General features: G+C 71.6%; 204 protein-coding genes and 3 pseudogenes (2 of these 207 only partly in view). 113 read left to right on the top strand and 94 right to left on the bottom strand.

Annotated features, from left to right (window positions below; all coding sequences use genetic code 11):
* From OG252_RS12310 to OG252_RS12300, 3 genes are all read right to left on the bottom strand, one after another.
* Nucleotides 1-955, bottom strand: the 5' portion of a protein-coding gene (locus OG252_RS12310) for a family 43 glycosylhydrolase (protein WP_266449730.1). It extends 497 nt beyond the left edge of the window; 955 of the gene's 1,452 nt are visible here — the first part of the coding sequence; it begins with the start codon at nt 953-955; its stop codon lies beyond the left edge, outside the window.
* A 65-nt stretch (nt 956-1,020) separates the two neighbouring features.
* Entirely contained in the window at nt 1,021-2,529 is a 1,509-nt protein-coding gene (locus OG252_RS12305; protein ID WP_266449733.1) for a family 43 glycosylhydrolase, read from the bottom strand.
* A gap of 88 nt (nt 2,530-2,617) precedes the next feature.
* Nucleotides 2,618-3,511 carry an EamA family transporter gene (locus OG252_RS12300; RefSeq protein WP_443068402.1) on the bottom strand — a complete coding sequence of 298 codons (894 nt, stop codon included), beginning with the start codon at nt 3,509-3,511 and terminating at the stop codon, nt 2,618-2,620.
* Between the two features lie 68 nt (nt 3,512-3,579).
* Here OG252_RS12300 and OG252_RS12295 point away from each other — a divergent pair, with 68 nt between their 5' ends.
* Nucleotides 3,580-4,434 carry a LysR family transcriptional regulator gene (locus OG252_RS12295; protein ID WP_329335878.1) on the top strand — a complete coding sequence of 285 codons (855 nt, stop codon included), beginning with the start codon at nt 3,580-3,582 and terminating at the stop codon, nt 4,432-4,434.
* A gap of 12 nt (nt 4,435-4,446) precedes the next feature.
* Here OG252_RS12295 and OG252_RS12290 read toward each other — a convergent pair whose 3' ends face one another.
* Complete coding sequence (locus OG252_RS12290) at nt 4,447-5,205, bottom strand: SDR family NAD(P)-dependent oxidoreductase (RefSeq protein ID WP_329335876.1); 759 nt, start codon at nt 5,203-5,205, stop codon at nt 4,447-4,449.
* A 3-nt stretch (nt 5,206-5,208) separates the two neighbouring features.
* Complete coding sequence (locus OG252_RS12285) at nt 5,209-6,741, bottom strand: acyl-CoA synthetase (protein WP_329335873.1); 1,533 nt, start codon at nt 6,739-6,741, stop codon at nt 5,209-5,211.
* Nucleotides 6,742-6,909: 168 nt separating this feature from the next.
* Between OG252_RS12285 and OG252_RS12280 the strand changes: the two genes are divergently transcribed.
* From OG252_RS12280 to OG252_RS12270, 3 genes are all read left to right on the top strand, one after another.
* Entirely contained in the window at nt 6,910-7,686 is a 777-nt protein-coding gene (locus OG252_RS12280; RefSeq protein ID WP_443068401.1) for an enoyl-CoA hydratase/isomerase family protein, read from the top strand.
* A gap of 92 nt (nt 7,687-7,778) precedes the next feature.
* Nucleotides 7,779-8,837 carry an alcohol dehydrogenase catalytic domain-containing protein gene (locus tag OG252_RS12275; RefSeq protein WP_329335871.1) on the top strand — a complete coding sequence of 353 codons (1,059 nt, stop codon included), beginning with the start codon at nt 7,779-7,781 and terminating at the stop codon, nt 8,835-8,837.
* A gap of 1 nt (nt 8,838) precedes the next feature.
* Nucleotides 8,839-9,993, top strand: a complete 1,155-nt coding sequence (locus tag OG252_RS12270) for an acyl-CoA dehydrogenase family protein (RefSeq protein ID WP_329335869.1) — start codon at nt 8,839-8,841, stop codon at nt 9,991-9,993.
* A gap of 58 nt (nt 9,994-10,051) precedes the next feature.
* Here the strand turns inward: OG252_RS12270 and OG252_RS12265 are convergent, their stop codons facing one another.
* Nucleotides 10,052-10,759 carry a TetR/AcrR family transcriptional regulator gene (locus OG252_RS12265; RefSeq protein WP_266449752.1) on the bottom strand — a complete coding sequence of 236 codons (708 nt, stop codon included), beginning with the start codon at nt 10,757-10,759 and terminating at the stop codon, nt 10,052-10,054.
* 104 nt (nt 10,760-10,863) lie between these two features.
* Between OG252_RS12265 and OG252_RS12260 the strand changes: the two genes are divergently transcribed.
* Entirely contained in the window at nt 10,864-12,873 is a 2,010-nt protein-coding gene (locus OG252_RS12260; RefSeq protein ID WP_329335867.1) for an alpha-ketoacid dehydrogenase subunit alpha/beta, read from the top strand.
* Nucleotides 12,874-12,946: 73 nt separating this feature from the next.
* Here OG252_RS12260 and OG252_RS12255 read toward each other — a convergent pair whose 3' ends face one another.
* Nucleotides 12,947-14,005: a cyclase family protein gene (locus OG252_RS12255; protein ID WP_266449758.1), complete on the bottom strand. Its 1,059-nt coding sequence runs from the start codon at nt 14,003-14,005 to the stop codon at nt 12,947-12,949.
* A gap of 189 nt (nt 14,006-14,194) precedes the next feature.
* Between OG252_RS12255 and OG252_RS12250 the strand changes: the two genes are divergently transcribed.
* Both OG252_RS12250 and OG252_RS12245 read left to right on the top strand, forming a co-directional pair.
* Nucleotides 14,195-14,593 carry a YybH family protein gene (locus OG252_RS12250; RefSeq protein WP_266449761.1) on the top strand — a complete coding sequence of 133 codons (399 nt, stop codon included), beginning with the start codon at nt 14,195-14,197 and terminating at the stop codon, nt 14,591-14,593.
* Nucleotides 14,594-14,602: 9 nt separating this feature from the next.
* On the top strand, nt 14,603-15,010 hold the full coding sequence (locus OG252_RS12245) for a nuclear transport factor 2 family protein (protein ID WP_329335864.1): 408 nt from the start codon (nt 14,603-14,605) through the stop codon (nt 15,008-15,010).
* 73 nt (nt 15,011-15,083) lie between these two features.
* Here OG252_RS12245 and OG252_RS12240 read toward each other — a convergent pair whose 3' ends face one another.
* Complete coding sequence (locus OG252_RS12240; RefSeq protein WP_329335862.1) at nt 15,084-16,796, bottom strand: flavin-containing monooxygenase; 1,713 nt, start codon at nt 16,794-16,796, stop codon at nt 15,084-15,086.
* Between the two features lie 217 nt (nt 16,797-17,013).
* Between OG252_RS12240 and OG252_RS12235 the strand changes: the two genes are divergently transcribed.
* From OG252_RS12235 to OG252_RS12210, 6 genes are all read left to right on the top strand, one after another.
* Nucleotides 17,014-17,406, top strand: coding sequence for a carboxymuconolactone decarboxylase family protein (locus OG252_RS12235; protein ID WP_266449769.1), 393 nt, complete (start codon nt 17,014-17,016; stop codon nt 17,404-17,406).
* Nucleotides 17,407-17,474: 68 nt separating this feature from the next.
* Complete coding sequence (locus OG252_RS12230; protein WP_266449771.1) at nt 17,475-18,227, top strand: SDR family NAD(P)-dependent oxidoreductase; 753 nt, start codon at nt 17,475-17,477, stop codon at nt 18,225-18,227.
* A gap of 147 nt (nt 18,228-18,374) precedes the next feature.
* Entirely contained in the window at nt 18,375-19,568 is a 1,194-nt protein-coding gene (locus OG252_RS12225; RefSeq protein ID WP_329335860.1) for an NAD(P)/FAD-dependent oxidoreductase, read from the top strand.
* Nucleotides 19,569-19,591: 23 nt separating this feature from the next.
* The gene (locus OG252_RS12220; RefSeq protein ID WP_266449777.1) at nt 19,592-19,786 is read left to right on the top strand and encodes a ferredoxin; all 195 of its coding nucleotides are present in this window, start codon (nt 19,592-19,594) and stop codon (nt 19,784-19,786) included.
* Nucleotides 19,787-19,888: 102 nt separating this feature from the next.
* Nucleotides 19,889-21,127: a cytochrome P450 gene (locus OG252_RS12215; protein ID WP_266449780.1), complete on the top strand. Its 1,239-nt coding sequence runs from the start codon at nt 19,889-19,891 to the stop codon at nt 21,125-21,127.
* A 79-nt stretch (nt 21,128-21,206) separates the two neighbouring features.
* Entirely contained in the window at nt 21,207-22,124 is a 918-nt protein-coding gene (locus tag OG252_RS12210; RefSeq protein WP_266449782.1) for an SDR family NAD(P)-dependent oxidoreductase, read from the top strand.
* Between the two features lie 54 nt (nt 22,125-22,178).
* Here OG252_RS12210 and OG252_RS12205 read toward each other — a convergent pair whose 3' ends face one another.
* Nucleotides 22,179-22,691, bottom strand: a complete 513-nt coding sequence (locus OG252_RS12205; protein ID WP_329335856.1) for a MarR family winged helix-turn-helix transcriptional regulator — start codon at nt 22,689-22,691, stop codon at nt 22,179-22,181.
* Between the two features lie 98 nt (nt 22,692-22,789).
* Between OG252_RS12205 and OG252_RS12200 the strand changes: the two genes are divergently transcribed.
* From OG252_RS12200 to OG252_RS12160, 9 genes are all read left to right on the top strand, one after another.
* Entirely contained in the window at nt 22,790-24,268 is a 1,479-nt protein-coding gene (locus tag OG252_RS12200; protein ID WP_329335854.1) for an MFS transporter, read from the top strand.
* Between the two features lie 25 nt (nt 24,269-24,293).
* Nucleotides 24,294-25,739 carry a cytochrome ubiquinol oxidase subunit I gene (locus tag OG252_RS12195; RefSeq protein WP_329335852.1) on the top strand — a complete coding sequence of 482 codons (1,446 nt, stop codon included), beginning with the start codon at nt 24,294-24,296 and terminating at the stop codon, nt 25,737-25,739.
* Nucleotides 25,736-26,782: a cytochrome d ubiquinol oxidase subunit II gene (locus OG252_RS12190; RefSeq protein ID WP_329335850.1), complete on the top strand. Its 1,047-nt coding sequence runs from the start codon at nt 25,736-25,738 to the stop codon at nt 26,780-26,782. Before OG252_RS12195 ends, OG252_RS12190 begins: the two co-directional genes overlap by 4 nt.
* The gene (locus tag OG252_RS12185; protein ID WP_266449799.1) at nt 26,779-27,009 is read left to right on the top strand and encodes a hypothetical protein; all 231 of its coding nucleotides are present in this window, start codon (nt 26,779-26,781) and stop codon (nt 27,007-27,009) included. Before OG252_RS12190 ends, OG252_RS12185 begins: the two co-directional genes overlap by 4 nt.
* Nucleotides 26,996-28,762, top strand: a complete 1,767-nt coding sequence (locus OG252_RS12180; protein WP_329335848.1) for an ABC transporter ATP-binding protein/permease — start codon at nt 26,996-26,998, stop codon at nt 28,760-28,762. The genes OG252_RS12185 and OG252_RS12180 overlap by 14 nt, the downstream gene beginning before the upstream one ends.
* The gene (locus OG252_RS12175; protein ID WP_329335846.1) at nt 28,759-30,336 is read left to right on the top strand and encodes an ATP-binding cassette domain-containing protein; all 1,578 of its coding nucleotides are present in this window, start codon (nt 28,759-28,761) and stop codon (nt 30,334-30,336) included. The genes OG252_RS12180 and OG252_RS12175 overlap by 4 nt, the downstream gene beginning before the upstream one ends.
* Nucleotides 30,337-30,353: 17 nt before the next feature.
* Entirely contained in the window at nt 30,354-31,007 is a 654-nt protein-coding gene (locus OG252_RS12170) for a sigma-70 family RNA polymerase sigma factor (protein WP_329335844.1), read from the top strand.
* A gap of 204 nt (nt 31,008-31,211) precedes the next feature.
* Nucleotides 31,212-32,021: a VOC family protein gene (locus tag OG252_RS12165; RefSeq protein WP_266449809.1), complete on the top strand. Its 810-nt coding sequence runs from the start codon at nt 31,212-31,214 to the stop codon at nt 32,019-32,021.
* Between the two features lie 157 nt (nt 32,022-32,178).
* Nucleotides 32,179-32,313, top strand: coding sequence for a hypothetical protein (locus tag OG252_RS12160; RefSeq protein ID WP_329335842.1), 135 nt, complete (start codon nt 32,179-32,181; stop codon nt 32,311-32,313).
* On the opposite strand, the gene OG252_RS12155 is transcribed toward OG252_RS12160, so the two are convergent.
* Nucleotides 32,310-33,467 carry a magnesium and cobalt transport protein CorA gene (locus OG252_RS12155; protein WP_329335840.1) on the bottom strand — a complete coding sequence of 386 codons (1,158 nt, stop codon included), beginning with the start codon at nt 33,465-33,467 and terminating at the stop codon, nt 32,310-32,312. The two genes, OG252_RS12160 and OG252_RS12155, sit on opposite strands and share 4 nt — an antisense overlap.
* Before the next feature lie 117 nt (nt 33,468-33,584).
* On the opposite strand from OG252_RS12155, the gene OG252_RS12150 reads away from it, so the two are divergent.
* A complete protein-coding gene (locus tag OG252_RS12150) occupies nt 33,585-34,691 on the top strand; it encodes a winged helix DNA-binding domain-containing protein (protein WP_266449822.1) in 1,107 nt (368 codons plus the stop codon).
* Nucleotides 34,692-34,799: 108 nt separating this feature from the next.
* Here OG252_RS12150 and OG252_RS12145 read toward each other — a convergent pair whose 3' ends face one another.
* The 3 genes from OG252_RS12145 to OG252_RS12135 all read right to left on the bottom strand — a co-directional run bounded on the left by OG252_RS12145 (nt 34,800) and on the right by OG252_RS12135 (nt 39,639).
* Nucleotides 34,800-35,588, bottom strand: coding sequence for a S1 family peptidase (locus OG252_RS12145; protein ID WP_329335838.1), 789 nt, complete (start codon nt 35,586-35,588; stop codon nt 34,800-34,802).
* Between the two features lie 253 nt (nt 35,589-35,841).
* Nucleotides 35,842-38,652, bottom strand: coding sequence for an ATP-binding protein (locus OG252_RS12140; RefSeq protein WP_329335836.1), 2,811 nt, complete (start codon nt 38,650-38,652; stop codon nt 35,842-35,844).
* Between the two features lie 141 nt (nt 38,653-38,793).
* Complete coding sequence (locus tag OG252_RS12135; RefSeq protein WP_443068400.1) at nt 38,794-39,639, bottom strand: response regulator transcription factor; 846 nt, start codon at nt 39,637-39,639, stop codon at nt 38,794-38,796.
* A gap of 109 nt (nt 39,640-39,748) precedes the next feature.
* Between OG252_RS12135 and OG252_RS12130 the strand changes: the two genes are divergently transcribed.
* From OG252_RS12130 to OG252_RS12120, 3 genes are read left to right on the top strand one after another with little or no spacing between them, the layout of a single operon-like run.
* Nucleotides 39,749-41,419, top strand: a complete 1,671-nt coding sequence (locus tag OG252_RS12130; RefSeq protein WP_329335833.1) for an AMP-binding protein — start codon at nt 39,749-39,751, stop codon at nt 41,417-41,419.
* On the top strand, nt 41,416-43,011 hold the full coding sequence (locus OG252_RS12125; RefSeq protein WP_329335831.1) for an AMP-binding protein: 1,596 nt from the start codon (nt 41,416-41,418) through the stop codon (nt 43,009-43,011). The genes OG252_RS12130 and OG252_RS12125 overlap by 4 nt, the downstream gene beginning before the upstream one ends.
* Nucleotides 43,012-43,032: 21 nt before the next feature.
* On the top strand, nt 43,033-44,169 hold the full coding sequence (locus tag OG252_RS12120) for an NADAR family protein (RefSeq protein WP_329335829.1): 1,137 nt from the start codon (nt 43,033-43,035) through the stop codon (nt 44,167-44,169).
* Between the two features lie 157 nt (nt 44,170-44,326).
* Here OG252_RS12120 and OG252_RS12115 read toward each other — a convergent pair whose 3' ends face one another.
* The gene (locus OG252_RS12115) at nt 44,327-45,016 is read right to left on the bottom strand and encodes a hypothetical protein (RefSeq protein ID WP_329335826.1); all 690 of its coding nucleotides are present in this window, start codon (nt 45,014-45,016) and stop codon (nt 44,327-44,329) included.
* A 185-nt stretch (nt 45,017-45,201) separates the two neighbouring features.
* On the opposite strand from OG252_RS12115, the gene gcl reads away from it, so the two are divergent.
* Entirely contained in the window at nt 45,202-46,986 is a 1,785-nt protein-coding gene (gcl, locus tag OG252_RS12110; RefSeq protein ID WP_329335825.1) for a glyoxylate carboligase, read from the top strand.
* A gap of 297 nt (nt 46,987-47,283) precedes the next feature.
* On the opposite strand, the gene OG252_RS12105 is transcribed toward gcl, so the two are convergent.
* The 17 genes from OG252_RS12105 to OG252_RS12025 all read right to left on the bottom strand — a co-directional run bounded on the left by OG252_RS12105 (nt 47,284) and on the right by OG252_RS12025 (nt 63,707).
* On the bottom strand, nt 47,284-47,877 hold the full coding sequence (locus OG252_RS12105; protein WP_329335823.1) for a TIGR04222 domain-containing membrane protein: 594 nt from the start codon (nt 47,875-47,877) through the stop codon (nt 47,284-47,286).
* Between the two features lie 169 nt (nt 47,878-48,046).
* On the bottom strand, nt 48,047-48,292 hold the full coding sequence (locus OG252_RS12100; protein ID WP_266449834.1) for a hypothetical protein: 246 nt from the start codon (nt 48,290-48,292) through the stop codon (nt 48,047-48,049).
* A gap of 352 nt (nt 48,293-48,644) precedes the next feature.
* Nucleotides 48,645-49,538, bottom strand: coding sequence for a 2-hydroxy-3-oxopropionate reductase (locus OG252_RS12095; protein WP_329335821.1), 894 nt, complete (start codon nt 49,536-49,538; stop codon nt 48,645-48,647).
* A 44-nt stretch (nt 49,539-49,582) separates the two neighbouring features.
* Nucleotides 49,583-50,440, bottom strand: coding sequence for a TIM barrel protein (locus tag OG252_RS12090; RefSeq protein ID WP_266449836.1), 858 nt, complete (start codon nt 50,438-50,440; stop codon nt 49,583-49,585).
* Between the two features lie 153 nt (nt 50,441-50,593).
* Nucleotides 50,594-51,328 (bottom strand): hypothetical protein, encoded by a 735-nt coding sequence (locus OG252_RS12085; RefSeq protein ID WP_329335819.1) that lies wholly within the window; start codon nt 51,326-51,328, stop codon nt 50,594-50,596.
* 27 nt (nt 51,329-51,355) lie between these two features.
* On the bottom strand, nt 51,356-51,856 hold the full coding sequence (locus OG252_RS12080; protein WP_266449838.1) for a hypothetical protein: 501 nt from the start codon (nt 51,854-51,856) through the stop codon (nt 51,356-51,358).
* On the bottom strand, nt 51,829-53,106 hold the full coding sequence (locus OG252_RS12075) for an MCE family protein (RefSeq protein ID WP_266449839.1): 1,278 nt from the start codon (nt 53,104-53,106) through the stop codon (nt 51,829-51,831). The genes OG252_RS12080 and OG252_RS12075 overlap by 28 nt, the downstream gene beginning before the upstream one ends.
* The gene (locus OG252_RS12070) at nt 53,103-54,392 is read right to left on the bottom strand and encodes an MCE family protein (protein ID WP_329335817.1); all 1,290 of its coding nucleotides are present in this window, start codon (nt 54,390-54,392) and stop codon (nt 53,103-53,105) included. The genes OG252_RS12075 and OG252_RS12070 overlap by 4 nt, the downstream gene beginning before the upstream one ends.
* Nucleotides 54,389-55,501, bottom strand: a complete 1,113-nt coding sequence (locus tag OG252_RS12065) for an MCE family protein (RefSeq protein ID WP_329335815.1) — start codon at nt 55,499-55,501, stop codon at nt 54,389-54,391. The genes OG252_RS12070 and OG252_RS12065 overlap by 4 nt, the downstream gene beginning before the upstream one ends.
* Nucleotides 55,498-56,478: an MCE family protein gene (locus OG252_RS12060; RefSeq protein WP_329345126.1), complete on the bottom strand. Its 981-nt coding sequence runs from the start codon at nt 56,476-56,478 to the stop codon at nt 55,498-55,500. The genes OG252_RS12065 and OG252_RS12060 overlap by 4 nt, the downstream gene beginning before the upstream one ends.
* Nucleotides 56,479-56,555: 77 nt before the next feature.
* A complete protein-coding gene (locus tag OG252_RS12055; protein WP_329335813.1) occupies nt 56,556-57,623 on the bottom strand; it encodes an MlaD family protein in 1,068 nt (355 codons plus the stop codon).
* Nucleotides 57,620-58,855, bottom strand: coding sequence for an MCE family protein (locus OG252_RS12050; protein ID WP_329335810.1), 1,236 nt, complete (start codon nt 58,853-58,855; stop codon nt 57,620-57,622). Before OG252_RS12050 ends, OG252_RS12055 begins: the two co-directional genes overlap by 4 nt.
* Before the next feature lie 5 nt (nt 58,856-58,860).
* On the bottom strand, nt 58,861-59,664 hold the full coding sequence (locus OG252_RS12045; protein ID WP_266449844.1) for an MlaE family ABC transporter permease: 804 nt from the start codon (nt 59,662-59,664) through the stop codon (nt 58,861-58,863).
* Nucleotides 59,665-59,667: 3 nt separating this feature from the next.
* The gene (locus OG252_RS12040) at nt 59,668-60,438 is read right to left on the bottom strand and encodes an MlaE family ABC transporter permease (protein WP_266449845.1); all 771 of its coding nucleotides are present in this window, start codon (nt 60,436-60,438) and stop codon (nt 59,668-59,670) included.
* Nucleotides 60,435-61,364, bottom strand: coding sequence for an ABC transporter ATP-binding protein (locus OG252_RS12035; protein ID WP_266449846.1), 930 nt, complete (start codon nt 61,362-61,364; stop codon nt 60,435-60,437). Before OG252_RS12035 ends, OG252_RS12040 begins: the two co-directional genes overlap by 4 nt.
* A gap of 108 nt (nt 61,365-61,472) precedes the next feature.
* A complete protein-coding gene (locus tag OG252_RS12030; protein WP_329335808.1) occupies nt 61,473-62,549 on the bottom strand; it encodes an RNA polymerase sigma factor in 1,077 nt (358 codons plus the stop codon).
* Between the two features lie 129 nt (nt 62,550-62,678).
* Nucleotides 62,679-63,707, bottom strand: coding sequence for a lytic transglycosylase domain-containing protein (locus OG252_RS12025; RefSeq protein WP_329335806.1), 1,029 nt, complete (start codon nt 63,705-63,707; stop codon nt 62,679-62,681).
* Between the two features lie 130 nt (nt 63,708-63,837).
* Between OG252_RS12025 and OG252_RS12020 the strand changes: the two genes are divergently transcribed.
* The 7 genes from OG252_RS12020 to OG252_RS11990 all read left to right on the top strand — a co-directional run bounded on the left by OG252_RS12020 (nt 63,838) and on the right by OG252_RS11990 (nt 69,587).
* Nucleotides 63,838-64,125, top strand: coding sequence for a hypothetical protein (locus OG252_RS12020; protein WP_329335804.1), 288 nt, complete (start codon nt 63,838-63,840; stop codon nt 64,123-64,125).
* Nucleotides 64,122-64,490 carry a helix-turn-helix domain-containing protein gene (locus OG252_RS12015; RefSeq protein ID WP_266449850.1) on the top strand — a complete coding sequence of 123 codons (369 nt, stop codon included), beginning with the start codon at nt 64,122-64,124 and terminating at the stop codon, nt 64,488-64,490. The genes OG252_RS12020 and OG252_RS12015 overlap by 4 nt, the downstream gene beginning before the upstream one ends.
* 133 nt (nt 64,491-64,623) lie before the next feature.
* Nucleotides 64,624-65,133 (top strand): 2-oxo-4-hydroxy-4-carboxy-5-ureidoimidazoline decarboxylase, encoded by a 510-nt coding sequence (gene uraD, locus OG252_RS12010; RefSeq protein WP_329335802.1) that lies wholly within the window; start codon nt 64,624-64,626, stop codon nt 65,131-65,133.
* 15 nt (nt 65,134-65,148) lie between these two features.
* Nucleotides 65,149-65,547 carry a hydroxyisourate hydrolase gene (gene uraH, locus OG252_RS12005; protein WP_329335801.1) on the top strand — a complete coding sequence of 133 codons (399 nt, stop codon included), beginning with the start codon at nt 65,149-65,151 and terminating at the stop codon, nt 65,545-65,547.
* Nucleotides 65,548-65,553: 6 nt separating this feature from the next.
* The gene (pucL, locus tag OG252_RS12000; protein WP_329335799.1) at nt 65,554-66,450 is read left to right on the top strand and encodes a factor-independent urate hydroxylase; all 897 of its coding nucleotides are present in this window, start codon (nt 65,554-65,556) and stop codon (nt 66,448-66,450) included.
* A 150-nt stretch (nt 66,451-66,600) separates the two neighbouring features.
* Nucleotides 66,601-67,980 carry an 8-oxoguanine deaminase gene (locus OG252_RS11995; RefSeq protein ID WP_266449854.1) on the top strand — a complete coding sequence of 460 codons (1,380 nt, stop codon included), beginning with the start codon at nt 66,601-66,603 and terminating at the stop codon, nt 67,978-67,980.
* A gap of 224 nt (nt 67,981-68,204) precedes the next feature.
* The gene (locus tag OG252_RS11990; protein WP_329335798.1) at nt 68,205-69,587 is read left to right on the top strand and encodes a nucleobase:cation symporter-2 family protein; all 1,383 of its coding nucleotides are present in this window, start codon (nt 68,205-68,207) and stop codon (nt 69,585-69,587) included.
* 6 nt (nt 69,588-69,593) lie between these two features.
* Here the strand turns inward: OG252_RS11990 and OG252_RS11985 are convergent, their stop codons facing one another.
* On the bottom strand, nt 69,594-70,391 hold the full coding sequence (locus OG252_RS11985) for a helix-turn-helix domain-containing protein (RefSeq protein ID WP_329335797.1): 798 nt from the start codon (nt 70,389-70,391) through the stop codon (nt 69,594-69,596).
* A 96-nt stretch (nt 70,392-70,487) separates the two neighbouring features.
* On the opposite strand from OG252_RS11985, the gene OG252_RS11980 reads away from it, so the two are divergent.
* A complete protein-coding gene (locus tag OG252_RS11980; RefSeq protein WP_329335795.1) occupies nt 70,488-71,342 on the top strand; it encodes an NAD(P)H-binding protein in 855 nt (284 codons plus the stop codon).
* Nucleotides 71,343-71,426: 84 nt separating this feature from the next.
* On the opposite strand, the gene OG252_RS11975 is transcribed toward OG252_RS11980, so the two are convergent.
* From OG252_RS11975 to OG252_RS11950, 6 genes are all read right to left on the bottom strand, one after another.
* Nucleotides 71,427-71,849: an acyl-CoA thioesterase gene (locus tag OG252_RS11975; RefSeq protein ID WP_266449858.1), complete on the bottom strand. Its 423-nt coding sequence runs from the start codon at nt 71,847-71,849 to the stop codon at nt 71,427-71,429.
* 65 nt (nt 71,850-71,914) lie between these two features.
* Entirely contained in the window at nt 71,915-72,547 is a 633-nt protein-coding gene (locus OG252_RS11970; RefSeq protein ID WP_329335792.1) for a hypothetical protein, read from the bottom strand.
* A gap of 82 nt (nt 72,548-72,629) precedes the next feature.
* A complete protein-coding gene (locus tag OG252_RS11965; RefSeq protein WP_329335790.1) occupies nt 72,630-73,229 on the bottom strand; it encodes a histidine phosphatase family protein in 600 nt (199 codons plus the stop codon).
* A gap of 42 nt (nt 73,230-73,271) precedes the next feature.
* Nucleotides 73,272-75,476, bottom strand: a complete 2,205-nt coding sequence (gene helR / locus OG252_RS11960) for an RNA polymerase recycling motor ATPase HelR (RefSeq protein ID WP_329335788.1) — start codon at nt 75,474-75,476, stop codon at nt 73,272-73,274.
* Between the two features lie 67 nt (nt 75,477-75,543).
* Nucleotides 75,544-76,779 carry a glycosyltransferase gene (locus OG252_RS11955; protein ID WP_329335786.1) on the bottom strand — a complete coding sequence of 412 codons (1,236 nt, stop codon included), beginning with the start codon at nt 76,777-76,779 and terminating at the stop codon, nt 75,544-75,546.
* 197 nt (nt 76,780-76,976) lie between these two features.
* Entirely contained in the window at nt 76,977-78,185 is a 1,209-nt protein-coding gene (locus OG252_RS11950; RefSeq protein ID WP_266449863.1) for a pyridoxal phosphate-dependent aminotransferase, read from the bottom strand.
* An 86-nt stretch (nt 78,186-78,271) separates the two neighbouring features.
* Between OG252_RS11950 and OG252_RS11945 the strand changes: the two genes are divergently transcribed.
* Nucleotides 78,272-78,898 carry a winged helix-turn-helix transcriptional regulator gene (locus OG252_RS11945; RefSeq protein WP_266449864.1) on the top strand — a complete coding sequence of 209 codons (627 nt, stop codon included), beginning with the start codon at nt 78,272-78,274 and terminating at the stop codon, nt 78,896-78,898.
* A 50-nt stretch (nt 78,899-78,948) separates the two neighbouring features.
* On the opposite strand, the gene OG252_RS11940 is transcribed toward OG252_RS11945, so the two are convergent.
* The 3 genes from OG252_RS11940 to OG252_RS11930 are packed head-to-tail and all read right to left on the bottom strand — an operon-like array spanning nt 78,949 to nt 82,583.
* Complete coding sequence (locus OG252_RS11940; protein ID WP_266449865.1) at nt 78,949-79,770, bottom strand: hypothetical protein; 822 nt, start codon at nt 79,768-79,770, stop codon at nt 78,949-78,951.
* Complete coding sequence (locus OG252_RS11935; RefSeq protein ID WP_266449866.1) at nt 79,770-81,038, bottom strand: VWA domain-containing protein; 1,269 nt, start codon at nt 81,036-81,038, stop codon at nt 79,770-79,772. The genes OG252_RS11940 and OG252_RS11935 overlap by 1 nt, the downstream gene beginning before the upstream one ends.
* Nucleotides 81,039-81,083: 45 nt before the next feature.
* On the bottom strand, nt 81,084-82,583 hold the full coding sequence (locus tag OG252_RS11930; protein WP_266449867.1) for an IucA/IucC family protein: 1,500 nt from the start codon (nt 82,581-82,583) through the stop codon (nt 81,084-81,086).
* 103 nt (nt 82,584-82,686) lie between these two features.
* On the opposite strand from OG252_RS11930, the gene OG252_RS11925 reads away from it, so the two are divergent.
* Genes OG252_RS11925 through OG252_RS11915 form a run of 3 tightly spaced genes read left to right on the top strand, consistent with a single transcriptional unit; the run spans nt 82,687 to nt 85,428 of the window.
* Nucleotides 82,687-84,225: an IucA/IucC family protein gene (locus OG252_RS11925; protein ID WP_443068399.1), complete on the top strand. Its 1,539-nt coding sequence runs from the start codon at nt 82,687-82,689 to the stop codon at nt 84,223-84,225.
* A 22-nt stretch (nt 84,226-84,247) separates the two neighbouring features.
* Nucleotides 84,248-85,162, top strand: a complete 915-nt coding sequence (locus OG252_RS11920; protein WP_266449869.1) for a HipA family kinase — start codon at nt 84,248-84,250, stop codon at nt 85,160-85,162.
* Nucleotides 85,159-85,428 (top strand): SelT/SelW/SelH family protein, encoded by a 270-nt coding sequence (locus tag OG252_RS11915; protein ID WP_266449870.1) that lies wholly within the window; start codon nt 85,159-85,161, stop codon nt 85,426-85,428. The genes OG252_RS11920 and OG252_RS11915 overlap by 4 nt, the downstream gene beginning before the upstream one ends.
* Nucleotides 85,429-85,443: 15 nt before the next feature.
* On the opposite strand, the gene aceB is transcribed toward OG252_RS11915, so the two are convergent.
* Nucleotides 85,444-87,075: a malate synthase A gene (aceB, locus tag OG252_RS11910; RefSeq protein WP_266449871.1), complete on the bottom strand. Its 1,632-nt coding sequence runs from the start codon at nt 87,073-87,075 to the stop codon at nt 85,444-85,446.
* Between the two features lie 188 nt (nt 87,076-87,263).
* Entirely contained in the window at nt 87,264-87,863 is a 600-nt protein-coding gene (locus OG252_RS11905; protein ID WP_266449872.1) for a nucleotidyltransferase family protein, read from the bottom strand.
* Between the two features lie 216 nt (nt 87,864-88,079).
* Here OG252_RS11905 and OG252_RS11900 point away from each other — a divergent pair, with 216 nt between their 5' ends.
* Entirely contained in the window at nt 88,080-88,382 is a 303-nt protein-coding gene (locus OG252_RS11900) for a DUF5955 family protein (protein WP_266449873.1), read from the top strand.
* Here the strand turns inward: OG252_RS11900 and OG252_RS11895 are convergent.
* The 3 genes and pseudogenes from OG252_RS11895 to OG252_RS11885 all read right to left on the bottom strand — a co-directional run bounded on the left by OG252_RS11895 (nt 88,379) and on the right by OG252_RS11885 (nt 89,881).
* The gene (locus tag OG252_RS11895; RefSeq protein WP_266449874.1) at nt 88,379-88,540 is read right to left on the bottom strand and encodes a hypothetical protein; all 162 of its coding nucleotides are present in this window, start codon (nt 88,538-88,540) and stop codon (nt 88,379-88,381) included. The two genes, OG252_RS11900 and OG252_RS11895, sit on opposite strands and share 4 nt — an antisense overlap.
* Before the next feature lie 136 nt (nt 88,541-88,676).
* Nucleotides 88,677-89,090, bottom strand: a pseudogene (locus tag OG252_RS11890) (DUF6304 family protein); the annotation flags it as partial.
* Nucleotides 89,087-89,881, bottom strand: coding sequence for an IclR family transcriptional regulator (locus tag OG252_RS11885; protein ID WP_266449875.1), 795 nt, complete (start codon nt 89,879-89,881; stop codon nt 89,087-89,089). The gene OG252_RS11885 and the pseudogene OG252_RS11890, both read right to left, overlap by 4 nt.
* Before the next feature lie 281 nt (nt 89,882-90,162).
* Here OG252_RS11885 and allB point away from each other — a divergent pair, with 281 nt between their 5' ends.
* A complete protein-coding gene (gene allB / locus OG252_RS11880; RefSeq protein WP_329335778.1) occupies nt 90,163-91,500 on the top strand; it encodes an allantoinase AllB in 1,338 nt (445 codons plus the stop codon).
* 66 nt (nt 91,501-91,566) lie between these two features.
* A complete protein-coding gene (gene alc, locus OG252_RS11875; protein WP_266449877.1) occupies nt 91,567-92,697 on the top strand; it encodes an allantoicase in 1,131 nt (376 codons plus the stop codon).
* Nucleotides 92,698-93,448: 751 nt separating this feature from the next.
* Here alc and OG252_RS11870 read toward each other — a convergent pair.
* Nucleotides 93,449-94,219: an SDR family oxidoreductase gene (locus OG252_RS11870; RefSeq protein WP_329335776.1), complete on the bottom strand. Its 771-nt coding sequence runs from the start codon at nt 94,217-94,219 to the stop codon at nt 93,449-93,451.
* A 149-nt stretch (nt 94,220-94,368) separates the two neighbouring features.
* Here OG252_RS11870 and OG252_RS11865 point away from each other — a divergent pair, with 149 nt between their 5' ends.
* Nucleotides 94,369-94,992, top strand: a complete 624-nt coding sequence (locus OG252_RS11865; protein WP_266449879.1) for a dihydrofolate reductase family protein — start codon at nt 94,369-94,371, stop codon at nt 94,990-94,992.
* A gap of 85 nt (nt 94,993-95,077) precedes the next feature.
* Entirely contained in the window at nt 95,078-95,473 is a 396-nt protein-coding gene (locus OG252_RS11860; protein ID WP_266449880.1) for a ribonuclease domain-containing protein, read from the top strand.
* Between the two features lie 7 nt (nt 95,474-95,480).
* On the opposite strand, the gene OG252_RS11855 is transcribed toward OG252_RS11860, so the two are convergent.
* Complete coding sequence (locus OG252_RS11855; protein WP_266449881.1) at nt 95,481-95,675, bottom strand: hypothetical protein; 195 nt, start codon at nt 95,673-95,675, stop codon at nt 95,481-95,483.
* Nucleotides 95,676-95,844: 169 nt separating this feature from the next.
* On the opposite strand from OG252_RS11855, the gene OG252_RS11850 reads away from it, so the two are divergent.
* Together OG252_RS11850 and OG252_RS11845 are read left to right on the top strand one after the other, a co-directional pair.
* Nucleotides 95,845-97,104 (top strand): sensor histidine kinase, encoded by a 1,260-nt coding sequence (locus OG252_RS11850; RefSeq protein ID WP_329335773.1) that lies wholly within the window; start codon nt 95,845-95,847, stop codon nt 97,102-97,104.
* A gap of 92 nt (nt 97,105-97,196) precedes the next feature.
* On the top strand, nt 97,197-97,886 hold the full coding sequence (locus OG252_RS11845) for a response regulator transcription factor (protein ID WP_266449883.1): 690 nt from the start codon (nt 97,197-97,199) through the stop codon (nt 97,884-97,886).
* Between the two features lie 28 nt (nt 97,887-97,914).
* Here the strand turns inward: OG252_RS11845 and OG252_RS11840 are convergent, their stop codons facing one another.
* Nucleotides 97,915-98,937: a Gfo/Idh/MocA family protein gene (locus OG252_RS11840; RefSeq protein WP_266449884.1), complete on the bottom strand. Its 1,023-nt coding sequence runs from the start codon at nt 98,935-98,937 to the stop codon at nt 97,915-97,917.
* Nucleotides 98,938-99,066: 129 nt separating this feature from the next.
* On the opposite strand from OG252_RS11840, the gene OG252_RS11835 reads away from it, so the two are divergent.
* The 8 genes from OG252_RS11835 (at nt 99,067) to OG252_RS11800 (ending at nt 110,580) form a co-directional block, all read left to right on the top strand.
* Nucleotides 99,067-99,804 (top strand): GntR family transcriptional regulator, encoded by a 738-nt coding sequence (locus tag OG252_RS11835; protein ID WP_329345125.1) that lies wholly within the window; start codon nt 99,067-99,069, stop codon nt 99,802-99,804.
* Between the two features lie 161 nt (nt 99,805-99,965).
* A complete protein-coding gene (locus tag OG252_RS11830; RefSeq protein WP_266449885.1) occupies nt 99,966-101,114 on the top strand; it encodes an ROK family glucokinase in 1,149 nt (382 codons plus the stop codon).
* Nucleotides 101,111-101,689, top strand: a complete 579-nt coding sequence (locus OG252_RS11825; protein ID WP_266449886.1) for a sugar kinase — start codon at nt 101,111-101,113, stop codon at nt 101,687-101,689. Before OG252_RS11830 ends, OG252_RS11825 begins: the two co-directional genes overlap by 4 nt.
* A 383-nt stretch (nt 101,690-102,072) precedes the next feature.
* Complete coding sequence (locus tag OG252_RS11820) at nt 102,073-104,931, top strand: DEAD/DEAH box helicase (protein ID WP_443068398.1); 2,859 nt, start codon at nt 102,073-102,075, stop codon at nt 104,929-104,931.
* A gap of 1,010 nt (nt 104,932-105,941) precedes the next feature.
* The gene (locus OG252_RS11815) at nt 105,942-107,618 is read left to right on the top strand and encodes an SWIM zinc finger family protein (protein WP_329335770.1); all 1,677 of its coding nucleotides are present in this window, start codon (nt 105,942-105,944) and stop codon (nt 107,616-107,618) included.
* Nucleotides 107,619-107,758: 140 nt separating this feature from the next.
* Nucleotides 107,759-109,063, top strand: coding sequence for a bifunctional 3-oxoadipate enol-lactonase/4-carboxymuconolactone decarboxylase PcaDC (gene pcaDC / locus OG252_RS11810; protein ID WP_266449888.1), 1,305 nt, complete (start codon nt 107,759-107,761; stop codon nt 109,061-109,063).
* 34 nt (nt 109,064-109,097) lie between these two features.
* On the top strand, nt 109,098-109,733 hold the full coding sequence (locus OG252_RS11805; RefSeq protein WP_329335768.1) for an MBL fold metallo-hydrolase: 636 nt from the start codon (nt 109,098-109,100) through the stop codon (nt 109,731-109,733).
* A gap of 67 nt (nt 109,734-109,800) precedes the next feature.
* On the top strand, nt 109,801-110,580 hold the full coding sequence (locus OG252_RS11800; RefSeq protein WP_266449890.1) for an exodeoxyribonuclease III: 780 nt from the start codon (nt 109,801-109,803) through the stop codon (nt 110,578-110,580).
* On the opposite strand, the gene OG252_RS11795 is transcribed toward OG252_RS11800, so the two are convergent.
* Nucleotides 110,581-112,350 (bottom strand): SGNH/GDSL hydrolase family protein, encoded by a 1,770-nt coding sequence (locus OG252_RS11795; RefSeq protein ID WP_266449891.1) that lies wholly within the window; start codon nt 112,348-112,350, stop codon nt 110,581-110,583.
* A gap of 172 nt (nt 112,351-112,522) precedes the next feature.
* Between OG252_RS11795 and OG252_RS11790 the strand changes: the two genes are divergently transcribed.
* Both OG252_RS11790 and OG252_RS11785 read left to right on the top strand, forming a co-directional pair.
* The gene (locus OG252_RS11790) at nt 112,523-112,930 is read left to right on the top strand and encodes a DUF6278 family protein (RefSeq protein WP_329335765.1); all 408 of its coding nucleotides are present in this window, start codon (nt 112,523-112,525) and stop codon (nt 112,928-112,930) included.
* Between the two features lie 126 nt (nt 112,931-113,056).
* Nucleotides 113,057-113,800 (top strand): amino acid ABC transporter ATP-binding protein, encoded by a 744-nt coding sequence (locus OG252_RS11785; protein ID WP_266449893.1) that lies wholly within the window; start codon nt 113,057-113,059, stop codon nt 113,798-113,800.
* A 154-nt stretch (nt 113,801-113,954) separates the two neighbouring features.
* On the opposite strand, the gene OG252_RS11780 is transcribed toward OG252_RS11785, so the two are convergent.
* Entirely contained in the window at nt 113,955-115,520 is a 1,566-nt protein-coding gene (locus OG252_RS11780) for a CocE/NonD family hydrolase (RefSeq protein WP_266449894.1), read from the bottom strand.
* A 124-nt stretch (nt 115,521-115,644) separates the two neighbouring features.
* Nucleotides 115,645-116,403 carry a hypothetical protein gene (locus OG252_RS11775; RefSeq protein WP_266449895.1) on the bottom strand — a complete coding sequence of 253 codons (759 nt, stop codon included), beginning with the start codon at nt 116,401-116,403 and terminating at the stop codon, nt 115,645-115,647.
* Between the two features lie 119 nt (nt 116,404-116,522).
* Here OG252_RS11775 and ggt point away from each other — a divergent pair, with 119 nt between their 5' ends.
* On the top strand, nt 116,523-118,322 hold the full coding sequence (gene ggt / locus OG252_RS11770) for a gamma-glutamyltransferase (protein WP_266449896.1): 1,800 nt from the start codon (nt 116,523-116,525) through the stop codon (nt 118,320-118,322).
* Between the two features lie 3 nt (nt 118,323-118,325).
* Here the strand turns inward: ggt and OG252_RS11765 are convergent, their stop codons facing one another.
* Nucleotides 118,326-120,872 (bottom strand): ATP-dependent Clp protease ATP-binding subunit, encoded by a 2,547-nt coding sequence (locus OG252_RS11765; protein ID WP_266449897.1) that lies wholly within the window; start codon nt 120,870-120,872, stop codon nt 118,326-118,328.
* A gap of 186 nt (nt 120,873-121,058) precedes the next feature.
* Nucleotides 121,059-121,826, bottom strand: a complete 768-nt coding sequence (map, locus tag OG252_RS11760) for a type I methionyl aminopeptidase (RefSeq protein ID WP_266449898.1) — start codon at nt 121,824-121,826, stop codon at nt 121,059-121,061.
* Nucleotides 121,827-121,858: 32 nt separating this feature from the next.
* On the opposite strand from map, the gene OG252_RS11755 reads away from it, so the two are divergent.
* The 9 genes from OG252_RS11755 (at nt 121,859) to OG252_RS11715 (ending at nt 133,508) form a co-directional block, all read left to right on the top strand.
* A complete protein-coding gene (locus OG252_RS11755; protein WP_266449899.1) occupies nt 121,859-122,110 on the top strand; it encodes a helix-turn-helix domain-containing protein in 252 nt (83 codons plus the stop codon).
* A 156-nt stretch (nt 122,111-122,266) separates the two neighbouring features.
* Nucleotides 122,267-124,417 carry a hypothetical protein gene (locus OG252_RS11750; RefSeq protein ID WP_266449900.1) on the top strand — a complete coding sequence of 717 codons (2,151 nt, stop codon included), beginning with the start codon at nt 122,267-122,269 and terminating at the stop codon, nt 124,415-124,417.
* A gap of 180 nt (nt 124,418-124,597) precedes the next feature.
* Entirely contained in the window at nt 124,598-125,440 is an 843-nt protein-coding gene (locus OG252_RS11745; protein ID WP_329335760.1) for a nitrilase-related carbon-nitrogen hydrolase, read from the top strand.
* Nucleotides 125,437-126,723 carry an aspartate aminotransferase family protein gene (locus OG252_RS11740; RefSeq protein WP_266449902.1) on the top strand — a complete coding sequence of 429 codons (1,287 nt, stop codon included), beginning with the start codon at nt 125,437-125,439 and terminating at the stop codon, nt 126,721-126,723. The genes OG252_RS11745 and OG252_RS11740 overlap by 4 nt, the downstream gene beginning before the upstream one ends.
* 28 nt (nt 126,724-126,751) lie before the next feature.
* A complete protein-coding gene (locus OG252_RS11735) occupies nt 126,752-128,326 on the top strand; it encodes a PucR family transcriptional regulator (protein ID WP_329335758.1) in 1,575 nt (524 codons plus the stop codon).
* A gap of 155 nt (nt 128,327-128,481) precedes the next feature.
* Nucleotides 128,482-129,324 (top strand): nitrilase-related carbon-nitrogen hydrolase, encoded by an 843-nt coding sequence (locus tag OG252_RS11730; protein WP_266449904.1) that lies wholly within the window; start codon nt 128,482-128,484, stop codon nt 129,322-129,324.
* Nucleotides 129,325-129,424: 100 nt separating this feature from the next.
* Entirely contained in the window at nt 129,425-130,828 is a 1,404-nt protein-coding gene (gene hydA / locus OG252_RS11725; RefSeq protein ID WP_329335756.1) for a dihydropyrimidinase, read from the top strand.
* Between the two features lie 11 nt (nt 130,829-130,839).
* Nucleotides 130,840-131,859 carry a TIGR03842 family LLM class F420-dependent oxidoreductase gene (locus OG252_RS11720; RefSeq protein WP_266449906.1) on the top strand — a complete coding sequence of 340 codons (1,020 nt, stop codon included), beginning with the start codon at nt 130,840-130,842 and terminating at the stop codon, nt 131,857-131,859.
* Between the two features lie 122 nt (nt 131,860-131,981).
* Entirely contained in the window at nt 131,982-133,508 is a 1,527-nt protein-coding gene (locus tag OG252_RS11715; RefSeq protein WP_266449907.1) for an NCS1 family nucleobase:cation symporter-1, read from the top strand.
* 39 nt (nt 133,509-133,547) lie between these two features.
* Here the strand turns inward: OG252_RS11715 and OG252_RS11710 are convergent, their stop codons facing one another.
* Together OG252_RS11710 and OG252_RS11705 are read right to left on the bottom strand one after the other, a co-directional pair.
* Nucleotides 133,548-134,222 (bottom strand): hypothetical protein, encoded by a 675-nt coding sequence (locus OG252_RS11710; RefSeq protein ID WP_329335753.1) that lies wholly within the window; start codon nt 134,220-134,222, stop codon nt 133,548-133,550.
* Between the two features lie 148 nt (nt 134,223-134,370).
* Entirely contained in the window at nt 134,371-135,372 is a 1,002-nt protein-coding gene (locus tag OG252_RS11705; protein ID WP_266449909.1) for a carboxymuconolactone decarboxylase family protein, read from the bottom strand.
* A 167-nt stretch (nt 135,373-135,539) separates the two neighbouring features.
* Between OG252_RS11705 and OG252_RS11700 the strand changes: the two genes are divergently transcribed.
* From OG252_RS11700 to OG252_RS11655, 10 genes are all read left to right on the top strand, one after another.
* Nucleotides 135,540-136,643: a sensor histidine kinase gene (locus tag OG252_RS11700; RefSeq protein ID WP_329335749.1), complete on the top strand. Its 1,104-nt coding sequence runs from the start codon at nt 135,540-135,542 to the stop codon at nt 136,641-136,643.
* Nucleotides 136,640-137,302: a response regulator gene (locus OG252_RS11695; RefSeq protein ID WP_266449911.1), complete on the top strand. Its 663-nt coding sequence runs from the start codon at nt 136,640-136,642 to the stop codon at nt 137,300-137,302. The genes OG252_RS11700 and OG252_RS11695 overlap by 4 nt, the downstream gene beginning before the upstream one ends.
* A gap of 54 nt (nt 137,303-137,356) precedes the next feature.
* The gene (locus OG252_RS11690) at nt 137,357-138,190 is read left to right on the top strand and encodes a class I SAM-dependent methyltransferase (protein ID WP_329335747.1); all 834 of its coding nucleotides are present in this window, start codon (nt 137,357-137,359) and stop codon (nt 138,188-138,190) included.
* Nucleotides 138,191-138,234: 44 nt separating this feature from the next.
* Nucleotides 138,235-140,061 (top strand): gamma-glutamyltransferase family protein, encoded by a 1,827-nt coding sequence (locus tag OG252_RS11685; protein WP_329335745.1) that lies wholly within the window; start codon nt 138,235-138,237, stop codon nt 140,059-140,061.
* Between the two features lie 222 nt (nt 140,062-140,283).
* Nucleotides 140,284-141,126, top strand: a complete 843-nt coding sequence (locus OG252_RS11680; RefSeq protein WP_266449946.1) for an inositol monophosphatase family protein — start codon at nt 140,284-140,286, stop codon at nt 141,124-141,126.
* A gap of 98 nt (nt 141,127-141,224) precedes the next feature.
* Complete coding sequence (locus tag OG252_RS11675) at nt 141,225-142,634, top strand: phytoene desaturase family protein (protein ID WP_329335742.1); 1,410 nt, start codon at nt 141,225-141,227, stop codon at nt 142,632-142,634.
* A gap of 72 nt (nt 142,635-142,706) precedes the next feature.
* Nucleotides 142,707-143,252, top strand: a complete 546-nt coding sequence (locus OG252_RS11670) for an O-acetyl-ADP-ribose deacetylase (RefSeq protein WP_329335740.1) — start codon at nt 142,707-142,709, stop codon at nt 143,250-143,252.
* A gap of 190 nt (nt 143,253-143,442) precedes the next feature.
* A complete protein-coding gene (locus OG252_RS11665) occupies nt 143,443-147,378 on the top strand; it encodes a glycoside hydrolase family 2 TIM barrel-domain containing protein (RefSeq protein WP_329335738.1) in 3,936 nt (1,311 codons plus the stop codon).
* A 392-nt stretch (nt 147,379-147,770) separates the two neighbouring features.
* Nucleotides 147,771-149,288 carry an AlkA N-terminal domain-containing protein gene (locus OG252_RS11660; protein ID WP_329345123.1) on the top strand — a complete coding sequence of 506 codons (1,518 nt, stop codon included), beginning with the start codon at nt 147,771-147,773 and terminating at the stop codon, nt 149,286-149,288.
* Nucleotides 149,289-149,325: 37 nt separating this feature from the next.
* A complete protein-coding gene (locus tag OG252_RS11655) occupies nt 149,326-149,811 on the top strand; it encodes a methylated-DNA--[protein]-cysteine S-methyltransferase (protein ID WP_329335735.1) in 486 nt (161 codons plus the stop codon).
* A 9-nt stretch (nt 149,812-149,820) separates the two neighbouring features.
* Here the strand turns inward: OG252_RS11655 and OG252_RS11650 are convergent, their stop codons facing one another.
* The 8 genes from OG252_RS11650 to OG252_RS11615 form a co-directional block, all read right to left on the bottom strand.
* On the bottom strand, nt 149,821-151,080 hold the full coding sequence (locus OG252_RS11650) for a toll/interleukin-1 receptor domain-containing protein (protein ID WP_329335733.1): 1,260 nt from the start codon (nt 151,078-151,080) through the stop codon (nt 149,821-149,823).
* A 5-nt stretch (nt 151,081-151,085) separates the two neighbouring features.
* Complete coding sequence (locus OG252_RS11645) at nt 151,086-153,980, bottom strand: alpha-glucosidase C-terminal domain-containing protein (protein ID WP_329335731.1); 2,895 nt, start codon at nt 153,978-153,980, stop codon at nt 151,086-151,088.
* A 26-nt stretch (nt 153,981-154,006) separates the two neighbouring features.
* The gene (locus OG252_RS11640; protein ID WP_329335729.1) at nt 154,007-155,101 is read right to left on the bottom strand and encodes a hypothetical protein; all 1,095 of its coding nucleotides are present in this window, start codon (nt 155,099-155,101) and stop codon (nt 154,007-154,009) included.
* Nucleotides 155,098-156,021 (bottom strand): AAA family ATPase, encoded by a 924-nt coding sequence (locus tag OG252_RS11635; RefSeq protein ID WP_329335728.1) that lies wholly within the window; start codon nt 156,019-156,021, stop codon nt 155,098-155,100. The genes OG252_RS11640 and OG252_RS11635 overlap by 4 nt, the downstream gene beginning before the upstream one ends.
* Before the next feature lie 56 nt (nt 156,022-156,077).
* Nucleotides 156,078-158,303 (bottom strand): NACHT domain-containing protein, encoded by a 2,226-nt coding sequence (locus OG252_RS11630; protein ID WP_329335727.1) that lies wholly within the window; start codon nt 158,301-158,303, stop codon nt 156,078-156,080.
* A gap of 76 nt (nt 158,304-158,379) precedes the next feature.
* Nucleotides 158,380-159,114 carry an SIR2 family NAD-dependent protein deacylase gene (locus tag OG252_RS11625; RefSeq protein WP_329335726.1) on the bottom strand — a complete coding sequence of 245 codons (735 nt, stop codon included), beginning with the start codon at nt 159,112-159,114 and terminating at the stop codon, nt 158,380-158,382.
* Between the two features lie 176 nt (nt 159,115-159,290).
* Nucleotides 159,291-159,785 carry an NUDIX domain-containing protein gene (locus OG252_RS11620; RefSeq protein ID WP_266449953.1) on the bottom strand — a complete coding sequence of 165 codons (495 nt, stop codon included), beginning with the start codon at nt 159,783-159,785 and terminating at the stop codon, nt 159,291-159,293.
* 46 nt (nt 159,786-159,831) lie between these two features.
* On the bottom strand, nt 159,832-160,908 hold the full coding sequence (locus OG252_RS11615; RefSeq protein WP_266449954.1) for an ADP-ribosylglycohydrolase family protein: 1,077 nt from the start codon (nt 160,906-160,908) through the stop codon (nt 159,832-159,834).
* 224 nt (nt 160,909-161,132) lie between these two features.
* Here OG252_RS11615 and OG252_RS11610 point away from each other — a divergent pair, with 224 nt between their 5' ends.
* Nucleotides 161,133-162,251 (top strand): glycerate kinase, encoded by a 1,119-nt coding sequence (locus tag OG252_RS11610; protein WP_266453017.1) that lies wholly within the window; start codon nt 161,133-161,135, stop codon nt 162,249-162,251.
* A 73-nt stretch (nt 162,252-162,324) separates the two neighbouring features.
* Here OG252_RS11610 and pssA read toward each other — a convergent pair whose 3' ends face one another.
* From pssA to OG252_RS11565, 9 genes are all read right to left on the bottom strand, one after another.
* On the bottom strand, nt 162,325-163,143 hold the full coding sequence (pssA, locus tag OG252_RS11605) for a CDP-diacylglycerol--serine O-phosphatidyltransferase (protein ID WP_266453019.1): 819 nt from the start codon (nt 163,141-163,143) through the stop codon (nt 162,325-162,327).
* Nucleotides 163,144-163,165: 22 nt separating this feature from the next.
* Nucleotides 163,166-163,822, bottom strand: coding sequence for a phosphatidylserine decarboxylase (locus tag OG252_RS11600; RefSeq protein WP_266449955.1), 657 nt, complete (start codon nt 163,820-163,822; stop codon nt 163,166-163,168).
* Between the two features lie 170 nt (nt 163,823-163,992).
* Nucleotides 163,993-165,198 carry an acyl-CoA dehydrogenase family protein gene (locus OG252_RS11595; protein WP_266449956.1) on the bottom strand — a complete coding sequence of 402 codons (1,206 nt, stop codon included), beginning with the start codon at nt 165,196-165,198 and terminating at the stop codon, nt 163,993-163,995.
* Between the two features lie 2 nt (nt 165,199-165,200).
* A complete protein-coding gene (locus OG252_RS11590) occupies nt 165,201-165,713 on the bottom strand; it encodes a MaoC family dehydratase (RefSeq protein ID WP_067442528.1) in 513 nt (170 codons plus the stop codon).
* A gap of 5 nt (nt 165,714-165,718) precedes the next feature.
* Entirely contained in the window at nt 165,719-166,678 is a 960-nt protein-coding gene (locus OG252_RS11585) for an HpcH/HpaI aldolase/citrate lyase family protein (RefSeq protein ID WP_266449957.1), read from the bottom strand.
* On the bottom strand, nt 166,675-168,702 hold the full coding sequence (locus tag OG252_RS11580) for a protein meaA (RefSeq protein WP_266449959.1): 2,028 nt from the start codon (nt 168,700-168,702) through the stop codon (nt 166,675-166,677). The genes OG252_RS11585 and OG252_RS11580 overlap by 4 nt, the downstream gene beginning before the upstream one ends.
* Before the next feature lie 9 nt (nt 168,703-168,711).
* Nucleotides 168,712-170,049: a crotonyl-CoA carboxylase/reductase gene (ccrA, locus tag OG252_RS11575; RefSeq protein WP_266453021.1), complete on the bottom strand. Its 1,338-nt coding sequence runs from the start codon at nt 170,047-170,049 to the stop codon at nt 168,712-168,714.
* A gap of 414 nt (nt 170,050-170,463) precedes the next feature.
* Nucleotides 170,464-171,273 carry a TetR family transcriptional regulator gene (locus OG252_RS11570; RefSeq protein WP_266449960.1) on the bottom strand — a complete coding sequence of 270 codons (810 nt, stop codon included), beginning with the start codon at nt 171,271-171,273 and terminating at the stop codon, nt 170,464-170,466.
* A 184-nt stretch (nt 171,274-171,457) separates the two neighbouring features.
* Nucleotides 171,458-173,263, bottom strand: a complete 1,806-nt coding sequence (locus OG252_RS11565) for a 3-hydroxyacyl-CoA dehydrogenase family protein (RefSeq protein ID WP_266449961.1) — start codon at nt 173,261-173,263, stop codon at nt 171,458-171,460.
* 395 nt (nt 173,264-173,658) lie between these two features.
* Between OG252_RS11565 and OG252_RS11560 the strand changes: the two genes are divergently transcribed.
* On the top strand, nt 173,659-174,234 hold the full coding sequence (locus OG252_RS11560) for an adenylosuccinate lyase (RefSeq protein WP_266449964.1): 576 nt from the start codon (nt 173,659-173,661) through the stop codon (nt 174,232-174,234).
* Between the two features lie 4 nt (nt 174,235-174,238).
* Here OG252_RS11560 and OG252_RS11555 read toward each other — a convergent pair whose 3' ends face one another.
* The 4 genes from OG252_RS11555 to OG252_RS11540 form a co-directional block, all read right to left on the bottom strand.
* Nucleotides 174,239-174,742 carry a GNAT family N-acetyltransferase gene (locus OG252_RS11555; RefSeq protein WP_266453023.1) on the bottom strand — a complete coding sequence of 168 codons (504 nt, stop codon included), beginning with the start codon at nt 174,740-174,742 and terminating at the stop codon, nt 174,239-174,241.
* A gap of 20 nt (nt 174,743-174,762) precedes the next feature.
* On the bottom strand, nt 174,763-175,161 hold the full coding sequence (locus OG252_RS11550) for a RidA family protein (protein ID WP_266449966.1): 399 nt from the start codon (nt 175,159-175,161) through the stop codon (nt 174,763-174,765).
* Between the two features lie 71 nt (nt 175,162-175,232).
* Nucleotides 175,233-176,810 carry an alpha/beta hydrolase gene (locus tag OG252_RS11545; protein ID WP_329335717.1) on the bottom strand — a complete coding sequence of 526 codons (1,578 nt, stop codon included), beginning with the start codon at nt 176,808-176,810 and terminating at the stop codon, nt 175,233-175,235.
* A gap of 135 nt (nt 176,811-176,945) precedes the next feature.
* Nucleotides 176,946-177,983, bottom strand: a complete 1,038-nt coding sequence (locus OG252_RS11540; protein ID WP_266449969.1) for an Rv2578c family radical SAM protein — start codon at nt 177,981-177,983, stop codon at nt 176,946-176,948.
* A gap of 181 nt (nt 177,984-178,164) precedes the next feature.
* Between OG252_RS11540 and OG252_RS11535 the strand changes: the two genes are divergently transcribed.
* The 5 genes from OG252_RS11535 to OG252_RS11515 all read left to right on the top strand — a co-directional run bounded on the left by OG252_RS11535 (nt 178,165) and on the right by OG252_RS11515 (nt 185,750).
* Complete coding sequence (locus OG252_RS11535) at nt 178,165-178,608, top strand: SRPBCC family protein (protein WP_329335714.1); 444 nt, start codon at nt 178,165-178,167, stop codon at nt 178,606-178,608.
* A 152-nt stretch (nt 178,609-178,760) separates the two neighbouring features.
* On the top strand, nt 178,761-181,154 hold the full coding sequence (locus OG252_RS11530) for an MFS transporter (protein ID WP_329335713.1): 2,394 nt from the start codon (nt 178,761-178,763) through the stop codon (nt 181,152-181,154).
* A gap of 185 nt (nt 181,155-181,339) precedes the next feature.
* On the top strand, nt 181,340-183,799 hold the full coding sequence (locus OG252_RS11525) for a SpoIIE family protein phosphatase (RefSeq protein WP_329335711.1): 2,460 nt from the start codon (nt 181,340-181,342) through the stop codon (nt 183,797-183,799).
* Nucleotides 183,800-183,956: 157 nt separating this feature from the next.
* Nucleotides 183,957-184,682 carry a class I SAM-dependent methyltransferase gene (locus OG252_RS11520; RefSeq protein WP_329335709.1) on the top strand — a complete coding sequence of 242 codons (726 nt, stop codon included), beginning with the start codon at nt 183,957-183,959 and terminating at the stop codon, nt 184,680-184,682.
* A gap of 123 nt (nt 184,683-184,805) precedes the next feature.
* The gene (locus OG252_RS11515) at nt 184,806-185,750 is read left to right on the top strand and encodes a superoxide dismutase (protein ID WP_329335707.1); all 945 of its coding nucleotides are present in this window, start codon (nt 184,806-184,808) and stop codon (nt 185,748-185,750) included.
* 69 nt (nt 185,751-185,819) lie between these two features.
* Here OG252_RS11515 and OG252_RS11510 read toward each other — a convergent pair whose 3' ends face one another.
* From OG252_RS11510 to OG252_RS11495, 4 genes are all read right to left on the bottom strand, one after another.
* Complete coding sequence (locus OG252_RS11510; RefSeq protein ID WP_329335705.1) at nt 185,820-188,414, bottom strand: immunoglobulin domain-containing protein; 2,595 nt, start codon at nt 188,412-188,414, stop codon at nt 185,820-185,822.
* Between the two features lie 88 nt (nt 188,415-188,502).
* Nucleotides 188,503-189,042 (bottom strand): hypothetical protein, encoded by a 540-nt coding sequence (locus tag OG252_RS11505; protein WP_329335704.1) that lies wholly within the window; start codon nt 189,040-189,042, stop codon nt 188,503-188,505.
* Nucleotides 189,043-189,242: 200 nt separating this feature from the next.
* The gene (locus tag OG252_RS11500) at nt 189,243-190,199 is read right to left on the bottom strand and encodes an HtaA domain-containing protein (protein ID WP_329335702.1); all 957 of its coding nucleotides are present in this window, start codon (nt 190,197-190,199) and stop codon (nt 189,243-189,245) included.
* Nucleotides 190,200-190,261: 62 nt separating this feature from the next.
* Nucleotides 190,262-191,056, bottom strand: a complete 795-nt coding sequence (locus tag OG252_RS11495) for a hypothetical protein (protein WP_266449984.1) — start codon at nt 191,054-191,056, stop codon at nt 190,262-190,264.
* Between the two features lie 90 nt (nt 191,057-191,146).
* Here OG252_RS11495 and OG252_RS11490 point away from each other — a divergent pair, with 90 nt between their 5' ends.
* The 8 genes from OG252_RS11490 to OG252_RS11455 all read left to right on the top strand — a co-directional run bounded on the left by OG252_RS11490 (nt 191,147) and on the right by OG252_RS11455 (nt 200,808).
* Complete coding sequence (locus tag OG252_RS11490; protein ID WP_266449986.1) at nt 191,147-192,205, top strand: heme/hemin ABC transporter substrate-binding protein; 1,059 nt, start codon at nt 191,147-191,149, stop codon at nt 192,203-192,205.
* A gap of 73 nt (nt 192,206-192,278) precedes the next feature.
* Complete coding sequence (locus OG252_RS11485) at nt 192,279-193,112, top strand: M55 family metallopeptidase (protein ID WP_329335698.1); 834 nt, start codon at nt 192,279-192,281, stop codon at nt 193,110-193,112.
* A complete protein-coding gene (locus tag OG252_RS11480) occupies nt 193,105-194,418 on the top strand; it encodes a M20/M25/M40 family metallo-hydrolase (protein ID WP_329335696.1) in 1,314 nt (437 codons plus the stop codon). The genes OG252_RS11485 and OG252_RS11480 overlap by 8 nt, the downstream gene beginning before the upstream one ends.
* Nucleotides 194,419-194,424: 6 nt before the next feature.
* Nucleotides 194,425-196,434 carry a dipeptidyl-peptidase 5 gene (locus OG252_RS11475; protein ID WP_329335695.1) on the top strand — a complete coding sequence of 670 codons (2,010 nt, stop codon included), beginning with the start codon at nt 194,425-194,427 and terminating at the stop codon, nt 196,432-196,434.
* A complete protein-coding gene (locus OG252_RS11470) occupies nt 196,431-197,354 on the top strand; it encodes a S66 peptidase family protein (protein WP_329335694.1) in 924 nt (307 codons plus the stop codon). Before OG252_RS11475 ends, OG252_RS11470 begins: the two co-directional genes overlap by 4 nt.
* Nucleotides 197,355-197,532: 178 nt before the next feature.
* Complete coding sequence (locus OG252_RS11465) at nt 197,533-199,305, top strand: CocE/NonD family hydrolase (RefSeq protein ID WP_329335693.1); 1,773 nt, start codon at nt 197,533-197,535, stop codon at nt 199,303-199,305.
* Between the two features lie 19 nt (nt 199,306-199,324).
* Nucleotides 199,325-199,900, top strand: a complete 576-nt coding sequence (locus OG252_RS11460) for a GNAT family N-acetyltransferase (RefSeq protein ID WP_266449998.1) — start codon at nt 199,325-199,327, stop codon at nt 199,898-199,900.
* Nucleotides 199,901-199,905: 5 nt separating this feature from the next.
* Nucleotides 199,906-200,808, top strand: a complete 903-nt coding sequence (locus OG252_RS11455; RefSeq protein ID WP_329335691.1) for an arginase family protein — start codon at nt 199,906-199,908, stop codon at nt 200,806-200,808.
* 1 nt (nt 200,809) lies between these two features.
* On the opposite strand, the gene OG252_RS11450 is transcribed toward OG252_RS11455, so the two are convergent.
* On the bottom strand, nt 200,810-201,160 hold the full coding sequence (locus OG252_RS11450) for a VOC family protein (RefSeq protein ID WP_266450000.1): 351 nt from the start codon (nt 201,158-201,160) through the stop codon (nt 200,810-200,812).
* A gap of 159 nt (nt 201,161-201,319) precedes the next feature.
* On the opposite strand from OG252_RS11450, the gene OG252_RS11445 reads away from it, so the two are divergent.
* Both OG252_RS11445 and OG252_RS11440 read left to right on the top strand, forming a co-directional pair.
* The gene (locus OG252_RS11445; protein ID WP_329335689.1) at nt 201,320-201,865 is read left to right on the top strand and encodes a phage holin family protein; all 546 of its coding nucleotides are present in this window, start codon (nt 201,320-201,322) and stop codon (nt 201,863-201,865) included.
* A 6-nt stretch (nt 201,866-201,871) separates the two neighbouring features.
* Nucleotides 201,872-202,927 (top strand): SDR family oxidoreductase, encoded by a 1,056-nt coding sequence (locus OG252_RS11440; protein WP_329345122.1) that lies wholly within the window; start codon nt 201,872-201,874, stop codon nt 202,925-202,927.
* Between the two features lie 24 nt (nt 202,928-202,951).
* Here the strand turns inward: OG252_RS11440 and OG252_RS11435 are convergent.
* Nucleotides 202,952-203,083: pseudogene (locus OG252_RS11435) on the bottom strand (enolase C-terminal domain-like protein); the annotation flags it as partial.
* A 36-nt stretch (nt 203,084-203,119) separates the two neighbouring features.
* The gene (locus OG252_RS11430) at nt 203,120-204,082 is read right to left on the bottom strand and encodes an LLM class F420-dependent oxidoreductase (protein WP_266450003.1); all 963 of its coding nucleotides are present in this window, start codon (nt 204,080-204,082) and stop codon (nt 203,120-203,122) included.
* A gap of 173 nt (nt 204,083-204,255) precedes the next feature.
* Here OG252_RS11430 and OG252_RS11425 point away from each other — a divergent pair, with 173 nt between their 5' ends.
* The 13 genes from OG252_RS11425 to OG252_RS11365 all read left to right on the top strand — a co-directional run bounded on the left by OG252_RS11425 (nt 204,256) and on the right by OG252_RS11365 (nt 214,091).
* Nucleotides 204,256-205,821 (top strand): NAD(P)/FAD-dependent oxidoreductase, encoded by a 1,566-nt coding sequence (locus tag OG252_RS11425; protein ID WP_329335686.1) that lies wholly within the window; start codon nt 204,256-204,258, stop codon nt 205,819-205,821.
* A complete protein-coding gene (locus OG252_RS11420) occupies nt 205,818-207,665 on the top strand; it encodes a transketolase (RefSeq protein ID WP_329335684.1) in 1,848 nt (615 codons plus the stop codon). Before OG252_RS11425 ends, OG252_RS11420 begins: the two co-directional genes overlap by 4 nt.
* Nucleotides 207,662-208,594 carry a non-homologous end-joining DNA ligase gene (gene ligD, locus OG252_RS11415; protein ID WP_329335682.1) on the top strand — a complete coding sequence of 311 codons (933 nt, stop codon included), beginning with the start codon at nt 207,662-207,664 and terminating at the stop codon, nt 208,592-208,594. Before OG252_RS11420 ends, ligD begins: the two co-directional genes overlap by 4 nt.
* Before the next feature lie 104 nt (nt 208,595-208,698).
* Nucleotides 208,699-209,064, top strand: a complete 366-nt coding sequence (locus tag OG252_RS11410) for a gas vesicle protein GvpO (protein WP_266450008.1) — start codon at nt 208,699-208,701, stop codon at nt 209,062-209,064.
* Nucleotides 209,065-209,123: 59 nt separating this feature from the next.
* Nucleotides 209,124-209,555 carry a gas vesicle structural protein GvpA gene (locus OG252_RS11405; RefSeq protein ID WP_053747226.1) on the top strand — a complete coding sequence of 144 codons (432 nt, stop codon included), beginning with the start codon at nt 209,124-209,126 and terminating at the stop codon, nt 209,553-209,555.
* On the top strand, nt 209,552-210,319 hold the full coding sequence (locus OG252_RS11400; RefSeq protein ID WP_266450012.1) for a GvpL/GvpF family gas vesicle protein: 768 nt from the start codon (nt 209,552-209,554) through the stop codon (nt 210,317-210,319). Before OG252_RS11405 ends, OG252_RS11400 begins: the two co-directional genes overlap by 4 nt.
* A 7-nt stretch (nt 210,320-210,326) precedes the next feature.
* A complete protein-coding gene (locus OG252_RS11395; protein WP_266450013.1) occupies nt 210,327-210,590 on the top strand; it encodes a gas vesicle protein GvpG in 264 nt (87 codons plus the stop codon).
* Complete coding sequence (locus tag OG252_RS11390) at nt 210,587-211,300, top strand: DNA primase (protein ID WP_329335678.1); 714 nt, start codon at nt 210,587-210,589, stop codon at nt 211,298-211,300. Before OG252_RS11395 ends, OG252_RS11390 begins: the two co-directional genes overlap by 4 nt.
* Nucleotides 211,297-212,433 (top strand): SRPBCC family protein, encoded by a 1,137-nt coding sequence (locus tag OG252_RS11385; RefSeq protein WP_266450016.1) that lies wholly within the window; start codon nt 211,297-211,299, stop codon nt 212,431-212,433. The genes OG252_RS11390 and OG252_RS11385 overlap by 4 nt, the downstream gene beginning before the upstream one ends.
* Entirely contained in the window at nt 212,430-212,774 is a 345-nt protein-coding gene (locus OG252_RS11380) for a gas vesicle protein (protein ID WP_266450018.1), read from the top strand. Before OG252_RS11385 ends, OG252_RS11380 begins: the two co-directional genes overlap by 4 nt.
* A complete protein-coding gene (locus OG252_RS11375) occupies nt 212,771-213,562 on the top strand; it encodes a GvpL/GvpF family gas vesicle protein (protein WP_266450019.1) in 792 nt (263 codons plus the stop codon). Before OG252_RS11380 ends, OG252_RS11375 begins: the two co-directional genes overlap by 4 nt.
* Nucleotides 213,559-213,744 (top strand): gas vesicle protein, encoded by a 186-nt coding sequence (locus OG252_RS11370; RefSeq protein WP_266450021.1) that lies wholly within the window; start codon nt 213,559-213,561, stop codon nt 213,742-213,744. Before OG252_RS11375 ends, OG252_RS11370 begins: the two co-directional genes overlap by 4 nt.
* Nucleotides 213,745-213,827: 83 nt before the next feature.
* Entirely contained in the window at nt 213,828-214,091 is a 264-nt protein-coding gene (locus OG252_RS11365) for a gas vesicle protein K (protein WP_266453027.1), read from the top strand.
* Nucleotides 214,092-214,126: 35 nt separating this feature from the next.
* On the opposite strand, the gene OG252_RS11360 is transcribed toward OG252_RS11365, so the two are convergent.
* The 3 genes from OG252_RS11360 to OG252_RS11350 all read right to left on the bottom strand — a co-directional run bounded on the left by OG252_RS11360 (nt 214,127) and on the right by OG252_RS11350 (nt 216,755).
* Entirely contained in the window at nt 214,127-214,297 is a 171-nt protein-coding gene (locus OG252_RS11360; protein WP_266450022.1) for a hydrophobic protein, read from the bottom strand.
* A 42-nt stretch (nt 214,298-214,339) separates the two neighbouring features.
* Entirely contained in the window at nt 214,340-215,161 is an 822-nt protein-coding gene (locus OG252_RS11355) for a class I SAM-dependent methyltransferase (RefSeq protein WP_329335674.1), read from the bottom strand.
* A gap of 100 nt (nt 215,162-215,261) precedes the next feature.
* Nucleotides 215,262-216,755 (bottom strand): bifunctional phosphatase PAP2/diacylglycerol kinase family protein, encoded by a 1,494-nt coding sequence (locus OG252_RS11350; RefSeq protein ID WP_329335672.1) that lies wholly within the window; start codon nt 216,753-216,755, stop codon nt 215,262-215,264.
* 62 nt (nt 216,756-216,817) lie between these two features.
* Here OG252_RS11350 and OG252_RS11345 point away from each other — a divergent pair, with 62 nt between their 5' ends.
* Nucleotides 216,818-217,471: a histidine phosphatase family protein gene (locus OG252_RS11345; protein ID WP_329335670.1), complete on the top strand. Its 654-nt coding sequence runs from the start codon at nt 216,818-216,820 to the stop codon at nt 217,469-217,471.
* Between the two features lie 50 nt (nt 217,472-217,521).
* On the top strand, nt 217,522-219,141 hold the full coding sequence (locus OG252_RS11340; RefSeq protein ID WP_329335668.1) for an ABC-F family ATP-binding cassette domain-containing protein: 1,620 nt from the start codon (nt 217,522-217,524) through the stop codon (nt 219,139-219,141).
* A 46-nt stretch (nt 219,142-219,187) separates the two neighbouring features.
* On the opposite strand, the gene OG252_RS11335 is transcribed toward OG252_RS11340, so the two are convergent.
* Nucleotides 219,188-220,336 (bottom strand): baeRF2 domain-containing protein, encoded by a 1,149-nt coding sequence (locus OG252_RS11335; protein ID WP_329335666.1) that lies wholly within the window; start codon nt 220,334-220,336, stop codon nt 219,188-219,190.
* 57 nt (nt 220,337-220,393) lie between these two features.
* Here OG252_RS11335 and OG252_RS11330 point away from each other — a divergent pair, with 57 nt between their 5' ends.
* Entirely contained in the window at nt 220,394-220,672 is a 279-nt protein-coding gene (locus OG252_RS11330) for a DUF6158 family protein (protein ID WP_053747239.1), read from the top strand.
* Between the two features lie 54 nt (nt 220,673-220,726).
* Here OG252_RS11330 and OG252_RS11325 read toward each other — a convergent pair.
* From OG252_RS11325 to OG252_RS11305, 5 genes and pseudogenes are all read right to left on the bottom strand, one after another.
* A pseudogene (locus OG252_RS11325) lies at nt 220,727-222,864 on the bottom strand (catalase).
* Nucleotides 222,864-223,406, bottom strand: coding sequence for a type 1 glutamine amidotransferase domain-containing protein (locus OG252_RS11320; protein WP_329335662.1), 543 nt, complete (start codon nt 223,404-223,406; stop codon nt 222,864-222,866). The pseudogene OG252_RS11325 and the gene OG252_RS11320 overlap by 1 nt, the downstream one beginning before the upstream one ends.
* Nucleotides 223,407-223,412: 6 nt before the next feature.
* Complete coding sequence (locus OG252_RS11315) at nt 223,413-224,096, bottom strand: diguanylate cyclase (RefSeq protein ID WP_329335660.1); 684 nt, start codon at nt 224,094-224,096, stop codon at nt 223,413-223,415.
* Nucleotides 224,093-224,518, bottom strand: a complete 426-nt coding sequence (locus OG252_RS11310) for a CBS domain-containing protein (RefSeq protein ID WP_406499161.1) — start codon at nt 224,516-224,518, stop codon at nt 224,093-224,095. Before OG252_RS11310 ends, OG252_RS11315 begins: the two co-directional genes overlap by 4 nt.
* Before the next feature lie 26 nt (nt 224,519-224,544).
* Nucleotides 224,545-224,922 carry a DUF2795 domain-containing protein gene (locus tag OG252_RS11305; protein WP_329335655.1) on the bottom strand — a complete coding sequence of 126 codons (378 nt, stop codon included), beginning with the start codon at nt 224,920-224,922 and terminating at the stop codon, nt 224,545-224,547.
* Nucleotides 224,923-225,051: 129 nt separating this feature from the next.
* Between OG252_RS11305 and OG252_RS11300 the strand changes: the two genes are divergently transcribed.
* Nucleotides 225,052-225,237, top strand: a complete 186-nt coding sequence (locus tag OG252_RS11300; RefSeq protein WP_329335653.1) for a hypothetical protein — start codon at nt 225,052-225,054, stop codon at nt 225,235-225,237.
* Here OG252_RS11300 and OG252_RS11295 read toward each other — a convergent pair.
* Nucleotides 225,191-226,987, bottom strand: a complete 1,797-nt coding sequence (locus OG252_RS11295; RefSeq protein ID WP_329335651.1) for a thiamine pyrophosphate-requiring protein — start codon at nt 226,985-226,987, stop codon at nt 225,191-225,193. The two genes, OG252_RS11300 and OG252_RS11295, sit on opposite strands and share 47 nt — an antisense overlap.
* Before the next feature lie 255 nt (nt 226,988-227,242).
* On the opposite strand from OG252_RS11295, the gene OG252_RS11290 reads away from it, so the two are divergent.
* From OG252_RS11290 to OG252_RS11280, 3 genes are all read left to right on the top strand, one after another.
* Nucleotides 227,243-228,040 carry an RNA polymerase sigma factor SigF gene (locus OG252_RS11290; RefSeq protein WP_266450040.1) on the top strand — a complete coding sequence of 266 codons (798 nt, stop codon included), beginning with the start codon at nt 227,243-227,245 and terminating at the stop codon, nt 228,038-228,040.
* A 155-nt stretch (nt 228,041-228,195) separates the two neighbouring features.
* Nucleotides 228,196-228,876 (top strand): hypothetical protein, encoded by a 681-nt coding sequence (locus OG252_RS11285; RefSeq protein ID WP_266450041.1) that lies wholly within the window; start codon nt 228,196-228,198, stop codon nt 228,874-228,876.
* Between the two features lie 253 nt (nt 228,877-229,129).
* Nucleotides 229,130-229,896, top strand: the 5' portion of a protein-coding gene (locus OG252_RS11280; RefSeq protein WP_266450042.1) for an aminotransferase class I/II-fold pyridoxal phosphate-dependent enzyme. The gene runs 481 nt beyond the window's last position; only the first 767 of its 1,248 coding nucleotides appear in the window; its start codon is at nt 229,130-229,132; its stop codon lies off the right edge, out of view.

The following is a 229,896-nucleotide window of genomic DNA, read 5'->3' as shown; positions in this document are numbered from 1 at the left end:
TCAGCGGGTCGCCGGTGATGTCCTTGTAGCTGCGGTCGTGGTAGACGAGGATGTCGGACTTGCCGTCCTCGGAGACGGTGAAGGAGTTGTGGCCGGGCCCGTACTGCGAGGTCGCGTCGCTCGACTTGAACACCGGCTGGGAACCCTTGGCCCAGGACGCCGGGTTGGTCAGGTCGGCCGTCGCGGAGGCGGTCAGCATGCCGAGGCAGTAGTTCGCGTCGGTCGCGCTGGCCGAGTAGGTCATGAAGACCTTGCCGCCCCGCTGGATCACCGCGGGGCCTTCGTTGACCTTGAAGCCGATCGTCTCCCAGGACAGCGTCGGCTGGGATATCTCGGCCGCGGTGCCGGTGATCGTCCAGGGGTTGGCCATCTTCGCGATGAACAGGCTGGTGTTGTTGTCCTCGGCCGGGTTGCGCTGGGCCCAGGAGAGGTACCGGACGCCGCCCACGACGAAGGTGGTGGCGTCGAGCGAGAAGCTCTCCCACGTCGTCCTGATCTGGCCCTTCTCGGCCCAGGCCGCGGTGAGCGGGTTGGCTCCGGTGCCCTCCAGGACGTACATCCGGATCGCCCACTTGTCAGTGGTGGAGCCGGCGGCGAAGTACACGTACCACTTGCCGTCGATGTAGTGGATCTCCGGTGCCCAGATGTTGGCGCCCATCACGCCGCTGGCGTGCTTGGTCCAGATCGTCGTCTCGGGCGCGGTCTTCAGGCCCTGGATGGTGGTCGCCCGGCGCAGCACGATGCGGTCGTACGCGGGCACGGTGGCGGTGAAGTAGTAGTAGCCGTCGGTGTGCTTGAAGATGTGCGGGTCGGCGCGCTGTTCGGCGATCGGGTTGGTGTACGTCACGGCAGGGGAGTCGGGCACGGCCGCGTGGGCGATGGTGCCGGGCCCGGCGAGGCAGCCCACCAGGGCGAAGAGGACGGCCATGAGCAGCCGTACGGCGTTGCGTCTCAAGGGGTTTCTCCAGATCACGGAGTGCGGGGAGGGGTCAGGAGGGGAGAAAGGGGAGGGGATGCAGGTCAGGTCGTGGGCACGATCCGCCACTGCTGGCAGTTGTTGTTCAGCCACGTCCACAGCCGTACGTCGGCCCCGTTCGCGGCGGAGCAGTTCGCCACGTCGGCGACCTTGCCGCTGTTCTCGTTCACGATCCGCACGTAGTCGCCGGTGGCCGTGTGGACCAGACGGAACTTCTGGCAGTTGTTGTTCAGCCAGGACCACTGCTTGATGTCCGTGCCGTCGGCCGTCGCGCAGCTCGTGGTGTCCATGACCTTGCCGGTCGCGACGTTGACCAGCCGGCTGGTGTCGTTGCCGAGATCCTCGACGCGCCACTTCTGGTTGGCGCCGCCGGTGCAGCTCCACTGGAAGATGTTCGTGCCGTCCGCGGTGTTGCCGCCCTCGACGTCCAGGCACTTGCCGCTGTTGCGGTTCACCAGGGTGTACGCGGTCGGCGTCGCCGCGGTCTCGCCCGCGGGGCCGGGCAGCGTCGTGCCGAGCGCCACCGGGGTGCCGAAGTTCGGCGTGCCGTCCGCGTTCCAGGTGAACTTCTGCGCCCGCGTCGTACGGCCGTTGCCGCAGCCGCCGTTCGCGGTGTCGTTGGCGTGGTAGACGATCCAGTTCTCGGTGCCGTCCGGCGAGCTGAAGAAGCCGTTGTGGCCGGGGCCGTAGACGCTCGCCGCGTCATTGCGCTGGAAGACCGGCGTGGACTTCTTCGTCCAGGAGGCTGGGTTCAGCGGGTTGGTGCCGGTCAGTTCCAGCTGGCCCAGTTTGTAGTCCGCGGTCTGGCAGTGGCTGGCGGAGAAGGTGAGGAAGGTGCGGCCGTCGTGGTAGAGCGGCTCGGGTCCCTCGTTGACCGCGCCGCCCGAGGTCTCCCAGCTCGCGGTGGGGCTGGAGATGATGGTGAAGGTGCTGCTGGCCAGCGTGTACGGGTTGCTCATCGGCGCGATGACCAGGCTCTGCGTGCTGCCGTTGATGAAGCCGCTGCCGACCAGGTACAGGCTGTTGTTCGCCTTCAGGACGGTGGCGTCGATGAGCCAGCCGCCGGGGGTGAGGTTGGAGCCGCTGAGCTGGTTCTTGTAGGTGTACGGGCCCATCGGGTCGGTGCCCGCGCTCTCCAGCACATGGGTGCGCTGGGAGTCGCAGCAGGCGACGCCGCTCTGCCCCGCGGAGTAGTACAGGTACCAGCGGCCGTCGAGGAAGTGCAGCTCGGGCGCCCAGATGTTGGTGTTGCGGGTGGCGGTGGTGTCGCTGAAGACCTGCACGCTGGGGGCGGTGGAGAGCCCGGCGAGAGTCGGCGACTTCCGCATGGTCAGCACGCCGGTGAAGGACGTGGTGACCAGGTAGTAGTTGCCGTTGTAGTACTCGAGCCAGGGGTCGGCCCCCTTGGTCGACTTGATCGCGTTGGTGTACGGGCGGCCCTCGGCGGCGGCGGCCGGGGTCGTCGCCGACACCATGGCGATCAGGACGGCGAGCACGCACAGGAGCAGGGATCTGTGGCGTCTGGCGGGGGGCTGCTCTGACATCTTCGGCATGCGGGACCGTCCCTGTCCGTAATTTCGAACGTCGTTCGTAAATTCGGTCAGAAGATAAGCGGGGGCCATACTTCCGTCAACGGTTTCGTCACCCGTGCTTTACACGCGCGACGCTCAGCGTGTTCGCGGCGACGATCCCGCCGATGCCCGCCCACTCCGCCCAGCCCAGGTGCTGGCCGAGCCCGATCCACCCCACGACGGCGGCGAGAACGGGGTTGACGCTCATGAACAACCCGAAGGCCCGAGCCGGGACGTGGCGCAAGGTGAACAGATCCGCGAGGTACGGCACTGCCGAGGACAGCACACCCGCCGCGACCGCGTACCCGACGGCCGCCGCGCCCGGTGGTTGCCGCAGCGCGAGCACGACACCGACCGGCAGGAACAGCAGCGCGGACACCCCGGCGGCCGCGGCGGCCCCCTGGGCGCCGGGGGTGCGCCGGCCGACCGTGCGGTTGAGCAGGATGTACGACGCCCAGCAGGCGGCGGCCAGCAGGCCCAGGCCCATCCCGACGTAGTCCGCCGAGGGCCGCGGGCGCATCAGCGTGACCACGCCCGCCACCGCGATCAGCGCCAGGCACAGGTCGAGGCGGCGGCGGGTCGCGGCCAGGGCGACGGTGAGCGGGCCGAGGAACTCCAGGGTCACCGCGAGGCCCAGGCCGATCCGGTCGATGGCGCTGTACAGGGACAGGTTCATCGTCCCGAACACCACGGCGAGCAACAGCACCGGCCACCACTGCCGCCAGGTGAAGGCCCGCAGCCGCGGCCGTCCGACGGCCAGCAGGACGAGCGCCGCTACGTACTGGCGCACCGCGACGACACCGACCGGCCCGAGCACCGGGAAGGCGAGGGAACCGATCGCGGCGCCGGTCTGGTTGGACAGCCCGCTGCCGACCATCGTGGCGACGCCGGCGAGCCGGCCGCGTACGGGCGCCGGGACGTTGGCGCTCATGGGCGCGGTCGCTGAGGCGGGTGCGGGTCGCATGCGCCGATCGTGCGGCCGCAGGGCACATACGCAAAATGCGTCTGTTCCCGGATCTATACGCTGGACGCATGGATGTGGAGCTCCGCCAGTTGCGCTGTCTCGTCGCGATCGTCGACGAGGGCAGCTTCACCGACGCGGCCATCGCGCTCGGCGTCTCCCAGGCGGCCGTGTCCCGCGCGCTGGCCTCGCTCGAACGGGCGCTGGGCGTACGGCTGTTGCGCCGCACCTCCCGCGAGGTGACGCCGACCGCGACCGGCCTGCGGGCGGTGGCGCAGGCCCGGCGGGTGCTCGGCGAGGTCGACGACCTGGTGCGTGAGGCGACCTCGGGGCACACCCGGCTGCGGATCGGCTACGCCTGGTCGGCGCTCGGCCGCCACACCCCCGCTTTCCAGCGCCGCTGGGCCCAGGCCCGTCCCGACACCGACCTGCACCTGGTCCGCGTCAACTCCGCCACCGCCGGTCTCGCGGAGGGCGCCTGCGATCTCGCGGTGGTGCGCAGGCCCTTGGACGACCGGCGCTTCGACTCCGCCCTCGTCGGGCTGGAGCGACGGCTGTGCGCGCTGGCCGCCGACGACCCGCTGGCCGGGCGCCGCTCCGTCCGGCTCGCCGACCTCGCCCGGCGCACCCTGCTCATCGACCGGCGCACCGGCACCACGACCGCCGCGCTGTGGCCGCCGGACGCCCGCCCCGAGACCGAGGAGACCCACGACATCGACGACTGGCTCACCGAGATCGCCACGGGCCGGGGCGTCGGCGTGACCGCGGAGTCCACCGCCCACCAGTACCCGCGCCCCGGGATCGTCTACCGACCGGTCCGCGACGCCGAGCCCATCGCCGTACGCCTGGCCTGGTGGCGCGGCGACGCCCACCCCGCCACCCAGGCCGTGATCGAACTGCTCACCGCCCTCTACCGCACCGGCTGACCGGGCTCTTCGTCACCGGGCCGTCCATCCGCCGTCCACGGTGAGCGTCGTCCCGGTGACGAACCGGGAGGCGTCCGAGGCCAGGAACACCGCCGCGCCGCCGAGCTCCTCGACATCGCCCACCCGGCCGAGCGGAGTGCTCCCTACGATCCGCTCGCCCCACTTACTGGCCAGCAGCCCGGAGCTGAGGTCGGTGTGGAAGTAGCCGGGCGCGAGGGCGTTGACGCGTACCCCGCGGTCGGCCCATTCGACGGCGAGTGACTTGGTGAGCGCCTCGACACCGCCCTTGCTGGCGGCGTACGCGGCGATCCGCTCGAAGCCGGTGCTGGCGTGCACCGAGGAGACGTTGACGATCGAGCCGGAGCCCTGCTCCAGCATCACCTTGCCGGCCTCGCGGCAGCAGTAGAAGGTGCCCGCGAGGTTGATGTCGAGGACGTGCCGCCAGTCCCCGTCGGTGACGAACTCGCTGCGGGTGAAGTGCGGGCTGACACCGGCGCAGTTGACCACCGCGTCCAGCCGGCCCGTCCAGTCGGTGATCTTCTCGACCATGGCAAGTACGGCGGCGGAGTCGGCGACCGAGCCGGGCAGCACCAGCACCTTGCCGCCGTGTCCGGCCAGTTCGGACTCCAGCTGATCCAGGTCGGAGGCGGTCCGTGCCGTCACCGCCACGTTCGCGCCGGCCTCGGACAGGGCGACCGCGATGGCGCGTCCCAGGCCCTTTCCGGCGCCCGTCACCCAGGCGGTCCTGTCGTCCAGACGCATGTCCGTCATGGTTCAGCCCTCCGCCGGGATGTCGCGCAACGTCCGCTTGAGAACCTTGCCCGAGGGGGTACGGGGCAGTTCGTCGACGACGTCGAAGCGGACCGGCACCTTGAACTTGGCCAGCCGGGTCCGGCAGAAGTCCCGCAGTTCCTCCGGCCCGGCGCCGGTCCCCGGCCGGAACACCACGAAGGCGCGCGGGACTTCGCCCCAGCGGGGGTGCTGGAGCCCCACCACGGCGGCTTCGAGTACGGCCGGGTGCTCGTACAGCACCCGCTCGACCTCGGGCGTGGCGATGTTCTCGCCGCCCGAGACGATCATGTCCTTCTTGCGGTCGTCGATGAAGAGGAAGCCGTCCTCGTCGACGTGCCCGATGTCGCCGGTGTGGAACCAGCCGTCCTTGAGGGCGGCGGCCGTGGCCTTCTCGTCACGCCAGTAGCCGGCGAAGACCTTCGGGCCGCGCAGGGTGATCTCGCCGAGCTCGCCCGCCGGGACCTCCTCACCGGTGTCGTCGACGATCCGGACCCGGGTGTGCGGGACCGGGCGCCCGACCGAGCCCAGCTTGGACAGCGCGTGCTCGCGGTCGAGGAAGGTGTCGCCGGAGACCGTCTCGGTCAGGCCGTAGGCGTCGGCGAACCAGGCGTTCGGGAACGCGGTCATGATCCGCCGCAGCACCGGCTCGGGCGTCTTCTCGCCGCCGCCCAGGATGAAGCGGACCGAGGTGGTGTCGTAGCTGTCGCGGTCCGGGACCTCCAGGACCGCGTTGACCATGGCGGGCGCCAGCCACACGTTGGTGACCCGGTGCTTCTGGATCGCCTGCAGCGCGCCCTCCGGGTCGAACCTGCGTTGCAGGACCACGCCGCCGCCCGCGTACAGGGTCGCGAGGGCCGGCATGTCCAGGCCGCCGACGTGGTAGAGCGGGCCGCACACCAGCGTGGTGTCCGCCGCTGTCAGGCCGAAGTGGACGATGTGAGCCAGGTTCTTGGCCTGCAGGTTTCCGTAGGTGATGCGCACGCCCTTGGGGCGTGAGGTGGTGCCGGAGGTGTACATCAGGCGCTGCAGATCATCGAGGCCGACGTCCACGGGCTCGACCTGGGCGTCCTTGTGGCGGGCCAGCAACTCCTCGTAACCGGCCCAGGGAGCCGGGGTGATGTCGGCGCCGAGCAGGACGCGGTGCTCCAGGTCGGTCAGACAGCCGGCGCTCCGCTCGATCGCGGGCACGAACTCCGGCTCGGTGATGATCGCCCTGGCCTGGGCGTGGCCCAGGATGTACTGCCATTCCTCCTCGGACAGGCGGTAGTTCAGCGGGAGGAGAACCGCGCCGATCCGGCTCGTCGCGTAGACGAGTTCCAGGAACTCCGGCCGGTTGTAGAGGAGCAGTCCGACGACGTCCCCGCGCCGGATGCCCAGTTCGGTCAGTCCGGCGGCCAACCGGTCGACCCGTTCGTGCAGTTGACGCACCGTCAGCTGCTCTTCCTCCTGGGCGACGGCAACGGCGTCGGGCCGCTGGGCCAGGTGGTAATCGAGGATGCTCGCGAAATTGTGCACGGCGACTCTCCGGCTCGGCGGCCGGGAGTGTCCCGACCGGTCGGTTGCCCGCTCTCAAGATTTAGTGTACCCATTGGTCTATAAAACGTAGCCGCACTTTACGACGGAGCGCACCGGCCGACAACCGTCCGCGCACCGTGATGTCGCTTTCGCAGCGAGGAGGGCCTCGTGCCACGCATTCGCCTCGACACCGACGGGCCTGTCGTCACGGTCCGCATCGACCACCCGCCGATGAACGCCTTCGACTCCGCCCAGCGGACGGAGCTCGCCGCCCGCGTGCGGGAGCTGGCCGACGCCCGTGACGTACGGGCCGTGGTGCTCTACGGAGGGGAGCGGCTTTTCGCCGCCGGCGCGGACATCAAGGCGCTGGCGGCCATGGGACCCGAGGAGGTGCGGGGCTGGAACCGGGCCCTGCAGCGGACCTTCGACGAGGTGGCCCGGCTGCCGATGCCGGTCGTCGCGGCGATCACCGGGTACGCGCTCGGCGGCGGGATGGAGCTGGCCCTCGCCGCCGACCACCGGGTGGCGGCCGAGGACGCCGTCCTCGGCCAGCCCGAGGTCCAGCTGGGCATCATGCCGGGTTCCGGCGGCACCCAGCGGCTCGTGCGGCTGATCGGTCCTTCGCGGGCGAAGAACCTGCTGATGACCGGCCGCCGGGTGGGCGCCGAGGAGGCACTGGGCCTCGGGCTCGTGGACGAGGTCGTCCCCGCCGGGACGGTCCACAAGGCCGCGCTGCGCTACGCCCGGCAGCTCGCCGAGGGCCCTGCGGCCGCCCTGGAGGCGATCAAGGAAGCGGTGGACCACGGCGCCGACATCGGTGTCGAGGCCGGACTCGCCCTCGAACGCGCCCTGTTCACGGGGGTGTTCGGCACCCGGGACGCCACCACGGGCATCCGCTCCTTCATCGAGGAAGGGCCCGGAAAGGCGCGCTTCGGCGACGACTAGACCACTGGGCGCGGTGCAGGGGCCGTGCGAGAGGCCGTACGAGAGGACGAGGCACGGCGCAGGGGCCGTACGACACGAGAGGGGTGGAGAGCATGAAGGCACTGCGCTGGCACGGTGCCCGCGATCTGCGGCTGGAGGAGGTGCCCGAACCGCCGGAGCCGGGGCCGCACGAGGCGGTCGTCGAGGTGGCCTGGTGCGGGGTGTGCGGCACGGACCTGCACGAGTTCCTCGAAGGCCCGCACATGATCCGGGAGGGCCCGCATCCGCTCACCGGCGCCGCTCCACCGCTCGCCCTCGGCCACGAACTGAGCGGCACGGTCCTCGCGCTCGGCGCCGAGGTGCCCGGCGTCGCGGTCGGCGACCGGGTGACCGCCGACCCCGTCTGGCGGTGCGGCGTCTGCTTCTGGTGCGCGCGGGGCGAGTACCACATCTGTCCCAGGAGCGGCTCGGTCGGCCTCGCCTCGCCCGGTGCCTTCGCCGAGCGCGTCACGGTGCCGCTCGCCGGGCTGACCCGGCTGCCCGACAACGTCAGCGACGAGATGGCGGCCGCGGCCGAACCCCTGGCCGTCGGCCTGCACGCCGTCACCCGGGCCGGCGTACGGCCGGGCGACAACGTTCTCGTCGTGGGCGGCGGCCCCATCGGCGTCGCCGTGGTCCTCGCGGCCCGCATCGCCGGCGCGGCCGGACTGTACGTGAGCGAACCCCTCGCGGGCCGCCGGGAGATGCTTCTCGGCCTCGGCGTCACCGAGGCCTTCGACCCGCGCGAGAGCGACGTACGCCGTGAGGTGTTCCTGCGCACCGGCCGGATCGGCCCGGACGTCGTCATCGACGCGACCGGCGTGGCCGCCCTCGCGGCCCAGGCCGTCGCCACCGTCCGTCGCGGCGGACGGGTCGTGCTCGCGGGTGTCGGGCACGGCAGCGTCGAGTTCGACATGGGACAGCTCGTCTTCTACGAGCGTTCCGTGCTCGGCACGCTCGGCTACAACCACGACATCCCCCGGGTGATCGACCTGATGAGCACCGGGCGCCTGGACGCCTCCGCCCTGATCACCGGACGTTTCTCGCTCTCGGACGGAGCCGGCGTCTTCGCCGACCTGGCCGCCGACCGCGCCCGGCACCTCAAGGTGCTGCTGACCCCGAAGGGACTGTGACATGGATTTCGACCTGCCGGAGGAGACCCGGGCGCTTAAGGACATGGTCCGCGAGTTCGCCGCCAAGGAGATCAGTCCGAACGCGGCCGAGTGGTCCGAGAACGAGCACTTCCCGACCGAGGTCTTCACCAAGCTGGGCGAACTCGGCCTGATGGGCATGCTGGTCCCCGAGGAGTACGGCGGCGCGGGCTCCGACACCGTCACCTACGTGGCCGTGATGGAGGAACTCGGCGCCGCCGACCAGTCGGTGGCCTCCTCCTGGAACGCGCACTCCACCATCGCCACCCTGCCCCTGCTGGCCTACGGCACCGAGGAGCAGAAGCAGCGCTGGCTCGCCCCGCTGGCCCGCGGCGAGGCCATCGGCGCCTTCGGACTGACCGAGCCGGAGGCCGGCTCCGACGCGGCCGGCATCGCCACCACCGCCCGCCGGGCCGACGGCGGCTGGATCATCAACGGCACCAAGATGTTCATCACCAACGCCGGCACCGAGATCAGCCAGGGCGTGACCCTGCTCGCGGTCACCGGCAAGGACGACGACGGACGCAAGCGCTTCGCGACCTTCTACGTCCCGACCGGCACCCCCGGCTACACCGTCGGCCACAAGCTGAAGAAGCTCGGCTGGCACGCCATGGACACCCGGGAACTGGTCTTCGACGACTGCTGGATCCCCGACGACCACCTGATCGGCGACGAGGGCGGCGGACTGCGCCAGTTCCTGTCCGTCCTCGACAAGGGGCGCATCAGCGTCGCCGCGCTGGGCCTGTCCCTGGCCAAGGCGGCGCTCGCCCTCGCCGTCAAACACGCCACGGAACGCCACCAGTTCGGCCGCCCGCTGTCCGACTTCCAGGCGATCGCGCACAAGATCGCCGACATGGGCACGGAGTTCGAGGCCGCCCGCTGCCTGGTGTACCGCGCCGCCTGGCTGGCCGACCAGGGCCGCCCGCACAGCAAGGCGGCCGCCATGGCCAAGCTGTACGCCTCCGAGGTCGCCAACCGCGCCGCCTCCCAGGCGGTCCAGATCCACGGCGGCTACGGCTACGTCCGCGAGTCGGAGATCTCCCGCTTCTACGCCGACGCCAAGATCCTGGAGATCGGCGAGGGCACGAACGAGATCCAGCGCAATGTCATCGCCCGGGCGCTGGTCCGGGAGGCGTGACGTGCGTGAGGGCCCGCAGCGCACCGCGGGCCCTCCTTCGTCGGCCTGTCACCGAAAATCAGCTCGCCAGCGAGGCCGGCTCCCAGACCGCCTCGGGGTCGAGCGGCAGGTCGGTCCGGTCGCGCTTGAACCGCGCGGCCTGCTCCTCGACGTCCGGCAGGGCCGCGCCGGGGGCCGCGAACCCGCGGAACAGGGTCGAGCAGTACTCCCGCGACAGGTCCGCGGCGCTCCAGCGGCCCTCCGGCTTGACCCACTGGTAGGTGTGGTTGTGCAGGTTGAGGAACTGCAGGGTGGCCAGGCGCGGGTGCACCGGGCGGAAGGTGCCCTCCTCGATGGCCTCCGTGAGCAGGCCCGTGACCAGCTGCTCGAAGTCGGAGCGCTGGCGCAGCAGGGTCTGCAGGTAGTCGCCGGTGAGGCTGCGGTAGTCGTGTTCGTAGACCCAGATGTGGTCGAGCCGGCGGTAGATGATCGTCAGCAGCGACTCCGACAGCAGCCGCAGCCGCAGCAGCGGCTCCTCGTCGAGGCCCGCGATCTGCCGGGCCCGGGCGAGGAGCGGCGCCATCACCCGGGACTGGATCTCGATCAGCAGGTTCTCCTTGGAGCCGATGTAGTAGTACAGCGCTCCCTTGGCGAGCCCGACCGCGCGGCCCAGGTCGTTGACGGAGGTCGCCGCGTAGCCCTGGCGGGCGAACAGCTCGGCGGCCGTGTCGATGATCTTCTGGCGCCTGACCTCGAAATCCGGCCCGTGGCCCGGCGGTCGTGGCATGGCTTCTCTCCCCGCTGACGTCACGAAGTTTGCTAGACCAAACGGTACATTAAAAAGACGGACGCGGGCGGCACGCCGCCCGCGCGAGCATAGCGAGGACGCTCATGACTCAGGCACCGCAGTACACCGGCACCGGCCCCGGAACCGGCTTCGTCGACGCGGAGCAACTCCTGGAAATGTACCGCCGTATGCGCCGCATCCGCCGGTTCGAGGAGCGGGCGTCCGAGCTCTACAAGGCCACCGAGATCCCCGGATTCCTGCACCTGTCGATCGGTCAGGAGGCCAGTGCCGTCGGCGCCTGCTGGCCGCTCGGCGCCCGGGACGGCATCACCTCCACCCATCGCGGCCACGGCCATGTCCTCGCCAAGGGCCTGGACACCGCGTCGATGATGGCCGAGCTGATGGGCAAGGAAGCGGGCACCTGTCACGGCCGCGGCGGCTCCATGCACATCGCCGACCCGGGCCTCGGCATCTACGGCGCCAACGGCATCGTCGGCGCCGGGCTGCCCATCGCCGCAGGCGTGGCGACCGCGGCCAAGCTGCGCGCCGCCGGTGACGTGGTGGTGGCGTTCTTCGGCGACGGGGCGGTCGCCCAGGGCATGTTCCACGAGGCCGTCAACCTGGCCGCCGTATGGGACCTGCCCGTCGTCTTCCTCTGCGAGAACAACCACTACTCCGAGTTCTCGCCCGCCGCCGACCAGCACCGTGCCCCGCTCTCCGCCCGCGCCGCCGGGTACGGCATCGGCTACGAGCACGTCGACGGCAACGACGTCCTCGAAGTGGCCCGGACCATGACCGACCAGGTCGAGCGGCTGCGGCAGGGCGGCGGACCCGTCCTGGTCGAGGCCGAGACCTACCGCTGGCACGGCCACTACGAGGGCGACCCCGAGCGCTACCGCCCCGCCGAGGAGGTCGCCGCGGCCAAGGAGCGCGACCCGCTGCTGGTGGCCCGCCGGCACCTGGCGGCGGCGGGGGTGCCGGTGGCGCTGGCCGACGGGGTCGACGAGGAGATCGACAAGGAGATCGAGGCGGCCGTCGAGTGGGCCAGGAGCCTGCCCGAGCCCGCCCCGGAGACCCTGTACGACTACGTCTCGGCCCCGCGTGCGGCCGTGGCCGAACCCGCCCCGTTCCCGGCCGAGGCGGAGATCTTCCGGTCCATGGACGCCGTACGCCTCGCGCTGGAGCACGAACTGACCGCCGACCCCTCGGTGTTCGTGGCGGGAATCGACGTCGGCGCAGGCGGCAACGTCTTCGGCCTCACCCGGGGCCTCGCGCAGGCCTTCCCGGGGCGGGTCCGGGACACGCCGATCAGTGAGAGCGCCATCGTCGGTACGGCGGTGGGGGCGGCCATGGCCGGGATGAAGCCCGTGGTCGAGGTCATGTACATGGACTTCATCGGCGTCTGCCTCGACATGCTGCTCAACCAGGCCGCCAAACTGCGCTTCATGACCGGCGGCCGGGCCTCCATGCCGCTCGTGGTGCGCACCCAGTTCGGCGCCGGACGCTCCTCCGGCAGCCAGCACTCGCAGAGCCTGGAGGCACTGCTCGCCCACGTCCCCGGGCTGACGGTCGTGATGCCGTCCAACCCGGCCGACACCTACGGCCTGCTGCGCGCCGCCATCCAGGACCCCAACCCGGTGGTCTTCGTCGAGAACCGGCTCCAGTACGGCCTCAAGGGCCCGCGTCCGCCGGCCGGTCACCTGATCCCCCTGGGCAAGGCCAAGGTCGTCCGCGAGGGCGCCGACATCACCCTGGTCTCCTGGTCGCGGATGGTCCAGGACTGCCTGGCCGCCGCCGAGACGCTCGCCGCGGAGGGCGTGAGCGTCGAGGTGATCGACCTGCGGACCATCGCCCCGCTGGACCGGGAGACCGTCCTCGCCTCCCTCGCCAAGACGAACCGTCTGGTCATCGCGCACGAGGCGGTACGGGACTTCGGCGTCGGCGCCGAACTGTCCGCCCTCGCCGTCGACGAGGGGTTCTGGCACCTGGACGCCCCGGTCACGCGGGTGGCCCCGCCCGCCGTGCCCGCGCCCTACGCGCCCTCGCTGGAGCGGGCGTGGCTGCCGTCCAAGGACACGATCGCGGACACCGTGCGGCGGATCGCGGCGGTGTAGTCCGACGTAGTCGGGCGTAGTCGGACATGGAGAAGGGCCCCCAGACACTGGGGGCCCTTCTCCACGCCAGGCGTCAGACGGTCGCGATCGGCGTCAGCGGACTGCCCTGCGTCCCCGGCAGGTTCAGCGGGGGAGCGGTGAGCAGGAACCGGCTGCGGTCGTGCTCGCGCAGCCAGGCCGCGAGCTTGTCCAGGTACCACAGCTCGCCCAGCGGGACGCCGAGCTTGAAGAGGCACAGGTTGTGGATCGGGAGCAGCGTGTGCGGAGTCATGTCCGTCTGCGGCGGCATGCCCGGCCCCACTCCCTCGACGGCGTAGTTGTCCGCCACCAGCGCCGAGATCTGCGACTCGGCGATCCAGTCCAGCAGCGCCGGGTCGTGGGCGTCGAGGTAGGAGCCGGTGGTGTGGATCGCCTCCGGGTCCGGGTCCTTGTTCCAGGCGAGGACCTGGGTGGCCATGCCGGTGTGCAGGAGGAGGACGTCACCGGGTTCGACGACCACGTTGTCCGCGGCCATGATCTCCTGGAGCGTCTTCAGGTTCACCGGCTGGAACTTCGTGCCCAGGTGGTGGGCGAGGTCGACGAGGACGCCCCGGCCCTGGACCCCGTGCTCCGCCATGTGCTCCATGCCGAGGTGGCGGGCGAAGCTGAGGCTGCCGCTGCCGTCCCCCTTGGCGTCTTCCTGGGGGCCGACGATGTCGACGCCGGGCCGGTACCCGTTGTAGTAGACCGGCTCGGCGACCCCGTCGCCGTCGGCGTCGAACTGCTCGCCCTGGTGGGAGAGCGAGTCCCACTGCGTCGAGTACTGGAGCCAGAGGGTCACCACGTCGTCGGACCACACGTCCGTGAAGATCGGCGCGATCTGCTCGCTGGCCACGACGTTGTAGAAGACGTCCTGCTTGTGCTCCAGGTCCTCGGTCGGCCTGAGAATCGGCGGGTACCGCCGCTGGTTCAGGGCCGTACCACCGGGATAGTCGAGCGGCAGACTCAGGCTGAAGGTGATCCCGTGCTCGACCTCCCGCACCCCCTGGAGGACCTTCTCGCGGGTGATCAGGTTGATGCGGCCGAGCTCGTCGTCCTCACCCCAGTCGCCCCACGTCGAGCCCGGCGGACGCTGCTTCCAACGCTTCGTCACGATAACGCCTCCTTGTGCGACAGTCCCCGTCGACAGTCGTCCCGCATGTTATTGAGATTGTACCGCCCGGTCAACAAATCGGGCGCACCGCACTCCCTTTTTCATCCTCCCGGCAATAGACTGAGTGGTCGAAACATGTGGGAGGATGCCGCGGCCGCGGCACGGACCCATTCGACTTGGGAGCGAAAATTGAGCGAATCCACACAGGCGTGGGTCGCGGCGGGCGTGCGGGCCGTGCTCGGCGCGCACACCCAGGCGCAGGACGCCGGCCGCACCGACGACGTCGTCGCGCTGTACACACCCGACGGGGTGCTCGAACTGCCGGGCATGGACCCGATCGAGGGGCATGACGCGCTCCGTGACGCCTTCAAGGGGTGGGCGCCGACGCAGCCTCAGCTGCACCTGGTGACCAACACCGTCGTCACCTCCACGACCGAGGGCGAGGCGCGGGCCGTGAGCGACGTGGCCTTCCTCCAACGCGGCGAGACGGGCTGGACGGTGCAGGTCGTCGGGCACTACGACGACACGCTGCGCCGGCAGGACGGCGCATGGCGGCTGCACCACCGGACCACGACCTACCAGGCCTAGGAGCGCGTCATGACCACCACTTCCCCCGACGTCGAGGCATCGGTCGCGGCCGGCGTGCAGGCGGCCATCGCCGCGTACGCGCAGGCGCTGGACACCAACCGGGTCGACGACCTCGCCGAACTGTTCACGCCTGACGGTGTGTCCGAGATCGCCGGCATGGCGACCTTCGAGGGCCGGGACGCCATACGGCAGGGCTACGCCGGCTTCGCGCCGACGCAGCCGCAGTTGCACCTGGTGGCCAACACCGTCGTCACCTCGTGTACCGAGGACGAGGCGACGGCTGTCAGCAACCTGGCGTTCTTCCAGCGCGGCGACTCGGGCTGGGCGGTGCAGCTCGTCGGGCGCTACGACGACGTCCTGCGCCGGCGGGACGGCGTATGGCGCTTCCACAAGCGGGTCACGACCTTCCTGCCGTAGGAGGACGACGGACAGCCGTGACGGCGGTGCCGCCCGGATCCTACGGGCGGCACCGCCGTGTGCGTCGGTGTCGTCAGGCGTCGGCGGGCTCCGCGGCCTCGGCCGTCTCGGCCGTCTCGGCCGCCGTGGTGCCCTCGGTGGTCTTGGCGAAGGAGAACGCCGGGAAGCCGCCTGCCACGGACTCGTTGATCAGCTCCTGGAGTTTCCACCGGCCGGCCGGGTTCAGCAACTGCTTGACCGCCTTGCCGGGGATGTTGGCCCCGTAGAAGTAGCTGCTCTTCAGGAAGGAGATCTGCCCGGAGTTGTCGTTGACCAGGGCCGTCCACTCGTCGTCCGCGGCCTTCGTCACCTCGATGACGTCGTGGCCGTGCTCGCGCGCGTGGACGAGCACGTCCGTGACGTAGTCCACCTGGTCGCCGGAGTAGCGCGGGTTGTTGCCGGTCGCGCCGTGCGGACCGCCCGGGAAGAAGAAGTTCGGGAAGCCGGCCGCCGCGACCCCGAGGTAGGTGTGCGGGCCGTCCGCCCAGGACTCCTCCAGCGGCAGCCCCTGACGGCCGCGCACGCCGAGGCGGTTGAGTGCGCCGGTGCCGAAGTCGTAGCCGGTCGCCCAGATGATGATGTCGTACTCCTCGACACCATCGGACGTTTCGATGCCCGTCTCGGTGATGCGGACGATCGGCGTCTCGTTGATGTCGACGAGCGTGACGTTCGGCTTGTTGTACGTCTCGTAGTAGCGCGTCCCGAAGGGGGGCCTGCGCCCGCCGTAGCCGTGGCCCTTGGGGATCAGCTTCTCGGCCGTGGCCGGGTCCTTGACGATGCCGCGGATCTTCTCGGCGATGAACTCGCACCACTCCTGGTTGACGACGGGGTTCGTCGTCATGTCGTAGTAGTGCTCGGACAGCTTGGTGAAGCCGGGGCCGTTCCAGCGCGTCTCGTAGAACTCCTGCCGCTGCTCCGGGGTGTCCTCCAGGCCGGACCGCATGGTGATCTGGTGCAGGAACCCGCTCGGCGAGGTGTGCAGCGTCTCGCGGATGGAGTCGAAGTTCTTCTTCAGCTCCGCCTGCTCCTCGGGCCTGATCGGCGCGTTGTTGAGCGGGGTCAGCCAGTCCGCCACCTTCTGATAGACCGTCAGCTGGGCCACCTCGTCGGCGATCGCGGGGACGATCTGCACCCCGCTGGAGCCGGTGCCGATCTGGGCCACGCGCTTGCCCGCGAAGTCGACGGGCGTCTTGGGCCAGCGGCCGGTGTGGTGCTGCTCGCCGCGGAAGTCCGCGCGCCCCGGGATGTCGGGGATGAACGGCACCGACAGGATGCCGGTCGCCGCGACCACGACACGCGCCCGGTGGACGGAGCCGTCCTCGGCCCGCACGGTCCACATGCCGGACGGCTCGTCCCACACGACCGAGGTCACCTTGGCGCCGAACCGCATGTCGCGCCGCAGGTCGAACCGGTCGACCACGTAGTTGAAGTAGCGCTCGATCTCCGGCTGGCCCGCGAACCGCTCGGACCACTCCCACTCCTCCCACAGCTCCTTGGAGAACAGGTAGCCGTAGGTGTAGCTCTCGGAGTCGAAGCGCGCCTCGGGGTAGCGGTTCCAGTACCAGGTACCGCCCACGCCGGTGCCGGCCTCGAGCAGCCGTGCCGAGAACCCGGCCTCACGGGCGCGGTACAGCTGGTAGATGCCGGTGACGCCGGCACCGACGACCAGCACGTCCACCTGGTCCTGGCCCTGGTTTCGGTCCTGGTCCGCCGGGCCCGTCTCCGGTGCCTTCGTCGATTCGCTCATGTGCCCTCCAACGTGACAGGGGCGGGTGCTCCGAGTGAGCCTGATTCATATTTCGACCGGTCGATCGAATATTCAGCCCGAGCGTAGATGAGGCCGTGGGCCCGGGCAATGGGGAGGTTGCGAATGCGTTGTTGTGCTGTTTCCATTGATTGTACCGACCGCCTGGTCTAACTTTCGCTCAAGCGATGGACGCGAGTCGTACACCGGGAGATCCGCCATGAGTGTCAATGACGTCACCGACCCCACCGACCTGCGCGGCGCGGGCATGAAGGCCATGCGCGAGGCGCTGCCCGGAGTGTTTCCCGAGGGCGACATCGACCTCAGGGACGGCCGCCTCGGCGAGGACCTCGTCGAGATCGGCCTCACCAGCGTCTGGGGCGCCCTGTGGGCCCGCGAGGGGCTCGGCGGCCGCGACCGCAGTCTGGTCACGCTCGGCATCCTGATCGCGCTGGGCGCAGAGGCCGAGCTGAAGACACACGTCCGGATCGCGCTCACCAACGGACTGACCAAGGACGAGATCGCCGAGGTCATCTACCACGCCGCCGGTTACGCCGGCTTCCCCCGCGCGACAGCGGCCCGCACCGCTGCCCGAGAGGCGCTGGGCGAGTGAGCGGTCCCGCCCGCCGGCTCCCGCACGGCGCCGGTCCTGACACCACGCACGAAGCGCAAAGGAGCGCCATGTCCGGTTACTTGTCACTGGAAGGAAAGGTCGCCGTCGTCACCGGCGGCGCCCGTGGGATCGGGCAGGCGGTCGCGACCGTGCTCGCGGCCCGGGGTGCCGCGGTCTCGGTCTGGGACCTCAACCTCGAAGGAGCGGAGAAGACCGTCGCCGAGATCCAGGAGGCGGGCGGCAGGGCGATCGCCGTGGGCGGCGACGCGGCCGAGGCCACCGCCGTGGCCGCGGCGGCCGCCCGTACCCGCGAGGAACTCGGGCCCGTCGCGGTCCTCGTGAACAACGCGGGGATCACCGCCTACGAGCCCTTCCTGAACATCAGCGAGGCGTCCTGGGACCGCATGATGGGAGTCAACCTCAAGGGTCCGTTCCTGGTGACCCAGGCGCTGCTGCCCGACATGCTCGCGGCCGGCTGGGGCCGGATCGTCAACATCTCCTCGTCCTCCGCGCAGACCGGTGCGCCCGCCATGGCCCACTACGCGTCCTCCAAGGGCGGCGTCATCAGCCTCACCCGGGCCCTGGCGGTCGAGTACGCCGACAAGGGGATCACCGTCAACCACGTGCCGCCCGGCTTCATCGACACCCCGCTGGTACGCGAGGGGCCGGTCGACGTGGAGAAGGCCGCGGTCATGATGCCGATGAAGCGGGCCGGGCAGCCGGCGGACGTCGCCCATGCCGTGGCCTACCTCGCTTCGGAGGAGGCCGCCTATGTCACCGGCCAGACCTTCAGTGTGAACGGCGGGCGCTACCTCGCCTGAGCCGGTCCCGCCTGTTCCCGAGCGGGAGTTGAGTGTACCGACCGCTAGGTCTATTTTTCGGAGGAGACCTGGCACCGACGCAGCTACGGAGCCGCGCATGAGCACCAAGGACCGCACCCCGCAGTACAGCACCGGCGAGGTGTCCCGATGACGGCCCCGGACCGCGTCCTCGTGGTCGGCGCGTCCGCGTCCGGCCTGACCACCGCGGAGGCGCTGCGCCGCAAGGGGTACACCGGCACGATCACGGTGCTCGGCGACGAGCCGCACGCACCCTACGACCGGCCGCCCCTGTCCAAGCAGGTCCTGTCCGGCACGTGGGAACCGGAGCGGGCCGCGCTGCGGACCGGGGAGGCACTCACCGCCCTGGACGCCGAGTTCCTGCTCGGTGATCCGGCCCTCGCGCTGGACCCGGTGGCCCGGACCGTGCGCACGGAGTCCGGGCGGGCACTCACGGCCGACGCGATCGTGATCGCCACCGGCGTGCGGGCGCGGACCCTGCCCGGCCAGGACGGCCTGACCGGCGTCCATGTGCTGCGCTCCCTCGACCACGCCCTGGCCCTGCGCAAGGATCTGCTCACCTGCACCCGGCTGGTGGTCGTCGGTGAAGGCGTCCTCGGTTCCGAGATCGCGGCCACCGCGCGGACCCTGGGCCTGGACGTGACCCTGACCGGTCCGCTGGCGGCACCGATGGCCTTGCAGGTGGGCCCGCTGGTGTCGGGGCTGCTGGCGGACCTGCACACCGCGCGGGGGGTACGGCTGCGGCTGGGCACCGGCGTGGTGGGGCTGACCGGCGAGGAGGGCCGGGTCGCCGGTGTGCGGCTCGGGACCGGCGAGGTGCTGCCGGCCGACGTGGTGGTCGTCGCGATCGGCGCCTCCCCGGCGACGGACTGGCTGGCGGACAGCGGGCTCGCCCTCGACAACGGCGTGGTCTGCGACTCCCGCTGCCGGGCCGCCGAGGGCGTCTACGCCGTCGGCGACGTGGCCCGCTGGCACCACGAGCGGCTCGGCCGCCCGATCCGCCTGGAGAACCGGACCAACGCCACCGAGCAGGCGATGGCGGTCGCCGGGGCGATCCTCGGCGAGGACACGGCGTACGCGCCGGTGCCGTACTTCTGGACCGACCAGTTCGACGCGAAGCTCATGGTCCACGGCTTCCTCCCCGCCGACGCCGAAGTGGACGTCGTCGAGGGCGACCTGACGGCCCGTCGCTTCGTCGCCCGCTACCGCAGCCAGGGCCGGGTCACCGGCGTCCTCGGCTGGAACATGCCCAAGCAGACCCGGCTGCGCCGCCAGGAGGTCGTCGACGCCCTCCGGGCCCCTGCCGCCGCCCCCACCCACTGACACCGAACGCTCAGGAGAGACCCATGAAGGTTGTCGTCGACGAGGAGAAGTGCGTCGCCGCCGGACAGTGCGTGTCCGCCGCCATGGACGTGTTCGACCAGCGCGAGGAGGACGGCATCGTCGTCGTGCTGGACGAGAACCCGCCCGCCGAGCTGGCCGACGACGTCCGCAACGCGGCCGCGGTCTGCCCCGCGCTGGCCATCCGCATCGAGGAATAGCCGCGGGAACAGCGGCAGGAACAGCCGCTCCCCAACCCCGACTTCCCCGCTCCCCGCCCCCGAACCTCCCCGTTCCCCCCCCACACAACTGGAGGAAAGACCATGGCCGAGGCAGACACCGAACTCGCCCCCGACGCGAAGATCTACGAATACCAGGACGACCGGGACGCCAAGTGCCCCTTCGCCCCGCCGCCCGGGCTGCGCGCCCTGAACGAGAAGGCACCCGTGACCCGGGGCCGGATCTGGGACGGCAGCACCCCGTGGCTCGTCACCGGACACGCCGCGCAGCGCGCGATCCTGTCCGACCCCCGGGTCAGCTCGGACGACAAGCAGCCCGGGTTCCCCTACCCGAACCAGGCCATGGCGGAGACCGCCCACCACCACCCGCTCACGATCTTCAACGCCGACGGCGCCGACCACACGCGGATCCGCCGCATGATGACGCGCCCCTTCACCCGCCCCCGGATGGAGGCGCTGCGGCCGCAGATCCAGGAGTTCACCGACGACCTCATCGACAAGATGCTCGCGGGCCCGAACCCGACGGACCTGGTCACCGCGCTGTCGCTGCCGCTGCCCTCGCTGATGATCTGCGCGCTGCTCGGGGTGCCGTACTCGGACCACGACTTCTTCCAGAAGCACGCCTCCCTCGCCACCAGGAGCGACAAGACCGCCGAGGACGACCGGGGGGCGATGGCGGCGCTGGGTGGATACCTGGCCAACCTGATCCAGGCCAAGATGGAGGAGCCGGCCGAGGACGTCCTCTCGGACTTCGCCGCGCGCGTCAAGGCGGAGGACCTCACCCTGCCCGAGGCCACCATGCTGGCCATGATCCTGCTGATCGCCGGTCACGAGACCAGCGCGACCATGATCACGCTGGGCACTGCCCTCCTCCTGGAGAACCCCGAGCAGTTGGCGCGGCTGCGCGAGATCGACGACACGAAGGCCGTCGCGGGCGCCGTCGAGGAGATCCTTCGCTACCTGACCGTCGCGCAGTTCGGGCAGCGGCGGATCGCCGGTGAGGACTTCGAGTTCGAGGGCGTGGACATCAAGGCCGGGGACGGCATCGTCGTCCCGCTGCCCGCCGGCAACTGGGACCCGCAGGCCTTCCCCGAGCCGGAGAAGCTCGACCTCACCCGGGACGCCCGCCACCACCACGCCTTCGGCTGGGGCATCCACCAGTGCCTCGGCCAGCAGCTCGCCCGGATCGAGCTCCAGGTCGTCTACGGCACGCTCTACCGGCGCGTCCCGACGCTGCGCCTCGCGGTCGACCGCGACGAACTGGTGTTCCGCCCGAGCGACTCGCTCGCCGCGGGCATCCGCGAACTGCCGGTCACCTGGTAACCGGGGGTCCGGCAGCCGGTGGTCCGGTAACCGGTCCCCTGTCAATGGCACCCGCCCCGCACCTCAACAGGAGTCACCCATGAGCGAGTTCAGCTTCGACGGACGCGTCGCGGTCGTCACCGGCGCCGGCCGCGGCATCGGCCGGGCACACGCCCGCCTCCTGGCGGAGCGCGGGGCGCAGGTCGTCGTCAACGACCTGGGCGGATCGATGGAGGGCGAGGGCGCCGACGCCGGCCCCGCGCAGAAGGTCGTCGACGAGATCCGCGCCGCCGGCGGCACCGCCGTGGCCGACACCCACGACGTGTCCACACAGGCCGGCGGCGAGGCGATCATCGGCTGCGCGCTCGAGAACTTCGGCCGCATCGACATCGTGGTCAACAACGCCGGGATCATCCGGTGGGCCGGCCTGCCCGAGGTCGACGTCGAGAACCTCGAACGGCACCTCGCCGTCCACCTCATCGGCTCCTTCAACACGATGCGCGCCGCCTGGCCGCACTTCGTGGAGCAGCAGTACGGCCGGGTCGTCCTGACCACCTCCAGCGGCATGTTCGGCCTCGACAACAACCTGTCGTACGCGGCCGCGAAGGCAGGCACGGTCGGCCTCGCCCGCAGCGCGAAACTGGCCGGTGAGCCGCACGGCATCAAGGTCAACCTGATCGCGCCCGCGGCGATGACGCGCATGGGCGGCGGGAGCGCCGAGGACGAGGACACCGGGCCGACGCCGGGAATGCCGTACATGCCCTCGGACGCGGTGGCGCCGATGGTCGCGTTCCTCGCCCACGAGAGCTGCCCGGTCAGCGGGGAGATCTACACGGCCGGCGCCGGCCGCTTCGCCCGCCTCTTCCTCGCCTCGACCGAGGGGTACGTCCATCAGGACGGCGCCGCCGGCATCGAGGACGTGGCCCGCAACTGGGACGCGATCAACGACGAGAAGGGCTATTACGTGCCGTCGGACCTGATGGCATGGTCCGGCGCGTTCCTCAAGCACCAGTTCTAGATGTGCTGTCCCGGCGCGGCCGCCGGGCGGCGATTCCGGTGAGGTGACCGGCGTTCAGGTCCCGGCCGCCGGACGCGTGGCGCGATTGCGCGGGCGCGTCCTGGCCAGGCCGGACTCCACGGCGGCGAGCAGGGTCAGGGCCGCGTCGAGGTGGTCGGTGTCGTGGTCGGCGGCCGCGGAGACGGCGGCGGCCCATTCCTGGCGCACCAGGCGGTAGTTGCCGCGTCCGCGTTCGGTGGTGTGGACGGTCACCCCGCGGCCGTCGCCCGGGTCGGCGCGTCGCTCGACGAGGCCCTTGCGCTCCAGTCCGCCCAGGACGGTGGAGAGGTTGGTGCGCTGCAGCCCGGTCGCCTCGGCGATGCGGCTGGGCGGGGCGGCGGGCTCGCGGTGCAGGTAGCGCATCACCATGCCCTCGGACGGGGACAGCGGGACGGCCCGCTCGTCGGTGTATCCGCGGAACTGGATCTCCCGGCTGATGATCAGCACGAGGTCGGCCAGCTCGGCCCACCGCCGGCCGTCGTCCGGTGCGGTCGTCGGGCTCGTCGGTTCTGCTCGCTCCTCCGTCACGGCTCCAGGGTACGGGCTTGCCCCGAAGTAGTTATGGGCGCATACTGCTTATGGCTTCATAGTTATGAGGTCATAACATCTGTCTCCTGGGAGCTGTCATGACGACAACCACCTCCTCCCGGCATGCGGGCGCGCCGACGCTCTCGCCCCACGCCACGGCCCGCGCGGGCGGGCTGCACCCGGTCGGGGTGTTCATCCTGCTGGCCGGCGCCTTCCTGCCGATCATGGACTTCTTCATCACCAACGTGGCCCTGCCCAGCATCGACGCCTCGCTGCACGCCTCGGCGTCCGCGCTGGAGCTGGTCATCGCCGGGTACGGCGTCGCGTACGCGACCCTGCTCGTCCTCGGCGGCCGGCTCGGCGACCGGTTCGGCCGCCGCCGGATCTTCCTCGGCGCGCTCGTCGGCTTCGTGCTGGCCTCGCTGGCCTGCGGCGTCGCCCCGACGGTGGGTGCGCTGATCGCGGCCCGCATCGTCCAGGGCGCCACCGCCGCCCTCCTCGTCCCCCAGGTGCTGGCGACCTTCCACCACGTCCTGGAAGGAGAGCGCAAGTCCCGGGCCGTGGCCCTGTACGGGGCGACCTCCGGGATAGCCGCCGTGGTCGGGCAGCTGGTGGGCGGCCTGCTGGTCAGCGCCGATGTGGCCGGCACTTCCTGGCGGCCGATCTTCCTGGTCAACGTGCCCATCGGCGTCGTCGTGCTCCTGGTGGCGGCCCGGATCGTGCCGGACACCCGCTCGCACCACCCGGTCGGCATCGACCTGCCCGGCACCGTGCTGTTCGCCGCCACCCTGACCGCCCTGCTGGTGCCGCTGACCGAGGGGCACTCACTGGGCTGGCCCTTGTGGACCTGGCTGATGCTCGCCGCCGCGGCCGTCCTCGGCGCCGCCACCTACGTCGTGGAGAGGCGCACCGAGCGGCGCGGCGCGGTCCCGCTGCTGCCGCCGTCCCTGCTGCGCCTGCCGTCGATGTCCCGTGGCCTGATCATGGTGTTCGCCTTCAGCATCGGCTTCGGCGCGTTCATGTTCGTCTTCGCCCTCACCGTCCAGAACGGCCTGCACGTCGACGCCCTGCACAGCGGCCTGGCGATCCTGCCGATGGCCCTGCTCTTCTTCGCCGGGTCACTGGTCGCGCCCCGCCTGATCACCCGGTTCGGCAGGGCGGCCCTGTCGGCCGGCGCCGTCGTCCAACTCGCCGGACTGGTCGCCCTGGTGACGATCCTGCTCGAGAACTGGCCGCACGTCAGCCTGTGGGCGACTGCCCTGCCGCTCGCCCTGGTCGGCGCCGGGCAGTCGATGCTGTTCGCCGGCCTGTTCCGCAGCGTCCTGGCCGATGTCCCCACGCACCTGGCGGGCATCGGCAGCGGCGTACTGATCACCCTGCAGCAGAGCGGTCTCGCCCTCGGCGTGGCCACCCTCGGCACCCTCTACCTGGTCCTGGCGCCGCACGGGGTCGTCCACGCCTTCGCCGGTGTCGAGTACGCGCAGATGGGCATCGTCGCCCTGCTCGCCGTCGCAGCCGCCGCCCTGCCGCGCTTCAACAAGGCCGCGCCGCCCGCCACTTCGGTCGTCGAGGTCTGAACCCGCCCCAGATAGGGAGCACCTGATGAGTCTCCTCGACTTGTCGCGATGGCAGTTCGCCGTCACCGTCCTGTTCCACATGACCTTCCCGGCGATCACCGTCGGACTCTCGATCTTCCTGTCGGTCGTCTACGGCCTGTACTGGCGTACCGGCAGGGCGGTCTACCTGCAGATGTTCCGGTTCTGGCGGCGTATCTTCGCCGTCGGCTTCGCGATCGGCGTGGTCGCCGGCGCCGTCATCACCTTCGAGATGGGGCTCAACTGGGGTGTGTACGGCGCGCGGACGGGCCCGGTCATCGGGCCGATCATCGGCATGGAGGTCGTGACCGCCTTCTTCGTCGAGGCCGGATTCATCGGCGTCCTGCTCTACGGGGACGGCCGGGTGCGCAAGGGCACGATGCTCGTGTCCACCGTGATGGTGTCGGTGGGTACCGTCCTGTCCTCCACCTGGATCATCGCGGCGAACTCGTGGATGCAGACGCCCGCCGGATTCAGGGTCGTCCACGGCCGGTTCGAGCCCACGGACTGGATGCGCGTCATCTTCAACCCGTCGTTCGTCTGGCGCTGGCCGCACATGCTGGCCGCCGTCCTGATCTCGGCGAGCTTCTTCGTCGCCGGCATCTCGGCCTGGTACCTGGTCAAGGGACGCGCGAAGGGCTTCGCCCGCCGCTCGATGTCGATCGCGCTCGGTATCGCCGCGCTGCTGATGCCCGTCCAGCTCTACCTCGGCGACAACGTTGCCGGGCGCGAACTGCCGTATCAGCTCTCGAAGCTGGAGGCGATCGAAGGCAACTGGAACAACGGTGACACCGGCTTCGTCCTGTTCTCCATACCGGACCAGCAGGCCGCGCGGAACATCGCCGAGCTCGACATTCCCTGCCTCGGCAGCTACATCGCCAAGGACCTCACCTGCAAGACGGCCATGCCCGGCCTGAAGCTCACCCCGGCGGCCGACCGGCCGGACATGGCCGCGACCTTCTGGGGCTTCCGCGTCATGTTCCTGGCGGCCGTGCTGATGTTCGGCACCACGTTCGCGGCCACGGTCCTGCGCCTGCGCAACCGCCTGTGGACCGCGCGCCGCTTCCACCGGTTCGTCCTGTGGACCACGCCGGTGGGGATCCTGGCCATCCTCGGCGGCTGGGTCACCGCCGAAGCGGGACGGCAACCGTGGATCGTGTTCGGGCAACTGCGCACCTCGGACGCGGTGTCCCGGCTGGCGCCCGGCGAAGTCCTGTTCTCGGTCGTCGGCTTCTCCGCGCTCTACCTGATCATGCTGGTGGCGTACGTCGCCTACATCGTCCGCACCATGCGCATCGGCCCGGAACGCGACGACCCGGGGCAGGAACCTCCACCGGAGGACCTGCCGGACACCGGCCTCGCCGAGGACGGCGTACCGCTGGAGCCCGTCCCGTCACAACCCGTGCCGCTCGTGCCCGTGCCGCTCGGTTCCCGGGAGGTGGCGGCCCGATGACCACCACCCTCTGGTCGGCGACCGTACTCGTCTGCCTCCTGATGTACGTGGTGCTGGACGGCTACGACCTCGGCATCGGCGTGGCCACCCTCTTCGAACGCGACCCCGCACACCGGCGCCACCTGCTGGAGTCCGTCGCGGTGGGCTGGGACGGCAACGAGACCTGGCTCATCCTGCTCGGGGTCGCGCTCTGGGCGGGTTTTCCCCTGGCCTTCGGCACGATCCTGCCGCACGCCTACCTGCCGATGATCGTTCTGCTGTTCTCCCTCATCGTGCGGGGCGTGAGCGTCGAGATGGCGTCCCAGGCGCCCCCGGCTCCCCGCTGGACCACCGCCTTCGGTGTGGCGTCGCTGCTGGCCTCGTTCGCGCAGGGCTTCGCCCTCGGGACGCTGACCTCGGCCGTGCGTCTGCGGGGTGACGTCTACACCGGGTCGGCCTTCGGGGCCTTCAGCTGGTACTGCGTGCTGTCGGGGCTCACCGTCACGGCCGCGTACACCGCGCTCGGCTACGCCTACACCAAGCACAAGTCAGCCGGGCCGCTGCGGGATTCGGCGGCACGACGCGGCGCGGTCGCCACGGCGGTCGCGGGAGTGCTGCTGGTCGCCGTCCTCGTCGCGGTCGGCTCCACGGCGGCGCCGTTGAACCTCGGCACTCCTGGGCGTGCCGTCGCGTTCACCGTCCTGCTGCTGTTCGCCGCCGGGGGAGGAGGCGCCGCGCTCGTCGGGTTCGCGTGGAGGCGGACCTCCCGAGCCGCGGACGCCCTGCCGCTCGGCGGACTCGTGGTCGCGACGGTGTCCGTGTTCCTCGCCCTGGGCGTGGCCCGTTACCCGGTGCTCCTGCCGCCGGACCTCACCCTCGGCAGCGCGGCCGGCCCGCACTCCACGATGGTCTTCATCCTCGTCGGCATCGGACTGAACATGCCGCTCGTGCTCGCCTACAACGTGTTCGCCCACCGGGCCTTCGCCGGAAAGTTCACCACCCGAGCCGCAGGCCACGAACCCCCGCCCACCCAAGGCCCCCTTGCCGCAGGAGCACGCCCATGACCACCCGGAGCCCACTGCCCGCACCGGTCCGAGTCGTCGGGCGCCTGCTCGCCGCGATCGTCTGGACCGTGCTGGGACTGCTCGCCTACTTCGTCTGCCAGGGGATGTTCGGTGGCTACCGGCAGATCCATTCACAGCAGCTGACCACCCTGGGCATGATCGCCATCGCGCTGGCCGGTGGCCTCGCCTGGATCATCGACGAGCGGCGCCCCCATGACGACGAATAAGGCGAATAAGGCGAATGAGAGGAAAGCGCGGGACGCGAGGAACGAGACGAGCGGGCCGGGCAGCGCCGCACAGCGGCGGGACGACGACGCATGGCTCACCGCGTGCGCCGCGCCGGGACGGCGCTGGTTCGGCCTCGCGGGCACCCTCCAGGCGCTGGAGACGATGGTCACGATCACCCGCTGGGGTGCCCTGGCATGGCTCGCCCAGGGGGTGTTGGAGAGGGCCGTGACACAGGAGACCCGGGGCCTCGCGGTCTTCGCCGTCGCGAGTGCGCTGGCCGTGGGCGCAGGCTGGGCGGCCGGCGCGCTCGCCGAACGGGGTGCGCGTGCCGTCGCCACCGACCTGCGCCGGCGGTTGACGGGCGCTCTGCTGCCGGCCGCCGGGCGGACCAGCGAGACCGGACCGGCCGAGGCGGCATGGGCGATGGTCGATCTGGCCGACGACGTCGCCGACCACCACGCACAGGCCGCACCCCTGCACCGCTCGGCACCGCTGTCCATGCTCGCCGTACCGGCGGTCACCGCCGCGGTGCACTGGCCGGCCGCGCTCGTCCTCGTCCTGACCACCGCACTGCTTCCCCTCAACATGCGCCTGGCGGGGCTGTTCGCCCAGCACGGCGCGGACCGGCAACTGGGCGCCACCCGGCACCTGAACGCCGTCGTCCTCGACAGCTTCCGCGGCATGCGGACACTGCGCGAGCTCGGCGCGGCCGGCCGGCGCGGGCGAACCGTGACGACGGCCGCCGAGCGGCTGAACAAGGCGACGATGAGCGTGCTGCGCCGCGCCTTCCTGTCCGGGATGATCATGGACGTCGTCATCACGTTCTCCCTCGCGGTCAACGCCACCTACGTCGGCCTGTCCCTGCTCGGCTATGTGCGGGTGCCGCACGCCCCCCAACTCACGCTGTTCAGCGGCCTGCTGGTGCTGCTCATCTGCCCGGTGCACTTCGCCCCGATGCGCGCCCGGGCCGCCGCCTTCCATGAGCGGGAACGCGCCACGACCGCGGCACGCGCCATCCGCGACATCGTGACGGACACCCCCGCCGGGACACCCCGCCCGGCCGCCCGGCCGGGGCTGTCCGAGCCGGTCGGCGTGTCCCTGGCGGCAGTCCGGTTCCGTTACGGCGGCGCGGACCACGACACCATCCGCGCCGACGCCGAGTTGGACCCCGGGACCTGGACCGCGCTCACCGGTCCCTCCGGTTCCGGCAAGAGCACGCTGCTCTCGCTGATCGCCGGTCTGCGCCGGCCGACGGGCGGAGAGGTCCGGTGGCAGACCCTGTCCGTACGGCAGCCCCCGGCCCTCGGCGGATGCGCCTGGGTCGGACAGCAGACGGTGCTGCTCGACGCGACCGTCCGCGACAACATCCGCCTCGGCCGTCCGGACGCCACCGAGCGGCACATCCGGCGGGCGGTCGACGCCGCCGGGCTGGACGCCGTGATCGAGCGCCTGCCCGAAGGGCTGAACACGCGGCTGGGGGAGGGGGGTTGGGGTGTGTCGACCGGCGAGGCCCGCCGGATCGCCATCGCCCGCGCCTTTCTGCGCGGAGCCCGGCTCTGGCTGCTCGACGAGCCGACCGCCCACCTCGACGCGGACAGTGAGCGCGCCGTCGTCGCGGCCCTGCGGCGGGCCACCGAGGGCTGCACCGTCGTCGTCGCCACCCATTCCTTCCCGCTGGCCGCCGCGGCCGACACCGTGCTCGTCATCGAGGACGGCCGCCTGCACGCCGTGGGGTCGGTGAACGCGCCATGACCCAGGTCCGCCGTGGCCGAGCGCCGCGTTCCCTCGCGGCCGCCGGGCTGGTGCTCGCCGTCGTCGCCGAACTGTCCTCCGCAGGGCTGCTCGGCCTGTCGGGCTGGTTCATCAGCGCCTGCGCCGTGGCCGGCGCGGCCGCCTTCAGCTCCTTCTCCTACGTCGCCCCCAGCGGCGGGGTGCGCGCCTTCGCCCTGGCCCGCGTGGCCGGCAACTACGGCAAGCGTCTGGTGCTGCACGCGGCCGCCCTGCGCCGGGTCGCCGCCGCTCGCTCCGACCTCTTCGACCGTGCCGCCGCCACCGACCCGGCCCAGCCGGACCGCCTGTGGTCGGGCGACCTGCTCGACCGCAGCATGGCCGACGCCGAGAGCGCGGGGATGGCGCTGATCGAGTCCACGGCACCCGTCGCCGTCACCGCCGCGACGACCGCCGGCGCCGTCATCGCCGTCGCACTGGCCACGTCCGCCCTGCCGGCGGCCGTACTCGCGGCCGGCGTCGTGATCACGGCGGCGATCGCCCACCGCACGGCCGGTACCGCCCGCGAGACAGAGCAGTCCACCCGCAAGGCACTGCGCACCGAACTCGTCGGCGCGGTCGACGCATGGGCGGAGATGGCGTCGCTCGGCGCGGCCGGGGAACTCGCGGCACGGACGACGACCAGACTCACGCGGCTCGCCGCGGCGCGGGAAGCGGCCGGCCGGCGCAGACTCCGGACCGCGCTGACCACCGGCCTGGTCGGCACCGCCACCCTCGTCGCCACGCTCGCCTGCGTCCTGGACAGCGCACCGGACCCCGCCACGTTCGTGTTCGTCGCCCTGCTGGCCCTCGGTGTGCCGGTCCAGGCCGGGCACCTGGCACACGCCGCCGAAGCCCGGGGTACCGCGAGGGCCGCACACCGCAGACTGACCGAGAGCGCGCCGCCGCACGCACCGAGCGACACCACCGTCCCGGCAATCCGGTCCTGGTCCACCGCACAGGGCATCGGCTTCGCCGACTACGGCCTACCGCCGACGGCCCTCCGGCCGGGCCGCGTCCTCGGCGCCACCGTCGACCGCGGTGCGACGCTCGTCGTCACCGGCCGCTCCGGCAGCGGCAAGAGCACCCTGCTCCGCGCCCTCGCCCGGTCGCTGCGGCAGTCGACCGAGGACCACGACCACCGGCCCGCCGCCCTGGTCGTCGCGGCCGACGACTACCTCTTCACCGGAACACTCGGATCCAACTGGCGCCTCGCCGACCCCGCCCTGACCGACAGTGAGGTCGACACCCGGCTGGCCGAGCTGTGGCTGAACGGCACCGGACTGACCGCCACCACACCCGTCGGCCCCGGCGGCAGACAGCTCTCGGGCGGCGAACTCCGCCGGGTCTGTCTGGGCCGCGCCCTGGCCCGCCACCCCCACGTACTCATCGTCGACGAACCGACCACGGGTCTGGACGACCGCACCGCCCGACACGTCCTCGGCATCCTCGCGGACCTGCCCGACACCACCCTCGTCCTCGCCCTGCACGACGTACCGGCGTGGCTCGAACGTGCCGCGCACGTGGTCGAGCTGCCGCTCGACCAGAAGGAACCGTGAATTCGTCAGGAGGCACCATGAGCACCACCCATCCCCGCTCCGGAACCGCCCGGGACGCACTGCGCGGGCAGCGGGAGCGGCAGCACCGGCAGGACGCACGGCGTCGCGAGGCGGACCTCCAGGCCCGCTTCGAACCGGCCCTGACGTTCCTCGACCCGCTCTACTCGGCCGCCCTGCGCCTGACCTGCCATCCGGCCGACGCCGAGGACCTCGTCCAGGAGACGTACGCCAGGGCCTACACCTCCTTCCACCAGTTCCGCGAGGGCACGAACCTCAAGGCGTGGCTGTACCGCATTCTCACCACCACCTACCTCAACTCCCGCCGCAGCCAAAGGCGTCGGCCGCAGTACGACGGCACGGCGGAGCCGGCGGACTGGCAGCTGGCCCGTGCCGAGTCGCACATGTCCACGGGCCTGCGTACGACCGAGTCCGAGGCGCTCGACCACCTGCCCGACGCGGACGTCAAAGCGGCGCTGCAGGCCATCCGCGAGGACTTCCGGATCGTCGTGTACCTCTTCGACGTCGAGGGCTTCACCGTCCGGGAGATCGCCGACATCATGCGGACCCCCGTCGGCACGGTCCTCTCCCGGCTGCACCGCGGTCGCGGGCAGTTGCGCTCACTGCTGGAGGGCTACGCCCGCGAACACCGGCTCACCCCGGCGGCCCAATAGTCATGGGTCTACCCCGGCCACGCGATGTGCCGCCGCGCGGACCTGCGATGGCCGCCTGTTCTCGTAGTGCCGGGCGACGCAGAGGCAGTCACTCGAGCACGCGGAGTGACTGCTCCGACGCGCGATTGTCAGTGCCGGGTGTCACGCTGATGTCACTGTGCCGGCTGACCGGCTGATGTCGATGCACTCCGAAAGGGAATCGCCGTGATCACCACTGACCTCACCCCCGGCTCCCCCTGTTGGCTCGACCTCGGCGCCCCCGACGTCCCGGCCGCCGCGGCCTTCTACGGCGCGGTGCTCGGCTGGGAGTACGAGTCCATGGGCGCGGGGGAGGACATGGAAGAGGGCATGGAAGGCGGGATGTTCCAGAAGGACGGCAAGACCGTCGCCGGGCTCGGCAAGCTCACCGAGGAGGGCGCGCGCCCGGCCTGGATGATCTATTACCGCGTCACCGACGCGGACGCCACAACCCAGGCCGTGGAGCGCGCGGGCGGCACGGTGCGGGTGGCGCCGAGGGACCTCGACGACTGGGGCCGGATGGCGCAGTACAGCGATCCGTCGGGGGGCCAGTTCGCCGTCTGGCAGCCGGGGACGAACGCCGGCTTCGAGCTGGCGGACGAGCCGGGCTCGCTGTCCTGGACCGAGCTGTACACGAGCGACGCCCCGGCCGCGAAGGAGTTCTACGGCGCTGTCTTCGACTGGCAGTTCAGCGGCATGGAGCTGCCGGGCGGCGGAGGCACGTACACCCTCATCACCCCCGCCGGGCTTCCCGAGGAGCGCATGCAAGGCGGTCTCATGGAGCTCCCCAAGGAGAACCTCGCCCTGGCCGGCGGGCGGCCGTACTGGCACCCGGTCTTCAACGTCACCGACTGCGACGCCGCGGTCGCCAGGGTCACCGAGAACGGCGGCAGCGTGCAGATGGGACCGGAGGACGCGGAGGGCGTGGGCCGTCTGGCCGTCTGCCTCGACCCCGCGAACGCGGACTTCGTGCTGCTCACCCCGGCCCCGAGCTGAGCCCGCGGCGGCCGGAGAGTGTGGCTCGGTCCTGGGCTGCAGGGCCCCAGTCGCCTGCGCAGTCAGCTGTGCCGCGGTAGTTCCCGCGCCTTGGCCCGTCGCGTCACGATGGCCGTGAGGCGCCCGGCCAGTGCGCCGAGGTCGGTTCTCGTCAGCGGTGGCTCCCGCTCACCGTGCGCGGGACCCGCACGGCTTCGGATCGACCGAGGAGGACTGTGCGGACGTCGGCCGGCAGGAGAGTCTCGCCGACCGCCCCGTCCTGCGGCGCAAGCAGCTCACCGGCCTGTCCTAGAGCCAGTCCCGCCGCTTGAAGATCACGTACAGGCTCACGCAGACCACACCCATCAGGCCGATCGCGAAGGGATATCCGAAGCTCCATCCCAACTCCGGCATGTGCTCGAAGTTCATGCCGTAAATCGTTCCAACCAGCGTCGGAGCAAACAGAATCGCCGCCCAGGCCGAGATCTTCTTGATCTCCTCGTTCTGCTCGAACCCCGCCTCCGCCAACGCTCGCATCTCCGCGTTCTGTTGCTGCGTGACGAGGGTCGCGTTCACCGTGAGGATGTCGGCGAGGGCCTGGCGGAAGCCGTCCACGCGTTCGCTGGTGTGGGTGACGTGGTCGGCCACGTCCCGCAGGTAGCGCTGGAGTTCCTCGTCCGTGCCGTACTTGGTGAAGCCGGCCATCAGGGCGTGCAGCATGCCGACCAGGGGGCGGGTGGCGCGCTGGAACTCGACCATCTCGCGGGAGAGTTCGTAGATGCGGCGGGAGACTTCCGGGTCGCCGCGGAAGACTTCCGTCTCGATCTCGTCGATGTCGTTCTGCACGCCGGCGACCACCGGCACATAGCCGTCGACCACCGCGTCCAGGATCGCGTACAGCACCGCCTCCGGCCCCAGGCTCAGCAGTTCCGGCGCCTCCTCCATGCGGTGGCGGACCGCCGACAGGTCCGGGGCGGCGCCGTGGCGGACCGTGATGACGAAGTCGGGACCGACGAAGAGGTGCAGTTCGCCGAAGTCGACCTCCTCCGGGGCGTCGAGGTAGCGGGCGGCGCGCAGGACGACGAAGAGCGTGTCGCCGTAGCGCTCCAGCTTCGGGCGTTGGTGGGCCTCCATCGCGTCCTCGACCGAGAGCGGATGCAGGTCGAACTCCGCGGCCAGCGAGAGGAGTTCACTCTCGGTGGGGCGGGCGAGGCCGATCCACGCCATGCCGGAGGACTGTTCGCGCAGTTCGCGGTAGGTGTCGGCGAGGGTGGCGGGGGAGGAGACCCGCACGCCGTCCCGGTAGAGGGCCGCCTGGACGATGCTCGCCGGTTCCGGCTCCGGGGCGGGTGGGTCGGCGGGGGCCGCCGGCCGCCGGTCCGGGTGCGCGGGCGGCGGGGTCAGAGCGCGCCGCCACGCGGACTTCCTGGAGTTCTTGGAGGCCGGACGGTCGCGTCGCTCGGGCATCGCGGCTGCCTCTCGGGTCGAGCCAACGTCTGCGTGATCACAGGGCAGGATATACGGGGCATACGGCGTCGGCCTCGCGGACAGAAGGTGTCCGCAAGTCTGGCTACCGTACGCAGCATGACGAAGTCGACGACCAGGACGGCCCCCGTGCTCGCCACCCGCGCCCTCAACCGCGCCACCCTCGACCGGCAGCTGCTCCTGCGCCCGGCGTCGCTGTCCGCCGAGGAGGCCGTCGCACACCTTCTCGGCCTGCAGGCGCAGAACGTGAAGCCGCCGTACTACGCGCTCGCCGCCCGCCTCGACGGCTTCGCCCCCGGGGAGCTGTCCGGGCTGATGGCCGAGCGCGAGGTCGTCCGTATCGTCAGCATGCGCTCGACGATCCACACCCACACCGCCGACGACTGCCTCACCCTGCGGCCGCTGGTGCAGCCCGCCCGGGACCGCGAACTCACCATTTTCCGCAAGGGGCTTCAGGGCGTCGACCTCGACCGCCTCGCCGCTCTCGCCCGCGAGCTCGTCGAGGCCGAGCCGCGCACCATGAAACAGTTGCGGGAGGCCCTGCTCGTCGAGTGGCCGGACGCCGACCCGCAGGCCCTCGCGATCGCCGCCCGCTGCAAGCTCCCGCTGGTGCAGGTGACCCCGAGAGGGCTGTGGGGTCGTAGCGGCCAGGTCGCCCTGACCACCGCCGAGCACTGGCTGGGGCGGCCCGCCGAACCCACGCCCGCCCCCGACGCCACCGTCCTGCGCTACCTCGCCGCCTTCGGCCCGGCCTCCGTCAAGGACATGCAGACCTGGGCCGGCCTGACCCGGCTGCGCGACGCCTTCGAACGCCTCCGCCCGGACCTCGTCACCTTCCGCGACGAGAACGGCGTCGAGCTCTTCGACCTCCCGGACGCGCCCCGCCCCGACGCGGACACCCCGGCCCCGCCGCGCTTCCTGCCCGAGTTCGACAACCTGCTGCTCTCCCACGCCGACCGCACCCGGGTCGTACCGCCCGCACACTGGGGCCGCGCCTGGCAGGGCAACCAGGCCCACTGCACACTCCTGGTCGACGGCTTCCTGGCGGGTGTGTGGAGGCTGGAGGCGGACGCGCTGGTCATCGAGCCCTTCGGCCGGCTCACCAAGGAACAGCGCGACGAGGTGCGCACGGAGGGGGAGCGGATGCTGACGGTGATGCACCCGGAGTCGTCGTACGACATCCGTTTCGGGACGGTACTGCGGTGACGGGTCACCTGTCCGGGGACATGGAGAGGGGGCGCTGCGGGCCGCTCGTGGAGGCCCGCAACGCCCCCTGGTATTTCACCTGAGGGGTACTCAGGAGAACCTTCTGGGTTACGAGTTGACCTGCGTGGTCACCAGGCTGGAGAAGGTGGTCAGACGGGTGTAGACACCCGGGTAACCGGCCTCCGCACAGCCCTCGCCCCAGGAAGTGATCCCTGCCAGGACGCCCCCGATGAGCAGGGGACCGCCGCTGTCGCCCTGGCAGGTGTCGACGCCGCCGGAGGTGTACCCGGCGCAGACCATGTCGCTCGCGATGAAGTCGGAGCCGTAGGAGCTGGAGCAGCTGGAGTTGGAGACCGTCGGCACGGTCGCGGTGCGCAGCTGGTTGGAGGAGCTGCCGCCCGCGGAGGTGGTGCCCCAGCCGACGATGCGGGCGGTGGTGCCGGCCGCGTACACGCCCGTCTGGGAGGAGGTGACGTACGACGCCGTGGTGTACGGCATCGACGTCGACAGGGTCAGGACGGCCACGTCGTCGCCGTTGGTGGCGTCCGTGTAGTCCGGGTGGATCCAGATCTTGCTGACCCGGGCGACCGTGCCGTTGGTGCCGTTGAGATAGGTGCGGCCGCCGACGACTCTGACGCTGCTGGTGGTCTCGCCGACCATACAGTGGGCCGCGGTGACGACCTTGGTGGCCGAGACCAGGGTGCCGCCGCAGAACTGGTTCTGCGAGGCGTCCGTGATCTGCATCATGAACGGGTACGCGGTCGTCGTGGTCGTCGTACCGCCGACGATCGGCTGGGGGGCGGCGACGGCGGCCGGTGCGCTGATGAGCGCGGTCGCGGCGGCGGCGGTGGCCGCGAGGGCGGCGGCGGTCTTCTTGGCGCGGTTGAGCCCGAACATGAGTCTCCTCATTGGGGATGACCGGTGGGGGGTCGCCGGGTGTGGGGGGTGGGGGGAGATGGGGGTGTGGGGGGTGGGGGTGGTGCACGGGGGTCGCGGGACCGACCCCCGTATGCCCGGGCCGGCGGCACGCCCCTAAGCTAGAACCCGGAACAGCCTCTTCCCAATGAGGGAACCCCCTAAGGGAGTTGGGCAGGGAAAACCCTCGGTCGGCCCTCGCCGAACCAACTCGGCCGGTGCACCCGCGCGGTGCTCACTTCGTACGACGGCCCGCCGCGAGTCTGACGATGTCGACCCGCGAACGGATCCCCAGCTTGCGGTAGACCCGGGTCAGGGTCGCCTCGACCGTCTTGACGCTGATGAACAGCCGCGCGGCTATCTCCCGGTTGGTCGCGCCCTCCATGACGAGCGCGGCGACCTGACGTTCCATCGAGGCGAGCCCGTCCAGCGCGTCCAGCGTCGGGGCGGGGGCCGCCACCGGCTCGGGCGGCGGCGTCACCGCGGCCGCCTCCACCTGGCGCAGCCAGGGCAGTGCCCGGCAGCGCCGGAACAGCCGCGCCGCCTCGTCGTACGACGTCGGTCCCGGCCGGCGGGTGCGCAGCGAGGCCAGTGCGAAGGCGGCCCGGGCCTCCTCCAGGCCGTAGCCCAGCTTGCCGAGCCGGTCCTGCACCGACGTCAACTGGCCCAGCGCCGCCTCGTGTTCGCCGCGCCTGGCCCGCACCAGCGCCTCCGCCCGGTCGACCACGGCGAGCACACTCTCCCGGCCGAGCCGCAGCGCCTGCTCGCGGGTCACGTCGATGACGTCCTGCGCCTCGGCGAGTTCACCGATCCGCACGAGGGCCTCCGCGAGGTCGCCGTGCCAGCGGCCGCGCGCCGGGTCGGTGATGCCGAGCCCGTGCTCCAGCTCCCGCACCCGGCGCAGCGAACGCACCGTCCCCTGGGTGTCCCCGGCCACCAACTGGGCGTGGCCGAGGGCGGCCAGGGCGCGGGAGACGTACATCTGGTCGCCGATCCCCTCGGCGTGCTCCTCCGCCTCCCGGGCCAGGGCCAGCGCCCGGTCCACGTCCCCGCCGGCCGCCTCCGCGAACGAGGTCAGCAGCGCGGAGGCCACCTCGCCGATGCCGGAGTCCCGGGCCAGCCTGAGGCTCTCCCGGGCCAGGTCGAGGGCCCGGCCGCAGTGCCCGGAGCGCAGTTCGGTCTCGGCGAGCAGCCGCAGGAAGTGCACCTCGCTCTCGACCATGCCGCGCCGCCGCACCTCGCGCAGCAGCGCGGTGACGGTGGTACGGGCCTCCGCCAGCTGGTCGCTCATCTGCAGCCAGCGGAACCGGGCGAGGCCAGGGCCGTTGTGGTGGCAGGCGACCTGCGGATCCTGGGGCTCCTTCAGCGCCTGCTTGATGGTCGCGGGGGCGTTCGGGTGCCCCATCAGGGTCTCGGTCTGCGCCTGGAAGGCGAGCGCGAGGAGCTCGGTGCGCCGGTCGCCGGCCCGGGCCGCCAGTTCCGCCGAGTGCGCGGCCTTCTCCCGGCCCTCCGCGAAGTCCCCTTCCACGATCAGCCCGCGCCAGGCCAGTTGGTAGTGGACGAGGGCGAGCAGCCCGGGGTCCTCGCCGGCGTCGGCCAGCGCCTGCGGGAAGACGGAGTCGACGTCGCCGAGGGTGTGCCCGGCCGACTCGATCACCACGATCCAGGCCCGCACCCGTTCCGCGGGCACGGTGGCCCGGGTCAGCACCTCGTGGGCGATGTCCCGCGCGAGGTCCATCTCGCCGGCGGTGATCGCGTCCGTGGCGGCCTGCAGCCGCCGCTCGTCCGCGCCCGGCACGCTGTCAGCCGGGGTGTGCCGGGCCGCGAGAAGCCCCATCGAGGCGGCCACCGAGGGTGCGCCGCGGTCCCGGGCCTGGGCCGCGGCCTCGGCGAGCCGGGCCGCCACCTCCGGATCGGTGCCGCTGCTGGCGAGGGCCAGGTGCCGGGCCCGCTCGATGGGGTCGGAGGCGGCCGTGGACAGCGCGGCGTGCGCGGCCCGCCGCTCCTGCGCGGGCGCCTCCGCGTAGAGCGCGGCCGAGATCAGCGGATGCGCGAACCGTACGGCGGGACCCTCGGGTTCCGTCGCGAGCAGTCCGAGGGCGGCCGCCTGGGCGGTCTCCGCCTCGGCGTTCTCCCGGCCGGCCGCGTGCAGCAGGGCCAGCGTGGGACGCGCGCCGGCGCTGGCCACCAGCAGGGTGCGGCGGGCCTCGTCCGAGAGCATGCCCAGGCGGTTGAGCACCAGGGCCCGCAGCGAGGTGGGCACGTGCAGCGGCTCGCCGGGCCGGGGCGGGGTGGGATCCTCGGCGAGCGCGCGGCCCAGTTCCAGGGCGAAGAGCGGGTTGCCGGCGCTGGTGCGGTGGATGTCGCGGACCGTGGAGCGGGGCAGGCCGGTGTAGCCGCGGTGGTCCAGGAGCGCGGAGACCTGGGTGCGGGAGAGCGGGTTGAGGCGGACCGCGAGCGAGTCCGGCGGCAACGCGCGTAGATGGCGGTCGTACTCCTGTCCCTCGGTCCGCACCGCGCACAGCAGCTGGACCGGGGTGTCGCCGAGGCGGCGGGCGGCGAAGCCGAGGAGCTCCGCGCTCGCCGGGTCCAGCCACTGCAGGTCGTCCGCGACGACCAGGACCGGGCCCTCGGTGGCGAGCGCGCGCAGCACCGACAGGACGGCGAGCCGCAGCGCCAGCCCGTCGCGCTGGAGGGTGGACTCGCCGCGTCCGGTGAGCGCGGACTCCAGGGCGGTGCGCTGGGCGCCGGGCAGCCGGTCGGCCACCTCGTCCACGACCAGACCGAGCAGGTCGGCCAGGGCCAGGAACGGCAGATGGGATTCGGACTCCGTCGCCGAGCAGCGCAACACGGTCCGGGTCGCGCCGGCGTTATCCGCGGCCAATGCCCGCAGCACGGTCGACTTTCCTATTCCGGCCGGACCGTGGAGCAGCACGCTGCCGCCGCCGGCCAGCTGTTCACGCGCTCCCGCGAGCAGCTCCTCCCTGCCGATCACCAGGTCGGGGCGGCATCTGGCAGGCTCCTCGAAGTCCCGTCGCACGGTCACCGCTCCCCTCCGTGTGTCGTGTCCTGGCCAATATTAGGCAACGGGCTTTGGAATTCGGCCGGGCCACGTCGTGAGGGAAATAACAACGGCCGGCATAGACAAATTCACGGGATCGGCGCATGAATGAGCCGCCGACGGAAATCAGGGCAGCAACCCCGCCCGACGCGCCGCGACGACCGCCTCCCCACGGGTCCGGGCCCCGAGCTTCCGCATGGCCGAACGGAGGTATCCCTTGACCGTCTCGGCGGTCACTCCGAGCCGCTCGGCGGCCACCGCGTTCGTCGCCCCGGCGGCGACGCACGCCAGTACGTCCACCTCACGCGGCGCCAGACTCACCCCCTCCAGGGGCGGGACGTCCGGGGTCAACAGCCCGCACACGTCCAGCAGTTCGGCGCGCAGCGCCTCGTCGGCGATCCTCGGCGCGAGCGCCCGCAACGCCGCGTGCGCCTCCCGCACCTGCTCCCACGCGGAGCCGCCCGCCCGCGGTGCCCGGGCCGGCTCCACCCGCGCCGCCGCCATCAGCGCCCGCGCCTCCTCCCGCAGCACCAGCGCCTGCTCCACGTCCCGCGCGGCCTCCACCGCCGCCGTCAGCGTCCGGTCGCCCAGGGGCCGCACGTCGCGCAGGGCGCCGTACAGCACACCGCGGACCCGGCGCCGTACGACGACCGGCACCGCCACCACCGCGCGCAGTCCCTCCGCGGCGACCGCCAGGTCGTACTCGTGGCTGATCTGCCGCGAGGCGGAGTAGTCGGTGACGGCGCACGGGCGGGCGAGGGCCGCGGCCTTGCCGCCGAGACCGTTGCCCGAGGTCACCGCGAGGGCGCTCAGGGCGGGGGTGGCGGTGCCGTTCAGTTCGCTGATGCGGATCCGCGGTCTGCCCGACTCCACCAGCCCGCCGAAGGCGACCGGGAGCCCGGTCGTGCGCCGCAGCCGTACCAGCGCGCGCCGGATCTCCACCGACGCCGACCCGTCTGCTGTCACGAACATGTCCCTTCGCCGCGGCACACACCCCCGTTCGGGGGTAGTGAGACCCGCATCACGCATTACACGATGGCAGAGAGCCGCCCGGCAATGGTGCCGGTACCGAGGAGGACAGATGACGACCGCGACGGAGCTCTTCCGCAGCGCGCGGGACTTCCTGCTGGAACACCGCGAGGACTACGCCACGGCGTACGAGGGTTTCGACTGGCCCCGCCCGCAGCACTTCAACTGGGCACTGGACTGGTTCGACGTCATCGCGGACGGCAACGACCGCACCGCCCTGCACATCGTCGAGGAGGACGGCTCCGAGATCCGGCTCTCCTTCGCCGACCTGTCCGAGCGGTCCAACCGCGTCGCCAACCTGCTGCGCGAGCGCGGGGTCGGTGCCGAGGACCGGATCCTGGTCATGCTGGGCAACCAGGCCGAGCTGTGGGAGGTGGCGCTGGCGGCGATGAAGCTGCGGGCCGTCGTCATCCCGGCGACCCCGCTGCTCGGCCCCGCCGACCTGCGCGACCGGGTCGAACGCGGGCGCGTGCGACACGTCCTGGTCCGGGCCGAGGACACCGCCAAGTTCGACGACGTGCCCGGCGACTACACCCGCACCGCCGTCGGCGGCCTGCCGGAGGGCTGGCAGCCGTACGAGGACGCCCACACCGCCTCCGCCGAGTTCCTGCCCGACGGGCCGACCCTCGCCGACGACCCGCTGATGCTGTACTTCACCTCCGGTACGACGGCCCGCCCCAAGCTGGTCGAGCACACCCACGCCTCCTACCCGATCGGGCATCTGGCGACCATGTACTGGATCGGCCTGAAGCCCGGCGACGTGCACCTGAACATCTCCTCGCCGGGCTGGGCCAAGCACGCCTGGTCCAACCTGTTCGCACCGTGGAACGCGCAGGCCACGGTCTTCCTCTACAACTACACGCGCTTCGACGCGTCCCGGCTGATGGCCGAGATGGACCGGGCGGGCGTCACCACCTTCTGCGCCCCGCCCACCGTGTGGCGCATGCTCATCCAGGCCGACCTCACCCAGCTGCGCACCCCGCCGCGCGAGGCCGTGGCGGCCGGCGAACCCCTCAACCCCGAGGTCATCGAACAGGTCCGCCGGGCCTGGGGCGTCACCATCCGGGACGGCTTCGGCCAGACCGAGACCGCCGTCCAGGTCTCCAACAGCCCCGGACAGCCGCTGAAGACCGGTTCCATGGGCCGTCCCAGCCCCGGATACCGGGTGGAACTGCTCGACCCGGTGTCCGGGGCGCCCGGTGCGGCGGAGGGAGAGATCGCCCTCGACCTCTCGACGCATCCCGTCGGCCTGATGACCGGCTACCACGGCGACCCCGACCGCACGGCGGAGGCGATGGCGGGCGGCTACTACCGGACCGGGGACATCGGCGCGCGTGACGCCGACGGCTACATCACCTACGTCGGACGGGCCGACGACGTCTTCAAGGCCTCCGACTACAAGATCAGCCCCTTCGAGCTGGAGAGCGCGCTGATCGAGCACGAGGCGGTCGCGGAGGCGGCCGTGGTACCCGCCCCCGACGAACTGCGCCTGGCCGTGCCCAAGGCGTACGTCGTCCTCGCGGAGGGCTGGGAACCCGGCCCCGACACCGCGAAGGTGCTGTTCGAGCACTCCCGCGAAGCACTCGCGCCCTACAAGCGCATCCGCCGCCTGGAGTTCGCGCCCCTGCCCAAGACCGTCTCCGGCAAGATCCGCCGCATCGAACTGCGCGAGGCCACGGCCGCCGGCTCGGACGCCGAGTACCGCGAGGAGGACTTCCGGTGAGCGAGCTCTCGTACACGCACGGAACGAGCGGGACGACCCTGCTCGGCGACACGATCGGGGCCAACCTGGACCGGGCGGTGGCCACTTGGCCGGACCGCGAGGCCCTCGTCGACGTGCCCTCCGGACGGCGCTGGACGTACGCCCGGTTCGGCGCGGACATCGAGAAGCTGGCGCACGCCCTGCTGGCCGCCGGGGTCGCCAAGGGCGACCGGGTGGGCATCTGGGCGGTCAACTGCCCCGAGTGGGTGCTCGTCCAGTACGCCACCGCCCGCGTCGGCGCGATCATGGTGAACATCAACCCGGCCTACCGCACGCACGAGGTCGAGTACGTCCTCAAGCAGGCCGGTATCTCCCTGCTGTTCGCCTCCGTCAGCCACAAGACGAGCGACTACCGGGCCATGGTCGACCAAGTGCGCGGCAAGTGCGGTGAGTTGCGCGAGGTCGTGTACATCGGCGACCCGAGCTGGGACGCGCTGCTCGCACGCGCGGTCCCCGACGCCCGGTACGAGGACCTGTCCTGCGACGACCCGATCAACATCCAGTACACCTCGGGCACGACGGGCTTCCCCAAGGGGGCCACGCTCTCGCACCACAGCATCCTCAACAACGGTTACTTCGTGGGGGAGTTGATCGCCTACAGCGAGCAGGACCGGGTCTGCATCCCGGTGCCCTTCTACCACTGCTTCGGCATGGTGATGGGCAATCTCGCCGCGACCTCGCACGGCGCCTGCATGGTCATCCCGGCCCCGTCCTTCGACCCGGCGGCGACCCTGCGCGCGGTCCAGGACGAACACTGCACGTCCCTCTACGGCGTTCCGACCATGTTCATCGCGGAGCTGAACCTCCCCGACTTCGCGACCTACGACCTGTCCTCCCTGCGCACCGGCATCATGGCGGGCTCGCCCTGCCCGGTGGAGGTGATGAAACGGGTCGTCGCCGAGATGCACATGGCGGAGGTCTCCATCTGCTACGGCATGACCGAGACCTCCCCGGTGTCCCTGCAGACCCGCCGGGACGACGACCTGGAACACCGCACCGGCACGGTCGGCCGCGTCCTGCCGCACATCGAGGTCAAGGTCGTCGACCCGGCGACCGGCGTCACCCAACCCCGGGGCACCGCAGGCGAGTTGTGCACCCGCGGCTACAGCGTGATGCTCGGCTACTGGGAGGAACCCGAGAAGACCGCGGAGGCCGTCGACCCCGGCCGCTGGATGCACACCGGCGACCTGGCCGTGATGCGCGAGGACGGCTATGTCGAGATCGTCGGCCGCATCAAGGACATGATCATCCGGGGCGGCGAGAACATCTACCCCCGTGAGATCGAGGAGTTCCTCCACGCCCACCCGAAGATCGCGGACGTCCAGGTCGTCGGCGTACCCCACGAGCGGTACGGCGAGGAGGTCCTCGCCTGTGTCATCGCGCGGGACCCGGCCGACCCGCCGACGCTGGAGGAGCTGCGCGGCTTCTGCGAGGGGCGGTTGGCGCACTACAAGATCCCGAGCCGGCTCCAGCTCCTGGACTCCTTCCCGATGACGGTGTCCGGGAAGGTGCGCAAGATCGAGCTGCGGGAAAATCACGCGGCGCGCGGCTGAGCCGTCCGTCAGACTGTCGCGATGATCGGCAGACGCACCACCCACCGCATGGCGGACGGCATACGAGTACCCGGGACCTGGCGGCCCGTCTTCATCCGCAACGGCGACTACCACCTCACCGACCTGTTCATCTACGCGGACGGGCTCATCGACTGCTGGGAACTGGTCACGCTGGAGCAGTTCGAGGAGAAGCTGCGGTGCGGATGGGTCGCCACCGAGTTGCCGGACGGTGCCAGGGCGTCCGGCCATGAGCTGGCCGCCTGGAAGTTCAGCGAGCCGCACACCTGGCTAACGCCCGAGTTGCTGCTCGCCGAGGTGCGCGACACCGTGGACCAGCTCAACGGGCGGCCGGACTCGACGGACCGGTGCCTGGACGCCGTCGACGCGTTTCTCGCCGACCGGACGGAGGAGAAGCGGGCCGTGGCCCGTGCCGCCTACCTCGCCATCCCCGAGACGCAGCGCCACTACGCGCTCGGTGACATGGACCGCAAGGACTGGCCGCTTCAGGTGCTGGTCGCCGGACCCGGCGCACGCACGGAGTCCCGGCCGTACGGCGGCGACGATCCGGTCACGCAGGAGGAGTACGACGAGGCGGTCGACTACTTCGAGGACCGGGCCCAGTGGATCGCCCAGCGGTCCTCACAGGTCCCGGCGGACGGACCGGTGACTCCTCTCGCCCCCGCGATCCAGCTCTACGAGAGCTATCCGCTGAAGACGTCCGACGACCCGGACACGAGGGCCCTGCGCAACAACTACCCGGCACCCGTCGACGTCGACGGCGTCACCTACCCCTCCGTCGCCCACGCCTACTGGGCCCTGTCGACTGACGACCGCGAGGTCAGGGCCGGAATCGCCGAGGCGGACACCGCGGCCGCCGCCCGGAACCTGGCCGTCGGCGCCCCCCGACGCGAGGGCTGGGAACAGGCGCGTACGGCGGTCATGACCCGCCTGCTGCGGGCCAAGTTCGCCCAGCACCCCGCCCTGGCGCGGGTCCTCCTGGACACGGACGACGCGACGATCGTCTACGACGACGGCGACTCCCGCTTCTGGGGCGACAACGCCGGCCGCGGCCGCAACTGGACCGGCCGCCTCCTTGAACTCGTCCGCTCGGAGCTGCATGCCGAGCGCGCGGGCATCGGACCGACGGCGACCGCCTGAGCGCTCCGCTGGAAGTGTGACCTCTGAACCGACCGAGTCGGGTGGTGGGTGGGCGAGGCCGGGGTCCAGGGGGCGGAGCCCCCTGGGACGGGGTCGAAGGGGCAGCGCCCCTGGAGGATGGGACGGGTAGGGGCGGCGGGGGCGGATGACGCGCACCTCACGCCCCGTCGGCATCCAGGTCGTCCGCGTGACTGTTCACCGCCTGCGGCGTGCCCGTGAGGTCGAGGACGAACAGCGGAATCCCCAGCACGTCGGCGCGGGTGCGGGCGTCGGGGGAGAAGCCGGCGAGGGAGAAGTAGACGCAGGGCGTGGACTCCGTCATGGCCGTCAGCCACAGGCACTCCACGTCGCGCAGGGTCGCCGGGCGTACGGTCGGGTCGACCTGGACCAGCAGGCCGCGCGCGGCGAGGCCGATGCCGGACGGGGGCCGCTGGTCGGCCCGGCGGATGTCCCGGTAGCCGAGCCAGCGCAGATAGAGGGCGGCCGCGGTGACCGCGTCGCGGGCGGTGCGGATCGCGACGGGCTGGAAGACGCGACGCCGGGCCGGGGCGGCGGCCCGGGGGCTCGCGGCGGCCGACGGCCCGGCCACCGGAATGCGCAGCACCGTCCCGCACCCGCAGCCCAGCTCCGGGTACGGCCACTGGGTGCGGCGGCCGCAGGCCTCGCACCGCACGACGACCCAGTCCTCGTCCCAGGCACGATGGGCGACCGCGGTGACCGCCCCGTGCTCGTCGAGCGCCGGGGCGACGGGCACCCCGCACACGCAGGGATACGACGATGCCTCGTAGACGTGCTCGCGTCTGCAGGCCGGGCAGCGCACCGACACGCTCTCGGACATGGCCCCCATCGTCCTCCAGGCGACCCCCGCTTGTCCCTCTCTTGACTGCCTTCGCCCGCCCACTTACATTGCTTCCAGATAGTAGAAAATACTTTCCGCATTACGGAATTCGTTGTGGAGAGAGAAGACACGGGAAGTGCTCACCGCGGGGCGCGACGGGAGTGCGGATCCGACAGCCGAAGCAGGAGTACTCGATGGCTCGAATGACCGCTGCCCGCGCGGCAGTTGAGATTCTCAGGCGTGAAGGCGTCACCGACGCGTTCGGTGTCCCGGGCGCGGCGATCAATCCCTTCTACGCGGCGCTCAAGGCCTCCGGCGGCATCCACCACACCCTCGCCCGGCACGTGGAGGGCGCCTCGCACATGGCCGAGGGCTACACCCGCACCCACCCGGGCAACATCGGCGTCTGCATCGGCACCTCCGGACCGGCCGGCACCGACATGATCACCGGCCTGTACTCGGCCCTCGGCGACTCCGTCCCGATCCTGTGCATCACGGGCCAGGCCCCGACCGCCGTGATCCACAAGGAGGACTTCCAGGCCGTCGACATCGCCTCCATCGCCAAACCGGTGACGAAGATGGCGGTCACGGTGCTGGAGGCCGCGCAGGTCCCCGGCGTCTTCCAGCAGGCCTTCCACCTCATGCGCTCCGGCCGCCCGGGCCCGGTGCTGATCGACCTGCCGATCGACGTCCAGCTGACGGAGATCGAGTTCGACCCCGAGACGTACGAGCCGCTGTCGGTCTACAAGCCGGCCGCGACCCGCGCCCAGGTCGAGAAGGCGATCGGCATGCTCAACGCCTCCGAGCGCCCGCTGATCGTCGCCGGCGGCGGTGTGATCAACGCCGACGCCGCCGAACTGCTGGTGGAGTTCGCCGAGTTGACCGGCGTCCCGGTCGTCCCCACCCTCATGGGCTGGGGAGTGCTCCCCGACGACCACGAGCTGAACGCCGGCATGGTCGGCCTCCAGACCTCGCACCGCTACGGCAACGCCACCTTCCTGGAGTCCGACTTCGTCCTCGGCATCGGCAACCGCTGGGCCAACCGCCACACCGGCAGGCTCGACGTCTACACGGCCGGCCGGACCTTCGTCCACGTCGACGTGGAGCCGACCCAGATCGGCAAGATCTTCGCCCCGGACTACGGCATCGCCTCCGACGCGAAGGCCGCGCTGCAGCTGTTCGTCCAGGTGGCAGGGGAGTTGAAGGCCTCGGGCCGCCTGCCCGACCGCTCCGTGTGGGCGGCTGCCGCACAGGAGAAGAAGGCCACGCTCCAGCGCCGGACACACTTCGACGACATCCCGATCAAGCCGCAGCGCGTCTACGAGGAGATGAACAAGGCCTTCGGCCCGGAGACCCGGTACGTCTCCACGATCGGCCTCTCGCAGATCGCCGGCGCCCAGATGCTGCACGTCTACCGGCCCCGCCACTGGATCAACTGCGGCCAGGCGGGGCCCCTCGGCTGGACGATCCCGGCCGCGCTCGGCGTCGCTAAGGCCGACCCCGAGGCACAGGTCGTCGCCCTCTCCGGCGACTACGACTTCCAGTTCATGATCGAGGAGCTGGCGGTCGGGGCGCAGCACAAGATCCCGTACGTCCATGTCCTCGTCAACAACGCCTACCTGGGCCTGATCCGCCAGGCGCAGCTCGGCCTGGACATCGACTTCCAGGTCAACCTGGAGTTTGAGAACATCAACTCCCCAGAGCTCGGGGTGTACGGCGTCGACCACATCAAGGTCGTCGAGGGCCTCGGCTGCAAGGCGCTCCGCGTGACCGACCCGGCCGAACTGGGCGCCGCCTTCGAGCAGGCCAAGAAGCTCGCCGCCGAGTTCCAGGTGCCGGTCGTCGTCGAGGCCATCCTGGAACGCGTCACCAACATCGCGATGTCCAAGACCAACGACATCAGCAACGTCGTCGAGTTCGAGGAACTCGCCACCGAGCCGGGCCACGCCCCGACCTCGATCAGGACACTGAAGGTCTGACGCCGGACGGCGGCACTGCCGTCAGTCACTCAGGGCGGCCCGGCCGGGGGACGGGCCGCCCTTTCACGTGCGCGGCTTGAGACGACGTGCCGGGTGCCCGGTGCCGGGGCCCGGTCCGAACGGCCGTGTACTCGCACCCGGAGCGGCCTGGTCTCCGTGCGCAGGGAGCCGGCTTGTCGGCGTACGGGGCCCGTGCCGCCCGGCGCGCCTGTGTCCGGGTCCGAACGGCGGTGTCCTTGCGACGGATCGCAGGATCGGGCCGCATGCCTCCGGTGCGCTGGGCCGGCGTGTCCGCGCTCAGTCCGAGCCGCCGCCGTCCCCGCAGCCGTAGCCGCCGCCCCCGCCGAGGTTGCGCGGGGAGTGCCGCCGAAGCCCCCTGTCCGCCACCTCCACCCGGGCGGTCAGTCCCGCCCGCAGGGCGAAGCGCGGAACCAGCACGGCGAGGGCCGCGTCGCCGTGCAGGGCGACCGCGAAGAGGGCGTCGGCGGTCGGCAGGTCCTTGCGGCGGGCGGGGACCGGGTGCTCGGCACGCAGGGCGTCCAGGGTGCGCCGGGCGGCGCGGGTCCGCTGCGGCGGAAGGGTGCGCAGCAGCCCGGCGGCGGTCAGCCGGTCGCGCAGTGCGGCGATCTCCCGGCGTACGGCAGGATGCCGCACCAATTCCCCGATGCTCACGGGCTGTTGGAGCGAGGCGTACACGGCCCGGTCGAGGTCGGACAGGGCCTGCCCCGCGCCCTGGGGCTCCCCCGAGACCCGAACCGTCCCCGGTCGGCCGGCGTCGGCGAAGCCCCGCAGATGCAGGGCGAGAACGGCGACCGTGACGGCGGCGCGGGGACCGCCCCGCAGCAGCGCGACCTCGTGCGGCGCCGGCCGGACCGTCGTACCGCTGTCCATGACACCCCCCTCGCACGGGGTCCGCCGCCCCCGTGCCGGCGGGCCCCGCGTGATGAGAATGTGCCCGGGCCCGGGGGCTGGTGAAGCCTCCCGGGCCCGTTTCAGAGCTTCTTTTGAGGGTTCCGTAGCCCGCCTACGACCGGTGGCGTAGGTGTCGTGTCCGACGGGCTCACTGCTCGTGGTGCTCGGAGAGTCCCGGCCAGTCGTCGGGGCCGCCGCCCTGCCATTCGATGATGTCGCTCTCCTCGACCTCGACCTGGTCGAGGTCCGCGAGGCGCAGGAGTTCGACCACGTCGTCCAGGTGGGAGGCGACGCCGAGGTTCTCGTCGTCCCAGGTCACGCGCCGGGAGCCGTCCAGGGCGGGGGCGTGGACCACGATGTGCGGGTGCTGCGTGGGGTGTGCCGGAGGTGCCATGCCTTCAGGCTCCTGCGGGCGGGGCGGATCCGCACCCCGGCGTACGCCTCCGTATCCCTCCGCCCACCGGAGATCCTGGGACCGCGGCGGTTGCGACGGAGCCCGGGACGCCCTTCTCTCAGGTCGAGAAGAGGGTCCCCGGTCCTTCACCACCGCACTGGCTCGCACGCCGCCGCGGTCCCGGCCCTGCCCGCGTCCGTATGACCGGTCGACCACCCCTCATCCGGGTCGCCGGTGGTCGGGGCGGGCAGGGAGTTCGGGTGCGCTGGAGTGGATTCCGGGCGGCGCCGACGCCTGGGCGCGACAGGACAGTTGTCAGCACCGACGCCGCCCGGAGCTTGGGAGAGGGGCGTCAGACCTGGGCGCCGGACAGGCGCTCCACCGCCCGCAGCAGTGCCGAGTGGTCGAGCCCGCCGTCGCCCTGCGCACGCAGGCTCGCGACCAGCTGGGCGACCACGGCACCGACGGGCAGGGCCGCGCCGACGTTGCGGGCGGCGTCGGTGACGATGCCCATGTCCTTGTGGTGCAGGTCGATGCGGAAGCCGGGCTTGAAGTCGCGGTTCAGGAAGTTGTCCTTCTTCCGCGTCAGCACGGTGGAGCCGGCCAGCCCGCCGTTCAGGACGTCGAGGGCCGCCTTCAGGTCCACGCCCGACTTCTCCAGGAAGACCACGGCCTCGGCGCACGCCTGGATGTTCACGGCGACGATGAGCTGGTTGGCGGCCTTCACGGTCTGGCCCGAGCCGTGCGGACCGCACAGCACGATCGTCCTGCCGAGCGCCTCGAAGATCGGCTCCGCCTGGTCGAAGTCGGTCTGTTCGCCGCCGACCATGATGGACAGCACGGCCTCGACCGCACCGGCCTCACCGCCGGACACGGGCGCGTCCAGGACGCGGATGCCCTTGTCCTCGGCCGCCTTCGCCAGGTCGACCGAGGTCTGCGGGGTGATCGAGGACATGTCGATCAGCAGCGCGCCGGACCGCGCGTTCTCCAGGATGCCGTCCGGGCCGTACGCGATGGCCTCGACGTGCGGGGACGCGGGCACCATCGTGATCACGACGTCGGCGTCCCGGACGGCCTCGGAGATCGAGCCGGCCGCGGTGCCGCCGGCGGCGGTCAGCCGGTCGAGCTTGTCCTGCTCCAGGGTGAAGCCGGTGACGTCGTAACCCGCCTTGATGAGGTTCTCGGACATCGGGGAGCCCATGATGCCGAGGCCTATCCAGGCGATCTTGGGGAGGTTCGTGGCCATGAGGGTGCCTCTCTGACTGCTGTTCTACGTCTGTGAGTTGCCGCTCAGCGAGCGGCTCGGGCCGCGGCCGGCAGCCAGTCGAAGGCTGCCGCGCTCGGACGGTCGCCCGGCTTGTACTCCAGGCCGACCCAGCCCTCGTAACCGGCCTTCGCGAGCCGGCCGAGGAGGTCTTCGAGGGGGAGCGAGCCCGTGCCCGGCGCGCCGCGCCCGGGGTTGTCCGCGATCTGCACATGGCCGGTCTTCGCGGCGTACCGCTCGATCACCGACGGCAGGTCCTCGCCGTTCATCGACAGGTGGTAGAGGTCCATGAGGAACCGCGCGTTGCCCAGCCCGGACGCCTGGTTGACCTTGTCGACGATGCCCACGGCGGCGGGTGCGCTCACCAGTGGGTACCGCGGCGACTCGGGCTGGTTGAGGGCCTCGATCAGCAGGATCGCGCCGATCCGGTCGGCGGCCCGGGCCGCGAGCACCAGGTTCTCCAGCGCGAGCGCGTCCTGCTCGGCCGGGTCCACGCCCTCGACGCGGTTGCCGTACAGGGCGTTGAGCGCCCTGCAGCCGAGGGACTCGGCGAATTCGGCCGCCACGTCGATGTTGGCGCGGAACCGCTCCGACTCCTCGCCCGGGATCGACAGGGCGCCCCGGTCCGGGCCGGGCAGCTGTCCGGCGTAGAAGTTCAGCCCGGTGAGCTGGACGCCCGCGTCCTCGATGGCCTGCTTCAGGGCGTCGAGCTCGGACCGCTCGGGGGTGGGGGAGTCGATCCAGGGCCACCACAGCTCGACCGCGCCGAAGCCGGCCGCGGCGGCGGCCGCGGGGCGCTCCAGGAGCGGGAGTTCCGTGAAGAGGATCGACAGGTTGACGTTGAAGCGCTGCTCTGCGGCTGTGCCCCATTCAGAACCTGGCATGTGGGCCGGCGCTCCCTTCCGTGGTTGTGTTTCCGTATTACGGAAGTTAGTTTCTGCTTAACGGAAGACTGCCTGGGACCGGGGAGGAGTGTCAAGAGTGCCCACGCAAAAAAGCCCCCGCGCGGGGGCACGGGGGCAGGGCGGACGGACTGATCACAGCGCGTCGACGGCACTCACCTTCCAGCCCTCCGAGGTGCGGGTCATCGTCATCCGCACCCGGTTCAGATCCACGCGGGATCCCGAGACCTGGGTGCTCCGGGTGACCTGGTTGACGAAGAGCAGGACCGTGACCCTGTCCGGGGAAGCCGATACGACGGAGGCCGTGGCGACCGTCGCCTTCACCACCCCGTGGTACTTCTCCGCGGTCGGTGCGACCACGGTGGCCGTGGTCTTCCGGTACTCGTCCCGGAACGTCCCGGTCAGATGGCCGCGGGCCCGCGCGAAGTCCCGGTCCAGGTGCTGGTAGTCGTACGACAGCACGACCGGTGCCGCCTTCCGCGCGGCCGCGAGCGCCTCCCCCCGGGCGTCGTCCGCCCGTCGTCCCTCCCGGTACTGCCACCCCAGTACGGCGACGGCGACCAGCCCCGCCACGAGCAGGGCGCCCATGACCGCGGTGAACAGTCTCCGCCGACGGCGCCCACCCCGCTCCCGCGGCGCGTCGCCCTCCTCCTCGAAGGCCTCCGGCGACGGCTCCGGCGGGTCGTCCCAGCCGTCCCCCGGGGCCTCGACGAGCACGGTGCGCCCGGCGAGCGGCGCTTCCTCGTCGGTGGCCGGGCCCGGTTCGCGGTGGCCGCGCTCGGCGCGCTTGGCCGCCGCTCGGGCGGCCGCGGTCATGGTGTGCCGGGTGCTCGATCCGGAGCCGCGGCCCCGCGTCGTCGTCTTCGCCATGGTCGTACTCCTCACAGGTGATGCCGGTCAGCCGACGAACTCGACGTCGGAGGTCAGCCAGCGGCCGTCCCGCTGCACCAGGTCGAGCCGCAGCCGGTAGGTGCGCGCCTCCCCCTTGGGCACCGCGGTGTTGGTCACCTCGCTGTCGGCGACGACCAGGACGCGGGCCGAGTGCTCGTCGGACCGGACGATGCCCGCTTCGAGAACCTGGCCCCGGGACACGGACCTGTTCTCGGCGACGAGTTCGGTCAGCTGCTCGGTCTGCGCGGCGAACTGCTTCTTGAAGTCGCCGGTGGCGCCCTTGAGCACGTTCGCGCTGTCCCGGTCGTAGTGCCGGTAGTCGAGCGAGGTGAAGTTCAGCGCCGACCGGCGGGCGGCGGCGAGGATGTCCTGGCGCCGCTGGTCCGCCTCGCGCTGATCGTGGAGGCCGAGGCCCAACCAGGTCGTCAGGGCGGTGGTGAGGACGGCCGCCACCACCAGCCCCACGGTGAGGGCCCTCTTCATGCCATCGGTCCGACGAGCAGCCATTGCCACGACTCCTTTCCGAATACGGCCTGTTGGCCGCCCGTCGAGCCGATCTCGACGAGCCTTCCGTCCGGGCCGGTGGCGGTGCCGGTCTCCGGGTCGTACGGCGTGACGTACGCCGCCCGGTTCGCGTCGCCGGAAGCGGACGTCGCGCCGGGGGCGTTCTGCGCGCCCCGCACCGACGTCCCGCTCCCGCGCGGTGCCGTGCAGCGCGCGTCGGTGTTCGCCTCGCGCGTGCCGGTGTCGGCGGGGTCGCGGCGCACCGTGCCGTATCCCTGGGTGCATCCGGGCGGGTCGTCGGCGTTGACGACCAGCCCGAAGTGGGTGGTGCCGTCGCCGGGGATGACGGTGTAGCTGCCCGCGACCATCACCGGGAAGGTGACCAGGGCCTGCTCCACGCCGGGCAGCCGCGCCAGCGTGACCTGGCCGCCGCTGATCAGGTTGGCCAGCAGCACCGAAAGCCGCGGCCCGGTCGACTTCAGCAGCGAGTTCACCTGCTGCGCGGCCGGAGTCGCGTTGCCGATCAGCTTGCGCAGGTCCCCGTCGCTCGACTTCAACTGCGCGGTGAGCGCCGCCAGATCACGTGCGAAGGACTTGATCGACGAGCCCTGGTCGGCCTGCGTCTCGAGAACCTTGCGCGAGTCCTCGATCAGCGCGATCGTTTCGGGCAGCGACTCGGACGCCGCCTCGACGAGCGCGTTGCCCGAGTCCACCAGCCGGCTCAGGTTCGGTCCGGTGCCGGAGAAGGCCTGGTCCAACTCGTCGACGGTGACCCGCAGATCGTCCTTGCCGACGGAGTTCACCAGCCGGTCCAGGGCGAGCACGAGGTCCGTCGCGGGCAGCGGCACGCGGGTGCGGTCGCGGGGGATGGTGCTGCCGTCGAGCAGATACGGGCCGTGGGTGGTACGCGGCTGCAGATCGACGTACTGCTCGCCCACCGCCGAACGGTTCGCCACCACGGCGAGGGCGTCCGCGGGGATGCGCGGCGCCCCGTCGTCGATGTCGAGGGCCACCGAGACGCCGTCGGCGCCGGTCAGCCGCAGCGCACCGACCCGGCCCACCGGCACCCCGCGATAGGTGACCTCGGCGCCGGAGAAGATGCCCCCGGAGCCGGCGAAGTCCGCCCGCACGGTGTAGCCGCGGTCCAGGACGGCGTCCACCAGGCCGGTGTACTCGGCGCCGACGTACGACACCCCGACCGCGGTGACGGTGGCGAAGGCAAGCAGCTGGGCCTTGACCGTACGGGTGATCACGGCTGAACCCCCTTCAGCATCAGCTCGGCGAGCTCCAGGTCGATGCCCTCGGGCAGGCCGCCCTCGGTGCGGTAACCGCTGCCGGTGCGGTGACTGCTGCCGCACACCGGCGGGCACAGCAGGTCGCCGCCGCCCGGGGGAGCCGAGGGGGACGGCAGGCCGGGTGCGTCCGGCAGGGCGGTGGGCGTCGGGACGGCTGGCAGGTCCGGGAGGTCGGGTGGGTCGGGCAGGCCGGGTGTGCTCGGCTCGGCGGAGTCACCGTTGCCCCCGCCGGAGCCGGGCTCGTCCGTCAGGTTCCCGTAGAGCCCTGCCAGATCGAGGTCGGCGGTGAGGTGGAGATTGACGTAGTCGCCCTTGATGGCGTCCACCGCGTTGCGGGGGAAGGGGTAAGTGGTCAGCAGCTCAAGGGAGTTGGGCAAGTCATCGCCCGCCTTGTTCAGTTGCCGCAGGATCGGCGCGAGCTGCTTCAGGTTCGCGACGGTGTCCTCGTGCGAGGCGTTGACCACCTTGGTGCCCGTCTCGCCGAGCTTCGACAGGGCGGTGAGCATCCTCGTCAGATCACGCCGCTGGTCGGCGAGGACCTTCAGGGCGGGCGGCATGGTGTCGACGGCCCGGGCGATCGTCTTCTTCTCCTTCCCGAGCCGCCCCGCGAGCCGGTCGACGGCCTTCAGGGCGCGGACGATGTCTTGGCGCTGGTCGTCGAGGCCGCCGATGAACGTGTTGAGCTCCTCGATCAGGGACCTGACCCGGTTCTCCCGCCCGTCCAGGGCCTTGTTCAGCTCCACCGTGATCGTCTTGAGCTGGGCCACTCCGCCGCCGTTGAGCAGGGCCGACAGCGCGGACAGCACCTCCTCGATCTCCGGGTTGCGACCGCTGCGGGACAGCGGGACGCGGTCCCCGTCGCCGAGCCGGCCCACGGGTTCTGTGCCCGTCGGGGCGGAGAGCGCCACGTACTTCTCGCCGAGCATGCTGGTCTGCCGCAGCTCGGCCACCGCGTTGGCGGGCAGCTTCACCGAGTCCGCGATCCGCAGCCGCACGCGCGCGTGCCAGCCGTCCAGCTCCACCTTCTCGACAGCGCCCACGGTGACGTTGTCGACCTTCACCGCCGACTGCGGCACCAGGTCGAGGACGTCACGGAACTCGGCGGTGACGCGGTACGCGCGCCCGTCCGCGGCAGCGCCGCCGGGCAGCGGGACGTCGTACCAGCCGTTGAACTCGCAGCCGGACAGCAGCAGCGAGCCGGCCGCCGCCCAGGCGAGGGCCCCGGCCCCGCGTCGTACGCTCATGCGCTCGCCCCCAGGATCCCGCCGAGCGTCCGGTCGACCGTGCCGGTGACCGCCGGGCCCTGCGGCACCTCGGGCAGGGAGGCGAACAGGTCCCTCAGCTCCTCGCAGTCGGTCTCGTCCCCGGTGGTCCTCAGCACGGAGCACAGCAGGGAGGCCGGATCCTGGGGCTGATTCGGGTTGTTGCGGGTGTCGAGGGTGCCCGCGGACGGGTTGTAGGCGTTGTTCAGGTTCGACATGCCGGTGGGTGCGACCTCCAACAGCTCCTCCAGCGCCGCCCGTTGGGTGACGAGCACTTCGGTCACCTTGCTGAGGCCCTTCACGTTCGAGGTCAGCGAGTTCTTGTTCCTCTTCACGAAGTCGGACACGTCACCGAGGGCCGTTCCCAGGTTCTTCAGCGCGGCCGCCAGATCCTTACGCTCGCCCGCGAGCTGCTCGGCGACCTTGGCGAGGCTGGTGTTGAACGACCGCACGCTCTTGTCGTCGGCGGCCAGCGCCGCCGTGAACACCTGGAGGTTGCGCACCGTGCCGAAGAGGTCGCCGCGGCCGTCGGACAGCGTGGTGACCGCCTCCGACAGGTCCTCGACCGTCTGGTTGAGGTGTGCGCCCTGCCCGTCCAGGTTGTCGGCGCTCACCCCGAGCAGCCGGGACAGCGAGCCGTCCTTGTTCGCCCCCTCGGGGCCGAGCGACTCGGCCGTGGTGTGCAGGCTGTCGAAGACGCGGTCCAGTTCGACGGGTACGGCCGTGCGCGACTCGGGGATGACATCGCCGTCCCGCAGCGCCGGACCGCCGCGGTACACCGGCAGCAGCTGCACGTAACGGTCGCTGACCACCGAGGAGTTGATGATCGCGGCCCGCGCGTCCGCCGGGACCCTGCGGCCGGCTTCGTACTCCAGCTCCACCCGCACCCGGTCGCCCTCCGGCGTGATCTTCTCGACCTCGCCGATCCGGACGCCGAGGACCCGGACGTCCGAACCGGGGTAGATGCCGACGGTGCGCGGGAAGTACGCGGTGACCCGCACGGGCTCGGAGCGCGGCCACAGCACGTAGGTGAGGGCGGCGACGACGGCGAGTGCGGTGACCTGGGCCACGCGCCTGTTCAGGTTGTTCACTGCGCGCCTCCCGTGCGCGGCACCACCGGAGCGGCGACCAGGTTCTGGACGTAGGAGTCGAACCAGCGGCCGTTGCCGAGGGTGTTGGTGAAGAGCCGCACGTAGGGCGCGAGCAGCTTGACGCTCCGGTCGAGGCTGGACTGATTGCGTTCGAGCATCTCGACCACGCGGCCCAGGCCCTTGAGCGCGGGCCCGATCTCCTTGTCGTTGTCCTCGACCAGGCCGGACAGCTCGACGCCGAGCGCGGCGGAGCTCTTCAGCAGGGTGTGGATCGCCTTGCGCCGCTTGCTGATCTCCTTGAACAACGCGTCGCCGTCCTTCACCAGGGCGGTGAAGTCCTCGGAGCGCTCGGCCAGTACGCCCGTGACGCCGTTCGCGTGGTCGAGCAGCTCCCTGAGCTCCTGGTCGCGTGAGGCGACCGTCCGGGAGATCTTCGACAGGCCCTTGATGGACGCCCGTACCTCTGCGGGCGAGTCCTGGAAGGTGGTGGAGATGGTGTCCAGGGCCGTGGCCAGCCGGTCGGTGTCGACCTCCTCGGTCGTCGTGGTGAGGTCACTGAAGGCCTGTACGACGTCGTACGCCGGGACTGTGCGCCGCAGGGGTATCTCGGTGCCGGGCCTCAGCTGCCCCGGCCCCTTGGGGTGCAGCGCGAGGTACTTCGCGCCGAGGATCGTCTTGACGCGGATCGACGCTCCGGTGCCGGTGCCGAACGAAGGGTCGCCCTTGATCTTGAAGGTGACCAGGACGTGGTCGCCGTCCAGATCGACGTCCTTGACCTCGCCGACCTTGACCCCGGCGATCCGCACCTCGTCGCCGGGCTTGAGGCCGCCCGCCTCCGAGAAGGCGGCGCGGTACGTCTCGCCGCCGCCGATCAGCGGCAGGCTGTCGGCGTTGAACGCGGCCACGGTCAGCAGCGCGAGCGTGGTGAGGCCGACGGCCCCGATGGCGACGGGGCTGCGCTCGCGGAAGGGGGTCAGGCGCGGGCGGCGGATCCGGACGCGGGGGAGCCCTGCGGACCGGATGCGGGGGAGCCGTACAGAAAGGACGCGCCTCGTCATGCGCCGCACCTCGCCCTCGCCACGTGCAGGTCGGGAGTGAGTACTTCCCGCGTCTTCGGCAGCACGATCCGGCCGTCGAAGTCGCAGAGGTAGAAGTTGAACCACGAGCCGTAGGACGCCGTCCCCGTCAGCTCGTTCAGCTTGTTCGGCAGCCGCTTCAGGACGCCCTCCACGGTCTTCTCGTTGTCGTTCAGCGTTCCGGTGAGATCGGTCAGCTCGGCGATGTCCTCCTTGAGCGGCGGGCGCGCGTCCTTCAGCAGCCCCGACGTGGCCTCGGTCAGGTCGCCGATGCTCACCAGCGACTCCCCGATGGGCCTGCGGTCGGCGGACAGCCCCGAGATCACCCGGCGCAGCTGCTTGAGCAGCCCGGAGAAGCGGCCGCCGCGCTTGTCGAGGGTCTCCAGCACCGTGTTGAGGTTGTCGACCACCGAACCGATCAGCTGGTCGCGGCCGGCCAGCGTCGTGGTGAGCGAAGCCGTGTGCGCGAGCAGGCTGTTGACGGTTCCGCCCTCGCCCTGCAACGTCCGGACGATCTCGGTGGCCAGCTGGTTGACGTCCTGCGGGCTGAGCGCGGCGAACAGCGGCTTGAAGCCGTTGAGCAGCGCGTTGAGGTCCAGCGCCGGCTGGGTGCGGGACAGCGGGATGGTGGCGCCGGGCTTCAGCCGGGTGCCGTCGCCCGCGCCTTCGCTCAGGGCGACGTACCGCTGTCCGACCAGGTTCCGGTAGCGGATGACCGCGCCCGTGCCGGTGAGCAGGGGCCGGTCCTCACTGACCGTGAAGGTGATCTCCGCCAGCGTCCGGTCCCTGATCCGGATGTCCTCGACCTCGCCGACCCGCACCCCGGCCACCCGGATGTCGTCGCCCTCCTCCAGGCCGGTGACGTCGCTGAACACCGCGCGATACCGGTGCTCGGGGGTGAGGGAGATGTTGACGATGGTGGCGGCCAGCAGGGCGGTGGCCAGGACGGTCACCACGGCGAACAGGCTGAACTTGATCAGCGGCGCTGCGGTCTGCCGGGCTGCGGTCTGCCGGGCTGGGGTCCTCCGGGCTGAGGTGCTCCTCATGCGACGCTCACCGCCGTCCCGCGCGCCATCGGCCCGAACAGGAGTGTCGCGACCGGCGGCACCTCGTCGGCGGGCACGCCCAGGACGGGCGCCACGAGCGATCCGACGGCACGCTGCTCGGCCCGGGTGGCGGACACGCCGGGCGGCCCGGCTGAACTCCCCTTCCTCGAACCGTCGTCGAGGTGGGCACCCGGCGCCGGTACCGGCGGACCGGGCAGATCACGGCAGTCGGGCCCGGACCGCTCGCCGTAGCGGGGCTCCTCGCCGGGCTCGTACGCCCCCTGCCGGCGGACGACCTCCAGCGTGATGTGCATCTTGCCGCCCCGGAACGCCTGCTCGGAGGCCTCCTCCTGACGGACCAGGCCGGCGAGGAGGCAGGGGTACTCGGGGGAGTAGCGGGCGAAGAGCGCGAGGGTGGGGCGGGAGACCCGGCCCAGGGTGATGAGCCGGTCGCCGTTCGCGTCGAGGAAGTCGTCGGCGGTGCCGGCGACGGTGGCGGTCGTGGTGAGGGCGGACGCGAGCCGGTGCCGCTCCTCGACCAGGGTGCGGCTGGTGGTCACGGTGTTGCGCAGGATCTCCATCAGGTCGGGCGCCGCGTCGCCGTAGACCTCGGCGACGTCGGCGAAGCGTGCGATGTCCTCTCGCAGGGACGGCAGGTGCGGATTGAGGCGGCGCAGGTAGGCCTCCACGCGGGTGAGGTTGTCGCCGATCCGGTCGCCCCGCCCCTCGAGGGCGGTGGCGAAGGCGGCGAGCGTGGCGTTGAGCTTGCCGGGCTGCACGGTCCGCAGCAGCGGCAGCAGGTCGTTCATCAGCTGCTGGAGCTCGATGCCGACGCGGGTGCGGTCCTGGGTGATGACGTCCCCGGCGCGAATGGGCCGTCCCGAGGAGCCGCGCGGTGCGACCAGGTCGACGTACTTCTCGCCGAACAGCGTCTTGGGCAGCAGGCGTGCGTGCACGTCGGACGGGATGTGCGCGACGTGCTTCGGCTTCAGCGCGATGTCGAGCGTCGCCTTCGTCCCGTCCGCGCGCACCTCACGCACCTCGCCGACCAGCAGCCCGCGCAGCTTGACGTCGGCGCGCGGATCGAGCTGGTTGCCGAGGCTGTCGGCTTCCAGGGTGATCCGCACGACCGGCGTGAACGCCTGCCGGTAGACGGCGACGGACAGGGACAGCAACAGAGCCAGCACGGCGAGGAACACCACGCCGTACAACCGCAGTCTCACCACTCTCATACGGCTCACCCCGCAATCCGCACGGTCGTGCTGGCGCCCCAGATCGCCAGCGACAGGAAGAAGTCCAGGACGTTGATCGCGACGATCGACGTCCGCACCGCGCGGCCCACCGCGACGCCGACGCCCGCCGGGCCGCCGCTCGCGTAGTAGCCGTAGAAGCAGTGCACCAGGATGATCAGGACGGCGAAGACGAGCACCTTCCCGAAGGACCACAGCACGTCGACCGGCGGCAGATACTGCGCGAAGTAGTGGTCGTAGGTGCCCGCCGACTGCCCGTAGTAGCCGGTGGTGATGGTGCGGGCGGCGAGGTACGAGGACAGCAGGCCGACCACGTACAGCGGGACCACGGCGACGAACCCGGCGATCATCCGGGTGGTCACCAGGAACGGCAGCGAGGGCACGCCCATGACTTCGAGGGCGTCCGTCTCCTCGCTGATCCGCATCGCGCCGAGCTGCGCGGTGAACCCGGCGCCGACCGTCGCCGACAGGGCGAGCCCGGCCACCAGCGGCGCGATCTCGCGGGTGTTGAAGTACGCCGACAGGAACGCCACGAAGTTGGAGGTGCCTAGCTGGTTGAGCGCGGCGTACCCCTGCAGGCCCACCTCCGTGCCGGTGAAGAAGGAGAGGAAGGCGATGACACCGACGGTGCCGCCCACCACGGCGAGGGCGCCGCGGCCGAAACTCACCTCGGCGAGCAGCCGCAGGATCTCCTTCTTGTAGCGGCGCAGGGTGCGGCCGGTCCACGCCAACGACCGTCCGTAGAAGGACAGTTGGGCGCCCAGCTCCTCCAGGCCTTTCAGCAGCGCCATGCCTCAGCCCCTCTGCGGAACGACTTGGAAGTACACGGCGGTCATCACGAAGTTCGTCACGAACAGCAACATGAAGGTGATCACCACCGACTGGTTCACGGCGTCGCCCACACCCTTCGGGCCGCCCTTCGCCGTCAGTCCCTTGTACGAGGCGACGATCGCCGCGATCGCCCCGAACACCAGCGCCTTGATCTCCGCCGCCCACAGGTCGGACAGCTGGGCGAGCGTGGTGAAGGAGGCGAGATAGGCGCCCGGAGTGCCGTTCTGCAGGACGACGTTGAAGAAGTAGCCGCCCGCGACGCCGACCACCGAGACCAGCCCGTTGAGGAGCACCGCCACCAGCATCGACGCCAGGACCCGTGGCACGACCAGCCGGTGGATGGGATCGATGCCCAGCACCTGCATCGCGTCGATCTCCTCGCGGATCTTCCGTGCTCCGAGGTCCGCGCAGATCGCCGTGCCGCCGGCGCCCGCGATCAGCAGCGCGGTGACGATCGGCGAGGCCTCCCGCAGCACCGCGAGCACCGAGGCGGCCCCCGCGAAGGACTGGGCGCCGAGCTGCCGGGTCAGACTGCCGATCTGCAGCGCGATGACGGCCCCGAAGGGGATGGACACGAGGGCCGTCGGCAGGATGGTGACGCTCGCGATGAACCAGGCCTGCTGGATGAACTCCCTCGCCTGGAAAGGGCGTCGGAAGATGGTCCGGACGACGTCCAGCGCCATCGCGAAGAGACTTCCCGAGTGCCGCAGCGCTCCGGTCGGTGACAGGCTCATGCGTCGGCCACCTCCTTTCGGTGCAGCGCCGCTTCCCGGTCGGCGATCGCCTGCCAGCGGGGCGGGCGGGTGATGCCCGGCCCCGGCAGCAGGCGGGGAGTCAGAGCCTGGGCGGGTGCCGGGTCGGCGAGTTGGGCGAGCTCCTGCTCGACCTGTGCGGCGTCCTTCTCCTCCGCCATGCCGATCGGGCCCTGCATCCGGCCGTTCAGGAACTGCCGTACGACGGGCTCGTCGCTGGTCAGCAACTGTTCGCGCGGCCCGAACATGACCAGCTCGCGCCGGAACAACAGCCCGATGTTGTCCGGCACCTGGCGGGCGGAGGCGATGTCGTGCGTGACGATCAGGAAGGTGGCGTCGATCTGGGCGTTGAGGTCGACGATGAGCTGGTTGAGATACGCGACGCGCACGGGGTCCAGGCCCGAGTCGGGCTCGTCGAAGAGGATGATCTCCGGGTCGAGGACGAGGGCCCGGGCCAGACCGGCCCGCTTGCGCATCCCGCCGGAGATCTCGCCGGGCAGCTTGTCCTCGGAGCCGATCAGCCCGACCATGTCCATCTTCTCCAGCACGATGCGCCGGATCTCGCTCTCCGACCTGCGGGTGTGCTCACGCAGCGGGAAGGCGATGTTGTCATACAGGTTCATCGAGCCGAACAGCGCGCCGTCCTGGAACAGCACGCCGAAGAGCTTCCGCACCTCGTACAGGTCGTGCTCGCGGAGCTTCGTGATGTCCCGGCCCTGGATCGTGATCGAGCCGCGCTCCGGCTTCAGCAGTCCGACGAGCGTCTTGAGGAACACCGACTTGCCCGTGCCCGAGGGGCCGAGCATGACGGAGACCTCCCCGGCGGGCATGGTCAGCGAGACGTCCTGCCAGATGACCTGGTGACCGAAGGACTTGGTCAGCCCTTCCACACAGATCTCGACACCCATCCGGTCCACCCTTCGGCCCCTGGAGCAGCTCTGACATCTGCTCTACGGGGAGGGACGGGGCGTCCGTCGCTGCGGGGTGGAGTTTTTTTCGAGCGGGTCCGTCCCGGTCTAGGGGAGCGGGCTCGGGGTGGGTGCGTCGACCGAGGGCGGGGGCGGCGTCGGTACGTCGGCGGAGCCCGGGATCGTGGAAACGGCGGACTCGACCGGTACGGCCGTCTCGCCGGGTGTGTGCGACAGCTCCGGGACGCCGGACACGCTCGGTATCCCGGGCACGCTCGGTGTCCCGGGCAGCCGCGGGACCTCTGGAACATCCGGTGCCGACAGTTCGGGCAGCGGCGACAGAGCGACCTCCGGCAGGGGCGGCACCGACAGGGGAACGAGCGACCCCTCACCGGCCGACAGGGGTGCCGCCGCCGGCCGGGGAGTCGGCGTCGCACCCGCGTTCGCCCGCGCGTCCGGAGCATCGGCCCGTCCGGAGCCGTCGGGCCGCAGTGCCTCCGCGGGGCCCGACACGGCGGGCCGCGGAGCCGACCCCTGCCCGTCCGCGTCGTACGCGTACGGCAGCACGAGCCCGGCCACCGCCAGCGTCGCCGCCGTCGAGGCGGCCGCCACGGCCTGTGCCTTCCCACCCGCGCGAGGCTGTCCCCGCCCGATGAGGAACAGCGCGAGCCCGAGCGTCGCCGCCAGCGAGTTCCGCAGCGTTCGCCGGGCCCGGGCCAGCAAGGACTCGACGGTCCGGTAACTCAGCCCCATCCGGACGGCGACCTGACCGACGTCGAGGTCCTCGGACCTCAGCCGCAGCGCCTCCGCCTGGCGGGCGGGCAGCTCCCCGCTGCGCACGGCCAGCCACTTGGCCTCGGCCCGGTCGCACACCACCTCTTCGACGGGCACCGGTCCGGGTGCGATCAGCGTCGGACTGGCGCGGACCTCGGCCTCGCGGCTGACCTGCCGGTAGCGGTCCACGCACAGCCGCATCGTCACCGTCGTCAGCCAGGCCGCGAGCCGCTCCTCGTCCAGGCCGGGGCGCTCCGCGGCGCGCAGCATCGCCTCGTGCACGGCGTCCTCGGCGTCCTCGATGCTCATCGACCTGCGCCGGGCCACCCTGAGCAGGTGCTCGCGATGACTCCACATGCGCTGCCAACGGTCGTCGTCCGTCTGCGCCTCGGCAGGCATGTCCGTCGCCATGAGGGCCCCTTCGCGCTCGCCCGCCGGTCCGTGCCGTCCGGCGGGTGGCGAGATTACCGCCCGGTAGCCGCGGTTGTGGAGGGGGAGGCGGGCATCGAGTCCCCGCTGTTACAGGACAGCTGTCGCAGGTCAGCTGTCGCTGGTCAGCGGACCGCCACCGGGCAGCAGGCCGTCGGTGGGCAGCTCGACGTCCGCCCCGGGCGCGGACGGCAGCGGCTCCCGCGTCACCTCGGTCGCGGTCGCCGGACGGGTGGGGGCGGGCGTGGGTGGGGACGGGGTGCCGGATGGGGTGGCGCTCGGCCGGGCGGGAGCGGCGGGCCGGGCGGACGGTGTCGGTGCGGGCTTCGGCGGGCCCGCCGGCCGTGATGCCTCCGGGCGGGCGGAGGCCACCTCGCCGCCGTCCGGCACCACCCGATGGCCTTCCAGGAAGTACGCGTACCAGGCCCTGACCGTGCGCAGATACGCCTGCGAGTGGTTGTAGCCGAGGATCGCCGCGTCCAGGTCGCCCGGGACCGACAGGTCCGCTCCGCCCGCGCACAGATAGCGACCGGCGGCGAGCGCCGCGTCGAAGACGTTGTCCGGGTCGGCCCGCCCGTCGCCGTTGCCGTCCGCGCCCCAACGGGCCCAGGTCGACGGGATGAACTGCATCGGACCGACCGCGCGGTCGTACACCGGGTCCCCGTCGTGGGCGCCGCCGTCGGTGTCCCGGATCAGGGCGAAGGCGCCGCCGTCCAGGCGCGGTCCGAGGATCTGCCGCACGGTCGTACCGTCCGCGGTCACCCGGCCGCCTCCGGCCTGCCCGGACTCCACCTGGCCGATCGCGGCCAGCAGCTGCCACCGCAGGCGACAGCCGGGCGCCTCGCTCGCCAGCCGGGCCTCGGCCCTCCGATAGGCCAGGAACACGCTCGCCGGGAGCGCGGCGCCCACCGTCCGCGGCCGCGTCGCCCCCTCCCGGGTCCGCAGCGGCGGCAGCGCCGTGCGGTACGGGGCGTCGCCGGACACGCTCGGCCCGTGTGCGGCGGGCGTGCGCGGCACGGGAGCCAGGGCCCGTGCCTGACTCGCCCCCGGTGCCTGGGACGCGGTCAGCGCCGCCATCGCCGCCGCCGCGATCGCCGTACCTCTGACGCCTCTGGCCCCTCTGACTCTGTGTCCTGCCACGTCGCGTTCCCCTCCCGGTGGACTCCCCTTGTCTGCTCTACGCGGCAGAGCGGCGGGTCCGTCGCCCGGATCCCGGATCCCGGAGCCGGCGAGCTGCCCGAGAATCCGTGCAGCGCGTTAGGTTGTGCGCGTGCGATTGAGAGTGGAGTTCACGACCGAGCCCTTCGACCTCGACGAGGCACCGGCGCATGCTCTGGTGGCCCGCGAGGTCATCGAGGCGGCCGACCTGGACGCGGTGGACGTCGGTCCCTTCGGCAACACGGCGGAGGGCGGCGCCGACGCCGTACTGACCGCCGTGGACGCCCTGCTGCGCCGGACCCTGGAGTCCGGCGCCACCCGGATCTCGCTCCAGCTCAATGTGATCGGCGAGAGTGAGAGCGGGACCGGGAAGAGCGGGACCGGGGAGGTCGGCAAGTGACCGGCATCGGCGACGAGCCCTTCATCACGGCCGTGAAGCCGCTGGTCGACGCGATGGGCGGCGAGCTGCTCCCGCCGGATGAGGCCGGCCCCGACGACGTCGTGCTCGCCTGGGAGGGCACCGATGTCGTCGCCGTACGCCTGCCCCAGCTCGCCGACTCCCTCGACCACATCCTGGTCGCCATGGAGCGCAAGAAGGGCAAGCCCCTCGCCGACCTGGACCGCAAGGCCAAGCAGGAGGTCGTGCGCATACTGGAGGCGCGCGGCGCCTTCTCCGTACGGCACGGCGTGGAGACCGTGGCGAGCGCCCTCGGGGTGAGCCGCTTCACGGTCTACAACTACCTCAACCGCGAGAAAGAGAGCTGAGCGGGCGCCCTCCGGTCGGCCCCCTGTTCCGTAACCCGGAATTTTCAACAAACTGTTGACGCCGTCTTCCGGAGGGCGTTAGCTAGCGGCAGCCCGATCAGTACGAAGGCCGCCTGCGGCCACGGAGGCTCCCGTGACGTCGACATCCACGCCCCCGGGCCTGGCCCGGTTCAACGCCCTGGAGGAGCACGCGGCCTTCGCCGCGCTCCACGAGGCGTGCGCCTCCACGGCATGGGCCGAGGCGCTGCTCGCCGCCCGCCCCTACGCCACCCCCGACGACCTCTACGCCGCCAGTGACGCCGCGATGGCCGAGCTGAGCGCCGAGGACCTTGCCGAGGCCATGGCCGGGCACCCGCCGATCGGCCGCCCGAAGCCGGGCGACCCGACCTCGGCGCGGGAACAGCGCGGCATGGCCGGCGTCTCCGAGGAGCTCAAGACGGAGATGCTGGAGCTGAACCTGGCGTACCAGGAGAAGTTCGGCCACGTGTTCCTGATCTGCGCAACCGGCCGGACCGGCGAGCAGATGCGCGACGCGGTCAAGGAGCGGATCGGCAACGCGCCGGAGCGGGAGAGGGAGATCGTCCGCACCGAGCTGGGCAAGATCAACCGGATCCGGCTCGCGCGTATCGTCGAAGAAGACTGAAGAGGACGCCTGACCATGAGCACCAGCACCACCGCCTCGGTGTCGACGCACATCCTCGACACCAGCATCGGCCGCCCCGCCCAGGGCGTCGCCGTCCAGCTCTCCGCCCGCCCCGGGCGCGATGCGGACTGGCAGGCGCTCGGCGGCTCCGCGACCGACGCGGACGGGCGGTGCAAGGACCTGCCGGCGCTGCCGGAGGGCACCACCCACGTACGGCTCGACTTCGCCGTGGAGGCGTATTTCGAGCGTTCCGAGAACAAGCAAGCCGATGCGCAGCAGGACGCCCCCGCGAATCGGGACAGCGGTGCGTTTTTTCCAGAGGTAGCGATCACCTTCGCCGTCCAGCCCGGCGAGCACTACCACGTACCGCTGCTGCTCAACCCGTTCGGCTACTCCGTTTACCGAGGGAGCTAGCAGAGAATGCCTACGATCCTGGGCCAAAACCAGTACGGCAAGGCCGAGAACCGAGTCGTGAAGATCACGCGGGACGGCGCCACCCACCACATCAAGGACCTGAACGTGTCCGTGTCGCTCTCCGGCGACATGGACGAGGTCCACTACTCCGGCTCGAACGCCAACGTGCTGCCGACCGACACCACCAAGAACACGGTGTACGCGTTCGCCAAGGAGCACGGCATCGAGTCCGCCGAACAGTTCGGCATCCACCTGGCACGGCACTTCGTCACGAGCCAGGAGCCGATCGGGACGGCCCGCATCCGTATCGAGGAATACGCCTGGGAGCGGATCGAGCACTCCGGGAAGGGAGCGCACTCCTTCGTCCGCAAGGGCCAGGAGACCCGGCTGACCCAGATCAGCTACGACGGCGAGTCGTGGGAGGTCGTCTCGGGCCTCAAGGACCTCGTCGTGATGAACTCGACCGACTCCGAGTTCTGGGGCTACGTCAAGGACAAGTACACGACGCTTCCCGAGGCGTACGACCGCGTCCTGGCCACCCAGGTCTCCGCCCGCTGGCGCTTCAACTGGTCCGACGACGCACAGGAGATGCCCGACTGGGAGCAGTCCTACGAGCAGGTGAAGAAGGACATGCTCCAGGCCTTCGCCGAGACGTACTCGCTCTCGCTCCAGCAGACCCTGTACCAAATGGGCGCGCGGATCATCGATAGCAGCGGTGAGATCGACGAGGTCCGCTTCTCGCTCCCGAACAAGCACCACTTCCTGGTGGACCTGGAGCCGTTCGGGCTGAAGAACGACAATGAGGTGTACTTCGCCGCCGACCGCCCGTACGGCCTGATCGAGGCGACCGTCCTGCGGGACGGCTGCGAGGCGAAGATCCCCGTGGACGTCACCAACCTCTGACCTCACCAACCTCTGACCTCACCAACCTCTGAGCAACCCCCCTTTGCGGCACCCGCGGCCGGAGAGCCCGTCTTCCGGCCGCGGCACTCAAATCTCCCAGGGTCCTGCCGTGCCCTCTTCCCCCAGTCCACTGAGCGAAAAGGACGCATCATGGCAGCAGACCGGCGCATCGTCATCGAGAACTGTTCGATCGCGACCGTCGACGCCCACGACACCGAGTACGCGAGCGGGTACGTCGTCGTCGCCGGCAACCGCATCGAGTCGCTCGGCGCGGGCAAAGCCCCCGAGGGCCTGGAGAACGTCGACCGCCGTATCGACGCCACCGGCCACCTCGTGACTCCGGGCCTGGTCAACACGCACCACCACTACTACCAGTGGATCACCCGTGGCCTGGCCACCGACCACAACCTCTTCAACTGGCTCGTCGCGCTGTACCCGACCTGGGCGCGCATCGACGAGCAGATGGTCCGGGCGGCCGCCGAGGGCTCCCTCGCGATGATGGCCCGCGGGGGCGTCACCACCGCCATGGACCACCACTACGTCTTCCCGCGCGGCTCCGGCGACCTGTCCGGCGCGATCATCGGCGTCGCCCGCGAGATGGGGGTCCGCTTCACCCTCGCCCGCGGCTCCATGGACCGCAGCGAGAAGGACGGCGGCCTGCCCCCGGACTTCGCCGTCGAGACCCTCGAAGGCGCCCTCGCCGCGACCGAGGAGACCGTGCGGCAGCACCACGACGCCTCCTTCGACGCGATGACCCAGGTCGCCGTGGCGCCCTGCTCACCGTTCTCCGTGTCGACCGAACTGCTGAAGCAGGGCGCCGAGTTGGCGCGCCGCCTCGGCGTACGGCTGCACACCCACGGCTCGGAGACCGTGGAGGAGGAGCAGTTCTGCAAGGAACTGTTCGGCATGGGCCCGACCGACTACTTCGAGTCCACCGGCTGGCTCGGCGAGGACGTGTGGATGGCGCACTGCGTCCACATGAACGACTCCGACATCGCCGCCTTCGCCCGCACGAAGACCGGCGTCGCCCACTGCCCCTCGTCCAACGCACGACTGGCCGCCGGTATCGCCCGCGTCCCCGACATGCTGGCCGCCGGCGTCCCGGTCGGCCTCGGCGTCGACGGCACGGCGTCCAACGAGTCCGGCGAACTCCACACCGAACTGCGCAACGCCCTCCTCGTCAACCGCCTCGGCGCCCACCGCGAGGCCGCCCTGAACGCCCGTCAGGCCCTGCGCCTCGGGACCTACGGCGGCGCCCAAGTCCTGGGGCGCGCAGCCGAGATCGGCTCCCTGGAGCCCGGCAAGCTCGCCGACCTGGTGCTGTGGAAGCTCGACACGCTGGCCCACGCCTCCATCGCCGACCCGGTGACCGCGCTGGTCTTCGGCGCGGCGGCCCCGGTCACCGCCTCCTTCGTGAACGGCCGCCAGATCGTCGAGGACAACCGGCTGCTCACCGCCGACGAGGACGCGATCGCCCGCTCCACGCGGGCCGAGGCCCAGCGTCTGGCGCGGATCGCCGCGCAGGGCTGATCCGGTGAAGATCTCCGGTCGAGGGGGACGGCCCTCGACCGGTGGCCGTGGACCCGAGCGGGGTCCATGGCGGCCGTCTCCGGGGCGCGCATGGACGTGTGCGCCCCGGAACGGCCTCCGTTGCCCCATATGAGGGGCTCCGTCCCCTCGGTCCCGCACGACCGCGCACCACCTCCATGAAACCCACGTCAGAGCCGACGTGTCACCCGCCCGGAGGAGCCGCCGTGACCGCCCACCCCGTCGACGAGAAACTGCCCGCACTCAAGATGGCCACCACGGGCCTGCAACACGTGGCCGCCATGTACGCGGGAGTCGTCGCCCCGCCCCTGATCGTCGGCGCGGCCATCGGCCTGACCGGCACCGAACTCACCTTCCTCACCGGCGCCTGCCTGTTCACGGCGGGCCTCGCCACCTTCCTCCAGACGCTCGGCATCTGGAAGATCGGCGCCCGGCTGCCTTTCGTCAACGGCGTCACCTTCGCCGGAGTCGCCCCCATGACCGCGGTCGTCGCCGCCACCGAGGACAAGTCCGACGCCCTGCCGATCATCTTCGGCGCGGTCGTCGTCGCCGGACTCCTCGGCTTCATAGCGGCCCCCTTCTTCAGCAAGGCGGTCCGCTTCTTCCCGCCGGTCGTCACCGGCACGGTGATCACGCTGATCGGCGTCTCGCTGCTCCCGGTCGCCTTCGGCTGGGCGCAGGGTCCCGATCCCGCGGCCGACGACTACGGCTCGACCACCTATCTCGGCCTGGCGGGCGCGACTCTCCTGATCGTGTTGCTTCTTCGCCGCTTCACCCGCGGCTTCGTCAAGCAGATCGCCGTCCTGCTCGGCCTGGTCGTAGGCACGCTCGTCGCGATCCCGTTCGGCGTCACGGACTTCGGTCCGGTCGCGGACGCGGACATCGTCGGCTTCCCGACCCCGTTCCACTTCGGCGCACCGCAGTTCCAGCTCGCCGCGATCCTCTCCCTGTGCGTGGTGATGGTGGTCTCGATGACCGAATCGACCGCGGACATGCTGGCGCTGGGCGAGATCGTCGAACGCCCGGCGGACGAGAAGACCATCGCGGCCGGACTGCGCGCCGACACCCTCGGCTCGGCGATCAGCCCGCTCTTCAACGGCTTCATGTGCAGCGCCTTCGCGCAGAACATCGGCCTGGTCGCCATGACCCGCATCCGCAGCCGGTACGTCGTCGCCACCGGCGGCGGCTTCCTGGTGCTGATGGGCCTGTGCCCGGTCGCCGCCTCGCTGATCGCGGTCGTGCCGCGCCCGGTGCTCGGCGGGGCGGGCGTCGTCCTCTTCGGCTCGGTCGCGGCCAGCGGCATCCAGACCCTCGTGCGGGCCGGGTTGGACCGGGACAACAACGTCCTGATCGTGGCCGTCTCCCTCGCCGTCGGCATCATCCCGATCACCGCGCCGGAGTTCTACCACGCCTTCCCGGAGACCGCGAAGATCGTCCTGGACTCGGGCATCTCCACCGGCTGTGTGGCCGCGGTCCTGCTCAACCTGGTCTTCAACCACCTCGGCAGGGACCGGGACGCCCAGGACGTGACCCATCCCATGGAGGCGGGGGAGGAGCTCGCGGGCACCCGGACGGCCGGCGCGCACTGAGCGTCGTCAGGCCCGCCGGAACGCCTGGCAGGGCTGGGGGTCCGGCAGCCGCCCGGTGAAGTACGACCTCGGCGGCACCCCCATCAGGGTGCGGAAGTCGGACGTCATGTGGGACTGGTCGTAGTAGCCGGTGGCGGCGGCCAGTTCGGCCCAGTCGGCCCGAGGTGCCTCGGTCAGTACATGGCGGACGCGGTCGATGCGGGCGTAGTGCTTGGGGGAGAGACCGACGCCCTCCGTGAAGAGGTTGCGCAACTGCCGCTCGCTGACGGCGAGTTCCCGGGCCACGTCCTTGACCTGTGCGGGGGCGTGGTCCGGCCGGGTCGACAGGGCGTCGACGGCGGCCCGCAGCAGCCGGGCGCGCGAACGGTCGGCGGCCAACGGGTCGGGGAGCAGCTCCGTGAGATACGCGAGCATCTCCTCCGGCGCCAACTCGACGAGCTTCCGGGACAGTTGACGTGCCGCCCCGGTCGGCAACGCGCCCAACGGCACGGCCCGCCCGACCAGGTCGACCGCCGGGGTGCCGAGCAATGGGCGTACCACACCCGGGCCCAGGCTCACCTGGACGCAGGACGCCACTCGCCGGTCCGCCTCCGCGTAGTACGAGGCACGGGTGCGCGGCCCGACCACCAGGGCATCACGACGGCCGCCCGCTTCGACCCGTACGACCAACTTCGTCGCCGCGTCCGGCACATGGGCGAACGACGCCGGCAGCTCCTCCCCGGCGCCCACCGACTCGATGCCGGTGATCCAGGGGCGAAGAGCGTCGGGGACGGTCAGGGCACGGTCGGCCAGGGCATTCGTCACCCTCTTACGGTAGGCGCGCGCCGCACGGCTGGGGGCGCCACAACCGTGCCGGAATTTCCTAGCGACCGGGAGCGGCCGCCCGTCAGCGTTGAGGCCATGATCCTAGTGACCGGTGCCACGGGCACCATCGGCAGTGAAGTCGTACGACAGCTCGCGGCGCGCGGCGAGAAGGTGCGGGCCATGACCCGTGACCCGGCGAAGGCGCAGGTGCCCGAGGGCGTGGAGGTGGTGCGCGGGGACTTCCTCGACTCGGAGTCCGTGACGGCGGCGCTGGCCGGGGCGGCGGCCGTGTTCCTGGTGGCCGTCCTCGGACCGGCGGACGGCGGACGGGACGCCCGGCTGGTCGCGGCGGCGCGGGCGGCGGGCGTCCGCCGGATCGTGAAACTCTCCTCCATCGGTACCGGCGACCCGGACTACGGCCCCTTCGGCACCTGGCATCTTCCCGGGGAGGAGGCCCTGCGGGCCGGCGGGTCGGAGTGGACGATCCTGCGGCCGTCGTCCTTCGCCTCGAACACCCTCGGCTGGGCGGAGTCGGTCCGCGCGGGCCGGCCCGTGCCCAACATGACCGGAAACGGCCGGCAGGGAGTGGTCGACCCGCGTGACGTGTCCGAGGCGGCCGTCGAGGCGCTGACCGACTCCCGGCACTCCGGGCGGACGTACACGCTGACCGGGCCCGAGGCGATCACCGTCCACGACCAGGCCGCCGCGATCGCCGCCGTCGTGGGACGCCCGGTGGAGACGCTCGACCTCTCGCCGGACCGGATCCGCGAACAGCTGACGGCCTCGGGACTGGACGCGGCGGCCGCGGAGAGCGTCCTGGGCGGCCTCCTCTTCGCCCGCGAGGGCGGCAACGCGCTCGTCACGGACGACGTACAGGAGGCGTTGGGGCGTCCGGCGCGGTCCTACCGGGAGTGGGTCGAGGACCACAGGGGAGTCTTCGTCGGGGCCTGACGGAAGGAAGCGGCGGCGGGAGAGGGCTCCCGCCGCCAGAGCCGGGTTCGTCGGTCACGGTCGGTGCGAGCGTGCCCGCGGTGCCTACAGCCCGAACAGGCCCGGATCCGACGCCAGCTCCTTGAAGTGCTCCCGCGGATCCGCCACCAGCCTGCGTTCCTTGAGGTTCATCAGCCCGCCGACCGCGGTGATCTCGGCCGCCACCGTGCCGTCGGTCTTCCGGATCGTCTGCTCGATCCGGAAGGTCTTGCCCTCGCCCCAGTCGAAGCGGCAGGTCACGGCGACCTCGTCGCCCGCCAGGAGTTCCCGGCGGTAGCGGATGGTCGTCTCCAGGGCCACCGGGCCCACGCCCTTGCCGATGAGGCCCGCCTGGCTGATCCCGGCGGCCTGGAGCAGCGACCAGCGGGCGTGCTCCGCGTAGTTGAGGTAGACACTCTGGTTGAGGTGACCCTGGACGTCCGTCTCGTATCCGCGGACGGTCACGGGGACGGAAAACGGTTCGGTCACGGCTTTCCCTTCTCGTCGTGGACGCTCTGATCTTGATCTCTGATCCGTCGATCTTGGCATGGTCATCACGTCCGGCGTGGGGACGCCAGCAGATACCGGTCTCTCGTCCGCGGCTCCGTGTGCTCGCCGACCTGCCAGCCCGCCTTGTCCAGCGTGGCCGCGCACGCCCGCAGCAGCGCGGTGTCCGGCGCGTGCACGGCGACGGCCTCCGGCTGCGGGGTCGGGCGCACCCGGTAGCCCGCCGCCTCCCACCCAGCCGGACGGTGACCCGCCGCCTCCAGGGCGAGCGCGGCGGCCTGCACCAGATGCGCGCGCTCCCAGTCGCACGGCCGGTCCGTCGCACCGTCCCGGTTGGTCATCCGGCGCAGCTCCAGCAGCCCCTGCCAGGCGCTGTGCACCTCGCGAACGCGACCGGGACCGCTGTCCGCCTCCTCGTCACTGCCGATGCGGGCGGCGAAGACATCGGCGGTCCGGGGCGACCGGATCGCGGGCTCGGCGGCGACGGCCTCCGGCGGCGCCTCCCGTATGCGGTGCCCCGCCGGTGTCAGGAAGTGGTCGTGCGGCGGCCGCGGATGCCGGAAGGCGAGCCCTCGCTTGACCAGCGCCGCGAGCTGCGACTCCGTGCCCTTCAGCCGGCCGGTGACCGGATCGGCGGCGTCGATGACACGCCGCTGCGCGGCGGTGGGCGGTCTGGTCACGGCGTGCTCCTCCCCGGCGAACAGCCTGCTCGAAGGGCTCCCTCACCGCCGCGACCGGCCGCACGATCAGCCCTTTCGAAGACTACGACCCCGGTCTGACATTCCACCCGGCGATCACCGGCCGCCCGTGCTCGGTGCTCAGCCGGCACAGGGTCCCGGTCGCCAGCTGGAACAGCGCCCCGGCCGACGGCGGCAGCCCCAGCCGCCGGGCCGTGAGGACCCGTAGGAAGTGACCGTGCGCCACCAGCACCACGACGCCCTCGGTGTTGGCGAGCGCCGCGTCCACCTTGGCCAGCACCCGGTCGGCCCGTTCACCCACCTGCTCCGGAGTCTCTCCGGGGTGGTCGGGCGGCCCGGGCGCGACCCCGTCCGTGAACAGGAACCAGTCCGGCCGGGTGCGCCGGATCTCCACGGTGGTGACACCTTCGTATCCGCCGTAGTCCCATTCGCGCAGGTCCGTGTCGACCCGTACGTCGTGCAGCCCGATGAGCTCGGCGGTCTCCCTGGCCCGCTGCAGCGGGCTGACGAACGCGGCCCCGATCCGGTGCGAACGGATCAGCGGCACCAGGCCGCGCGCCTCCTGCCGCCCGCGCTCGGTCAGCGGGACGTCCGTCGATCCGGTGTGCCGCCCGGACCGCGACCACTCGGTCTCGCCGTGCCGGACGAGGAAGAGATCACCCATGTGTCACAGGCTACGAGCAGCACACCTCGTGCGCGGCCGGGGTCAGGAGCTCGTGAGGATGACGAGTCGCTGGGTGGCCCGGGTCATCGCGACATACCGGTCGACCGTTGCTTCGATGCCCTCGCCGAACGCCTCCGGGTCGACGAGGACGACCAGGTCGAACTCGAGGCCCTTCGACAGCTCCGGGGTCAGCGACCGGACGCGGGACGACGGCGCCCGGAAGCCGGGATCGCCGATGACGCAGGCGATCCCCTCGGCGTGTGCGGCGAGCCAGGTGTCGAGGATCGCGCCCAGATCCGAAGCGGGCCCGTGGACGACGGGGACGCCGCTGCTGCGGATGGAGGTCGGCACGTTGGCGTCCGGGAGCACGGCCCGGATGACCGGTTCCGCCTCCGCCATGATTTCCTCCGGCGTCCGGTAGTTGATGCTCAGGGAGGCCAGGCTGATCCGGTCGAAGCCGATCCGCTCCAGCCGTTCCTGCCACGACTCGGTGAACCCGTGCCGGGCCTGGGCACGGTCCCCGACGATGGTGAAGCTCCGGGACGGGCACCGGAGCAGCAGCATCTGCCACTGAGCGTCGGTCAGTTCCTGGGCCTCGTCCACGACGATGTGCGCGAACGGGCCGGCGAGCAGGTCCGGGTCGGGGGTGGGCAGTTCGGACTCGTCGACCAGGCTGACCCGGGCGTCCGCGCCGCGCAGCATCGTCACCAGGCCTTCGCCGTCGTCACCGTCGGCGCCGGAGTCGGCCGCGGCCTCCAGCAGGTTGTCGACGACCTGCGTCATGCGCTCGCGCTGGGCGGCGAGGACGGCCTCGTGCCGGCGCCGGCGCCGGGCCGCCTCCGGGTCGCCGAGCCGCTGCCGTGCCGCGTCCAGGAGCGGCAGGTCGGACACCGTCCAGGCCTGGGGGCTCTCCCGCTGCAGCTTCCGTACCTCCTCGCGGCCGAGCCAGGGAGCACACATCCGCAGGTAGGCGGGTACCGACCACAGGTCCCCGACGAGGTCGGCCGCCTCGATCAGCGGCCACGCGCGGTCGAAGGTCGTGAGCAGTTCCCGGTTCTGCCGCAGCGCCCTGCGGAGCAGGTCGTCCGAGACGTCGCCGTCGTGCTTGTCCACCAGGATCGTGAGCAGTTCCTCCCAGACCTGGTCGCGTGCCTCGTTGTGCGGAGTACCGGGTGCCGATTCGAACGCCACGGCCCAGTCGTCGGCGCTCAGCCGGATGTCGGACCACGGGGTCGTGACCGTCATCCCCTCGGCGGGCGGCTCCTCGTAGAACCTGACGGCCCTCTCGATCGACTTCACCAGGTCCGCGGACGACTTCAGGAGCGCCACCTCCGGGTCGGCCTCGACCGCCGCCGAGGCTCCCTCGGTGACGAGGTCCCGCAGGGTGCAGGTCTGCACGCCCTCCTCTCCGAGGCTGGGGAGGACGTCGGCGACGTAGGCCAGATACGGCCGGTGCGGACCGACGAACAGCACCCCGCCCCGACGATGACCGAGACGGGGGTCGGAGTGGAGGAGGTAGGCGGAGCGGTGCAGGGCGACGACGGTCTTGCCCGTGCCCGGACCGCCGTCGACGACGAGGGCGCCGCGGGAACCCGCGCGGATGATGGCGTCCTGGTCGGCCTGGATGGTGCCGAGCACGTCCCGCATCCGGGGCGACCGGTTGTTGCCCAGGCTGGCGATGAAGGCGGACTGGTCGTCGAGCGCGGCATGCCCGGTGAACCCGTCCGCGGTGAACACCTCGTCCCAGTAGTCGCTGATCCGGGTGGGGGTCCCCCCGCTCGAGCGAAGCCGAGAGTGGGGGACGGTCCAGCGATACCTGCGGCGGCTGGCCAGACCCATCGGGTTGGCGTGGGTGGCCCCGAAGAACGGCTCGGCCGCGGGCGAGCGCCAGTCGAGCAGCAGCCGACGGCCCGCGCTGTCCGTCAGACCGAGTCGTCCGATGTACACCGGCTCGGGGTCGTCCGCGCCGACCATGTGCCCGAGGCACAGGTCCAGACCGAAGCGGCGCAGTGCGCGCAGGCGAGCGGTCAGCCGGTGGATCTCCGTGTCCCGGTCCATCGCCTGCCGGCCCATGCCGCCGGGCGCCCTGCGCTGGGCGTCGAGACTGTCGGACAGTTCGGCGATCGTCTGCTCGAGGCACTCCGCGATGGCCGCGAAATGCTGCTCGTCGCCGGTGATCAGTGCCGGGTCGGCCTTGGGGGAGAGGTGGTCGGGAAGGTCGAACACGCTGGTGGTCAGCGGTTTCACGGCATCGGCTCCGATCTGGGGTCGCTCGCGATCACAGCGTGCGGAAGGGCGTCCGGACTGGCGTGCTTCACGCGGACACGCGTGGCTTCTCCCGGCGGGCGGCGTCGAACAGCAGTTTCGCGGCCACCGTCGCCCCGTCGGCGCGGACGGTGCCGGCCACGGCCTTCGCCCGGGCGGCGGTTTCGGGGGCCAGGGCCGTTTCGAGCGCGGCGGACAGGGACTCGAAGGTCGGAGCGGGACCCTGGTGTGCCGCGCCGATGCCCAGGTCGGCCACCCGGCCGGCCCAGTACGGCTGGTCCGCGATCTGGGGCACCACCACCTGGGGTGCGCCGGCCCGGGCGGCCGTGGTCGTCGTACCCGCGCCGCCGTGGTGCACGACGGCGGCCACCCGGGCGAACAGTGCCTGGTGGTTGATCTCGCCGACGGCGAAGCAGTCGGCGAGGTGGTCGATCAGGCCGAGGTCGGCCCAGCCCTGGGAGACGAGGGCGCGGTGGCCCTGCGCCCGGACCGCCTCGATGGCCGTCCGGGCGGCGTCCGTCGACGCGTGCATCGGCATGCTGCCGAAGCCCACGTACACCGGTGGCGCACCGGCGTCCAGGAACGCCGACAGCTCTACCGGGAGCGGGCGTTCGTCCGGCAGGATCCACGCGCCGGTCTGCACGACGGCGAGGTCCGGCGTCTCCTGCCACGGGTCCAGGGCCGGGTCCGTCGCCAGCCACGGCCGGTCGCCGATGACGTAGTCACGGACGTCGTCCACCGGGGGCAGGCCGATCGATGCCCGGTTGGTGTTGAGCGCCTCACCGAACAGGGCGTTGATGCTCTCGGCGTCCAGGTCCCACAGCACCCTGTTGTCGGTCACCTCCGGCGGCAACGGCCGGCCCGGATACGCCAGCGGCCGGCGCCGCGGCGACGGCAGGGTGAGCTGCTGGAAGGTCACGGACACGGAGGGGATGCCCAGTTTCTCGGCCACCGACCGCGCGCCGGCCGCGGCCGAGATCATCCCGGTCGCCACCACGACGTCACATCCCTCGGCCGCCGCGGTGACCACGTCCAGCTGGCTTGCGATCACCTCGGCCGCCCGCTGGGGCAGCGATGACGGCGGCGGCGCCGCCTTCGTCAGCGCGCGCGCCGACGGGCCGAAGGGCAGCAGCGGTACGCCGACACCGGCCAGCAGTTCCGCGAACTCCTCGTCCGCCGGCCCGCACACCCGCACCTCGGCGCCGAGTTCCCGCAACCGTACGGCGAGTCCCGCCATCGGCTGGACGTCCCCGCGCGACCCATAGGTCGACAACACCACACGCATACGCGACTCTCATTTCCGCAGATCCGGGCTTCGGCCGGACGATTCTGCGGCACGACCGGGGCCTTGCGGCAAGCCCCCCGGTGCGCTATAAGTTGAGAGTGGCAAGGAGTGGTTGACCTCCTTGCCTTTGTTTTTTGCCCCCCTCCGGAGACCCCCGCAGACCGCCGGAGAACCGCTGGGGAACTGCTGGAGAACCGCTACTGCCGGTACCCGCTCAGGAACCGCCCGATCCGCCCGATCGCCGCCTCCAGATCCTCCGCGTGCGGCAGGGTCAGGATGCGGAAGTGGTCGGGGCTCGGCCAGTTGAAGCCGGTTCCCTGCACCACCTGGATCTTCTCCCGCAGCAGCAGGTCCAGGACGAACTTCTCGTCGTCGTGGATCTTGTGCACCTTGGGGTCGAGACGCGGGAACGCGTACAGCGCGCCCTTCGGCTTCACACACGACACACCCGGGATCTCGTTGAGCTTCTCCCAGGCCACGTTCCGCTGTTCGTGCAGGCGTCCGCCCGGCGTGGTCAGCTCGCGGATGGACTGCCGGCCGCCGAGCGCGGCCTGGATGGCGTACTGCGCGGGCGCGTTGGCGCACAGCCGCATGGAGGCGAGCATCGTCAGGCCCTCCAGGTAGTTGCGGGCGTGCTGCCGGGGACCGGTGACGACCATCCAGCCCGAGCGGAAGCCGGCCACCCGGTACGTCTTCGACAGGCCGCAGAAGGTCAGGACGACCAGATCGGGGGCGAGGGCCGCGGCCGAGTGGTGCACGGTGTCGTCGTACAGGATCTGGTCGTAGATCTCGTCCGCGAACACCATCAGGCCGTGCCGGCGGGCGAGGTCGAGGATGCCCTCGATGATCTCCTTGGGGTAGACGGCGCCGGTGGGGTTGTTGGGGTTGATGATGACCACGGCCTTGGTGCGATCCGTGATCTTCGCCGCCATGTCGTCCAAGTCGGGGTACCAGTCGGCCTGTTCGTCGCAGAGGTAGTGCACCGCCTTGCCGCCGGCGAGGGTCGTCACCGCCGTCCAGAGGGGGAAGTCCGGGGCCGGGATGAGGATTTCGTCGCCGTCCTCGAGCAGTGCCTGTACGGCCATCGAGACCAGCTCGGAGACTCCGTTGCCGAGGAAGACGTCGTCGACGCCGACCTCCAGGCCCAGTGTCTGGTAGCGCTGGGCGACCGCACGGCGGGCGGAGAGGATGCCGCGGGAGTCGGTGTAGCCGTGCGCCTGCGGCAGCATCCGGATCATGTCCTGGAGGATCTCCTCCGGCGCCTCGAAGCCGAACAGCGCGGGGTTGCCGGTGTTCAGCCGCAGCACGCTGTGGCCCGCCTCCTCCAGCGCGTCGGCGTGCTCGATCACCGGGCCGCGGATCTCGTAACAGACCTCGCTCAGCTTGCTCGACTGCCGGAACTCCATGCGCTTACGCCCCTCCGGTTGTGGTGTTGCTTGGTTTTACCAAGTTCGAGCTTGGAAAGTCCAACGACATGTCTAGACTGCGTCGCATGTCACCACGTCGAAGCTACGACCAGTACTGTTCCGCCGCCCGGGCGCTCGACGTCGTCGGGGACCGCTGGACGCTTCTGATCGTCCGGGAGCTGCTCGCCGGTCCGCGCCGCTACACCGACCTGCACGCCGACCTGCCGGGTGTCAGCACGGACGTACTCGCCTCGCGGCTGAAGGACATGGAACGGGACGGCCTCGCGACCCGGCGTCGGCTGCCGCCGCCCGGAGCGGTGTACGTGTACGAACTGACCGGACGCGGACGGGAGTTGCTGCCGGTGCTCCAGGCCCTGGGTCGGTGGGGTCAGGCCGAGCTGGGCGAACGGCGGCCCACGGACGCCGTACGCGCGCACTGGTTCGCGCTGCCGCTGCTCCGGGCGCTGGAAGGCGAGGGGCTCGTGGAAGTGCGGCTGGAGGAGGGCGACTTCCATCTGTACGTCGGTGCCGAGGAGGGTCCCGTCTACGGCGACGGGCCCGCTCCCGCCGAGCCCGACGCGCGGCTGGTCCTGGACACCGGGACGTGCCTGGCGCTCGGGCGGGGGGAGTTGAGCGTGCCGGCCGCGGTGCGGGCGGGGCGTATCGAGGTGACGGGTGAGGGCACGCTCGCGAAGGCACTGCGCGAGGCCTGAAAATGACAAGGCCCGCCGTGCCGAAGCACAGCGGGCCTCTTGACGGTGCGTCAGGCGCCCGGAGGTACCCGCGTCGGCCGTCCCGCCCCGCGCGTCAGCGAGTACCCGCCGACCCCCGCGAGCGCGGCCAGTACGCCACCGAGCCCGGTCCACACCCACCGGTCGGACCACCAGCCGGAGGACCAGCCGTCGTCCGGCTCGATGCTGGACAGCACGGCGGAGGCGGACGAACCGTCCTCCTCCGCGGCGGACTTGACCGCGATCCCCGGCACCAGCGGCTCGGCCAGCGAGCCGTCCACCGCGGCCGAACCGCCGATGTCCTTGGAGTCGACCCGGAGTTCCGTCTCGACGGGCAGGCCCAGGTCGGCCGTCGTCAGGTCGACGACGGTCAGCCGGACGTAGTACGTCCCGGGCAGCGGGTCGTTCGCCCACGGATCCGACCAGGCGCGGACCGTGCGCAGGACGCAGGCCAGCTCCACGGAGGCGGTGTCCGCCGCCGCGGTGCGCGTCTGGGCCCCGTACTGGCAGGCCTGGCGGCGCCGCAGACCGTCGTACACGTCGATCTGCCAGGTCTCGGCGGCGTGCGCCTCAGGCAGCTTCACCGTCGCCCGCACGGTGGGCCGCTGGCCGGCGTCCGCGGGGAACGACCAGTACAGGTAGTCGCCCGCCGAGCCGTTCGCGGTGGCCGTCTGCCCCTGCTCGACCTCGGTCGCCGTACGGAAGGACGTGCCCGCCTGAGTGGGCGCGCCACTGTCCGCCGAAGACGAAGACGAAGACGAAGACGAAGGAGACGGAGTGGAGTCGGCCACGGCCGGGGAGACCGCCAGGCCGAGCATCAGCAGGGAAGCGCTCAACACACGTGTGATCCGCATCAGTTGGTCCTCCAGACCGCGACCCGCCAGCGTGACACCCAGCCCCAGACCAGACCGGCGAGGAAGCCGGTCAGGACCAGCGCGCCGAGCAGCCACCAGCCGCGCCCGAGGCCGAAGGAGGCCACGTCGCTCGCCGGCGACGGACCGTCCACCACGTCGACGGTCAGCTCCAGCGGCAGACCCGGCGTGGTCTTCACACCGGAGGCCACCGAGAAGGAGTTGGTGACCTGGAGACACACCGTCTGTGAGGCCGCGGCCGCGTTGTCGTCGTCGCTCTCCGCCTTGGGGTACCGCAGCCCCGTCGAGACGACGTCCGTACGGCCGTCGCCCGCAGCCTCGCCGCGCACGATCTCCCGGCCGTGCACCGTGACCGCCCGCATCAGCACCCCGTACGAGGGGTTCACGGCCCGGTCGGCCCCCACACTCACCGAGGCGCGCAGCTCCTGGCCGGGCTCGACGTCCACCCGGTACCAGCGCTGCTGCCCGAACTCCTCGCGGTCGGTGTACAGACCGGACTTCACGGTCGGCGCCTGGGCACACGCGGCGGCACCCGACACGGCCACCGGCGTGACCACCGGATCGGCCGCCCGGTCCACCAACTGATTGACCCGGTCGGTGAGTTGGTCGGTGTGCTCGATCGAGGTGTACGTCCCGCCGGTCGCCTCCGCGATACAACTGAGCTGCTGCCGCATCTTGGCGTTCGGGACCAGGCCGAGGGTGTCGATGGTCAGCCCGATGCCCTTGGCGGCGATCTCGCGGGCCACCTCGCACGGGTCGAGCGGGGCGCAGGTGTCCTCGCCGTCGCTGATCAGCACGATGCGCTTGGAGCCGTCGCCGTCGAAGTCGTCGGCCGCCTTGAGGAGGGCGGGGCCGATCGGGGTCCAGCCGGTGGGGGCGAGGGTCGCCACCGCCGTCTTGGCCTCGGTACGGTCCAGCGGGCCGACCGGGTAGAGCTGCGCGGTGTCCTTGCAGCCCGTCTTCTGGTCGTCGCCGGGGTAGTTGGCACCGAGGGTCCGGATGCCGAGGTCGACGTCCTCGGGCGTGGCGTCCAGCACCTCGTTGAACGCCTGCTTCGCGGCCGCCATCCGCGTCCCGCCGTCGATGTCCCGGGTCCGCATGGAACCGCTGACGTCGAGGACGAGGTCGACCTGGGGCGTGGCCCCGCCCGTGGGTTCACCGGCGAGGGCCGCGACCGGGAAGGCGATCCCGGCCGTCAGGGCGGCGAGCAGGGCGCACACCCCTGCTGCCAGCCGTTTACTTGTGATCATCGGCGGATCTTATTGATCAGGGGTGCCGGGCTCCAAAACGGCCGTTCAGAGCAGCGGACTCGGCAGGTGCGTCCACTGGTCGCCGGGCGTCCCCGGCGACAGCCGCATCAGCGTCAACGCCTTGGCGGGCAGCGGCTCTTCGAGCAGTGCGGCGAGATCGGGCGTGCGCGGCAGATCCCGTACGGCCGTCCCCAGCGCCCCCCGCAACGCCGCCCCCGAGCCCGCCGTACCGGCCAGGGATCCGGCCACCAGCGAGCCGAACAGCTTGCGGCGCAGGGTCGTCTCGTCGTCCGTGACGATCCGCCCGGTCAGTTCCGGGACCGGGATGCCGTGCCGGGCCAGCCGGGCCGGGCTGACGCGGATGTCGGCGAGGTCGCGGTAGACCAGGCGCAGCGGGGCGCCGGTCGCGGACAGGACGACGAGGAGATTCTGGCCGTGCGCCTCCAGGGCCACGCCCAACTCCAGCAGCCGCAGGCCGACCGTGAGGGCGAGGCGGGTGAAGTCGGCGAGCCAGGCGGGGGAGTCGGGCAGGCCGGTGGTGGCGAGGGCGGCCACCGGCAGCACCCGTTCGCCCTGCTCCGGCGCCGCGAAGTCCTGCGGCGACTCGCGCAACACCGCAGCCAGATCGGGGGAGTTGGCCGTGACCGCGCCCAGTGTGCGGGTGACGTGCAGCAGGCCGTCCATGCGGGCCGCCAGCGCCTCCGCGAACGCCGAGAGGGTCGCGGACAGGGTGATCGAGTAGACGGAGATGTCCCGCACCGAGGAGGTCAGCCGGGCGCTCAGCGCGGTCTTGACATGGGGCCCGTCCGGCAGCGCGAGGGTGCGCAGGGACATCAACGGGTGAGCCGGGAGCCCGTCCTCGCACCGGCGCTTGAGCACATGCTCCGCCTGCCACGGATGCACCGGCACCAACAACCGCTCACCGTCCCGCATCCCGCCCGGCCACTCACCCGTCACCAGGCACTCGCCCGCCGGAACCGGCAGCAGCCCGAGCCGCACGACCGGCCGGTGCTCGGGCCCGTAGGCGAGCTGCTCGGCCACCGAGAAGCCGGGCCGGGAACGGCAGCCCGGGTGGAACGGATGCCCGTCGACCACTCGCTGCTCCCACTCCCAGTCGACCACCGGCCACTGCGACGTATGGGCCGGCGCCCCGGCCCGGGACAGCGCCAACGACGCGACACTGTGCCCGAGTTCGGCGGCGAAACCCGAACCGTGCGGCACGGCGAGGTCGGTCATCAGCCGTGCCGGATCGTCGTACGCCAGACGGTCGAGCCGCACCTCGGTGACATACCCGGAGGTGGCGTACGGGTCGGGGTGCGGGCCGTGCAGCCGGCGGTCGTCCGAAAGACGCAGGGTGAGCCCGTCCCGGCCGGCCGCGCGCCCCGCGAGCCACGGCAGCGGTTCATGGGTGAGCGCACGCCACAGCCGGGTCAGCACGGCCGCACGGGCACCGGGCAGCTCGGCCGTGTACCGCGGCACGAGGTCGGGGCGTACGGCGGCCAGCTCGCCTGCGACCTCGGCCTCGGCGGTGAAGGGACGGTGCACGGGCGGGCTCCTCGGGTACGAGTCGGGTACGAAGGGGATGTCACGACAGGCGGTGACGACAGACATACTGATCGTCTCCGCCCGAACGGACCGTAGAGAACGAGTGGAACGCGTGGATCTCATCCCCCCGCCCGCCGCCGACGACGCCGCACCGCGCGACGACGTGGCGGACCGCGCCGACGCGTACGCGGCGGCGCCCCTCCTGAACTGCCTGGTGCGGGAGGTGGCCGAGCCGCTCCCGCGAACCGGCGAACCCGGTGAGGCCGACGACCACCGGGTGTACCGGCTGCCGGGGGGCAGACTGCTGCGCGTGCGCGGAGAACGGCGGCCCGCCGGACCCGAGGTGTACACGGCGGCCGGCTGGCGGCCCGTCTCCCATCCCGAGCTCGTCAAACTCGTCGCCGAGGAACTGGTCCGCCACACCGGCCTGTCCAACCACGAGCTGCCCGCCGAGATGATCGACAGCCGGGACGCGGTGGCCGCGCTGCTCACCGCCCGCGCCGGGGCGACGCCGCCCGAGGACCCGTACCTGCGCTCCGAACAGTCCCTCATCACCGGCCACCCCCACCACCCCGCCCCCAAGGCCCGCGGCGGCGGCCCCGTCGCCGGGTGGCTGCCCTACGCCCCCGAGGCGTACGCCCGCTTCCCGCTCACGCTGCTCGGGCTGCGCGCGGACACGGTCGTCGAGGAGGGCGACACCTCGGCGCTCGACACGCTCGGCGAGGCCCCGGCCGGCTACCGGCTGCTGCCCGCCCACCCCTGGCAGCTCGACCTCGTCGCCCGCGACCTCGCCCCGGCCTTCGCCGACGGCCGGCTGATCCGCCTGGGCACGACCGCCTTCGACGCCTGGCCGACGGCCGCGATCCGCACGCTGTACGCGCCCGAACGCGATCTCTGCCTGAAGTTCAGCCTCGACGTCCGCATCACCAACGACATCCGCCGGCTGTGGCGCCACGACCTGCTGAAACTGCGCCGGACCGACACGGCCGCGGTGCGGGCCTTCGCGGCGATCGACGGGCCGGCGGCCTGGCTCGGCGACAACGGCTACCGCACCGCGGACTTCGCTTTCGAGGAGCTCGCCGTCCTGGTCCGCGACGGGCTGCGCGACCGGGTGGCGCCCGGTGCGACCCCGCTGCTGGCCGCCGCACTCGTGGAGGGCTTCGACGGCAGCCCGCTCGACGCCGCGAAGGACCCGGCGGCCTGGTGGGAGGCCTATCTCGCCCAGGTCGTGCCGCCGGCCCTGGCGGCCTTCGCCGACCACGGGGTCGTACTCGAAGCACACCTGCAGAACACGCTGATCGCCGTCGACGCCGACGGAACACCCGTGCAGGCGCTGTTCCGGGACTCCGAGGGCGTGAAACTGCTGCCGGACGTGTCCCGGGCCGCGGGCTGGGAACGGCTGGTGTACTGCCTGGTCGTCAACCACCTCTGCGAGGTCGCCGCGGCCCTCGCCGAACGCCACCCCGGCCTCGACCCCTGGCCCGCCGTCCGCCGCGAACTGTCCCGGCACGACCTCCCCGAGACCGCCGCCCTGCTCGCCTCGCCCACCCTGCCCGGCAAGACCAACCTCCTGCTGCGCTGGACCGGCGCGGACGGCGCCGACGCCCGCTACCTGCCCCTGCCCAACCCCCTCGCGGGATGAGCCCTGACATACCCTGGCCGGTGTGCTGCGCGATGTGACTGCTGTTCGATACGTGAACCCGTTGCGGTCCGGCGGCTCCGTGCCCGGAGTCGTCGAGGCCGACGACCTCGGGACGTACGTCGTCAAGTTCACCGGCTCCGCACAGGGCCGCAAGGCGCTGGTCGCCGAGGTGATCGTGGGCGAGCTGGCCCGCGCCCTCGGACTGCGCTTCCCCGAGCTGGTCCTCGTCCACTTCGACCCGGCGATCGCCGACCACGAACCGCACCAGGAAGTGCGCGAACTCCACGGCGCGAGCGCGGGACTCAACCTCGGCATGGACTACCTGCCGAACGCGAAGGACTTCACGCCGGAGATCGCCAAGACCTTCCCCGTCGACCCGCTGGAGGCCGGCGAGGTCGTGTGGCTGGACGCCCTGACGGTCAACGTGGACCGTACGGTCCACAGCTCCAACCTCATGATCTGGCCCACGTTCGGGACCGTACCGCCGCGCCTGTGGCTGATCGACCACGGGGCCGCGCTCGTCTTCCACCACCGCTGGGACGGCTCGGACCCCGCGAAGGCGTACGACTTCCGGCACCACGCCCTTGGCCACTACGCGCCGGACGTGCGGGCGGCCGACGCGGAGCTGGCGCCCCGGGTGACGCTCGATCTGCTGCGCGAGGTCACGGCGGCCGTCCCGGACGCGTGGCTGGCCGCCGAGGAGGACTTCGCGACGCCGGACGACGTCCGCACGGCGTACGTCGACTACCTCCACGCGCGCGTGCGGGCGTCCGCGGCCTGGCTCCCCACCGACTTTCCCACCCGGGAGGAACTCGCCGCCGAGGAGGCCCTCCGGGCGGCGAGGAACCAGCAAGGACGACCCGCGTGGCTCAAGCAGGTCCCCGACCTGCACGGCAAGCCCGCGGCCCAACAGGATTGGTCGGTGCACCTCGGATGAGCGGTCGTGTCGAGATCGAGTACTGCACCCAGTGCCGCTGGCTGCCGCGTGCGGCCTGGCTGGCTCAGGAGCTGCTCACGACGTTCGAGGCCGAACTGACGGAACTGGCGCTGAAGCCCGGCAAGGGCGGCGTCTTCGTCGTCCGCGTGAACGACGAGGTGGTATGGGACCGCCGGGACCAGGGCTTCCCGGAGCCCACGGCGGTCAAGCAGGCCGTACGCGACCGAGTGGCCCCGGAGAAGTCCCTGGGCCACTCGGACAAGTGAGGCTCTACGGCTGCCCTAGCCTCGCAGCTGCTCGTACGCCGGCAGCGTCAGGAAGTCCGCGTAGTTCTCGTCGAGCGCGACCTCCAGGAGCAGGTCGTGGGCCTGCTGCCAGTGACCGGCGGCGAAGGCCTCCTCGCCGAGTTCGCTCCTGATGTTCCGCAGTTCCTCGGCGGCGACCTTGCGGGCCAGCTCGGGCGTGGCCTTCACCGTGTCTCCGGCGTGCTCGAACTCGACGCCCGCGTTGATCCACTGCCAGATCTGCGAGCGGGAGATCTCGGCGGTCGCCGCGTCCTCCATCAGGTTGAAGATGGCGACCGCGCCGAGGCCGCGCAGCCAGGCCTCGATGTAACGGATGCCGACCTGGACGGCGTTGACGAGACCGTCGTACGTCGGCCTGGCCTCCAGGGAGTCGACGGCGATCAGGTCGGCCGCCTTGACGTCCACGTCCTCGCGCAGGCGGTCCTTCTGGTTGGGCTTGTCGCCGAGGACCCGGTCGAAGGACTCCATGGCGATCGGGACCAGGTCCGGGTGGGCCACCCACGACCCGTCGAAGCCGTCGTTCGCCTCGCGGTCCTTGTCGGCCTTGACCTTCTCGAACGCGACCTTGTTGACCGCCTCGTCGCGCCGGGAGGGGATGAACGCCGCCATGCCGCCGATCGCGTGCGCGCCGCGCTTGTGGCAGGTGCGGACGAGGAGTTCGGTGTACGCGCGCATGAACGGGGCGGTCATCGTCACGGCGTTGCGGTCTGGGAGGACGAACTTGGCGCCGCCGTCACGGAAGTTCTTGACGATGGAGAACAGGTAGTCCCACCGCCCGGCGTTCAACCCGGAGGCGTGGTCGCGCAGTTCGTAGAGGATCTCCTCCATCTCGTACGCGGCCGTGATCGTCTCGATCAGCACGGTGGCGCGGACGGTGCCCTGCGGGATGCCGAGGTAGTCCTGCGCGAAGACGAACACGTCGTTCCACAGGCGGGCTTCGAGGTGCGACTCGGTCTTCGGGAGGTAGAAGTACGGGCCCTTGCCGAGGTCGAGCAGCCGCTGGGTGTTGTGGAAGAAGTAGAGGCCGAAGTCGACGAGCGCGCCCGGGACCTGCTCCCCGTCCAGCTGAAGGTGCCGTTCGTTCAGGTGCCAGCCGCGCGGGCGCATGACGACGGTGGCGAGCTCGCCGTCGTCCTTGAGGGCGTACGTCTTCCCGGACCCGGCATCCGTGAAGTCGATGTTCCGGGTGAAGGCGTCGGCCAGGTTGATCTGACCGAGGACGACGTTCTCCCAGGTCGGCGCCGAGGCGTCCTCGAAGTCCGCGAGCCAGACCTTGGCGCCCGAGTTCAGGGCGTTGATGGTCATCTTGCGGTCGGTGGGGCCGGTGATCTCGACCCGGCGGTCGTCCAGGGCCGCCGGGGAGGGGGCCACCTTCCAGGAGTCGTCGGCGCGGATCGCGGCGGTCTCCGGGAGGAAGTCGAGCGTGGAGGTGCGGGCGATCTCGGCGCGGCGCTCCGCGCGGCGGGCGAGGAGTTCGTCACGCCGGGGCGTGAACCGGCGGTGCAGCTCGGCCACGAAGGCGAGGGCCGCGTCGGTGAGGACCTCCTCCTGCCGGGGCAGGGGCTCGGCGTCGACGATGGCCAGCGGGGACGGCGCTGGTGCGGACATGAGCTGTCACTTCCTTCAGCGAGCGTGGCACCGGGTGCCAGTCGACCACGGTACGGCGGTGGACGCCCGGGGAGCAGGGCGGGCGCTTCTGAACAGTGGATACTAGTTTCCTCATCGTGGAACTTCAATGGTTTGTTGATGTCGAGATTCTCCGAGTCGAGGGAAGGTGGCGCTCAGTGCCACCCCGCTCACTCAAGGTGCTCCAGGTCCGCGGCCGTGTCGATGTCGTACGGCTCGGCCACGTCCCCGCACTCGACGAGCGTGATCGCCTCCTCGTGCGCCTTCAGATAGGCGCGTGCCCCTCGGTCGCCGGTCGCAGTCGCGGCGATCCCCGCCCAGTGGGCGGCGCCGAACAGGACCGGGTGGCCGCGTACGCCGTCGTAGGCCGCCGAGACCAGCGACTCCCGTGACGTGCAGGCGGCGAGCACGCGGCCGACCGCCTCCGCCCCGATGCCGGGCTGGTCGACGAGTGAGACGAGCGCGGCTCCTGCGTCCGTGCCGGTGAGCGAGTCGAGCCCGGCCCGCAGGGACGAGCCCATGCCGTCGGCCCAGCCGGGGTTCTCCACGAGCACGCAGTCACCGAGCTCCGCCCGCTCCCGTACCGCGGCGGCCTCGGCTCCCAGGACCACGTGGACACGGGCGCAGCCGGCCGCGCGCAGCACGCCGACCGCGTACTCGACCAGCGGTCGCCCCCGGTGTTCGAGCAGCGCCTTGGGGCGCCCGCCGAGCCGGCGCCCGCCGCCCGCGGCGAGGAGCAGCCCGGCCACCTGCTGTGCGTTCTGCGTCATGCGTCCTGCATACCTGACGTTCCGGGAAGCGCCCGGCTTCCATGGGCTGAATTTCGGTCAGAGGAGTGGCGCACCCCGCGCGGGGTGGCGTTTACTGACCCGCGTCTCCCGGCGCCCGACCAGCGCGCGGGACGGCGCGGAGGGTTCGAAGCGCGTGCAGGCGCACAACGGCGTGCGACGGGGAGGGCTGTGTTGCAGAGCTTGGGGCAGAGACCGGTGAGCGGCAGCGACGAGGACCTGAGAGTGGCGGAACTGCGGACCGCGGTGTCCCGGCTGCGCCGCGAACTCGCCGCGCACCGAGCCGAGTTCCGCGACCGTGGCATCGCCGAGGACGAACTCGCGGCGCTGGCCGCGATGACGATCGAGGGGGCGCCCGACGTGCCACGACTGCGCAGGTCCCTCCTGCTGATCGCGGGCGCGATCGGCTCGGTGAGCGCGCTGTCCCGGGGGCTGGCGGACGTCAGGGCGGCCGTGGACCTGTTCGGCGAACCGCCGGACCGGCGGGGCCAGGCCCTCTAGGCGCCGTCCGCCGCCCGCCCGAGGTAGGGGAACGCGCCTCGGTGGCCCTGGTCCGAGGGCCGGTGCTCGAACTGGTCGCAGAGCCAGGTCTCCTGGACCAGCTCGGTGAGCGGGGGCCAGTGCGTGAAGATGCCCCACAGTCCGTGCTTGCCGTCCACCCGCCGGTAGATGTCCTTGGCGTCCCGGAAGCAGGCCGGCCCCGGCCATCAGACCGTGACCGAACGGGTTGTAGTCGGACCAGGCGCAGGCGATGCACGCCTTGATCCGCGAGCCGTGCGGCAGCCCGCGCTGGAGGTCGTGCAGGGCATCCTCGAAGTCGTCGTGGTCTTTCGCGGGGCGGTACTCGTGTCCGTCGAGGCGCAAGGTGACGGTCAGGGTCTCCCCGCCCAGGCCACGGCCGGGGCCCGCGGGTCCGCCGAGCCGCAGGGCGCAGTGCAGCACTCCCGTCCGCACGCCGCGCCCCTCGACCGCGACCGGCATCGGCAGTTCCCACTCCAGCAGGCACGAGCACAGCGCCCCGTCGAAGAAGGCGAACATCGCCTCGGGCGACTCACCGCCCAGCGCGCCGAGATCGTCCATCGTGTCGCCCTCGAAGCGGACGCCCCTGTTCGTGGTGCGGATCGGTTCCCGGCCGTCCGACTCGAGGACGACCTGCTCGGCGCCGTGCCGGTCGGTGTACCGGCCCGGCCGGCGCGGTAAGGCCGTCAGGCCGGGTTCTGGCTCGCCAGCGCCTGGGACAGTTCCACCGCCACCTGCTGGAGCACCGGCACGATCCGCTCCGTCACCGCCTGAGTGACCCGGCCCGCCGGGCCCGAGATGGAAATGGCCGCCGACGTGGGGGAGTTGGGCACGGACACCGCCAGGCAGCGGACGCCGATCTCCTGCTCGTTGTCGTCGACCGCGTATCCCTGACGCCGCACGTCCTCCAGCGCCGCGAGGTAGGCGTCCGGCGTGGTGATCGTCTTCTCCGTCGCGGCCGGCATGCCGGTACGGGCCAGCAGGGCGCGCACCTCGGCGTCCGGCGTGTTGGCGAGCAGGGCCTTGCCGACGCCCGTGGAGTGCGGCAGGACGCGCCGGCCGACCTCGGTGAACATGCGCATCGAGTGCTTCGACGGCACCTGCGCCACATAGACGATCTCGTCCCCGTCCAGCAGCGCCATGTTCGCGGTCTCGCCGGTCTCCTCGACCAGGCGGGCGAGGTAGGGGCGCGCCCAGGTGCCGAGCAGGCGGGAGGCGGACTCGCCGAGGCGGATCAGGCGTGGGCCCAGCGCGTAGCGGCGGTTGGGCTGCTGGCGTACGTATCCACAGACCACCAGGGTGCGCATCAGACGGTGGATGGTCGGCAGGGGCAGGCCGCTGCTCGCGGAGAGCTCGCTCAGACCCACTTCGCCACCCGCGTCCGCCATCCGTTCCAGCAGGTCGAAGGCGCGCTCGAGGGACTGGACTCCGCCGCTGGCGGACTTCGCGGAGTCGGTGGTGCTGGCGCTGGACGTCGGCACGGCGCGTTCCTTTCGGGACAGGCGGGAAGAGCAGAAGCCTACCCGTCGGTCGGTTGACTCCCTGATGGTGCGTGGCTACGTTCTGTCTACCGGAATACTAATTCCGTCTTGTGGAAACGTCCAGAGTGTGCGCCTGTGTGGTCCCCTGAAGGAGTGCACCCTTGACGGCGCGTGGGCTGGAGTGAAGACTCCTTCAACAGAACGTTGAATTCCGTTACGTGGAAGTAAATCCCGTTTCCCGGAAGTAAAACGTCGCCACAGGCAGAGCGAGAGGGGTCCGGGTGTCCGACGTAGAACTGGTGCTGCGCTCGACGCGCGTCATCACCCCGGAAGGGACCCGCGCCGCCTCGGTCGCGGTCTCTGCCGGGACGATCACGGCCGTCCTGCCGTACGACGCCGAGGTGCCGGCCGGTGCCCGCCTGGAGGACGTCGGCGACCACGTCCTGCTGCCCGGCCTGGTCGACACGCACGTGCACGTCAACGACCCCGGCCGCACCGAGTGGGAGGGCTTCTGGACCGCCACCCGCGCCGCGGCCGCCGGCGGCATCACCGCCCTCGTCGACATGCCGCTCAACTCCCTCCCGCCCACCACGACGGTCGACCACCTCCGTACGAAGAAGGACGTCGCCGCCGACAAGGCCCATATCGACGTCGGCTTCTGGGGCGGTGCCCTGCCCGACAACGTCAAGGACCTGCGCGCCCTGCACGAGGCCGGCGTCTTCGGCTTCAAGGCCTTCCTGTCGCCCTCCGGCGTGGACGAGTTCCCGCACCTCGGTCAGGACCAACTGGCCCAGTCCCTCGCGGAGATCGCCTCCTTCGGCGGCCTGCTGATCGTGCACGCCGAGGACCCGCACCACCTGGACGCCGCCCCGCCGCACAGCGGCCCCAAGTACGCCGACTTCCTGGCCTCCCGCCCGCGGGACGCCGAGGACACGGCGATCGCCCAGCTCATCGCCCAGGCGAAGCGCCTCGACGCGCGCGTGCACGTGCTGCACCTGTCGTCGAGCGACGCGCTGCCGCTGATCGCGGCCGCCAAGGCGGAGGGCGTCCGCGTCACGGTCGAGACCTGCCCGCACTACCTCACCCTCACCGCCGAGGAAGTCCCGGACGGTGCCAGCGAGTTCAAGTGCTGCCCGCCGATCCGCGAGTCGGCCAACCAGGACCTGCTCTGGCAGGCGCTGGCGGACGGCACGATCGACTGCGTGGTCACCGACCACTCACCCTCGACGGCCGACCTGAAGACGGACGACTTCGCGACGGCGTGGGGCGGCATCTCCGGCCTCCAGCTGAGCCTCGCGGCGGTGTGGACGGAGGCACGCAGGCGCGGCCACGACCTGGAGGACGTGGTCCGCTGGATGTCCACGCGGACGGCCGACCTGGTGGGCCTGCGTCAGAAGGGCGCCATCGAGGTGGGCCGCGACGCCGACTTCGCGGTCCTCGCACCGGACGAGACGTTCACCGTGGACCCGGCGGCCCTCCAGCACCGCAACCGTGTCACGGCGTACGCGGGCAAGACCCTGTCCGGCGTCGTGAAGTCCACCTGGCTGCGCGGCGAACGCATCGTCGCGGACGGCGAGTTCACGACCCCGAAGGGCCACCTGCTCACCAGAACCCCCTGATCCACATCCCTGATTCCTGTAAACGCACCCGCACCCGCAGCGGCCGACTCCCGAAAGGCACACCTCGTGACGGCGCAGCCCGAATTTCCATCGGCTCGTTTCACCGGCGACGCGAACCCCTACGGAGGCGGTGACCCGTACGCGGACTACCGCACCGCCGACTTCCCCTTCACCCAGTACGCCAACCTCGCCGACCGGCAGCTCGGCGCCGGAGTGATCGCCGCCAACGACGAGTTCTTCGCCCAGCGCGAGAACCTGCTGGTGCCCGGGCCCGCCGAGTTCGACCCCGAGCACTTCGGGCACAAGGGCAAGATCATGGACGGCTGGGAGACCAGGCGACGCCGCGGGGCCTCCGCCGACCACCCGTGGCCCACGGCCGAGGACCACGACTGGGCGCTGGTCCGCCTCGGCGCCCCCGGCGTCATTCGCGGCATCGTCGTCGACACGGCCCACTTCCGCGGCAACTACCCGCAGGCGGTGTCGGTCGAGGGCACGTCGGTGCCGGGCTCGCCTTCGCCGGAGGAGTTGCTCTCCGGTGACGTGAAGTGGACGACGCTCGTGCCCCGCACGGCGGTGGGCGGCCACGCGGCGAACGGCTTCACGGTGGCGGTCGAACAGCGCTTCACACACCTGCGCGTCAACCAGCATCCCGACGGCGGCATCGCGCGCCTGCGGGTGCACGGCGAGGTCGTGCCGGACCCGAAGTGGCTGGAGGTCCTCGGCACCTTCGACGTGGTCGCCCTGGAGAACGGCGGCCAGGCCGAGGACGCCTCCAACCTCTTCTACTCGCCCGCCACCAACACCATCCAGCCGGGCCGCTCCCGCAAGATGGACGACGGCTGGGAGACCCGGCGCCGCCGCGACCAGGGCAACGACTGGATCCGCTACCGCCTGGCCGCGCAGTCCCAGATCCGCGCGCTGGAGATCGACACGGCGTACCTGAAGGGCAACAGCGCGGGCTGGGCGTCGGTGTCCGTACGGGACGGCGAGGACGGCGCCTGGACCGAGATCCTCCCGCGCACCCGCCTCCAGCCCGACACCAACCACCGCTTCGTCCTCCCGACGCCCGCCGTCGGCACGCACGCGCGCGTGGACATCTTCCCGGACGGCGGCATCTCCCGCCTGCGGCTGTTCGGCTCGCTGACGCAGTCAGGCGCGTCGACCCTGACCGCCCGCCACCAGGAACTCGGCACCTGACGCCCCCTGAACCCCGCCCATTGCCCCTTTGAGGAACGCGGCACCACCCTCAACCGGCCCGGCGTACACATCCACCGCCGACCCGCATCCTCCAGCCCGTCCGGCGTTGAGGAGGAGGTTCTTCGGGACGACGGGGGGCTGGGGCGAAGACTCAGCGGGGTGCGGGGTGGAGTCCCGCGAGGGGTGCAGGGGACGTAGTTCCGGCCGGGGGCGTCCGGGCGGAGCCGAGCCCCTGCGGGGGTCGGTAGGGGTGGAGTCCCGCGAGGGGTGCAGGGGACGTAGTTCCGGCCGGGGGCGTCCGGGCGGAGCCGAGCCCCTGCGGGGGTCGGTAGGGGTGGAGTCCCGCGAGGGTTGCGGGGGGCGCAGTCCTGGCCGGGGTCGTAGGGGCAGCGCTCCGCGCGGGGGGTGCGGGGGCGTAGTCCCGGCCGGGGTTCGGGGCGGAGGTGCTGAAGGGCCGAGTGGGCAGCTTCCCTGCGAGGGGGTGTAGAGGAGGTAGTCCTCGCTGGGGTCGTAGGGGTGGAGCCCTTGGCGGGGTCGTAGGGGCAGTGCCCCGCGCGGGGGGTGTAGTCCCGGCCGGGTTCGGGGCTGCTGCTGAAGGGGCGAAGGGGCAGCCTCCCCGCGAGGGGTGCAGGGGACGGAGTCCCCGCCGGGGTTCAGGGGCGGAGCCCCTGGTGGGGTCGAAGGGGCGGAGCCCCTGGAGATGGGTCGGGTAGGGGCGGCGGGGGCGAAAAACCCGCCCCCGCCGCACGCGTCACGCCGCGTGCCCCCCGTCCACCGAGAACTCCGCGCCCGTGACATAGTCCGCCCCCGCCAGATGGGCGACCGTGGACGCCACCTCCTCGGCGCGGCCGAATCGCCCGAGTGCGGTCATCCCCGCCTGCCCCGCCGCAAACGGCCCGTCCGCCGGATTCATGTCCGTGTCGATCGGCCCGGGATGCACGATGTTCGCCGTGATGCCACGCCCGCCCAGCTCTCGGGCGAGGGCCTTCGTCAGGCCGGTCAGGGCCGACTTGCTCATCGCGTAGAGCGTGCCGCCGGGCCCCGGCACGCGCTGGGTCATGCAGGTACCGATGGTGATGATCCGGCCGCCGGGCCCCATCCGTGAGGCGGCCGCCTGCGAGGCCAGGAAGACACCGCGCACGTTGACGGCCAGGACCTGGTCCACCTCCGCGAGCGAGAGGTTCTCCAGGGGCCCGAGCAGCCCCACGCCCACATTGTTCACCAGCACGTCGAGCCGCCCTCCGAGCGCCTCCGCCGTACGCGCCACCGCCCCCGCCGCCTCCTCCGCGTCCGCGGAGTCCGCCCGCAGGGCCACGGCCCGGCGCCCCAGCGCCTCGACGGACCGTACGACGTCCTCGGCCGCCGACTTGTCGTTCACGTACGTGAGAGCGACGTCCGCGCCCTCCCGCGCCAGCCGCAGAGCCGTCGCCGCACCGATGCCACGGCTGCCGCCGGTCACGAGGGCCACCCTGCCGTTCAGGAATCCGTTGGACGTGGTCATGGATCCGTTGGAAGTAGTCATGGACCCATCCCAGCCGCCGCCGCCCCCGGACGCTGGCGGCGAACGGACACCGACCTCCGCCGGCGCCGATGAGTTGCGGGTGCCGCTGGGGTCTGCCCTGATGAAACAGACCCACCCGGAACAGACCCCCAAGAGAAGAGGCACCCGCCATGGGCAAGCTCGTCCTCACCTCCTTCGTCACCCTCGACGGCGTCCACCAGGCCCCCGGCGGCCCCAAGGAGGACACCCGCGACGGCTTCCGGCAGGGCGGCTGGACCGTCCCGTACTGGGACGACGACTTCGGCCGGTTCGTCGACGGGGTCTTCGGACGCGTCGGCGCCTTCCTCCTCGGCCGCCGCACGTACGAGATCTTCGCCGCGTACTGGCCGAAGAACACCGACCCGGCCGACCCGGTCGCCTCGAAGCTGAACGCCCTGCCGAAATACGTCGCCTCCGCGACCCTCACCGACCCCGGCTGGGCCGGCACCACCGTGATCGGCGGCGACCTGGCCAAGGAGGTCACCGCCCTCAAGGAACGCACCGACGGCGAACTCCAGGTGCACGGCAGTGGCGCCCTCGCCCGGTCCCTGCTCGCCCTCGACCTCGTCGACACCGTCCACCTGCTGACCTTCCCGGTCGTGCTGGGCGCCGGCCGCCGGCTGTTCGCCGAGGGTGCCGTACCGACCGCCTTCCGGCACACCGAAGGGCAGGTCACGGGGGCGGGCGTGTCCATCCAGACGTACGACGTGACGGGCCGCCCGGAGTACGGCTCCTACGAGCTCCCCACAGGTTAACTCCCCGAAAACTCATCGGACTTGACGGGAAAATCTTCGAAGTTGTCATTGACATGCCATCGTCTACGCGCGTCATCATGGAGCCATGAGATTCCCCCCACGCGCCACCCGGATCGGCGCCGCAGCAGCTCTCATGTCCGCCCTCCTCGTGGGCGGCACCGTCACCGCCACCTCGGCGAACGCGGCCGCCGCGGCGGTCGGCAGCATCTGCTACGGCGACCTGCCCTCCCAGGCCCACGACACGCTCGACCTGATCGAGCAGGGCGGGCCCTACCCGTACTCGCAGGACGGGACCGTCTTCCAGAACCGGGAAGGCATCCTGCCCAGCCAGTCGACCGGCTACTACCACGAGTACACGGTCATCACGCCTGGTTCGTCCACGCGCGGCGCTCGCCGCATCGTCACCGGCGAGGAGAACCAGGAGGACTACTACACGGCCGACCACTACGCCTCGTTCGACCTGGTCGACTACGGCTGCTGAGCCGGCGTCATTTCTGGCTCTCGGCGACGCCGAACAGCGCGAACGCCAGCACGACCAAGGTGACGCTCGCGTAGATCCCGTAGCCGTCCAGGAACCCGACCCGTTGCACGAGCCCCACGTGCCAGTCGGTGAACTCGTGCAAGAGGCCCATCACGCCTTGCACCAGGGCGACGAAACCCAGTAGCTCCAGCAGCTGCTTCATGGAAAGACCCTCGCCCCGCGGACCCCCCACCCACATCGGCCGCGGGGCGAGGCACGTCCGACGGAAGTCCCCGTCCCGCCGGGCCTGCCGCGCCGAAAGTCTCCGGTGCCGCGACTTTGGTCGACGATCCGGTGCGCGGAGCAGTGGCGCGGGCTGCCAGTGCGTAGATTTGTCGACCGTGAGCGACGACGCGACGGTGCCCGAAACGCCCGCCTTCCCCGGGCGGCGCTGGCTGTTGCCGTCCGCGGTGATCCACGAGTTCGACCCGGACACACGGCGGCCCGGCAGACGACCCCGGCGCACCGCGCGCGACTGGATCGTCGACTTCTCCTGCTTCCTGATCGCCGTCCTCGTGGGCCTGGTCGGCGCGGACGCCGTGACCTCCAATCCGAACGTCCCGCACGCCCTCGCCGTCTTCGACCAGTGGCTCGGCGCGCTCGCCTGCGCCGCGATCTGGCTGCGCCGCCGCTGGCCGGTAGGACTGGCCGTGGCGACGGTCCCCGTCGGGATGGTCTCGGACACCGCGGGCGGCGCCTGCATGATCGCCCTGTTCACGCTCGCCGTGCACCGCCCCTTCCGGTACGTGGCCTGGGTGGGCGGCATCAACCTCGCGCTCCTCCCGGTCTACTTCTGGCTGCGCCCCGACCCCGAGCTGACGTTCGGCTTGGCGGTCGCCATCTTCCTGCTCCTGACCGCCGCCGTGGTCGGCTGGGGCCTGCTCGTACGGTCCCAGCGGCAGCTGATGCTGAGCCTGCGCGACCGCGCCCGGCGCGCCGAGACGGAGGCACGGCTGCGCGCGGAGCAGGCGCAACGGCTCGCCCGCGAGGCCATCGCCCGGGAGATGCACGACGTGCTCGCGCACCGGCTGACGCTGCTGAGCGTGCACGCCGGCGCCCTGGAGTTCCGTCCGGACGCGCCCCACGAGGAGGTCGCCCGGGCGGCCGGCGTCATCCGGGAGAGCGCGCACGAGGCCCTGCAGGACCTGCGGGAGATCATCGGCGTCCTGCGCACGGGCGACTCCGACGACGCCGGCCGCCCCCAGCCGACGCTCGCCGCCTTGGACATGCTGGTCGCCGAGTCCCGCGAGGCCGGCATGAAGGTCACCCTCGACAGTCGCGTCACCGACGCCGACACCGTCCCGGCCTCGGTCGGCCGCACCGCCTACCGCATCGCCCAGGAGGGCCTCACCAACGCCCGCAAGCACGCCCCCGGCGCGGAGGTCACGGTGTCCGTCAGCGGCGCCCCTGGGGAGGGCCTGACGATGTCCGTCCGCAACCCGCCGCCCGACGGCGAGGTCCCCCACGTCCCCGGCTCCGGCCAGGGCCTGATCGGCCTGACCGAACGCGCCACCCTGGCCGGCGGCCGCCTGGAGCACGGGCCGGAGGCGAACGGGGGCTTCGGGGTGCGGGCGTGGCTGCCATGGAGGTGACTCCCACGGCGGGCGGTGCGGCCGCCGCCGCCCCCAACTCGCGCGGCACAACGGTGATTCGCCCGCCGCACAACCATGATTACGTGGGCCCCATGACTGCGATCAGACTGCTCCTCGTCGACGACGACCCGCTGGTCCGGGCCGGCCTGTCCTTCATGATGGGCGGCGCCGACGACATCGAGATCGTCGGCGAGGCGGCCGACGGCAGCGAGGTCGAGGAGATGGTCGACCGCACCCGCCCGGACGTCGTCCTCATGGACATCCGGATGCCGTCGGTGGACGGGCTGACCGCCACCGAGCGGCTGCGCGGCAGGCCCGAGGCCCCACAGGTCGTGGTCCTGACCACCTTCCACGCGGACGAGCAGGTGCTGTGGGCCCTGCGCGCGGGCGCCGCCGGATTCGTCCTCAAGGACACCCCGCCCGCCGAGATCCTCGACGCGGTGCGCCGGGTCGCGGCCGGCGACCCCGTGCTGTCGCCCACCGTGACCCGCCAGTTGATGCAGCACGCGGCCGGAACCGCCGCCGACACGCGCCGCACGCGCGCGCGTGCCCGGATCGCCGCCCTCAACGACCGCGAACGCGAGGTCGCCGTCACCGTCGGCCGTGGCCTCTCCAACGCCGAGATCGCGGCGGCGCTCTACATGAGCGTCGCCACGGTCAAGACCCACGTCTCCCGCATCCTCGCCAAACTCGACCTCAACAACCGGGTACAGATCGCGCTGCTGGCGTACGACGCGGGACTGCTCGACGAGGCCGGGGAGGGCGGGCCCCAGATGTGCTGACCGGACAGCGTGAAGGGGCGGAGCCCCTTCACATGGCCGCGGCGCCGGCCGCGCCCGCGATCTCCGCCAGCCACACACCGCGCCGCTCCCGCCGGGACACCTCACACGCCTCGGCGACCCGCAGCGCCTGCAAGACTTCGCGCCCGTCACAAGGGTTCGCCCGCTCACCCCGTACGACGTCGACGAACGCACACAGCTCCGCCTCGTACGCCGGCCCGAACCGCTCCAGGAACCCCGTCCACGGCTTGTCCGCGGCCGGCGGCCCCGTCGGCTCGGTGGACGCGATGGGCGTACGGTCGTCCAGCCCGACCACGATCTGGTCCAGCTCCCCGGCCAGCTCCATGCGCACGTCGTACCCCGCCCCGTTCAGCCGCGTCGCGGTGGCCGTGGCGAGCGTGCCGTCGTCGAGCGTGAGCAGCACCGCACCCGTGTCGACGTCGCCCGCCTCGCGGAACATGGCGGGACCCGCGTCGGACCCGGCCGCGTACACGTCGACGATCTCGCGCCCGGTCACCCAGCGCAGGACGTCGAAGTCGTGGATCAGAGTGTCCCGGTACAGCCCGCCGGACTGTGGCAGGTACGCGGCCGGCGGCGGCGCCTGGTCGGAGGTCAGCGCCCGCACGGTGTGCAGCCTCCCGAGCCGCCCCGAGCGCACCGCGTCCCGCGCCCCCGTGTAGCCCGCGTCGAAGCGGCGCTGGAACCCCATCTGCAGGATCGTTCCGGCTGCCTCGACCTCACCGATCGCCTGCAGTGTGCCCGCCAGATCCAGCGCGATCGGCTTCTCGCAGAACACGGGAAGACCCGAGCGTGCTGCCCGACCGATCAGTTCGGCGTGCGCCGACGTCGCCGTCGTGATGACCACCGCGTCCACGCCCCATTTGAAGATCTCGTCCACGCCCGGCGCCGCCGTCTCGCCCAGCCGGTGCGCGAGATCCTGGGCCCGCGCGGGGTCCACATCCGTGAGGATCAGTGAGCCGACCTCCCGGTGTCGGCTGAGGGTGTTCGCATGGATGGTGCCGATGCGGCCCGTACCGATGACTCCGATGCGCATGGGACCAAACTGCGGTCCGACCCGCCACGCTGTCAATGCGTATGTCCGGACAATCGAACTACACAACTTCCCGTCAACCATCCACAGAGCTACGCTCGGCCCGTGCCGAAACCAGAAGTGCATCCGTCCGTGACGCTCGAGCTCAGCGTGGATCGCAGCAGCCCGGTGCCGCTGTACTTCCAGCTGTCCCAGCAGTTGGAGGCCGCCATCGAGCACGGCGCACTCACCCCCGGCAGTCTGCTGGGCAACGAGATAGAGCTCGCCGCCCGGCTCGGTCTGTCCCGGCCCACCGTCCGCCAGGCCATCCAGTCGCTCGTCGACAAGGGCCTGCTGGTGCGCCGCCGCGGTGTCGGCACGCAGGTCGTGCACAGCCAGGTCAAGCGCCCCCTGGAGCTCAGCAGCCTCTACGACGACCTGGAGGCGGCAGGCCAGCGCCCGGCGACAAAGGTCCTGGTCAACACGATCGTCCCGGCGACCGCCGAGATCGCGGCCGCCCTCGGTGTGGCCGAGGACAGCGACGTACACCGGGTGGAACGGCTGCGCCTCGCGCACGGCGAGCCGATGGCGTACCTCTCCAACCACCTGCCACCCGGACTGCTCGACCTGGACACCGAGCAGCTGGAGGCCACCGGCCTGTACCGCATGATGCGGGCCGCCGGGATCACGCTGCACAGCGCCCGCCAGTCCATCGGCGCCCGCGCGGCCACCGCCGCCGAGGCCGAGCGGCTCGCCGAGGAGGAGGGCGCCCCGCTGCTCACCATGCAGCGCACGACCTTCGACGACACCGGCCGCGCGGTCGAGTTCGGCAGCCACACCTACCGGCCGAGCCGCTACTCCTTCGAGTTCCAGCTCCTCGTACGCCCCTGAAGCCGGAGTTCCGCTTCGTCGCAATGTCAGGACAATGCGACCGACCCGGCTTGACGGCACCCAAGGGCAAGCAGAGGACGACACCCCGGCCAACGACAGGAACCAGAACCATTGCCACCCCGTACGGCATCCACCCCTGCGGTGAGGCAGAATCGGCCCCGATGAGCACCTACGGCAACTTCAGCGCCCCCATCGGCTCCCGCCGCGCGCCGGCGCTCCGCACGGTCGGTACCAGGGAGCGCCGCTCGCACCTGACCGCACCCCGCGTGCCCACCGTCGGGATCGACATCGGCGGCACAAAGGTGATGGCGGGCGTCGTCGACGCCGACGGCAACATCCTGGAGAAGCTCCGCACGGAGACCCCGGACAAGTCCAAGAGCCCGAAGGTCGTGGAGGACACGATCGTCGAACTGGTCCTGGACCTCTCCGACCGCCACGACGTGCACGCGGTCGGCATCGGCGCGGCCGGCTGGGTCGACGCCGACCGCAACCGCGTCCTGTTCGCGCCCCACCTGTCCTGGCGCAACGAGCCCCTCAGGGACCGCATCACCAGCAGGCTCTCGGTGCCCGTCCTCGTCGACAACGACGCCAACACCGCCGCCTGGGCGGAGTGGCGCTTCGGCGCGGGCCGCGGCGAGGACCACCTCGTCATGATCACGCTCGGTACCGGCATCGGCGGCGCGATCCTCGAGGACGGCCAGGTCAAGCGCGGCAAGTACGGCGTCGCCGGCGAGTTCGGCCATATGCAGGTCGTGCCCGGCGGCCACCGCTGCCCGTGCGGCAACCGCGGCTGCTGGGAGCAGTACAGCTCCGGCAACGCGCTGGTCAGAGAGGCGCGGGAACTGGCCGCGGCCGACTCCCCGGTGGCGTACGGGATCATCGAGCACGTCAAGGGCAACATCGCCGACATCACCGGCCCGATGATCACCGAGCTGGCCCGTGACGGCGACGCGATGTGCATCGAGCTGCTCCAGGACATCGGCCAGTGGCTCGGCGTCGGCATCGCCAACCTGGCCGCCGCCCTCGACCCGTCCTGCTTCGTGATCGGCGGCGGCGTCTCGGCCGCCGACGACCTGCTGATCGGCCCGGCGCGGGACGCCTTCAAGCGGCAGCTCACCGGCCGCGGCTACCGCCCCGAGGCCCGGATCGTCCGAGCCCAGCTCGGCCCCGAGGCCGGCATGGTCGGCGCCGCCGACCTCTCCCGCCTGGTCGCCCGCCGCTTCCGCCGCGCCAAGCGGCGCCGGGTGGAGCGCTACGAGCGTTACGAGCGGTACGCGGAGGCCCGCCGTACGTCCCAGGACACCGCGTGACGGCGTCGCTGCCGCGCACTGCCGCGGCCGCGGACGAGCCTCCACCGCCGGAGGACCGGCGGCACCGGATCCGCCGCCGGGCGCTCACGCTGATCATCATCGTGCTGCTCATCGGCGTGCCGGCCGGCTACCTCGTGATCTCCGCCAACCAGAGCCGCAACAGCGGCAAGGACAAGGAAGCGAAGTACTCGGCCACCGGCCTCAGCGAGGGCTGGCCGTCCAAGGTCCAGCGCCGCCTCTACCAGGTGCCGGTCCCGCACCCGGCGGACCGCGTCGCCTACTACGAGACCAACAACTGGAGGACCAGCCGCCTCTACGTCCAGTTCCGGACCAGCGACGCCGGCCTCGACGCCTTCCTCACCGGCGTGGGCGTCAACCGGGAGGACCTCGAACCGGGCAAGATCACCGTCAGCACGCGTGACCAGAGCATCACCGGCTGGGACTTCAAGGGCCGCGGCCCGTGGTGGGGCCTCGTCCACACGCAGAAGAACCCGGCCCCCAGCCAGGACATCGTCGTCAACCTGTCCGTCCCGGCCAGCCCCATGGTCTACGTCGTCTCGCGCACGGTTCCCTAGGGCCTGTCCGGCGGATCAGGTCGCAGACGCGGGGCCGCAGTGACATCAGCCGCTCCGCGGCGGGCGCCGATCTGCGGCGTTGTCGTCGGTTGCCGATTCCCCCACTCTCGACTTCGCTCGAGCGGGGGGACCCCCATCGCATCGACGCCCTCCTCCGCCTTGCAGTTCGACGCTCCCCCACGCTCGAACAACCTCGCGCGGGGGGACCCCCATCGCCCCCGCTCACCTGCGTCGATGAGGCGCCGCCGATTTCCTGCGACCTGATCCGCCGGACAGGCCCTAGGCAGACGGGCCCCGGCCGGTCCGGCGGGGCCGATTGTCAGACCCCGCCCGTAGAGTCGAAGACGACTGATCCGACACACGGGCGGGAGGTGACAGGACGTATGAGCGGCATGGCGGCGACAGCGCCGGGCAGCGCGGGCCGAGCGCTCCCGACGGACGGGCGAGCGGCGGAGTCCGTCCCCCTCCGCCTGGCGGCCGTGTTCCTGCCCGCGCCCCTCCCGCGCGAGGGCCGGATCGCCTTCTGGGACCCGGAAGAGGGGCAGTTGCCCGCCCCCGACACCGAACTCACCGTCGTACGACGACACGGCGCCGGAGTACGCCGCAGGACCGCCCCCGCGCTCTCGCTCCCCCTCGCCGAAGCCCTGCCGCTGCTCGTCCGCGCCCGGCGCGACCCCGCCGCCCACCCCGCCACCGCCTGCTGGGGCGCCGCCGCGCTGCACGCGCTGCGGCTCACCGCCCGCGGCCGGCTGCTGCCCGGCCTGACGGCCACCGGCCACGACGCCTGGCGGGCCGGCCCCCTCGACCCGGACGACATCGCCCACCTGCGCGCGGTGGCGGCCGCCCTGCCCTACGAAGGGCACGCGGTCCCCCTGCCCGGCCCTGGCGCGATCCGGCTGCCGGAGCCGGAAGCGCTGATGCGCTCCTTCCTGGACGCGGTCGCGGACACTCTGCCCCGCACCCCGGCCGCCGCGTACGCCTCCGGCAAGCCCTTCGCCGCGCGCGAGCCGCAGCGCCTGCCCGGCGCCGCCGACTGGGCGGCCGAGGTCGCCGCCGGCATGGACGCGGGCGTGCGCATCTCACTCCGCCTGGACCTGGCGGCGTACAACCTGTTCGACGACAGCGGCGACGGGGCGCGCCACGCGGGGGCGGCGATCGTCCAGGTGCACAGCCTCGCCGACCCCACCCTCGTGGTCGACGCGGCGGCCCTGTGGGCGGGCGACGCGGACGCCGCCTTCGGCCCCCGCACGCGCGTGGACGCGGCCCTCGCCGTGCGCCGCGCGGCCCGCGTGTGGCCGCCCCTGGACCGCCTCGCCGAGCAGGACGTGCCCGACGTACTGGCCCTGTCCGACGAGGAGTTGGGCGATCTGCTCGGCGTGGCCGCGACCCGGCTCGCGGCGGCCGGGGTGGCCGTGCACTGGCCCCGGGACCTGGCGCAGGACCTGACCGCGGCCGCGGTGGTCCGACCGGCCCCCGGCTCGGCGACCGACGGCACCGGTTTCTTCGAGAGCGAGGAACTGCTCCAGTTCCGCTGGCAGTTGGCGCTCGGCGGCGACCCGCTCAGCGAGGGCGAGATGGACGCGCTCGCCGAGGCCCACCGCCCCGTCGTCCGCCTGCGGGACCAGTGGGTGCTCGTCGACCCCGCCCTCGTCCGCAAGGCCCGCAAGCGCGAACTGGGCCTGCTCGACCCGGTCGACGCGCTGTCCGTCGCCCTCACCGGCAGCACGGAGGTCGACGGCGAGACGGTCGAGGCGGTCCCGGCCGGCGCCCTGGCCACCCTGCGCGACCGCCTGACGGCCGGGGTCCGGCCCGCCGAGCCGCCGCCCGGCCTGCACGCCACCCTGCGTGACTACCAACTCCGCGGCCTGGCCTGGCTGGACCTCATGACCTCCCTCGGCCTCGGCGGCTGCCTCGCCGACGACATGGGACTCGGCAAGACGATCACCCTCATCGCCCTGCACCTGCGCCGAGCCCGCGCCGAACCCACACTGGTGATCTGCCCGGCCTCCCTGCTCGGCAACTGGCAGCGGGAGATCACCCGGTTCGCACCCGGCGTCCCCGTCCGCCGCTTCCACGGCCCCGAGCGCACCCTGGACGACCTCGACGGCGGCTTCGTCCTCACGACGTACGGCACCATGCGGTCGGCGGCCCCGCGCCTGGCCGAGCAGCGGTGGGGCATGGTCGTCGCGGACGAGGCCCAGCACGTCAAGAACCCGTACTCGGCGACGGCGAAGGCGCTGCGCACGATCCCGTCCCCCGCCCGCGTGGCCCTCACCGGCACACCGGTGGAGAACAACCTGTCGGAGCTCTGGGCCCTGCTGGACTGGACGACACCGGGACTCCTCGGCCCCCTGAAGTCCTTCCGCGCCCGCCACGCGCGCGCGGTGGAGAACGGCGAGGACGACGAGGCGGTCGCCCGGCTGGCCCGCCTCGTCCGACCCTTCCTGCTGCGCCGCAAGAAGTCCGACCCCGGCATCGTCCCCGAGCTGCCGCCCAAGACGGAGACGGACCACCCTGTCCCGCTCACCCGCGAACAGGCCGCGCTGTACGAGGCGGTGGTGCGCGAGTCGATGCTGGCCATCGAGACCGCGCAGGGCATCGGCCGCCGGGGCCTGGTGCTCAAGCTGCTGGGCGCGCTGAAACAGATCTGCGACCACCCCGCGCTCTATTTGAAGGAGGACGTCCCGACGACGGCCACCGACCGACTGGCCGCCCGCTCCGGCAAGATGGCCCTGCTGGACGAGTTGCTGGACACGCTCCTCGCCGAGGACGGGTCGGCGATCGTCTTCACGCAGTACGTCGGCATGGCCCGCCTGATCACCTCCCACCTGACCGCCCGAGCGGTCCCGGTGGACCTCCTGCACGGCGGCACACCGGTGCCCGAGCGCGAACGCATGGTGGACCGCTTCCAGAACGGGGCGACCCCGGTCCTGGTGCTGTCCTTGAAGGCGGCCGGCACCGGCCTGAACCTCACCCGTGCGGGCCATGTCGTCCACTTCGACCGCTGGTGGAACCCGGCCGTCGAGGAACAGGCCACCGACCGCGCCTACCGCATCGGCCAGACCCAGCCAGTCCAGGTCCACCGCCTCATCACCGAGGGCACGGTCGAGGACCGCATCGCCGAGATGCTGGAGGCCAAGCGCGCCCTCGCCGACGCGATCCTCGGCTCCGGCGAGTCCGCCCTCACGGAACTCACCGACCGCGAACTCACCGACCTGGTCTCCCTCCGGAGGCCCCAATGACCCCCACTCCCGCCGACCGGGCACGACGCGCACTCCAGGAGGCCCGGGAGCGCGCCGCCGACCGCGGAGCGGCGGATGCCGAGCAGCGACGGGCGCCGGGGGAGGCCAGGGACTCCGAGGAAGGCACGGCACCCGCGGAGGCGGGGCAACGCGGGAGAGCTGGGGAGCAGGACGCTGCGGCGCCGGTGGACGCCGGAGTGCCCGAGACGCAGACGGTACCTGGGACGCAGACCGGGCCTGGGACACAGACGGGGCCCGGGAGGCGGACGGTGCCTGGGACACAGGCGGGTCCCGGGGCGGAGACGGTGCCTGGGACGCAGGCGGGTCCCGGGACGGAGGCGGGTCGCGGGACGGAGGCGGGTCCCGGGACGGAGGCGGGTCGCGGGACGGAGGCGGGTCCCGGGACGGAGACGGTGCCTGGGACGCAGGCGGGTCCCGGGGCGGAGACGGTGCGCGGGACGCAGGCGGGTCCCGGGACGGAGACGGTGCGCGGGACGCAGGCGGGTCCCGGGACGGAGGCGGGTCGCGGGACGGAGGCGGGTCCCGGGAGGCAGACGGTGCCTGGGGCGGAGACGGCGCGCGGGACGCAGACGGTGCTTGGGAGGCAGGCGGGTCGCGGGACGGAGGCGGGTCCCGGGGCGGAGACGGTGTCCGGGACGCCGGCGGTGCCCAGGACGCAGACGGTGCCTGGGGCGGAGACGGTGCCTGGGACCCAGGCAGGTCCCGGGGCGGAGACGGCTCCCCACGAGGCTCCGGTGGCTCAGGCGCGGCCGGGTGACGTGGCCCGTGAGGCGCTTCGCAGGGCGATCGCCGCCAGACGCGGTGGGGCCGCGGACGCCGATGACGCGGACCGAGTCGACGACAGGGCAGCGCCGGAGGCGGGCACCGGCAGTGCGTCCGACAGCGAGGCCGATGGGCCGGCCCGGGACGCGTTCGCCGGTGCCGACGGCGGTACTCCAGGCAACTCGGCGCGGGAGTCATCGGCCGGTGGCGAAGCGGACCGTTCGGGCATGCGTCCCGCGGACGTCGCGCGCGAGGCGCTGCGTGCGGCCCGTGACACGGCGCGGCGGGCTCGTGCGGACGCCGTGACCCAGGAGAAGGAGACCGCACGACGAGCGCGTCGCACCACCCCGCCCGCCGTCTCCCCGGCTCGTGGCGCCGCGTCCGGCCGGGCCGCCGACCGACGGGCGCGTGACGTACGGGAGTTGCTGGCCGACGCCTTCCGGATGCCGGCCGAGGAGCCGGGAGACAGCGACTTCACGGAAGAGGGCACCGACAGCGCAGGATCGCCCGCGCCCTCAACTGCCATGAGCCCGGCGGACTCTGCCGACGACACGACGAGGCCCACCCCGCCCCCGCCCCCGCCACTCCCCGCTCCCCACCCCGCGACCCCGCCCGCACCACCACCCAACCGCCCCCCTTCCATGGCCGCCCCCGGCCGTGACGGCGACCTGCGTCGCACCTTCCCCGCCTTCACGCCCCGCCCCTCTGACGGCACCGGGTTCGCCGAGACCTGGTGGGGCAACGCGTGGGTCGCCGCGCTGGAAGAGGGGGCGCTGGATGCCAAGCGGCTGGCGCGCGGCAGGGGATACGCCGAGCAGGGGAACGTGGACGCCATCACGGTGACTCCCGGCCTGGTGCTCGCGTACGTGCAGGGCAGCCGCCCCCGGCCGTACCGCGTGCAGGTGCGGTTGCGCACGCTCGACGACGCCGACTGGGAGCGGTTCCTGGACAGTGCCGCCGAGCGGCCTGGACACATCGCCGCGCTGCTGGACAAGGAGATGCCCCAGGCGCTCGCCGAGAGCGGCGTACGGCTGCTCCCGGGCCCCGGCGACCTCGAACCGCAGTGCAGTTGCCCGGACCGAGGTCACCCCTGCAAGCACGCCGCCGCGCTCTGCTACCAGACCGCCCGACTGCTCGACGCCGACCCCTTCGTGCTGCTCCTGCTGCGCGGCCGCGGCGAACGGGACCTGCTCGACGCCCTGTCCCGGCTGAGCGCCACCCGCGCGGCCCGTGCCGCACAGGACCAGGGACCGGCTCCGCTGCCCGGCGTACGGGCCAGTGACGCCCTCGCGCCCCGCAGACTCCCGCCCCTCCCGACGACCCTGCCCACGCCCCCGCATCCCGAGCAGCCCCCGGTGTATCCCGCGGCCCCGGGCGGCCCGGACCCCTTCGCGCTGGACCAGTTGGCGACCGACGCGGCGGCCCGCGCCCACGCGCTGCTCGCCACCGGCCGGGACCCGGTCGGCGAACTGACGCTGTGGCAGGACGCGGTACGGCTCGCCGCGGCCCGCCCCGGCTCAGGCCTCACCGCCGGCACCCGCGCCCTCTACGCGGCACTCGCCTCCGCCGCCGGCCGTACCCCGTCCGAACTGGCCCGCGCGGTCGCCGCCTGGCGGCAGGGCGGACTGGAGGGCCTCGCCGTCCTCGAGGAGCCCTGGGACCCGCCGGCCGGCCGTTTCGACCGTGCCCGCCCCCTCCTCCTCGCCGCCGACCTCCCCGCCTTCCGCCCCTGGCACAACCACCTCACCCACCCCCGCGGCCATGTCCAGCTCCGCCTAGGCCGCGACGGCCTGTGGTACGCCTACGAGTCCGAGCCGGGCCACGACGACTGGTGGCCCCGCGGCACGCCCGACCTGGACCCGGTCGGCGCCCTCACGGGCCTCGGCACGCCGAGTGACCTGTGACCCCGACCGCCCTCGGCCGACTCCCCGCGCCCCCCTCCCGTGAAGGCCGTGTGAGAGTTCCCCGCTGATGTGCGGGAGGCAGGTGTGGGGAGTGGGGGCCCAGCGGTCGGCACGTAAGAAAAGGCGGTTAGCGTGGAGCGGTGAGTGAGACGAAGACCCCTGCCCTCCAGTACCGCTTCGACGGTCCGGAAGACGCCCCGGTGCTCATCCTCGGCCCCTCGCTCGGTACCACGTGGCACATGTGGGACCGGCAGGTCCCCGAGCTGGCCAAGCAGTGGCGTGTCTTCCGGTTCGATCTGCCCGGGCACGGCGGCGCCCCCGCCTACCCGGCCGGCTCGGTCGCCGACCTGAGCACCCGGCTGCTGGCCACCCTCGACGGACTCGGCGTGCAGCGCTTCGGCTACGCGGGCTGCGCCCTCGGCGGCGCGGTCGGTATCGAGCTGGCCCTGCGTCACCCCGAGCGCGTCGCCTCGCTCGCGTTGATCGCGGCCTCGCCGCGCTTCGGCACGGCCGACGAGTTCCGGCAGAGAGGGGTGATAGTGCGGACGAACGGGCTCGACCCCATCGCCCGGACCTCCCCCGAACGCTGGTTCACCGGCGGGTTCGCCGCCGCGCAGCCCGCGATCACCGAGTGGGCGGTGCAGATGGTGCGCACCACCGACCCCGGCTGCTACATCGCGGCCTGCGAGGCGCTGGCCTCGTTCGACGTACGGTCCGAGCTGGCCCGTGTCGGCGTCCCGACCCTCGTCCTCGTCGGCTCGGACGACCAGGTCACCGGCCCCGCCGAGGCCCGCACACTGGTCGCGGGCATCCCGGACGCCCGGCTCGCCGTCGTCCCCGGCGCCTCCCACCTGGTGCCGGTGGAGCAGCCCGCCGCCGTCACCGACCTCCTGGTGCGGCACTTCTCCACCGCCTGGCAGCCCGCCTTCGACTCGACCACGGGCCAGATGGCGGCGATCGTGGCGCCCCCGGCCAAGCCGGTCCTGTCCGCCGCGCCGCCGCAGCCCGCGCCCCGCGCCGAGATCGCCCCGGCCGCCGTGGAAGCCCCCCAGGGCCTGGGGCGCCCCGACCCTTACGACGCCGGCCTCAAGGTCCGCAGGGAAGTGCTCGGCGACGCGCACGTCGACCGGGCGCTGGCACAGGCCGACGAGTTCTCGGGCGACTTCCAGGAGTTCATCACCCGCTACGCCTGGGGGGAGATCTGGGACCGGCCCGGCCTCGACCGGCGCTCCCGCAGCTGTGTCACCCTCACCGCCCTGGTCGCCGGCGGCCACCTGGAGGAGCTCGGCTTCCACACCCGCGCCGCCCTGCGCAACGGCCTCACCCCGGCCGAGATCAAGGAGGTGCTGCTGCAGGCGGCGGTCTACTGCGGCGTACCGGCGGCGAACAGCGCGTTCAAGGTGGCCCAGCAGGTCATCCGCGAGGAGACGACCCCGACCGAGTGACCGCACGTACCGGGCCGCGGGCAGGATGGACCCCATGAAGCTCACGAAGAAGTCGCACTCCTGCGTCCGCCTCGAGAAGGACGGGCGGACGCTCGTCCTCGATCCCGGGGGATTCAGCGAGGAGGACGCCGCGGTCGGCGCGGACGCCGTCCTCGTCACGCACGAGCACCCGGACCACTTCAACGAGGGGCGGCTGCGGGCCGCCATGGAGGCCAACCCGGCCGCCGAGATCTGGACCCTCAGGTCGGTCGCGGAGAAGATCTCCGCCGCCTTCCCGGGCCGCGTCCACACCGTCGGACACGGCGACACCTTCACCGCCGCCGGCTTCGACGTCCAGGTCCACGGCGAACTGCACGCCGTGATCCACCCGGACATCCCGCGCATCACCAACGTCGGCTACCTTGTCGACGACGGCAGGATCTTCCACCCCGGCGACGCCCTGACCGTCCCCGACCACGCGGTGGAGACGCTGATGCTCCCGGTGATGGCCCCGTGGAGCAAGATCTCCGAGGTCATCGACTACGTCCGCGAGCTCAAGCCACAACGTGCGTACGACATCCACGACGCCCTCCTCACCGACCTCGCCCGCCCGATCTACGACAACCAGATCGGCGCCCTCGGCGGCGCGGACCACCAGCGGCTGACGCCGGGGGAGTCGGCCGAGGTGTGACGGCCCCAGGTCCCCCAGGGGTCCCGGGCGGGCCGCGTTGTCAGACCCGCCCGGTAAGTTGTCGGACATGCGCATCGCGACCTGGAACGTGAACTCGATCACCGCCCGCCTGCCGAGGCTCCTGGCCTGGCTGGAGAGCAGCGGCACCGACGTGCTCTGCCTCCAGGAGGCCAAGGTCGCCGAGGAGCAGTTCCCGCTCGACCAGCTGCGCGAGCTGGGCTACGAGGCGGCGGTGCACGCCACCGGCCGGTGGAACGGCGTGGCGGTGCTCTCCCGCGTCGGCCTGAAGGACGTGGTCAAGGGCCTGCCCGGCGACCCCGGCTTCGACGGCGCCCCGGAGCCCCGCGCCATCTCGGCGACCTGCGGCCCGGTCCGCGTCTGGTCGGTCTACGTACCGAACGGCCGCGAGGTGGACCACCCGCACTACGCCTACAAGCTCCAGTGGTTCGAGGCCCTGAAGGCGGCCGTCGCGGGCGACGCGGCGGGCGGCCGCCCGTTCGCGGTGCTGGGCGACTACAACGTGGCCCCGACGGACGACGACGTGTACGACAGGTCCGCCTTCGAGGGCTCCACCCACGTCACCCCCGCCGAGCGCGCCGCCCTGGCCTCCCTGCGCGAGGCGGGCCTGTCCGACGTGGTCCCGCGGCCCCTGAAGTACGAGCACCCCTTCACGTACTGGGACTACCGCCAGCTCTGCTTCCCGAAGAACCGCGGCATGCGCATCGACCTGGTGTACGGCAACGAGCCGTTCGCCAAGGCGGTCACCGACGCGTACGTGGACCGCGAGGAGCGCAAGGGCAAGGGCGCCTCGGACCACGCGCCGGTGGTCGTGGACCTGGAGGTGTAGTCACCCGGCGAGCAGTCTCAGGTCCACCGACCGAGCCAGCGCCGCCAGCCCCGCGTCCCCCGGATGCAGATGGTCCCCGCTGTCGTAGGCGGGCAGCAGCCGCGCGGGGTGCGCGGGGTCGCGCAGCACCGCGTCGAAGTCGAGCAGGCCGTCGAACTCGCCGGTGCTGCGGAGCCACGCGTTGACCGTGCCCCGCTCGCCGTCGACGGCGGCCGTGCAGCGCGCCTCGCCCGCGCACGGCAGGATCGTCGCCGCCAGCATCCGCAGCCCCCGTGCGTGTCCCCGCGCGGCGAGCTCCCGCAGTCCCGCGATCACCTGCTCCGCCGTGGCACCCCACCGCACGTCGTTGACGCCCTCGAACACGACCGCCGTACGCGCGGACGTCTGCGCGAGGACGTCCCGGTCGAAGCGGTTCAGCGCACTCACCCCGCCGGTGTCCGCGGAGACCCCGTCCCCGGGATACCGGTCGGCGACCACACGGTTCGCGGAGATCCCCTGGTTCAGCACCCCGTAGTGCGGGACCACATTCTGGGCCAGCAGACGGGTCGCCAGCACATTGGGCCACCGCCGGTTGGCGTCCACCGTGGACCTGTCCCCGTCGGTGATCGAGTCCCCGAGCAGCACCACCGAACCCGGCCCGCCGCCCACGTCCACACCGGTCAGCAGCGGCCAGCTCGTCACCACCGAGGTGTACGCCGCCGGGGACCCGTCGGCCGCGTGATCGCCCGGCTCGCTCAGGTACGACCGCTGCGCCGCGAGCCGGTGCACCGGCGCCGCGGACACGGAGTCCGGCAGATGGAAGCTCACCAGCAGATCGGTGTCCGCCGGCACCGCGAAGTCGAGCGGATCGCTGAACGCCTGCGCCCCCGCGGGGATCTCGACACCCGCCGCACCCAGGAAGGACACCGGCACCGGCACGGTCCGCGCCGCCGCGCCCTCCGCGCGCACCGCCACCGTCGCGCTCCCGATCCGTACCGGCGCCGCGGCGAAGGTGTTGTCGAACCGCAGCCGCACCCGCGGCCCGCCCGCCGACGTGTGCACCACGAGCCTGAGCGTCCGGTCCGACCACGGCCCCACGGCCGGGTAGCCGGAGGTCGCGGCCGCCCAGCTCCCCGTCCAGCCGGGCGTGGCGGCGGCCCGCACCGACAGCGCGAACACATGCAGGTCGGTCGCGTCCGGCAGCCGTACCGAGACCACTGGGCGCCCCGGCAGGATCGGCACGGTCACGACGTACAGGCGTGCCTGCTCGGCGAGTTGGCCGACAGGTGTGTTGATGTGCGGCAGTGCCACCGCCTTGGTGGCGAGCGGGCCGCGGCGCCAGTCGGGGGTGGTCAGCAGGTACGGGGAGCGGGTGCCGTCGGCGTACGCGACCGTGCCCGTGCCGGTCACCGGCGCGCCGGCCGTGCCCGCGACCAGGAAGGCGAGCGCGTCACCGCTGCCGTCCACCCGGGCGTCCTGGCCGGCGGCCCGCACGTTGTCCGGCTCGCCTGCCGCGCGCCGAGGCCAGGTGAGCCGCGCCGCCTGCACGGTCAGCGCGCGACCCGGCGTCCAGCCCGCGGCCGCCAGATCCCGCGCCGACAGGGAGGCGCCCGAGCCGTCGAAGTCCGCCTCGCCCGGCCGGGCGTCGTCACTGACGGCCGTGTTGTCGAAGAGCCGGTCCAGCGGGACAGGTGCCACCCGGCTCCCGGGGCCCGCCGACGCGGCGCTCCCCGGCACGAGGGCCGCGAGCAGGGCCAGGACGACCGCACCACCCACCAGGCATCGGCGCACGACCGACTCCTTCCGATCACCACCCGCTCACGACGAGACGGACGCGTCGCGAAGCCGAAGAGACACCAGTGACGGGTCAACGAGCCAGGCGCGAACTCGGTGTGCGGCCGACCGGAATCGACGGCCCGCGCGCCTGTGGTGCGCACGGGGGTACGAATGACACGCTGGGCATATGAAGATCCCTTTTCTGGGCAACCGGCGTGACAAGCCCGGCGCCCTCGATCCCGAGGGCATCGCCGAACTCCTCTCCGAATGCGAGCTGCTGCGCTCCCAGGCGTCCCAGGAGGGCGTCCAACTCGACGACACGGCTGCCTCGTTGGAGGCGCTGGACCAGCTGGTGCCGCGCTGGCGGGACGACGAGGAGGTCCTGCCGTGGCTCGGCAACGACGCCGGGCTCTATCTCGGCACGGTCATCGTGCGCACGGTTCCCGGCGCCGCGTGGGACCTGTGGCCCGACGGCCAGCCCGTCATCCGGCTCGCCTCCGGCCGCGAGTTCGACGTCGTGGCCTCCGGGCAGGAGTGGGCCGTCAGCGGGGTGCCCGAACTCTCGCAGCTGTACGCCGAGGTGGCCGAAGCGTGAATCTCTGGCCCACGGGATGACGTAAATACGGCTTATGCCCGAAAAGTGCGTGTCGTGCCTCAACCGCGATCTTGCCCGGATAAGTTGCGGCACCTACGACACAGCTGAGAGTGAGTAGGGCTGGGCATGGCCGTCGATCCGTTGATCGAACTGCGTGACGTCAACAAGTACTACGGGGAGCTGCATGTCCTGCAGGACATCAACCTCACCGTCGGCAAGGGGGAGGTGGTCGTGGTCATCGGACCTTCGGGGTCCGGGAAGTCGACACTGTGCAGGGCGATCAACCGGCTGGAGACCATCCGCTCGGGGTCCATCACGCTGGAGGGGCAGCCGCTGCCGGACGAGGGCAAGGCCCTCGCGGGACTGCGCGCCGAGGTCGGCATGGTGTTCCAGTCCTTCAACCTGTTCGCCCACAAGACCGTCCTCCAGAACGTCTCGCTGGCCCAGATCAAGGTTCGCAAACGCAAGAAGGAGCAGGCCGACCAGCGCTCCCGCGAACTCCTCGAGCGCGTCGGCGTCGCCGACCAGGCGGACAAGTTCCCGGCGCAGCTCTCCGGCGGCCAGCAGCAGCGCGTGGCCATCGCCCGCGCCCTCGCGATGGAGCCCAAGGCGCTCCTGTTCGACGAGCCGACCTCCGCGCTCGACCCGGAGATGATCAACGAGGTCCTCGAGGTCATGCAGCAGCTGGCCCGGGACGGTATGACCATGGTCGTCGTCACCCACGAGATGGGCTTCGCCCGCTCGGCCGCCAACCGCGTCGTGTTCATGTCCGACGGCCGCATCGTCGAGGACCGCACCCCCGAGGAGTTCTTCACCGACCCGCGCAGCGAGCGCGCCAAGGACTTCCTCTCCAAGATCCTCAAGCACTGAGCGGGGGAGTGCGAACCGTGTTCCATGCCACCCGTATGCGCGCCGCCCCGGCCGGACCGGGGACGCTGCTGCCGGGTGGGGCTCCCCCCGCAGCCCCGACACCGTAGGGGGTGGCAGTCCGCAGAGCCCATACCCGCCCGGCAGCAGCCGGAGATCACTGCTCGCGCAGCGGAATCGACACGTACGACGGGTCGGTGGCCGGCGAGGAGAAGGTCAGCTGCGCGCCGGACGGGTTGTGCTCGATGTAGAGCGGGTCGACCGTGTCGACCACCAGGGCCAGCCGGTGCCCTGCCGGGACGTCGTAGGCCGTGGAGAACAGCTCCAGGTCCACGTCGAACGGCTTCCCGGGCGTCCGCCCGTGGAAGGTGTACGGCGCGTTGCTGACCAGCTTGCCGAGGCCGAGCGGCCCCACGTCGTACAGGTAGGCGACGAGGGTGCCGCTCTCCTTGGTCGAAGTGAGAGTGGTGTGCAACTTCGCGGTGCCGCGCACCTGTTGGGCCTTGGTGTACTTCTCCGACTGCCACACGGCGGCCCAGCGGCGGGGGAGCAGGGGGATCGAGGCGACCGGGGGCAGCCGGGCGATCTGGTCGAGGATGCTGGACAGGAAGACCACCCCGCCGTTCGCCCCGGAGTCGACGTTCGCGCGGATCGTGGTCGTGCCGGCGAGGGCGATCTTCTTCCGCGTCGCGCCGACCGATTTCCAGTCCGGATAGCCCTCGTAGCCGCCCGTGGAACGGGACTTGAGCTGGACCGGCTGTTCGCGGTCGATGCCGTTGTCCTCGCCCCGGAGGTGGTGGTCGAACCAGCGCTCGGTGTCCGTCCACACGTCGTTGGGCAGCCCGAACAGGCCGGTGACCTCGGAGGTCGCGTGGTCGCCGGGGCGCAGCTCCAGTCTCTTGGGGCCGGTCAGCTTCTCGTAGAAGTCCGTGTACTGGTTGGGCGGGAAGATCGTGTCGCCCCAGGCGTTGGCCATCATGACGGCGGCGCCGCTTTTGTTCAGCTGGTCGACATAGGTCGCAGCGGAACGTTTCTTCCCCCAGGCGATCATCTCCGGTTCCTTCGCCAGGTTGGAGGCGTAGAAGTCGTCGAAGATCTGCCGTACTTCGGCGCTCTGGCGGCCGGTGACCAGGCTCGCCCCGTCCAGCAGTCCGGCGGCCTGGACGTGCTGGGTGCGGCCCGAGTAGATCGAGGCGATCAGGTCGGCCCAGCCGCTGAGGGCGGCGACCGCCTTGACGCGCTTGTCGTGCGCGGCGGCGAGCAGGCTGATGCCGGCGCCGTACGAGAGGCCCGCCATGCCGACCTTCTGTGCGTCGGCCGGGGTGTTGGCGAGGGCCCAGTCGATGACCTTGGACGCGTCGGCCGTGTCGGGCGGGCCCGCGACTTCTATCTCGCCGCCCGACTGCCAGAAGCCGCGCACGTTGTAACTGACCACGATGTACCCGGAGTTCGCGAGCTTCTGGGCCTGGGCCAGATACTCGACCTGGGGAAGTCCCCAGCTCGTCGGCAGGACGAGCAGCGGGTAGCGGCGGGTGCCGTCGGCACCGGCGGGCGTGATGACGTTGGCCTTGAGGACCGTGCCGCCGTCGCCGGCGATGTCGACGAAGCGGATGGCGGTCGCTGCCTGGGCGTTCGGTGCGAGCCCGAGGGCGCTGCCGGCGATCAGCGTCGCCGAGACGGCACCCACGGCGGTCGTACGCAGGGCCTTGCGATGGTTTCCCACGGGTCACTCCTCACTCGGTCACTCGTGTAAGTGCAAAGTGACCCGACGGTAACCTCGGCCTCTTACCGTAGGTAACCCGTCGGTAAGTTACGTGGGAGTAACGATTGGTGGAATGTGCTGAAACCTAGGAGGCGCGGTGGGAGTTGCGCGGAACCGCCGGGGTGGGCAGGGGTGTCTGTGCCTCCCGGGTGACGTCCGCGACGAGTTCGACGACATCGGGGCCGTAGGCCTGCGAGTTGACGACCTTCAGCAGCAGGACGAACGAGCTGTTGCCGTGCTTGCGGGCCAGCCGCTCGTGGTTGCGGGCGAGGTAGCGGGTCGCGGCCTGGTTGGTGATCGCACGCTGGCCGCAGAACAGGAAGACCGGCCGGATCGGGCCCGGTTGCCCGGCCGTCAGCCGTGCCAGCAGCACGTACTCGGACAGGCCGCTCTCCATGCGGTAGCGCTCACTGCCGATCTGGAACGCCAGCCGGTCCGGGCCCGGTTCCGGATCGGTGTTCACCCGGACCCCGGGCAGCATGGCGTGCATATGGGCCGCCATGCGCCGGTTCGAGCCCGGCCCGCCGATGCAGAACTCCGTCCGCTCGCCGAAGCCCTGCCGGGCCGCGTCCTGGGTGATCACCTCGGCGTGCGCGCCGCAGTCCTTGATGAGCGCGGCGAGTTCCAGGAGCGCGAACACGTCGAAGCGGTGCACCGCGAGGTCGGGGCTGCCCGCGTCGCGGTTCACCACCAGCAGCGACTCGGAGTTGTCGGGCAGCCCGAAGAAGGCCTGCTTGCGGCGGAGCTTCCGCTTCCACAGGTAGGTCCTGGCCAGCCAGCCGAGCGCGGCACTGATGCCGGCGGCCACCACCCCCAGGACGATGTTGCGCACGTCGTCATTCATGGGCGCGCATGCTAGCGGGCCAACGCAAACCCGTGTTCGAAACGGGCCTGTTGAGGGTGTGCTGACGGGGGCATGGCGATCGCATAGGCTGCGCGAACGGTCTCTGACTGGAGGTTCGGATGCGTCGCCCTGTTGTACGGAAACTGTCGGTCCTGGCGGTCTCGGCCGCCGTGGTTTCGGTAGGGGCGGCAGCGCCACCCGCCGCCGTGAGCACCCCTGTCGAGAAGGTTCCGCTCGCCGTCGGCTACGGCGGCGCCGTGGCCAGCGTCGACGCGGACGCCTCCGCCGCCGGCATCGAGGTGTTGAAGAAGGGCGGCAACGCCGTCGACGCCGCCGTCGCCACGGCCGCCGCGCTCGGTGTCACCGAGCCGTACTCCGCCGGGATCGGCGGTGGCGGCTACTTCGTCTACTACGACGCCAAGTCCCGTACCGTGCAGACCATCGACGGCCGCGAGACCGCCCCGCTGACCGCCGACTCCGGCCTGTTCCTGGAGAACGGCAAGCCGCTCGCGTTCGCCGACGCCGTCAGCAGCGGCCTCGCTGTCGGTACGCCGGGCACGCCCGCCACCTGGCAGACGGCGCTCGACAAGTGGGGCAGCAAGAGACTCGGCAGCGTTCTCGCGCCCGCCGAGCGGATCGCCCGTGACGGGTTCGTCGTCGACAGCACCTTCCGCTCGCAGACCGCCTCCAACGAGACCCGGTTCCGGTACTTCCCGGACACCGCGAAGCTGTTCCTGCCGGGCGGACAGCTCCCCGTCGTCGGCTCGACCTTCAAGAACCCCGATCTCGCCCGCACCTACGCCGAGTTGGGCCGCAAGGGCGTCGGCGCGATCTACCACGGCGACCTCGGCGAGGACATCGTCGACACCGTGAACAAGCCGCCCGTGGACCCCGCTTCCGGCTGGAACGCCCGCCCGGGCGAGCTGTCCGAGAAGGACCTCGCGGCCTACCGCGCCAAGCTCCAGGCGTCCACCAGGACCTCGTACCGCGGCCTCGGCGTCTACTCGATGGCGCCCTCCTCCTCCGGCGGCACGACGGTGGGCGAAGCCCTCAACATCCTTGAGAGCACCGACCTGTCGAAGGCGAGCGAGGTCCAGTACCTGCACCGTTACATCGAGGCGAGCCGGATCGCGTTCGCGGACCGCGGGCGCTGGGTCGGCGACCCCGCCTTCGAGGACGTACCCACGAAGGAACTGCTGTCGCAGAAGTACGCCGACTCGCGGGAGTGTCTCATCAAGGACGACGCGGTGCTGACCAGCCCGGTGGCGCCCGGTGACCCGCGGAATCCGGTGGCCTGCGCCGCCGGGGGGACGGCGGCGCCGACGACGTACGAGGGCGAGAGCACCACGCATCTGACGGTGGCGGACAAGTGGGGCAATGTCGTCTCCTACACGCTCACCATCGAGCAGACCGGCGGCAGCGGCATCACGGTGCCCGGCCGCGGGTTCATCCTCAACAACGAGCTGACGGACTTCTCCTTCGCCCCGGCCAACCCGGCCGTCCACGACCCGAACCTGCCCGGGCCGGGGAAGCGGCCGCGGTCGTCGATGTCGCCGACGATCGTGCTCGACCAGCACGGCAAGCCGGTGGTGGCACTGGGGTCGCCCGGTGGCGCGACCATCATCACCACCGTGCTGCAGACCCTCACCCAGTTCCGCGACCGCGGGCTGCCGCTGGTCGACGCGATCGCCGCGCCGCGCGCCAGCCAGCGCAACGCCGCCCAGACCGAACTCGAACCCGGGCTCTACGGCAGTGAGACGGCCAAGCAGCTGGAGGCCATCGGGCACTCCTTCAGGCTGAACCCGGAGATCGGCGCGGCGACGGCCGTGCAGCGGCTGCCGGGCGGGAAGTGGCTGGCAGCCGCCGAGAAGGTACGACGCGGCGGCGGCTCGGCGATGGTCGTGTACCCGGTGCCGTAGCGGTCACAGCTCAGGGGCGGGCGGCAGGTCCTCCGTACGGAGTGCGAGCCGCCCGCCCTCGACGTCCACCGTCACCCGGCCGCCCTCGGCGATCCGGCCGTCCAGGAGCAGCCGGGACAGCTGGTTGTCGACCTCGCGCTGGATGGTGCGGCGCAGCGGCCGGGCGCCGTACTCCGGCTGGTAGCCGCGCTCGGCGAGCCAGTCGACGGCCGGGTCGGTGAACTCGACGGAGATGCCCTGTGCGTGCAGCAACCGGCGGGTGCGCTCCAGCAGCAGGTTGGTGATCCGCCGCAGCTGATCGGCGGTGAGCTGCCGGAAGACGACGATCTCGTCGATGCGGTTGAGGAACTCGGGCCGGAAGTGCTCCCGCAGCGGCCGCAGGATCTGCTCGCGCCGTGCCTCCTCGTCCGCCTCCGCGCCGCCCGGCCCGAACCCGATGCCCGCCCCGCGCCGGGTGATCGCCTCGGAGCCGAGGTTGCTGGTCATGACGATGACGGTGTTGGTGAAGTCGACCGTGCGGCCCTGGGAGTCGGTCAGCCGTCCGTCGTCCAGGACCTGGAGGAGGATGTTGAAGACGTCCGGGTGCGCCTTCTCCACCTCGTCGAGGAGCAGCAGCGAGTACGGGTGCCTGCGCACGACCTCGGTGAGCTGGCCGGCCTCCTCGTGGCCCACGTACCCGGGCGGGGCGCCGACCAGCCGGCTGACCGTGTGCCGCTCCTGGTACTCGCTCATGTCCAGGCGGACCATGCGCTCCTCGCTGCCGAACAGGACCTCCGCCAGCGCCCGCGCCAGCTCGGTCTTGCCGACACCGGTCGGGCCGAGGAAGAGGAAGCTGCCGATGGGCCGGTCCGGGCTCGCGAGTCCGGCGCGCGACCGCATCACCGCGTCGGCGACCACCCGGACCGCCTCCTCCTGGCCGACCACCCGCTCGTGCAGGTGCTCCTCCAGGCCGAGCAGCCGGTCCTTCTCCTCCTCGGTGAGACTGCTGATCGGAATCCCGGTCTGCCGGGACACCACTTCGGCGATGGCCTCCGCCGTCACCTCCAGGTGCTGCCCCTCGTCGGCCGCGCCGCCACCGCCGGCGGCCTCCTCGATCCGCTTCTTCAACTCGGCCATACGGTCGCGCAGTTGCATGGCCTGTTCGTACTGCTCGTCCGCGACCGCCTGGTCCTTGTCCCGGCCGAGCTGCTCGAGCTCGTGCTCCATGGCCCTGACGTCGGTGCCCTTGGTCCGCGCCCGCAGCCGTACCCGCGCCCCGGCCTGGTCGATCAGGTCGATCGCCTTGTCCGGCAGCCGGCGGTCGCTGAGGTAGCGGTCGGACAGCTCGACGGCGGCCACGAGGGCCTCGTCGGTGTAGCGGACCTGGTGGTGGGCCTCGTAGCGGTCGCGCAGTCCGCGCAGGATGTCGATCGCGTCCGTGGGGGTGGGCTCCGGCACCAGGATCGGCTGGAAACGCCGGGCCAGCGCCGCGTCCTTCTCGATCCGGCGGAACTCCTCCAGGGTGGTCGCGCCCACGATGTGCAACTCGCCGCGCGCCAGGGCCGGCTTGAGGATGTTGCCGGCGTCCAGGGACCCGCCCTCGCCGCCGCCTCCGGCGCCCACGACGGTGTGCAACTCGTCGATGAAGACGATCAGTTGGTCGGAGTGGTCGCGGATCTCGCCGACGATGTTGTTCAGCCGCTCCTCGAAGTCGCCCCGGTAGCGGGTGCCCGCGACCACACCGGTCAGGTCCAGGGCGACCACCCGCCGCCCGATGAGCACGTCCGGCACGTCGCCCTCGGAGATGCGCTGGGCGAGCCCCTCCACAATGGCGGTCTTGCCGACACCCGCGTCACCGATGAGCACCGGGTTGTTCTTGCCGCGCCGGGAGAGCACCTCGATGGTCTGCTCGATCTCCTCGTCCCGCCCGATCACCGGGTCGATACGGCCCTGCCGGGCCAGGTCGGTGAGATCGCGGCCGTACTTGTCCAAGGTGGGCGTGCCGGTGGAGCGCGGCCGTTCGCTGCGGACCTGCCCGCCGTCCGACGCCGCCTCGGGCGGCAGACCCGAGGGCGTGAAGCGGGCCGAGTTGAGGATGTGCCCGGCCGCCGAGTCCGGGTTCGCGGCGAGGGCGCTGAGCACGTGCTCGGGGCCGATGTAGCCGGCGCCGCGGGCCCGGGCCAGGTCGTGCGCGTCCAGCAGGGCGCGCTTGGCGGCCGGCGTCAGGGACAGCGAGGTCGGCGGCGGTACCTCGCCCGGCGGGTGCTGGACCGGGCCGGACCGCTCGTCGATCTCCGTGGCGAGGGAGTCGGGGTCCGCGCCGGCCCGGCTGAGCAGACTCCTGGTCGGTTCGGCGGACAGCGCGGCCCGCAGGAGATGCTGGGTGTCCAGGTCCCTGCTGCCGTGTTCGGCGGCGTACTGGGCGGCGCCCCGCACCAGTTCCCGGGCGGGCTGACTGAGCAGCCGCCCGATGTCGATCTGGCGGGGACCGGGGCGCGGTCCGCCGAAGAAGCGGGCGAGGAATTCTCCGAAGGGGTCGTAGCCTTCTGAGCCGGTGAAGCCGCTGGTCATGGCGTTCCCATCCGGCGTCCCTGCGGGGCCCGGGACGCCCTCGCTGATCGACGTGCCGGGGTCGGGTAACCCGTGTGGCAGTCGGTTACACCCCGGGACGCACGCTCGTAGAACACCTTCGCACGAAGGACGGGAGGGGGCACCTTCAGAGAACCCTGGGGGGCTCTCTGAAGGGTGCCCCGCCGCTCAGCGTGCCGTCAGGATCCGCGGCCCCGCGTCCGTGATCGCCACCGTGTGCTCCACGTGGGCCGCGCGCGAACCGTCGTTCGTCTTCAGGGTCCAGCCGTCCGGTGCCTCGTGGTAGCCGTCCGTGCCGCCGTCGATGAGCATGGGTTCCAGGGCGAGGACCATGCCGTGCCGCAGCGGGAAACCGCGGCCGGGGCGGCCCTCGTTGGGAACCGGCGGGTCCTCGTGCATGCGGCGGCCGATGCCGTGGCCGCCGAAGTCGGCCATGATGCCGTAGCCCGCCGCCCGGCACACCGTGCCGATCGCGTGCGCGATGTCGCCGATGCGGTTTCCGACGACGGAGGCCTCGATGCCCGCCGCCAGGGCCCGCTCGGCCGTCTCGATCAGGCGGAGGTCGGCCGGGCGGGGCCTGCCGACCACGAAGCTGATCGCCGAGTCACCGGCCCAGCCGCCCAGTTCCGCACCGCAGTCGATGGAGACGAGGTCGCCGTCGCGCAGCCGGTAGGCGGTCGGGATGCCGTGCACGATCGCGTCGTTCACCGAGGCGCAGATGACGGCCGGGAACGGCGTGGTCGCGAACGAGGGCCGGTAGCCGAGGAAGGGCGAGCCGGCGCCCGCCGCGCGCAGCACGTCGTGCGCCACCTCGTCCAGCTCCAGCAGGGAAACGCCGACGTCAGCGGCCTGTCGTACGGCCGTCAGGGCTCGGCCGACGACTTGGCCGGCCTCGTACATGGCGTCGATGGATGTGTCCGTCTTCAGCTCTACCATGCCAATTACTATACCGGTATTACAATGACGGTATGGTACGCACCCCTCTCACCCCCGAAGAGCGCGAACGCGGCGAACGGCTCGGCCGGCTGCTGCGCGAGGCCCGCGGCGGTCGCAGCATGACGGAGGTCGCGGCCAGTGCCGGAATCTCCGCGGAGACCCTCCGCAAGATCGAGACCGGCCGCGCGCCGACCCCGGCGTTCTTCACGGTGGCCGCGCTCGCCCGCGCGCTCGCCCTGTCGATGGACGAGCTGGCGGGACTGTGCGCGCCGGCGGCCGTATAGCGCCACGGCAACGGGCTTCTCGGGCAGTCTCCGCGCAACGGTCAAGATCGCGCAATGAGGGTCATGCACTGCCCCGGAAAACTGCCTGTAGCTGTCCTGTAACACGACTGGTGTTGCCTACGGACCGGAGTGCTCCGGTCTGGCGGGAGTTGGGCGATGACTCTGGATCAACTCCCGGCCCGAGTGCGGGAGTTCGCGAACTACCTGGACGGTCTGCTGGCACGCCTGGACCAGGGCGCCGGCTGGTGCGGCGTGTTCTGGCAACGGGACCCCGACGGGATGCAGGCCTGCCTCGACGGGCGTGAGATACCGCCCTGGGACGTCGTCGAGGCGCTCCTCCAGGACCTCGCCACGGAATACGGCCCCGCCGTCGCCGCGTCGGAGGCGGACCGCGCCCGCCCCCTGCACGCCGCCGCACTCGTCGCCCACGACGCCCGCCCCGGCGGCCGGGACGCCCTCGGTGACCGCTTCGACGTCATGCTCCGCGAACAGCGCTACGCCGCCGAACGACAGGCCGAACTGGGCCGGTTCCTCGCCTCCGCCACCACCCAGCAGGAGGCCGACGCGATCCGCCTCGACCTCGCCTGGGCCCGCGACGACCACGAACGCGCGACCCGCCGCTGCGCCGAACTCCGGGCGCGCATGGACGACCTGGACCGGCGGTCGGTGGGCGGCCAGGCGGAGGAGATCCGCCGCGGGCGGACTTCGCAGGGCGCCACCGTGTTCCGCCTCGACGACGGCGACACGGGGGCGGAGGAGCGCGGGGGACGCGGGGGGTACGGCTCGCCATCGGCCGGTCGTGACGGGTACGGCACCTCTTCGGACGGTCGTGGCGCCTACGGCGCGGATTCGGGCGGGCGTGACGAGTACGCCGCGCGATCGGACGGCCGTGACGAACACGCCCCGCGTTCGGTCGGCCGGGACGGGTACGGCACCTCGTCGGGCGGTCGTGGCGCGCGCGGTGCGCTCTCGGACGGCCGTGACGAACACGCCCCGCGTTCCGACGGCCGGGACGGGTACGGCTCCTCGTCGGGCGGTCGTGGCGCTCGCGGTGCGCTCTCGGACGGGCGTGACGAGTACGCCGCGCGTTCGGTCGGCCGGGACGGGTACGGCTCCTCGTCGGGCGGTCGTGGCGCGCGCGGTGCGCTCTCGGACGGGCGTGACGAGTACGCCGCGCGTTCCGACGGCCGGGACGGGTACGGCTCCTCGTCGGGCGGTCGTGGCGCGCAGGGCACGGGTTCCCGTGATGCGTACCGTGACGAGTACGCCGCGTCTTCCGACGGCCGGCATGCGTACGGCGCGCCCTCGGACGGTCGTGACCCGTACGGCACGCGCCCGGACGGGCGTCACGAGTACACGGAGCCCACGGACCCGCGAAACACCTACGCCGAGTCCTCGGACGGGCGCGATGCCCCGTACGGCGCCGGTTTCCCCCGCATGCCGCAGCAGCGCCACGCGCCGGACGCCTCCGCCACCGCGGCGGACAGCGAGTACGCCGAGTTCGACCGCCGGCCCGCCACCCCGGAACAGCCGGCCCCCGCCCCGCAGGAGCAGCCCGCCCCCACCTCCAAACAACGCAAGCGGCGCCGCGGCAGTGCCCGCTTCGCCGGGGTGGACGAGGAGGGGGCCGCCCCCGTCGTCGTACCGCCGGCCGTCGTACCGGACCTGCCCGTCGCGCCCGTCGCCACCCGCCGCACCCTGCGCGGGGCCCGGTACGCCGGGGCCGCGGAGACGGACGCGCGGCCGGAGCCGCAGACCGCCGAGCCGTCGGACGCGGCGGCGGCCCGGCGCGAGAGTGCCGGGGCCGTGGAGCGGCTGGTGCGGCTGCGCGGTGAGGGCCGTAGCGGCGAGGCGCACGCCCTGCTCGCCGAGATCGCGTACTGGCCCGCCGTCCGCTACCCGCTGCTCGCCGCCGAGATGCAGCGCGCCGGGCTCGGCGCGGACTGGGCGACCCTGCTGTGGGAGACCGCCTCACTGCCGCCCGACCGGCTCGTGGCCGTGTCCGACGCCCTGGTCGCCGCGGGGCGCGGCAACGACGGCGAGCAGGTCCTGCGGCAGGGCGTGGTGCGGCCCGCCGGCGAGATCGGACAGGCCGTGCTCGCGCTGGTCACCGAGGGCCACCGCCGCGAGGCCCGCGCGCTCCTGGACGCGTACGTCCGCGTCCGCAGCGCCGAGGAGGCCGCCCGCAGCGTCGAGCCGGACCCGCAGACCCTCGCCCCGCTTCTGCTGGAGGCGGCCCGGGGTGCCTCGGACGAGCTCCACCGGGATCTGGTCCACGCGTTGCGGGTCGCCGGACACACCGCCTGAGACGGACCGAAGCCCCTGGCCGTCGGCCCGGTCACTCACCCACAGGGGTGTGAAACCCGATCGACTCAGCGGGTTAACGACGATGGTCTTGGCAAGGCCGCCGGGGAGGCTTACGTTCGTGCCTCTACGGCCTGTGTCTACGGGCGTAGAGGCTCTGAGGTCCCGTCGAAGGAGCAGCTCATGGCCAACGTCGTACGCGCCGCCCTGGTCCAGGCCACCTGGACCGGCGACACCGAGTCCATGGTGGCGAAACACGAGGAGCACGCCCGCGAGGCGGCCCGCCAGGGTGCCAAGATCATCGGCTTCCAGGAAGTCTTCAACGCCCCCTACTTCTGTCAGGTCCAGGACCCCGAGCACTACCGCTGGGCCGAACCGGTGCCCGACGGGCCGACCACCCGTCGTATGCAAGAGCTCGCCCGCGAGACCGGCATGGTGATCGTCGTCCCGGTGTTCGAGATCGAGCAGTCGGGCTTCTACTACAACACCGCGGCCGTGATCGACGCCGACGGCACCTTCCTCGGCAAGTACCGCAAGCACCACATCCCGCAGGTCAAGGGGTTCTGGGAGAAGTACTACTTCAAGCCGGGGAACATCGGCTGGCCGGTCTTCGACACCGCCGTCGGCAAGGTCGGCGTCTACATCTGCTACGACCGCCACTTCCCCGAGGGCTGGCGGCAGCTGGGCCTGAACGGCGCCCAGCTCGTCTACAACCCCTCCGCCACCCACCGCGGACTCTCCAACTACCTCTGGCGCCTCGAACAGCCCGCCGCCGCCGTCGCCAACGAGTACTTCATCGCCGCGATCAACCGGGTCGGCGTCGAGGAGTACGGCGACAACGACTTCTACGGGACGAGCTACTTCGTCGACCCGCGCGGACAGTTCGTGGGGGAGACGGCCAGCGACAAGGAGGAGGAGCTCATCGTCCGCGACCTCGACTTCGACCTCATCGAGGAAGTGCGCCAGCAGTGGGCGTTCTACCGCGACCGCCGTCCCGACGCCTACGAGGGGCTGGTGCAGCCGTGACCAAGGACCTGCTGGGCCGCCACCGGTCCGTCCTGCCCGACTGGCTCGCCCTCTACTACGAGGACCCGCTGGAGATCACCCACGGCGAGGGCCGGTACGTCTGGGACGCCGAGGGCAACAAGTACCTCGACTTCTTCGGCGGCATCCTGACGACGATGACCGCGCACGCCCTGCCCGAGGTCACCAAGGCGGTGAGCGAGCAGGCCGGGCGGATCGTCCACTCGTCCACGCTCTACCTCAACCGGCCGATGGTCGAACTCGCCGAGCGCATCGCCAAGCTGAGCGCCATCCCGGACGCCCGCGTCTTCTTCACCACCTCCGGCACCGAGGCCAACGACACCGCCCTGATGCTGGCGACGACGTACCGCCGCAGCAACACGGTCCTGGCGATGCGCAACAGCTACCACGGCCGCTCCTTCAGCTCGGTCGGCATCACCGGCAACCGCGGCTGGTCGCCCACCTCGCTCTCCCCGCTCCAGACGCTGTACGTCCACGGAGGCGTGCGCACGCGCGGACCGTACGCCTCGCTCAGTGACGACGACTTCATCGCGGCCTGCGTCGAGGACCTGACCGACCTGCTCGGCCACACCCGCCCGCCCGCCGCCCTGATCGCCGAACCCATCCAGGGCGTCGGCGGCTTCACCTCGCCGCCGGACGGCCTGTACGCGGCCTTCCGCGAGGTGCTCCAGGAGCGCGGCATCCTGTGGATCGCCGACGAGGTGCAGACCGGCTGGGGCCGCACCGGCGAGCACTTCTGGGGCTGGCAGGCCCACGCTCAGAACGGTCCGCCCGACATCCTCACCTTCGCCAAGGGCATCGGCAACGGCATGTCCATCGGCGGCGTCGTCGCCCGCGGCGAGATCATGAACTGCCTGGACGCCAACAGCATTTCGACGTTCGGCGGCACCCAGATCACCATGGCGGCGGGCCTCGCGAACCTGACGTACCTCCTGGAGCACGACCTCCAGGGCAACGCCCGGCGCGTCGGCGGACTGCTCATCGAGCGGCTGCGGGCCGCCGCCGCACAGGTGCCGGCCGTACGGGAGGTGCGCGGGCGCGGGCTGATGCTCGGCATCGAGCTGGTCAAACCCGGCACCGACGAGGCCGACCCGGCGGCCGCGTCCGCCGTGCTCGAAGCGGCCCGCGTGGGCGGGCTGCTCATCGGCAAGGGCGGCGGCCACAACACCAGTGCCCTGCGGGTCGCGCCACCCCTGTCCCTGACCGTCGCGGAGGCCGAGGAGGGCGCCGCGATCCTCGAAGACGCTCTGAGGAGCATCCAGTAGCAGCACTCTGAACAAGGGAAACGCCGCCATGACCACCACCTCCAAGACCTGGGGTCCGACCGAGCCGGCCCTGTCGGTGCGGCAGGTCCTCGGCCTGGAACGGGTCCTCGCCGGGGAGCCCGAGGTGGTGGCCGGGGCGAGTCAGCTCGACCGGGCCGTGCGCTGGGTGCACGTCGCCGAGGCCGCCGACGTCGGCGTGATGCTCAGCGGCGGCGAGATGGTCCTCACCACCGGGGTGCTGCTCGCCGGCGACGAGGGCGCGCAGGCCGAGTACATCCAGTCCCTGCACCGCGCGGAGGCCGCGGCCGTCGTCCTGGGCCTGGGACGGGCGTTCCCCGCGCCGCCGGACGTGATGCGGCGGGCGGCCGAGCGGTGCGGGCTGCCCATGGTGGTCCTGCATCGGCCCTTCCCCTTCGCGGAGTTGACGGAGGAGGTCCAGTCCCGGCTGGTGCGGCGGAAGTTCGCCGCCGTCAGTTTCTCCGAGTCCGTGCGGACCGCGCTCACCGGACTCATCACCGCGGACGCTCCGCTGCAACGCCTGCTCGACGAGGTCGCCCAGCACAGCGGCTGTCCCGTCGTCGTCACCAACCTCGCCCACCGCGTCCTCGCCACGGCGGGGGAGCGGCCGGCCGTGGACGACGTGCTGCGCGACTGGGAGCGCATCGCCCGCCAGGCCGGCGGCAACGAGGTCGACGGCTGGATCCGCGCGGAGCTGGCCGGGCGGGGCGAGCGCTGGGGCCGGATCACGCTGTGCGGCTACCGCGGCGACACCGCCACCGGGCGGCTGCTCGCCGACCGGGCCGCCGAGGCCCTCGTGCTGCACCGCATGCTCGGCGGCAACTCCGCGCACACCTGGGAGGAGCAGTCCGCGCAGAGCCTGCTCACCGACCTCGTCAGCGGGGTCGTACCGGCCCGGCAGCTGCTGCCCCGGGCTCGCGCGGCCGGACTGCCCGTCAACCGGCGCACCTTCGTCCCGCTCGTCGTACGCGACGGCGAACCGGACCAACTCGACCGGGTTCTCCGGATGTTGGGGATGCCCGGACTGGTCGCCGAGCTGGCCGACGGAGCCGTGGCCGTCCTGCTGAGCCTCGCCCGCGACCAGGACGCGACGGCCCTCGCGGCCCACTTCGCGGCCCGGCTGCGGACCGAGTCCGGGTCGTCCAAGGCCGTGGTCGCGGCCGCCGACGAGCGCACCGTCTGGGACGACGTCCCCGCCGGGCTGCGCGAGGCTCAGCACGTCGCCGACGCCGTGGCCGACTCCTCGGCCGTCCTGGACCTCCCGGCCGTCGTCCGCCTCAAGGACGTACACCTGCGCGGCCTGATCCGGCTGCTGCGCGACGACCCGCATGTGCAGTCCTTCGCGGAGCGCGAGCTGGACGGGCTGCTGTGCGGGGCCGGCGAGGACCTGCTCGCCGTCCTGCGCACCTATCTCGCCAGCGGCCGCAACAAGTCCCGCACCGCCCAGCTCCACCACGTCTCCCGGCCGGCGCTGTACCGCCGGCTGGAGGCGATACAGGGCCGGCTCGGTGTCGACCTCGACGACTTCGAGCAGGCCGCCTCGGTGCACATCGCGCTCCTCGCACACGACGCGCAACAGGGCTGAAACATGCGACGACCTGGGAAAACGGCGGTGAAACATGGGCCCACGACAGGGTGACACGGTGACACGCCGCGGGCCCGCAGACGTGACAGCGTGCAACTCAAACCAGCCCCCACGACTTCCTAGGCTCGCCGCACACCGAGTCACCGGAGGTCCCGATGAGCACAGTGATCCGAGCCGCCCTCTTCCAGACCGCCTGGACGGGCGACAAGGAGTCGATGATCCAGGTGCACGAGCAGGCGGCCCGCGACGCGGCCGCGCAGGGTGCCCAAGTGCTGTGCTTCCAGGAGCTGTTCTACGGACCGTACTTCTGCCAGGTCCAGGACAAGGCGTTCTACGAGTACGCCGAGCAGATCCCGAACGGCCCGATCGTCAAGCGCTTCCAGGCGCTCGCCAAGGAACTGGGCCTCGTCCTCATCCTGCCGATGTACGAGGAGGAGCAGCCCGGCGTCCTCTACAACACGGCCGCCGTGATCGACGCGGACGGCTCGTACCTCGGCAAGTACCGCAAGCACCACATCCCGCAGGTGCCGGGCTTCTGGGAGAAGTTCTACTTCCGTCCCGGCAACAGCGGCTGGCCGATCTTCGACACCGCCGTGGGCAGGATCGGTGTCTACATCTGCTACGACCGCCACTTCCCCGAGGGCTGGCGCGCGCTGGGGCTGGAGGGCGCCGAGATCGTCTTCAACCCGTCGGCCACCTCGCGCGGCCTGTCGTCCTACCTGTGGCAGCTGGAGCAGCCGGCCGCGGCCGCCGCCAACGAGTACTTCGTCGGCGCGATCAACCGGGTCGGCGTCGAGGAGTTGGGCGACAACGACTTCTACGGGACGTCGTACTTCGTCGACCCGGAGGCCCAGTTCGTCGGCGAGGTGGCCAGCGACAAGGAGACGGAACTGGTCGTCCGCGACCTGGACCTGGCCAAGCTGCGCGAGGTCCGCGACCGCTGGCAGTTCTACCGCGACCGCCGTCCCGACGCCTACGGCCCGCTGACCGCTCCGTAACCGGGCCGGGCACGTTTGCCGGTCCGGCGCACGGGGGGCCGGACCGGCGGCACCGACCGACCCGCACCACACCAGTGTTGAACACGGCAGGAGAGGGATCATGAGCAGCCGTACCGTCATCCGCGGTGGCCTGGTCGTCACCGCGTCCGACGAGATCCACGCCGACGTCCTGATCGAGGACGGCCGCATCGCCGCCCTGGCCGCCTCCGGCACCTCCGCCGCCGAGGCCTGGACGGCCGAGCGCACCATCGACGCCACCGGGAAGTACGTCATCCCGGGCGGCGTCGACGCCCACACCCACATGGAGCTGCCGTTCGGCGGCACCTTCGCCTCCGACACCTTCGAGACCGGCACCCGGGCCGCCGCCTGGGGCGGTACGACGACCATCGTCGACTTCGCCGTGCAGAGCGTGGGCCATTCGCTGCGCGAGGGGCTCGACGCCTGGCACGCCAAGGCCGAGGGCAACTGCGCCATCGACTACGGCTTCCACATGATCGTCTCCGACGTGAACCAGGACACGCTCAAGGAGATGGACCTGCTGGTGGAGGAGGGCGTGACCTCCTTCAAGCAGTTCATGGCCTACCCCGGCGTCTTCTACAGCGACGACGGCCAGATCCTGCGCGCCATGCAGCGCTCCGCCGAGAACGGCGGCCTGATCATGATGCACGCCGAGAACGGCATCGCGATCGACGTCCTCGTCGAGCAGGCGCTGGCCCGCGGCGAGACCGACCCCCGCTACCACGGGGAGGTGCGCAAGGCGCTGCTCGAAGCCGAGGCCACCCACCGCGCCATCAAGCTCGCGCAGGTCGCCGGGGCGCCCCTGTACGTCGTGCACGTCTCGGCGATGGAGGCGGTCGCCGAGCTGGCCAGGGCGCGTGACGAGGGCCTGAACGTCTTCGGCGAGACCTGCCCGCAGTACCTGTTCCTGTCCACGGACAACCTCGCCGAGCCCGACTTCGAGGGCTCGAAGTACGTGTGCTCGACGCCGCTGCGGCCCAAGGAGCACCAGGCCCACCTCTGGAAGGGCCTGCGCACCAACGACCTCCAGGTGGTCTCCACCGACCACTGCCCCTTCTGCTTCGTGGGCCAGAAGGAGCTCGGCCGGGGCGACTTCTCGAAGATCCCCAACGGCCTTCCGGGCGTCGAGAACCGCATGGACCTGCTCCACCAGGCCGTCGTCGACGGGCACATCTCGCGCCGCCGATGGATCGAGATCGCCTGCGCGACCCCGGCCCGGATGTTCGGCATGTACCCGAAGAAGGGCACCATCGCCCCCGGCGCCGACGCGGACGTCGTCATCTACGACCCGCACGCCGAGCAGATCGTCTCCGCCGAGACGCACCACATGAACGTCGACTACTCGGCGTACGAGGGCAAGTGCCTCACCGGCCGCGTCGAGACCGTCCTCTCGCGCGGCGAACTCGTCATCACCGAGCGGGAGTACACCGGGCACGCCGGGCACGGCGTCTACACCCCCCGCTCCACCTGTCAGTACCTCAACTAGGAGTGGCGCCCATGGACTTCGGACTCGTCCTGCAGACCGACCCGCCGGCCTCGAAGGTCATCAGCCTGATGAAGCGGGCCGAACGCAACGGCTTCACCTACGGCTGGACCTTTGACTCCGCCGTGCTGTGGCAGGAGCCGTTCGTGATCTACAGCCAGATCCTCTCCAACACCAGCAAGCTCAAGGTCGGCCCGATGGTCACCAACCCGGGCACCCGCACCTGGGAGGTCACCGCCTCCACCTTCGCCACCCTCAACGACATGTTCGGCAACCGCACGGTCTGCGGCATCGGCCGCGGCGACTCCGCCATGCGCGTCGCCGGCCGCACCCCGAACACGCTCGCCCGGATCAGCGAGGCCATGAAGGTCATCCGGGCACTCGGCTCCGGCAAGGAGGCGGACCTCGGCGGTACGGTCATCAGGTTCCCCTGGATCAAGGAGGACGCCGAACTCCCCGTCTGGATGGCCGCGTACGGCCCCAAGGCGCTGAAGATGACCGGCGAGGAGGCCGACGGGTTCATCCTCCAGCTGGCCGACCTCTACCTCACCGAGTACATGGTGAAGGCGGTCAAGGACGCGGCCGTCGCCGCCGGACGTGACCCGTCCGAGGTGAAGATCTGCGTCGCCGCCCCCGCCTACGTCACCGAGGACGACTCGCCCGAGGCGCTCGCCCACGCCCGCGAGCAGTGCCGCTGGTTCGGCGGGATGGTCGGCAACCACGTCGCCGACCTGGTCTCCAAGTACGGCGAGCACTCCGCCGCCGTCCCCGACGAACTCACCGACTACATCAAGGCGCGCGAGGGGTATGACTACTCCCACCACGGACGCGCCGACAACCCCGACACCCAGTTCGTGCCCGACGAGATCGTCGACCGGTTCTGCGTCATCGGCCCTGTCGAGAAGCACATCGAGAAGCTGAACGCACTGCGTGAGCTGGGCGTCGACCAGTTCGCGGTCTACGACATGCACGACGCGCAGGAGGCCACCATCGACGCGTACGGGTCGACGGTGATCCCGGCCCTCAACGGCTGACCGCAACTCCGCTCTCCCCATCCCCCCACTCCTGTTCTCCCCTCCCCACCGTCCCGTTTCGGGGAGGGGGCCGGAGCCCGCACGGCCTTTCCGGATCCGCCCCTCGTTTGATTGGCCTGCCCATGACCGACACCGCTCCCACGGCCATACCGCCGTCCACCCAAGTCACCCTCGCCGACGGCCGGGTGGAGCTCGCCCCGGGCAGCCCCGCCCCGAGCGGCCGCTACGCCAACGAGGACCTGCTGCCGGTTCCGGTGGAGAAGCGCACCTGGACCACGTACAACTTCTCCGCCCTGTGGGTCGGCATGGCCCACAACACGGCCTCCTGGACCCTGGCCTCCGGTCTGATCGCCGTCGGCATGGACTGGAAGCAGGCGGTGTTCACCATCGCCCTGGCCAACGTGATCGTGCTGGTGCCGATGCTGCTCACCGGGCACGCGGGACCGAAGTACGGCATCCCCTTCCCGGTCTTCGCCCGCGCCTCCTTCGGCATCCGCGGCGCCAACCTCCCCGCTGTCGTACGGGCGTTGGTCGCGTGCGGCTGGTTCGGCATCCAGACCTGGATCGGCGGCGAGGCGATCTACTTCCTCGCCGGCAAGCTGATCGGCAACGGCTGGAGCGACGCCGGACAGTTCGGCGGCTATCCCTGGACGATGTGGCTGTCGTTCGCGATCTTCTGGGCGATCCAGGTCGCGATCATCTACCGGGGCATGGAGACGATCCGCCGCTTCGAGAACTGGGCGGCGCCCTTCGTGCTGGTCGGCGCCTTCGTGATGCTGATCTGGATGAGCAACAAGGCGGGCGGTTTCGGTCCGCTGCTCGACCAGCCCTCCAAGCTGGGCTGGGGCGGCGACTTCTGGAAGTTGTTCTGGCCGTCCCTCATGGGCATGATCGGCTTCTGGTCCACTTTGTCCCTGAACATCCCGGACTTCACGCGTTACGGCAAGAGTCAGAAGTCCCAGATGTGGGGCCAGGCGCTCGGTCTGCCGACCACCATGACGCTCTTCGCGCTGCTGTCGGTGATGGTCACCTCCGGTTCGCAGGCCGTGTACGGCGAGACGATCTGGAACCCGGTGGAGCTCGCCGCCAAGACGGACAACGTCGTGGGCCTGCTGTTCGCGCTGGTCACCGTGCTGGTGGCGACCTTGTCCGTGAACATCGCGGCCAACCTGGTCTCGCCGGCCTTCGACTTCTCCAACATCGCGCCCCGCAAGATCACCTTCCGGGCCGGTGCGCTCGCCACCTGCGTCCTCGGCGTACTGATCTTCCCGTGGAAGCTGTACTCCGACCCGCAGGGCTACATCTTCACCTGGCTCGGCCTGGTCGGCGGTCTGCTCGGCACGGTCGCCGGCATCCTCATCGCCGACTACTGGATCCTGCGCCGCGGCAAGCTCGACCTGACCGACCTGTACCGCGCGGGCGGCCGCTACTGGTACGACGGCGGCTGGAACTGGCGGGCCGTCGTCGCCTTCGTCACCGGCGGTGTCCTCGCCATCGGCGGCGCCAGCTTCAAGCCGCTGATCGACGGGCGCCCCATCCCGGCACTCGAGCCGCTGGCCGACTACGGCTGGGCGGTGGGCCTGGGCACGTCGATGGTGCTGTACGTGGTGCTGATGCTGGCCCGTGGAAGGGACCGCCTCGAGGCGTGACGCCGAAGGCAGTACTGCTGGAGGACGGTCGGAGGGCGGTCAGCTCTGCTGACCGTCCTCCAGCGCCGCGACCGCCTCCTTGGCGGCCTTGATGGCGGCCTTGTTGATCTCGTCCGTGCTGGGAGCCTTCTTCGTCTCGAAGTCGCTGCCGTTGTACGTGACGGTCACCAACGCGTTGGACGCGCGTACCATCACCACGCCCTCGCGGGTCTGCTGCTTGTCCTCGGTGGTCAGGTTCACGACGGAGTACGCCGAGTCGCCGACCCCCGGGACGTCCCCGCCGCCGCTCTTCTCCTCGACGTTCTCCTTGTACGACTTCTGTGCCGCCTCGTCGTTCTCCGTGATCTCGAAGGAGACGTCGAGCCAGCGGTAGTCGTACCCCTTGAGCGCGTTCCACGAGCAGGTGCGGCGCAGCTTCGAGTCCGTCGAGGGGATCTCCTTGCCGGCCGACTTGGCACCCGGCACCAGCGACGTGATCGTCTTCTTGGCGAGGCTGCCGCACGGGGAGGGCGCGGCGGCGTACGTCTTCGACGCGGCCGCCGTCGCCGGGGCGGACGCGGACGGCGTGCCGGTCTTCTCCCCCTCCTTGTGCTCGCCGGCCGACGTCGCGGCGAACGGACCGGACGTCAGCGCCCAGCCCGCCGCGGCGAGCACGACGACGGGCGACAGGCGTGCGGTGAGGGCGAGCGGCAAGGGAAGGGAGCTGGAACGCACGGCGCACTTTTCGTGGGGGATGGTGCGGAGGGAGTCCGCACTGCGGACGGGGCGCCAGTTTCACATGACTCCCTGTGGGACGGAAGTGCCAACTCGCTCCGTACCGGTGCCGTCACAGCGCCTCGCTGCCGATGCGCCCTGTGTCCCTTTATGTCCGGGCGATGCGGCGACTGAGCGCCGACTCGATGCGGTCCACGGCCGCGAACGCCCCGTAGGCGACGAGGTGCACCAGACAGTGGTCGGTGTGCTCCGGCCGCCGCCAGGCCGCCACGTCCTCGTCCGTGATGCGGTACGGCGCGAGGGCCGCCAGCAGCGCCAGACGCGCGCCGGGACGCTCCCGACGGTCCGGGAACCCGCCCAGGGCGAGCGGCGGATGCTCCCCGTCCCAGCCCCACAGGGTTTCCTGTACGAGGGCCTGGTCGTCGGCGTCGAGGAGGCCGGCGCCGGCCATGGCCGCCTTGAGCAGCGCCGCGTACGCGGGCCCGACGGCCGTGTCGCCCGCCCACGCCGGCGCCTCGCCGGGGTCGGGGTGGTCGAGCAGCACGAGGGCCTCGCCGGGCACCGCGGGGCGGCGTACGGTCCGGGCGAGCGTGCGGCCCGCGAGACTGCGGACCGCCCGGAACCGCTGGGCGTTGCCCGGCAGCAGCTGCTCGGTGAGCAGGGCCGACACGATCCGGTTGATGAAGTGGAAGGCGAGCACGGTGCCCACGTAGCCGGGCGTGTGCTCGCGCGGGAACGGATACGGCTCCAGCGAGGCGCCCGGCACGCGCGTGTGCCGGCCCCAGGCGACCACGCGCGCGTGCTCCTCGTCCTCGGGGACCCTTCCTCGGGCCAGGCGCTCGGCGAGCGCGTGGTCGCCGGTGGCGTGCAGCAGCACGGTGTGCGCGTCCACGCAGAACGGGCACTTGTTGGCCTGCGACACCCCGAGCGCCGCCAGCTCCTTGCCGGTTCGGCTGCCGGGGCCCGCGATCAGCGACTCGCGCATCAGCGCCCAGGTGGGCGCGAGGATCTCGGGTGCGGAGGACAGGACCACGAAGGTGACGGGCTCGTCGATGCCGAAGTCGCGGGAGAGCTGGGCGTAGACCTCGGCGACGCGGCCGGTGGCCGCCTTGGGCGGCAGGGGTTCGGTGTAGCGGAAAGGTGTGGGCATGGGCCAAAGCGTGCGCCGCGGGGCCGGGCGCGGTCGTCGTACGGCCGAAGACAGTAGGCGCTGCGCCGACGGGGCGGCGCGGGGCCGCTGTCTACTACGTCGGGAGTAGTCGCAGAGTTGTCCACAGGGGTGACGCCGGTGTCGGTGCCGACGGCTACTGTGCGTGCATGAGCGGGCACTTGGTCACACGCAGGAGTCTCGCCGACGCGGCCCTCGCGGTCGTCGTCGGCGCCCTCGTGGTGACCACGGCCGCGTTCGACGCGGACACCACGGCCGTCGACTACGCGCTGATCGTGCTGGGTTCTGCCGCCCTGGCGTGCTACCGGCCGGCCCCGCTGGCGGTCCTGGCCGCCGCCACGGCGACCGGCGCGGCGTACGTCCTGCACGCGCACCCCGGCCTGCTCGCCGCCCTCCCCGTCCTCGCCGCCGTGCACACCGCGGCCCGCGTGGGACACCGGGGCTGGGCCGCCGCCGCGAGCGGCGTGTACCTGGCGGCATACGTGGCGACGGGTCCGACGACGGGGGAGGTCGTGGAGAAGGCCGCGCTGCTCACGGGCTGGTTCCTGTGCGCGGTCGTCACGGGCCTCGCCGACCGCAACTGGCAGGCCTATTTGCGGCAGACCGAGCAGCGCGCCCTGGAGGCCGAACGCACCCGCGAGGAGGCGGCGCTGCGCCGAGCGGGCGAGGAACGCCTGCGCATAGCCCGGGAGTTGCACGACTCCCTCACCCATAGCATCTCCATCGTCAAGCTCCAGGCGGGCGTCGCGGTCCACCTCGCCCGCAAGCGAGGCGAGGAGGTGCCACCCGCCCTGCTCGCCATCCAGGAGGCGGGCGGCGAGGCGATGCGCGAACTCCGCGCGACCCTGGAGGTCCTGCGCACCGACGAACCGACCGGCACCCCCGCGGTACTCGTGGAACGCGCGCGGGCGGCGGGCCTCGCCGTCGAACTGACGGTGACCGGCGACGAAAGCCCCCTGCCGTCGACCGTCGACCGGGCGGTGTACCGCATCGTCCAGGAGGCGCTCACCAACGCGGCACGCCACGCGGGCCCGGCGAAGGTGCACGTCCGACTGGACTACGGCGAGGAGGCGTTGGCGATACAGGTGGACGACGACGGAACGGCCGACCCGAACCGCCCCTGCACCCCCGGCATCGGCCTCACCGGCATGCGCGAACGCGTCACGGCCCTCGGCGGCACACTGCACGCCGGCCCGCGCGCGGAGGGCGGCTTCTCGGTGCGCGCGGAGCTGCCCTCGGAGGCCACCGCATGATCAGGGTGGCACTCGTCGACGACCAGGCACTGATGCGCGCCGGCTTCCGCGCGCTGCTGGAGGCCGAGGACGGCATCGAGGTGGTGGGGGAGGCGGCGGACGGGAAGCAGGGCCTGGACCTGGTCCGCGCCGAGGTCCCCGACATCGCGCTGATCGACGTACAGATGCCGGTGATGACCGGCATCGAGGCAACCCGGCACATCGCCGCCGACCCGTCCCTCGCCGCCGTACGCGTCGTCATCCTCACCAACTACGGCTTCGACGAGTACGTCTTCGAGGCACTGCGGGCCGGGGCGAGCGGCTTCCTCCTGAAGGACACCGAACCCGCCGACCTCCTCCAGGCCATCAAGGTGGTGGTCCACGGCGAGGCCCTGCTCTCCCCGTCGGTCACCCGCACCCTCATCGGCGAGTTCGTCTCCCGCCCTCCCGACCGGTCCACGGCCCCCGGCCTGGAGTGCCTGACCCGCCGCGAACGCGAGGTCACCGCCCTCGCCGCCCGCGGCCTCACCAACGAGGAGATCGCGGCCCACATGGTCATCAGCCCGTTCACGGCGAAGACGCATGTCAGCCGGGCGATGACGAAGCTGGGGGCGCGGGACCGGGCGCAGCTGGTGGTGTTCGCGTACGAGTCGGGGCTGGTGACGGCACGCGGCAACTGACCCGCGCCACATATCCCGTTGCGCGCCGAGGGCGGCGATCAGCACCCTGAGGTGATGACCGAGACGACGCGCCACCAACAGCCCGCCGTACGCGAGGAGATCCTCGCCTACTACGCCCGGGGCAAGGAGGACGCCCGCCTCAGAGAGGGTGGTGCGCCCGCCGGGCGGCTGGAGTTCTGGCGGACCCAGGACGTGCTGCGGCGGCTGATGCCGGCGGCGCCCGCGCGGGTCCTCGACGTCGGCGGCGGCAGCGGGATCCACGCGGAATGGCTCGCACGGGACGGATACGAGGTCGACCTCCTCGACCCGGTGCCGCTCCACGTGGAACAGGCCGCACGGCTGCCCGGCGTCACCGCCCGCCCCGGAGACGCCCGCGCCCTGCCCGCCGACGACGCCTCGTACGACGTGGTGCTGCTCCTCGGACCGCTGTACCACCTGCCCGAACGCCCGGACCGGGTACGGGCGTTGGCCGAGGCGTACCGAGTGGTCCGGCCGGGCGGGCTGGTGGTCGCGGCCACCATCAACCGGTTCGCCGGACTGCACGACGTGCTGCGCGAGGAGCGCTACTTCACCCCCCTGCACCGCCGACGCACCGACGCGGTCACGGCGGACGGCCGACACCACCACCACGCCGAGGACGGCCTGTTCACCGTCGCCTACTTCGCCCGCCCCGAGGAGCCGCCGACCGAATTCACCGACGCGGGGCTCACCGTAGCGGGCCAGTACGGCATCGAGGGCGTCGCCTGGCTCATGGGCGGCATCGAAGACTGGCTGGACGAGCCGGAACGCCGCGCGGCCGTCCTGGCGGCGACCCGGCGCATCGAGTCCGAGCCGACGCTGCTCGGCGCCAGCGGGCATCTGCTCACGGCGGGGAGGCGGCCGAGTTAGCTCGTACGATCAGTCGACCGCCGCCGTCGAGTGAGGAGCTCACCGTGTTCACCACCCGCCCCACCCTCCAGGGCACCTTCGGCATGGTGTCCTCCACCCACTGGCTGGCCTCGCAGTCGGCGATGGCGGTGTTGGAGGACGGGGGGAACGCGTATGACGCCGCGGTGGCAGGGGCGTTCGTGCTGCATGTCGTCGAGCCGCATCTGAACGGGCCCGCCGGTGAGGTGCCGATCCTGCTCGCTCCGGTGGGCGGCGAGGTGCGGGTGCTGTGCGGGCAGGGAGTCGCGCCGGGCGGGGCGACGGTCGCGCACTACCGGGGGCTCGGGCTGGAGCTGGTTCCGGGGACCGGGCCGCTCGCCGCCGCCGTCCCCGGTGCCTTCGACGCGTGGATGCTCCTGCTGCGGGACTACGGGACCAAGTCCCTCGCCGACGTGCTGAAGTACGCCATCGGATACGCCGAACACGGGCACGCGCCCGTGGAGAACGTCGGGGCGACCGTCGAGAGCGTGCGGGAGTTGTTCGAGACGGAGTGGACGTCCTCGGCGGAGGTGTATCTGGCGGGCGGCAACGCACCCCGGCCGGGAGAGCTCTTCCGTAATCCCGCCCTCGCCGCCACCTGGAAGCGGCTCCTCGCGGAGATCACCGCAGCCGGGGACCGGAAGGCGCAGATCGAGGCAGCCCGCGAGGTGTGGCGCACCGGGTTCATCGGCGAGGCCCTCGTGCGGCAGGCCCAGCGGCCGACCATGGACACCAGCGGTGAGCGCCACGCAGGTACGCTCACGGCCGCCGATCTCGCCGGGTGGTCCGCGACGTACGAGGCGCCGGCGGCGTACGACTGGAACGGCTGGACCGTGTGCAAGGCCGGCCCCTGGAGCCAGGGCCCGGTGCTGCTTCAGCAGCTCGCGCTGCTGCCGCCCGAGCTGCCCCGGTACGGGTCCGCCGAGTACGTCCACCTGCTGATCGAGGGCTGCAAGCTCGCGATGGCCGACCGGGAGGCGTGGTACGGCGACGCGGCCGAGGTGCCGCTCGGCGCGCTGCTGTCGGACGCGTACAACGCGGGGCGGCGGGAGCTCGTCGGTGAGAAGGCGTCGTACGAGTTGCGGCCCGGCAGTCCCGGAGGCCGCACTCCTCGGATGAGCGCCCACGCGCGCGTGGTGCACGGCGACGAACCCGGCTTCGACGCCCTGGGCGCGGGGGAGCCCACCGTCGCCAAGCACCCCACCTCCCCGGTCCCCGGTGAGCCCGAGGTCGGCCCCGACGGGCTCACCCGCGGCGACACCTGTCATCTCGACGTCGTCGACCGGTGGGGCAACATGATCGCCGCCACGCCCAGCGGCGGCTGGCTGCAGTCCAACCCCGTCGTGCCCGAGCTGGGTTTCCCGCTCGGTACCCGCCTGCAGATGACCTGGCTGGAGGAGGGGCTGCCGAACTCACTCACCCCGGGCCGTCGCCCCCGCACCACCCTCACACCCTCGATCGCGCTGCGTGACGGCGTGCCGGTCATGGCGTTCGGGACGCCCGGCGGGGACCAGCAGGACCAGTGGCAGCTGCACTTCTTCCTCGCGGTCGCGCTGCGCGCCCAGGTCAGGGGCGGGCTCGACCTCCAAGGCGCGATCGACGCCCCGAACTGGCACAACGACAGCTTCCCCGGCTCCTTCTACCCGCGCGGCATGCGGCCGGGCAGCGTCACCGTCGAGGGACGGATGGCCGAGGACGTGGTGGCGGAGCTGCGGCGGCGCGGGCACGATGTGACCGTCGGTGATCCCTGGTCGGAGGGGCGGCTGTGCGCCGTCGCACGGGATCCGGAGACCGGGATCCTGTCGGCGGCGGCGAATCCGCGGGGGATGCAGGGGTACGCGACGGGCCGCTGATGCCGCCCGGCCTGAGGAACCCGCCCCGGACCTCGCATCCGGGCCCAGGCGGACCGGGCCCAGGCGGACCGGGCCCAGGCGGACCGGGCCCAGGCGGACCGGGCCCAGGCGGACCGGGCCCAGGCGGACCGGGCCCAGGTGAAATCGTGGTCTTCACGCCGATTCCACCAGTGATACACCGGCCGGGTGGGGATTGTCAGTGGCGCGTGCTCTCATGGAGTCATGATCGAAGACACGGAAACCATCGACGAGTTTCTCACCCGGCACGCGGGCGACGTGGAGGAAGCGGTGCGCAAGGCGGCCTCGGCCGAGATCATGCCGCGCTTCCGCCGGCTCGCCGCGCACGAGGTCGACCAGAAGGCCGGCCCGCATGATCTCGTGACGGACGCGGACCGCAAGGCGGAGCTGTACCTCACCGAGGAACTCGGTGCCCTGCTGCCCGGCTCGGCCGTGGTCGGCGAGGAGGCGGTGCACGCCAACCCGGCGTCCTACGAGGCGATCCAGGGCGACGCCCCGGTCTGGATCATCGACCCGGTCGACGGGACACGGCAGTTCGTGCACGGCGACCCCGGCTTCTGCACACTGGTCGCGCTCGCCCAGGGCGGAGTCGTGCTCGCCTCGTGGACGTACGCACCGGCCCGCGACCAGCTGGCCACGGCCGTGCGCGGCCGGGGCGCGTTCCTCGACGGCGAGCGGCTGCACGCCGGTGCTCCGGAAGCGGACCGTGACCTGCGCATAGCCACCTCCCACCCGGACTACACGACCGAGGAGCAGAAGCGTGCCCTGCTCGGGCTGTGGACCGAGGGCATGGCACCGCGCGCGTGCGGCTCGGCCGGCCTGGAGTATCTCGCCATCGCCCGCGGCGAGTCGGACGCCACGGCCTTCTCGTGGGAGGCGGCCTGGGACCACGCCGCAGGCCTGCTCCTGGTCGAGGAGGCGGGCGGCGCGCACCTGACCCTCACCGGCGAGCCGTTCCGTATCACGGGCCACAACACGCTCCCGTTCACCGCGGCCCGGGACGCGGCCACGGCACGCCGGGTGGTGGGCCTGCTGAGGGCGCAGTAGCTCGCGGAGGGCGCCCCGCGGCCCAGGGCTGTCAGCCCTCCGGCATATCCTGAAGCTCACAGGCCACCGGCTGACGAAGGGGTCCGAAGGTGTCGTCGATGCTCGATGCGGTGGTGGTGGGTGCGGGGCCGAACGGACTGACCGCCGCCGTGGAGTTGGCCCGCCGCGGCTTCTCCGTGGCCCTCTTCGAGGCCCGCGACACCGTCGGCGGCGGAGTCCGCACCGAGGAGCTCACCCTCCCCGGCTTCCGGCACGACCCGTGCTCCGCGGCCCACCCCCTCGGCATCAACTCACCCGCGTTCCGCGCCATGCCCCTGGAGCGCTACGGCCTGGAGTGGCTGCACGCCGACCTGCCCATGGCGCACCCCTTCACCGACGGCACCGCGGCCGTACTGGCGCGGTCGGTCGGGGAGACGGCCGCCTCGTTCGGGCCGCGTGACGCGGGGACGTACCGCAGGCTGGTCGAGCCCTTCCTGCCCAAGTGGGACACCCTGGCCCGCGACTTCATGTCGCTGCCGCTCACCGCGCTGCCCCGGGACCCCGTCACCCTCGCCCGCTTCGGCCTGGTCGGCCTGCCGCCGTCGACCTGGCTGATGCGCCGCTTCCGCGACGAACGGGCGAAAACCCTCTTCTCCGGTCTCGTCGCGCACGTGATGGCCCCGCTCGGCGGCTTCGCCACCGGCGCCATCGGCCTGGTCTTCGCCCTCGCCGCCCACGCCCGCGGCTGGCCCGTGGCCCGTGGCGGCTCCCAGTCCATCTCCGACGCCCTGGCCGCGTACCTCAAGGACCTCGGCGGCACCATCCACACGGACTTCGAGGTCAAGCGCCTCGACGACCTGCCGCCCGCGCGCGCGTACGTCTTCGACACCTCACCCACCGCCCTGGCCCGCATCGCCGGCCTCGGCCGCTACTACGAGAGCTATCGGTACGGCCCCGGAGTCTTCAAGATCGACTATGCCCTGGACGGCCCCGTGCCGTGGACCGCACTGGAGGCCCGCAGGGCCACCACCGTGCAGATCGGCGCGGACAGCGCGGAGATCGGCGCCGCCCTGCGCGCCGCGTCCAGAGAGGGCCGCGCACCCGAGCGACCCTTCATGATCACCGTGCAGCCCAGCCTCGTCGACCCCACCCGGGCCCCGGCCGGCAAACACGTCTTCTGGGCGTACGGCCACGTCCCCAGCGGCTGGACAGGCGACCTCACCGACGCCATGGAACGCCAACTGGAGCGCTTCGCCCCGGGATTCCGTGACCGCGTCCTGGCCCGCGCGACCGCCGGACCGGCCGAACTCGCCGCCCGCAACGCCAACTACATCGGCGGCGACATCGCCTCCGGAGCGGTCACCGGACTCCAGATCCTGCTACGCCCCAAGCTGTCCCTGTTCCCGTACGGCACCCCGCACCCGGCCGTCTTCATCTGCTCCTCGGCCACCCCGCCGGGACCGGGCGTGCACGGCATGTCGGGACACAACGCGGCGAAGGCCGTGTGGCGGAGGCTGCGGCAGACATGATCACGACCATTGCGTGGCGGATACTGCGGCAGACATGATCACCACCATCGCGTGAAGGAGGCCGTCCCGGACATGACCACGATCACCCTCGTCCAGGGCGACATCACCCGGCAGAGCGCCGACGCGATCGTCAACGCGGCGAACTCCTCCCTGCTGGGCGGCGGAGGCGTCGACGGTGCCATTCACCGCCGCGGCGGCCCGTCGATCCTCGCGGACTGCCGCAAGCTGCGCGCCTCGCTCCCCCACTCTCGGCTTCGCTCGAGCGGGGGGACCCCCATCGGCAAAGGGCTCGCCACCGGCCAGGCGGTGGCCACGACGGCCGGCGAGCTGGACGCGCGGTGGGTGATCCACACCGTGGGGCCCGTCTTCAGCAGCAGCGAGGACCGCTCCGAGCTGCTCGCCTCCTGCTACCGGGAATCGCTCCGGGTCGCCGACGAACTCGGCGCCCGCACGGTGGCGTTCCCGGCCGTCTCCGCGGGCATCTACGGCTGGCCGATGGACGACGCGGCCCGTATCGCGGTGGAGACGGTACGGGCGACGGACACGGCGGTCGAGGAGATCAGGTTCGTCCTCTTCGACGGGCGGGCGTACGAGGCGTTCGCCACGCAGACCCGGTGACGAAGCCGGCGTGGCTCAACAGGACCGCACAAAGTCCGACAGGAACATTGCTTCGATTGTGTGCGAGTCCTAGGGTTCCCCTGGCTCAGTAGTTGCCTTTGTCGCCAGTAGTCACGTTCTGAACCCCTGACCCTCCTGACGCACCCTCAGTTCGCGCACCCCCACAGTCGCACCGAGGAAGGCCACGGTCATGCCGCACCCGCACCCGCAGCCGCACCCGCATCCACACGTGTTCAGCCGCCGCCGTCTGCTGGAGGGCGGAGCCGCCGTACTCGGCGCGCTCGCCCTGTCCGCCTCGCCCGCCCCCGCCTCGGCCGCCGGCCGGCGCACGGCGGCCGCGGACGCCTTACCGGAGTGGAACGGCAACATCGCCGTCTTCCGCCTGGGCGCCGAGCCCCCGCACACCACCCTCATGCCGTACCAGGACGTCAGACAGGCCCTGGCCGCCGACCGCGCCCGCTCGCCGTACCGGCTGGGCCTGGACGGCAAGTGGAAGTTCGCCTACGCCGACCGCCCCGACGACCGGGACGCCGACTTCCACCGCACCGACCTCGACGACAGCGACTGGGACACGATCCCCGTCCCCTCGGCCTGGCAGCAGCACGGCTACGACTTCCCGATCTACGTCAACATCACCTACCCCTGGTGGGGCCCCAACGGCCTGGGCGAGGAGCCGCAGCCCCCGGCCGCGCCGACCCGCTACAACCCGGTCGGCCAGTACCGCCGCACCTTCACCGTCCCCCGCGACTGGTCGGGACGGCGGACGTTCCTGCACTTCGAGGGCGTCAAGTCGGCCCACTACGTGTGGATCAACGGGGAGTTGGTGGGCTACCACGAGGACTCGTTCAGCCCCGCCGAGTACGACATCACCGAGCATCTCAGGCCCGGCACCAACCAGATCGCGGTGGAGGTGTACCGCTACTCCGACGGCGACTGGCTGGAGGACCAGGACATGATCCGGCTGAGCGGCATCTTCCGCTCGGTGTACCTGTACTCCACGCCGACCGTCCACCTGCGCGACTTCAAGCTGGACACCCCGCTGAGCGACGACTACACGGCCGCCGAGCTGGCGGTCACCGCGAGCGTGCGGGACTACGGGAGCGGGTCGGCGTCGGGGGCGGGGTCAGGGTCGAGGTCCGGTAGACGGTATACAGTCGACACGATGCTGTATGACGCCGACGGGCACCCTGTCTGGTCCCGTCCGCTGCAGCAGACCGTCGATCTCGGCTCCGGTGCCGAGACGACCGTACAAGCGGCGAAGGCCGTACCCGAGCCGAAGCTGTGGTCGGCCGAACACCCGAACCTCTACACCGCCGTGCTGCGGCTGCGCGACCCCGCGGGCAAGGTGATCGAGACGCTCTCGCACCGGGTCGGCCTGCGGGAGTTCGCGCTCAAGGACGGGCTGATGCGGATCAACGGCCGGCCCGTCTCCTTCCGGGGCACCAACCGGCACGAGATGCATCCGGACCGCGGCACGGCGCTGACCCGCGCGGACATGGTCGAGGACATCGGGATCGTCAAGCGGCTGAACATGAACACGGTCCGCACCTCGCACTACCCGAACAACCCGCTGTGGTACGAACTCGCCGACGAGTACGGCCTCTACCTCGTCGACGAGACGAACCTCGAGACGCACGGCATCCGCGACGAATACCCGGGCAACCACGCCGACTGGACCGAGGCGTGCGTGGCCCGTGCGCAGAACATGGTCCACCGCGACAAGAACCACGCCTCGGTGGTGATCTGGTCCCTCGGCAACGAGGCGGGCGGCGGCAGCACCTTCGTCGCCATGCACGACTGGATCCGCTCCTACGACCCGACGCGCGTCATCCAGTACGAGGGGGACGACCGCCCCACGGTCAGCGACATCCGCTCCGAGATGTACGAGAGCCCCGCGCGCGTCGAACAGCGGGCGAAGGACACCACCGACACCCGGCCGTACGTCATGATCGAGTACTCCCATGCGATGGGGAACTCCAATGGCAACTTCAAGAAGTACTGGGACGTCATCCGGCGCCACGACGTCCTCCAGGGCGGCTGGATCTGGGACTTCGTCGACCAGGCCCTGAGCTGGCCCACCCCGGCGCGCACACTGCTGACCGAGACCGGACCCGGCAGGCTGCGCGGCGAACTCATCGCACCCAGCGGCACGTTCGACCGTGCCAAGGGAGTCTCCGGCGGCACCGTCTTCGCCCGCGACCCCAGCCTCGACCTCACCGGTTCCCTGACCCTGGAGGCTTGGGTCACCCCCCAGGTGACGGGCTACCACCAGCCGATCATCGCCAAGGGCGACACGCAGTACGCCCTCAAACAGTCGGGCCGGAACCTGGAGTTCTTCATCTACGGCGGCGGCCAGTGGATCACCGCCACCTGGGCGCTGCCGGACGGCTGGACGGGCACCGAGCACCACATCGCCGGCGTCTGCGACGTGGCCGCGGGCACGCTCACTCTGTACGTCGACGGAGAGGCGAAGGCCACCCGGACCACCACCCGGCCCCCCAGCAACAACACCGCGCCCCTCGCGCTCGCCACCGACGTCGACAACATCACCCGGGAGTTCAGCGGCACCATTCGCCGGGCGCGCGTGTACGCCCGTGCGCTGAGCGCAGCCGAACTCGCCTCCGACAGCCGCGGTCCCGGCGACGAGGGCGTGCGGTTCTGGTTCGACGCGGCCACTGTCGGAGTCACCGAGAAGCGGCCGAGGGACAAGACCTTCTTCGCGTACGGCGGCGACTGGGGCGACAACCCCAACGACGGGAACTTCGTCGCGGACGGCATCGTCACCGCCGGCCGGGGGCACACCGGCAAGGCGGCCGAGATCAAGCGGGTCTACCAGGCCGTCAACGCGGCACCGGTCGCGGGCGGAGGGGCCGGAGCGGCCGGAGCGGTGACTCTCACCAACGAGTACGTGTTCACCAACCTCCGTGAGTTCGAGGGGAGTTGGTCACTCGTCGCGGACGGAAAGGTCGTGCAGCGAGGGAAACTGACGCGCAGTCAGCTCGATGTGCCACCGCTGTCGAGCAAGGACATCACGGTGCCCGTGAGGCTGCCGGCCCGACCGTCACCCGGAGCCGAGTACTTCCTCGAACTGTCCTTCACCACCAAGGAATCCACGAAGTGGGCGAAGGCCGGCTTCGAGGTGGCGCGGCAGCAACTCGCCCTCGACGCGGGAAGCCCGGCGGTGACGACTGTCCCACTGGCGAGCGTGACCGCCCTCAGCCACCTCGACGGAGGCGACCGAGTGACCGTCACCGGCGAGGACTTCACGGTCGTCGTCGACAAGAGCAGCGGGACCATCACCTCGTACGAGGTCCGTGGCACCCGGCTCATCACCTCCGGCCCCGCACCCAACTTCTGGCGGGCGCCCACCGACAACGACCACGGCAACGGCCAGCACACCCGCAACCAGACCTGGCGCGACGCCGGGGCGAACCGCAAGGTGACGGATGTGACCGTGCGTGCCCTGCGCGACAGGGCGGTCGAGATCAAGGTCGCCGGCACGCTGCCGACGACCGTCGAGTCGACGTACACCACCACCTACACGGTCTTCGGGAACAGTGAGATCAAGGTCGACCACACCCTGCACCCGGGCGCGTCGAGCCTGCCGTACATCCCCGAGGTGGGCAGCCTGCTGTTCCTGCCCGCGCGTCTGGAGCAGCTGCGTTACTACGGCCGCGGCCCCGAGGAGAACCACTGGGACCGCAACTACGGTACGGACGTGGGCATTTACTCCGGGACCGTCTCCGGGCAGTGGACCTCCTACATCCGCCCGCAGGAGAACGGCAACAAGACCGACGTGCGATGGGCCGCCCTGACCGACCGACGCGGCGTGGGCCTGCTGGTCTCCGGCGAGCCCCTCCTCGAGGTCAGTGCCTCGCACTTCACGCCGGAGGACCTGTCGGTCGGAGCACGCCACGACTACCAGCTCACGCCGCGCGAGGCGGTCGTACTCCGGGTGAACCACCGGCAGATGGGCGTGGGCGGTGACAACAGCTGGGGTGCGCACACCCACGACGAGTTCAAGCTCTTCGCCAACCGCGACTACGCGTACAGCTACCGGCTGCGTCCGCTGACGGACGTCGACGAGGCGATGGCGGCCTCGCGGCGGCCGACGGCGACGGAATAGTGCCGGGCGGGTGGGGTCTCCACGGGTCTCCACAGGTCTCCACGGATCTGCGCGGGCCTGCCAAGGTCAAAGGCCCAAGGCGTCCCGGGCCTCCCACGGGCGGAGCCCCACCCGCACCTCAGTCCCGGCCGCACCCCTCCGCCGTACACCCGCAACTACGGCAACCAGTCTGCCCAAGCCGATCCCGCGGAGGGGCACACGCCAGCGCCGGGAAGCCCAGCGGAATGATCAGTCCCGTACCGTGATCCGCCCCGCGTCCCACGCCGTCCGGCACGCGGCTGGACGACCACCGCGCACGCGATCCGGCCCGGTGCAGGACAGCTGAGGTCGATGTCGGATTCTCGCCAGCCATGGTCCCGCTCGTGGACGATGCTGGATCCATGCAGATGGGGATGCACACCGACACCGAGCGCTGCGTACGCGCCGTCCAGTCCAAGGACGCCCGCTTCGACGGCTGGTTCTTCACGGCTGTCCTGACGACCCGGATCTACTGCCGGCCCAGCTGCCCGGTGGTGCCGCCCAAGCCCGAGAACATGACCTTCTACCCGAGCGCGGCGGCCTGCCAGCTGGCGGGATTCCGGGCCTGCAAGCGCTGCCGCCCCGACACCAGCCCCGGCTCCCCGGAGTGGAACCAGCGCGCCGACCTCGTGGCGCGCGCCATGCGCCTGGTCGCCGACGGCGTCGTGGACCGCGAGGGCGTGCCCGGGCTCGCCGCCCGGCTCGGCTACAGCACCCGGCAGGTCGAACGCCAGCTGCTCGCCGAACTGGGCGCGGGCCCGCTCGCCCTCGCCCGCGCCCAGCGCGCCCAGACGGCGAGGATCCTCATCGAGACGACCCCTCTTCCGATGGCGGAGATCGCCTTCGCGGCCGGCTTCGCCTCGATCCGCACCTTCAACGACACCGTGCGCGAGGTCTTCGCCCTGTCGCCCAGCGAACTGCGCGCCCGCCTGCCGAAGAAGAGGACGTCCGCGAGCACCACCACCACCTCCACCACCAGCTCCACCGCCACCTCCACCAGCGCCCCGGGCGCCCTCACCCTCCGCCTCCCGTTCCGCACCCCCCTCAACCCGGACAACCTCTTCGGCCACCTCGCCGCGACCGCCGTCCCGGGCGTCGAGGAGTGGCGGGACGGCGCCTACCGGCGCACGCTGCGGCTGCCGTACGGCCACGGCATCGTGGCCCTCAGCCCGCAACCGGACCACATCGCCTGCCGCCTCGCCCTCAGCGACCTGCGTGATCTGACCGTCGCCATCAGCCGCTGCCGCCGCCTGCTCGACCTGGACGCCGACCCGGTCGCCGTCGACGACCAGCTGCGCACGGATCCGCTGCTCGCCCCACTGGTCGACAAGGCGCCCGGCCGGCGCGTCCCCCGCACGGTCGACGAGGCGGAGTTCGCCGTACGGGCGGTGCTGGGCCAGCAGGTCTCCACGGCGGCGGCCCGTACGCACGCGGCCCGTCTGGTGATCGCGCACGGCGATCCGGTCGACGACCCCGAGGGCGGCCTCACCCATCTCTTCCCGGCCCCCGAGGCACTCGCCGCGGTGGACCCCGAGGCGCTGGCGATGCCCCGGACGCGCCGGACCACGTTCACCACGCTGGTGGACCAACTCGCCGACGGTTCCCTGAACTTGGGCGTGGAGAGCGACTGGACCCAGACCCGCGCCCAACTCCTCGCGCTCCCCGGCTTCGGCCCCTGGACGGTCGACGTCATCGCCATGCGCGCCCTCGGCGACCCGGACGCCTTCCTCCCCACCGACCTCGGAATCCGGCGCGCCGCCCAGGAGTTGGGCCTGCCCTCGACCCCGGCGGCGCTCACGGCCCGGGCGGCGGCCTGGCGGCCCTGGCGGGCGTACGCCGTCCAGTACCTGTGGGCGACCGACAGCCACCCGATCAACTTCCTGCCCGTATGAGGGCTTTCCAGCACGCGAAAGGACGCAGGACGACTCCATGAAGCAGCACACCGTGATCGACAGTCCGTACGGCCCCCTCACCCTGGTCGCCGACGAGGGCGCACTCTGCGGTCTCTACATGACCGGCCAACGCCACCGCCCACCGGACGAGAGCTTCGGCCCCCGCGACGACCTACCGGCCTTCGGCGCGGCCACCGACCAGCTCAAGGCCTATTTCGCAGGCGAGTTGAAGGAGTTCACCCTCGAACTCAGTCTGCACGGAACCCCTTTCCAGCGCAGCGTCTGGGAACAGCTTCGGAAGATCCCGTACGGCGAGACCCGCTCCTACGGCGACCTGGCCGACGCCCTCGGCAACCCCACCGCCTCCCGCGCGGTCGGCCTCGCCAACGGCAGGAACCCGGTCGGCATCATCGTGCCGTGCCACCGCGTCGTCGGCGCCAACGGCAGCCTCACCGGTTACGGCGGCGGTTTGGACCGCAAACAGCGGCTGCTGGAGTTCGAGAGCGGGCCGGCGTTGTTCTAGGGCCCGCTCCTATGGCAGCGGATGCCCGGAGAACTTCAGGTGGGTGAACACCATGTCCTGCTCCTGGCCGGGAGTCAGCGACTCCAGCGAGATCATTCCCCCGGACTCGCCCACGGTGTCGGCCTCTTGGTGAGCGAAGATGAACAGCAAGCGGGGAAAGTCGACGAGGAGCCGACTCGTCAGTGCGGCGTCCGGCAACAGGTGGAGCACGATCGTCACCGGCCCGAACTCCTCCTCGTGCCGCACCAGCAACTGCCGAAGCTTGTCGTCGTCGCAGGGGAGACCGAAGGCGAGCTCGGCGATCAGCAACGCCCTGATCTCCTCGACGACGCCCTCGATGAAGTCGGCCCCGTCCTGCCGGGGCACAGCCTTGCACAGCGTCCACGGCTCCGGAGCCTCGCTTGCCTTGCGGACGTACAGGCCCGGGGTCTCCGCCAGCTCCGACCGCAGCAGGGCCATACGGCCGCTCGACGCCTGCCCGACCCCGCGCAACTGCTCGGCAGCCTTCTTGGGCACGCGTGCGAACGGCACGGCGACGTCCACGATCTCCCGGCGATGCTCGGGCAGGCGCACCTGGGGCAGGATGAGTTTCAGCGCGCTGCGCAGATCGCAGCGGTCCCCGACGTCTCGCACGGGGCGCTCACGCAGGAGTCCCTGGGCGACGTAGTACCGCGAGGTGTCGCGCGCGTACGCGAGAAGAGTGACCCCGAGGATCCTCGCGCTGTCCTCCAACACGCTCTCGTCGAGGTCCGCGATCCGCCCGGCGATGAACTTCGTCAGTTGCGGATGGGGCAGTTCGCCCCACCTGGCCAGCACCGCACGAAAGCTGTCTCCGATCTTGGCGGGCGGGTTCGCGATTGCCGCGTTCCCCTTCCAGTTCGCCATGTCGTACTCGTCGAGTTTCAGCTGGGAGAGCGGGCTGCCGCGGAGCCGGTCCAGGTCGACGCCGGGCAGCATCAGGGGAAGGATGAGGAAACCGTCCTTGTCTCCCGCCTGCTGGGTGAGAGCCGCCGTCGCCTCCATGTGCACGTAGTACGAGTTCAGCGCGTGCGGAGACAGTAGGATGATCATGCCCTGGCAGCGCTTGATCTCCAGCAGCAGCTTCTCGCGCCAGTTGTCCCCTCCGGTCAGGACGCCCTTGTCGATGACGGGTTCGCACCCGAGGCCCACGAGATGCTCTTCCAGGGCGCACAGGTAGGCGAGGCACTCGCAGCCGGTTTCCGCCGTGCACTGCGAACTGTGGCTGAGGAAGACCCGCGGGCGTGCCATGTCCGCTACTCCCCGGTGTTCGAGGTGCGGGCGGCGGGCATGAGCCGCCACCATCGGACACCGTACGGCTCAAGCGCCAACACGGCGGGAGAGCCCTGTGAGCAGGGCACCGTCGTGCCGTCCAGAAGGTCGAGAAGGTCGAGCGGCAGCACGTTCTCCTCGGCGACGAGGTGGTCGAGCCGGATGTGTACCCTCACTTCGCGCTGCCCTGAGTTGGCCAGGCACAGCACGGTCTCGTCGCCGTAGCGGCGCAGCAGGGCGAGGACCCCGGGCAGCCCGAGATCCGCCACCTCGCACGTGCCCCTGCTCAGCACCAGATGATCGCGGCGCAGCCGCGCCATCGTGGCGAGCGCGGACTGCTGGAACAGGGAAGAGGGCAGCACCGGGCAGCCGGGCAGACTCAGCAGCACCGAGGCGGCGAACGTCCGTTGGGCCACCGTCAGGCGCTCGGGCACGGTGTGCCCCCATTGCGCACCGGGACAGGCAGACACCAGCAGGCCGAGAGCGGACGTCAGGTCCGCCGCGTAGGAACGGTCCCTGCCCCACCGCACCGCACCCAGGTCTCCCTCGCGGACGCCGCGGACCAGCAGGTCGTCCCACCTGGGTACGACCACATGGCAGCCGATGTCGCCACCACTGCGACCGCCGAAGTCGACCACCGCGTCCGCCGGCGCCGCGGTGGTGCGCATCCGCATGAGAAGGCGGTCGCCGTAGCCGTCCAGGAGATGCCGTACGTCGCTCAGCACACCGTCGCCGAGATCGCCCTCGTGGGCCAGGCAGACTCCGTCGACATCCCGGTCCAGCCACTCCCGTACGTCCTCGAGGAGACCGCCGGAGTGTCCGTGGACCGCGATGTCCTCCAGCTCTGTATCCGCCTCGACCTCGACGACGACTCGCATCCCGTGTCGCTGTGCCGCCAGCAGCATCGCCTGGAAGCCACCGTCGAATCGATCCCCTCCTCGTGTCGGCACGCCCTCGCCGCCAGGGTGCCCGACCGCACGCCGGACCAGCAGGCAGTCCACGCCCTGCGCGCTGATGTCCGCCATGCCGTCCGCCAGCTCCGGGAAGCCGGCACCAGGCGTCTCACGGACCTCTGCCAGAACACGCCCCCGCGCCCAGGCGGGAACCTCGTCCGCCGACAGGGGATCCTGGGTGTCCGGGGTGACGTGGTAACGACGGCCGTCCTCCGTTCGCACTTCGACCGGCCCGCCGGTGCCCGAGACCGCCCAACCTCCTCCGGACAGGGCGTGCACCCGGTCCGCGCAGAAACGCAGTGCGACGGTCCGCGGGGGCGTGGGAGTACCCCGGAGCTGCCAGACGAGCAGCCGGGAGTCGCCTCCCACCGCTGCGACCGCTCGACCGTCGTGGGCGGCGGCAAGGCCGGTCACCTGCCAGGGGGCCGATCCCGCCACCCCCGAGCCGGCGCGGTTCGCACGCATTCGGTACCAGACGGTCCCGTCCCCCGTCGCCCAGACGACGATCCTGCCGTCCGGTGCGCCGGAGACCGCGGTGACGCCCTCCGAGAGCGCCTCGCTCGTCGACTCGTCGTCGCGTTCGTCCCCGTCCTGGATCCACAGCGTCCCGGACAGTCCGATGCTCGCGACGCACGCCGCGTCGTCCGAGCTCCACAGGCGGTCACCCATGCTCTCGCCGTGCGTGACCACACTCGTACTCCGGCCCGCCACGACCGACACACGGTTCTCGCCCGCATACACCCGCGCGAGCTCCGCCGCGTCGCCGGTGAAGAACACCCGGACCAGCTCGCCCCGTGCCGATGTGCCGCTCACCAGCCGCTCCTGACCCGTCCGCAAATCACGGACGACAGCGGTCCCGTCCTCCGCCCAGGCCAGCACCCGCCCGTCCAGCGACAGGGTCAGTGACCGGCGCCTGCGCTCGGGCGACGCGGCCGGTACCTGACCCGTCATCACACCGCCCCTGCCATGCAGAGCGATCCTGCCGTCCGCCAGCAGCACCGCGCAGGACGCGTCGTAGGCGGCGGAGCCCACCGACCGCGCCACCACGACATCGGACGCGACACCGGCGTGGGCCACGCTCATCGTGGTCGCACCGTCACCGTCCAGGAACTGCAGCACGGTCATGGGCAGCCGAACGGCCTGGTTCTCTCTCAACTGGACACGGACGGGATCCGGTTCGGCGGCGAGCACGCTCACCACGTCCAGCCGGATCCTGCGCAGGCCCGGCGCCGTGATCAACCGGGACCCGTCCGTCGGCGGACTGCTGAACTCCACGCCGTCGGAACGGGCAGTCACCCCGACCGACAGGTGCCGCTGCACGAGGGCGCGGGCCTCCGTGATCACCGAGGGGGGACGGACGAACGGATCGTCGGGTGGCTCCAGGCCCAGCCGCTCCGAGGAAGCCACCTGTATGCGCCAGGCGTCGTCGTATCGCCGCACACCGGCCGGCAGGCGCGGCAGATAATGCAGGATCCAGCGCCCGAGGTCGTCGGCCGAGTCACCCCCGGTCGTCAGGGCGCGCAGTACCCGGGCGAGCTCGCTCCGCACGTGCTGGTCCGCGGCGGCCGACGGAAGCAGGTCGGCCCAGAGCATGTCCTCGAACCACCGCGTGACGGGCCTGGCGTCCTGGTGGGACTCCACCGTGAACCTCCGGACGTCCTCCACGTGCGGACGTGGGTGCCTGATGAGCCTGCGGCGCAGGATCTCCGCGGCCTCCGGGTCGAACAGCAGGGTGTGGTCCCCGGCCGCCTCGACCAGCGGGGAGAACCACAGCTCGGCCTCCACGCCCGCGGTGGACCGGGGGAGGAAACGCAGGCGGGTCCGGCGCAGCATCGCCCGCTCCACGCCGGCGGCGAGGGACAGACATTCGGCGAGCGTGACGACGTCGGGCCGCCGCTGCGCGAGCAGTTCGACGTACTGCGCCATGCTCAGGCCTTTCCCCGCGCCACCGCTCATGAGCGCTCCAGCCGGCGCCGCGCCACCCGCGCCGCCTCTTGCGCGTGCCGCAGGGCGACGCGGCGGTCGAAGGGGAGGAAGGCGACCCGCTCGCGCAGCTCCGCCGGATAGTCTCCGGCGTCGTACGGCGTCAGACAGACCACGGGGCAGCCGGCGTGCCTGACCTGGTCGAGGAAGCCTCGCCACTCGCGCGGTGAGGCGACGGAGCGGTCGGCGAAGGCGGGGCGCAGCAGACCGAGATCGGAGACGAGCACCACCGAAGTACCGGGCAGCGGAGGACGGTACGTCTCCTTCGCCAGCGGGTCACTTCGTACGACTCCACGGTCGGGGGTGCCGCGGAAGCGCAAGACGTCGACCCTGTCGCGCCCGACGACGTTCGCCGCCAGTTCGTGCAGCCACACCCGGTCGTCCTGAAACGGGGAGAGGCCGGATCCGTGGTCCAGCAGCAGTTGGGCGCCGCGACGGGTGCTGAGCCGCCGGCGACGCGGAACGCTGCGCACTGTGTCCAGGCGGGCGACGCGGCGCACGAGGGACCGCTCGTCGAGTTCCCGGCTCTCGAGAGGGGCGGCCACCGTCGCGAACATGATGCCTCTGGCCCAGCCCTGTTTCCATGGCGGCTCGTGCGGCTGCCCGGGCCCGGCTGTCCCGCGGCCCAGCAGTTCGGACGCGGAGGCGTCCGGGGCGGAGCGGTCCGAGGTGTGAGCGGCGGCTGGACGGAAGCCGTTCAGTGCGGCGAGCGAGAAGTCGACCGGTCGCTCGGTGAGTCTGACCGCGTGCCGGGCGCTCCGGGTGGGTGCGGCTTCGTCGGTGTTGCCGCTTCGGGGCGGGCGGACCTCGGCGCTGACATGTGCGGACCGGCCGTCGCCCGGGCGACCGGGCCCCGTGCCGTCGGACGACGACGGTGACAGGTCGCGCCGCCGCGGCCCGACGGTCCGTGGTCGTGGCGCCGACGCATCCGGTGATACGGCGGCGGCTCCGCCGTCGAGCCCCAGGACCCTGGCCATGGCGGCCGCGGTGGCCGCATCCCGTGGGCGTAACCCGGCGACGGCACGGACCAGGTCGCCGAGGAACACCTCGCCCCCTCCCGTCACGCGCCGGTCTCCGCCCCGTCGCGCCCCTTGCGTAGCGTGACCTGCTCCAGCGCCTTCCACTCGGGCGTGCCCGGTGTCACCCCCAGCTGCTGGCTGGCCTTGAGGGCGTCCAGGTACTCGGCGGTGCTCGGGCCGCCGGTCGCGTCGTGCAGTGTGCCCCGGACGTCGAGCAGGTGGGTGGCCACCCGCCCGGCCAGGTCGGCGTCGTACCGCTCACCCAGGTGGGAAGCGGCCACCTTCAAGAGGTGCTCGCGGTCGGGCGCGTCGAGTTCCACGACGATGCAGCGCCGTAGGAAGGGCTTGGGCAACTCGCGTTCGTTGTTCGTGGTGACAACGATCAAGGGGGCCCGCTCCGGGGGTACCGAGACGACACCGGTCTCGGCTTCCTGATCCTCGTCAAGGCTCCAGGGGAGGGCGAAGGAGAGGGAACCGAGCGGCCCGAGGAGGCTGTTCGGCAGATCCGGGTCCGCCTTGTCGATCTCGTCGATCAGCACGACGCTGCGCCGGCCTCCGTCCTCCTCGAACGCCCGCCACAGAGGGCCCTTGGTGTAGTAGTGCCAGATCTTGTCGTGCAGTTGACGCGCCTGCGCGTCGTTGAGGCGCCGCAGAGCGTCGAACCGCCACAGCAGATCCTCTGGTTCGGTCCTGGCCGTGACCACGTGGGGGTAGTAGCCCCAGCCGAGGATGCGCGCGACGTTGGGCGCGAGCGAGGACTTGCCGGAGCCAGGAGGGCCGAACAGCAGGAGAGGACGCCCCGTCTTGAGGGCGACGTTGACGGCGAGGACGACCTTCTCGTCGTCAAAGACGTACACCTCGTCGTCCGCCGCGTACCCCGCGCCACCGCCGTCTTCCGCACCGTCCTGATGACGTGCCCCGGGCGTGTCGGCAGAGGGGTCGAACTCCTTGTCGTACTGCAGCACACGCCTCTCCTCCAGCGGCACGGTCAGGCGCTCATTCTGCCCTGCGGAACGGCCCGTCAGTGGCGGAATCCGGCACCGGCCCGGATCCGCACTCCCGGCAGGTGACGCGCCAGCGAATCCGCGCTGAACTCGCCTGTCGGATGCGGGAGATACAGGACGCGCAGGCGCCGGGCGGCGGCGAGCCCCCGCAGGACGGCCAGGCCGGGATCCCGGTCGAGTTCGAGGAACATCACGCTGCTGTGCTCGAGGTCGCTCAGGTCCCGCAGGGCCGGGCAGCCGCGTATCCGGAGCGTGCGCAGTCGGCGCAGATCTCGGAGTCCGCCGAGACGAGTCAGGAGGCCATGGTTCACGACCTCCAGGGTGTGGAGCAGGGGCAGGCCGTGCAGGGCGTCGACCGGCAGGGCGGTGATCGGCGGGGCGGTGGCGTCGCCCCGGCAGATCACCTTGCGTACGACGTCGGCGGAGCCACTGAGATCACGCGCGTCCTCCGTACCGGTGAATTCCAGGGTGTGGTGCGCGACGGCGGGCAGGTCGGCGCTCGGGGGCCCCGTGGTCCGGGAGTCGGTCAGGAGCAGGGAGAAGACGGGACGGTCCGGGACCCAGGCGTCGTCCGGGGCGGGATCAGTGACCGGCAGAGCCGTGAACCGTTGCACGAAGGTCTGCGCGGACCCGGAGCCGACCAGCTCCGCGGTGTGCACGACCAGCCGGGCCTCGGGGCTCAGCCAGCGGAACTGCTGCGGGCCGGGCAGCAGTTGCAGGACGAGGTCGCCCGCTCGTGCCAGCTCCGCCGACCCCTCGCGGGTGCGGGGAGGAATGAGGTCGGTGATTCTGTCGACGATCTCCTGCCGGAGGGCGGGGTCCAGCCGGGTGCTCATCTCGAGCGCGGCACCGGCCACCAGGACGAGCCGGACGCGGTACCGCGGTTCCCTGTCCGCCCGCCGCAGGATGCCAAGGAGGAGTTCTTCGCTGTCGCGTCTGTCGGCAACGCCGACCGCGAGCTGGATCACGTCCTCCCACTGGTCTTCCTGCGCCCGCCCGATGAGGAGACCGATGTCGCGGCTCTCGACGGCTTCCCGGGCCGCGAGATAGTCCTGGAAGGCGCGGTGGGCGAACTCCACCGTTCCCGCCGCCGCTTCGCGCAACAGGCCACTACGGTTGAGGAGATGCCGGAGGGACTGCTCCGCGCCGGCCCGGGACCTCACCTGCGGCATGCCGCGCAAGACCTCCTCGAGCAGGGCTACCGCCTGTTCCCGGCTCATCTCCGCCCTGCCGTTGCGATGCATCCAGTAGGCGAGATGCTGCAGCATCACCGCCTGTTCCTCGCGGCCCAGCAGGACGCCCTCGGGACCCTCGACGCGGCGTTCGCGGTCGCGTCGGTCCAGCAGCATCGTCAGGGCGGCCTCGTAGAGTTGGACGCGCCCACGCGGCAGCTTTCCGCGGGTCTGCAGGTGCAGAGCGCACAGCAGAGCGCACATCAGGGGATTGGTGGCCAGGCGGGTGAGCTCCGGTCGCTGGGCCACCGCGACGAACAGAGCCTCGCCCATGGCGGCCACGTCCCTGGAGTCGTCCCCGAACGGCCGTGGGACGGCGTGCCAGCGCTCGATGAAGGCACGTACGTCGTCCAGGGTCATCGGTGACAGGTGGAACTCCGCGAAGCCCGTGTCCTCCAACCACGCGGCACGGATGGCCATGGGGCGGGACGTCACCATGCACCGTGTGTCGGGGTAGGCGTCGAGCAGCTCGCCGAGCCATCGCCGTGCGGCCTCCCGTCGGTCCGCGTCGACCTCGTCGATGCCGTCCACGAGGAGCAGTCCGCGTCCTGCGGCCAGGACTCGTTGCTCCCAGCCGGCCGGCTGGCCCTCGTTCAGCGACACCTGCGCGGCGGACAGCAATTGCCCGGGAGCGGGCAGGGGCAGGCCCTTTGACATGATCGTGCGCAGGGGCAGAAGGAATGGAACGAGACCGTGCAGACCGCCACTGTCCAGCTCACCCTGGGCGGCCCGGACTGCCAGCACATGCGACAGCGTCGTCTTGCCGGAGCCCGCATCCCCGCGCACCAGCACTCGTGGATGGCGGGCCAGGAGGTTCTCGGCCAGAGTCTCCTGTTGCTCCTCGCCCGGGCCCACAGCTCTGATCCTCAGATAGCGGGCCGACAGCCCAGTCGTGTGCAGGTCGGCGTCGAGGTCGGCCCCGTGGAGGACGAGCGAGTCGTTGCGCCGGGAGACGTGGCGGAGGTACCAGCGCTCGAACTGGTCGTCGTCCTGGGACCGTTCTTCCTGCACAGCAGCCTCCCACTTTCCGGGTCGTCCAGTCTCCCCCAACGGGCCCGCGCTTCAGCCTGGATCCGCCGGACAGGCTCTAGCCCCCCTCTGTGCCGAGTCGGTGCAGCAACGCGGGGAGGGCGGTGCCGATCGGCTCCCGGATCACCTCGTCGGCGCATTCGTCGTACGGCGTCGGCTCGGCGTTGACGATGATCAGCCGCGCCCCGTGGTCGGCGGCGACACCGGCGAGCCCGGCGGCGGGCTGCACCTGCAGACTGCTGCCGACGGCGATGAACACCTGACAGGCCTTGGTGATGGCGAGCGACTCACCGAGCACCACGGGGTCGAGCCGCTCGCCGAACATCACCGTCGCGGACTTGAGGATCCCGCCGCACCCCAGACACGGGGGATCCTCCTCCCCGGCCTCGACCCGCGCCAGCGCGTCCTCCATCGGACCCCGGGCATGGCACTTGGTGCACACCACGCTCCGTGCGGTTCCGTGCAGCTCCAGCACCTTGCGGGCCGGCAGCCCGGCGAGCTGGTGCAGCCCGTCCACGTTCTGCGTGATCACCCGCACCGGCACCCCGGAGCGCTCCAGCCCGGCCACGGCCCGGTGCGCGGCATTCGGCTCGGCCCGGAGCGTCCGGTTCGCGCGCCGCATCTGCCAGGACCGCCGCCGGATCTCCGGATCACCCATGTAGTACTCGTACGTCACGAGCTTCTCGGCCTCGGGATCCCGCCGCCACAGCCCGTTCGGCCCGCGGTAGTCCGGGATGCCGGAGTCGGTCGAGATGCCGGCGCCGCTGAGGATGGCGACGAGGGGCTTGGTCATGTCACCGAGGGTAGGCCGGACGATCTGCCGCGGCGAACAGATATCGGACCGGTCGCCACCCACTGGCCTTCCCCAGTGCACTCGTACGAAGAACTGACGTCGGCGGAACGCCAGTTGTGGGACGCGCTCTCCAACGGCGCACCGGGTGGGCCTACGGGGCCCGCCCACGGCCCGTATCAGCCCACCCGGTGCCCGTTCTCCAGCTCCGCCGTTCCCGAGCCCGCCGCGAGCACTTCCAGCGCGGTCAGGACGCGGTGGCCGAGGGCGCCGGGCAGGTACTCGGCGAGTTCCCCGCGCGGGATCATCCGCCAGGACAGGAGCTCCTCCTCCTGCAGGCGGATCGCCTTGAAGTCGTTCTCGCCAAGGACCCCGCCGTCGTACAGATACGCCACCAGCGGCGGGCGGGCCGTCCCGTGCACCCAGTCCACCGCGAGCAGCCGGCCGAGCTCGCGGTCCAGGCCGATCTCCTCGAACGTCTCGCGGCGCGCGCCCTGCCGCGGTGTCTCGCCCTCGTCGGACTCGATCGTGCCGCCCGGAAGCGCCCAGCCCTCGCGGTAGTTGGGCTCGACGAGCAGCACCCGGCCCTCGGCGTCGCGGAAGAGGGCGGCGGCGCCGGCCAGGACACGCGGGAGACCCGCGATGTACGTGGCGAAGTCTTCAGTGGAGGTCATCAAGGAAGGGTAACCAGCTTGCGCAACCCCACCTCAGCCTCCTTCGCTAGGAATCCGCCGCCTGCGCCAGCCGCAGTGTCCGCTCCGCCAGCTCGCTGATCCGCACGCCGTCGAAGCCGAACACCGCGCTGCGCACCGTGTCCTCCAGCGGGTCCTTCCACTGGGCCGGGATGGCGTCCGCCCCAGTCAGCACGCCGGCCACCGAGCCCGCGGTCGCGCCGTTGGAGTCGGTGTCCAGGCCGCCGCGAACGGTGAGCGTGATGGTGCGGGTGAAGTCGCCGTCGCCGTACAGGAGCCCGGCGGTGAGCACGGCGGCGTTCGGGACGGTGTGGATCCAGCCGAGCCCGGCGGTCTCCTCGGCCACCGTGGTGAGCGTGTCCTCCCAGGTCATCCGGGTGTCGTGGAGCGACACGACCCGCCGTACGGTACGGGCGAGGCGGCTGCTGCCCGGGATGACGGCCAGCGCCTCGTCGACGGCGTGCCGCACGCTGTGCGCCGTGAACGCCGCCGAGACCAGCGCCGCCGCCCACATCGCGCCGTACACCCCGTTGCCGGAGTGGGACAGCACGGCGTCCCGGCGGGCGAGGGAGGCGGCGCGGCGCGGGGCGCCGGGGCGGGTCCAGCCGTAGATGTCGGCGCGGATGAGGGCCCCGATCCACTCCTGGTACGGATTGTCGTACGTGGCCGTCAGCGGCGGCTTCAGCCCGTTGGCGAGGTTGCGATAGGCGGCCCGCTCCGCCGTGAACGTCTGCAGATAGGGCAGCCGAAGCAGCCACAGGTCGCCGACCTGCTCGGTGCTGAAGGCGAAGCCGTGGGTCTCCAGGAGGTCGAGGCCGAGGATGGCGTAGTCGACGTCGTCGTCGCGGCAGCTGCCGTGGATGCGGCCGCGCACGCACTGGCGCCACTCGGGGCGCAGTTCGAAGCCGTCGCTCTCGCCGACGGGCTCGGGCAGGTAGTCGGTGAGCGGCAGCGCGGCGGCCTGCCGCAGATAGCGGTCGATCCGGTCCCGCGTCCACAGGTCGCCCTGCTCGACCGGTTTGCCGAGCATGTTGCCCGCGATCCGGCCCAGCCAGCCCCCGAGGACGCGGTCGGCGAGTTCTTGCTCGGTGCCCACAGGGGTCATAGCTCCGGTCTACCCAATTCCGGGGCCGGCCGCGCGGCGTTCGGCCGTCCGCCCCGGCATCCTTCAGGCTTGTCCCAGGGGCCGGCCGGGGCATGACGGGGCAGGCGTCCCCCGGTTAAGGTCGCAGCGGCGCGACTGGCCCCTTGACATGCGTGGGGCCCGGAGAGCAAGGGGAAAACAAGGTGGCGAACGCTGCAGTGAACAAGGCCCGGGTCGGAGCGCGGGTGCTCATCGCCGCGGACAAGTTCAAGGGCTCGCTGACGGCCGTGGAGGTCGCCGAGCGGGTGACGGCCGGGCTGCGCCGGGCCGTACCGGGCCTCGACGTGGACTCGCTGCCGGTGGCCGACGGCGGCGACGGAACGGTGGACGCGGCGGTCGCGGCCGGATTCGAGCGGCGCGAGGTACGGGTCGCCGGCCCGCTCGGGCAGGAGGTGACGGCCGCCTTCGCGCTGCGCGGCGACACCGCGGTCGTGGAGATGGCGGAGGCGAGCGGGCTGCAGCGGCTGCCCGCGGGCGTCTTCGCACCGCTCACGGCGTCCACGTACGGCTCGGGAGAGCTGCTGGTGGCCGCGCTGGACGCGGGGGCGCGGACGATCGTGTTCGGGGTCGGCGGCAGCGCCACCACCGACGGGGGCGCCGGGATGCTCTCCGCGCTCGGCGCGCGGTTCCTGGACGCGGAGGGAGAGCCCCTCGCCCCGGGCGGCGGGGGCCTGGCGGACCTGGCCTCGGCCGACCTGACCGAGCTGGACGCCCGGCTCGCCTCCGTCGAGTTCGTCCTCGCGAGCGACGTCGACAACCCGCTGACCGGCCCGAAGGGCGCACCGGCGGTGTACGGCCCGCAGAAGGGCGCCTCGCCGGACGACGTGCAGGCGCTGGACGCGGCGCTCGCGCACTACGCGAAGGTGCTGGAGCGGGCGATCGGCGCGAAGGCAGCCGAGTACGCCGCCTCGCCCGGCGCGGGCGCCGCGGGCGGCATCGGATACGGGGCTCTGCTCCTCGGCGCCCGCTTCCGTCCTGGCATCGAGGTCATGCTCGACGTCCTGGGCTTCGGGCCGGCTCTGGAGAAGGCCACCCTGGTGATCACCGGTGAGGGCTCCCTGGACGAGCAGACCCTGCACGGCAAGGCCCCGGCGGGCGTGGCGGCCGCGGCCCGGGCGCAGGGCAAGGAGGTCATCGCGGTCTGCGGACGGCTCGCCCTGCCGCCGGAGGCACTGGGCCGGGCCGGTATCCGCCGGGCCTACCCGCTCACCGACGCCGAGCCGGACGTGGCCAAGTGCATCGCCGAGGCCGGGCCGATCCTGGAGCGGGTGGCGGAGGGGATCGCGCGGGACTTCCTGACCTGAGCGGTGCCGGGAACATGTGAAGGGCCCCGAGCCGGTCGGCTCGGGGCCCTTCACCCTGTCTGTCGTACGACCGCTACGGCAGCTGTGCCGCCCGCGCCTCGCGCCGGTTGTCCCGGAAGTTGTTCACCCGGCGGGCCGTGGCGAACAGCGGGATCACCGCGCCCATGACCAGCTGCAGCGCACAGCCCGTCTGGAGGAGCAGCTGGCCGCTGGGTGCGTCGAACGCCCAGGCCGCCAGGAGGCCCATCGAGAGGACGATCCAGGCGAGCATGGCCACCGCGAGACGGCCCCGCGGCTTCGGGTACTCGACCCGGCTCACCATCAGCCAGGCGGTACCGAGGATCGCGAGAAGCGTCGCCACGAAGGGCAGCTCGAGCAGCACGATCGAGACCACCGTCAGCGCGCCGAACGGCGAGGGCATGCCCTGGAAGGTGCCGTCCTTCACCGTCACGCAGGAGAATCTCGCCAGCCGCAGCACCACCGCCAGGAGCACCACGATCGCCCCGACCGCCGCCACCCGCTGGTGGGCGTCGTCGGCGACCATGCCGTACACCAGGACGAAGTACGCCGGGGCCAGGCCGAAGCTGATCAGGTCCGACAGGTTGTCCAGCTCGGCGCCCATGGGGGAGGAGCGCAGCTTCCGTGCCACCAGGCCGTCGAAGAGGTCGAAGACCGCCGCGCACAGCATCAGGATGACCGCCGTGGCCGCGCTGTGGCGGGCCATGCCGGTTTCCTGGCTGCCGGTGAGGTGCGGGATCAGGATGCCGGTGGTGGTGAAGTACACCGCCATGAAGCCGCACGTGGCGTTGCCGAGGGTGAGTGTGTCCGCTATTGAGAGGCGCAGAGAGAGGGGCATCTCCTCCTCTTCGTCCACCTCGTCCGCCTCGGGCACCCAGCCCGTTTGGGTCTCCGGATCAATCACGGTCAATGCGAGTCACCCCAGCCACGGTCTTCTGACCGACCTCGACCGCCACCTCCACGCCCTCGGGCAGGTAGATGTCGACACGCGAGCCGAAGCGGATCAGGCCGATCCGGTCACCCTGTTCGACCTTGGTGCCCTGGGGCACGTACGGGACGATACGGCGAGCGACCGCGCCGGCGATCTGGATCATCTCGATGTCACCGAGTTCGGTGTCGAAATGCCAGACTACGCGCTCGTTGTTCTCGCTCTCCTTGTTGAACGCCGGAACGAACCCGCCCGGGATGTGCTCGACCGACGCCACCGTGCCGGAGAGCGGCGCGCGGTTGACGTGGACGTTGAGCGGGCTCATGAAGATCGCGACGCGGGTGCGACCGTCCTTCCACGGCATGATGCTCTGCACCACACCGTCGGCGGGCGAGATGACCCGGCCCTGGGTGATCTCGCGCTCGGGGTCGCGGAAGAACCACAGCATGCCCGCCGCGAGCGCGGTGGCGGGCACGGCGACGGCCTTGGCGGCGCCGGACTTGCGCGCGCGTACCAGGCTGAGGGCTGCGGTGGCGACGGTCGGGAGGAGCCACGGCGATGCTCCGCGCGCCAGGCGTACGCCTGCCAGGCTGTCGCGAGGTGCAGAGGTTTGGCTGTGGGGCATGGATGACCTTCGTAGCGGATGATGCCGCGCTGCGGGAGGGGGACGGCGGCTTTCCCGGGATCGTACCGGTCGCGGGCCACAACTGGGCAAGCCAGGAAGCCGAGTCGGCGGCTGAAGCGTGTTGACGGGGTGTGATCTTCTTCTCGAAGAAAACACCCCGAACCCGACATCTAGCCTTGGAACCGATACTCTTCGAGCAGCCTGCGACCGATGATCATTTTCTGGATCTCGGCGGTACCTTCACCGATCAGCAGCATCGGAGCCTCTCGGTAGAGGCGCTCGATCTCGTACTCCTTGGAGAAGCCGTAGCCGCCGTGGATCCGGAAAGCGTCTTCCACGACCTCCTTGCAGTACTCGGACGCGAGGTACTTCGCCATCCCAGCCTCAAGGTCGTTTCGTTCACCGGAGTCCTTTTTGCGTGCCGCGTTCACCATCATCGCATGGGCGGCCTCGACCTTGGTAGCCATCTCCGCGAGTTTGAACTGGATGGCCTGATGCTGGGCGATCGGCTTGCCGAAAGTGTGCCGCTGCTGGGCGTAGGAGACGCCGAGTTCGAAGGCACGCTGGGCGACTCCGCAGCCACGCGCCGCCACGTTGACGCGGCCGACTTCCACGCCGTCCATCATCTGGTAAAAACCTCGGCCGGTGGCACCGCCGAGCACGCGATCGGCCGGAAGTCGCAGGCCATCCATGATGAGCTCGGTCGTGTCGACGCCCTTGTAGCCCATCTTGTCGATCTTCCCGGGGATGGTGAGGCCGGGGCGGACCTCTCCGAAGCCGGGCTCCTTCTCGATCAGGAAGGTGGTCATCGACTTGTGGGGCGCGGTGCCCTCAGGGTGTCCTTCGTCACTTCGGACGAGTACGGCCACCAGACTTGACGTCCCCCCGTTCGTCAGCCACATCTTCTGGCCGGTCAGGACGTACTCGTCTCCGTCCTTGACCGCCTTCGACGTGATCGCGGAGACGTCCGAACCGAGGGCCGGCTCCGACATCGAGAAGGCGCCCCGGATGTCACCGGCCGCCATCCTCGGCAGGAAGTGGTCCTTCTGCTCCTGGGTGCCGTGCTGCTTGAGCATGTACGCCACGATGAAGTGGGTGTTGATGATGCCGGACACCGACATCCACCCGCGGGCGATCTCCTCCACGCACAGCGCGTACGTCAGGAGCGACTCGCCCAGACCGCCGTACTCCTCGGGGATCATCAGGCCGAACAGGCCCAACTCCTTGAGGCCGTCCACGATCTGCTGCGGGTACTCGTCGCGGTGCTCCAGCTCGGTCGCGACCGGGAGGATCTCCTTGTCCACGAAGTCGCGGACGGTGGAGAGGATCTCCTGCTGGATGTCGGTCAGACCGGCGGTCTGGGCGAGTCGCGCCATGACTACTTCTCCTGCTCCCTCAGCTGGGGCCGGCCGGGCTGCTCGCCGCCGCGCTCCTTGATGTACGTCTCGGTCGGCACCATCACCTTGCGGCGGAACACGCACACCAGCGTGCCGTCCTGCTTGTAGCCCTTGGTCTCGACGTGGACGATGCCGCGGTCGTTCTTCGACTTCGACGGCCACTTGTCGAGCACGGTCGTCTCGCCGTAGATCGTGTCGCCGTGGAAGGTCGGCGCCACGTGCTTGAGCGACTCGATCTCCAGGTTGGCGATCGCCTTGCCGGAGACGTCCGGCACCGACATGCCGAGCAGCAGCGAGTAGATGTAGTTCCCGACGACGACGTTCTTGCCGAAGTCGGTCGTCTTCTCCGCGTAGTTGCTGTCCATGTGGAGCGGGTGGTGGTTCATGGTGAGGAGACAGAAGAGGTGGTCGTCGTACTCCGTGACCGTCTTCCCGGGCCAGTGCTTGTAGACGGCCCCGACCTCGAACTCCTCGTACGTACGTCCGAACTGCATGGCCGTCACGCCTCCGGGATCTCGAACTTGCTGGTGCGCTGCATGCCGGCGGCGCGGCCCTTGCCGGAGACGACCAGGGCCATCTTGCGGCTGGCCTCGTCGATCATCTCGTCGCCGAGCATCGCGGAGCCCTTCTTGCCGCCCGCCTCGGACGTGTAGTACTCGTACGCGTCCAGGATCAGCTCGGCGTGGTCGTAGTCCTCCTGGGAGGGCGAGAAGATCTCGTTGGACGCCTCGACCTGGCCCGGGTGCAGCACCCACTTGCCGTCGAATCCGAGCGCCGCGGCGCGCTGGGCGACCTCGCGGTAGCCCTCGACGTTGCGGATCTGCAGGTAGGGGCCGTCGATCGCCTGGAGGTTGTTGGCGCGGGCCGCCATCAGGATCTTCATCAGGATGTAGTGGTAGGCGTCCGCCGGGTAGCCGGGCGGCTGCTCGCCCACGACCAGCGACTTCATGTTGATCGACGCCATGAAGTCGGCCGGGCCGAAGATGATCGTCTCGACGCGCGGGGAGGCCTGCGCGATCTCGTTGACGTTGTTGAGGCCCTGGGCGTTCTCGATCTGCGCCTCGATGCCGATCTTCCCGACCTCGAAGCCCATCGTCTTCTCGATCTGCGTCAGCAGGAGGTCGAGGGCGACGACCTGCTGGGCGGTCTGCACCTTCGGCAGCATGATGCAGTCGAGGTTCGGGCCGGCACCCTCGACGACCGTGACGACGTCTCGGTACGTCCACTCGGTCGTCCAGTCGTTGACCCGCACGACCCTCGTCTTGCCCGTCCAGTCACCCTCGTTGAGGAACTTGACGATGGTGTGCCGCGCCTCGGGCTTGGCGAGCGGCGCGCACGCGTCCTCCAGGTCCAGGAAGACCTGGTCCGCGGGGAGGCCCTGGGCCTTCTCCAGGAAGCGGGGGTTGCTTCCCGGCACGGCGAGACAGGAGCGCCGCGGGCGAAGACGGTTGACGGTCATGCGGGGACCTCCAGGGGGTCGAGCTTGTTCGCTTTGCGGATCTCGTCGACGATGCGGCCGATGATTCCGGTGATGTCGAAGTCCTTCGGGGTGAAGACCGCGGCCACTCCGGCGGCCCTGAGCTGCTCTGCGTCGCCATTGGGGATGATGCCACCGGCGATCACCGGTATATCTGTGGCACCGGCCACACGGAGCCGATCCAGCACGTCAGGCACCAGTTGGGCGTGCGATCCGGAGAGGATCGACAGGCCCACCGCGTGCACGTCCTCCGCGATCGCCGCGTCCACGATCTGTTCGGGCGTCAGCCGGATGCCCTGGTAGACCACCTCGAACCCGGCATCCCGGGCCCGCACGGCGATCTGCTCGGCGCCGTTGGAGTGCCCGTCCAGGCCGGGCTTGCCGACCAGGAAGCGGAGCTTGCCGACGCCGAGGTCGGCCGCCGTCAGGTTCACCTTGCGGCGCACGTCGGCCATCGCACTGCCCTCCTCGGCGGCCACGGCGACCGGCGCGGACGACACGCCCGTCGGCGCCCGGAACTCGCCGAACACCTCCCGCAGCGCGCCCGCCCACTCGCCGGTCGTGACGCCGGCGCGGGCGCACTCCAGGGTGGCCTCCATGAGGTTGGCGGTGCCCTTGGCGGCCTCCTTCAGCTTCTCCAGCGCCTTGCAGGGGCGCGGATGGTTGAAGGGCGGCTGGTAGCGCGTGTCGCGCCAGTGCTGGAGGGACGCGACGACCCGGGCCTCGACGGCGGGGTCGACCGTCTGGATGGCCGTGTCGAGGTCGGCCGTCAGGGGATTCGGCTCGGTCGTCTCGAAGACGTTGACGCCCACGATCTTCTCTTGACCGGACTCGATACGAGCCCGCCGCTCGGCGTGCGAGGCGACGAGCTGCGACTTGAGGTAGCCCGACTCGACGGCGGCCATCGCGCCGCCCATCTCCTCGATCCGCTCCATCTCGGCGAGGGACTCCTCGACCAGCTCGCCGACCTTGGCCTCGATCACCTTCGAGCCCTCGAAGATGTCGGCGTACTCCAGCAGGTCGCTCTCGTACGCGAGCACCTGCTGCATGCGCAGCGACCACTGCTGGTCCCAGGGGCGGGGCAGGCCGAGCGCCTCGTTCCAGGCGGGCAGTTGTACGGCACGCGCGCGTGCGTCCTTGGAGAGGGTCACGGCCAGCATCTCGAGGACGATCCGCTGGATGTTGTTCTCCGGCTGCGCCTCGGTCAGGCCGAGGGAGTTGACCTGGACGCCGTAACGGAAGCGCCGGTGCTTGGGGTCCTGGATGCCGTAGCGCTCGCGGGTGACCTGGTCCCAGATGCGGCCGAAGGCGCGCATCTTGCACATCTCCTCGACGAAGCGGACGCCCGCGTTCACGAAGAAGGAGATACGGCCGACGACATCGCCCATGCGTTCCTGCGGCACCTGCCCGGAGTCCCGGACGGCGTCCAGCACCGCGATGGCCGTCGACATCGCGTACGCGATCTCCTGGACCGGCGTGGCGCCCGCCTCCTGCAGGTGGTAGCTGCAGATGTTGATCGGGTTCCACTTCGGGAGGTGGGAGACCGTGTACGCGATCATGTCGGTCGTCAGGCGGAGCGAGGGCACCGGCGGGAACACGTGCGTGCCCCGCGACAGGTACTCCTTGACGATGTCGTTCTGGGTCGTGCCCTGGAGCTTGGTGACGTCCGCACCCTGCTCCTCCGCGACGACCTGGTAGAGCGCCAGCAGCCACATGGCGGTGGCGTTGATGGTCATCGAGGTGTTCATCTGCTCCAGGGGGATGTCCTGGAACAGCCGGCGCATGTCACCGAGGTGCGCGATCGGCACGCCGACCCGGCCCACCTCGCCGCGGGCGAGGATGTGGTCGGAGTCGTAGCCGGTCTGCGTCGGCAGGTCGAACGCCACCGACAGACCCGTCTGGCCCTTGGCGAGGTTGCGCCGGTACAGCTCGTTGGACGCCTCGGCCGTGGAGTGACCGGCGTAGGTCCGCATCAACCACGGCCGGTCCTTCTGACGCTCAGTCATCCTGTGACCTCAGATGTTCCGGAAGCGGTTGATGGCGTCGACGTGCTTCGCGCGCTTCTCCGCGTCGCGCACGCCGAGACCCTCCTCGGGCGCCAGGCACAGCACGCCGACCTTGCCCTGGTGGAGGTTGCGGTGCACGTCGTAGGCGGCCTGTCCGGTCTCCTCCATGGAGTACACCTTGGACAGGGTCGGGTGGATCTTGCCCTTCGCGATGAGCCGGTTGGCCTCCCAGGCCTCGCGGTAGTTGGCGAAGTGCGAGCCGATGATCCGCTTCAGGGACATCCACAGGTAGCGGTTGTCGTACTCGTGGTTGTACCCGGAGGTCGAGGCGCAGGTGACGATCGTGCCGCCCTTGCGGGTGACGTACACGCTCGCGCCGAAGGTCTCGCGGCCCGGGTGCTCGAAGACGATGTCGACGTCCTCGCCGCCGGTGAGTTCACGGATGCGCTTGCCGAAGCGCTTCCACTCGCGCGGGTCCTGGTTGTGCTCGTCCTTCCAGAACTTGTAGTCCTCGGCGGTGCGGTCGATGATCGCCTCGGCACCCATGGCACGGCAGATGTCCGCCTTCTGCTCGCTGCTGACGACACAGATGGGGTTGGCGCCGCCGGCCAGCGCGAACTGCGTGGCGTACGAGCCGAGTCCGCCGCTCGCGCCCCAGATGAGCACGTTGTCGCCCTGCTTCATGCCGGCGCCGTTGCGGGAGACCAGCTGGCGGTAGGCGGTGGAGTTGACCAGACCGGGAGCGGCGGCCTCCTCCCAGCTGAGGTGGTCCGGCTTGGGCATCAGCTGGTTGGACTTGACCAGGGCGATCTCGGCGAGGCCGCCGAAGTTGGTCTCGAAGCCCCAGATGCGCTGCTCGGGGTCGAGCATCGTGTCGTTGTGGCCGTCCGAGGACTCCAGCTCGACGGACAGACAGTGCGCGACGACCTCGTCGCCGGGCTTCCAGGCGTTGACGCCGGGGCCGGTGCGCAGGACGACGCCCGCGAGGTCGGAGCCGATGATGTGGTACGGCAGGTCGTGGCGCTTGGTGAGCTCGCTGACCTTGCCGTAGCGCTCCAGGAAGCCGAAGGTCGACAGCGGCTCGAAGATCGAGGTCCACACCGAGTTGTAGTTGACCGAGGAGGCCATGACGGCCACCAGGGCCTCGCCCGGGCCGAGCTCGGGCAGCGGCACCTCGTCCAGGTGCAGGGACTTGCGCGGGTCCTTCTCGCGGGTCTGCATGCCCGCGAACATCTCCGTCTCGTCCTTGTGCACGGTGATCGCGCGGTACGACTCGGGGAGCGGCATGGCGGCGAAGTCGGCCGGCGTCGAGTCCGGCGACTGGATCGCGTCCAGGATGTCCTTCACGGTCACGGTTTGCCTCCGGCGAATGGCGTCTTGAGCAAAGACGCTGAGGGTTACGTCGGTGCTGCTGAGGGTTGGGGAAGTGCCGTCGGTTCGGCGGTGGTGCTGTTCGGCAGCGCTTTGTGGCGCGGGAGGTTGCCTGTGACGCAGGCGTCCGGGCGGGCAGACCGTTGGTTTGCTGGGACAGCCGGCGTACGAAAGGTCTCTGCACGCCGGCCGCCCGGACATCTCCAACGTATGACACCCCGTGTCACCCCGCAAGGCACTGAGTGCCAGAGATTGCGCTCACGCGAAATCTTTACGTAACAAATGAGCGATGATCGATCGAACGGGGGCTGAAAGGTGCCTGAAAAGCTCCCCGGACATGCCAAAACGGCCACCCCGAGGGGTGGCCGTCGTCACAGCGGTGCGAAGGGCTCAGCGGTCCCTGAGCGCCTCTTCGATGGTCCGCATGACCTGGTCGAGCGGGGCGTCGGTGCGGGCGACCGTCACCAGCACCTCGCCGTGCGTGGAGACCGTCGCGGCGGACCGCTGCGGCGCCGTGGTGCGCCCGGCTCCCATGCCCGACCCGAACGTCTTCTGCACGATCCCGAAGGCGTGGTCCAGCTGCGCCTCGACGTCCCCCTGTCCGCCGGCCCTGAGCCAGCGCCGCAGCACGTGGTTGTGGGCGGTGACCACGGCGGACGCGGCGACCTCGGCGAGCAGCGGGTCGTCGTTGGCGTCGTCGTCGTGCGCGTGCTCGTCGAAGTGACCGAGCAGGTACCGGGTGAACAGCCGCTCGTAGCGGGCCACCGACGCGATCTCCGCCTCGCGCAGGGTGGGCACCTCGCGCGTGAGCTTGTAGCGGGCGACCGAGATCTCCGGCCGGGCCGCGTACATCCGCATGACTTCCTTGATGCCGCGGCACACGGTGTCGAGCGGGTGCTCGTGCGCGGGGGCGGCGTTGAGGACCGCCTCCGCCCGGATCAACGTGTCGTCGTGGTCCGGGAAGATGGCCTCTTCCTTGGACCGGAAGTGCCGGAAGAAGGTGCGGCGCGCGACCCCGGCAGCGGCCGCGATCTCGTCGACGGTGGTCGCCTCGTACCCCTTGGTCGCGAACAGCTCCATCGCTGCGGCCGCCAGTTCCCGGCGCATCTTGAGCCGCTGGGCGGCGGCGCGACTGCCCGCGGCACTCTCCGGTGCGTCGGACGTGGCTGGTGTACGTGAGGACTTGGCGGGCTGGGACATGCCCCGAACGTACTGCATGTGCGCAGCTCGCTGCGCATGTCCCCGGCCTCCCCCGCCCGGTGCGGGCGGGGGAGCGGCGGGCCGGGCGGGTGGGGGCGAGCCGCGCGGACCGGGCGGCTCGAACCCGCCCGGGTCGAGCAGCCCGCCCCAGTCCGCGTCCCCCGCGAACCAGTCGCCGGGACGGTCAGCGGCGGGCATATTCGCGGAAGCCGCGGCCCGTCTTGCGGCCGAGGCAGCCCGCGGCCACCAGGTGCTCCAGGAGCGGGGCCGGGGCCAGGCCCGGGTCGCGGAACTCGCGGTGCAGGACCTTCTCGATGGCCAGGGAGACATCGAGCCCGACGACGTCCAGGAGCTCGAACGGGCCCATCGGGTAACCGCCGCCCAGCTTCATCGCCGCGTCGATGTCGTCGAGGGACGCGTAGTGTTCCTGCACCATCTTGATCGCGTTGTTGAGGTACGGGAAGAGCAGCGCGTTCACGATGAAGCCGGCCCGGTCCCCACAGTCGACCGCATGCTTCTTGATCTTGACGCAGACCTCGCGAACCGTCGAGTGGACGTCATCGGCCGTCAACACCGTACGGACGACCTCGACCAGCTTCATCGCCGGCGCCGGGTTGAAGAAGTGCATGCCGATCACGTCCTGCGGACGCGAGGTGGCGCGGGCGCAGGCGACGACGGGCAGCGACGAGGTCGTGGTGGCCAGGACCGCGCCCGGCTTGCAGACCTTGTCCAGCGTCGCGAACAGCTGCTGCTTGACCTCCAGGTCCTCGGCGACGGCCTCCACGGCCAGATCGACGTCGGCGAAGGCGTCGTACGAACCCGCCGGAGTGATCCGGTCCAGGGTCTGCGCGGCGGCCTCGGCGGTCATCCGCCCCTTGTCGACGGAGCGTGAAAGAGACTTGCCGATACGGGACTTGGCGGTCTGGGCCTTCTCCTCGCTGCGGGCGGCGAGCACGACCTCGTACCCCGCCTTGGCGAAGACCTCGGCGATGCCGGACGCCATGGTGCCCGAGCCCGCGACGCCGACGGAGCGGACCGGACGGCCGGGGACGTCGAGGCCGCCGGAGAGCGGTGTCAGGGCGTCCGGCACGACCGTCGCGCTGCCCGGCGCTTCGTACGTGTAGAAGCCGCGGCCCGACTTGCGGCCGGTCAGGCCCGCCGCGCTGAGCTGCTTGAGGATCGGCGCGGGGGCGTGCAGCCGGTCGCGGGACTCGGCGTACATGGCCTCCAGGACCGTCCGCGCGGTGTCGACGCCGATCAGGTCGAGCAGGGCGAGCGGGCCCATGGGCAGCCCGCAGCCGAGCCGCATCGCGGCGTCGATGTCCTCGCGGGAGGCGTACTTCGCCTCGTACATCGCGGCCGCCTGGTTGAGGTAGCCGAACAGCAGCCCGTCGGCGACGAATCCGGGCCGGTCGCCGACCGCGACGGGCTCCTTGCCCAGCTCGATGGCGAGGTCGGTGACGGCTGCGACCGCCTGCGGGGCGGTCAGCACGGACGAGACGACCTCGACCAGCCGCATGGCCGGCGCCGGGTTGAAGAAGTGCAGACCCAGCACGCGCTCGGGGTGGGCCGAGTCGGCGGCGAGCCGGGTGACGGACAGGGCGTTGGTGCCGGTCGCCAGGATCGTCCGGGGCCGCACGATCCCGTCGAGTTCGCGGAAGATCTGCTGCTTGATCTCGTACGACTCCGGAGCCACCTCGATGACCAGGTCGGCGTCGGCCGCGGTCCGCAGATCGGTGGAGGTGCGGACGCGGGCCAGCAGGTCGGCGCGCTCCTGCTCGGTGAGCCGGCCACGCTCCACGGCGTGGGACGTCGCGGCCTCCAGGGCGGCGACCGACCGGGCGGCGGCGGCCTCGCTGATGTCGATGCCGACGACCTCGCGGCCGGCCTTGGCGAGCACCTCGGCGATGCCGGTGCCCATCGTGCCGAGGCCGACGACGGCCACGGTCTTGAACGGGGACAGAGGGGTGTCGGACAGGGGAGCGGCCATCGCGGACTCCAGGAATGAGGTGACGACTGGAAGCGCGCCCGGGTGCGCCGGGGAGACCCGGAAGAGGGCCGAACCACGAGCGCACCGGGGTGCGAAGAGGAGTGCGGGTGTTGTTGCCGGGCTGCAGGCGCACACGCCCAGTGCCGTCAGGAAGGGCGTGCACACGCCCGGAAACGGCTGAACCGACCGGCCCTGTCCCGGGGCCGGGTCGTACTCGGGTACACGAGGTACCGAACCGACTGCTCTCGCGGCGGCTGCGTCACCAGGCCACCACGAGCAGATCCACGAGTGGGTAACTCGCTCGTCTGAGCTTAACCCGTGAGTAACGAGCGCGCCAGCCCCCGAGTTTGTGATGTAGCTCCCGGGCCCTGGGCCACCCCCCTAATCTCGGGTTCATGGACGAAGAGTTGCGATCACTCACGGAACGCTTACGGCAGGAGTCGGGGGAGACACCGCTCTACGGCCGCCTCGTGGCGACCGAGGACGTCGACGAACTGGCGGCCGTGCTCACCGAGCCCGGACAGCCGCTGTGGGCCAGGGAACTGGCCGCGTTCCGGCTCGGCCTCGCGGGCGACCGGCGTGCCTTCGAATCCCTCGTCCTGCTGCTGAACCACCGCGACCCGCAGCGCTGTGCCTCCGCCGCCCACGCCCTGGCCCGCCTCGGCGATCCGCGCACCGCCCGCGCGGCCGCCGCCCTCGCGACCAACGAGCTCCGTGTCGCCTACGCCCTGCATCCCGTGCGGCTCCTGGTGCGGCTGCGCGCCCCCGAAGCCGTACCGGCACTGATCACCACCCTGGGGCGGCGGCTGCGCCCGCACGACCCCTACCGGCGCGTGGCCCTCGCCTGTGTGGAGGGGCTCGGCACGCTCGGTGACACCCGGGCGAGGCCGGTCCTCAACGAGGCCCTGGCGCACCCGGTGCTCGCGGAGGCGGCGGTGCAGGCGCTGGCGCGGATCCCGAGACAGCGGTGAGGCGTCAGTGGGACAGCTTCTTCGCGTACCGCACCTCCGGCACGGCGACGCCCTCCACGTCGAAGGGCTCCTCCATGCCGTCGGCGCGGAAACCCGCCCGCTCGTAGAACCGCCGCGCGCGGGCGTTCCCCTTGAGGACCCACAGGAGGACGCTGCCGTGTCCGGCGGCCGCGCACCGCCTGAGCGACTCCCGGAGCAGGGCGTGTCCGACGCCGCCGCCGTACCTGTCCGGATCCACGTAGATCGCGTACAACTCGGCTTCCTCGGTGCGCACTTCGCCGTCGCGGTACGGGCCGTACGCCACCCAGCCGACGATCTCGCCGCCCTGCTCGGCGACCAGGTTCACCACACCCTGCTCCGCCCGCGCGGAGAAGTGGGCGCGCCGCCACTCGGCGTCCTTCGGCACGCTGAGGGCGTCGAGGAACGACTGCGGCATCAGCCCTTGGTAGGCGCTCTGCCAGCCCCGGACGCGGATCTCGGAGACGCGGTCGCAGTCGGCGAGTCTCATCTCCCGCACCCGTACCTCCGTCACGCGCCGATCACCGCGAACGCCTCGACCTCGATCAGGAACTCGGGCCGGACCAGCGAGGCGACCTGCACCGCGGACGAGGCCGGCAGGCGGTCGTCGGGTATGTGGGCCGCGCGGGCCTCGCGAATGGCGGGCAGGTGGGCCATGTCGGTGACGAAGTAGGTGAGCTTGACGACGTCGTCGAAGGTGGCGCCCGCGGCGGCCAGGCAGCGGCGCAGGTTCTCGAAGACCTGTCGGGCCTGGACCGCGGGGTCGCCCTCGCCGACGAGCTTGCCGTCCTCGTCCAGGGCGAGCTGGCCCGAGACGGCCACGAAGCGGCCCGTGCCCAGGACGACGTGGCTGTACTGGGCGGAGGGGGCGACTCCGTCGGGGGCGGGAATCCTCGTCAGCTCACTCATGCGTCCATGGTGGACCATGGGTCTGACAACGCCTCCGACGGCGTCGCCCCCGACGGGGCGTCAGGCCGTGCTCAGCCGCGGAAGCCGAGCAGACCGTGCAGGGTCGAGCCGCGCGAGGACGTCGACGCCGCCTTGGAGGCCAGCGGCTCGGGATCCGGCAGTGCCTGGCACACCGCGTCGGCCTCGCCGCCGCCGCGCGGCACCGTGCCATCGGTCAGGTACGCCGCCAGGTACTTGTCCAGGCAGGCGTTCCCGCTCAGCGAGATGCCGTGGTTCCCGCCGCCCTCCTCGACCACCAGACTGGAGCGGGCGAGCATGTGATGGACCGTCGCGCCGCCCTGGTACGGGGTCGCCGCGTCGTCCGTCGCCTGGAAGAGCAGCGCCGGCGGCAGCTTGCCGTTGGCCACGTTCACCGGCTGCAGCGAGTCCGTCGGCCAGAACGCGCACGGCGCGTTGTACCAGGCGTTGCTCCAGGTCATGAACGGCGCCTTCTCGTACACCGCCCAGTTGTCCTTCCGCCACTGGTTCCAGTCACGCGGCCAGGAGGCGTCACGGCACTGCACCGAGGTGTAGATGCTGTAGCCGTTGTCCCCGGACGCGTCGACGGCGGCGAAGTTCTCGTACGCCTCGACCAGCGGTTCGGCGTTCTTGTCGTTCACGTACGCCGCGAACGCCTCCGCGAGGTAGGGCCAGTAGCCGTTGTAGTAGCCGCCGGGCAGGAAGGTGTCCTCCAGCTCGGAGGCGCCCACGGTCCCGCCGGCCGGCTTCTTGGCGAGCGCGGCCCGCATCGCGTACCACGTGGCCTCGATCTTCTCCGGATCGGTGCCCAGCTTGTACGTGGCGTCGTACTTGGCGACCCAGGCCATGAAGGCGCGGTGGCGGTCGTTGAAGGCGTGGTCCTGGGCGAGGTTGTCGTCGTACCACACGCCGGTGGGGTCGACGATCGAGTCCAGGACCAGGCGCCGCACACGGTCCGGGTAGAGCTTGCCGTAGACCGCGCCGAGGTAGGTGCCGTACGAGTAACCGAAGTAGTTGATCTTCTTGGCGCCCAGTGCCTTGCGGATCGCGTCCATGTCCCGCACAGCGCTGACCGTGTTGATGTACGGCAGCACGCTCGCGTACTTCTTGCCGCAGGCGGCGGCGAAGGACTTGGCGCGGGAGAGGTTGGCCTTCTCGATCGCGGGGGTGCTCGGCACGGAGTCGGGGCGCACCGGGTCGAAGTAGCCCGGCTTGCAGTCGAGGGCGGGCTTGCTCGCGCCCACCCCGCGCGGGTCGAAGCCGATGACGTCGTACTGGGCCGCGACCGCCTTGGGCAGCGAGGAGGCGACGAAGCCGGCGAGCGTCAGACCGCTGCCGCCGGGGCCACCCGGGTTGACCAGCAGCGGGCCCTGGTACTTCTTCGCGGTGTGCGGGACGCGGGACAGCGCGAGAGTGATCCGCTGCCCGTAAGGGTTCGCGTGATCGAGTGGGACCTTGAGGGACGCGCACTGGAGCGTCGGATAGTCGGCGGTGCCGCATTTCTTCCAGGTGAGTTTCGCGGCCTGTGCGGTTTCCGCGGTCTGTGGAGTGCTGGCGCCGGCGGGGACGGCCGTGAAGGTCCCGGCCACGACGACGGCGGCACCGCACAGCGCGGCTGCGCGTTTTCTCATGGAGTCCTCCCAGGACGGAGGGTTTCGGACCGCGAGGGTCACGGTCCTCGCCGCATCGTCCCGGAAAGCACTCCCGGAAGAGCGCGTTCTGTCAATACTTGACCCAATCGGGTCGAGAGTTGCGCTCGGATGCTCTCAGATAAGCGAGAGTTGGGTCGGTTCGGTCAGATCAGGTCGGTCGGGCTCCGGCTCGCGGATCCGCCGCGGCATCCCCGCGCGCGTGGGGCCGATGCCGTACTCCTGGGCCAGGTCGTGGACCTGACGGGTGATCCGGCGCTGGTACCACTTCGGGGCGTAGGAGCCGTCCGCGTACAGCCGCTCGTAACGGCCGACCAGATGCGGGTGGTGATGGCCGAGCCAGGCCATGAACCACTCCCGGGCACCGGGCCGCAGATGCAGCACCAGTGGGGTGACCGAGGTGGCTCCGGAGGCCGCGATCGACCGTACGGTGTCCCGGAGTTGGGCCGGGTGGTCGCTCAGGAACGGGATGACCGGCGCCATCAGGACACCGCATCCGATGCCGTGCTCGGCCAGGGTCCGTACGACCTCCAGGCGCCGCTCCGGCGCCGGTGTGCCCGGCTCCACGGTGCGCCACAGCTCGGCGTCGGTGAAGCCGACCGAGACCGAGATGCCAACGTCCGTCACCTCGGCGGCCTGCGTCAGCAGGTCGAGGTCGCGCAGGATCAGCGTGCCCTTGGTCAGGATCGAGAAGGGGTTCGCGTGGTCGCGCAGGGCGGCGATGATGCCCGGCATCAGCCGGTAGCGGCCCTCGGCGCGCTGGTAGCAGTCGACGTTGGTGCCCATCGCGATGTGCTCGCCCTGCCAGCGGCGCGAGCCGAGCTGGTGCCGCAACAGCTCCGGCGCGTTCACCTTGACCACGATCTGGGAGTCGAAGTCGATGCCCGTGTCGAGGTCCAGGTAGCTGTGCGTCTTGCGGGCGAAGCAGTACACGCACGCGTGCGTGCAGCCCCGATAGGGGTTGACGGTCCACTCGAACGGCATGCGGGAGGCGCCCGGCACCCGGTTGATGATCGAGCGGGCCCGGACCTCGTGGAAGGTGATCCCGCGGAACTCGGGCGTGTCGAAGGTACGGGTGGTCACCGCGTCCGCGCCGAACAGCGCGGCGTCGGTCCGGCTGTGTTCGCCGGACTCGGTGAGGTTCTCCCAGCGCATGAGGCCTCCTCGGTAGCACTGCCCCCAGAATAGAACACATGTTCCCTTGATCGTGCGACCGGCATGTTCGATCCCCCGACGATCGCCGCCCGATCGCTTGCGGCCCCCCGATTTGGGCGCCCGGGACCCGGGGTGGTTGGCTTGCCCCAACCCCGAGAACGCAAGGTGCTGGAGGAAGTCAATGGCGCAGGTCGAGGCCACTACGGAGCGGATCGTCGCGGCGGACGCGGAGAAGGTGTTCGACGCCCTCGCCGACTACACCGGCACGCGCGCGAAGCTGCTGCCCGAGCACTTCAGCGAGTACGAGGTGCGCGAGGGCGGCGACGGCGAGGGCACCCTCGTCCACTGGAAGCTCCAGGCCACCAGCAAGCGCGTGCGCGACTGCCTCCTGGAGGTCACCGAGCCCACCGACGGCGAGCTCGTCGAGAAGGACCGCAACTCCTCGATGGTCACCACCTGGCGGGTCACCCCGGCCGGCGAGGGCAAGTCCCGGGTCGTCGTCACCACCACCTGGCAGGGCGCCGGCGGCATCGGCGGCTTCTTCGAGAAGACCTTCGCGCCCAAGGGCCTCGGCCGGATCTACGACGCCGTGCTCGACAAGCTCGCCGCCGAGGTCGCGAAGTAGCCCCAACGAACCACTCGCGACGGGCCGTTGGTCGCCTCACCGGTTCGAGTGGATCTCCGGATGCCCCGGCGATACGCCGTAACTCGTCGCGCTTGCCTGCAGTTGTCGCTTTACGCGGGAATTGTGCGGCAGCGCGACGAGGGGAGCGGTACGTGGGCGGGACCACTCTGGTGAAGGACGAACCGGCCGCGGCACCCCCGCCGGAAGAACCGCCCAGGGGGACGGCCGCCGAGACCGGACTGAGCCCGCGTCAGGTCCGGTTGGTCTTCCTCGGGCTGCTGCTCGCGCTGCTGCTGGCGGCGCTGGAGCAGATGATCGTCGCCACCGCGCTGCCCAAGATCGTCGGCGAACTGCACGGCCTGGACAAGATGTCCTGGGCGATCACCGCCTACCTGCTCACCGCCACCATCGGACTGCCGATCTACGGCAAGCTCGGCGACCTCTACGGCCGCAAGGGCGTCTTCCAGTTCGCCATCGTCGTCTTCGTCGTGGGATCCGCACTCGCCGGCCGGGCGCAGACCATGGACCAGCTGATCGCCTTCCGCGCGGTCCAGGGCGTCGGCGCGGGCGGCCTCATGATCGGCGTGCAGGCGATCATCGCGGACATCGTGCCGGCCCGGGAGCGCGGCCGCCACATGGGCCTCATCGGCGCCGCCTTCGGTCTCGCCTCCGTCGCCGGGCCCCTGCTGGGCGGCTACTTCACGGACCACCTCTCCTGGCGCTGGTGCTTCTACTTCAACGTCCCCTTCGGCCTGGTCACCCTCGCCGTCGTCGCCCTCGTGCCGAAGCTGCCGAAACCGACCGCCAGGCCCCGGCTCGACATCCTCGGCGCGCTGCTCCTCGCCACCGCCTCCACCTGCCTGGTGCTGCTGACCAGTTGGGGCGGCACCGAGCACGCCTGGGACTCGCGGGTCGTCCTCGGACTCGGCGCCGGCGCGGTGGCCGCCAGTGTCCTCTTCCTCGTCGCCGAGCACTTCGCCGCCGAACCCCTCATCCCGCTCCGGCTGTTCAGGGACTCCGTCTTCAACGTCACCGGCCTGGTGGGCCTCGTGACCGGCGTCGCCCTGTTCGGCGCCGCCAGCTATCTGCCGACGTTCCTGCAGATGGTCGACGGGGCCTCCGCCACCGAGTCGGGCCTCCTGATGCTGCCGATGATGGGCGGCATCGTCGGCGCCTCGATCATCTCCGGGCAGCTCATCAGCCACACCGGGCACTACAAGATCCACGCCGTCATCGGCGGGCTGCTGTCCGTCATCGGCATGTGGCTCCTGTCCCGCCTCGAAGCCGACACGCCCCGGCTGCACTACAGCATCTGGATGGCCGTCCTCGGCGCCGGCATCGGCATGGTGATGCCGGTCCTGATCCTCGCCGTGCAGAACTCCGTGCGCCCCGCCGACCTCGGCGCCGCCACCAGCGCCAACAACTACTTCCGGCAGATCGGCGGCAGCGTCGGCGCCGCGGTCTTCGGCACCCTCTTCGCCGACCGGCTCACCGACTCGCTCGAAGAACGCCTTCCCGCGCGCGCGGGTGCCAGGCTCCCCGACCCCGAGGCCATCACCCCGCAGCTCGTCCACGCCCTGCCCCCGGCACTGCGCGACGGCTACATCCGGGCGTACGCCGACGCCATGCCGCGGATCTTCCTCTACCTGGTGCCGGTCCTCGTCCTCGGCCTGCTCATCGCCTTCTTCCTCAAGGAGAAACCACTGGTGTCCTACGACGCCCCCGCCGCGGAGCCGGAGACCGCGTCCGTCGAGGCCCCGGTCCCACAGGCGCGTTCGCCGTACGCCTCGCAGAACCCGGTGTGCGGCACGGTGCGGCACCCCGACGGGACGGTCGTGCCCCGTGCGGCGCTCACCCTGATCGACGTCACGGGACAGCAGATCGGGCGGGGCACCAGCGGCGAGGACGGGCGGTACGCGCTGCCGACGCCGGGCTCGGGGGCGTACGTCCTGATCGCCGCGGCGGGCGGCCACCAGCCGCAGGCCGTCTCCGTGACCGTCGGGGAGCATCCCGTCGAGCTGGACATCGTCCTCGGCGGCACCGGACGCCTCGCCGGGAGCGTGGTCACCGCGGACGGAACCACCGTCCGGAACGCGATCGTCACCCTCACCGACGCGCACGGCGAGGTCGTCGCCACCACCCGCAGCGGACGCGAGGGCGGCTATGTCGTCACCGAGCTGGTGGCCGGCGAGTACACCCTCGCCGTCGGGGCGCCCGGCTTCCACCCGGCCGCGGTCCCCGTCACCGTCCGGGCGTCCCGGGAGACCCGCCAGGACGTCGAACTCGCCGGCACAGCCGCGTTGCGCGGCACCGTGCGGGCCGGCGGCGGACGGCCCGTCGAGGACGCGCGCGTGACGCTGCTGGACGCGGCCGGCAACGTCGTGGACACCCTCACCACCGGTCCGGACGGGACGTTCGGGTTCGTCGACCTGTCCAATGGCGAGTACACCGTCATCGCCGCGGGTTATCCGCCGGTCGCCACCGTGCTCCAGGTGGCCGGCGCAGGACGCACCGAACGCGATCTGCAGCTGGCACACGAGAACTGAAAACCTGTCAGTAACTTGGCCTCCTCGGGTCGTTCGCCCAGCTCAGCAGGGGCGCGCGGGGGCGCGCGCCGGTGTGATCCCACGGCATCAATTCCTGGATTGCCGCACATCGTGACCGCCCGGCGCCGTACCGTGGTGAAGGCGGCACAGATCTCGCGGAGCCGTGGGGAGAGAGGGCCTGGGCCATGGACCGTGGCACCGAGAGGGACGCACCTCCCAGCCCCGGAGCTGGGAACGGCGCGGCGGAGCACGCCGCGTCCGGCCGCATCCCGCTGGCGGTGGTCCTGGTGGACCGCGACGGCCTGGTCTCGCACTGGAGCACGGGTGCGTGCCGCCTCTTCGGCGCCGCCAAGGAAGAGGCGATCGGCCGGTCCGCGGTCGACCTGCTGCCCGTCTCCGGAGCGCTGCCGGAGGACGACGAGATCGCGCCCTACTGGGCGCACGCGGCCTACGACGGACTCGGCCCCGACCTCGAGACCTCCCTCGACGGCAGGCTGTCCTACCCCGCCGCGGGCCGCGCCCGCCTCACCGTCGCGGAACACGACCGGGCCGACGTGCTGTGGTGGGCCTACCCGCTGGTCGGCCCCGGACACGAGCGTCTGCTGGTCCTCGCCGCCGACGCGGGCGGACTCCGGCAGGACGACCCCGACGAGGACGTGACGTTCGAGCGGATCACGCCCGGCTTCGCCCTGCACACCGACTTCCCGGGCGCCGACGACCTGGCCCGCAGGCTCCCCGAGATCCTGCCCAGCATGAGCGTCGACGAGGGCGCGCGCATCGTCGGGCAGGTCCTCGAACTGGGCTACCCCGTCCTGGAGTTCAGCCAGAACGACCGGGTGCCCGTCACCCCCGACTGGGGCGTGCCCCGGCGCACCGAGCGCAAGGCCCGCCGCGAGCGCGCGGCCCGCGCCCTGGCCGAGGGACGGCCCGTCCCGCAGGACGTCGCCGAGGAGAGCGAGGACCTCGAGTACGCCGCCGTACGCGAGCGTCTGGAGTTCCTGAACGAGGTCAGCGGCCGTATCGGCACCTCGCTCGACCTGGCCAGGACCATCATCGAGGTCAGCAAGGCCGTCGTACCCCGCTTCACCGATGTCGCCGGCACCTATCTGCGCGAACAGGTCGTCGCCGGCGAGGAGTTCTCCGAGGGCGTTCCGGACACGACGACCATGTGGCACCGGGTCGCCCTGGAGCACACCGACGAACCCGGCCGCTGGGACGACGTCGTGCCGGTCGGCGAGGCCATGCCGTTCCCCGCGCACACGCCGTTCTTCCAGTGCATGACCAGCGGCGAACCCGTCCTCGTGCCGCGCATCAGCGAGCAGATGGGCCACGCCATCGCCTCGCAGTTCGAGAAGCGGGACATCCGGCCGCTCATCACGGGCCGCTCCATGCTGATCGTGCCCCTCAAGGCACGCAACGTGGTCCTCGGCTTCATGATCCTGCTGCGGCACCCCGAGCGCGTCGAGTTCAACGACATGGACCGGGTCACCGGCGCCGAACTCGCCGCCCGCGCGGGCCTGGTGCTCGACAACGCGCGCATGTACACCTACCAGGAGAGCGTCGCCGAGACCCTCCAGGACAGCATGCTGCCGCACATCCCGCCGCGCATGGCGGGCTGCGACATCGCCACCCGCTATCTGCCCGGCACGCTCCTCGGCCGCGTCGGCGGCGACTGGTTCGACTCCGTCAAACTGCCCGGCGCCCGCACCGCCCTGGTCGTCGGCGACGTCATGGGCCACGGCCTCAACTCGGCCGCCATGATGGGCCAGTTGCGAACGGCCGTCCAGACCATGGCCGCCCTCGACCTGCCGCCCGCCCAGCTGCTGCGCAACCTCGACGACCTCGCCCAGCGCCTCGGCGACACCTACCTCGCGACCTGTCTGTACGCCGTCTACGACCCGATCGCGAGCGAACTGCACCTCGCCAACGCCGGTCACATCCCGCCCGTCGTGGTCCGCGCCCGGGACGGCGGCAGCGAACTGCTCGACCTGCCCACCGGTGCTCCCATCGGCGTCGGAGGGGTCCCCTTCGAGGCGGTACGCGTGCGCGTGGAGCCCGGCGACCGGCTCGTGATGTGCACCGACGGCCTGGTGGAGGTGCGCGGCGAGGACATCGGCGTAGGACTGGCGACGCTCTGCGAGTCCGCCGCCCATCCGGCCGCCTCCATGGACGACGCCTGCGACACGATCATCCGGGCCCTCAACACGCGGGGCGGCCGCAAGGACGACGTGGCCCTGCTGATGGCCCGCCTGAACGGCATCGAACCCGACGACGTCGCCGAATGGCGGCTCCCCCTGGACCCGGCCGAGGTCGGCCGGGCCCGCGCGGTGGTCCGCGAGCAACTCCACGACTGGGGGCTGGCGAAGCTCTCGTACACCGCCGAGCTGCTGGTCAGTGAGCTCGTCACCAACGCCGTACGGCACTCCCACCACCGCCCCGTCGACCTGCGCCTGGTGCGCGGCGAGACGCTGCTGTGCGAGGTGGACGACGACGACCACGAGCTGCCGACCCTGCTGAGCGCGGGCCCGGGCGACGAGGCCGGGCGCGGCCTGCGCGTGGTGAGCACCCTCGCGCGTGAGTGGGGGACCAGCCGGACGAAGGCCGGCAAGACCGTGTGGTTCGAGCTGACGCTGCCGCGGCGCTGACCCCCGCCCCCTGGGGCACAGGGGGCGCACGACGGCGCACCCGGGTGGAAAGACCCGTGAAGGAATGCGCCACGCGCTTGTGGGCGTGACCTGGGCGCGATACACCGTACTCGCCCGTCACTCGGGTCGGGCGGCGTCGCACCCTGGGGAGTTGGTCATGAGCGTGACGAGTCGGTACCGAGAGGCCTGGGAGGGCTTCTGGCGTGAGGCTCCCGGCGAACAGGGGGCCGTGTTCTGGGACGCGGAACCGATCCTGACGGCCGGCGCCCACCTCGCCCTCTTCGAACCCCACATGATCGACCACGGACTGCCGTTGGTCGACCTCGGCTGCGGCAACGGCACCCAGACCCGGTTCCTCGCCGACCGCTTCCCGCACGTCCTCGGCGCCGACCTGTCCGCCGCCGCCCTCGACCACGCCCGGGACGCCGACCGGGCCGGACAGGCGACGTACCGGCTGCTGGACGCCGCCGGGAAGGGCGAGGCGGAGACCCTGCACGCGGAACTCGGCGACGCCAACGTCTACATGCGGGGCGTCCTCCACCAGGCCGACCCGGACGACCGGCAACCCCTGGTGGACGGGCTCGCCGCACTCCTCGGGGAACGCGGCCGGGCCTTCCTCGTCGAGCTCTCCGAGGCCGCCAAGCCCGTCCTCATGGGCCTGGCGCAGAGCCCCGAAGGGCCGCCGCCCAAGCTGGCGCCCGTCTTCCGGCACGGCATCGCGCCCGGCGACGTCGCCGACGACGCGATCCCCGGCTATCTGAACGTGGCCGGGCTGAGTGTCCTGGCGAGCGGGGACCTGCCGCTCGTCACCACGGAGTACCGGCCCGACGGCACCCGGATCGAACTCCCGTCGAAGTGGCTGGTGGCGGCCCGGGCGGCGTGACGCCGGTGGCGGTCGGGGTCACGGGGAACTCCACGCGTCGCAAAAACGTTGCCAACTCACGGCATTGTCAACGTAGTTGTTGTCGTAGTTGTCAACGAAAACCATGCCATGGAGGGCCCCACCATGACCCCGACCCACCCCCGCCCGACCCGGCGCGCCGTCCTCGGCGGCACCGCCCTGGCCGCCCTGGCCGTGACGGTCGGCGCCAGTCCGGCGAGCGCGACCCCGAAGGCGACCTGGCCGACGGAGTTCCCCCTTCCGAACGGCTGGCTTCCCGAGGGCATCGCCATCGGCAGCAAGCCGTACGCCTACCTGGGTTCGCGTGCCAACGGCGCGATCTACCGCACCGACCTGCGCACCGGAGAGGGCAAGGTCCTCTTCGCGGGCGGCACCGGCCTGATCTCCGTCGGCCTGAAGATCGACCACGACGGACTGCTGTACATCGCCGGGAACACGGGCGTCGCCCGGGTCCACGACTCCCGCACCGGCGAACTCCTCGCCACCCACCAACTCACCGAGGCCACCGGCCACTTCATCAACGACGTCACCCTGCTCGGTGACCGCGCCTGGTTCACCGACTCCCGCGACGCGGCGCTGTACGGCGTCCCGCGCGGCGGCAGGTCCGGCGACGTACGGGCCCTGCCGCTCACCGGCGACTGGACGCAACTGCCGGGCGTCAACAACGCCAACGGCATCGTCGGCACGCCCGACGGCCGCGGTCTGATCGTGGTCAAGAGCACGCCGGGCGAGCTGTACAACGTGAACGTCAAGACCGGCGTCGCCACGAAGATCACACTGGTCGGGCAGGCGGACGTGGTCAACGGCGACGGTCTGTGGCGCATCGGCCGCACGCTGTACGTCGTTCAGAACCGCCTGAACCTGATCAGCGTCTGGGACCTCGACGCCAAGGCCACCACCGCCACCCTGCGCAAGACGATCACCGACCCGCGCTTCGACGTGCCCACCACGGCCGCCCGCTTCGGTGACCGCCTCTACCTGGTCAACGCGCGCTTCACGACGACGCCGACGCCCGAGACGACGTACAACGCCGTCGCGGTCTCCTTCTGACCCTGCGCGGACAGCGATGCGCCCTCCGGTGCCACCGGCACCGGAGGGCGCATCGCCCTGAGGATGCCGTCAGTTGGCCGTGCGGCCGCGGCGGTACGCCACCCAGCCCGCGCCCAGCAGCGCCGCCGCGAGCGCGGCGACCCACAGCACGGTGACGCCGGTGGAGGCGAGGCTGCCGCCAGTGGTCGACGTGCCCGTCGTGCCCGTGCCGCCGGTCGTGGAGCCGGAGGTGCCGCCGCCGGTGGTGCCCGTGCTGCCGCCCGTCGTACCGGAGGAGCCGCCCGTGCCGCCCGTGTCACCGGTGCCCGGGTCGGTGTCCACCGGGTCCTGGCCGACGAAGGCGACCGGGACCTTCACGTCCTGGGAGCGGTCGCCGGAGAGGGTGTGGTCGGCGCGGGTGGCGAGCACGCAGGTGGCCTTGAAGCAGTCGGTGAACTCGTCCTTGGCGTCCACGGTCAGCTCGACCTCGAAGGAGCCGCCCGCCTCGTACGGGGTCGCCAACTCCTCGCCGTAGTCGGGCGGGTTGGAGGAGATCCACGCCGAGGAGTGGGACGCGCCGGACATGTCGACGCCGCCGATGCACGGCGTGGGCAGCTCGCCGTCGCCGTTGTCGACGCACAGGGCGACGTAGATGCCCTTGTCCTCGTCGTAGCCGGAGCCGGTGATCTTCAGGGTCTGGTCCTCGGTGGCGAGGTTGTTGACCGGGGTGACGGTGAGCTTCTGGCCCTCGGGGCCGGTGACGGTCTTGCTGCCGGACGGCTCGTCGTCCTCGCCGCCGTCGTTGCCCCCGTCGCCACCGGCCTCGGTGACCGTGAGGGTGACGGGTGAAGTACGCGTCGTGCCCACGGAGTTGGTGAACTCGGCGCGGTACTCGTAGCCGTCCTGCGCCGTCTTCGCGGTGAAGGAGTACGCGTTCTTCGTCGCGCCCTCGACGGTGTTCCAGGTCTGGCCGCCGTCGGGGCTGACCTGCCAGCGCACGGTGGGCTCCGGGGTGCCCTCGGCGGCGGCGACGAACGTCACCTCGTCACCCGGGGCCACCGACTGGTCGGTGGGGGACTGGGTGACCTCGGGGGAGACGCGGCGGTCGAGCTTGACGACCTTGCTCTCCGCCTGGTGGGTGAGGTAGACGGACGTGGCGCCCGGGGCGACGGCGATGCCCGCCAAGGTGCCGGCCCGGCTGCCCGGAAGGGAGACCGGTTCGGCGGCCTGCTCGAAGGTGGCGCCGTCGAAGACCTGCAGGGCGCCGACGTTGTCCGAGCCGTTGTCGGCGTTGCCGTAGTCCTCGCGCAGGACGAAGGCCTCGCCGGTGGTCCGGTCGAAGCCGGCCGCCGTGGGCCGGTCGTTGCCGTTGCCCTTCAGCGTGGTCAGCAGCTTGGCGTCCTTGTCGAAGACGAGCACGTCGTCCCCGCTGCCCACCCAGACGTTGCCGGTCGCCGGGTCCGGCTCGACGAAGAACACGGACGCCGCCGGGAGTTCGGCCGTGGCCGTGACCGCGAAGGAGCCGGTGTCCACGCGGCGGAGCTGCCCGCCCGTGACGCCGGCGGACCAGGCGGCCTTGTGCGCGGCGTCGACGCCGAGCAGGGCCCCGCCGTCGAGGGTGAGGGTGCGCTCGACCGCGCCGGTGGTGATCTCCAGCTCGGAGAGGGCGGGGCCCTGCGCGACCAGGACGGTCGAGGCGTCGGTGCCCTGGCCCATGCCGGTGATCGTGGCGCCGGTCAGCCACACACCCTTCGCGGCCGGGTCGCCGTCCTTGGCGGTGCCGATTCCCCGCAGCGGGTAGTGGAACACGACCCCGTCTCCGGAGATCGGTGCGACGACCTGGCGGACCACCCGGGCGGCCAGGGTGCCGGTGGAGCCGGGGGCCTGGGCGATGTGGCCGAGGACCTTGCCGTCCTTCGCGTCGAGGACGTACAGACCCTGCTCGGCCACGTCCGCGGTGTCGACGATGTTGTCCGAACCGACGTACAGCTTCCCCGAGTCGGGGTGCAGCAGCAGGTCCAGAGGCCGGCCCGCGGCGGTGAACTCGGCCGACCTCGCATAGCTGACCGTGCCGGCCGGTACGTCCACTCCGTCCCCGCCGCCGTTCCCGTCGCCGGGGTCCTGGCCCTGGAAGGTGAGGGGGATACGGACGTCCTGGGAGCGGTCGCCGGTGCCGTTGTGGTCGACGCGGGTGACGACCGAGCAGGCGACCTGGAGGCAGTCGAGACCGCCGTCCTTGGCCTTGACCTCGAGCTCGACGTCGAAGGTGCCGCCCTCGCCCCACGGGATGGCGACCGTGCCGGCGCCCTCGTCCGGGGCGCCCACGGGAATGATCCACTTCGAGGAGCCGCTGTCGCCCTCCTGGTCGGCACCGCCGAGGCAGGGGGTGGGGATGCGGTTGTCGCCGTTGTCCTTGCACACCGCGACGTAGATGCCCTTGGTGTCGTCGTAGGCCTCGCCGGTGACGCGGAGGGTCTCGCCGGCCGGGTCCAGGCCGGCGGAGGCGGAGACGGTGAGCTTCTGGCCGTCCTTGCCGAGCGCCGTCCTCGGCGTGTCGGCGGCCTGGGCGGCGGAACCGACGGTGACGGCCGTCGCCGCGGCCGCCACCAGGGCGGCGGCGCCGAGGAGCGCCGCCGGGCGTCTGAGCCGGGGGCGCGCCGCCCGGGCCGTCGTGTCGTCTTTCATGAAGGGTTCCTCACTGGTCGGGTGCGCCCGGCACTCCGGTCGCGCGAGAGCCGGGCCCCGGGTGCGAGGGGCCCGGTCCGACGGGCGCCTACTGGAAGGTGATCGGGACGTGCACGTCGTACTTGCGGTCGTTGGTGTCGAAGTGGTCGGCGCGCGTGACGATCGCGCAGGTGACGTCGTCGCCGCAGACGCTGCCGTCGTCGAGGGTGGCCTTGACGTAGATCTGCACGGTGAAGGTGCCGCCGGTACCGAACTTGGAGCTGTTGGCGAACATGCCGCCGAAGGTGTTGTTGACCCAGTGCGAGGCGCCGGTGGAGCCGTCCTCGTCCTGGCCGCCCAGGCACGGGGTGGGCTTGTTGACGCCCGGCGCGCCGTCGATCACGCACAGGCCGACGTAGATGCCCTGGCCGGTGTTGAAGCCGGAGCCGGTGACGGTGATGACCTGGCCCGCCGTGGCGGCCGTGTTCGGGGCGGTCACCGACAGGTTGTAGGTGGTGCTGCCGTCGACGATCGTGCGCGTCGAGGTGGCGGCGGAGGCGGAGGTCGCCAGGCCCAGGGTGAGGGCGGCGGAGGCGGTGACGGCGAGGGCGGCACGGGCCGAGGTACGGGCGGAAGGAACGGCTCTCATGGTGAGCACTTCACCTCTCTGGGTGCTGCGGAACCCCGCGGGGGGTTAGGTAAGGCAAACCTAAATACGATTTCCCGAAGCTTGTCAACAGAAGGCAAAGAGTTCTCAAGTGCCTTGGCGACCAACGGAGTTGGGCATGCAGAGGAGCGGACCGTGCGGCCCGCTCCTCGATGCGAATTCGCTCCCGCCAACACGCCGGATCAGTCCGAGGCCGGCCGGACCTCGAACTCCGTGAGCGCCCTGCGCTCCCCGGAGACGGTGTAGAGCTCGACGGTGTGCGCGCCCGCGGTGGCCGTCGCGTACACCGGGAAGACCAGAACGACACGGCCCTGCGCGTCGGCGACCGCCTGGTACCGGGTGTCCTCGTCGATCGCGACGAGCACCACCTCGCCGGGCTCGAAGCCCGCGCCGGTGGCTTCCTGTTCGCCGCCCGCCTCCAGACCGGCGTGGGCCACCGCGGCGGAGGGCTCCGCCTCCTGCTGCGGCGCCGTCCGCTGTTTCTCCGGCGTCGTGACGCTCGGGGACGGCTGCGGCGTCTCGTCCGGCCGCGCAGGGACCTCGGGCACGTCGTCGGCGGCGCCCGTTCCCACGGTCACATCGAGACGACCGAGACCGTCCCCCTCCGCGAACTGCCGCCCGCTCCACTCCGACAGCAGCCGGGCGCCCTCGTCCGTCAGGGCCGCCCGCAGCCCGGTCCAGGTCACGCCGCCCGCACGTACGGCGGGTGCGGTGTCGCCGGGTGTCACTCCCGCCAGGGCCAGTTCACGGGCCTCGCCCCCGACGGCCGTACGCGCGTACAGCGCGCCCGCGCCCTCCCGCAGCTCCAGCCGCAGGCCGCCGAACGTCAGGGACCGCGCGGCGCCGGCCAGTCGGGCCGTACCGGCCAACTCGACCTCCGCCTCGCCCGTCTCGGGGTTCGCGCCGCCGCCGGTGGCCGGGAACCAGGCACGGTCCGCGGATCCTCGTACGGCGGGCTCGGCGACGTCGAACGAGACGCCCCGGTCGGCGAGTTCGGCGTCGGCCGTGCTCCAGCTCGCGTACCCTCCGGACACCTCACGGGGGAACGCCGCGCCGTCCTGCGCGGTCGCCATGCCCGGGCTCAGCAGTGCGAGCAGGACGCCGCCGGCCAGAGCGGCGGCGCCGGGTCTTTTCACCATCTTCCATCTCCCTCTTGATATGAGGTTGGGTCGCTGTCGGCGAGCGCGTTCTCGTGCCCGCCTCAGTCGGCGCTCGGGCCGCCCGCGTGCCCCGTCCGGCGCCGACGCGCCCAGAACCAGGTGCCGGTACCGGCCGCGACCAGACCGGCCGCGGTGAGCCCGATCGTCAGGGCGGCGGAGCCGGTGCCGGCCAGCGGTCCGCTCGACGTCGGGTCTTCGGAGTCGCCCGAACCGCCCGTCGTGCCGCCCGTGGTGCTCGCGCCGGTCGAGGCGCTGGGCGTCGCAGAGGCGGTGCTGTCGCCCGGCGCGCCCGCGCCGCTGCCGGCGAACGTCACCGGGATGCGGGCCGTCTGGCTCTGGTCGCCGCCGCGCGTGTGGTCGTTGCGGGTGATCACCGCGCAGCTCACGCCGGACTTGGTGCAGTCGGTGTTCGCGTCCTTCGCGCGCACCTTGAGCTGGACGCTGAACGTGCCCTTGTGTCCACTGCCTCCGTACGGCTTCGCCAGACCCTCGCCGTACGACGGCGGGTTGGAGGAGACCCACACCGACGCCCCCGACTCGCCGGACATGTCGACACCGCCGACACACGGCGTGGGCGTCTTGCCGGCGCCGTTGTCCACGCAGAAGGCGACGTAGACGCCCTTCTCGGTGTTGTAGCCGGTGCCGGAGACCGTCACCGTCTCGCCTGCCGGGTCGAGGCCCAAGGCCTTGGAGACGGTGAGTTTCTGTCCCTCGGGCCCTGTCGCCGACGTCCCCGCGGCCACCGCGGGCGAAGCCGTCGCGAGCGTCAGAGTGATCGCCGCGAGCGCGGCGGATGCTGCAACTCGCCTGCCCCGCAGGCCACTTGCCCCATTCACGTCAACACCCCCACCAGAAGTTATTAAGGTAAACCTAACCTAAGCTACTCCTCCGTTGCAGGGGGCCCAGGAGACTCGAAAGGCCGAGCGATGCGAATGTCCGGTAGATCCCAACAATCCCCGCGGCGCCGGGCTTTCGCCCTCGTCGTCCTGGCGCTCGCGCTGCTGACGGCCGCCTGCGGCGGTGGCACCGGTTCGTCGGGAACCTCGGGTGCGGACGCGTCACCGGCGTCCGCGAGCGAGCGGGCCGCGGCGGCCGAGAAACAGCTCGCGAAGAACACCCTCCTGCCCCTCCAGGGCAAGGCGCCCGCACCGCAGTTGCCGGTGACCGTCGACTCCTCCGACGGGCGGAAGGTGACCGTGAACGACGCCTCGCGCATCCTGCCGCTCAACGGCGGTGTGGCGGAGATCGTGTTCACGCTGGGGCTCGGCGACCGGGTCGTCGGCCGGGACATCACCGCCACCTTCGCGGAGGCGAAGAAACTCCCGCAGGTCACCCAGGCGCACGACGTGAGCGCGGAGAGCGTGCTGTCCCTGCGGCCCACCGTGGTGCTCGCCGACACCGACACCGGGCCGCGGGAGGCCATCGACCAGATCCGCGACGCCGGCGTCCCCGTCGTCGTCCTCGACCCGGCGACCGAACTGGCCGACGTCGCAACGCGTACCACCCGTATCGCCGAGGCCCTGGGCGTCCCGGAGGCGGGCAAGGCCCTCAACGCCCGCATCGCCGAGGAACTCGCGGCGGCGAAGGCGGCCGTGCCGCAGGGCAGCAGGCCCAAGGTGGCCTTCCTCTACATGCGGGGCAGCGCGGCCGTCTACCTCATGGGCGGGAAGGGGTCCGGTGCGGATTCGCTGATCGACGCGGCGGGTGCCGTGGACGCGGGTGTCGAGGCGGGCCTGGACAAACCGTTCACACCGCTCACCAGTGAGGCCCTGGTCTCCGCCCAGCCCGACGTGATCCTGATGATGGACAAGGGGCTCGCCTCGGTCGGCGGCGTCGACGGCCTGGTCGACATTCCGGGGATCCGCGAGACACCGGCCGGGGCGGACCGGCGGATCGTGACAGCGGAGGACGGTGTTCTGCTGAGCTTCGGACCGCGCACGCCGCTGGTCATCGACATCCTCGTGGACCGGATCCACCAGGGCTGAGGACGGGGCCGCTCTCCCGCCCGGGCGGAAGCTTCCTGGCCGGTCGTCCCATCCCCGCGTAACGTGACGGGGCATGAAGATCCTGATCAGCGCCGACATGGAGGGCGCCACCGGGGTGACCTGGCCGGCCGACGTACTGCCGGGGACACCGCAGTGGGAGCGGTGCCGCTCGATGTTCACCTCGGACGTCAACGCCGCCGTCCTGGGCTTCTTCGACGGCGGCGCGGACGAGGTGCTCGTCAACGAGGCCCACTGGACGATGCGCAACCTCCTCCTCGAACGGCTCGACGAGCGGGCCGAGATGCTCACCGGGCGGCACAAGTCGCTGTCCATGGTGGAGGGCGTGCAGCACGGGGACGTGGACGGCATCGCCTTCGTCGGCTACCACGCGGGCGCCGGCATGGAGGGCGTCCTCGCCCACACCTACCTCGCCAACTCCATCACCGGCGTGTGGCTGAACGACGTACGGGCGAGCGAGGGGCTCCTCAACGCGCACGTCGTCGCCGAGCACGGAGTGCCCGTCGTCCTCGTCACCGGCGACGACGTGGCCTGCGAGGACGCCCTCGGCTACGCCCCCGAGGCGCTGAAGGTCGCCGTCAAGGACCACGTGTCGCGGTACGCGGCCGTGTGCCGCACGCCGGCCAGGACCGCCGCCGACATCCGCGCCGCGGCGAAGGAGGCGGCCGGGCTGGCGAGGCGACAGGATCCGGTCGGCGGCGGACCGTATACAGTCGCCCTCGAATTCGACGCCGAACACCTCGCGATGGCCGCCACCGTCGTGCCGGGCGTGACGCGTGTCGGAGAACGGAAGGTGGCGTACACCAGCGGCACCATGTACGACGGGATCCGCACCTTCAAGGCGGTCACCACGATCGTCTCGGCCGCGGTGGAGGAGCAGTATGGCTGACCAGCCCGACCAGCAGGCCCTGGACGAGGTCGTCGAGTTCACCTCCGACCTCATCCGCATCGACACCACCAACCGGGGCGGCGGCGACTGCCAGGAGCGGCCCGCCGCCGAGTACGCCGCCGCCCGGCTGGCCGAGGCGGGCCTGCAGCCCACCCTGCTGGAGCGCACCAAGGGCCGCACCAACGTGGTCGCCCGCATCGAGGGCACCGACCCGTCGGCCGACGCGCTGCTCCTGCACGGTCATCTGGACGTCGTACCCGCCGAGGCGCGGGACTGGAGCGTGCACCCGTTCTCAGGGGAGATCCGCGACGGGGTGGTCTGGGGGCGCGGCGCGGTCGACATGAAGAACATGGACGCGATGATCCTCGCCGTGGTGCGGGACTGGGCGCGCAGCGGAGTACGGCCCCGGCGGGACATCGTGATCGCGTTCACCGCCGACGAGGAGGCCAGCGCGGAGGACGGCTCGGGGTTCCTCGCCGAAGAGCACCCCGGCCTGTTCGAGGGCTGCACGGAGGGCGTCAGCGAGTCGGGGGCGTTCACCTTCCACGACGGGAGCGGGCGGGAGCTCTACCCGATCGCCGCCGGCGAGCGCGGCACGGCCTGGCTGAAGCTCACCGCGCGCGGACGGGCCGGGCACGGCTCCAAGGTGAACCGGGACAACGCCGTCACACGTCTGGCCGCCGCGATCACCCGGATCGGCGAGCACGACTGGCCGCTGCGCCTGACCCCGATCGTGCGCGCCGCCCTCACCGAACTCGCCGCGCTGTACGGCATCGAGACAGACCTCGCCGACGTGGACGCCCTCCTGGACAAGCTCGGCCCGGCGGCCGCGCTGGTCGAGGCGACCGTCCGCAACAGCGCCAACCCGACCATGCTGGACGCCGGTTACAAGATCAACGTGATTCCGGGGGAGGCCGTGGCGTATGTCGACGGACGGTATCTCCCCGGCGCCGAGGGCGAGTTCCGCACGACCCTTGACCGGCTCACCGGACCTGACGTGGAGTGGGAGTTCCACCACCGGGAAGTGGCCCTGCAGGCGCCGGTGGACTCGGCGACGTACGCGAGGATGCGGGCCGCCGTCGAGGAGTTCGCGCCGGAGGGACACGTGGTGCCGTACTGCATGTCCGGCGGCACGGACGCCAAGCAGTTCTCCCGCCTCGGCATCACCGGCTACGGCTTCGCGCCGCTGAAGCTCCCGGAGGGCTTCGACTACCAGGCCCTCTTCCACGGGGTCGACGAACGCGTGCCCGTCGAGGCGCTCCACTTCGGCGTCCGGGTGCTCGACCGCTTCCTGCGCACGGCCTAGCCGAACATGGGGGACGAAGTGCGGACGTTGGCGTGCGGTTCCTGGCCCTCGCCCATCGACGCGGCGCTCGCCGCCGCGCACGACGGGCATCCCGAGTACGTCGGCTTCGTCGGCGACGAGCCGTGGTGGACCGAGCCACGGCCCACCGAAGGAGGCCGGCGCACCCTGGTGCGGCGCGGCGCCGACGGCACCGAGGAGTCGGTGCTGCCCGCGCCGTGGAACGTGCGCAGCCGGGTCATCGAGTACGGCGGACAGCCCTGGGCCGGGGCGGTGGTCGACGGCGAACCGCTCGTCGTCTTCGTGCACTTCGCCGACCAGCGGCTGTACCGGTACCGCCCGGGCGGCGTGCCCCGCCCGCTGACGCCGGTGTCCCCGGTCGGCGGCGGGCTGAGGTGGGCCGACCCGCAGGTGCTGGTCGACCGCGGTGAAGTGTGGTGCGTGCTGGAGGAGTTCACCGGCGACGGACCCGTCGACGTGCGGCGGGTGCTCGCCGCCGTGCCGCTGGACGGTTCGGCGGCACAGGACCGGGACGGCGTACGCGAACTCACCGACGAGCGGCACCGCTTCCTCACCGGCCCCCGGATCTCGCCGGATGGGCGGCGCGCGGCCTGGCTCGCCTGGGACCACCCGCGCATGCCGTGGGACGGGTCGGAACTGGTCCTCGCCGGGATCGGCGGGGACGGCACCTTCCACGGGGCGCGGACCGTGGCCGGCGGGCCGGAGGAGTCGATCGCGCAGGTCGAGTGGTCGACAGACGGCCGTCTACTGTATGCAGCCGACCGTTCGGGCTGGTGGAACCTGTATGCAGAAGACCGAGTACCGAATGAAGTAGACGGCCTACCGAGCGTGGAACGCGGCGTACCGCTCTGCCCCCGCGAGGAAGAATTCGGCGGCCCCCTCTGGAAACTGGGCCACCGCTGGTTCGCCCCGCTGGAGAGCGGTCTGATCGCCGTCGTGCACGGTCGCGGCGCCACCACGCTCGGGATCCTCGACCCGGAGACCGGAGAGGTGGTCGACGCGGCGGGACCCTGGACCGAGTTCGCGCCCACCCTCGCGGTGCACGGCGACCGGGTCGTCGCCGTCGGGGCGAGCCCGCGCAGTGCGTACGAGGTGGTCGAACTGGACGCCCGGACCGGCCGCGCCCGGGTGATCGGCGCCGCCCACGACGACGTCGTGGACCCCGCGTACTACCCCGAGCCCCAGATCCGCACCTTCACCGGACCCGCCGGGCGGGACATCCACGCCCACATCTACCCGCCCCACAACCCCGGGTGTGCGGCGCCCGGCGGCGAGTTGCCGCCGTACGTCGTCTGGGCGCACGGCGGCCCCACCGGCCGGGCGCCGCTCGTGCTCGACCTGGGGATCGCCTATTTCACCTCGCGGGGCATCGGTGTCGCCGAGGTCAACTACGGGGGTTCGACCGGGTACGGCCGGGAGTACCGGGGCCGGCTGCGCGAGCAGTGGGGCGTGGTCGACGTGGAGGACTGCGCGGCCGTGGCGGTCGCCCTCGCCGACGAGGGCACCGCCGACCGCGACCGGCTCGCCGTGCGCGGCGGCAGCGCCGGCGGCTGGACCGCGGCGGCCTCGCTCGCCGGCACCGACGTCTACGCCTGCGGCACGATCATCTACCCCATCCTCGACCTGGCCGGCTGGGCGACGGGGGAGACCCACGACTTCGAGTCGCAGTACCTGGAGAGCCTGGTCGGGCCGTACGCCGAGGTGCCCGCCCGGTACGCGGAGCGCTCGCCCACCGAGCACGCCGACCGGGTCACCGTGCCCTTCCTGCTGCTCCAGGGGCTGGACGACGTGATCTGTCCGCCCGCGCAGTGCGAGCGCTTCCTGGCCCGCATGGAGGGACGGCGGGTGCCGCACGCCTACCTCGCGTTCGAGGGGGAGGGGCACGGGTTCCGGCGGGCGGAGACCATGATCCGGGCCCTGGAGTCGGAACTCTCCCTGTACGCCCAGGTCTTCGGGCTGAACCCGCCCGGCATCCCGACCCTGGAGCTCGCCAAGTGAAGCCACTCGTACGGCCGTCCAGACTCGCCCCGGGGGCCCGCGTGGCCGTGGTGGCGCCCAGTGGGCCGGTGGCGGAGGAGCGGCTGCAGGCCGGGCTCGACATCCTGCGCGGCTGGGATCTCGACCCGGTGGTCGCGCCCCATGTGCTGGACCTGCACGGTGAGTTGGGCTACCTGGCGGGTTCGGACGCCGATCGCGCCGCCGACCTGCAGCAGGCCTGGTGCGACCCGTCCGTGGACGCGGTGCTGTGCGCGCGGGGCGGATACGGGGCGCAGCGGATGGTCGACCTGCTCGACTGGGAGGCGATGCGGGCGGCCGGCCCGAAGGTGTTCGTGGGGTTCAGCGACATCACGGTGCTGCACCAGGCGTTCGCCACCCGGCTGGATCTGGTCACGTTGCACGGACCGGCGGCCGCCGGTGCCGACTTCGTCAAGAACGCCGGGGCACAGGAACACCTGAAGGCCACGCTGTTCGCTCCGGAGACCGTCCGCGTCATCGCCTCCGCGGGTGCCGCCCTGGTCCCGGGACGGGCCCGTGGCGTCACCCTCGGCGGCTGCCTGAGCATGCTCGCCTCCGACCTCGGCACCCCGCACGCCCGCACCTCGGCACGCGGCGGGCTGCTGTTCCTCGAGGACGTGGGCGAGCAGGCGTACCGCGTCGACCGGATGCTGACCCAACTCCTGCGCGGCGGATGGCTCGACGGTGTCACGGGGATCGCGCTCGGCTCCTGGGCCGGGTGCGGTCCGTACGGCGCACTGCGCGCCGTCCTCGCCGACCGGCTCGGCGGCCTCGGTGTCCCCGTGGTCGAGGAGTTCGGGTTCGGGCACTGCGAAGGGGCCCTGACCATACCCTTCGGCATCGCCGCCGAACTCGACGCCGACACAGGCACATTGACGCTCGACGAAGCGGCTCTGCGCTGATCCCGGCTCGCTGAATTCCCGTCAAGAAACACTCGTACCGGTGATTGACCTCGCCTGACACGTGTCACACCATGACTACCGACTGGTACTTACCGGTCGGTAAGTCGGGTTGTCCTCGGTGTGGTCGTCCGTCCTCAGTGTGGAGGTCTACGTGTCCCGTCGTGTGCCCCGTTCCCGAGTGCCCCGTTCCCGAGTCCCGCTCGCTCTCCTGCTCGGCGCCACGCTCACCGCACCTCTCGCGCTCCCCACTCCGGCCGCCGCCGCGACCGGCCAGTACACGGTCACCGCACTGAAGTTCACCGTCCAGACGGGCGGCCGCACCTGCACGGTCGACGCCGACCTGTACCGGCCGGCCGGTGCGGACCGCGCCCACCCCGCACCCGCCGTGCTCGCCACGAACGGCTTCGGCGGCAGCAAGGCGGACGGCCAGACCGACGCCATCGGCAAGGCCTTCGCCCAGCGCGGATACGTCTCGCTCGTCTACTCCGGGCTCGGCTTCGGCAGGTCCGGCTGTCTCATCTCGCTCGACGACCCGACGATCGACGGCCTGGCGGCCGCACAGCTCGTCGACTTCCTGGGCGGGAAGCGGGCCGCCGACGACGGCACGCAGGCCGACTTCGTGACCCTCGACGCGCCGGGCGACCCACGCATCGGCATGGTGGGCGGCTCCTACGGGGGAGCCATCCAGCTGGCGACGGCCGCCGTCGACCACCGGGTCGACGCCCTCGTCCCCATGATCACCTGGAACGACCTGTCCTACTCGCTCGCCCCGAACAACGTGGCGGGCCACAGGAGCGTGCCCGGCGCCTTCAAGTGGCAGTGGGCGAACGGCTTCTACCTGATCGGCGAGGGCCAGCCGCTGCTGGAGCCGAGCCTGGACCCGTCCCGCATCAACTCCCTCGCCTGCCTGCACTTCGTCACCAAGGCCTGCGAGACCGTCCGCACGCTCAACTCCGGGAGCTACCCGGCGGAGCGGACCGCCGAGCTGCTGGCCTACGCCCGCAGCGTGTCGCCGGTGTCGTACCTGAGCCGGGTGAAGGCACCCACCCTGCTGGTCCAGGGGCAGGCGGACAGCCTCTTCAACCTCAACGAGGCGACGGCGACGTACAAGAGCCTCAAGGCACAGGGCACGACCACCAAGATGATCTGGCAGTCGTGGGGACACAGCGGCGGGACCTCCGACCCGGCCGCCGGTGAACTCAACCTTTCCCAGGGCAACTTGGAGTCCAGTTACGTCGGCAGGCGGATCCTCGCCTGGTTCGACCGGTATCTGGGCCGGCGCACGGACGTCGACACGGGCCCGGCCTTCGCCTACTACCGGGACTGGATCACCGACCCGAACGGCACCTACGCGACGGCCGACCGGCTGCCCGCGCCGAGCCGCACGCTGTACCTGTCCGGCGACGGCAAACTCGTCGACAACCGCAGGAAGGTGACGCGAGGCAGTCGTACGTACACCAACTGGCCGGTCGCGACGAGCCATTCGGAGAACTCGCTCTACGGAGTCCTCGGGCTGCCGGACCCGGCGCCCTACGACACCAAGGGCACCCACCTCGGCTGGACCAGCGAGCCGCTGAAGCGCACCACCGACGTCGTGGGCGCGCCCAGGGCCACGCTCAAGGTGGTCTCCCCGAAGGCCGAGCGCACCCAGAACTCCGGCAACGCCGCCGACCGCCTGGTCCTGTTCGCCAAGCTCTACGACATCGCCCCCGACGGCACGAAGACGCTGGTGCACCGGCTGGTCGCGCCCGTCCGCGTGCCGGACGTGACCAAGAGCTTCACGGTGACGCTGCCGGGGATCGTGCACCGCTACGAGAAGGGACACCGACTGCGGTTCGTGGTCGCGGCGAGCGACGGCGCGTACTTCGGGAACCGGGGGATCAAGCCGGTGACCGTGGTCAGCGCTCCCCGGCACACGGGAGTGCTGGAGCTGCCGGTCGCCGGGGAGTGAGCGGTCGTAGGGTGACGGAATGCCGCACAGCGACTCCCCCTATCTCGCCGAAGGCCCCCACGTGGGCATACGTCACTTCACCTACGAGGACGGTGCCGAGTTCACCGCCCGGGTCCGGGAGAGCAAGGAGCTGCACCATCCGTGGCTCTTCCCGCCCGACAGTGCCGGCGCCTACACCGCGTACGCCGGGCGGCTGATCGAGGATCCGTCCAAGGCCGGGTTCCTGGTCTGCGAGAAGCGGGAGGAGGGTGCCGTCGCGGGGTTCGTCAACATCAACAACATCGTCGAGGGCGGCTTCCAGTGCGGGGCGCTCGGGTACGGGGCCTTCGCGCACGCCGCCGGGCGCGGACTGATGCGGGAGGGTCTCGACCTGGTCGTGGGGTACGCGTTCGGGGCGATGCGGCTGCACCGGCTGGAGATCAACGTGCAGCCCGGCAACGCCGCGTCGATCGCGCTGGCGCGCCGGTGCGGTTTCCGGCTGGAGGGCTTCTCGCCGAAGATGATCTTCATCGACGGGGCCTGGCGGGATCACGAGCGGTGGGCGATCACCACGGAGATGCGGGCTTCCGGTGGCTCCTCGCGTCGGCGAGGATGACCCGCATGCGGAACATCGTCGTGCTCGACGCCCCCTCCAACCTGGGTCTGCGTCCGCCCGCCCCCGGGACCGTGCCCGGCTGCTACAAGCTCGCGGGTGCGCTGCGCGAGCAGCGGATCGTGCAACGGCTGGGAGCTCTGGAGGGCGGCGTGGTCGTGCCGCCGCGCTACGACCTCGGTGACTGGCAGGAGGGCGACGGCGTCTTCAACGCCGCCGCCCTCGCCTCGTACACCCGCGCCCTCGCGGACCGCATCGAGCGGCACGTCCGCGCCGGGGACTTTCCCCTCGTCCTCGGCGGCGACTGCTCCATCCAGCTCGGCGCCAGTCTCGCGCTGCGCCGCATCGGGCGGTACGGGCTGGCCGCGGTGGACGCCTCGCCGGACTTCCGGCACCCCGGCAACTCCGAGCGGATCGGGGCGGCGGGCGGCGAGGAGGTCGCCCTGGCCACCGGGCGCGGGCAGGAGGACCTGACGAACCTGGAAGGGCTTCGGCCCTACCTGAAGGACGAGGACGTACGGCTCTTCGGCATCCGTGACTGCTTCGAGGACGCCCGGGCCGAACTCGCCGCCCTGAAGATCCCCGTCGTCACCGTCGGCGATATCCGGGAGTGGGGTGCGGACGCCCTGGCCCGCGCCACCGCCCAGTCCTTCGCGGTGCCTCAACTGGACGGCTTCTGGGTGCACCTGGACGCCGACGTGCTCGACCCGAGCGTGATGCCGGCCGTCGACAGCCCGGACCCGGACGGCCTCGTGCCCGACGAACTCGTCGCCCTGCTGCGGCCGTTGCTCGCCTCCGCGCAGTGCGTCGGCCTCAACGTCACGATCTACGACCCCGATCTGGACCCGGAGGGCACGGCGGGCGCGCTGCTCACCGACGTGGTCGTGTCCGCGTTCGCCGAGGCGGGCTGAGCTACACGCCGCCGCGGTCCGCGTACTCGTACACCGACCCGTCCGGGTGCAGCGCGATCAGGTTGCGGCCCGCCGGGGTGGGGACCGGGCCCGCGATGACGCGGGCGCCCAGTTCCGTCAGGACCCGGTGGGCCTCGTCGACGTCCTTCACGGCGATCGTCGCGGTGACCTTGCGCAGCACCTCCAGCTCGGCCTCGGGCCCGCTCATCAGCAGGAAACAGCCGACCGCGGCGACCTGAACGCCGCCGCGTTCGAAACGGAGGGCTCTGCCGCCCGCCAGCCGCTCGTAGAAGGGGACCGCTGTCTCCAGGTCGTCGACGCATACGCGCAGCGTGGCTCCCAGAATGTCCATGTGGACGAGCCTAGTTGGGGCGGCCGGGAGAGCGAGATCGTTTCACATGATCCGACCGTCCCGCCCGTCCCGACCGCCAGGTTCTCCACGCCTGCGAGCGGGGCGGGCAGCCCCCGGGCCGCAGCGTTACGCGCCGGTGACCGCGGGTACCCGGCGGGCATGGACCGCTTGGATCATCTGGAGCATCTGGACAGGCAGCTGGTCGACGAGCTGGCGCAGGTGGCGCGCGAGACCGTGCGCGACGAACTGCGCGAGCAGACTCGCAAGCAGCGCCGCAAGGCCATGTTGTACGGCGCCTCGGGCGCCGTCGCCCTGTACGCGGGCGCCGCTCTCGCGCTCGCCGTGGGACTGGCCCTCGCCATCGGTCTGCCGGACTGGGCCGCCGCACTGATCACCGCGGCGATCCTCGGTGCCCTGGCCTACGTGCTGCGCGGCGCCGCGCGGCCCTCCGCGTCCCGGCCGACGCACGACCGCGAGGCGGAACTGGCCGCGGAGCGGGACCGCGCCCACGGCGCCGCCGCGCCCGTCGGCCCGCCCGGCGGCCTCGGCAACGCGGCGTACCCGCCGATGCCGCCCGTCGCGCCCGGCGGCGTGGGCGGGGCCACCGGTGCGCCGGGGGCGGGGGCACCGCCGCCCGGCCTGGCCGGAGGGCCGGCGCCGCGCCCCGACGACGTCGACCCCGAGCAGCCGCACCACCGGGCGTGATGCGTGGTGCGCGACTTCCGCAGGGGGCCGCTGTCGCAGCACGGCAAGGTCGTCGTGGTGACCGGCGCCAGCGGCGGCGTGGGCCGGGCCACCGCCCGGGCCTTCGCCGCCCGGGGCGCCAGTGTCGCCCTGCTGGCCCGGGGCCGCGAGGGCCTCGCCGCGGCGGCCGACGAGGTGCAGCGCGCCGGCGGTGAGGCGCTCGTCGTCACCGTGGACATGGCCGACGCGAAGGCGGTCGACGACGCCGCGCAGCAGGTCGTCGACGCCTTCGGGCACATCGACGTCTGGGTCAACAACGCCTTCGCCGGAGTGTTCGCCCCGTTCACCGAGATCACCCCGGACGAGTTCCGGCGGGTGACCGAAGTGACGTACCTGGGCTATGTGTTCGGCACCCGGGCCGCGCTGCACCACATGCTGCCCCGCGACCGGGGCACGGTCGTGCAGGTCGGTTCCGCGCTCGCCTACCGCGGGGTTCCGCTGCAGTCGGCGTACTGCGGTGCCAAGCACGCCATCCAGGGCTTCAACGAGTCGCTGCGCTGCGAACTGCTGCACTCCGGCAGCGGTGTCCGGACCACGATGGTGCAGCTGCCCGCCGTCAACACCCCACAGTTCGAATGGGTGCTGAACCGGATGCCGGGGCGCGCCCGGCCGGTGGCACCGGTCTTCCAGCCGGAGGTCGCGGCACGGGCGATCGTGTACGCGGCCTCGCACGGGCGGCGGCGCGAGTACTGGGTCGGCGGGCCGACGGTGGCCACGCTGATCGCCAACGCGGTCGCACCCGGCGTGCTGGACCGCTATCTGGCGCGGACCGGGTTCGACTCGCAGCAGGACCAGCGGGACGCAGGGGAGTACGGCGGAGGTCCCGGCAATCTGTGGGTGCCGGCGGACGGACCGCACGGGCGGGACTTCGGGGCGCACGGGCGCTTCGACGACGAGGCCGCGTCCGGCAGCCCGCAGGACTGGGTGTCCCGGAACCGGGGGCGGATGGGGGCGGGGCTGGCGGTGGCCGGCGGGCTGGGAGCCGTGGCCGCGGGGCTGCGCCGTGGCGCCGGGCGCCGCTGACGGCTCTGGCGCTGACGGTTCTCGCGCCGGGCCGTACGTCCAGCCCATGCCGGTCGCGTCGCCCGCCGTCGCCTCGGCGATCACCACGGTCGTGGTGTCCCAGGCCGGCGTGCCGTCGGCCTCGGGGGCGTCGGTCGGCACGGTGTACACGGACACGACGGGCCGGTGGAGTTCCGTCGCGGGTCAGGACCTTCAGGCGCTCTGCTGAAGCTGCGGCAGCACCTTCGTGCGGTAGAAGTCGAAGAAGCCGCGGGTGTCGGGGCCGATCTGGTTGACGTAGACCATGTCGAAGCCCGCGTCGGCGAACTGCTTCAGCTCCGCCACGTGCTCGTCCACGTCGTCGCCGCACACCCGGTTCTGCCGGACCATGTCCTCGGTGACCAGCTGCTGCGCCTGCTCGAAGTGCTTGGGCGAGGGCAGCACCTGGCCGAGTTCGCCGGGCAGTTGCTCGTTCGCCCACAGCCGGTGCACGGTCCGTACGGCCTCGTCCTTGTCGAGGTCGTAGCAGACCTTGGTGCCGCCGCTGACGGGCTTGGCGCCGCCTCCGCCCTTGCGGTACTGCTCCACCATCGCGGCGTCCGGCTGGATGGTGATGTAGCCGTCGGCGACCCGGGAGGCCAGCGCGGTCGCGGCGGGGCCGAAGCCGGAGATGTCGATCGGGACGGGCTCGTCGGGGACGGTGTACAGGCGGGCGTTCTCCACCGTGTAGTGCGGGCCGTGGTGGTTGACCTCCTCGCCGGTGAACAGCCGGCGCATGACCTGCATGGCCTCCTCCAGCATCTCCAGCCGTACGTGGGCGGGCGGCCAGGCGTCGCCCAGGATGTGCTCGTTGAGGGCCTCGCCGGTGCCGACGCCCAGCCGGAAGCGGCCGTCCGTCATCACCGCGCTGGTCGCCGCGGCCTGGGCCACCACCGCCGGATGGATCCGCACGGTCGGGCAGGTCACCGCCGTCTCGATGGGCAGGGACACGGCCTCGGACAGGGCGCCGATCACCGACCACACGAAGGGGCTCTGGCCCTGGGCGTCGTTCCACGGGTGGTAGTGGTCGGAGATCCACAGCGACTGGAACCCGGCCTGTTCGGCCATCCGCGCCTGCTCGATGAGCTCCGCGGGACCGTACTGCTCGCACGAGAGGAAGTAGCCGTACTCGGGCATGGGGGGTGCGCCTCCACGAGGTGGGCGGACGGTTCGCCGTCCCGGGTACCCGGCGGTCGTGGCGGAAACCGGGCGCACGTGGCGGCCGCGGCGGAGACCGGGGGACGTTTGGGTGCCCTGACCAGGGGGACGCGGAAGGCTCCCGAGGTACGCGACAGCCCCGGAGGCGAACCGTGAGTCGACCCCGCATAGTGATCGTCGGTGCCGGCTTCGCCGGATACCGGACGGCCCGAGAACTGTCCCGGATGTCCCGCGGCAAGGCCGACATCACCCTGCTCAACCCGACCGACTACTTCCTGTATCTGCCCCTGCTGCCCCAGGTCGCGGCCGGGATCCTGGAGCCACGCCGGGTCACCGTCTCCCTGTCGGGCACCCTGCCGCGGGTGCGCTTGGTGCTCGGCGAGGCCGACGGCATCGACCTCGACGGGCAGACCGTGCACTACACCGACCCGGAGGGCGGCGAGGGCACCCTGCCGTACGACCGGCTCGTCCTGGCCGTCGGCAGCGTCAACAAGCTGCTCCCGATCCCCGGCGTCGCCGAGCACGCGCACGGCTTCCGCGGACTGCCCGAGGCGCTGTACCTGCGCGACCACGTCACCCGGCAGGTGGAGCTCGCCGCCGCGGCCGACGACCCGAAGAGCTGCGCCGCGCGCTGCACCTTCGTGGTGGTCGGCGCCGGGTACACCGGCACCGAGGTCGCCGCGCACGGGCAGCTGTACACCGACGCGCAAGTGCGCAAGCACCCGCTGCGGGAGGGCATGCGGCCCCGCTGGCTGCTCCTGGACGTCGCGCCGCGCGTCCTGCCCGAACTGGACGAGCACCTGTCCCGCACCGCCGACCGCACGCTGCGGGAGCGGGGCGTGGAGGTGCGGATGGGGACCTCCGTGAAGGAGGCGACCCCGAACGGGGTACTGCTGACGGACGGGGAGTTCGTCGAGACGCGGACGCTCGTGTGGTGCGTGGGCGTGCGGCCCGATCCGCTCGTCGAGGGCACCGGGCAGCCGCTGGAGCGTGGCCGTCTGATCGTCGACCCCTACCTCCAACTCCCTGGACACCCCGAGGTGTTCGCGTGCGGCGACGCCGCCGCCGTACCGGATCTCAACAACCCCGGGACGTACACGCCGATGACCGCGCAGCACGCCTGGCGGCACGGCAAGGCGGTGGCCCGCAATGTCGCCGCCTCGCTCGGGGTCGGGGACAAGCGTCCCTACCGGCACAAGGACCTGGGGTTCGTGGTGGACCTGGGCGGTGCGAAGGCCGCCGCCAACCCGCTCGGCATCCCCCTGTCCGGGCCGGCCGCCGGAGCGGTCACCCGCGGCTACCACCTCGCGGCGATGCCCGGCAACCGGGTCCGGGTCGCCGCCGACTGGCTGCTGGATTCCGTACTGCCGCGCCAAGCCGTCCAGTTGGGGCTCGTACGGTCCTGGTCCGTGCCGCTCGACACGGCGTCGCCGGAGCTGCCACGGGTGCCGGGCGGACCGGAGCGGCGGCAGAAGGCCGGTGCCCGGTCCGGGCCGGGAGCGGCGACGGCCAGGGACACGCAGTCGGGGGAGAGGGCGTCCGAACCACCCGCCAAGAACCAGCCCGGCGGCGAGCCGGCGAAGCAGCAACCCGGTGGTGAGCCGGCGAAGAACCAGCCCGGCGGCGAACCCGCCGGGCCAGGGCCCGCCGACGAGCCCCACAAGGCCCCCGGCCCCGTCCGGCGCACCGACGAAACCCCCGCCGAAGGAGACTCATGAACACCCGTGAACTCGTCGAACTGGCCCAGCAGTTGCGCGTCGACAGCGTGCGCGCCTCGGCCGCCGCGGGCTCCGGGCACCCGACCTCGTCGATGTCCGCCGCGGATCTGATGGCCGTTCTCCTCGCCCACCACCTCCGCTACGACTTCGACCGCCCCGCCCACCCGGGCAACGACCGTTTCGTCCTGTCCAAGGGGCACGCCTCGCCCCTGCTGTACTCCGCCTACAAGGCGGCCGGCGCCGTCGACGACGAGGAACTGCTGACGTTCCGCAAGCTCGGCAGCCGGCTCGAAGGGCATCCGACGCCGCGGCAGCTGCCGTGGGTCGAGACGGCCACCGGCTCGCTCGGACAGGGCCTGCCCGTCGGCGTGGGGATCGCGTTGTCCGGCAAGCGCCTCGACCGCACCGGCTACCGCGTGTGGGTGCTGTGCGGCGACAGCGAGCTGGCCGAGGGCTCGGTGTGGGAGGCGGCCGAGCACGCGGGGCACGAGCACCTCGACAACCTCACCGCGATCGTCGACGTCAACCGGCTCGGCCAGCGCGGCCCCACCCGGCACGGACACGACCTCGACGCGTACGCGCGCCGCTTCCAGGCCTTCGGCTGGCACACCGTCGAGGTGGACGGCCACGACGTCGACGCCGTCGACCGGGCGTACGGCGAGGCCATCTCCACCAAGGGGCAGCCGACCGCGATCCTCGCCCGCACCCTCAAGGGCAAGGGCGTCGCCGACGTCGAGGACCGGGAAGGTCTGCACGGCAAGCCGCTGAAGAACGCCGACGACGCGATCGCCGAGCTCGGCGGCGTCCGGGACATCCGCGTCGAGGTGCACGAGCCGCCGGCCGCCCGCATGCTGCACGCCGTACGCACCGGGCACCTGGAACTGCCGCGTTTCGAGAAGGGCGAGGAGGTCGCCACCCGCAACGCCTTCGGGCAGGCCCTCGCGGCCCTCGGCACCGGCCGCGGCGACGTCGTCGCCCTCGACGGCGAGGTCGGCGACTCCACCCGCGCGGAGTTCTTCGCCAAGGAACACCCCGACCGCTACTTCGAGTGCTACATCGCCGAGCAGCAGATGGTCGCCGCGGCCGTCGGACTCGCGGCCCGCGGCTGGGTTCCGTACGCCTCCACCTTCGCCGCCTTCCTGACCCGCGCGTACGACTTCGTCCGCATGGCGTCGATCAGCGGCTCCGGCATCAACCTCGTCGGCTCGCACGCCGGCGTCGCCATCGGGCAGGACGGGCCCAGCCAGATGGGCCTGGAGGACCTGGCGATGATGCGGGCGGTGCATGGCTCGACCGTGCTGTACCCCTGCGACGCCAACCAGACCGCGCATCTCGTCGCCGAGATGGCGGGCCTGGAGGGCGTCCGCTATCTGCGCACCTCGCGCGGCGAGAGCCCGGTGATCTACGGGCCCGACGAGGAGTTCCCGATCGGCGGCAGCAAGGTGCTGCGCGCCTCCGACCAGGACCGGATGACGATCGTCGCGGCGGGGGTCACCGTGCCGGAGGCGCTGGCCGCCGCCGACGCGCTGGAGGGCGAGGGCATCCGGGTGCGGGTGATCGACCTGTACTCGGTCAAGCCCGTCGACCGGCCCACCCTGCGGCAGGCCGCCGAGGAGACCGGCTGCCTGGTGACCGTGGAGGACCACCACGAGGAGGGCGGCCTCGGCGACGCCGTGCTCGACGCCTTCGCCGACGGGCGGCCCGTACCGCGCCTGGTGCGCCTCGCCGTCCGTACGATGCCCGGCTCGGGCTCCCCCGACGAGCAGCTGCACGCCGCCGGCATCGACGCCGAGTCGATCGCGGCGGCCGGGAAGCTGCTGGTGGAGGAGGCGGTCGTGCGGTGAGCGGCGACCGATCACGCACCGTCCGGGCGGGCCGGCGCACCGTGGAGGTGCACCGCCCGGACAAGGTGCTCTTTCCCGGGGGCGGCGGCGCGAAGGAGTACACCAAGGGCGATCTGGTCGACTACTACCGGTCCGTCGCCCCCTTCATGCTGCCGCACCTGCGCGGCCGCCCGCTGATGCTGGAGCGGCACCCCGACGGCATCGACGGCCCCCGGTTCATGCAGAAGAACACCCCCGAGAACTACCCGGAGTGGATCACCCGGGTCGAGCTCGCCAAGGAGGGCGGCACCGTCTGCCACACCGTGTGTGACGACACCGCCACCCTGCTCTACCTCGCCGACCAGGCCGCCCTCACCCTGCACCGCTGGCTGTCCCGCGTCGGACGGGTCGACCGGCCCGACCGGATGGTCTTCGACCTCGACCCGTCCGGGGGCACCGTGGACTTCGCGGCGGTGCGCGAGGCGGCCGTACTGCTGGGGGAGCTGCTCGACGAGCTGAAACTGCCCTCAACGCTGATGACCACCGGCTCGCGCGGACTGCACGTGGTCGTCCCGGTCGACGGACACCACGACTTCGACGAGGTGCGCACCTTCGCCCGGGACGTCGCCGACACCCTCGTCGCCGGCCACCCCGACCGGCTGACCACCGCCGCCCGCAAGAAGGAGCGCGGCGAGCGGCTCTACCTCGACGTGCAGCGCAACGCCTACGCGCAGACCGCGGTCGTGCCCTACACCGTCCGCGCCAAGCCGGGCGCCCCCGTGGCGACGCCGCTGGCCTGGAGCCAGCTCGACGACCCGGGCCTCGACGCCCGCCGGTGGACCGTCGCCGACGCCGTCGACCAGGCCCGCACCGACCCGTGGGCCGGTTTGATGAGCAGAGGGAGGTCGCTCGGCCCGGCCCGGCGGCGCCTCAAAGCCTTGCGTGGCTGATGCACGTACCGCCTCTGAGCAGGCGTGACGCGAGTGCTCCCGGTCGCACGCCCGTGCGAAGGTTTGGTCAACGGGCGAGCGGCCACCCGGAGTGAGAGGTGGCCATGTCGAACACAAAGAACTCATCAGAATCACAGACTTCACAGAATTCCCGTAAAAGCGAAGAAAAGGACACGGAGCGTAACGTGGCGGAGGACCGGCCGAGCCCCATGGAGGTGCTGCGGCACGCGTGCGCCCAGCTCGGAGAGCTGACCGGCATGGCCGTCGAGAGCGCCTCGGCCTTCGAGCAGACGGAGGACGGCTGGTCCCTGGAGGTCGAGGTCCTGGAGCTCGAGAGGATCCCCGACACGATGAGCCTCCTGGCGAGCTATCAGGTCGATGTCGACTCCCGGGGACAGCTCACCGGCTACCGGCGCGTTCGCCGTTACGAACGCGGGCGGGCCGACCCGCACAGGCCGGGCGGCCGCTAGGGCGCCTGCCCGCAACCATTACCCGTTCACCAGTCCACAGATAAGGAGGCGCGGTCGGCATGACCGTTGTCCCGGCACAGCAGAGCGGCGGCGGAGGCGGCAGCAGCGGTCTCTACGACGTACTGGAACTCGTCCTCGACAGGGGCCTGGTCATCGACGCGTTCGTGCGGGTCTCCCTGGTCGGCATCGAGATCCTGAAGATCGACATACGTGTCGTCGTGGCCAGCGTCGACACCTACCTGCGCTTCGCCGAGGCGTGCAACCGCCTCGACCTGGAGGCAGGGCCGCGCAAGGCCCCCGGCCTGCCCGACCTGGTCGGCGAGATCACCGAGTCCGGCGCCCGCGGCAAGTCCAAGGGCGCGCTGTCCGGCGCCGCCGAGACCATCTCCGGAGCCTTCAAGCAGGCCCGTGAGGAGGGCCAGGGCCAGACCGAGTCCAGGCCGCGTGCCCGCAAGTCGACGGCATCGCGCAGGAAGGAGGAAGAGGAGTGAGCACGTACGTCTACGGCATTACCGCCGCATCCCATCCTTCGCTGCCCGACGGCATGGGAGGCGTCGGCGACCCGCCGCGTCCCGTGCGCATCCTCAAGGAGGGCGAGCTGGCGGCGATCGTCAGCGAAGCTCCCGAAGGCCTGCGCCCCAAGCGCAGGGACCTGCTCGCCCACCAGAACGTCCTGAGCGAGTCCGGAGCGGCCGGCTGCATCCTGCCCATGCGGTTCGGCAGCGTCGCCCCCGACGACGGCACCGTCACCGGGGTGCTCGCCGAGCGCGCCGACCACTACCAGGAGCGCCTGCGCGCACTGGATGGCAAGGTCGAGTACAACGTCAAGGCCACCCACAACGAGGAGGCCGTGCTGCACCGCGTGATGTCCGAGAACCCGGAGATCCGCGCCCTGACCGAGGCCAACCGGAAGTCGGGCGGCGGCAGTTACGACGAGCGGCTCCACCTCGGCGAGATGGTGGTGGCCGCGGTCCAGGCTCGCGAGGCCGAGGACGCGACCGACGTTCAGCACACCCTGGAACCGGCCGCCGAGGCGGTCAGCGTGGGCCCCGAGTCCAGTGGCTGGCTCGCGAACATCTCGTTCCTGGTGGGCCGTGACGACGCGGCGTCCTTCCTGGCCGCGGTGGAACAGGTCCGTGACGGCCATCCGCACCTCGAACTGCGCGTCAACGGCCCGTTGCCGCCGTACAGCTTCGTGGAACCCGGCCCCGCCAAGCCCGAGGGCGCCACGCTGGGCGCGGAAGCGGAGGAGTGAGGCGACCGTGGGACTCATCTCAGAGGTGCTGCTGCTGCCGTTCGCACCCGTGCGCGGCAGCGCCTGGGCGATCAGACAGGCGCTCAGCGAAGCGGAGCGCCTCTACTACGACCCGGCCGCGGTCCGGGCGGAACTCGCCCAGCTCGAAGAGCGTCTGGAAGCGGGCGAGATCGACGAGGAGGAGTTCGACCGCCTGGAGGACGAACTCCTCGACCGGCTGGAGATCGGCCTGCGCGGTGGCGCGGGGACTGGCGAGGGGACGGCACTGTGAACCGAGTGGGACTGGGCCTCGCGGTAGGGGCCGGATACGTCCTCGGGCGTACGAAGAAGATGAAGCTGGCGTTCGCGGTCGGCACCCTGGTGGCCGGCAAGCGGATGCACCTGAGCCCGCGGGCCCTCGCGGACCTGGCCTCCCAGCAGCTGCGGAACAACCCGCAGTTCAAGGAGATCGGGGATCAGCTGCGCGAGGACCTGCGCGGTGTCGGCAAGGCGGCCTCCGGTGCCATGGTGGAACGGCAGATCGACGCGGTCGCCGACCGCCTGCACGGCCGTACCGCCCAGGTCCGCGACCAGCTCGCGGGCGTGGTGCCGGACGCGTCGGGCCTCGGGCTCTCGGACGAGCGCGACGAGGACGAGGAGCCGGAGGAGGAGTACGAGGAGCCGGAGGCAGACGAGGCAGACGAGGCGCAAGAGGCAGATGAGTCGGACGAGGCGGAAGAGGCCGAAGAGACCGCTGATGCCGACGAGGACGCCGAGCCGCGCCGCAAGCCGGCGGCGAAGAAGTCGGCCAGGAAGGCGACGGCGAAGAAGTCACCGGCGAGGGAGACGGCCAGGAAGCAGGCGTCCGACAGGGCGCCCGCCAAGAAGGCCACAGCGAAGAAGACGGCCGGGAAGAAGACCGCGGCCAAGAAGACCACCTCGGCCAGGAGCGCCGCCCGCGGCGCCCGGGCCCGCCTGCCGAAGGGAGGCGCTGAGCGATGACCGAAACCCTCGGAGCCGCGCGGGGCGTCACCGACAAGGCGAAGGACCAGGCGACGAACAACCCGCTCACCGACGTCGCCAAGAGCGAGGCCGCAGACCGGCTCAAGGCTGAGGTGCAGGAGTACCTCGCCGCCCAGACCCAGCGCCTGCTGATGGACTTCGGGCGCAAGCTCGGCGAGACCACGGTCAAGCTGAACGACATCGCCGAGGGCAGGAGTCCGGGCTTCGCCAAACTCGCCCTCGACGGCGGCCGCAAGCTCGCCGAAGGCAAGGGCCCGGTGCGGTCCGCGCTGGAGCTCGGCGCCTCACGCGCCAAGGACAGCGTGGTCGGCGCCTTCAAGAACCTCGGCGGCAAGGGCAAGGGCAAAGGCAAGAAGGGCGGCGGCCAGAAGCCGACCGTCATCATCGAGTTCATCGACGTCGGCGTCCCGCTGCGCACCGCCTACGACCAGTGGACCCAGTACCAGGACTTCAGCACCTTCGCGAAGGGCGTCAAGAGCGCGAGCCGCGCCGACGACACCCATTCCGACTGGCAGCTGAAGGTCTTCTGGTCCAACCGCAGCTGGAAGGCCCACACCACCGAGCAGCTGGCCGACGACCGGATCTCCTGGAGCTCGGAGGGCGCCAAGGGCACCACGAAGGGCGTCGTCTCCTTCCACCGGCTCGCCGACAACCTCACCCGCGTCCTGCTGGTCGTCGAGTACTACCCCTCGGGCCTGTTCGAGAAGACCGGCAACATCTGGCGCGCCCAGGGGCGCCGGGCCCGGCTCGACCTGAAGAACTTCGCCCGCCACATCACCCTCAAGGGCGAGGCGGAGGACGGCTGGCGCGGCGAGATCCGCGACGGCGAGGTCGTCAAGAGCCACGATGACGCCGTGGCCGAGGAGGAGGAAGAAGAGTCGGCCGAGGAGCAGGGCGAGGAAGCGTACGAGGACGAGGAAGAAGGCCCGTACGCCGAGGAGGAGTCCGAAGAGCCCGAAGAGTCCGAAGAGGACGACGAGGAGACCGGCGAGTACGACGAGGAGGAGCCGGAGGAGGAAGAGGTGCCCGAGGTCGAGGCCGCTGAAGAGGCTGAAGAGGAAGAGGAAGAGGGCGAGTACGAGTACGCCGACGGCGGGAGGAGCCGACGATGACCACGCCCAGTCGGCTGCCCGAACCCTACGGCCACAGCAGCGGCGCCAACCTTGCCGACATCCTGGAACGCGTCCTCGACAAGGGCATCGTCATCGCGGGGGACATCCGCATCAACCTGCTCGACATCGAGCTCCTCACGATCAAGCTGCGCCTCATCGTCGCCTCCGTCGACAAGGCCAAGGAGATGGGCATCGACTGGTGGGAGGACGACCCCGCGTTGTCCTCCGGCGCCCGCCGCAAGGAACTCGCCCGGGAGAACGCCGAGTTGCGCGAGCGGCTCGCCGAACTGGAGCCCGAGCGCACTCGGTCCCACCACACGCGGGAGGAAGAGGCGTCATGAGCGGACTGCGCTACGTCTACGCCATCTGCCGTCCGCTCGGCGCGCCCCTGCAGTCGCAACTGACGGGCGTGGCCGGGGACCCGCCCAGACTGCTCAACCACCACGGCCTGATCGCGGTCGTCAGCCATGTGCCGGAGCGGGACTTCGCCGAGAAGCCGCTCCGCGAACATCTGGAGGACCTGGACTGGCTCACCGCCACCGCCCGCGCCCACCAGGGCGTGATCGACGCCCTCACCGTCGTCACCACCCCGCTGCCGCTGCGGCTCGGCACCGTCTTCCGTGACGACAGCGGCCTGCGGACGATGATGGAGGAACGAGAGGACTACTTCCGGCGCACCCTCGACCGGCTGCAGGGCCGGGTCGAATGGGGCGTCAAGGTGTACACCGAGCCGGAACCGGAAGCGGAACCGGCGGCGGCCTCGGGCGACGGCCGGCCCGGTCAGAAGGCGGCCTCGGGACGGGACTATCTGCGTCAGCGACGCCAGAGCGTGCGGGCACACGAGGACAAGTGGCAGCAGGCGGAACAGTTCGCGAACCGGCTGCACGAAAGGCTTTCCGCCTATGCCGAGGATTCCCGGCTGCACGCCCCGCAGAACCCCGCCCTTTCCGGTGTATCGGGGCGGAACGTGCTCAACGCGGCCTATCTCGTGTCGCGTGTCCATTCCGAGGAATTCGTGGAACTTGTGGACCGCACGAAGGGCGAGGTACCGGGAATGCGCGTGGAACTCACCGGCCCCTGGGCCGCCTATTCCTTCGCGGAGGAGTTCACGGGGGAGGGGGACCGGTGACGGTGATCGAGCGCCGTGAGGTCGCGCTGGTGGACCTCCTCGACCGGCTGCTCGCCGGCGGGGTCGTCATCACCGGCGACATCACCCTGCGCATCGCGGACGTCGACCTCGTCCGCATCGACCTGAACGCGCTGATCAGCTCGGTGAACGAACAAGTGCCGTCCCCCTGGGAGTCGTCGTGACCGAGCGACCCGACCGGACCGACCGGACCGAGCGACCCGACGTGACCGAGCGACACCACCGGAGGGCCGAGCGGCACAACCGGATGGACCTCGACCCCGACACCGTCGAGCGGGACCTGGTGAAACTCGTCCTGACCGTGGTGGAACTGCTGCGCCAGCTCATGGAACGCCAGGCGCTGCGCCGCTTCGACGAAGGCGACCTCAGCGAGGAGCAGGAGGAGCGCATCGGGCTCACCCTGATGCTGCTCGACGACCGCATGACCGAACTGCGCGAGCGGTACGGACTGCGGCCCGAGGACCTGAATCTGGACCTCGGGCCGCTCGGACCGTTGCTTCCCCGGGAATGAAGCCCCGGGCCCCGGGAATGAACCCCGGGGTCAATTCACCACCTGTACCAACGGCCCCTGCCTCCGCCCGCGGTCGTACTCCGCATCAGGAAGCCCAGAAGCCATAGCACCAGAACAGCCAGCGCAATCCACCAGAGCAGTTCTACCGCGAATCCGGCACCGAAAAGGATCAGCACCAGAAGCAGTACCAGCAGGATGGGAACCATAGTGTGAACCTCCTGCATTCCGGGTTTCCCGGAAACGGCGATTCAGGCTTCCTTTCGGCACAGAATTTCTCCGTGCAGCACACAGAACCAGCCGTCCTCCCGTTGCCCCCACTCCCGCCAGGCCGCCGACACCGCCCGCAGCCGCTCGCCGGTCGCGTGCCCGCCCTCCGTGGCCCGCTCGGCGTACGCCGAGGCCAGGGTGCGGTCCGCCCACAGGCCGCTCCACCACGCGCGCTCCTCGGCGGTGGTGAAGGTCCAGGTGGCGGTGGTCGCCGTGATGTCCGCCAGGCCCGCCCTCAGCGCCCAGGACTTCAGCCGCCGCCCGGCGTCCGGCTCGCCGCCGTTGGCCCGGGCCACCCGCCGGTACAGGTCCAGCCAGTCGTCCATGCCCGGCGACTCGGGATACCAGGTCATCGCCGCGTAGTCCGAGTCCCGTACGGCGATGAGCCCGCCCGGCGCGGTGACCCGCCGCATCTCCCGCAGTGCCTGCACCGGATCGCCGACGTGTTGCAGCACCTGGTGGGCGTGGACCACGCAGAACGTGTCGTCCGGGAAGTCCAGGGCGTGCACGTCCGCGACCGCGAAGTCGACGTTGCCCAGGCCGCGTTCGGCGGCGGTGGCCCGGGCCTGGTCCAGGATGCCCGGCGCGTGGTCGACGCCGGTGACGTGCCCGCCCGGGACCAGGGCGGCCAGGTCGGCGGTGATCGTGCCGGGCCCGCAGCCGATGTCCAGGATCTTCATGTGGGGCTCGAGCGAACCGACCAGGTAAGCCGCCGAGTTGGCGGCCGTGCGCCAGGTGTGGGAGCGCAGCACGGACTCGTGGTGGCCGTGCGTGTAGACGGCGGTCTCCTGCGACTTCGACATGGGTGCGGCTCCCTGTTCGGCGTCTCCTCGGGTACACGTCACCGTACGCGCGCATGTCGAATGATGAGACCCGCGTTCTGCCATCTGGACTGACGTGTCATCAGCTCCCGGACAGCGGCCGGTACACCGTGAGCGCCAGGGGCAGTTTCTCCAGCGTCACCTCGCCCGCCACCTCGGTGACTTCACCGTCGTAGGCGAGGAGCGTGCCGGGGGCCACCCCGGACAGGTGCAGCCGGCCCACCTGGACCGCCGCGTGGGCGGGGGAGCGGGTCAGCGGCCCGGCGACGGCGGCCGCGAGCAGCCGCAGCGCGGGCCGCCGCCCGCCGTGCACGACCCGTACGTCGAGCCGCCCGTCCGCCAGATCACGGCGGCGGCCGGGGGTCAGGCCCATCCGGTGGTAGGTGCCGTTGCCGGCGAACAGCAGCCACAGCGGCCGCGCCTCGCCGCGGAAGCCGGCCTCCAGCGGGTGCTGGTCGGTGCGGCTCACGCGCAGCGCCGCGAGCACTCCGGCCGGCCAGCCGCCGATCCGGGACGACCAGCGCTCCCGCTCGCGCACCAGCTCCGGATACACGCCCAGGCTGCACGTGTTGAGGAAGATGCCCTGCCTGTCCCCGCAGGTGAAGCGGCCCACGTCCACCCGCACGCCCTCGCCGTCCCGGACGGCCCGGCTCAGATCGCGGACGCCTTCGACGCCGAGGTCGTGGGCGAAGTGGTTCAGCGTGCCGCCGGGCAGCACCGCGAGAGGCAGGCCGTGGCGCAGGGCCATCCCGACGGCGGCGTTGGCCGTGCCGTCGCCCCCGCACACGCCGAGGACCCGGGCACGGGTCGCCGCCTTCTCCAACTCGGCCGGGACATCGGCCGGTTCGCACTCGACGACCTCGGCCGCGGGCAGGGCGTCCTGCAGGGCGCGGGCCCGGTCGGCGGTGCCCGAGGCGGTGTTGACGACGACCACCAGGCCCTCGCCGTCCGGCAGCGCGGGAACGTCCGCGCGGGGCCGGGCCGGCGGCAGCGACTGGGCGCGGGTCGGCACCAGGGCCCGTACGGCGAAGGCGGCGCCCACGCCCAGCGTCGCGCCCGCCAGTACGTCGCTCGGGAAGTGCACGCCGGTGTAGACGCGGGACATGGCCACCGAGAAGGCGACCGGCGCCACCACCGCGCCCCAGGAGGGCGACTCCAGGGCGACCCCGGCCGCGAACGCGGCCGCCGACGCCGAATGACCGGACGGGAACGACGTGGTGATCGGCTGCCGCTTCAGCTGCCGTACCAGCGGAACCGGGTCCAGGACGGGCCGCGGGCGACGCACCGAGCGCTTGCCGAAGGTGTTGATGGCCAAGGAGGCCAGGCTCAGCGAGGCGAGGCCCCGCGCCGCCGCCCGGCGGGCTCGGGGTGTGCGGCTCGCGGCCATCGCGGCCGCTGTCGCGAACCACAGCACCCCGTGGTTCGCGCTCCGGCTCAGTCGTGGCAGGACCGGTTCGGCGGCGGGCCAGTGCTGCCCGGCGGCGAACTCGAACAGTCGGCAGTCCAGGTCCAGCAGCCGGTCGCGCAGCACATGGGGGCCGGGCTTGGGGACGGTGAGGTCGACGTCTGGGCTCATGCCCTCCCGGATACCCTGAAGCGGCCGTTTCTTGTCCGGCGGGCCGTCCTGGAGGACCCCTCATGCGTCTGCTGCTCATCCGTCACGGCCAGACCCCCACCAACGTGCGGTTCCTGCTGGACACCGCCGTCCCGGGCCCCGGCCTCACCGAGCTCGGCGAGCGCCAGGCCGCCGCCCTGCCCGAAGCCCTCGCGGACGAGGACATCGAGGCCCTGTACGCCTCCACCCTCGTCCGTACCCAGCTCACCGCCGCCCCCCTGGCCGCCGCCCGCGGCCTCGACGTGCGCGTCCGGGACGGCATCCGCGAGCTGTCCGCGGGGGACCTGGAGATGCTGCCGGGGGACTCGGAGCACGGCCGGCGGTACATGGAGACGGTGTTCGCCTGGTCGGCCGGCGACACGGCACTGCGCATGCCGGGCGGGGAGAACGGAGCCGAGGCGCTCGCGCGGTACGACGCGGTGGTCGCCGAGGCCGCCGCGAGCGGAGCCTCGACCGTGGCCATGGTCAGCCACGGTGCCGCCATCCGGATGTGGACGGCGGCCCGCGCGGACAACGTCGACGTGGCCTTCGCCGCCGCCCGCCCCCTGGACAACACCGGTGCCGTGATCCTCGACGGCTCGCCGTCCGACGGCTGGAAGGCCCTGTCGTGGGCGGGCGCGACGGTCGTCCCCGCGGGCGAGGGCGGCCCCACGGGACGGCCCGTCGACGCGGACTGACCGCATAACGGTTTGCCCGGGCTCGCCGGCGGCCCGCACAATGCGGCCTCATGGGACATCTGGAAGCCGCACACCTCGAGTACTACCTCCCCGACGGGAGGGCGCTGCTCGGCGACGTCTCCTTCCGGGTGGGCGAAGGGGCCGTCGTGGCCCTGGTCGGCCCCAACGGCGCCGGCAAGACCACCCTGCTCCGGCTGATCTCCGGCGAGCTCAAACCGCACGGCGGGACCGTCACCGTGAGCGGCGGCCTCGGGGTGATGCGCCAGTTCGTGGGGTCCGTACGGGACGAGACGACCGTACGGGACCTGCTCGTGTCGGTCGCCTCGCCCCGCATCCGCGAGGTCGCGCGGGCCGTCGACAAGGCCGAACACGCGATCATGACCGTCGACGACGAGGCCGCCCAGCTCCAGTACGCGCAGGCCCTCTCGGACTGGGCCGAGGCGCGCGGCTACGAGTCCGAGACCCTGTGGGACATGTGCACCATGGCCGCACTCGGCGTGCCCTACGAGAAGGCACAGTTCCGGGAGGTACGCACCCTCTCCGGCGGCGAGCAGAAGCGGCTGGTCCTGGAAGCGCTGCTGCGCGGCAGCGACGAGGTGCTGCTCCTGGACGAGCCCGACAACTACCTCGACGTGCCCGGCAAGCGCTGGCTGGAGGAGCGGCTGAAGGAGACCCGCAAGACGGTCCTGTTCGTCTCCCACGACCGGGAACTCCTCGCCCGCTCCGCCGAGAAGATCGTCTCCGTGGAACCCTCGCCCGCGGGCGCCGACGCCTGGGTGCACGGCGGCGGCTTCGCCACCTACCACGAGGCCCGCCGCGAACGCTTCGCCCGCTTCGAGGAGTTGCGCAGGCGCTGGGACGAGAAGCACGCCCAGCTGAGGAAACTGGTCCTGAATCTCCGTCAGGCGGCCTCCATCAGCCACGAGTTGGCCTCCCGCTACCAGGCCGCCCAGACCCGCCTGCGCAAGTTCGAGGAGGCCGGACCGCCGCCCGAGCCGCCGCGCGAGCAGGACATCAGGATGCGGCTGAAGGGCGGCCGCACCGGCGTACGGGCCGTCACCTGCAAGGGACTCGAACTCACCGGCCTGATGAAGCCCTTCGACCTGGAGGTCTTCTACGGCGAACGCGTCGCCGTCCTCGGCTCCAACGGCTCCGGCAAGTCGCACTTCCTGCGCCTGCTGGCCGGCGACACCGTGGCGCACACGGGGGAGTGGAAGCTCGGGGCCCGCGTGGTGCCCGGACACTTCGCCCAGACCCACGCCCACCCCGAACTGGAGGGCCGCAGGCTCCTGGACATCCTGTGGATGGAACACGCCCAGGACCGCGGCGCCGCCATGTCCCGGCTGCGCCGCTACGAGCTCACCGGCCAGGCCGAGCAGAGCTTCGAACGGCTCTCCGGCGGCCAGCAGGCCCGCTTCCAGATCCTCCTGCTGGAACTCCAGGGCGTCACCGCCCTGCTCCTCGACGAGCCGACCGACAACCTCGACCTGGAATCCGCCGAAGCCCTCCAGGAAGGCCTGGAAGCCTTCGACGGCACGGTCCTCGCGGTCACCCACGACCGCTGGTTCGCCCGCTCCTTCGACCGCTACCTGGTCTTCGGCAGCGACGGCCGGGTACGGGAGACGACGGAGCCGGTGTGGGACGAGCGCCGCGTGGAGCGGGCCCGGTAACCAGAGGTCACCGGGCCCGGCAGGCGCCGCGCGCCGCTGAGGGGGATCACTTCCAGCGCAGCAGCGCCCCCAGGCCGCCCACCGGGACCTCCCGCTCGGCCTCCTCGGACTGGCCGGGACCGGCCGCGACGGCCTGTCCGGTCGCCGGTGTCACCGAGATCGCCGGGGCGCCCGTCGCGACCGCCGACCGGATCAGCGCGTCGTCCGCCCGGGCCGGCCAGGAGTGCTGCTCGCCGAGGATCTTCAGATCCGTGCGGCGCACCGCCAGCTGGTCGGGATCCTCGCCGATCCACACCTCGCGGTGCGCGTCGGGGCCGTCCGGACGGATCAGCAGCTCGTCGATACGGTGCTCGCGCGCCGCCTCGACCAGCGCCGGCACGCCCTCGACCGCCCCGGCACGCCCGTCGTCGCCCGGATCGCGGGCCGCGAGGAACCGTTCCAGCTCACGCTCCGCCCGCTGGCGTACATGCGCGGCGCGTGCCTGCTCCACGTCCTCCTGGAGCAGCCTGCTGCCGGTGCCGTGCGGCGCCTCCACGACCCGGTCGTGCAGCCGCTTGGGCAGCCGGTCGTGCACGGTCCGCCGCTCCCGGTCGTCACCGACCAGGATCAGCAGGTCGGCCTGGGTCTCCTCCTGGCAGACCGCGAGCGCGTCCGCGATCTCGGCCGCGTTGTGTTCCCAGGTGTTCTCCACCCGCAGCTGGAAGTGCCGCTCCGACCAGTCGGTCGACCGCGTACGGTGGATTGGATACTGTCGACCGACGACCGAACCGGCATCCTGCGGTCCGAACGCGCTGCGCAGCTCGAAATCGGCGCCCCTGCGGTCGACGTACCCGACGATGCACACGGTGTCCTCACCGGCCAGCTCCAGCAGCGGCGCGGTGTGCGGCAGCGGCGCCCAGTACGCGCTGTTGCCGTCCGGAGCCCTGGTCAGCGGCGGATCGAGTACGACCTCGCCGGCCCGTGCGAACACGGCCCGCCCGTGCGGTTCGGAGGAGTGCTGGAGCTCCTCCAGCGCCTCCCGCACGGCTCGGCACGTCTCCTCGTCGGCGCCCTGCCCGGACAGCTCCCGGGACACCGCCATCGCGGCCAGATGCCGTTCGTGGGGCGTGTCCTCCGTGTGCCGGGAGGTGTCGACGTACACGGAGGCCCAAGGCCCCGGATGTTCGTAGAGTGGATGCAGAAACGCGAGATCCATGGCTCCCTCCCGGGTGCCGCTTGGGGGTAGTGCTCACCGGGCGGGTACCCGGAGGGCATGAACGAACACGACGAGCGGGACATGACCATGACCGGAGTCGACGCCGCCCGGCTGGACGACCAGCAGCTCATGAAGGAGCTGGAGACCATCCACCGCACGCGCCACGACACACTGCTGTACGCCTCGAACGACGCGCTGCGGGCCCACAACGACCGCATGGCGCAGCTCGAGGGTGAGTTCCTGCGCCGCAATCCGAACCGCCCGGTCGCCGCGGGCCGCACCCGTGAAGGAGCCCGGGAACGCGGCAGCGGGGAGTCGGCGACTCCCCGCTCCTGAGGGTCTCCCGGTCTTCCCGGGGCGGTCTTCCAGGGGTGCCTGGCCCGTCTGCGGTCAGTGGCGCGTCGGCGGCCGGTCCCAGTACCGGTGCCCGGCGATCGCCGCCACGAACGCCCGGGTGAACTCCTCGCTCGCGGTGCCGGGCGAGGTGTCCGTCACCACGCCCCGGTCCGTCACGACCCGGTGGAACTCGGTGGACAGCCTGACCCCTTCCGGCTCCAGCGCCGACAGGATCCCGACGCCCGAGCCGAGGGCACCCACCGGCTTCCCGTGCCGGTAGGCGTCCCGGACGAAGCGGGCGATGTCGGGGTCGGCGGCCGTCGGCGGGGTGCCGACCGGCCCGCCCGGCAGCAGCACGGCGTCATACAGTACGGAGGCTACGGTCGGCAGTGCACGGTCGACCGTATACAGTTCACCGTCGGTTCCCTGGATACCGCCGTCCGTCGCCGCCAGCGCCTCCACGATCGCGCCCTCCGCGGCCAGCGCCTGGCGCACCGAGCTCACCTGCTCGGCATCGATGCCGTCGGAGACGAGGACCGCGATCTGCCGGGTGCGGATCGAGCCGTTGCCCCGCAGGGACTCAAGGCTCAGCGCGGGGGAGGAGAGCTTGGACCTCTCCGCCGAGGCCGACGAAGGCTCCGGCACGCCGATGCCCCGCGCCACCTCGGCCGCCAACTCGCCGTCCACCTTGGCCAGTTGCTCGACCGTCCGGGCCCGGACCGTCCTCGCGTCGACCTTCCCGAGCTCGAACCGGAAGGCCTCGACGATGTGCTGCTTCTCCCAGTCCGCCATGCTGTTCCAGAACAGCGCCGGCTGGCTGTAGTGGTCCTGGAAACTGGGGCTGCGCCGACGGATCTTGTGGCCGTCCACGCGCTCCGCGTAGTGCGTGAACGCGTGCCCGTCGGCGCCGGCGTGCGCGGGGCAGCCGCCGCCCAGCGAGTTCGGGAAGTAGTTCGTGCCCCGGTGGATCGCGCTCTGGTGGTAACCGTCGCGCTGGTTGGTCCGCACCGGCGCCACCGGACGGTTCACCGGCAGCTGGGAGAAGTTGGGCCCGCCCAGCCGGATCAACTGCGTGTCCAGATAGGAGAAGTTCCGGGCCTGGAGCAGCGGGTCGTTGGTGAAGTCGATGCCGGGGACGACGTTGGCCGTGTGGAAGGCGACCTGCTCGGTCTCGGCGAAGAAGTTCTCCGGGTTGCGGTTCAGGACCATCCGGCCGATCGGCCGGACCGGCACCTGCTCCTCCGGGATGATCTTCGTGGCGTCGAGCAGGTCGAAGTCGAAGGCGAACTCGTCTTCCTCGGGGACGAGTTGGACACCCAGCTCCCACTCCGGGTACTCGCCCGCCTCGATCGCATCCCACAGATCACCCCGGTTGAAGTCGGGGTTGCGGCCCTGGCACTCCTGCGCCTCGTCCCACACCAGCGAGTGCACGCCGAGCCGCGGCTTCCAGTGGAACTTCACGAACGTGCCGCGCCCCTCGGCGTTCACGAACCGGAAGGTGTGCACGCCGAAGCCCTGCATCATGCGGTAGCTGCGCGGGATCGCCCGGTCCGACATCAGCCACATGATCGCGTGCAGCGTCTCCGGCTGCAGGGACACGAAGTCCCACAGGGTGTCGTGCGCGGACGCGCCCGTCGGCATGTCGTTGTGCGGCTCGGGCTTGAGCGCGTGCACGAAGTCGGGGAACTTGATGCCGTCCTGGATGAAGAAGACCGGGAAGTTGTTCCCGACCAGGTCGTAATTGCCCTCCGAGGTATAGAACTTGGTGGCGAAACCGCGCACGTCCCGCACGGTGTCCGCCGAGCCCTTGGGGCCCTGGACGGTCGAGAACCGCACGAACACCGGCGTCTTCACCGCAGGGTCCTGGAGGAAGCCGGCGCGGGTGAACTCCGCGCAGGACTCGTACGGTTCGAAGTAGCCGTACGCGCCCGCGCCCCGCGCGTGCACCACCCTCCCCCACTGCCCTAAAGGCGTGGGGGGACCCCCATCGGGATCCGCTCGTGGTCGAAGCGGGTGAGCTTCTCCCGGAAGTGGAAGTCCTCCATCAGGGTCGGCCCGCGCTCGCCCGCCGTCAGCGAGTCGTCGGTGTGGTCGACCTCCACCCCCTGGTCGGTGGTGAGCGGACCGGCGGCCGGGTCGTCCGAGCGGAACGCCTCGCGCTGGTCCTGCTTGCGGTCGTCGGGGGCTGTCATCAGGCGGCCTCCTGGGCGAACACGTCGAGGTAGGCCTCGCAGAACGCCTTCAGGTCGTCCGGTTTGCGGCTGGTGACCAGCTTGTTGGTGCCGTGGTCGCAGATCTTCACCTGCTCGTCCACCCAGGTGCCGCCCGCGTTGCGGAGGTCGGTCTGCAGGCTCGGCCAGGAGGTCAGCACCCGGCCGCGGACGACGTCCGCCTCCACCAGGGTCCACGGGGCGTGGCAGATCGCGGCCACCGGACGGCCCTGCTCGAAGAAGTCCCGTACGAACGCCACGGCCTTCTCGTCCATCCGCAGGAAGTCCGGGTTGGCGACCCCGCCCGGCAGGACCAGCCCGCCGAAGGAGCCGGCGGACGCCTCGCCCACGACCTCGTCCACGGGGAACGTGTCCGCCTTGTCGAGGTGGTTGAACGCCTGGATCTCGCCGGACTTCGTCGACACCAGCACGGGTTCGTGGCCCGCGTCCTTCGCGGCCTGCCACGGGTCCGTGAGTTCGATCTGTTCGACGCCTTCGGGCGCGGTCAGAAACGCGATGCGCATGATGGTTCAACGACCTTTCTCGGAACGCTTCTTGGTGCGCGGGGCACGCCACTTGGCCTCGTCGCCCCCCGCGCGCTTCTTCCTCGACCGGGCCGCGCGCCGGCAGCGCAGCAGCTCCTCGCCGTACGGCAGGAGCACGCAGGCGCCGATGGCGGCGGTGATGCCCGCGAGATAGCCGGGCGACAGCTGCGGCCGGCGCGGTAACAGACGCCAGGCGTCCGGGTCGCCCCGGCCGCCCCGCAGCAGTGACCTGACCTGGTCGGCGTGCAGACACATCAGGGCGGCCAGCGCGCCGAACGGCAGCGACTCCAGGAAGCTGTGGATGTGCTGCTCGACCGGCTTGACCTCGCGGTCGCTGTGGACGGCCGTGCGCACGTCCCACAGTGCGGTCGCCTCGTGCACGGCTGCCCCGCCGAGCTGCACGCTCAGCAGCAGCGGATTGACCTCGTAGCGCAGGGTCAGTGCGATGGGGAGGCCGACCTCGGCCATCATCAGCGAGTGGATCAGGGACTCCTTGGTCCCGGCGGTGTCCTCGATGCGGGTGCGCCGGTGCATGACCCAGTCGGCGAGACCGGGCACGAACCAGCCGGGCAGCAGCCCGTACAGCAGGTAGCGCGTGGTCGTCTCGCCGACGTCCACGACGGTGCCCGAGGCCGCGATCTTCGTGGCCTGGTCGCGGCCCGGGCTCACAGGGTGTCCCGCCCGTCGGCGCCCCGCGCGTCGTCGGGCAGGGCCCGGCTGATGTCGGCGAGCGCCGAGTCCGGGTCCTCGGCCTCGGCGAGGTCCCCGAGGCTCACCATCCCGACCGGCAGCCCGTCCTCGACGACCGGCAGGCGCCGTACGGCGTGCTCGCGCATCAGCGCCACCGCCATCGACACCGGATCGTCCGGGGCGACCACCACCGGATCCGGCGTGCACACCATCTGGACGCTCACCGTCAGCGGATCCGCGCCGTCGGCGACGGCACGCACCGTGATGTCCCGGTCGGTGAGCATGCCGACGACCTGCTGTCCGTCGGCCACCAGGACGTCGCCGATGTCCTGCGTGCGCATCAGCTGCGCCGCCTCGACGAGCGAGGCGTCCGGGCGTACGGCGACGACGCCCGGGGTCATGACGTCCTTCACGAAGTCGGCCGCCACTAGGCGCCCTCCCTCCGGGTCAGCGTCCGCGCCAGTTCCTGCACGGTGGCGTAGGACTCCTTGCGCGGCAGCCGCTCCACCGCCTCGGCGAGGGTGTCGGGAGCGTTCTTGCGGCGCAGGGTGTGGGCCAGTTCCACGGACGTGGCCGGGAAGGAGCTGCGGCCCAGGATCCGGGCCAGCTCCAGCCGGACCGTCTCCAGCGACGCCCCGGCCGGCGCGACGGGCCCGCCCCAGATCTCCGGATCGTCCTCGGCGGTCGGCTCCGGGTCGTGCCACTCCTCGCTGCGCGTGGGGTGGCCGGACCGGAGCAGACCCTGCAGTTCGTGCTTCATCTCGTCGTCGCGGTGACGACTCAGCCGGTCGCTGCCTCGCTGCATGTCTCCCTCCAGAACTTCGGGGTGGACACCCGCGTACCCGAGGACCGGACAGCGACACGGGGTTTGCCCTCCCGATGGGGGGAGACCCGGCCCGCACCCCCCGCGCACATCCCTGGAAAAGGACAGGCCATGGCGTTGCTCGCTGTGATCATCCCGCTCCTCATGCTCGGTGTGGTGCTGGCACTGGGCCGCTATGAGGAACTGCTGCTTCCCGAGGAGGACGCCGACCGGTACGAACCGGTTGTCGCCCCCCAGCCGGCCGCCGCCGCTACTTCTTCTCGCGGCCCGGCAGGAACTCCTGCAACTTCGCCTTGAATCCCTGCTTGACCATGGACCCGCGGTCCGCGTCGCCCTTCAGGATCGACGCGGCCGTGGCCTCCATCTGCTCCCAGGTGGCGTGCGGCGGGATCGGCGGTACGGCGGGGTCGGTGAGGAACTCGATCACCGCGGGCCCGTCCGCCTCCAGGCCGGCCCGCCAGCCCGCCTCGACGTCCTGCGGCTTCTCCACCCGGATCCCGGTCAGCCCGAGCGAGCGGGCGAACGCCGCGTACTGCACGTCCGGCAGCTGCTGCGAGGGCGGGAAGGACGGGGCGCCCTCCATGGCCCGCATCTCCCACGTGACCTGATTGAGGTCGTGGTTGTTCCAGACCGCGACCACCAGCCGCGGGTCCTCCCACAGGTCGCGGTACTTCGCCGCGGTGATCATCTCGGCCAGGCCGTTCATCTGCATGGCGCCGTCCCCGACCAGCGCGATCACCGGCCGGTCCGGGTGCGCGAACTTCGCGCCGATCGCGTACGGCACTCCGCAGCCCATCGTCGCCAGCGTCCCGGACAGCGACCCGCGCATACCGGGCCGCATGGTCAGGTGCCGCGCGTACCAGTTCGCCGCCGAGCCGGAGTCGGAGGTGACGATCGCGTCGGACGGCAGCAGCGGATCCAGCGCATGGGCCACGTACTCGGGGTTGATCGGAGCGGCCGACAGCTGGGCCCGCCGCTCCATCACCTCACGCCAGCGCGACACGTTGGCGCGCACCGTGTCGTACCACTCGCGCCCGCCCCGCTCGGTGTCCAGCATCGGGATCAGCCGCTGCAGCGTGGCCTTCGCGTCGCCGACGAGATTCACCTCGTAGGGATAACGCATCCCGACCATGTGCGGATCGATGTCGATCTGCACCCCCCGCGCCTTGCCGAACTCCGGCATGAACTGCGTGTACGGGAAGGACGACCCGATCGTCAGCAGGGTGTCGCAGTCCCGCATCAGCTCGTACGACGGACGCGTGCCGAGCAGGCCGATCGAGCCGGTGACGTAGGGGAGTTCGTCGCTCAGGACGTCCTTGCCGAGCAGGGCCTTGGCCACACCGGCGCCGAGCAGTTCGGCGATCCGCTCCACCTCGGCGCGCGCGCCGGAGGCACCCTGGCCGACCAGGACCGCCACCTTGTCACCGGCGTCGAGGATCTCCGCGGCCCGCCGGAGGGACTCCTCGGACGGCGTCGCCGTCCAGGAACTGCGGTCCAGGCTGGAGGGCACCATCTTGAACTCGTGCGTGGGCGGCGAGTAGTCGAGCTCCTGCACATCACCGGGGATGATGATCGCCGTCGGACAGCGGCGCGCGTACGCGGTGCGGATCGCCCGGTCCAACACGTTGGGCAGCTGCTCGGGCACCGTCACCGTCTCCACGAACTCGGAGGCGACGTCCTTGAAGAGGCTGTGCAGGTCCACCTCCTGCTGGTAGGAGCCGCCCATCGCGGTGCGGTGCGTCTGACCGACGATCGCCAGCACCGGCACATGGTCGAGTTTCGCGTCGTACAGCCCGTTCAGCAGATGGATCGCGCCGGGCCCGGACGTGGCCGCGCACACGCCGAGACGGCCGCTGAACTTGGCATAGCCGACCGCCTGGAACGCGGACATCTCCTCGTGCCGGGACTGGACGAAACGCGGCTGGTTGTCGGCCCGCCCCCACGCGGCGAGCAGGCCGTTGATGCCGTCGCCGGGATAGCCGAAGACGTGGTCCACACCCCACTCGCGCAGTCGCTCAAGGACGTGGTCGGAGACCTTGGTGCTCATGTACGGACCTCCCGGGCCTAGGGGACACACAGGTGACACGGGCAGCAGCTCTACGAGTCACCCTGCGCGTCCCCGGAAAACCTGCCCGTGTTTGCGGTCGGGGCCCGGGGGCAGGCGCATGTCCAGTGCTTCGGACCGGAGGCACGTCCGTGGGAGCGGCCCAGGCCGCCACGGGCGCGTCTGTCCGAGCCGCAGACGCCCTCTCCCCACGGTGACCGTCCATCCCAGAGCACTCCTAGGGAGTTGCGACGCACCATGGCGACCAAAGTGAGCGCGAAGCACCATCCGCACGACGACGCACCCGACACGGCAGAGGCGTTCCGCAAGCTCGCCGAGCTTCCCCCCGGCCCACAGCGCGACACCCTCCGCGGCCAGATCGTCGAGGCCTGGCTGCCCATGGCCGACCGCCTCGCGGGCCGCTTCCGCAGCCGCGGCGAGAGCTTCGACGACCTGCGCCAGGTCGCGGCCCTCGGCCTGGTCAAGGCCGTCGACCGCTACGACCCCGCACGCGGCAACGCCTTCGAGAGCTACGCCGTGCCCACCATCACCGGCGAGATCAAGCGGCACTTCCGCGACCACATGTGGACCCTGCACGTGCCGCGCCGCGTCCAGGACCTGCGCAACCGCGTCCGCTTCGCGAGCCAGGACCTGTCCCAGACCATCCCGGGCCGCCGGCCCACCGTCGCGGAGATCGCCGCGCACGCGAACCTCAGCGAGGAAGACGTCCTGGTGGGCCTGGAGGCCCTGGAGAGCTTCACCGCGCTGTCCCTGGACGCGGAGCTGCCCGGCAGCGAGGACGGGTACTCGCTCAGCGACGCGCTGGGCTCGGCCGACCCCGCGCTGGACACGGTCGTGGACCGCGAGGCGGTCAGGCCCCGGCTCGCCGCCCTGCCTGAACGCGAGCGGGCGATCCTGTACATGCGGTTCTTCGCGGACATGACGCAGAGCCGGATCGCCGAGCAGCTGGGCATCTCGCAGATGCACGTGTCCCGGCTGATCAGCCGGTGCTGCGGGCGGGTGCGGGAGCAGGTCATGCGGGACGCCGCCGCCTGACGCCGCGGCGGGGGCCGGTGCGGTGTCACCCGCTCGGCGGTTCCCGTCCCGCGAATGGTGTCCGGCCGCGCGCGCCCCGGCGGTGGGCGGGCTGTGATGGGTGCGGGGACACGGCGGTCGTGCCCCCGCAGCCGTCGGCCGAAGGAGCCCTCCCCATGCGCCCGAGCGCCCGTGCCCTGTCCGTCGCCGCCCTGGCGGCTGCCGCCCTGGGCATCGCCGTACCGGCCGCCCTCGCGGAGCCGGCCGCCGAGGTCAGTCCGAGCAGCGCCTCCCCGGGCGGCAGCGTCACCGTCTCCGTCACCTGCGACCCGACCGGCGGCTCCCCGCCCGACACCATCGACGCCACCTCGCTGGCCTTCGAGGAGGGCACCGTCGCCCTGCGGCTGGTCTCCGGCAAGGACGACAAGGGCACCGGCCCGGCCTACAGCGGCACCGCCCGGATCGCCCCGGCCGAGGACCTCGAAGGCGAGGTGGAGGGGGTCGGCAAGGACACCGCGTGGACCGTCGACGGCACCTGCCCGGCGGCACCCGGCGGGCAGGGCAAGCAGTGGAGCGCCACGTTCACGGTGACCCGCGCGAGCGGCGAACCGTGCGCCACCGGGACCGGCGCGCACGGCGACTCCTGCGCCACCACCCCCGCCACCACCCGCCCCTGCACCGAGTCACCCACCGACTCCTGCCACGCGGCGGCCGTCCCGCGCGGCGTGCGGGCCGGCGAGGGCGGCGCCTTCACCGACTCGGTGCCCGCCCTGGTCGGCGGCGGCCTGCTGATCACGGGCGCGCTCGGCGCCGCGGTGTACCGGCTGCGCCGCAAGGGGACCGCCGGCGAGAGCTGACACCGTCCGGGGCCGACACGGCCGCGGCCGTCGTCGCCGTCGTGTGACCGGCACACCCCGCATCGGCGCCCATGCCGGGAGGGCCGTCCGGGCACTCAGAGCCCGAGGGGACGACCCGCACCACACGAGCCACCGGGCATGCCGGGGCGGCGACAAGGGCAGAGAAGGCAAGGGCACAGAAGACAACGGCACAGAAGACAACGGCACAGAAGACAACGGCACAGAAGGCAAGCCCCCCACCCCGGAGGTACGTATGCCGCGGACGGACCCGGAAGGCCACGGCCCCGTCCGTTTCGGGCCGCCGCTTCCCGAGGACGGCCTGCCGGTGCTGCCCGAGCTGTCCGCCGTACTCGCCGCCGCGGCCGGCCGCGCCCGCAGCGAACCGGTCGGCGGCGGAGACGACCTCCTTCAGGCCGCCTGCGGCTACTGGGACCGGCGTGGCCTGCCCACCGCCCCCGGCCATGTGGTCGCCGCCCCCGGCTCACCCTCCCTGCTGCTCGCCCTGACCGCCGCCCTCGGCGGCGACGTCCTGGTGCCGCGGCCCTGCGCCGCCTGGTGGGCACCGTACGCACGCCTGTTGGGCAGACCCGTCTTCCATGTGGCGACAGCGGCGGAGTCCGGCGGTGTCCCCGATTCGTACGCCCTCCTGGAGACCGTCCGCCGGGTTCGCGCCGAGGGTGGGGACCCGCGGCTCCTCGTGCTGTCCCTCGCCGACGACCCGACCGCCACCGTGGCCCCGCCCGAGCTGCTGCACGAGACCCTGGAGGCCGCCGTCGGCGAGGGTCTGCACCTGGTCAGCGACGAGACCTGGCGCGACACCCTGCACGACCCGCACGGCACCGTCCTGCTCAGCCCGGCCGAGATGCTGCCGGGAAAGGCCACCGTCGTCACCGACCTGGCCGGCGCCCTGCTGCCGACCGGCTGGCCGGCCGCCGTCGCCCGCTTCCCCGCGGGCGAGATGGGCGACGCCCTACGCGCGCGCGTGCTCGACGTGCTCACCGCGCTCGGCGCCCGCGTCGC

The sequence above is a fragment of the Streptomyces sp. NBC_01352 genome (assembly GCF_036237295.1).
In the GTDB taxonomy this organism is placed as follows: Bacteria; Actinomycetota; Actinomycetes; order Streptomycetales; family Streptomycetaceae; genus Streptomyces; species Streptomyces plumbiresistens.
This window is presented reverse-complemented; position numbering and strand designations above follow the sequence as displayed.

Excerpts from the sequence above, each read along its gene's own strand:
- OG252_RS12305 (WP_266449733.1), bottom strand. The coding sequence starts at position 2,529 with ATGCCGAAGATGTCAGAGCAGCCCCCCGCCAGACGCCACAGATCCCTG.
- OG252_RS12300 (WP_443068402.1), bottom strand. The coding sequence starts at position 3,511 with ATGCGACCCGCACCCGCCTCAGCGACCGCGCCCATGAGCGCCAACGTC.
- OG252_RS12295 (WP_329335878.1), top strand. The coding sequence starts at position 3,580 with ATGGATGTGGAGCTCCGCCAGTTGCGCTGTCTCGTCGCGATCGTCGAC.
- OG252_RS12290 (WP_329335876.1), bottom strand. The coding sequence starts at position 5,205 with ATGACGGACATGCGTCTGGACGACAGGACCGCCTGGGTGACGGGCGCC.
- OG252_RS12275 (WP_329335871.1), top strand. The coding sequence starts at position 7,779 with ATGAAGGCACTGCGCTGGCACGGTGCCCGCGATCTGCGGCTGGAGGAG.
- OG252_RS12270 (WP_329335869.1), top strand. The coding sequence starts at position 8,839 with ATGGATTTCGACCTGCCGGAGGAGACCCGGGCGCTTAAGGACATGGTC.
- OG252_RS12265 (WP_266449752.1), bottom strand. The coding sequence starts at position 10,759 with ATGCCACGACCGCCGGGCCACGGGCCGGATTTCGAGGTCAGGCGCCAG.
- OG252_RS12260 (WP_329335867.1), top strand. The coding sequence starts at position 10,864 with ATGACTCAGGCACCGCAGTACACCGGCACCGGCCCCGGAACCGGCTTC.
- OG252_RS12245 (WP_329335864.1), top strand. The coding sequence starts at position 14,603 with ATGACCACCACTTCCCCCGACGTCGAGGCATCGGTCGCGGCCGGCGTG.
- OG252_RS12240 (WP_329335862.1), bottom strand. The coding sequence starts at position 16,796 with ATGAGCGAATCGACGAAGGCACCGGAGACGGGCCCGGCGGACCAGGAC.
- OG252_RS12235 (WP_266449769.1), top strand. The coding sequence starts at position 17,014 with ATGAGTGTCAATGACGTCACCGACCCCACCGACCTGCGCGGCGCGGGC.
- OG252_RS12230 (WP_266449771.1), top strand. The coding sequence starts at position 17,475 with ATGTCCGGTTACTTGTCACTGGAAGGAAAGGTCGCCGTCGTCACCGGC.
- OG252_RS12225 (WP_329335860.1), top strand. The coding sequence starts at position 18,375 with ATGACGGCCCCGGACCGCGTCCTCGTGGTCGGCGCGTCCGCGTCCGGC.
- OG252_RS12220 (WP_266449777.1), top strand. The coding sequence starts at position 19,592 with ATGAAGGTTGTCGTCGACGAGGAGAAGTGCGTCGCCGCCGGACAGTGC.
- OG252_RS12215 (WP_266449780.1), top strand. The coding sequence starts at position 19,889 with ATGGCCGAGGCAGACACCGAACTCGCCCCCGACGCGAAGATCTACGAA.
- OG252_RS12210 (WP_266449782.1), top strand. The coding sequence starts at position 21,207 with ATGAGCGAGTTCAGCTTCGACGGACGCGTCGCGGTCGTCACCGGCGCC.
- OG252_RS12200 (WP_329335854.1), top strand. The coding sequence starts at position 22,790 with ATGACGACAACCACCTCCTCCCGGCATGCGGGCGCGCCGACGCTCTCG.
- OG252_RS12195 (WP_329335852.1), top strand. The coding sequence starts at position 24,294 with ATGAGTCTCCTCGACTTGTCGCGATGGCAGTTCGCCGTCACCGTCCTG.
- OG252_RS12190 (WP_329335850.1), top strand. The coding sequence starts at position 25,736 with ATGACCACCACCCTCTGGTCGGCGACCGTACTCGTCTGCCTCCTGATG.
- OG252_RS12185 (WP_266449799.1), top strand. The coding sequence starts at position 26,779 with ATGACCACCCGGAGCCCACTGCCCGCACCGGTCCGAGTCGTCGGGCGC.
- OG252_RS12180 (WP_329335848.1), top strand. The coding sequence starts at position 26,996 with ATGACGACGAATAAGGCGAATAAGGCGAATGAGAGGAAAGCGCGGGAC.
- OG252_RS12175 (WP_329335846.1), top strand. The coding sequence starts at position 28,759 with ATGACCCAGGTCCGCCGTGGCCGAGCGCCGCGTTCCCTCGCGGCCGCC.
- OG252_RS12170 (WP_329335844.1), top strand. The coding sequence starts at position 30,354 with ATGAGCACCACCCATCCCCGCTCCGGAACCGCCCGGGACGCACTGCGC.
- OG252_RS12155 (WP_329335840.1), bottom strand. The coding sequence starts at position 33,467 with ATGCCCGAGCGACGCGACCGTCCGGCCTCCAAGAACTCCAGGAAGTCC.
- OG252_RS12150 (WP_266449822.1), top strand. The coding sequence starts at position 33,585 with ATGACGAAGTCGACGACCAGGACGGCCCCCGTGCTCGCCACCCGCGCC.
- OG252_RS12145 (WP_329335838.1), bottom strand. The coding sequence starts at position 35,588 with ATGTTCGGGCTCAACCGCGCCAAGAAGACCGCCGCCGCCCTCGCGGCC.
- OG252_RS12135 (WP_443068400.1), bottom strand. The coding sequence starts at position 39,639 with ATGTTCGTGACAGCAGACGGGTCGGCGTCGGTGGAGATCCGGCGCGCG.
- OG252_RS12130 (WP_329335833.1), top strand. The coding sequence starts at position 39,749 with ATGACGACCGCGACGGAGCTCTTCCGCAGCGCGCGGGACTTCCTGCTG.
- OG252_RS12120 (WP_329335829.1), top strand. The coding sequence starts at position 43,033 with ATGATCGGCAGACGCACCACCCACCGCATGGCGGACGGCATACGAGTA.
- OG252_RS12115 (WP_329335826.1), bottom strand. The coding sequence starts at position 45,016 with ATGGGGGCCATGTCCGAGAGCGTGTCGGTGCGCTGCCCGGCCTGCAGA.
- gcl (WP_329335825.1), top strand. The coding sequence starts at position 45,202 with ATGGCTCGAATGACCGCTGCCCGCGCGGCAGTTGAGATTCTCAGGCGT.
- OG252_RS12105 (WP_329335823.1), bottom strand. The coding sequence starts at position 47,877 with ATGGACAGCGGTACGACGGTCCGGCCGGCGCCGCACGAGGTCGCGCTG.
- OG252_RS12100 (WP_266449834.1), bottom strand. The coding sequence starts at position 48,292 with ATGGCACCTCCGGCACACCCCACGCAGCACCCGCACATCGTGGTCCAC.
- OG252_RS12095 (WP_329335821.1), bottom strand. The coding sequence starts at position 49,538 with ATGGCCACGAACCTCCCCAAGATCGCCTGGATAGGCCTCGGCATCATG.
- OG252_RS12090 (WP_266449836.1), bottom strand. The coding sequence starts at position 50,440 with ATGCCAGGTTCTGAATGGGGCACAGCCGCAGAGCAGCGCTTCAACGTC.
- OG252_RS12085 (WP_329335819.1), bottom strand. The coding sequence starts at position 51,328 with ATGGCGAAGACGACGACGCGGGGCCGCGGCTCCGGATCGAGCACCCGG.
- OG252_RS12080 (WP_266449838.1), bottom strand. The coding sequence starts at position 51,856 with ATGGCTGCTCGTCGGACCGATGGCATGAAGAGGGCCCTCACCGTGGGG.
- OG252_RS12070 (WP_329335817.1), bottom strand. The coding sequence starts at position 54,392 with ATGAGCGTACGACGCGGGGCCGGGGCCCTCGCCTGGGCGGCGGCCGGC.
- OG252_RS12055 (WP_329335813.1), bottom strand. The coding sequence starts at position 57,623 with ATGAGGAGCACCTCAGCCCGGAGGACCCCAGCCCGGCAGACCGCAGCC.
- OG252_RS12050 (WP_329335810.1), bottom strand. The coding sequence starts at position 58,855 with ATGAGAGTGGTGAGACTGCGGTTGTACGGCGTGGTGTTCCTCGCCGTG.
- OG252_RS12045 (WP_266449844.1), bottom strand. The coding sequence starts at position 59,664 with ATGGCGCTGCTGAAAGGCCTGGAGGAGCTGGGCGCCCAACTGTCCTTC.
- OG252_RS12040 (WP_266449845.1), bottom strand. The coding sequence starts at position 60,438 with ATGAGCCTGTCACCGACCGGAGCGCTGCGGCACTCGGGAAGTCTCTTC.
- OG252_RS12035 (WP_266449846.1), bottom strand. The coding sequence starts at position 61,364 with ATGGGTGTCGAGATCTGTGTGGAAGGGCTGACCAAGTCCTTCGGTCAC.
- OG252_RS12030 (WP_329335808.1), bottom strand. The coding sequence starts at position 62,549 with ATGGCGACGGACATGCCTGCCGAGGCGCAGACGGACGACGACCGTTGG.
- uraH (WP_329335801.1), top strand. The coding sequence starts at position 65,149 with ATGAGCACCAGCACCACCGCCTCGGTGTCGACGCACATCCTCGACACC.
- pucL (WP_329335799.1), top strand. The coding sequence starts at position 65,554 with ATGCCTACGATCCTGGGCCAAAACCAGTACGGCAAGGCCGAGAACCGA.
- OG252_RS11995 (WP_266449854.1), top strand. The coding sequence starts at position 66,601 with ATGGCAGCAGACCGGCGCATCGTCATCGAGAACTGTTCGATCGCGACC.
- OG252_RS11980 (WP_329335795.1), top strand. The coding sequence starts at position 70,488 with ATGATCCTAGTGACCGGTGCCACGGGCACCATCGGCAGTGAAGTCGTA.
- OG252_RS11965 (WP_329335790.1), bottom strand. The coding sequence starts at position 73,229 with ATGGGTGATCTCTTCCTCGTCCGGCACGGCGAGACCGAGTGGTCGCGG.
- OG252_RS11955 (WP_329335786.1), bottom strand. The coding sequence starts at position 76,779 with ATGCGTGTGGTGTTGTCGACCTATGGGTCGCGCGGGGACGTCCAGCCG.
- OG252_RS11950 (WP_266449863.1), bottom strand. The coding sequence starts at position 78,185 with ATGGAGTTCCGGCAGTCGAGCAAGCTGAGCGAGGTCTGTTACGAGATC.
- OG252_RS11945 (WP_266449864.1), top strand. The coding sequence starts at position 78,272 with ATGTCACCACGTCGAAGCTACGACCAGTACTGTTCCGCCGCCCGGGCG.
- OG252_RS11940 (WP_266449865.1), bottom strand. The coding sequence starts at position 79,770 with ATGCGGATCACACGTGTGTTGAGCGCTTCCCTGCTGATGCTCGGCCTG.
- OG252_RS11935 (WP_266449866.1), bottom strand. The coding sequence starts at position 81,038 with ATGATCACAAGTAAACGGCTGGCAGCAGGGGTGTGCGCCCTGCTCGCC.
- OG252_RS11915 (WP_266449870.1), top strand. The coding sequence starts at position 85,159 with ATGAGCGGTCGTGTCGAGATCGAGTACTGCACCCAGTGCCGCTGGCTG.
- aceB (WP_266449871.1), bottom strand. The coding sequence starts at position 87,075 with ATGTCCGCACCAGCGCCGTCCCCGCTGGCCATCGTCGACGCCGAGCCC.
- OG252_RS11905 (WP_266449872.1), bottom strand. The coding sequence starts at position 87,863 with ATGACGCAGAACGCACAGCAGGTGGCCGGGCTGCTCCTCGCCGCGGGC.
- OG252_RS11870 (WP_329335776.1), bottom strand. The coding sequence starts at position 94,219 with ATGACTACTTCCAACGGATCCATGACCACGTCCAACGGATTCCTGAAC.
- OG252_RS11865 (WP_266449879.1), top strand. The coding sequence starts at position 94,369 with ATGGGCAAGCTCGTCCTCACCTCCTTCGTCACCCTCGACGGCGTCCAC.
- OG252_RS11860 (WP_266449880.1), top strand. The coding sequence starts at position 95,078 with ATGAGATTCCCCCCACGCGCCACCCGGATCGGCGCCGCAGCAGCTCTC.
- OG252_RS11855 (WP_266449881.1), bottom strand. The coding sequence starts at position 95,675 with ATGAAGCAGCTGCTGGAGCTACTGGGTTTCGTCGCCCTGGTGCAAGGC.
- OG252_RS11845 (WP_266449883.1), top strand. The coding sequence starts at position 97,197 with ATGACTGCGATCAGACTGCTCCTCGTCGACGACGACCCGCTGGTCCGG.
- OG252_RS11840 (WP_266449884.1), bottom strand. The coding sequence starts at position 98,937 with ATGCGCATCGGAGTCATCGGTACGGGCCGCATCGGCACCATCCATGCG.
- OG252_RS11830 (WP_266449885.1), top strand. The coding sequence starts at position 99,966 with ATGAGCACCTACGGCAACTTCAGCGCCCCCATCGGCTCCCGCCGCGCG.
- OG252_RS11820 (WP_443068398.1), top strand. The coding sequence starts at position 102,073 with ATGAGCGGCATGGCGGCGACAGCGCCGGGCAGCGCGGGCCGAGCGCTC.
- OG252_RS11815 (WP_329335770.1), top strand. The coding sequence starts at position 105,942 with ATGCGTCCCGCGGACGTCGCGCGCGAGGCGCTGCGTGCGGCCCGTGAC.
- OG252_RS11805 (WP_329335768.1), top strand. The coding sequence starts at position 109,098 with ATGAAGCTCACGAAGAAGTCGCACTCCTGCGTCCGCCTCGAGAAGGAC.
- OG252_RS11800 (WP_266449890.1), top strand. The coding sequence starts at position 109,801 with ATGCGCATCGCGACCTGGAACGTGAACTCGATCACCGCCCGCCTGCCG.
- OG252_RS11790 (WP_329335765.1), top strand. The coding sequence starts at position 112,523 with ATGAAGATCCCTTTTCTGGGCAACCGGCGTGACAAGCCCGGCGCCCTC.
- OG252_RS11785 (WP_266449893.1), top strand. The coding sequence starts at position 113,057 with ATGGCCGTCGATCCGTTGATCGAACTGCGTGACGTCAACAAGTACTAC.
- OG252_RS11775 (WP_266449895.1), bottom strand. The coding sequence starts at position 116,403 with ATGAATGACGACGTGCGCAACATCGTCCTGGGGGTGGTGGCCGCCGGC.
- ggt (WP_266449896.1), top strand. The coding sequence starts at position 116,523 with ATGCGTCGCCCTGTTGTACGGAAACTGTCGGTCCTGGCGGTCTCGGCC.
- OG252_RS11765 (WP_266449897.1), bottom strand. The coding sequence starts at position 120,872 with ATGACCAGCGGCTTCACCGGCTCAGAAGGCTACGACCCCTTCGGAGAA.
- map (WP_266449898.1), bottom strand. The coding sequence starts at position 121,826 with ATGGTAGAGCTGAAGACGGACACATCCATCGACGCCATGTACGAGGCC.
- OG252_RS11755 (WP_266449899.1), top strand. The coding sequence starts at position 121,859 with ATGGTACGCACCCCTCTCACCCCCGAAGAGCGCGAACGCGGCGAACGG.
- OG252_RS11750 (WP_266449900.1), top strand. The coding sequence starts at position 122,267 with ATGACTCTGGATCAACTCCCGGCCCGAGTGCGGGAGTTCGCGAACTAC.
- OG252_RS11745 (WP_329335760.1), top strand. The coding sequence starts at position 124,598 with ATGGCCAACGTCGTACGCGCCGCCCTGGTCCAGGCCACCTGGACCGGC.
- OG252_RS11735 (WP_329335758.1), top strand. The coding sequence starts at position 126,752 with ATGACCACCACCTCCAAGACCTGGGGTCCGACCGAGCCGGCCCTGTCG.
- OG252_RS11730 (WP_266449904.1), top strand. The coding sequence starts at position 128,482 with ATGAGCACAGTGATCCGAGCCGCCCTCTTCCAGACCGCCTGGACGGGC.
- hydA (WP_329335756.1), top strand. The coding sequence starts at position 129,425 with ATGAGCAGCCGTACCGTCATCCGCGGTGGCCTGGTCGTCACCGCGTCC.
- OG252_RS11720 (WP_266449906.1), top strand. The coding sequence starts at position 130,840 with ATGGACTTCGGACTCGTCCTGCAGACCGACCCGCCGGCCTCGAAGGTC.
- OG252_RS11715 (WP_266449907.1), top strand. The coding sequence starts at position 131,982 with ATGACCGACACCGCTCCCACGGCCATACCGCCGTCCACCCAAGTCACC.
- OG252_RS11705 (WP_266449909.1), bottom strand. The coding sequence starts at position 135,372 with ATGCCCACACCTTTCCGCTACACCGAACCCCTGCCGCCCAAGGCGGCC.
- OG252_RS11700 (WP_329335749.1), top strand. The coding sequence starts at position 135,540 with ATGAGCGGGCACTTGGTCACACGCAGGAGTCTCGCCGACGCGGCCCTC.
- OG252_RS11695 (WP_266449911.1), top strand. The coding sequence starts at position 136,640 with ATGATCAGGGTGGCACTCGTCGACGACCAGGCACTGATGCGCGCCGGC.
- OG252_RS11690 (WP_329335747.1), top strand. The coding sequence starts at position 137,357 with ATGACCGAGACGACGCGCCACCAACAGCCCGCCGTACGCGAGGAGATC.
- OG252_RS11680 (WP_266449946.1), top strand. The coding sequence starts at position 140,284 with ATGATCGAAGACACGGAAACCATCGACGAGTTTCTCACCCGGCACGCG.
- OG252_RS11675 (WP_329335742.1), top strand. The coding sequence starts at position 141,225 with ATGCTCGATGCGGTGGTGGTGGGTGCGGGGCCGAACGGACTGACCGCC.
- OG252_RS11670 (WP_329335740.1), top strand. The coding sequence starts at position 142,707 with ATGACCACGATCACCCTCGTCCAGGGCGACATCACCCGGCAGAGCGCC.
- OG252_RS11665 (WP_329335738.1), top strand. The coding sequence starts at position 143,443 with ATGCCGCACCCGCACCCGCAGCCGCACCCGCATCCACACGTGTTCAGC.
- OG252_RS11660 (WP_329345123.1), top strand. The coding sequence starts at position 147,771 with ATGCACACCGACACCGAGCGCTGCGTACGCGCCGTCCAGTCCAAGGAC.
- OG252_RS11655 (WP_329335735.1), top strand. The coding sequence starts at position 149,326 with ATGAAGCAGCACACCGTGATCGACAGTCCGTACGGCCCCCTCACCCTG.
- OG252_RS11650 (WP_329335733.1), bottom strand. The coding sequence starts at position 151,080 with ATGGCACGCCCGCGGGTCTTCCTCAGCCACAGTTCGCAGTGCACGGCG.
- OG252_RS11645 (WP_329335731.1), bottom strand. The coding sequence starts at position 153,980 with ATGGCGCAGTACGTCGAACTGCTCGCGCAGCGGCGGCCCGACGTCGTC.
- OG252_RS11625 (WP_329335726.1), bottom strand. The coding sequence starts at position 159,114 with ATGACCAAGCCCCTCGTCGCCATCCTCAGCGGCGCCGGCATCTCGACC.
- OG252_RS11620 (WP_266449953.1), bottom strand. The coding sequence starts at position 159,785 with ATGACCTCCACTGAAGACTTCGCCACGTACATCGCGGGTCTCCCGCGT.
- OG252_RS11615 (WP_266449954.1), bottom strand. The coding sequence starts at position 160,908 with ATGACCCCTGTGGGCACCGAGCAAGAACTCGCCGACCGCGTCCTCGGG.
- OG252_RS11600 (WP_266449955.1), bottom strand. The coding sequence starts at position 163,822 with ATGCCCCACAGCCAAACCTCTGCACCTCGCGACAGCCTGGCAGGCGTA.
- OG252_RS11595 (WP_266449956.1), bottom strand. The coding sequence starts at position 165,198 with ATGGCGCGACTCGCCCAGACCGCCGGTCTGACCGACATCCAGCAGGAG.
- OG252_RS11590 (WP_067442528.1), bottom strand. The coding sequence starts at position 165,713 with ATGCAGTTCGGACGTACGTACGAGGAGTTCGAGGTCGGGGCCGTCTAC.
- OG252_RS11585 (WP_266449957.1), bottom strand. The coding sequence starts at position 166,678 with ATGACCGTCAACCGTCTTCGCCCGCGGCGCTCCTGTCTCGCCGTGCCG.
- OG252_RS11580 (WP_266449959.1), bottom strand. The coding sequence starts at position 168,702 with ATGACTGAGCGTCAGAAGGACCGGCCGTGGTTGATGCGGACCTACGCC.
- OG252_RS11570 (WP_266449960.1), bottom strand. The coding sequence starts at position 171,273 with ATGTCCCAGCCCGCCAAGTCCTCACGTACACCAGCCACGTCCGACGCA.
- OG252_RS11565 (WP_266449961.1), bottom strand. The coding sequence starts at position 173,263 with ATGGCCGCTCCCCTGTCCGACACCCCTCTGTCCCCGTTCAAGACCGTG.
- OG252_RS11560 (WP_266449964.1), top strand. The coding sequence starts at position 173,659 with ATGGACGAAGAGTTGCGATCACTCACGGAACGCTTACGGCAGGAGTCG.
- OG252_RS11555 (WP_266453023.1), bottom strand. The coding sequence starts at position 174,742 with ATGAGACTCGCCGACTGCGACCGCGTCTCCGAGATCCGCGTCCGGGGC.
- OG252_RS11550 (WP_266449966.1), bottom strand. The coding sequence starts at position 175,161 with ATGAGTGAGCTGACGAGGATTCCCGCCCCCGACGGAGTCGCCCCCTCC.
- OG252_RS11545 (WP_329335717.1), bottom strand. The coding sequence starts at position 176,810 with ATGAGAAAACGCGCAGCCGCGCTGTGCGGTGCCGCCGTCGTCGTGGCC.
- OG252_RS11540 (WP_266449969.1), bottom strand. The coding sequence starts at position 177,983 with ATGCGCTGGGAGAACCTCACCGAGTCCGGCGAACACAGCCGGACCGAC.
- OG252_RS11535 (WP_329335714.1), top strand. The coding sequence starts at position 178,165 with ATGGCGCAGGTCGAGGCCACTACGGAGCGGATCGTCGCGGCGGACGCG.
- OG252_RS11525 (WP_329335711.1), top strand. The coding sequence starts at position 181,340 with ATGGACCGTGGCACCGAGAGGGACGCACCTCCCAGCCCCGGAGCTGGG.
- OG252_RS11520 (WP_329335709.1), top strand. The coding sequence starts at position 183,957 with ATGAGCGTGACGAGTCGGTACCGAGAGGCCTGGGAGGGCTTCTGGCGT.
- OG252_RS11515 (WP_329335707.1), top strand. The coding sequence starts at position 184,806 with ATGACCCCGACCCACCCCCGCCCGACCCGGCGCGCCGTCCTCGGCGGC.
- OG252_RS11510 (WP_329335705.1), bottom strand. The coding sequence starts at position 188,414 with ATGAAAGACGACACGACGGCCCGGGCGGCGCGCCCCCGGCTCAGACGC.
- OG252_RS11505 (WP_329335704.1), bottom strand. The coding sequence starts at position 189,042 with ATGAGAGCCGTTCCTTCCGCCCGTACCTCGGCCCGTGCCGCCCTCGCC.
- OG252_RS11500 (WP_329335702.1), bottom strand. The coding sequence starts at position 190,199 with ATGGTGAAAAGACCCGGCGCCGCCGCTCTGGCCGGCGGCGTCCTGCTC.
- OG252_RS11490 (WP_266449986.1), top strand. The coding sequence starts at position 191,147 with ATGCGAATGTCCGGTAGATCCCAACAATCCCCGCGGCGCCGGGCTTTC.
- OG252_RS11485 (WP_329335698.1), top strand. The coding sequence starts at position 192,279 with ATGAAGATCCTGATCAGCGCCGACATGGAGGGCGCCACCGGGGTGACC.
- OG252_RS11480 (WP_329335696.1), top strand. The coding sequence starts at position 193,105 with ATGGCTGACCAGCCCGACCAGCAGGCCCTGGACGAGGTCGTCGAGTTC.
- OG252_RS11475 (WP_329335695.1), top strand. The coding sequence starts at position 194,425 with ATGGGGGACGAAGTGCGGACGTTGGCGTGCGGTTCCTGGCCCTCGCCC.
- OG252_RS11460 (WP_266449998.1), top strand. The coding sequence starts at position 199,325 with ATGCCGCACAGCGACTCCCCCTATCTCGCCGAAGGCCCCCACGTGGGC.
- OG252_RS11455 (WP_329335691.1), top strand. The coding sequence starts at position 199,906 with ATGCGGAACATCGTCGTGCTCGACGCCCCCTCCAACCTGGGTCTGCGT.
- OG252_RS11450 (WP_266450000.1), bottom strand. The coding sequence starts at position 201,160 with ATGGACATTCTGGGAGCCACGCTGCGCGTATGCGTCGACGACCTGGAG.
- OG252_RS11445 (WP_329335689.1), top strand. The coding sequence starts at position 201,320 with ATGGACCGCTTGGATCATCTGGAGCATCTGGACAGGCAGCTGGTCGAC.
- OG252_RS11430 (WP_266450003.1), bottom strand. The coding sequence starts at position 204,082 with ATGCCCGAGTACGGCTACTTCCTCTCGTGCGAGCAGTACGGTCCCGCG.
- OG252_RS11420 (WP_329335684.1), top strand. The coding sequence starts at position 205,818 with ATGAACACCCGTGAACTCGTCGAACTGGCCCAGCAGTTGCGCGTCGAC.
- OG252_RS11410 (WP_266450008.1), top strand. The coding sequence starts at position 208,699 with ATGTCGAACACAAAGAACTCATCAGAATCACAGACTTCACAGAATTCC.
- OG252_RS11405 (WP_053747226.1), top strand. The coding sequence starts at position 209,124 with ATGACCGTTGTCCCGGCACAGCAGAGCGGCGGCGGAGGCGGCAGCAGC.
- OG252_RS11385 (WP_266450016.1), top strand. The coding sequence starts at position 211,297 with ATGACCGAAACCCTCGGAGCCGCGCGGGGCGTCACCGACAAGGCGAAG.
- OG252_RS11380 (WP_266450018.1), top strand. The coding sequence starts at position 212,430 with ATGACCACGCCCAGTCGGCTGCCCGAACCCTACGGCCACAGCAGCGGC.
- OG252_RS11375 (WP_266450019.1), top strand. The coding sequence starts at position 212,771 with ATGAGCGGACTGCGCTACGTCTACGCCATCTGCCGTCCGCTCGGCGCG.
- OG252_RS11365 (WP_266453027.1), top strand. The coding sequence starts at position 213,828 with ATGGACCTCGACCCCGACACCGTCGAGCGGGACCTGGTGAAACTCGTC.
- OG252_RS11360 (WP_266450022.1), bottom strand. The coding sequence starts at position 214,297 with ATGGTTCCCATCCTGCTGGTACTGCTTCTGGTGCTGATCCTTTTCGGT.
- OG252_RS11355 (WP_329335674.1), bottom strand. The coding sequence starts at position 215,161 with ATGTCGAAGTCGCAGGAGACCGCCGTCTACACGCACGGCCACCACGAG.
- OG252_RS11350 (WP_329335672.1), bottom strand. The coding sequence starts at position 216,755 with ATGAGCCCAGACGTCGACCTCACCGTCCCCAAGCCCGGCCCCCATGTG.
- OG252_RS11345 (WP_329335670.1), top strand. The coding sequence starts at position 216,818 with ATGCGTCTGCTGCTCATCCGTCACGGCCAGACCCCCACCAACGTGCGG.
- OG252_RS11340 (WP_329335668.1), top strand. The coding sequence starts at position 217,522 with ATGGGACATCTGGAAGCCGCACACCTCGAGTACTACCTCCCCGACGGG.
- OG252_RS11335 (WP_329335666.1), bottom strand. The coding sequence starts at position 220,336 with ATGGATCTCGCGTTTCTGCATCCACTCTACGAACATCCGGGGCCTTGG.
- OG252_RS11330 (WP_053747239.1), top strand. The coding sequence starts at position 220,394 with ATGAACGAACACGACGAGCGGGACATGACCATGACCGGAGTCGACGCC.
- OG252_RS11320 (WP_329335662.1), bottom strand. The coding sequence starts at position 223,406 with ATGCGCATCGCGTTTCTGACCGCGCCCGAAGGCGTCGAACAGATCGAA.
- OG252_RS11310 (WP_406499161.1), bottom strand. The coding sequence starts at position 224,518 with ATGACCCCGGGCGTCGTCGCCGTACGCCCGGACGCCTCGCTCGTCGAG.
- OG252_RS11305 (WP_329335655.1), bottom strand. The coding sequence starts at position 224,922 with ATGCAGCGAGGCAGCGACCGGCTGAGTCGTCACCGCGACGACGAGATG.
- OG252_RS11300 (WP_329335653.1), top strand. The coding sequence starts at position 225,052 with ATGGCGTTGCTCGCTGTGATCATCCCGCTCCTCATGCTCGGTGTGGTG.
- OG252_RS11295 (WP_329335651.1), bottom strand. The coding sequence starts at position 226,987 with ATGAGCACCAAGGTCTCCGACCACGTCCTTGAGCGACTGCGCGAGTGG.
- OG252_RS11290 (WP_266450040.1), top strand. The coding sequence starts at position 227,243 with ATGGCGACCAAAGTGAGCGCGAAGCACCATCCGCACGACGACGCACCC.
- OG252_RS11285 (WP_266450041.1), top strand. The coding sequence starts at position 228,196 with ATGCGCCCGAGCGCCCGTGCCCTGTCCGTCGCCGCCCTGGCGGCTGCC.